The organism is Microbacterium sp. 22296, from assembly GCF_052045385.1.
GTDB lineage: Bacteria > Actinomycetota > Actinomycetes > Actinomycetales > Microbacteriaceae > Microbacterium.
Genome location: NZ_JBQEOS010000001.1, coordinates 301,291 through 526,333, shown reverse-complemented (window position 1 = coordinate 526,333; position 225,043 = coordinate 301,291). Strand labels below are relative to the sequence as shown.

General features: G+C 69.6%; 213 protein-coding genes, 8 tRNA genes, 1 other RNA gene and 3 pseudogenes. 100 read left to right on the top strand and 125 right to left on the bottom strand.

Translation table 11 applies throughout. From position 1 onward, the window contains the following. Together ACTJJP_RS02575 and ACTJJP_RS02570 are read right to left on the bottom strand one after the other, a co-directional pair. On the bottom strand, positions 1–540 hold a 540-nt coding region (locus ACTJJP_RS02575), incomplete at its 3' end, for an alanine racemase (RefSeq protein ID WP_440773473.1). Continuing rightward, positions 537–1,172 (bottom strand): alanine racemase C-terminal domain-containing protein, encoded by a 636-nt coding sequence (locus ACTJJP_RS02570; protein WP_440773472.1) that lies wholly within the window; start codon positions 1,170–1,172, stop codon positions 537–539. The genes ACTJJP_RS02570 and ACTJJP_RS02575, both read right to left, overlap by 4 nt. A gap of 45 nt (positions 1,173–1,217) precedes the next feature. On the opposite strand from ACTJJP_RS02570, the gene ACTJJP_RS02565 reads away from it, so the two are divergent. Further along, complete coding sequence (locus ACTJJP_RS02565) at positions 1,218–2,240, top strand: sugar-transfer associated ATP-grasp domain-containing protein (protein WP_440773471.1); 1,023 nt, start codon at positions 1,218–1,220, stop codon at positions 2,238–2,240. A gap of 249 nt (positions 2,241–2,489) precedes the next feature. On the opposite strand, the gene ACTJJP_RS02560 is transcribed toward ACTJJP_RS02565, so the two are convergent. The 3 genes from ACTJJP_RS02560 to ACTJJP_RS02550 form a co-directional block, all read right to left on the bottom strand. Next, positions 2,490–3,188, bottom strand: coding sequence for a coenzyme F420-0:L-glutamate ligase (locus tag ACTJJP_RS02560; protein ID WP_440773470.1), 699 nt, complete (start codon positions 3,186–3,188; stop codon positions 2,490–2,492). Continuing rightward, positions 3,185–4,513: an RNA polymerase sigma factor gene (locus tag ACTJJP_RS02555; RefSeq protein WP_440773469.1), complete on the bottom strand. Its 1,329-nt coding sequence runs from the start codon at positions 4,511–4,513 to the stop codon at positions 3,185–3,187. Before ACTJJP_RS02555 ends, ACTJJP_RS02560 begins: the two co-directional genes overlap by 4 nt. Before the next feature lie 273 nt (positions 4,514–4,786). Beyond that, positions 4,787–5,713 carry a proteasome assembly chaperone family protein gene (locus ACTJJP_RS02550; protein WP_440773468.1) on the bottom strand — a complete coding sequence of 309 codons (927 nt, stop codon included), beginning with the start codon at positions 5,711–5,713 and terminating at the stop codon, positions 4,787–4,789. Between the two features lie 84 nt (positions 5,714–5,797). Between ACTJJP_RS02550 and ACTJJP_RS02545 the strand changes: the two genes are divergently transcribed. The 3 genes from ACTJJP_RS02545 to sucB are packed head-to-tail and all read left to right on the top strand — an operon-like array spanning position 5,798 to position 10,446. After that, the gene (locus ACTJJP_RS02545) at positions 5,798–7,264 is read left to right on the top strand and encodes a leucyl aminopeptidase (protein ID WP_440773467.1); all 1,467 of its coding nucleotides are present in this window, start codon (positions 5,798–5,800) and stop codon (positions 7,262–7,264) included. Further along, positions 7,261–8,634: a dihydrolipoyl dehydrogenase gene (lpdA, locus tag ACTJJP_RS02540; protein WP_440773466.1), complete on the top strand. Its 1,374-nt coding sequence runs from the start codon at positions 7,261–7,263 to the stop codon at positions 8,632–8,634. The genes ACTJJP_RS02545 and lpdA overlap by 4 nt, the downstream gene beginning before the upstream one ends. Before the next feature lie 54 nt (positions 8,635–8,688). Beyond that, entirely contained in the window at positions 8,689–10,446 is a 1,758-nt protein-coding gene (sucB, locus tag ACTJJP_RS02535; protein WP_440773465.1) for a 2-oxoglutarate dehydrogenase, E2 component, dihydrolipoamide succinyltransferase, read from the top strand. Positions 10,447–10,463: 17 nt separating this feature from the next. On the opposite strand, the gene ACTJJP_RS02530 is transcribed toward sucB, so the two are convergent. Next, positions 10,464–11,570 carry a hypothetical protein gene (locus tag ACTJJP_RS02530; RefSeq protein WP_440773464.1) on the bottom strand — a complete coding sequence of 369 codons (1,107 nt, stop codon included), beginning with the start codon at positions 11,568–11,570 and terminating at the stop codon, positions 10,464–10,466. A gap of 116 nt (positions 11,571–11,686) precedes the next feature. On the opposite strand from ACTJJP_RS02530, the gene ACTJJP_RS02525 reads away from it, so the two are divergent. Then, positions 11,687–12,397: a DUF4191 domain-containing protein gene (locus ACTJJP_RS02525; protein ID WP_440773463.1), complete on the top strand. Its 711-nt coding sequence runs from the start codon at positions 11,687–11,689 to the stop codon at positions 12,395–12,397. A 55-nt stretch (positions 12,398–12,452) separates the two neighbouring features. On the opposite strand, the gene ACTJJP_RS02520 is transcribed toward ACTJJP_RS02525, so the two are convergent. Beyond that, positions 12,453–12,881, bottom strand: coding sequence for an RDD family protein (locus tag ACTJJP_RS02520; RefSeq protein WP_440773462.1), 429 nt, complete (start codon positions 12,879–12,881; stop codon positions 12,453–12,455). Between the two features lie 132 nt (positions 12,882–13,013). Here ACTJJP_RS02520 and glnA (ACTJJP_RS02515) point away from each other — a divergent pair, with 132 nt between their 5' ends. Next, positions 13,014–14,438: a type I glutamate--ammonia ligase gene (gene glnA, locus ACTJJP_RS02515; RefSeq protein WP_243499492.1), complete on the top strand. Its 1,425-nt coding sequence runs from the start codon at positions 13,014–13,016 to the stop codon at positions 14,436–14,438. 46 nt (positions 14,439–14,484) lie between these two features. Here glnA (ACTJJP_RS02515) and ACTJJP_RS02510 read toward each other — a convergent pair whose 3' ends face one another. Continuing rightward, the gene (locus ACTJJP_RS02510; RefSeq protein WP_440773461.1) at positions 14,485–15,567 is read right to left on the bottom strand and encodes a tyrosine-type recombinase/integrase; all 1,083 of its coding nucleotides are present in this window, start codon (positions 15,565–15,567) and stop codon (positions 14,485–14,487) included. After that, positions 15,554–15,997, bottom strand: coding sequence for a helix-turn-helix domain-containing protein (locus ACTJJP_RS02505; RefSeq protein ID WP_440773460.1), 444 nt, complete (start codon positions 15,995–15,997; stop codon positions 15,554–15,556). The genes ACTJJP_RS02510 and ACTJJP_RS02505 overlap by 14 nt, the downstream gene beginning before the upstream one ends. Before the next feature lie 96 nt (positions 15,998–16,093). Between ACTJJP_RS02505 and ACTJJP_RS02500 the strand changes: the two genes are divergently transcribed. The 12 genes from ACTJJP_RS02500 (at position 16,094) to ACTJJP_RS02445 (ending at position 24,516) form a co-directional block, all read left to right on the top strand. Then, positions 16,094–16,276 (top strand): hypothetical protein, encoded by a 183-nt coding sequence (locus ACTJJP_RS02500; protein WP_440773459.1) that lies wholly within the window; start codon positions 16,094–16,096, stop codon positions 16,274–16,276. Positions 16,277–16,347: 71 nt separating this feature from the next. Next, positions 16,348–16,788: a hypothetical protein gene (locus tag ACTJJP_RS02495; protein ID WP_440773458.1), complete on the top strand. Its 441-nt coding sequence runs from the start codon at positions 16,348–16,350 to the stop codon at positions 16,786–16,788. Continuing rightward, on the top strand, positions 16,785–17,045 hold the full coding sequence (locus tag ACTJJP_RS02490) for a hypothetical protein (RefSeq protein ID WP_440773457.1): 261 nt from the start codon (positions 16,785–16,787) through the stop codon (positions 17,043–17,045). Before ACTJJP_RS02495 ends, ACTJJP_RS02490 begins: the two co-directional genes overlap by 4 nt. Before the next feature lie 297 nt (positions 17,046–17,342). Next, positions 17,343–17,888, top strand: coding sequence for a hypothetical protein (locus ACTJJP_RS02485; protein WP_440773456.1), 546 nt, complete (start codon positions 17,343–17,345; stop codon positions 17,886–17,888). Continuing rightward, positions 17,885–18,085 carry a hypothetical protein gene (locus ACTJJP_RS02480; RefSeq protein ID WP_440773455.1) on the top strand — a complete coding sequence of 67 codons (201 nt, stop codon included), beginning with the start codon at positions 17,885–17,887 and terminating at the stop codon, positions 18,083–18,085. Before ACTJJP_RS02485 ends, ACTJJP_RS02480 begins: the two co-directional genes overlap by 4 nt. Before the next feature lie 62 nt (positions 18,086–18,147). Continuing rightward, on the top strand, positions 18,148–18,435 hold the full coding sequence (locus ACTJJP_RS02475) for a hypothetical protein (protein ID WP_440773454.1): 288 nt from the start codon (positions 18,148–18,150) through the stop codon (positions 18,433–18,435). Next, the gene (locus ACTJJP_RS02470; protein ID WP_440773453.1) at positions 18,432–18,620 is read left to right on the top strand and encodes a hypothetical protein; all 189 of its coding nucleotides are present in this window, start codon (positions 18,432–18,434) and stop codon (positions 18,618–18,620) included. Before ACTJJP_RS02475 ends, ACTJJP_RS02470 begins: the two co-directional genes overlap by 4 nt. Beyond that, positions 18,617–19,351 carry a hypothetical protein gene (locus ACTJJP_RS02465; RefSeq protein WP_440773452.1) on the top strand — a complete coding sequence of 245 codons (735 nt, stop codon included), beginning with the start codon at positions 18,617–18,619 and terminating at the stop codon, positions 19,349–19,351. The genes ACTJJP_RS02470 and ACTJJP_RS02465 overlap by 4 nt, the downstream gene beginning before the upstream one ends. A gap of 2 nt (positions 19,352–19,353) precedes the next feature. Further along, on the top strand, positions 19,354–19,722 hold the full coding sequence (locus ACTJJP_RS02460) for a DUF2190 family protein (RefSeq protein WP_440773451.1): 369 nt from the start codon (positions 19,354–19,356) through the stop codon (positions 19,720–19,722). Positions 19,723–19,911: 189 nt separating this feature from the next. Continuing rightward, positions 19,912–21,144, top strand: coding sequence for an SGNH/GDSL hydrolase family protein (locus ACTJJP_RS02455; protein ID WP_440773450.1), 1,233 nt, complete (start codon positions 19,912–19,914; stop codon positions 21,142–21,144). Beyond that, positions 21,144–23,960 carry a phage tail tape measure protein gene (locus ACTJJP_RS02450; protein ID WP_440773449.1) on the top strand — a complete coding sequence of 939 codons (2,817 nt, stop codon included), beginning with the start codon at positions 21,144–21,146 and terminating at the stop codon, positions 23,958–23,960. Before ACTJJP_RS02455 ends, ACTJJP_RS02450 begins: the two co-directional genes overlap by 1 nt. 22 nt (positions 23,961–23,982) lie before the next feature. Beyond that, complete coding sequence (locus tag ACTJJP_RS02445) at positions 23,983–24,516, top strand: hypothetical protein (RefSeq protein WP_440773448.1); 534 nt, start codon at positions 23,983–23,985, stop codon at positions 24,514–24,516. Positions 24,517–24,958: 442 nt separating this feature from the next. Here ACTJJP_RS02445 and ACTJJP_RS02440 read toward each other — a convergent pair whose 3' ends face one another. The 3 genes from ACTJJP_RS02440 to ACTJJP_RS02430 all read right to left on the bottom strand — a co-directional run bounded on the left by ACTJJP_RS02440 (position 24,959) and on the right by ACTJJP_RS02430 (position 26,960). Next, entirely contained in the window at positions 24,959–25,189 is a 231-nt protein-coding gene (locus tag ACTJJP_RS02440) for a hypothetical protein (RefSeq protein ID WP_440773447.1), read from the bottom strand. A gap of 246 nt (positions 25,190–25,435) precedes the next feature. Continuing rightward, positions 25,436–26,470 (bottom strand): hypothetical protein, encoded by a 1,035-nt coding sequence (locus tag ACTJJP_RS02435; RefSeq protein WP_440773446.1) that lies wholly within the window; start codon positions 26,468–26,470, stop codon positions 25,436–25,438. 82 nt (positions 26,471–26,552) lie between these two features. Beyond that, complete coding sequence (locus tag ACTJJP_RS02430) at positions 26,553–26,960, bottom strand: hypothetical protein (RefSeq protein ID WP_440773445.1); 408 nt, start codon at positions 26,958–26,960, stop codon at positions 26,553–26,555. A 162-nt stretch (positions 26,961–27,122) separates the two neighbouring features. Here ACTJJP_RS02430 and phoA point away from each other — a divergent pair, with 162 nt between their 5' ends. Continuing rightward, on the top strand, positions 27,123–29,021 hold the full coding sequence (phoA, locus tag ACTJJP_RS02425; RefSeq protein ID WP_440773444.1) for an alkaline phosphatase: 1,899 nt from the start codon (positions 27,123–27,125) through the stop codon (positions 29,019–29,021). Positions 29,022–29,072: 51 nt separating this feature from the next. On the opposite strand, the gene ACTJJP_RS02420 is transcribed toward phoA, so the two are convergent. Beyond that, a complete protein-coding gene (locus ACTJJP_RS02420; protein ID WP_440773443.1) occupies positions 29,073–29,384 on the bottom strand; it encodes a DUF2277 domain-containing protein in 312 nt (103 codons plus the stop codon). Between the two features lie 108 nt (positions 29,385–29,492). Between ACTJJP_RS02420 and ACTJJP_RS02415 the strand changes: the two genes are divergently transcribed. Continuing rightward, positions 29,493–31,190, top strand: a complete 1,698-nt coding sequence (locus ACTJJP_RS02415) for a long-chain-fatty-acid--CoA ligase (RefSeq protein ID WP_440773442.1) — start codon at positions 29,493–29,495, stop codon at positions 31,188–31,190. A 172-nt stretch (positions 31,191–31,362) separates the two neighbouring features. On the opposite strand, the pseudogene ACTJJP_RS02410 reads toward ACTJJP_RS02415, so the two are convergent. The 3 genes and pseudogenes from ACTJJP_RS02410 to ACTJJP_RS02400 form a co-directional block, all read right to left on the bottom strand. After that, positions 31,363–34,340, bottom strand: a pseudogene (locus ACTJJP_RS02410) (bifunctional [glutamine synthetase] adenylyltransferase/[glutamine synthetase]-adenylyl-L-tyrosine phosphorylase). Positions 34,341–34,350: 10 nt separating this feature from the next. After that, on the bottom strand, positions 34,351–35,691 hold the full coding sequence (gene glnA, locus ACTJJP_RS02405; protein ID WP_076675636.1) for a type I glutamate--ammonia ligase: 1,341 nt from the start codon (positions 35,689–35,691) through the stop codon (positions 34,351–34,353). 23 nt (positions 35,692–35,714) lie between these two features. Next, complete coding sequence (locus ACTJJP_RS02400; RefSeq protein ID WP_055954581.1) at positions 35,715–35,918, bottom strand: hypothetical protein; 204 nt, start codon at positions 35,916–35,918, stop codon at positions 35,715–35,717. Positions 35,919–36,013: 95 nt separating this feature from the next. Here ACTJJP_RS02400 and ppgK point away from each other — a divergent pair, with 95 nt between their 5' ends. Beyond that, positions 36,014–36,799, top strand: a complete 786-nt coding sequence (gene ppgK / locus ACTJJP_RS02395) for a polyphosphate--glucose phosphotransferase (protein WP_440773441.1) — start codon at positions 36,014–36,016, stop codon at positions 36,797–36,799. Positions 36,800–36,878: 79 nt separating this feature from the next. On the opposite strand, the gene ACTJJP_RS02390 is transcribed toward ppgK, so the two are convergent. The 4 genes and pseudogenes from ACTJJP_RS02390 to ACTJJP_RS02375 form a co-directional block, all read right to left on the bottom strand. Next, positions 36,879–37,172 carry a hypothetical protein gene (locus tag ACTJJP_RS02390; protein ID WP_440773440.1) on the bottom strand — a complete coding sequence of 98 codons (294 nt, stop codon included), beginning with the start codon at positions 37,170–37,172 and terminating at the stop codon, positions 36,879–36,881. Positions 37,173–37,366: 194 nt separating this feature from the next. Further along, positions 37,367–37,768: RNase P RNA component class A (gene rnpB / locus ACTJJP_RS02385), an RNA gene on the bottom strand. 31 nt (positions 37,769–37,799) lie between these two features. Beyond that, a pseudogene (locus ACTJJP_RS02380) lies at positions 37,800–39,501 on the bottom strand (bifunctional 3'-5' exonuclease/DNA polymerase). A gap of 15 nt (positions 39,502–39,516) precedes the next feature. Beyond that, complete coding sequence (locus tag ACTJJP_RS02375; protein WP_440773439.1) at positions 39,517–40,245, bottom strand: zinc ribbon domain-containing protein; 729 nt, start codon at positions 40,243–40,245, stop codon at positions 39,517–39,519. A gap of 258 nt (positions 40,246–40,503) precedes the next feature. Between ACTJJP_RS02375 and ACTJJP_RS02370 the strand changes: the two genes are divergently transcribed. Next, a tRNA-Val gene (locus ACTJJP_RS02370) sits at positions 40,504–40,576 on the top strand. Between the two features lie 3 nt (positions 40,577–40,579). On the opposite strand, the gene ACTJJP_RS02365 is transcribed toward ACTJJP_RS02370, so the two are convergent. Further along, positions 40,580–41,275, bottom strand: coding sequence for a hypothetical protein (locus ACTJJP_RS02365; protein WP_440773438.1), 696 nt, complete (start codon positions 41,273–41,275; stop codon positions 40,580–40,582). A gap of 263 nt (positions 41,276–41,538) precedes the next feature. Here ACTJJP_RS02365 and aceE point away from each other — a divergent pair, with 263 nt between their 5' ends. The 6 genes from aceE (at position 41,539) to ACTJJP_RS02335 (ending at position 49,198) form a co-directional block, all read left to right on the top strand. After that, complete coding sequence (aceE, locus tag ACTJJP_RS02360; RefSeq protein ID WP_440773437.1) at positions 41,539–44,265, top strand: pyruvate dehydrogenase (acetyl-transferring), homodimeric type; 2,727 nt, start codon at positions 41,539–41,541, stop codon at positions 44,263–44,265. An 80-nt stretch (positions 44,266–44,345) separates the two neighbouring features. Next, on the top strand, positions 44,346–45,569 hold the full coding sequence (locus tag ACTJJP_RS02355; RefSeq protein ID WP_440773671.1) for a PucR family transcriptional regulator: 1,224 nt from the start codon (positions 44,346–44,348) through the stop codon (positions 45,567–45,569). An 82-nt stretch (positions 45,570–45,651) separates the two neighbouring features. After that, the gene (locus tag ACTJJP_RS02350; protein WP_440773436.1) at positions 45,652–46,572 is read left to right on the top strand and encodes an ACP S-malonyltransferase; all 921 of its coding nucleotides are present in this window, start codon (positions 45,652–45,654) and stop codon (positions 46,570–46,572) included. Then, the gene (locus tag ACTJJP_RS02345; protein ID WP_440773435.1) at positions 46,569–47,573 is read left to right on the top strand and encodes a beta-ketoacyl-ACP synthase III; all 1,005 of its coding nucleotides are present in this window, start codon (positions 46,569–46,571) and stop codon (positions 47,571–47,573) included. Before ACTJJP_RS02350 ends, ACTJJP_RS02345 begins: the two co-directional genes overlap by 4 nt. Positions 47,574–47,642: 69 nt before the next feature. Continuing rightward, positions 47,643–47,891: an acyl carrier protein gene (locus ACTJJP_RS02340; RefSeq protein ID WP_022880558.1), complete on the top strand. Its 249-nt coding sequence runs from the start codon at positions 47,643–47,645 to the stop codon at positions 47,889–47,891. Between the two features lie 68 nt (positions 47,892–47,959). After that, positions 47,960–49,198, top strand: coding sequence for a beta-ketoacyl-[acyl-carrier-protein] synthase family protein (locus ACTJJP_RS02335; RefSeq protein ID WP_440773434.1), 1,239 nt, complete (start codon positions 47,960–47,962; stop codon positions 49,196–49,198). A 267-nt stretch (positions 49,199–49,465) separates the two neighbouring features. Here ACTJJP_RS02335 and ACTJJP_RS02330 read toward each other — a convergent pair whose 3' ends face one another. The 3 genes from ACTJJP_RS02330 to ACTJJP_RS02320 all read right to left on the bottom strand — a co-directional run bounded on the left by ACTJJP_RS02330 (position 49,466) and on the right by ACTJJP_RS02320 (position 51,537). Beyond that, entirely contained in the window at positions 49,466–49,969 is a 504-nt protein-coding gene (locus ACTJJP_RS02330) for a DUF3145 domain-containing protein (protein WP_183419759.1), read from the bottom strand. A gap of 118 nt (positions 49,970–50,087) precedes the next feature. After that, the gene (locus ACTJJP_RS02325; protein WP_440773433.1) at positions 50,088–50,969 is read right to left on the bottom strand and encodes a hypothetical protein; all 882 of its coding nucleotides are present in this window, start codon (positions 50,967–50,969) and stop codon (positions 50,088–50,090) included. Positions 50,970–51,048: 79 nt separating this feature from the next. Further along, a complete protein-coding gene (locus ACTJJP_RS02320) occupies positions 51,049–51,537 on the bottom strand; it encodes a hypothetical protein (RefSeq protein ID WP_440773432.1) in 489 nt (162 codons plus the stop codon). Positions 51,538–51,681: 144 nt separating this feature from the next. Between ACTJJP_RS02320 and ACTJJP_RS02315 the strand changes: the two genes are divergently transcribed. Together ACTJJP_RS02315 and ACTJJP_RS02310 are read left to right on the top strand one after the other, a co-directional pair. After that, complete coding sequence (locus tag ACTJJP_RS02315; RefSeq protein ID WP_440773431.1) at positions 51,682–52,356, top strand: response regulator transcription factor; 675 nt, start codon at positions 51,682–51,684, stop codon at positions 52,354–52,356. Beyond that, the gene (locus tag ACTJJP_RS02310; protein ID WP_440773430.1) at positions 52,353–53,771 is read left to right on the top strand and encodes a HAMP domain-containing sensor histidine kinase; all 1,419 of its coding nucleotides are present in this window, start codon (positions 52,353–52,355) and stop codon (positions 53,769–53,771) included. Before ACTJJP_RS02315 ends, ACTJJP_RS02310 begins: the two co-directional genes overlap by 4 nt. A 49-nt stretch (positions 53,772–53,820) precedes the next feature. Here the strand turns inward: ACTJJP_RS02310 and ACTJJP_RS02305 are convergent, their stop codons facing one another. Next, complete coding sequence (locus ACTJJP_RS02305) at positions 53,821–54,162, bottom strand: DUF7882 family protein (protein WP_440773429.1); 342 nt, start codon at positions 54,160–54,162, stop codon at positions 53,821–53,823. A 257-nt stretch (positions 54,163–54,419) separates the two neighbouring features. Here ACTJJP_RS02305 and ACTJJP_RS02300 point away from each other — a divergent pair, with 257 nt between their 5' ends. The 6 genes from ACTJJP_RS02300 to ACTJJP_RS02275 all read left to right on the top strand — a co-directional run bounded on the left by ACTJJP_RS02300 (position 54,420) and on the right by ACTJJP_RS02275 (position 60,265). Next, positions 54,420–54,818 (top strand): GntR family transcriptional regulator, encoded by a 399-nt coding sequence (locus ACTJJP_RS02300; RefSeq protein WP_440773428.1) that lies wholly within the window; start codon positions 54,420–54,422, stop codon positions 54,816–54,818. Beyond that, a complete protein-coding gene (locus tag ACTJJP_RS02295; RefSeq protein ID WP_440773427.1) occupies positions 54,815–55,726 on the top strand; it encodes an ABC transporter ATP-binding protein in 912 nt (303 codons plus the stop codon). The genes ACTJJP_RS02300 and ACTJJP_RS02295 overlap by 4 nt, the downstream gene beginning before the upstream one ends. Next, a complete protein-coding gene (locus ACTJJP_RS02290; protein ID WP_440773426.1) occupies positions 55,723–56,418 on the top strand; it encodes a hypothetical protein in 696 nt (231 codons plus the stop codon). The genes ACTJJP_RS02295 and ACTJJP_RS02290 overlap by 4 nt, the downstream gene beginning before the upstream one ends. Positions 56,419–56,717: 299 nt before the next feature. Beyond that, the gene (locus ACTJJP_RS02285; RefSeq protein WP_440773425.1) at positions 56,718–58,121 is read left to right on the top strand and encodes a hemolysin family protein; all 1,404 of its coding nucleotides are present in this window, start codon (positions 56,718–56,720) and stop codon (positions 58,119–58,121) included. Beyond that, entirely contained in the window at positions 58,118–59,143 is a 1,026-nt protein-coding gene (locus ACTJJP_RS02280) for a CNNM domain-containing protein (protein ID WP_440773424.1), read from the top strand. Before ACTJJP_RS02285 ends, ACTJJP_RS02280 begins: the two co-directional genes overlap by 4 nt. A 303-nt stretch (positions 59,144–59,446) precedes the next feature. Then, positions 59,447–60,265 (top strand): SDR family oxidoreductase, encoded by an 819-nt coding sequence (locus ACTJJP_RS02275; RefSeq protein ID WP_440773423.1) that lies wholly within the window; start codon positions 59,447–59,449, stop codon positions 60,263–60,265. A 29-nt stretch (positions 60,266–60,294) separates the two neighbouring features. Here ACTJJP_RS02275 and ACTJJP_RS02270 read toward each other — a convergent pair whose 3' ends face one another. From ACTJJP_RS02270 to ACTJJP_RS02255, 4 genes are all read right to left on the bottom strand, one after another. Continuing rightward, complete coding sequence (locus tag ACTJJP_RS02270; RefSeq protein WP_440773422.1) at positions 60,295–61,161, bottom strand: zinc-ribbon domain-containing protein; 867 nt, start codon at positions 61,159–61,161, stop codon at positions 60,295–60,297. A gap of 91 nt (positions 61,162–61,252) precedes the next feature. Continuing rightward, complete coding sequence (locus ACTJJP_RS02265; RefSeq protein WP_440773421.1) at positions 61,253–62,227, bottom strand: 3-oxoacyl-[acyl-carrier-protein] synthase III C-terminal domain-containing protein; 975 nt, start codon at positions 62,225–62,227, stop codon at positions 61,253–61,255. A gap of 17 nt (positions 62,228–62,244) precedes the next feature. Then, a complete protein-coding gene (locus ACTJJP_RS02260) occupies positions 62,245–63,006 on the bottom strand; it encodes an MBL fold metallo-hydrolase (protein WP_440773420.1) in 762 nt (253 codons plus the stop codon). After that, the gene (locus tag ACTJJP_RS02255) at positions 62,999–64,006 is read right to left on the bottom strand and encodes an NAD-dependent epimerase/dehydratase family protein (RefSeq protein WP_440773419.1); all 1,008 of its coding nucleotides are present in this window, start codon (positions 64,004–64,006) and stop codon (positions 62,999–63,001) included. The genes ACTJJP_RS02260 and ACTJJP_RS02255 overlap by 8 nt, the downstream gene beginning before the upstream one ends. Positions 64,007–64,046: 40 nt before the next feature. On the opposite strand from ACTJJP_RS02255, the gene ACTJJP_RS02250 reads away from it, so the two are divergent. Next, positions 64,047–65,255: a glycosyltransferase gene (locus ACTJJP_RS02250; protein ID WP_440773418.1), complete on the top strand. Its 1,209-nt coding sequence runs from the start codon at positions 64,047–64,049 to the stop codon at positions 65,253–65,255. A gap of 90 nt (positions 65,256–65,345) precedes the next feature. Here the strand turns inward: ACTJJP_RS02250 and ACTJJP_RS02245 are convergent. Further along, positions 65,346–65,419: transfer RNA gene (locus ACTJJP_RS02245), tRNA-Ile, on the bottom strand. A 208-nt stretch (positions 65,420–65,627) separates the two neighbouring features. After that, positions 65,628–66,593: a DMT family transporter gene (locus ACTJJP_RS02240; RefSeq protein WP_440773417.1), complete on the bottom strand. Its 966-nt coding sequence runs from the start codon at positions 66,591–66,593 to the stop codon at positions 65,628–65,630. Positions 66,594–66,634: 41 nt separating this feature from the next. Here ACTJJP_RS02240 and def point away from each other — a divergent pair, with 41 nt between their 5' ends. Further along, on the top strand, positions 66,635–67,201 hold the full coding sequence (gene def / locus ACTJJP_RS02235; RefSeq protein ID WP_440773416.1) for a peptide deformylase: 567 nt from the start codon (positions 66,635–66,637) through the stop codon (positions 67,199–67,201). Positions 67,202–67,300: 99 nt separating this feature from the next. On the opposite strand, the gene ACTJJP_RS02230 is transcribed toward def, so the two are convergent. The 5 genes from ACTJJP_RS02230 to glsA form a co-directional block, all read right to left on the bottom strand. Beyond that, positions 67,301–68,605, bottom strand: coding sequence for a glutathionylspermidine synthase family protein (locus ACTJJP_RS02230; protein WP_440773415.1), 1,305 nt, complete (start codon positions 68,603–68,605; stop codon positions 67,301–67,303). Further along, positions 68,605–68,979, bottom strand: coding sequence for a tRNA-dihydrouridine synthase (locus tag ACTJJP_RS02225; protein ID WP_440773414.1), 375 nt, complete (start codon positions 68,977–68,979; stop codon positions 68,605–68,607). The genes ACTJJP_RS02230 and ACTJJP_RS02225 overlap by 1 nt, the downstream gene beginning before the upstream one ends. A 78-nt stretch (positions 68,980–69,057) precedes the next feature. Beyond that, positions 69,058–69,726: a DUF4166 domain-containing protein gene (locus ACTJJP_RS02220; RefSeq protein ID WP_440773413.1), complete on the bottom strand. Its 669-nt coding sequence runs from the start codon at positions 69,724–69,726 to the stop codon at positions 69,058–69,060. Further along, a complete protein-coding gene (locus tag ACTJJP_RS02215) occupies positions 69,723–70,340 on the bottom strand; it encodes an SRPBCC family protein (protein WP_440773412.1) in 618 nt (205 codons plus the stop codon). Before ACTJJP_RS02215 ends, ACTJJP_RS02220 begins: the two co-directional genes overlap by 4 nt. A 75-nt stretch (positions 70,341–70,415) precedes the next feature. Next, on the bottom strand, positions 70,416–71,426 hold the full coding sequence (glsA, locus tag ACTJJP_RS02210; protein WP_440773411.1) for a glutaminase A: 1,011 nt from the start codon (positions 71,424–71,426) through the stop codon (positions 70,416–70,418). Positions 71,427–71,542: 116 nt separating this feature from the next. Between glsA and ACTJJP_RS02205 the strand changes: the two genes are divergently transcribed. Then, positions 71,543–73,144: a protein kinase domain-containing protein gene (locus ACTJJP_RS02205; RefSeq protein ID WP_440773410.1), complete on the top strand. Its 1,602-nt coding sequence runs from the start codon at positions 71,543–71,545 to the stop codon at positions 73,142–73,144. A gap of 54 nt (positions 73,145–73,198) precedes the next feature. Here the strand turns inward: ACTJJP_RS02205 and ACTJJP_RS02200 are convergent. The 8 genes from ACTJJP_RS02200 to recO all read right to left on the bottom strand — a co-directional run bounded on the left by ACTJJP_RS02200 (position 73,199) and on the right by recO (position 81,053). Then, a tRNA-Asn gene (locus ACTJJP_RS02200) sits at positions 73,199–73,274 on the bottom strand. Between the two features lie 62 nt (positions 73,275–73,336). Next, the gene (locus ACTJJP_RS02195) at positions 73,337–74,110 is read right to left on the bottom strand and encodes an ATP-binding cassette domain-containing protein (RefSeq protein ID WP_440773409.1); all 774 of its coding nucleotides are present in this window, start codon (positions 74,108–74,110) and stop codon (positions 73,337–73,339) included. Positions 74,111–74,352: 242 nt separating this feature from the next. Next, positions 74,353–76,194, bottom strand: a complete 1,842-nt coding sequence (gene dnaG, locus ACTJJP_RS02190; RefSeq protein WP_440773408.1) for a DNA primase — start codon at positions 76,192–76,194, stop codon at positions 74,353–74,355. Further along, positions 76,194–77,537, bottom strand: a complete 1,344-nt coding sequence (locus tag ACTJJP_RS02185; protein WP_440773407.1) for a deoxyguanosinetriphosphate triphosphohydrolase — start codon at positions 77,535–77,537, stop codon at positions 76,194–76,196. The genes dnaG and ACTJJP_RS02185 overlap by 1 nt, the downstream gene beginning before the upstream one ends. A 7-nt stretch (positions 77,538–77,544) precedes the next feature. After that, positions 77,545–78,711, bottom strand: coding sequence for a tRNA dihydrouridine synthase DusB (gene dusB, locus ACTJJP_RS02180; protein ID WP_440773406.1), 1,167 nt, complete (start codon positions 78,709–78,711; stop codon positions 77,545–77,547). A gap of 80 nt (positions 78,712–78,791) precedes the next feature. Further along, positions 78,792–79,475, bottom strand: a complete 684-nt coding sequence (locus ACTJJP_RS02175) for a DsbA family oxidoreductase (RefSeq protein ID WP_440773405.1) — start codon at positions 79,473–79,475, stop codon at positions 78,792–78,794. A 49-nt stretch (positions 79,476–79,524) separates the two neighbouring features. After that, a complete protein-coding gene (locus tag ACTJJP_RS02170; RefSeq protein ID WP_440773404.1) occupies positions 79,525–80,328 on the bottom strand; it encodes an isoprenyl transferase in 804 nt (267 codons plus the stop codon). Then, positions 80,325–81,053, bottom strand: coding sequence for a DNA repair protein RecO (gene recO / locus ACTJJP_RS02165; protein ID WP_440773403.1), 729 nt, complete (start codon positions 81,051–81,053; stop codon positions 80,325–80,327). Before recO ends, ACTJJP_RS02170 begins: the two co-directional genes overlap by 4 nt. Before the next feature lie 83 nt (positions 81,054–81,136). Between recO and ACTJJP_RS02160 the strand changes: the two genes are divergently transcribed. Then, a complete protein-coding gene (locus ACTJJP_RS02160; RefSeq protein ID WP_440773402.1) occupies positions 81,137–81,835 on the top strand; it encodes a trimeric intracellular cation channel family protein in 699 nt (232 codons plus the stop codon). A gap of 107 nt (positions 81,836–81,942) precedes the next feature. Here ACTJJP_RS02160 and ACTJJP_RS02155 read toward each other — a convergent pair whose 3' ends face one another. From ACTJJP_RS02155 to lepA, 15 genes are all read right to left on the bottom strand, one after another. Further along, on the bottom strand, positions 81,943–82,725 hold the full coding sequence (locus ACTJJP_RS02155; RefSeq protein ID WP_440773401.1) for an MOSC domain-containing protein: 783 nt from the start codon (positions 82,723–82,725) through the stop codon (positions 81,943–81,945). A 152-nt stretch (positions 82,726–82,877) separates the two neighbouring features. Beyond that, positions 82,878–84,638: a 2-isopropylmalate synthase gene (gene leuA, locus ACTJJP_RS02150; RefSeq protein ID WP_440773400.1), complete on the bottom strand. Its 1,761-nt coding sequence runs from the start codon at positions 84,636–84,638 to the stop codon at positions 82,878–82,880. Positions 84,639–84,788: 150 nt separating this feature from the next. Next, positions 84,789–85,376 carry a GNAT family N-acetyltransferase gene (locus tag ACTJJP_RS02145; protein ID WP_440773399.1) on the bottom strand — a complete coding sequence of 196 codons (588 nt, stop codon included), beginning with the start codon at positions 85,374–85,376 and terminating at the stop codon, positions 84,789–84,791. Next, positions 85,373–86,320, bottom strand: a complete 948-nt coding sequence (locus tag ACTJJP_RS02140; protein ID WP_440773398.1) for a quinone oxidoreductase family protein — start codon at positions 86,318–86,320, stop codon at positions 85,373–85,375. The genes ACTJJP_RS02145 and ACTJJP_RS02140 overlap by 4 nt, the downstream gene beginning before the upstream one ends. A gap of 46 nt (positions 86,321–86,366) precedes the next feature. Next, the gene (gene era / locus ACTJJP_RS02135) at positions 86,367–87,260 is read right to left on the bottom strand and encodes a GTPase Era (RefSeq protein WP_440773397.1); all 894 of its coding nucleotides are present in this window, start codon (positions 87,258–87,260) and stop codon (positions 86,367–86,369) included. Beyond that, complete coding sequence (locus tag ACTJJP_RS02130; protein WP_440773396.1) at positions 87,257–88,567, bottom strand: hemolysin family protein; 1,311 nt, start codon at positions 88,565–88,567, stop codon at positions 87,257–87,259. Before ACTJJP_RS02130 ends, era begins: the two co-directional genes overlap by 4 nt. After that, entirely contained in the window at positions 88,564–89,031 is a 468-nt protein-coding gene (gene ybeY / locus ACTJJP_RS02125) for an rRNA maturation RNase YbeY (RefSeq protein WP_440773395.1), read from the bottom strand. Before ybeY ends, ACTJJP_RS02130 begins: the two co-directional genes overlap by 4 nt. Continuing rightward, positions 89,028–90,110: a PhoH family protein gene (locus tag ACTJJP_RS02120; RefSeq protein WP_440773394.1), complete on the bottom strand. Its 1,083-nt coding sequence runs from the start codon at positions 90,108–90,110 to the stop codon at positions 89,028–89,030. Before ACTJJP_RS02120 ends, ybeY begins: the two co-directional genes overlap by 4 nt. Continuing rightward, entirely contained in the window at positions 90,103–90,450 is a 348-nt protein-coding gene (locus ACTJJP_RS02115; RefSeq protein WP_440773393.1) for an HIT domain-containing protein, read from the bottom strand. The genes ACTJJP_RS02120 and ACTJJP_RS02115 overlap by 8 nt, the downstream gene beginning before the upstream one ends. An 82-nt stretch (positions 90,451–90,532) precedes the next feature. Continuing rightward, positions 90,533–91,267, bottom strand: coding sequence for a 16S rRNA (uracil(1498)-N(3))-methyltransferase (locus ACTJJP_RS02110; protein WP_440773392.1), 735 nt, complete (start codon positions 91,265–91,267; stop codon positions 90,533–90,535). A gap of 2 nt (positions 91,268–91,269) precedes the next feature. Beyond that, on the bottom strand, positions 91,270–92,391 hold the full coding sequence (dnaJ, locus tag ACTJJP_RS02105; protein WP_440773391.1) for a molecular chaperone DnaJ: 1,122 nt from the start codon (positions 92,389–92,391) through the stop codon (positions 91,270–91,272). Between the two features lie 48 nt (positions 92,392–92,439). Next, positions 92,440–93,480: a heat-inducible transcriptional repressor HrcA gene (gene hrcA / locus ACTJJP_RS02100; protein WP_440773390.1), complete on the bottom strand. Its 1,041-nt coding sequence runs from the start codon at positions 93,478–93,480 to the stop codon at positions 92,440–92,442. Positions 93,481–94,096: 616 nt separating this feature from the next. Further along, positions 94,097–95,314, bottom strand: coding sequence for a radical SAM family heme chaperone HemW (hemW, locus tag ACTJJP_RS02095; RefSeq protein ID WP_440773389.1), 1,218 nt, complete (start codon positions 95,312–95,314; stop codon positions 94,097–94,099). Then, positions 95,314–95,958 carry a DUF1990 family protein gene (locus tag ACTJJP_RS02090; RefSeq protein ID WP_440773388.1) on the bottom strand — a complete coding sequence of 215 codons (645 nt, stop codon included), beginning with the start codon at positions 95,956–95,958 and terminating at the stop codon, positions 95,314–95,316. Before ACTJJP_RS02090 ends, hemW begins: the two co-directional genes overlap by 1 nt. Positions 95,959–95,983: 25 nt before the next feature. Next, positions 95,984–97,828 (bottom strand): translation elongation factor 4, encoded by a 1,845-nt coding sequence (gene lepA / locus ACTJJP_RS02085; protein WP_440773387.1) that lies wholly within the window; start codon positions 97,826–97,828, stop codon positions 95,984–95,986. Positions 97,829–98,033: 205 nt separating this feature from the next. Here lepA and ACTJJP_RS02080 point away from each other — a divergent pair, with 205 nt between their 5' ends. The 3 genes from ACTJJP_RS02080 (at position 98,034) to ACTJJP_RS02070 (ending at position 99,820) form a co-directional block, all read left to right on the top strand. Next, complete coding sequence (locus ACTJJP_RS02080) at positions 98,034–98,756, top strand: alpha/beta fold hydrolase (protein ID WP_440773386.1); 723 nt, start codon at positions 98,034–98,036, stop codon at positions 98,754–98,756. 118 nt (positions 98,757–98,874) lie between these two features. Continuing rightward, the gene (rpsT, locus tag ACTJJP_RS02075) at positions 98,875–99,135 is read left to right on the top strand and encodes a 30S ribosomal protein S20 (RefSeq protein ID WP_055954413.1); all 261 of its coding nucleotides are present in this window, start codon (positions 98,875–98,877) and stop codon (positions 99,133–99,135) included. A gap of 439 nt (positions 99,136–99,574) precedes the next feature. Beyond that, entirely contained in the window at positions 99,575–99,820 is a 246-nt protein-coding gene (locus tag ACTJJP_RS02070; RefSeq protein WP_440773385.1) for a hypothetical protein, read from the top strand. A gap of 28 nt (positions 99,821–99,848) precedes the next feature. Here the strand turns inward: ACTJJP_RS02070 and holA are convergent, their stop codons facing one another. The 3 genes from holA to ACTJJP_RS02055 are packed head-to-tail and all read right to left on the bottom strand — an operon-like array spanning position 99,849 to position 103,836. Then, complete coding sequence (gene holA, locus ACTJJP_RS02065; RefSeq protein WP_440773384.1) at positions 99,849–100,886, bottom strand: DNA polymerase III subunit delta; 1,038 nt, start codon at positions 100,884–100,886, stop codon at positions 99,849–99,851. After that, positions 100,883–103,183, bottom strand: a complete 2,301-nt coding sequence (locus ACTJJP_RS02060) for a ComEC/Rec2 family competence protein (RefSeq protein WP_440773383.1) — start codon at positions 103,181–103,183, stop codon at positions 100,883–100,885. Before ACTJJP_RS02060 ends, holA begins: the two co-directional genes overlap by 4 nt. Positions 103,184–103,221: 38 nt before the next feature. Next, positions 103,222–103,836: a helix-hairpin-helix domain-containing protein gene (locus ACTJJP_RS02055; RefSeq protein ID WP_440773382.1), complete on the bottom strand. Its 615-nt coding sequence runs from the start codon at positions 103,834–103,836 to the stop codon at positions 103,222–103,224. A 108-nt stretch (positions 103,837–103,944) separates the two neighbouring features. Here ACTJJP_RS02055 and ACTJJP_RS02050 point away from each other — a divergent pair, with 108 nt between their 5' ends. After that, entirely contained in the window at positions 103,945–104,466 is a 522-nt protein-coding gene (locus ACTJJP_RS02050) for a DUF2087 domain-containing protein (protein ID WP_440773381.1), read from the top strand. A gap of 98 nt (positions 104,467–104,564) precedes the next feature. Here the strand turns inward: ACTJJP_RS02050 and leuS are convergent, their stop codons facing one another. Beyond that, positions 104,565–107,138, bottom strand: a complete 2,574-nt coding sequence (leuS, locus tag ACTJJP_RS02045) for a leucine--tRNA ligase (protein WP_440773380.1) — start codon at positions 107,136–107,138, stop codon at positions 104,565–104,567. A 64-nt stretch (positions 107,139–107,202) separates the two neighbouring features. Next, positions 107,203–108,441 carry an anthranilate synthase component I family protein gene (locus ACTJJP_RS02040; RefSeq protein ID WP_440773379.1) on the bottom strand — a complete coding sequence of 413 codons (1,239 nt, stop codon included), beginning with the start codon at positions 108,439–108,441 and terminating at the stop codon, positions 107,203–107,205. Between the two features lie 42 nt (positions 108,442–108,483). Here ACTJJP_RS02040 and ACTJJP_RS02035 point away from each other — a divergent pair, with 42 nt between their 5' ends. The 5 genes from ACTJJP_RS02035 (at position 108,484) to ACTJJP_RS02015 (ending at position 112,216) form a co-directional block, all read left to right on the top strand. Next, a complete protein-coding gene (locus ACTJJP_RS02035) occupies positions 108,484–109,164 on the top strand; it encodes a DedA family protein (protein ID WP_440773378.1) in 681 nt (226 codons plus the stop codon). A gap of 5 nt (positions 109,165–109,169) precedes the next feature. Next, positions 109,170–110,210: an App1 family protein gene (locus ACTJJP_RS02030; protein ID WP_440773377.1), complete on the top strand. Its 1,041-nt coding sequence runs from the start codon at positions 109,170–109,172 to the stop codon at positions 110,208–110,210. 277 nt (positions 110,211–110,487) lie between these two features. Next, the gene (locus tag ACTJJP_RS02025) at positions 110,488–111,198 is read left to right on the top strand and encodes an SOS response-associated peptidase (RefSeq protein WP_440773376.1); all 711 of its coding nucleotides are present in this window, start codon (positions 110,488–110,490) and stop codon (positions 111,196–111,198) included. After that, positions 111,195–112,103: a 3-methyladenine DNA glycosylase gene (locus ACTJJP_RS02020; protein WP_440773375.1), complete on the top strand. Its 909-nt coding sequence runs from the start codon at positions 111,195–111,197 to the stop codon at positions 112,101–112,103. Before ACTJJP_RS02025 ends, ACTJJP_RS02020 begins: the two co-directional genes overlap by 4 nt. A 40-nt stretch (positions 112,104–112,143) precedes the next feature. Further along, positions 112,144–112,216: transfer RNA gene (locus ACTJJP_RS02015), tRNA-Ala, on the top strand. 312 nt (positions 112,217–112,528) lie between these two features. Here ACTJJP_RS02015 and ACTJJP_RS02010 read toward each other — a convergent pair. Then, positions 112,529–113,911 carry an MFS transporter gene (locus ACTJJP_RS02010; protein ID WP_440773374.1) on the bottom strand — a complete coding sequence of 461 codons (1,383 nt, stop codon included), beginning with the start codon at positions 113,909–113,911 and terminating at the stop codon, positions 112,529–112,531. 189 nt (positions 113,912–114,100) lie between these two features. Between ACTJJP_RS02010 and ACTJJP_RS02005 the strand changes: the two genes are divergently transcribed. Genes ACTJJP_RS02005 through ACTJJP_RS01995 form a run of 3 tightly spaced genes read left to right on the top strand, consistent with a single transcriptional unit; the run spans position 114,101 to position 117,074 of the window. After that, positions 114,101–114,757, top strand: a complete 657-nt coding sequence (locus ACTJJP_RS02005; protein WP_440773373.1) for a response regulator transcription factor — start codon at positions 114,101–114,103, stop codon at positions 114,755–114,757. After that, the gene (locus ACTJJP_RS02000) at positions 114,754–116,142 is read left to right on the top strand and encodes a sensor histidine kinase (RefSeq protein WP_440773372.1); all 1,389 of its coding nucleotides are present in this window, start codon (positions 114,754–114,756) and stop codon (positions 116,140–116,142) included. Before ACTJJP_RS02005 ends, ACTJJP_RS02000 begins: the two co-directional genes overlap by 4 nt. After that, on the top strand, positions 116,139–117,074 hold the full coding sequence (locus ACTJJP_RS01995; RefSeq protein ID WP_440773371.1) for a TAXI family TRAP transporter solute-binding subunit: 936 nt from the start codon (positions 116,139–116,141) through the stop codon (positions 117,072–117,074). Before ACTJJP_RS02000 ends, ACTJJP_RS01995 begins: the two co-directional genes overlap by 4 nt. A gap of 69 nt (positions 117,075–117,143) precedes the next feature. On the opposite strand, the gene rsfS is transcribed toward ACTJJP_RS01995, so the two are convergent. The 9 genes from rsfS to rplU all read right to left on the bottom strand — a co-directional run bounded on the left by rsfS (position 117,144) and on the right by rplU (position 123,837). Continuing rightward, the gene (gene rsfS / locus ACTJJP_RS01990; protein WP_440773370.1) at positions 117,144–117,524 is read right to left on the bottom strand and encodes a ribosome silencing factor; all 381 of its coding nucleotides are present in this window, start codon (positions 117,522–117,524) and stop codon (positions 117,144–117,146) included. Then, positions 117,521–118,621: a hypothetical protein gene (locus ACTJJP_RS01985; RefSeq protein WP_440773369.1), complete on the bottom strand. Its 1,101-nt coding sequence runs from the start codon at positions 118,619–118,621 to the stop codon at positions 117,521–117,523. The genes rsfS and ACTJJP_RS01985 overlap by 4 nt, the downstream gene beginning before the upstream one ends. Then, positions 118,618–119,214, bottom strand: coding sequence for a nicotinate-nucleotide adenylyltransferase (gene nadD, locus ACTJJP_RS01980; RefSeq protein ID WP_440773368.1), 597 nt, complete (start codon positions 119,212–119,214; stop codon positions 118,618–118,620). The genes ACTJJP_RS01985 and nadD overlap by 4 nt, the downstream gene beginning before the upstream one ends. A gap of 10 nt (positions 119,215–119,224) precedes the next feature. After that, positions 119,225–119,449, bottom strand: a complete 225-nt coding sequence (locus ACTJJP_RS01975; RefSeq protein ID WP_440773367.1) for a hypothetical protein — start codon at positions 119,447–119,449, stop codon at positions 119,225–119,227. 50 nt (positions 119,450–119,499) lie between these two features. Then, the gene (locus tag ACTJJP_RS01970; RefSeq protein ID WP_440773366.1) at positions 119,500–120,759 is read right to left on the bottom strand and encodes a glutamate-5-semialdehyde dehydrogenase; all 1,260 of its coding nucleotides are present in this window, start codon (positions 120,757–120,759) and stop codon (positions 119,500–119,502) included. 4 nt (positions 120,760–120,763) lie between these two features. Then, positions 120,764–121,600 carry a glutamate 5-kinase gene (gene proB, locus ACTJJP_RS01965; RefSeq protein WP_440773365.1) on the bottom strand — a complete coding sequence of 279 codons (837 nt, stop codon included), beginning with the start codon at positions 121,598–121,600 and terminating at the stop codon, positions 120,764–120,766. Next, positions 121,597–123,141 carry a GTPase ObgE gene (gene obgE / locus ACTJJP_RS01960; protein ID WP_440773364.1) on the bottom strand — a complete coding sequence of 515 codons (1,545 nt, stop codon included), beginning with the start codon at positions 123,139–123,141 and terminating at the stop codon, positions 121,597–121,599. The genes proB and obgE overlap by 4 nt, the downstream gene beginning before the upstream one ends. A gap of 108 nt (positions 123,142–123,249) precedes the next feature. Next, on the bottom strand, positions 123,250–123,510 hold the full coding sequence (gene rpmA / locus ACTJJP_RS01955; RefSeq protein WP_055836932.1) for a 50S ribosomal protein L27: 261 nt from the start codon (positions 123,508–123,510) through the stop codon (positions 123,250–123,252). Between the two features lie 18 nt (positions 123,511–123,528). After that, on the bottom strand, positions 123,529–123,837 hold the full coding sequence (gene rplU / locus ACTJJP_RS01950) for a 50S ribosomal protein L21 (protein WP_055836929.1): 309 nt from the start codon (positions 123,835–123,837) through the stop codon (positions 123,529–123,531). 211 nt (positions 123,838–124,048) lie between these two features. Between rplU and ACTJJP_RS01945 the strand changes: the two genes are divergently transcribed. After that, on the top strand, positions 124,049–124,318 hold the full coding sequence (locus tag ACTJJP_RS01945; protein ID WP_440773363.1) for a DUF4031 domain-containing protein: 270 nt from the start codon (positions 124,049–124,051) through the stop codon (positions 124,316–124,318). Between the two features lie 164 nt (positions 124,319–124,482). On the opposite strand, the pseudogene ACTJJP_RS01940 reads toward ACTJJP_RS01945, so the two are convergent. Next, a pseudogene (locus tag ACTJJP_RS01940) lies at positions 124,483–126,949 on the bottom strand (Rne/Rng family ribonuclease); the annotation flags it as partial. Between the two features lie 537 nt (positions 126,950–127,486). Between ACTJJP_RS01940 and ACTJJP_RS01935 the strand changes: the two are divergent. Next, on the top strand, positions 127,487–128,083 hold the full coding sequence (locus ACTJJP_RS01935; RefSeq protein WP_440773362.1) for a vitamin K epoxide reductase family protein: 597 nt from the start codon (positions 127,487–127,489) through the stop codon (positions 128,081–128,083). A 481-nt stretch (positions 128,084–128,564) separates the two neighbouring features. Here ACTJJP_RS01935 and ndk read toward each other — a convergent pair whose 3' ends face one another. The 8 genes from ndk to ACTJJP_RS01895 form a co-directional block, all read right to left on the bottom strand. Beyond that, positions 128,565–128,981 carry a nucleoside-diphosphate kinase gene (gene ndk, locus ACTJJP_RS01930; protein WP_058231506.1) on the bottom strand — a complete coding sequence of 139 codons (417 nt, stop codon included), beginning with the start codon at positions 128,979–128,981 and terminating at the stop codon, positions 128,565–128,567. Between the two features lie 3 nt (positions 128,982–128,984). Continuing rightward, a complete protein-coding gene (locus ACTJJP_RS01925) occupies positions 128,985–129,398 on the bottom strand; it encodes a DUF4233 domain-containing protein (protein ID WP_440773361.1) in 414 nt (137 codons plus the stop codon). Next, a complete protein-coding gene (locus tag ACTJJP_RS01920; protein WP_440773360.1) occupies positions 129,395–130,747 on the bottom strand; it encodes a bifunctional folylpolyglutamate synthase/dihydrofolate synthase in 1,353 nt (450 codons plus the stop codon). Before ACTJJP_RS01920 ends, ACTJJP_RS01925 begins: the two co-directional genes overlap by 4 nt. Beyond that, positions 130,744–134,211 (bottom strand): isoleucine--tRNA ligase, encoded by a 3,468-nt coding sequence (ileS, locus tag ACTJJP_RS01915; RefSeq protein WP_440773359.1) that lies wholly within the window; start codon positions 134,209–134,211, stop codon positions 130,744–130,746. The genes ACTJJP_RS01920 and ileS overlap by 4 nt, the downstream gene beginning before the upstream one ends. Before the next feature lie 331 nt (positions 134,212–134,542). Next, positions 134,543–136,144 (bottom strand): dipeptide ABC transporter ATP-binding protein, encoded by a 1,602-nt coding sequence (locus ACTJJP_RS01910; RefSeq protein WP_440773358.1) that lies wholly within the window; start codon positions 136,142–136,144, stop codon positions 134,543–134,545. Beyond that, the gene (locus ACTJJP_RS01905; RefSeq protein ID WP_440773357.1) at positions 136,141–136,980 is read right to left on the bottom strand and encodes an ABC transporter permease; all 840 of its coding nucleotides are present in this window, start codon (positions 136,978–136,980) and stop codon (positions 136,141–136,143) included. Before ACTJJP_RS01905 ends, ACTJJP_RS01910 begins: the two co-directional genes overlap by 4 nt. 67 nt (positions 136,981–137,047) lie before the next feature. Next, entirely contained in the window at positions 137,048–138,025 is a 978-nt protein-coding gene (locus ACTJJP_RS01900; protein WP_440773356.1) for an ABC transporter permease, read from the bottom strand. A gap of 14 nt (positions 138,026–138,039) precedes the next feature. Then, positions 138,040–139,653 carry an ABC transporter substrate-binding protein gene (locus tag ACTJJP_RS01895; protein WP_440773355.1) on the bottom strand — a complete coding sequence of 538 codons (1,614 nt, stop codon included), beginning with the start codon at positions 139,651–139,653 and terminating at the stop codon, positions 138,040–138,042. A 301-nt stretch (positions 139,654–139,954) separates the two neighbouring features. Here ACTJJP_RS01895 and valS point away from each other — a divergent pair, with 301 nt between their 5' ends. Both valS and ACTJJP_RS01885 read left to right on the top strand, forming a co-directional pair. Continuing rightward, entirely contained in the window at positions 139,955–142,522 is a 2,568-nt protein-coding gene (gene valS / locus ACTJJP_RS01890; RefSeq protein ID WP_440773354.1) for a valine--tRNA ligase, read from the top strand. Beyond that, positions 142,522–142,770 carry a hypothetical protein gene (locus ACTJJP_RS01885; protein ID WP_116537153.1) on the top strand — a complete coding sequence of 83 codons (249 nt, stop codon included), beginning with the start codon at positions 142,522–142,524 and terminating at the stop codon, positions 142,768–142,770. Before valS ends, ACTJJP_RS01885 begins: the two co-directional genes overlap by 1 nt. Positions 142,771–142,795: 25 nt before the next feature. Here the strand turns inward: ACTJJP_RS01885 and ACTJJP_RS01880 are convergent, their stop codons facing one another. Next, the gene (locus ACTJJP_RS01880; RefSeq protein ID WP_440773353.1) at positions 142,796–143,017 is read right to left on the bottom strand and encodes a hypothetical protein; all 222 of its coding nucleotides are present in this window, start codon (positions 143,015–143,017) and stop codon (positions 142,796–142,798) included. Between the two features lie 2 nt (positions 143,018–143,019). Further along, entirely contained in the window at positions 143,020–143,607 is a 588-nt protein-coding gene (locus ACTJJP_RS01875) for a winged helix-turn-helix domain-containing protein (RefSeq protein ID WP_440773352.1), read from the bottom strand. Between the two features lie 82 nt (positions 143,608–143,689). Between ACTJJP_RS01875 and ACTJJP_RS01870 the strand changes: the two genes are divergently transcribed. After that, entirely contained in the window at positions 143,690–145,741 is a 2,052-nt protein-coding gene (locus tag ACTJJP_RS01870) for a M3 family metallopeptidase (RefSeq protein ID WP_440773351.1), read from the top strand. 370 nt (positions 145,742–146,111) lie between these two features. Here ACTJJP_RS01870 and clpX read toward each other — a convergent pair whose 3' ends face one another. From clpX to ACTJJP_RS01840, 6 genes are all read right to left on the bottom strand, one after another. After that, positions 146,112–147,380 (bottom strand): ATP-dependent Clp protease ATP-binding subunit ClpX, encoded by a 1,269-nt coding sequence (gene clpX, locus ACTJJP_RS01865; RefSeq protein WP_440773350.1) that lies wholly within the window; start codon positions 147,378–147,380, stop codon positions 146,112–146,114. A gap of 227 nt (positions 147,381–147,607) precedes the next feature. After that, entirely contained in the window at positions 147,608–148,270 is a 663-nt protein-coding gene (locus ACTJJP_RS01860) for an ATP-dependent Clp protease proteolytic subunit (protein ID WP_440773349.1), read from the bottom strand. Positions 148,271–148,293: 23 nt separating this feature from the next. After that, positions 148,294–148,881: an ATP-dependent Clp protease proteolytic subunit gene (locus tag ACTJJP_RS01855; protein ID WP_440773348.1), complete on the bottom strand. Its 588-nt coding sequence runs from the start codon at positions 148,879–148,881 to the stop codon at positions 148,294–148,296. Between the two features lie 78 nt (positions 148,882–148,959). Continuing rightward, positions 148,960–149,448, bottom strand: a complete 489-nt coding sequence (locus ACTJJP_RS01850; RefSeq protein ID WP_440773347.1) for a tetratricopeptide repeat protein — start codon at positions 149,446–149,448, stop codon at positions 148,960–148,962. A 257-nt stretch (positions 149,449–149,705) separates the two neighbouring features. Continuing rightward, positions 149,706–151,175: a trigger factor gene (gene tig, locus ACTJJP_RS01845; protein ID WP_440773346.1), complete on the bottom strand. Its 1,470-nt coding sequence runs from the start codon at positions 151,173–151,175 to the stop codon at positions 149,706–149,708. 73 nt (positions 151,176–151,248) lie between these two features. Further along, positions 151,249–151,322, bottom strand: a tRNA-Pro gene (locus ACTJJP_RS01840). A gap of 182 nt (positions 151,323–151,504) precedes the next feature. Between ACTJJP_RS01840 and ACTJJP_RS01835 the strand changes: the two genes are divergently transcribed. From ACTJJP_RS01835 to ACTJJP_RS01820, 4 genes are all read left to right on the top strand, one after another. Then, positions 151,505–151,575 (top strand) — tRNA-Gly (locus ACTJJP_RS01835). A gap of 146 nt (positions 151,576–151,721) precedes the next feature. Further along, a complete protein-coding gene (locus tag ACTJJP_RS01830) occupies positions 151,722–152,798 on the top strand; it encodes a tyrosine-type recombinase/integrase (protein WP_440773345.1) in 1,077 nt (358 codons plus the stop codon). Between the two features lie 636 nt (positions 152,799–153,434). Further along, positions 153,435–154,103, top strand: a complete 669-nt coding sequence (locus ACTJJP_RS01825; RefSeq protein ID WP_440773344.1) for a hypothetical protein — start codon at positions 153,435–153,437, stop codon at positions 154,101–154,103. Then, entirely contained in the window at positions 154,103–154,246 is a 144-nt protein-coding gene (locus ACTJJP_RS01820) for a hypothetical protein (RefSeq protein ID WP_440773343.1), read from the top strand. The genes ACTJJP_RS01825 and ACTJJP_RS01820 overlap by 1 nt, the downstream gene beginning before the upstream one ends. Positions 154,247–154,346: 100 nt before the next feature. Here the strand turns inward: ACTJJP_RS01820 and ACTJJP_RS01815 are convergent, their stop codons facing one another. Then, complete coding sequence (locus ACTJJP_RS01815; RefSeq protein ID WP_440773342.1) at positions 154,347–154,727, bottom strand: hypothetical protein; 381 nt, start codon at positions 154,725–154,727, stop codon at positions 154,347–154,349. Between the two features lie 397 nt (positions 154,728–155,124). On the opposite strand from ACTJJP_RS01815, the gene ACTJJP_RS01810 reads away from it, so the two are divergent. Further along, positions 155,125–155,361: a hypothetical protein gene (locus ACTJJP_RS01810; RefSeq protein WP_440773341.1), complete on the top strand. Its 237-nt coding sequence runs from the start codon at positions 155,125–155,127 to the stop codon at positions 155,359–155,361. 3 nt (positions 155,362–155,364) lie between these two features. Here ACTJJP_RS01810 and ACTJJP_RS01805 read toward each other — a convergent pair whose 3' ends face one another. Continuing rightward, positions 155,365–155,553 carry a hypothetical protein gene (locus ACTJJP_RS01805; RefSeq protein WP_440773340.1) on the bottom strand — a complete coding sequence of 63 codons (189 nt, stop codon included), beginning with the start codon at positions 155,551–155,553 and terminating at the stop codon, positions 155,365–155,367. Positions 155,554–155,665: 112 nt separating this feature from the next. Between ACTJJP_RS01805 and ACTJJP_RS01800 the strand changes: the two genes are divergently transcribed. The 14 genes from ACTJJP_RS01800 to ACTJJP_RS01735 all read left to right on the top strand — a co-directional run bounded on the left by ACTJJP_RS01800 (position 155,666) and on the right by ACTJJP_RS01735 (position 169,150). Next, positions 155,666–157,225: a hypothetical protein gene (locus ACTJJP_RS01800; RefSeq protein ID WP_440773339.1), complete on the top strand. Its 1,560-nt coding sequence runs from the start codon at positions 155,666–155,668 to the stop codon at positions 157,223–157,225. A gap of 122 nt (positions 157,226–157,347) precedes the next feature. Continuing rightward, positions 157,348–158,424, top strand: coding sequence for a hypothetical protein (locus ACTJJP_RS01795; protein WP_440773338.1), 1,077 nt, complete (start codon positions 157,348–157,350; stop codon positions 158,422–158,424). Beyond that, positions 158,421–160,034 (top strand): hypothetical protein, encoded by a 1,614-nt coding sequence (locus tag ACTJJP_RS01790; protein WP_440773337.1) that lies wholly within the window; start codon positions 158,421–158,423, stop codon positions 160,032–160,034. The genes ACTJJP_RS01795 and ACTJJP_RS01790 overlap by 4 nt, the downstream gene beginning before the upstream one ends. Before the next feature lie 494 nt (positions 160,035–160,528). Then, the gene (locus ACTJJP_RS01785; protein WP_440773336.1) at positions 160,529–162,142 is read left to right on the top strand and encodes a GDSL-type esterase/lipase family protein; all 1,614 of its coding nucleotides are present in this window, start codon (positions 160,529–160,531) and stop codon (positions 162,140–162,142) included. Between the two features lie 2 nt (positions 162,143–162,144). Further along, positions 162,145–162,540: a hypothetical protein gene (locus tag ACTJJP_RS01780; protein ID WP_440773335.1), complete on the top strand. Its 396-nt coding sequence runs from the start codon at positions 162,145–162,147 to the stop codon at positions 162,538–162,540. Continuing rightward, entirely contained in the window at positions 162,530–162,943 is a 414-nt protein-coding gene (locus tag ACTJJP_RS01775) for a hypothetical protein (protein WP_440773334.1), read from the top strand. Before ACTJJP_RS01780 ends, ACTJJP_RS01775 begins: the two co-directional genes overlap by 11 nt. 11 nt (positions 162,944–162,954) lie before the next feature. Continuing rightward, a complete protein-coding gene (locus ACTJJP_RS01770) occupies positions 162,955–163,353 on the top strand; it encodes a hypothetical protein (protein ID WP_440773333.1) in 399 nt (132 codons plus the stop codon). Between the two features lie 23 nt (positions 163,354–163,376). After that, entirely contained in the window at positions 163,377–163,847 is a 471-nt protein-coding gene (locus tag ACTJJP_RS01765; RefSeq protein ID WP_440773332.1) for a hypothetical protein, read from the top strand. Next, positions 163,847–165,283: a hypothetical protein gene (locus tag ACTJJP_RS01760; protein WP_440773331.1), complete on the top strand. Its 1,437-nt coding sequence runs from the start codon at positions 163,847–163,849 to the stop codon at positions 165,281–165,283. The genes ACTJJP_RS01765 and ACTJJP_RS01760 overlap by 1 nt, the downstream gene beginning before the upstream one ends. After that, complete coding sequence (locus tag ACTJJP_RS01755; protein ID WP_440773330.1) at positions 165,283–165,642, top strand: hypothetical protein; 360 nt, start codon at positions 165,283–165,285, stop codon at positions 165,640–165,642. Before ACTJJP_RS01760 ends, ACTJJP_RS01755 begins: the two co-directional genes overlap by 1 nt. Beyond that, complete coding sequence (locus ACTJJP_RS01750; RefSeq protein WP_440773329.1) at positions 165,639–167,750, top strand: hypothetical protein; 2,112 nt, start codon at positions 165,639–165,641, stop codon at positions 167,748–167,750. The genes ACTJJP_RS01755 and ACTJJP_RS01750 overlap by 4 nt, the downstream gene beginning before the upstream one ends. 15 nt (positions 167,751–167,765) lie before the next feature. Next, a complete protein-coding gene (locus tag ACTJJP_RS01745; RefSeq protein WP_440773328.1) occupies positions 167,766–167,981 on the top strand; it encodes a hypothetical protein in 216 nt (71 codons plus the stop codon). Positions 167,982–167,988: 7 nt separating this feature from the next. Continuing rightward, a complete protein-coding gene (locus ACTJJP_RS01740; RefSeq protein WP_440773327.1) occupies positions 167,989–168,801 on the top strand; it encodes a hypothetical protein in 813 nt (270 codons plus the stop codon). A 31-nt stretch (positions 168,802–168,832) separates the two neighbouring features. Further along, positions 168,833–169,150 carry a hypothetical protein gene (locus ACTJJP_RS01735; RefSeq protein WP_440773326.1) on the top strand — a complete coding sequence of 106 codons (318 nt, stop codon included), beginning with the start codon at positions 168,833–168,835 and terminating at the stop codon, positions 169,148–169,150. A 38-nt stretch (positions 169,151–169,188) separates the two neighbouring features. Here ACTJJP_RS01735 and ACTJJP_RS01730 read toward each other — a convergent pair whose 3' ends face one another. Both ACTJJP_RS01730 and ACTJJP_RS01725 read right to left on the bottom strand, forming a co-directional pair. Next, complete coding sequence (locus ACTJJP_RS01730) at positions 169,189–169,851, bottom strand: hypothetical protein (RefSeq protein ID WP_440773325.1); 663 nt, start codon at positions 169,849–169,851, stop codon at positions 169,189–169,191. A gap of 328 nt (positions 169,852–170,179) precedes the next feature. Then, complete coding sequence (locus ACTJJP_RS01725) at positions 170,180–170,728, bottom strand: gamma carbonic anhydrase family protein (RefSeq protein WP_440773324.1); 549 nt, start codon at positions 170,726–170,728, stop codon at positions 170,180–170,182. A 161-nt stretch (positions 170,729–170,889) separates the two neighbouring features. Between ACTJJP_RS01725 and ACTJJP_RS01720 the strand changes: the two genes are divergently transcribed. The 5 genes from ACTJJP_RS01720 (at position 170,890) to ACTJJP_RS01700 (ending at position 174,288) form a co-directional block, all read left to right on the top strand. Then, the gene (locus ACTJJP_RS01720) at positions 170,890–171,486 is read left to right on the top strand and encodes an alternate-type signal peptide domain-containing protein (RefSeq protein WP_440773323.1); all 597 of its coding nucleotides are present in this window, start codon (positions 170,890–170,892) and stop codon (positions 171,484–171,486) included. A 12-nt stretch (positions 171,487–171,498) separates the two neighbouring features. Continuing rightward, positions 171,499–172,026: a hypothetical protein gene (locus ACTJJP_RS01715; RefSeq protein ID WP_440773322.1), complete on the top strand. Its 528-nt coding sequence runs from the start codon at positions 171,499–171,501 to the stop codon at positions 172,024–172,026. Then, positions 172,023–172,496 carry a hypothetical protein gene (locus ACTJJP_RS01710; protein ID WP_440773321.1) on the top strand — a complete coding sequence of 158 codons (474 nt, stop codon included), beginning with the start codon at positions 172,023–172,025 and terminating at the stop codon, positions 172,494–172,496. Before ACTJJP_RS01715 ends, ACTJJP_RS01710 begins: the two co-directional genes overlap by 4 nt. Beyond that, complete coding sequence (locus ACTJJP_RS01705) at positions 172,481–173,692, top strand: signal peptidase I (protein ID WP_440773320.1); 1,212 nt, start codon at positions 172,481–172,483, stop codon at positions 173,690–173,692. Before ACTJJP_RS01710 ends, ACTJJP_RS01705 begins: the two co-directional genes overlap by 16 nt. A 110-nt stretch (positions 173,693–173,802) precedes the next feature. Then, positions 173,803–174,288 (top strand): Dps family protein, encoded by a 486-nt coding sequence (locus ACTJJP_RS01700; RefSeq protein WP_440773319.1) that lies wholly within the window; start codon positions 173,803–173,805, stop codon positions 174,286–174,288. A gap of 131 nt (positions 174,289–174,419) precedes the next feature. Here the strand turns inward: ACTJJP_RS01700 and ACTJJP_RS01695 are convergent, their stop codons facing one another. The 5 genes from ACTJJP_RS01695 to ACTJJP_RS01675 form a co-directional block, all read right to left on the bottom strand. Then, positions 174,420–175,913, bottom strand: a complete 1,494-nt coding sequence (locus ACTJJP_RS01695) for an amidohydrolase (RefSeq protein ID WP_440773318.1) — start codon at positions 175,911–175,913, stop codon at positions 174,420–174,422. Beyond that, positions 175,910–176,533: an FMN-binding negative transcriptional regulator gene (locus tag ACTJJP_RS01690; protein WP_440773317.1), complete on the bottom strand. Its 624-nt coding sequence runs from the start codon at positions 176,531–176,533 to the stop codon at positions 175,910–175,912. The genes ACTJJP_RS01695 and ACTJJP_RS01690 overlap by 4 nt, the downstream gene beginning before the upstream one ends. A gap of 61 nt (positions 176,534–176,594) precedes the next feature. Next, positions 176,595–177,584, bottom strand: coding sequence for an Fpg/Nei family DNA glycosylase (locus ACTJJP_RS01685; RefSeq protein WP_440773316.1), 990 nt, complete (start codon positions 177,582–177,584; stop codon positions 176,595–176,597). Further along, positions 177,584–178,126, bottom strand: a complete 543-nt coding sequence (locus ACTJJP_RS01680; protein WP_440773315.1) for a ribose-5-phosphate isomerase — start codon at positions 178,124–178,126, stop codon at positions 177,584–177,586. Before ACTJJP_RS01680 ends, ACTJJP_RS01685 begins: the two co-directional genes overlap by 1 nt. A 90-nt stretch (positions 178,127–178,216) precedes the next feature. Then, on the bottom strand, positions 178,217–179,404 hold the full coding sequence (locus ACTJJP_RS01675; protein ID WP_440773314.1) for a ferrochelatase: 1,188 nt from the start codon (positions 179,402–179,404) through the stop codon (positions 178,217–178,219). 150 nt (positions 179,405–179,554) lie between these two features. On the opposite strand from ACTJJP_RS01675, the gene pepN reads away from it, so the two are divergent. The 5 genes from pepN (at position 179,555) to ACTJJP_RS01650 (ending at position 185,693) form a co-directional block, all read left to right on the top strand. Continuing rightward, positions 179,555–182,104 carry an aminopeptidase N gene (gene pepN / locus ACTJJP_RS01670; RefSeq protein WP_440773313.1) on the top strand — a complete coding sequence of 850 codons (2,550 nt, stop codon included), beginning with the start codon at positions 179,555–179,557 and terminating at the stop codon, positions 182,102–182,104. 126 nt (positions 182,105–182,230) lie between these two features. Next, complete coding sequence (locus ACTJJP_RS01665) at positions 182,231–183,142, top strand: ABC transporter ATP-binding protein (protein WP_440773312.1); 912 nt, start codon at positions 182,231–182,233, stop codon at positions 183,140–183,142. After that, positions 183,139–183,939 (top strand): ABC transporter permease, encoded by an 801-nt coding sequence (locus ACTJJP_RS01660; RefSeq protein WP_440773311.1) that lies wholly within the window; start codon positions 183,139–183,141, stop codon positions 183,937–183,939. Before ACTJJP_RS01665 ends, ACTJJP_RS01660 begins: the two co-directional genes overlap by 4 nt. An 81-nt stretch (positions 183,940–184,020) precedes the next feature. Then, complete coding sequence (locus tag ACTJJP_RS01655; RefSeq protein WP_440773310.1) at positions 184,021–185,247, top strand: mechanosensitive ion channel family protein; 1,227 nt, start codon at positions 184,021–184,023, stop codon at positions 185,245–185,247. Then, positions 185,244–185,693 (top strand): globin, encoded by a 450-nt coding sequence (locus ACTJJP_RS01650; protein WP_440773309.1) that lies wholly within the window; start codon positions 185,244–185,246, stop codon positions 185,691–185,693. Before ACTJJP_RS01655 ends, ACTJJP_RS01650 begins: the two co-directional genes overlap by 4 nt. Before the next feature lie 298 nt (positions 185,694–185,991). On the opposite strand, the gene ACTJJP_RS01645 is transcribed toward ACTJJP_RS01650, so the two are convergent. Both ACTJJP_RS01645 and ACTJJP_RS01640 read right to left on the bottom strand, forming a co-directional pair. Continuing rightward, positions 185,992–186,882: a cation-transporting ATPase gene (locus ACTJJP_RS01645; RefSeq protein WP_440773308.1), complete on the bottom strand. Its 891-nt coding sequence runs from the start codon at positions 186,880–186,882 to the stop codon at positions 185,992–185,994. Between the two features lie 171 nt (positions 186,883–187,053). Continuing rightward, entirely contained in the window at positions 187,054–187,722 is a 669-nt protein-coding gene (locus ACTJJP_RS01640; protein WP_440773307.1) for a hypothetical protein, read from the bottom strand. A gap of 52 nt (positions 187,723–187,774) precedes the next feature. Between ACTJJP_RS01640 and ACTJJP_RS01635 the strand changes: the two genes are divergently transcribed. Beyond that, a complete protein-coding gene (locus tag ACTJJP_RS01635; RefSeq protein ID WP_440773306.1) occupies positions 187,775–188,644 on the top strand; it encodes an acyl-CoA thioesterase in 870 nt (289 codons plus the stop codon). 259 nt (positions 188,645–188,903) lie between these two features. Here ACTJJP_RS01635 and ACTJJP_RS01630 read toward each other — a convergent pair whose 3' ends face one another. The 4 genes from ACTJJP_RS01630 to ACTJJP_RS01615 form a co-directional block, all read right to left on the bottom strand. Then, positions 188,904–189,443 carry an acyl-CoA thioesterase gene (locus ACTJJP_RS01630; protein ID WP_440773305.1) on the bottom strand — a complete coding sequence of 180 codons (540 nt, stop codon included), beginning with the start codon at positions 189,441–189,443 and terminating at the stop codon, positions 188,904–188,906. After that, positions 189,436–191,115, bottom strand: coding sequence for an energy-dependent translational throttle protein EttA (ettA, locus tag ACTJJP_RS01625; RefSeq protein WP_440773304.1), 1,680 nt, complete (start codon positions 191,113–191,115; stop codon positions 189,436–189,438). The genes ACTJJP_RS01630 and ettA overlap by 8 nt, the downstream gene beginning before the upstream one ends. 56 nt (positions 191,116–191,171) lie before the next feature. Beyond that, positions 191,172–191,678, bottom strand: coding sequence for a DUF6993 domain-containing protein (locus ACTJJP_RS01620; RefSeq protein WP_440773303.1), 507 nt, complete (start codon positions 191,676–191,678; stop codon positions 191,172–191,174). A 62-nt stretch (positions 191,679–191,740) separates the two neighbouring features. Next, on the bottom strand, positions 191,741–192,280 hold the full coding sequence (locus ACTJJP_RS01615; protein ID WP_440773302.1) for a single-stranded DNA-binding protein: 540 nt from the start codon (positions 192,278–192,280) through the stop codon (positions 191,741–191,743). 202 nt (positions 192,281–192,482) lie between these two features. On the opposite strand from ACTJJP_RS01615, the gene ACTJJP_RS01610 reads away from it, so the two are divergent. Further along, a complete protein-coding gene (locus ACTJJP_RS01610) occupies positions 192,483–192,740 on the top strand; it encodes a hypothetical protein (RefSeq protein ID WP_440773301.1) in 258 nt (85 codons plus the stop codon). Positions 192,741–192,777: 37 nt separating this feature from the next. Here ACTJJP_RS01610 and yczR read toward each other — a convergent pair whose 3' ends face one another. After that, positions 192,778–194,196: a MocR-like transcription factor YczR gene (gene yczR / locus ACTJJP_RS01605; RefSeq protein ID WP_440773300.1), complete on the bottom strand. Its 1,419-nt coding sequence runs from the start codon at positions 194,194–194,196 to the stop codon at positions 192,778–192,780. Between the two features lie 61 nt (positions 194,197–194,257). On the opposite strand from yczR, the gene yczE reads away from it, so the two are divergent. Beyond that, positions 194,258–194,866: a membrane protein YczE gene (yczE, locus tag ACTJJP_RS01600; protein ID WP_440773299.1), complete on the top strand. Its 609-nt coding sequence runs from the start codon at positions 194,258–194,260 to the stop codon at positions 194,864–194,866. Between the two features lie 124 nt (positions 194,867–194,990). Here the strand turns inward: yczE and ACTJJP_RS01595 are convergent, their stop codons facing one another. Next, the gene (locus ACTJJP_RS01595) at positions 194,991–195,200 is read right to left on the bottom strand and encodes a methyltransferase (RefSeq protein WP_285137194.1); all 210 of its coding nucleotides are present in this window, start codon (positions 195,198–195,200) and stop codon (positions 194,991–194,993) included. Positions 195,201–195,302: 102 nt separating this feature from the next. Here ACTJJP_RS01595 and ACTJJP_RS01590 point away from each other — a divergent pair. From ACTJJP_RS01590 to ACTJJP_RS01565, 6 genes are all read left to right on the top strand, one after another. Beyond that, a tRNA-Arg gene (locus ACTJJP_RS01590) sits at positions 195,303–195,378 on the top strand. Positions 195,379–195,413: 35 nt separating this feature from the next. After that, a complete protein-coding gene (gene orn / locus ACTJJP_RS01585; RefSeq protein WP_440773298.1) occupies positions 195,414–196,040 on the top strand; it encodes an oligoribonuclease in 627 nt (208 codons plus the stop codon). A 36-nt stretch (positions 196,041–196,076) separates the two neighbouring features. Continuing rightward, positions 196,077–196,152: transfer RNA gene (locus ACTJJP_RS01580), tRNA-His, on the top strand. A gap of 311 nt (positions 196,153–196,463) precedes the next feature. Next, positions 196,464–196,745, top strand: coding sequence for a metallopeptidase family protein (locus tag ACTJJP_RS01575; protein WP_440773670.1), 282 nt, complete (start codon positions 196,464–196,466; stop codon positions 196,743–196,745). Positions 196,746–196,759: 14 nt separating this feature from the next. After that, on the top strand, positions 196,760–197,044 hold the full coding sequence (clpS, locus tag ACTJJP_RS01570) for an ATP-dependent Clp protease adapter ClpS (RefSeq protein ID WP_440773297.1): 285 nt from the start codon (positions 196,760–196,762) through the stop codon (positions 197,042–197,044). Further along, positions 197,041–197,523 (top strand): DUF2017 family protein, encoded by a 483-nt coding sequence (locus ACTJJP_RS01565; protein WP_440773296.1) that lies wholly within the window; start codon positions 197,041–197,043, stop codon positions 197,521–197,523. The genes clpS and ACTJJP_RS01565 overlap by 4 nt, the downstream gene beginning before the upstream one ends. 43 nt (positions 197,524–197,566) lie before the next feature. Here ACTJJP_RS01565 and ACTJJP_RS01560 read toward each other — a convergent pair whose 3' ends face one another. From ACTJJP_RS01560 to gatC, 6 genes are all read right to left on the bottom strand, one after another. After that, positions 197,567–198,160 (bottom strand): hypothetical protein, encoded by a 594-nt coding sequence (locus ACTJJP_RS01560; protein WP_440773295.1) that lies wholly within the window; start codon positions 198,158–198,160, stop codon positions 197,567–197,569. After that, positions 198,135–198,455 (bottom strand): hypothetical protein, encoded by a 321-nt coding sequence (locus ACTJJP_RS01555; protein ID WP_440773294.1) that lies wholly within the window; start codon positions 198,453–198,455, stop codon positions 198,135–198,137. Before ACTJJP_RS01555 ends, ACTJJP_RS01560 begins: the two co-directional genes overlap by 26 nt. Positions 198,456–198,669: 214 nt before the next feature. After that, positions 198,670–199,926 (bottom strand): DNA polymerase IV, encoded by a 1,257-nt coding sequence (locus ACTJJP_RS01550; RefSeq protein WP_440773293.1) that lies wholly within the window; start codon positions 199,924–199,926, stop codon positions 198,670–198,672. Between the two features lie 247 nt (positions 199,927–200,173). Beyond that, entirely contained in the window at positions 200,174–201,691 is a 1,518-nt protein-coding gene (gatB, locus tag ACTJJP_RS01545; RefSeq protein WP_440773292.1) for an Asp-tRNA(Asn)/Glu-tRNA(Gln) amidotransferase subunit GatB, read from the bottom strand. After that, a complete protein-coding gene (gene gatA, locus ACTJJP_RS01540) occupies positions 201,691–203,232 on the bottom strand; it encodes an Asp-tRNA(Asn)/Glu-tRNA(Gln) amidotransferase subunit GatA (protein ID WP_440773291.1) in 1,542 nt (513 codons plus the stop codon). The genes gatB and gatA overlap by 1 nt, the downstream gene beginning before the upstream one ends. 64 nt (positions 203,233–203,296) lie before the next feature. Beyond that, positions 203,297–203,596 carry an Asp-tRNA(Asn)/Glu-tRNA(Gln) amidotransferase subunit GatC gene (gene gatC, locus ACTJJP_RS01535; RefSeq protein WP_440773290.1) on the bottom strand — a complete coding sequence of 100 codons (300 nt, stop codon included), beginning with the start codon at positions 203,594–203,596 and terminating at the stop codon, positions 203,297–203,299. A gap of 156 nt (positions 203,597–203,752) precedes the next feature. Between gatC and ACTJJP_RS01530 the strand changes: the two genes are divergently transcribed. Then, positions 203,753–205,432, top strand: a complete 1,680-nt coding sequence (locus tag ACTJJP_RS01530; RefSeq protein ID WP_440773289.1) for a long-chain-fatty-acid--CoA ligase — start codon at positions 203,753–203,755, stop codon at positions 205,430–205,432. 51 nt (positions 205,433–205,483) lie between these two features. Here the strand turns inward: ACTJJP_RS01530 and ligA are convergent, their stop codons facing one another. The 3 genes from ligA to ACTJJP_RS01515 form a co-directional block, all read right to left on the bottom strand. After that, entirely contained in the window at positions 205,484–208,087 is a 2,604-nt protein-coding gene (gene ligA, locus ACTJJP_RS01525) for an NAD-dependent DNA ligase LigA (protein ID WP_440773288.1), read from the bottom strand. Between the two features lie 185 nt (positions 208,088–208,272). Further along, entirely contained in the window at positions 208,273–209,370 is a 1,098-nt protein-coding gene (gene mnmA, locus ACTJJP_RS01520) for a tRNA 2-thiouridine(34) synthase MnmA (protein WP_440773287.1), read from the bottom strand. A 9-nt stretch (positions 209,371–209,379) separates the two neighbouring features. Beyond that, positions 209,380–210,564, bottom strand: a complete 1,185-nt coding sequence (locus tag ACTJJP_RS01515; protein ID WP_440773286.1) for a cysteine desulfurase family protein — start codon at positions 210,562–210,564, stop codon at positions 209,380–209,382. Positions 210,565–210,611: 47 nt separating this feature from the next. Here ACTJJP_RS01515 and glgX point away from each other — a divergent pair, with 47 nt between their 5' ends. The 3 genes from glgX to glgB all read left to right on the top strand — a co-directional run bounded on the left by glgX (position 210,612) and on the right by glgB (position 216,978). Continuing rightward, positions 210,612–212,690, top strand: coding sequence for a glycogen debranching protein GlgX (gene glgX / locus ACTJJP_RS01510; protein ID WP_440773285.1), 2,079 nt, complete (start codon positions 210,612–210,614; stop codon positions 212,688–212,690). Positions 212,691–212,875: 185 nt separating this feature from the next. Further along, the gene (locus ACTJJP_RS01505; RefSeq protein WP_440773669.1) at positions 212,876–214,843 is read left to right on the top strand and encodes a maltotransferase domain-containing protein; all 1,968 of its coding nucleotides are present in this window, start codon (positions 212,876–212,878) and stop codon (positions 214,841–214,843) included. Beyond that, positions 214,840–216,978, top strand: a complete 2,139-nt coding sequence (gene glgB / locus ACTJJP_RS01500) for a 1,4-alpha-glucan branching protein GlgB (RefSeq protein ID WP_440773284.1) — start codon at positions 214,840–214,842, stop codon at positions 216,976–216,978. Before ACTJJP_RS01505 ends, glgB begins: the two co-directional genes overlap by 4 nt. Before the next feature lie 79 nt (positions 216,979–217,057). Here glgB and ACTJJP_RS01495 read toward each other — a convergent pair whose 3' ends face one another. Both ACTJJP_RS01495 and ACTJJP_RS01490 read right to left on the bottom strand, forming a co-directional pair. Beyond that, complete coding sequence (locus tag ACTJJP_RS01495; RefSeq protein ID WP_440773283.1) at positions 217,058–217,993, bottom strand: tetratricopeptide repeat protein; 936 nt, start codon at positions 217,991–217,993, stop codon at positions 217,058–217,060. Further along, positions 217,990–219,792, bottom strand: a complete 1,803-nt coding sequence (locus ACTJJP_RS01490; protein WP_440773282.1) for a glycosyl transferase — start codon at positions 219,790–219,792, stop codon at positions 217,990–217,992. The genes ACTJJP_RS01495 and ACTJJP_RS01490 overlap by 4 nt, the downstream gene beginning before the upstream one ends. Before the next feature lie 172 nt (positions 219,793–219,964). Here ACTJJP_RS01490 and ACTJJP_RS01485 point away from each other — a divergent pair, with 172 nt between their 5' ends. Continuing rightward, on the top strand, positions 219,965–221,038 hold the full coding sequence (locus ACTJJP_RS01485) for an AI-2E family transporter (RefSeq protein ID WP_440773281.1): 1,074 nt from the start codon (positions 219,965–219,967) through the stop codon (positions 221,036–221,038). Between the two features lie 2 nt (positions 221,039–221,040). On the opposite strand, the gene ACTJJP_RS01480 is transcribed toward ACTJJP_RS01485, so the two are convergent. From ACTJJP_RS01480 to frr, 6 genes are all read right to left on the bottom strand, one after another. Next, on the bottom strand, positions 221,041–221,763 hold the full coding sequence (locus ACTJJP_RS01480; RefSeq protein ID WP_440773280.1) for an alpha/beta hydrolase: 723 nt from the start codon (positions 221,761–221,763) through the stop codon (positions 221,041–221,043). Continuing rightward, positions 221,763–222,050, bottom strand: coding sequence for a hypothetical protein (locus ACTJJP_RS01475; protein WP_440773279.1), 288 nt, complete (start codon positions 222,048–222,050; stop codon positions 221,763–221,765). Before ACTJJP_RS01475 ends, ACTJJP_RS01480 begins: the two co-directional genes overlap by 1 nt. 9 nt (positions 222,051–222,059) lie before the next feature. Then, positions 222,060–222,689, bottom strand: a complete 630-nt coding sequence (locus ACTJJP_RS01470; protein WP_440773278.1) for a transglycosylase SLT domain-containing protein — start codon at positions 222,687–222,689, stop codon at positions 222,060–222,062. A 133-nt stretch (positions 222,690–222,822) separates the two neighbouring features. Beyond that, entirely contained in the window at positions 222,823–223,395 is a 573-nt protein-coding gene (locus ACTJJP_RS01465) for a DivIVA domain-containing protein (RefSeq protein ID WP_440773277.1), read from the bottom strand. Continuing rightward, the gene (locus ACTJJP_RS01460) at positions 223,392–224,441 is read right to left on the bottom strand and encodes a phosphatidate cytidylyltransferase (protein ID WP_440773276.1); all 1,050 of its coding nucleotides are present in this window, start codon (positions 224,439–224,441) and stop codon (positions 223,392–223,394) included. The genes ACTJJP_RS01465 and ACTJJP_RS01460 overlap by 4 nt, the downstream gene beginning before the upstream one ends. Positions 224,442–224,446: 5 nt before the next feature. After that, positions 224,447–225,001, bottom strand: coding sequence for a ribosome recycling factor (gene frr, locus ACTJJP_RS01455; RefSeq protein ID WP_055954162.1), 555 nt, complete (start codon positions 224,999–225,001; stop codon positions 224,447–224,449). Positions 225,002–225,043 lie beyond the last annotated feature (42 nt).

Sequence of the window (225,043 nt, the reverse complement as noted above, 5' to 3'; positions counted from 1 at the left end):
CGCAGCGAGGAAGAGTTCGCGGGCATCGTCGTCGTCGGCATCCGAGGCTTCGGAGATGTGCGACCAGATCCCCTCGAAGACCGCGCGACCGTCGGCGACCAGGGCGGCCGTTCGTGCGACGGCCGCGTCCCACCGCTCGGGACGGATGCCGTTGCGGTGAAGTCCGGTGTCGATCTTGAGGTGCACACGCGCCGGGCCCCCGGCGAGGGTCGCGAGGTCATCGAGCAGCGCTTCGTCGCCGATCCCGAGGTCGAGGTCGGCGGCCACCCCCGCCGCGAGGTCGTCGACCCCGCCGATGAGCCAGACGAAGATTCGGGCGTCGGAGCCGACCACCGCTCGCACCGCGGCGCCGGTGGCGACGTCGAAGGCGCCGAACCAGCGAACGCCCTCGTCCCACGCCCGACGCACGAGCACCTCGAGCCCGTGGGCGTAGGCGTCGTCCTTGACGACGAGCATGTGTGCGGCGGGCGCCACGGCCGCGCGAACGCGGTGGAGGTTGCGCGCGAAGGCGTCGAGATCGACGCGGTAGACGGCGCTCACGCCGACACCCGGCGGTCAGCCCGTGCCCCCACGGCGGCGATGATCTCGGCCGCGCTCCAGCCCGTGGCATCCGTCCACTCCGCGAGGGAGGGATGCCCGGCGGTCGGATCGCCGAAGAAGACGACCTCCGCGCCACGCGGGATCGGGGTGTCGCCGACATCGACGACGCAGACGTCCATCGCCACGCGTCCGACGATCGGGTGGCGACGCCCGTCGATCGCGACAGTGGCCGCGTTGCCGAGGGAGCGCACGACGCCCTGCGCGTATCCGCCCGTGACGAGCGCCACGGTGGTGTCGTCGGACGCGCGATGGGTGTAGCCGTACGAGACGCCCTCGCCCCGCAGCAGCGGCTTCGTGCCCAGGGCGCGCCCGCGCAGCGACAGGACAGGAGTCGCGCCGGAACCCGGGAGCCCGTAGAGGACCGCGGCGTCGAGGGCGGCGGCATCCCTCCCCAGATCGGCGAGCACGGATGCCACCCACTCGGCGCCGTGGCCCCAGCCATCGGCGGCCAGCACGTCGTCGCGACCCCCCGTCGCCCGCTCGGCGTTCGCGCGCAGCGCGTGCTCGGAGACGAGGGCCACCGGCGCCACCGTCCCGGCCCCGGGCGTGCGGGCGGGGAGCGTGGAGGTCACGCATCTAGACTATCGGGGTCCGTCGTCCCCGACCCCGGAGCGTGCATGCCTACCCAGGGCTTCTCCCCCGTCACCCGTCTGCGCTATCTCGCCGGACGTGCCCGCCGCATCGACGTGGGCTCGGTGATCGAACGAGCCAAAGAGGCCTCGGCGCAGCACGGCAAATCGCTGCCGCTCGTCGTCGCCGACATGCTCTTCCAGGCGGGCGTGAAGAACGTCGGGTTCCAGGACTACATCGACTACGACTTCGCGATCCTCACCCCGGCCGAACGCGCGACGTACATGACGCACCCGGTGTCGAACCAGATCTCGCAGAAGTACGACCACCCCGACTACCGCGGCATCTTCCAGGACAAGGTGGCCTTCGACCGCCGCTTCAGCGAGTTCCTCCGCCGCGAGTGGATGGTGGTGGAAGCCGACAACGCCGGCGAACTGCGCGCGTTCGCCGAGCGTCTGGGCACCGTGGTGACCAAGGAGCCGGTCGGCCAGGCAGGCACCGGTGTGCACCGGTACCATGCGGCCGAGGTCGCGGACTGGGACGCCTTCCATCGTGGTCTGCTCGAGCGCGGCGAGATCCTCGTCGAGGAGGTCATCCGCCAGCACGAAGACCTCGCAGCCGTCTGCCCCGGCACGGTGAACACCACGAGGGTGACGGCCTTCTTCGACGGCGAGAACACGCACATCCTCGCGATGGCGCAGAAGTTCGGCCGCGGTGCGGTCAGCGACCAGATGACCTTCGGCGGCTTCTACACGATGCTCGACGACAACGGCCGCGCGCTGGGCGCCGGCTACGACTCCCACGGGCACGTGCACGAGCTGCACCCCGACTCGGGCGTGCGCATCGCCGACTTCCAGCTGCCGATGATCGACGAGGTCAAGGCGTTCGTCGACCAGGTCGCCCGCGTCGTCCCGCAGGTGCAGTACGTCGGCTGGGACATCGTCGTCGGCCCCGACGGCCCCGTGCTCGTCGAGGGCAACTGGGGTGCGGGCGTCTACGAGAACAAGCCGAGCGTCACGGGCATCCGTACCGGGCACAAGCCGCGATATCAGGCGGCCATCGGGTTCTGATCCCGGATGCCGCGATGGCCCGCTCCCGTGAGGGGGGCGGGCCTCTGCTGTGCAGCGCGGGGGTCTCTGAGCTTGTCGAAGGGGCTGGGGGCTTCGACGGGCTCAGCCACCTGGGTTCGAGGGGTCCCTGAGCTTGTCGAAGGGGCTGGGGGCTTCGACGGGCTCAGCCGCCTCGATCGCTGAGCCACCGGCATCCGGGAACGAGAAAAGCCCGCCCCGAGAACGGGACGGGCCTTTCGACGAGCTGTCTCAACCGTGGCGGACGATGCCCAGGGGCGTCGACTCGTGTCCCTGACCGAGCGGATTGTCCTTCAAGATCGCGACGAGACGCTTCTCTCCGGCCTTGTCCATCGTCGAGCCGAGGATGTTGCCACCCAGGTCGTTGATGTCGACGACGGCCACCTGGAGGTCGCCGCCGAGCAGCGACTTCAGGCGTGCGGCGACTTCGCGCGGGCGTTCCGGTCCGAGCACCACGGCCTGGTTGTACGGCGGGATCGTGCCCGAGGTGGGACCGTCGATCGCACGGGCCTTGTCGCCGGCGATGCGGTAGAAATCGCCCTTGCGTCCCAGCGCCTTCGTCACGGCCGAGACGGCCGCAGCGATCAGGATGCGCGGCGTTCCGCACTCGCGCAGGGCCATCTCCATCGTCTCGGGCATGCCGAGACCGATGCCGTAGGGCGTGCGGGTGACGTACTTGGAGAGGAACAGCGCGAGCTTGCGGGGCGTGATCGAGTCGAGCTTGTACGAGCGACCCTGCGTGATGGCGACGATCTTCTCGGTGACGAACAGCAGGTCTCCCGGCTGCACGGCATCCTTCGCGTACTCGAGGATGAAGGCGTCGAGGTCGTCGCCCGGCATGACGACCCGCGTGCGGATCGGGATGCGGGCGTACGAGGTGCCCTCGACGGTGCGGGTGAGCGCCTTGCCGGCGTTGGCCTCGCCGCTCATTCGAGGTAGTCCCGGAGCGACTGCGAACGGCTGGGGTGACGCAGCTTCGCCATGGTCTTCGACTCGATCTGGCGAATGCGCTCACGCGTGACGCCAAACGTGTCGCCGATCTGGTCGAGGGTCTTGGGCTGACCGTCGCCGAGGCCGAAGCGCATGCGGATGACGCCCGCCTCGCGCTCGCTGAGCGAGTCGAGGAGCGACTCGAGCTGACGCTGCAGCATGGTGAAGCCCACCGCGTCGGCGGGGACGACCGCCTCGGTGTCTTCGATCAGGTCGCCGAACTCGCTGTCGCCGTCTTCACCGAGGGGCGTGTGCAGCGAGATGGGCTCGCGACCGTACTTCTGCACCTCGATGACCTTCTCAGGGGTCATGTCGAGCTCACGGCTCAGCTCTTCGGGCGTGGGTTCGCGACCGAGGTCCTGCAGCATCTGACGCTGCACGCGAGCGAGCTTGTTGATGACCTCGACCATGTGCACCGGGATGCGGATGGTGCGGGCCTGGTCGGCCATGGCGCGCGTGATCGCCTGACGGATCCACCAGGTGGCGTACGTCGAGAACTTGAAGCCCTTGGTGTAGTCGAACTTCTCGACCGCACGGATCAAGCCCAGGTTGCCCTCCTGGATGAGGTCGAGGAACTGCATTCCGCGACCGGTGTAGCGCTTGGCGAGCGAGACGACCAGGCGCAGGTTCGCGCCCAGCAGGTGGCTCTTCGCGCGCTGACCGTCGCGCGCGACCCACTGCAGGTCGAGACCGAGCTGGTTCGTCTTCTCGGCCGCCGACATGTTCGACAGCTTCTCTTCGGCGAACAGGCCCGCCTCGATGCGCATGGCGAGTTCGACCTCTTCGGCCGCGTTCAGCAGCGGGACTTTACCGATCTGCTTCAGGTAGTCCTTGACCGGGTCGGCCGTCGCACCGGTGATCTGCGCCGAGTAGACGGGAACGTCGTCTTCGTCGCTGGAGGAGATGACGATCGCGCCCTGGGGCAGAACCTCGGCGGGTTTCGCCGGTGCATCGTCGTCGTCATCGTCATCGGACTTCTTCGCGTCGCCCTTGACGGCGTCGTCGGAGTCCTCCGAATCATCACTGTCGTCGACCTCGAGCGTGACCTCGGCTTCTTCGTCGACCTCTTCGTCTTCGTCGAGGTCGTCGTCCTTCTTCGCCTTTGTCTTCGCCTTGGCCGGAGCTGCCTTGGCCTTGGCGGGGGCCTTCTTGACGGGAGCCTTCTTCGCGGTCGTCGTCGTCGACGCCGTCACGGTCTCCTCGGAGTTCTCGAGCTCGGCGTCCTTCGCACTCCGGGAGCGGGTCTTGGTTGTCGTGCCTGCCACGTTTCGCCTTTCACCGGGAACGTACGTTGCACGGCCGCCGGTCGTTCTCGGACACTAGTAAGACCCTTGTCAAGTCCCGATCCGAGGAGCGGGGGCTCCTGGACCGGTTGACAACGGGTCAGGTTCTTTATTGTCTCACATCCTCGGACCGGGACTTGACGCGGACCGGGGATCTATGCGTAGACAACACGCGGCCGTCCACGAGCATTCCCGGATGCAGGGAGTCGGCATCCGGGATGAGCCGCGTCCGCGGCGAACAGGGTCGTCGTCGAGTCAGCCGAGTTTGCCGCGGCGATCGTCGTCGCCGGGGCGCGTCGCGAGGAATCGCTCCAACTCCGCGGCCAATTCGTCGGCGCTCGGCAGATCGCCCGTGTGGATGATCGGAGTCGCCTGCGTCGAACCCGCCATGTAAGCGTCGTAACGCTCTTCGAGGTTCTCGAGCATTCGCGTGAGCTCGTCGCTGGCCTCGACCTGCTCGGTGACCTTCGTGAGGAACTCGCGATTCTCCTCGCGCAGCACCTCGCCGGAGAACTCCAGGCCGGTCGCCGCGGTGAGACTGTCGAGGGCGGCCAAGGCGGCCGCCGGGTATTCGGTGTCGCCCAGATAGTGGGGAACGAGCAGGGCGAAGCCGACGACCTTGGCTCCGGCCTCGGCGAACCGGTACTCGAGCAGGTGTCCTGCCGTCGACGGCACCTGCGTGTGGGGACGCCACACCGAGTGGGCCTCGGCGAGGTCGGGACGCGTTCCGCTGACCGTCGTGCCGATCGGGCGGGTGTGCGGGACGGGCATGGGGATCGCGTGCACCCACGTGACGGACGACACCTGGAGCCCGGCCGCGAGTTCGAGCACGGACTCGGCGAAAGCCTCCCACAGGAAGTCGGGCTCGTAGCCGGCCAGCAGAAGGAACGGCTGCCCCGTCGAGTCGTGTGCGAGCGACAGCTCGAGACGCGCGGGACGGTAGTCGGTGAGGTGGTCCTCGACGAACGTGATGACCGGCCGACGCGCGCGGTAATCGAGCAGCGCGTCGTTGTCGAAGACGACCACGGGGTTCGGTTCGAGGTCGTTGCGGAAGTATTCGACCAACCGCGTCACGGCGCCGCCGGCGTCGGTGAACCCGGTCAGCGAGATCACCAGCGGCAGACCCGACGGCACGGGCGGAGCCGCGGGAGCACGGTCGTACAGCTGTGCGGATGCGGGCATGGGTCCACTTTACGAGCGCTCCCGGTGAGCCGGCGGCGGTGCGTCCCGCTGCTAGCGAACACGCGCGAACCTAGGATGGAGAGCATGCCCTTCCCCTCTGTGGCGTACACCGACGCCCCCGTTCTCGAGTCCGACGCCGATGCGATCCTCCTGATCGTCCCGACTGTTTCGGAGGGGGCTCCGGATCCCGACGGCTGGGACGGCCTCGGCGCCTCGCTGTCGGCCATCGGCTTCACGGGCGCGATCGGCTCCTTCCAACGCGTCCACGTGCCCGGTGTGAAAACCCCGGTGGCGGTCGTGGGAGCGGGCGCCGATCCGGGTGACGCGGCCCTGCGCGACGCCGCGGGCACGGGCATTCGTCAACTCACCGGGTTCTCGCACGTGGCCGTCCAGTCCCTCGTCGACGCAACGTGGCGACCGCTGGCCGAGGGCGCCGCCCTCGGCGGCTACCGCTTCGCCGACTACAAGAAGAAGTCCGCGAAGTCGCGCGCATCGCGCGTCAGCGTCTTCGCCTCCTCGGCGCCGTCCGACGCCGACACCCTCGCCGTCGCCGCCGTCTCGGGCGCCGTGGCGCTGGTGAAAGACCTCGTGACGACCCCCGCCGAGTGGCTCGGACCCGCCGACTTCGCGGACGCGGCCGTCCGGGCCGTCGAGGGGCTGCCCGTCGAGGTCGAGGTTCTCGACGAAGCGGCCCTGCGCGAGGGCGGGTACGGTGGCATCCTGGGAGTCGGACAGGGATCCGACCGTCCGCCCCGCCTGGTGCGGTTGGACTACTCCCCCGCGGGTGCACAGCGTCACGTCGCCCTGGTCGGCAAGGGCATCACCTTCGACACCGGTGGACTGTCGCTCAAGCCCGCGGCATCCATGGTCGGAATGAAGTACGACATGTGCGGCGCGGCCACCGTGCTCGCGGTGCTGAAGGCCGCAGCCGAGATGGGCCTGCCGGTCAAGGTCAGCGCGTGGCTGTGCATCACCGACAACATGCCGTCCGGACGGGCCATCCGCCCGGGAGACGTGCTGCGCACCCTCGACGGCACCACCGTGGAGGTCTTGAACACGGATGCGGAGGGGCGCCTCGTGCTCGCCGACGGTTTGGCCGCGGCCAGCCGTGAGAAGCCCGATCTCATCGTCGATGTGGCGACGCTGACCGGTGCCATCACGGTCGCCCTCGGCAATCGGCACACCGGTGTGATGGGCGACGACGACGCCGTGGCGGACTATCTCGCGGCCGCCGGCCGCGCCTCCGAGTTGGCGTGGCAGCTGCCGCTGCCCGAGCACATGGTCGACGACCTCGACTCCCCCATCGCCGATCTGCAGAACGCCAAGATCGGCGATCCGGCGGGTGGCTCGCTCTTCGCCGGCCTCTTCCTGCGGCACTTCGTCGGTCGGGTCTCCGAGGATGCAGATGCCGCGCGCATCCCCTGGGTGCACCTCGACATCGCCGGGGTCGGCATGAACAAATCGGCGCCCTTCGGATACACCGACAAAGGCGTGACCGGCGCAACGGTCCGCTCGCTGGTCGAGATGCTCTCCGCGGAGGCGGCACGATGACCGAATACTCGGCGGACGTCGTCGTTCTGGGCGGCGGAAGCGGCGGGTACGCCGCGGCGATCCGTCTCGCCGAACTCGGAAAAGACGTCGTGCTCGTCGAGAAGGACAAACTCGGCGGAACGTGCCTGCATCGCGGATGCATCCCCACCAAGGCCCTGCTGCACGCGGGCGAAGTCGCCGACGCCGCGCGGGGCGCCGCCGACATCGGCGTCGACGTCACCCTCGCAGGGATCGACCCCGTTCGCGTGCGTGCGTATCGGGAGGGGATCGTCGCCAAGAAGTTCAAGGGCCTCGAGGGTCTCATCTCGGCGCGCGGGATCCGCGTCGTCTCCGGAGAGGGCACGCTCGAGGCCGGTCCCGCCGTCCGCGTCGGCGACGACGTGTACCGCGGGACCGACGTCATCCTGGCGACCGGCTCGTACAGTCGGAGCCTGCCGGGCCTCGAGATCGGCGGCCGCGTCCTCACGAGCGAGCAGGCTCTGGATCTCGACGTCATCCCCGAGCGCGTGGTCGTGCTGGGCGGCGGAGTCATCGGCGTCGAGTTCGCGAGCGTGTGGCGCTCGTTCGGCGTCGAGGTCACGATCGTCGAGGCGCTGCCGCACCTGCTGCCCGCCGAGGACGTGTCCTCGAGCAAGGCTCTCGAGCGCGCCTTCCGCAAGCGTGGGATCTCGTTCCGGCTGGGTCGTCGTTTCGCCTCTCTCTCGCAGACCACGGATGCCGCGACCGTCACCCTCGACGACGGAACCGAGCTCGTAGCCGACTACGTCCTGGTCGCCGTCGGACGCGGGCCCGTCACGGCGGGCCTCGGCTACGAGGAGGCGGGAGTCGTGCTCGACCGGGGCTTCGTTCAGACCGACGACCGTCTGCGCACGGCAGCGGCGCACGTGTGGGCCGTGGGCGACATCGTACCCGGCCTGCAGCTGGCGCATCGCGGCTTCCAACAGGGCATCTTCGCCGCGGAGGAGATCGCGGGCTTGTCGCCCGTGCTCGTGCCCGAATCGGATGTTCCCCGCGTCGCCTATTCGCATCCCGAGGTGGCCTCCGTCGGGCTCACCGAGGCGCAGGCCCAGGATCGTTATGGATCCGAGGCCGTGAAGGCGTACGAGTACAACCTGGCCGGTAACGGCCGCAGCGAGATCATCGGCACGTCGGGCATCGTCAAGATCGTCCGTCGTGTCGACGGCCCCGTCATCGGGGCGCACCTCGTGGGTGATCGGGTGGGCGAGCTCATCTCCGAGGCCCAGCTCGCCGTCGGGTGGGAAGCGCACCCGGAGGACATCGCGCCGTTCGTCCACGCTCACCCCACCCAGAGCGAAGCGCTGGGCGAGGCCTTCCTGGCCCTCGCCGGCAAGCCCCTGCACGCACTCTGACCGCAAACCGGTCACTAAGCTAGATACCGCATCCGGTACGAAGGAGAACTATTCATGAGCACTTCCGTCGTCCTCCCCGCTCTCGGAGAGAGCGTCACCGAGGGAACGGTCACCCGCTGGCTCAAGCAGGTCGGTGACACCGTCCAGGAGGACGAGGGTCTGCTGGAGATCTCGACCGACAAGGTCGACACCGAGATCCCCTCGCCCGTTTCGGGCGTGATCGAAGAGATCCTCGTCCAGGAAGACGAGACCGTCGAGGTCGGAGCCGTCCTCGCCAAGATCGGCGACGGTTCGGGCGCGTCGTCGTCCGACGACGCCCCGGAGGCCGCTCCCGCCGAGGAGCAGTCTGCGCCCGCCGAGGAACCCGCGGCCGCCGAGTCGGCTCCCGCGGAGCAGCCCGCTCCCGCTGAGCAGCCCGCTCCCGCCGAGCAGTCGGCTCCCGCCGCAGGTGGCGACTCGACCGAGGTGAAGCTCCCCGAGCTCGGTGAGAGTGTCACCGAGGGAACGGTCACCCGTTGGCTGAAGGCCGTCGGTGACGACGTCGCCGTCGACGAGCCCCTCCTCGAGATCTCGACCGACAAGGTCGACACCGAGATCCCGTCCCCCGTCGCGGGCACGCTGCAGGAGATCCTCGTGCAGGAAGACGAGACCGTCGACGTCGGTGCCGCCCTTGCGCGCATCGGCAGCGGTGCGGCTCCCGCGGCTCAGCCCGAGGCCCCCGCCGCCCCGGCCGCCGAAGAGAAGCCCGCCCCCGCCGCGGAGCAGCCCGCCCCCGCGGAGGAGAAGCCCGCCGCCCCGGCCCCCGCCGCGGAGGAGAAGCCCGCCGCCCCGGCCCCCGCCGCGGAGGAGAAGCCCGCCGCTCCCGCCCCGGCCGCGCCGTCGAACGACGACATCACCTACGTCACGCCCCTCGTGCGCCGCCTGGCGCAGCAGCAGGGCGTCGACCTGGCCTCTGTCACCGGCAGTGGCGTGGGCGGTCGCATCCGCAAGGAAGACGTGCTGAAGGCCGCCGAGGCTGCCAAGGCCGCACCCGCTGCCGCCGCCGCACCTGCGGCGACGGCACCCGCCGCCGCTCCCGCACCGGTGGAGGTCTCGCCGTTGCGCGGCACCACGCAGAAGATGTCGCGTCTGCGCAAGGTCATCGCCGAGCGCGCCGTCGCATCGATGCAGGCGACGGCACAGCTCACGACTGTCGTCGAGGTCGACGTGACGAAGGTCGCCGCCCTCCGCGACCGCATGAAGGGCGAGTTCCAGCAGAAGACGGGCGACAAGCTGTCGTTCCTGCCGTTCTTCGCGATCGCGGCCATCGAGGCGCTCAAGTCGTTCCCCATCATCAACTCCACGGTCGAGGGCGACGAGATCGTCTACCCCGCGCAGGAGAACGTCGCGATCGCGGTCGACACCGAGCGCGGACTGCTCACGCCGGTCATCAAGGAGGCCGGCGACAAGAACATCGCGCAGCTCGCCCGCGAGATCGCCGATCTCGCCGCGCGCACTCGGGACAACAAGTTGAAGCCCGACGAGCTCGCGGGCGGCACGTTCACGCTGACCAACACCGGTTCGCGGGGCGCGCTGTTCGACACGCCCATCGTCTTCCTGCCGCAGTCGGCCATCCTCGGCCTCGGTGCCGTCGTGAAGAAGCCGGGTGTCGTGTCGGTCGACGGCAAGGACGCGATCTCGGTCCGCTCGTACGTATACCTCGCCCTCTCGTACGATCACCGCACGATCGATGGAGCCGACGCCGCCCGCTTCCTCGGCGCCGTCAAGGCACGCCTCGAGGCGGCGCAGTTCGAGGGCGACCTCGGCATCTGACAGCGCTGAACACCGGCTCATGATGGCTGGTCCGCTACCGTTCTGACGGTGCGGACCAGCCATCGGTCTTCCTGCCTCACGAGCGTGACGTATTGCAGGCGAGAGCCGACGCCGAGCCGGACGACGATGACACCGCCGAAATCGTCGATGAGCCGGATGTCGGCGGTCTCCGCCCCGGGGAGCAGGGGCTCGCGCGGCGATCCGGAGCCCTCCTCGTGTGCATCCACGCACGCGGCGTCACCCGCGCACGAAGCGATCTGCGCGAACACGTCTCGGGTGATCCCGACGAGATCACCGGATGTCGCGGTGCTCTGCTCCGCCGGCCGCGCGGGCACGCTCGCGGCATCGTCGGGCGCTGCCGAAGACGCCGTCGGTGTCGGGGAGACGGACGCCGTCTGCGCGACGGCGGCCGTGGCGGACGGCGACGGGGCACCCGCGGGTGAAGCCTCGCCGACGACCTGTTCGACCACCGACCCGGGCGCCGACGTCGCCGACGCGTCGCGCACCGTCCACACCAATAGACCCGACGCCACGATGACCGCAGCGGCGGCGCACAAGGTGCCGAAGCGCACGGCGGGTGAGCCACGCCACCACCGTCGCACGTCGTGCCACACCTCTCGCACGGCGTCGGCGAGATCGGCATCGACGAGCGCGAGCATCCGGGACGGTTCCCCCGTCGCCGCCTGCCGCGTCGGCGCGGGCGCCGTCTCCACCACCGGGGTCAGCGGTCCCAGAACGAGCGGCACCGGGACGGCGTGATGGAAGAGCCGGCGCTCGACGGCGTCCCATTCCCGCGGTGGCAGCGTGAGCACGCTCTCCCGGGCGCGTGTCAAAAGGTCGCGGGTGGCGTCGTCGTCGGTGATCGTCGCGATCCTCTCGAGCGTCTCGGCCGTGGCCGCGATGGCATCCGGTGCCCCTTCCTCCTCTTCGGCGACGGGGCATCCGTCGGCCCGCAGCCACCATCTCGTTCCCCGGGAGGGACCCATCGATTCGCGGCAGCCGCGGAGCAGCGCGACGGCCGCAGTGACCGCCTCGCCGGGCGCGAACGCGGTGTCGCTGCGCGCACGACGTCGGAGGTAGGCGTCGAACGGTTCGACCAGGATGGATGCCGTGGGGCTGCTCATCCCCCGATCGTGGTCGACGGGTGGGCCCGCGCGAGGCGCCGCGTCGTCCAACGGGGACGGACGACGCGTTCGAGGCGCTGGGGAGGAGCGGGCGATGGCGAAGATAGAATCGAGCCATGGCCGCTCGTACTTCCACGCCCGAGAAGCGTCCGGGCTTCTTCTCGCAGCTCAAGACCCTCTACACCTTCACCCAGAAGGAGTACCGGTGGCTGCCGTTCCTGCTGGCAGGCATCGTGCTGGTGGGCATCGCCCTCGGTGTTGTCGTCGGCTTCCTGATCCCGCCGCTGGCGGTGTGGAGCATCATCCTGTGGGGCGTGACGGGCCTGCTGGCCGGCATCCTGGCCGCGATGATCACGATGACGCGTCTTTCGACCACGGCCATGTACAAGAAGATCGACGGGATGCCCGGTGCCACCGGCCACGTGCTGTCGTCGTCGCTCGGCCGTCACTGGCAGGCCTCCGAGACCCCGGTGGGCGTCAACCCCCGCACGCAAGAGGCGCTCTATCGTGCGATCGGGCGCGGAGGCGTCGTGCTCATCGGCGAGGGCAACCGCAGCCGCCTCACCCGCCTCGTCGGCGAGGAGCGTAGTCGCGTACAGCGCATCGCCTCGGGCGTGCCCGTCACGGTCCTCTACATCGGACACGGTGACGAAGAGGTGCCGATCGCGAAGCTCGCTTCCACCATCAAGGCCCTGCCGAAGAAGGTCGACCGCGCGACGATGGCCGCCGTGATCAAGCGCGTGGCGTCGGTTTCGCCGGGCTTGTCGTCGCTGCCGATCCCCAAGGGTGTCGATCCGACCAAGATGCGGTCACCGCGTCCGCGCTGATCCCGATACGACGAAGGCCCCCGCACCTGCGGGGGCCTTCGTTGGTTACTCCGCGTCAGGCGCGGACGAGGACGGTACCGACGATCTTGTCGTGGAGACCCCGCTGGTCGGCGTCCCACACCACGGCGGGGATGATGAGCGCCAGCAGCACGGTGCGCACGACGGGGCGCCACAGCCCCACCCATCCCCCGGATGCCAGCTCCAGGCGCATCCCCATGAGGCGATGCCCGGGGCTACCGCCGATCAACGGGATGAAGAGGATCTGCACCGCGAAGAAGATGACATTCGCAGCGATCGGGTTGGCGAACGGCACACCGGTCACCGGATCGGGCGTGGAGAAGAACGCGAAGCCCACGAGCCCCGCGCTGGCGACGTCGATCAGCAGGGCGGCGATCCTGCGGCCCGGGCGGGCGATGGAGCCACGCCCTTCGCGGGGAAGACCCAGCCGCTGGCCCGGATAGTCGTGCTCGGAGGGTGCGCTCACAGCATCCAGAGTAATCGGGCCCGCGTAACACGCCCGAAACATGCGAGATATCGCCGAGACACCGCTTCTGTATAGGGTCGAGGAGGCTGGGCGAGGCCCGCCGATCCCGAATGTTCTACCTCTGGAGTCTTCATGTTCAAAGATTCGTCCGAGGTGCTCAAGTTCATCCAGGACGAGGACGTCAAGTTCCTCGACATCCGTTTCACGGATCTTCCTGGTGTGCAGCAGCACTTCAACATCCCCGCCTCGACCGTCGACGAGGAGTTCTTCACCGTCGGACAGCTGTTCGATGGCTCGTCGATCCGCGGGTTCGCGAACATCCACGAGTCGGACATGCAGCTGATCCCCGACGTGACCACGGCGTACGTCGACCAGTTCCGCGAGGCCAAGACCCTCGTGATGATCTTCGACATCTACAACCCGCGCAACGGTGAGATCTACTCCAAGGACCCGCGTCAGGTCGCCAAGAAGGCCGAGAAGTACCTCGCCTCCACCGGCATCGCCGACACGGCGTTCTTCGCGCCCGAGGCCGAGTTCTACATCTTCGACGACGTGCGCTACGAAGTGAAGCAGAACTCGAGCTTCTTCTCGGTCGACTCCGAAGAGGGTGCCTGGAACACCGGCCGCGTCGAAGAGGGGGGAAACCTCGCCAACAAGACCCCGTACAAGGGTGGCTACTTCCCGGTCTCGCCGGTCGACAAGACGGCCGACCTGCGCGACGACATCACCCTCAAGCTGATCGAGGCGGGCTTCGCGCTCGAGCGTTCGCACCACGAGGTCGGCACCGGTGGTCAGCAGGAGATCAACTACCGCTTCGACACGATGCTGCACGCCGCCGACGACATCTTGAAGTTCAAGTACATCGTCAAGAACACCGCCGAGCTGTGGGGCAAGGTCGCGACCTTCATGCCCAAGCCGCTCTTCGGTGACAACGGCTCGGGCATGCACACCCACCAGTCGCTGTGGAACGACGGCAAGCCGCTGTTCTACGACGAGACCGGCTACGGCGGACTCTCCGACGTCGCCCGCTGGTACATCGGTGGTCTGCTCGCACACGCTCCCGCGGTGCTCGCCTTCACCAACCCGACCCTGAACAGCTACCACCGTCTGGTGAAGGGCTTCGAGGCGCCGGTCAACCTGGTGTACTCGGCCGGTAACCGCTCCGCGGCCATCCGCATCCCGATCACGGGCACGAACCCCAAGGCCAAGCGCATCGAGTTCCGCGCGCCCGACGCCTCGGGTAACCCGTACCTCGCGTTCGCCGCGCAGCTCATGGCCGGTATCGACGGCATCAAGAACCGCATCGAGCCCCACGAGCCCGTCGACAAGGACCTCTACGAGCTCCCCGCCGAAGAGGCCGCGAACATCCCGCAGGTTCCGAACTCGCTGCTCGACTCGCTCGAGGCCCTGCGCGCCGACCACGAGTTCCTGCTCGCCGGTGGCGTCTTCACGCAGGAGCTCATCGACACCTGGATCGAGTACAAGATCGAGAACGAGATCCAGCCGATGGCCCAGCGTCCGCACCCCTTCGAGTACGAGCTGTACTTCGGAGTGTGACCACCAGAACCGGGATTCCGGGGCAGAACGGGACGCTAGTCCGCGTCTAGTCCGCAGAATCTGACGAAGAGCCCTCCGGGTCCACACCTGGGGGGCTCTTTCGTGCGCTCAGGACGTCCGCGACAGCCGCTCGGGAAGTGTCGTCCGTGTCGGGCCACAGGTGCGCGTAGGTCCTCAGCGTGATGACGGGCGAGGCGTGGCGCATGCGGGTCTGCACGACCTTGATGTCGAGGCCGGCGGCGATCAGGAGGCTGGCGAAGTAGTGCCGGAGGTCCTGTATGCGGAAGCCCTCGGGGAGCCCATCGACGGCCTTTCGTGCGTCCGCCCAGACATCGTTGAGATGCCAGGCGGTGACCCCTCGGCCGAAGACGCCAGGGACGATCTTCGCGGCGCCGGCGTCCGCGTCGAGCATGGCGGCGAGCTCGGCCGGGATCGGCACCGTCCCGCTCGAGGTCTCCGACTTCAGCTCCGCGCCGTCGTGCTGGACGCTGACCGTGATCGACGGGGCATCCCAGTCGACGTCGTCGCGGGTGAGTGCGGCTATCTCGCCCGCACGCAAGCCGACGAAAGCGCCGAGCAGCACGAGGTTGCGGTAGGCGCGCGGGAGAGCTTCGTAGAGCGCCCACACTTGGGCCGTGGTGGCGACGTACGGTCGCTGGGTCGGCGCTGGGGGGCTCGTGCGTCTGGATACTGGGGAGCGGGTGATCACGCCGTCGTGCACGGCGTCCGTGAGCACCTGGGCGAGTCGGCGGTGGATCGCGTACACGTAGCTGCGGGCGTACTTCTCGGACAGCTCCGCCATCCACGTCTTCACATCGGACGAGCGGATCGCGCGCAGCTGTCGGTCACCGAACTTCGCCCGGATGAGCTTGACGTGCGTCGCCGCTGACTTCACGGTCCCGGACTTGTTACCGGCGTACCCGGCCTCCCACGTGGTGAGCCACTCCCCCATCGTCATCTTCGACGTGCGCGGGTCGACCCACGTCCCTGCTCGCATCGTCGCGGTGGCCTCGTCCAGCCACGCCTGCGCGTCTCGCTTCAGCTTCGCGTGCTTCGCGTACTCACGCCCGTCAGGGCCACGGTAGCGCGCCCGCCAAGTGCCGTCTGGGCGCTGCTTAATGCTCGCCATCGAGGCTCTGCAGAGTGAATTTCGCGGCTGCCTCTATCCACCACGGCAGGGAATCGGATTCCGGGATAACGCCGATCGCCGCCGCGTCACCCGTGATGGCCCAGCGCCACGCGTCCACCGCCCGCTCCGATCCCCAGCCAGTGAGGCTGAACGTCGTTCTGGGGTCGGCCGGGTTGGAGAGAAGCAGCGTGAGCGGCGACACGCCCAGCGTCGTCGACAGCGCCATCAGGTCGTCGACATCGACCTTTCTCGTGCCGTTCTCGATCTTGCTCAAGGCGGACTGCGCTATCGGATGGCCGTTGTCGATCAGCTTCTCCGCGAGGTCTCGGAGTGTCCAGTGTCGGGACAGCCGGACCCGCCTGATGTTCTCTCGCACGGTGTCCCCAGTGGGGCCGAGGGAGACACTCGTCGTGGGGGTCGGTCTTTCCATATCGGCGAATCTACGCCGGAACTTGACTTCCCACCAAATGCCATGCATTCTCTTTCGATATCGGCGCAGATGCGCCGGAAACGAAACGGAGTCAAAATGCGAGAGAGCACCACCATCCCGGAGTTCTTCTTCTGCTCGGAGGTCGCCGGCAAGTTGCGACGCACCGAAGCTGCCGTCCGATGGCTGTGGCAAACGGGTGCGCTGAAATCGCGGGTCGTCGGAGGTCGCCGCGTCAGCACCGCTCAGGACCTGGCCGACTTCTTCGAGGTCCAGCGATGAGAAACGAGAAAGCCCCCGGCGCTGCGGGAACAGCGGCCGAGGGCGAGGACCAGAACCGGACAGGAACGATCATGACCATCATCCACCAAGACGCCCCCGCGCGCCACGTGATCCGAGTCGACGACGAAATCACGCACCGGCCGATCTTCTACTGCGAGAACATCGACGGCTCCTCCCTGCTCCGGGTGCACTACAGGCTGGGCTGGGTCACGGGTCGACCCGGAGAGTTCGAGCTGCGCCACTTCGCCGGGGCCACTGAAACAGAGCGCGCAAGAGCCCTCGATCGGACGTCGAGCTACAGCAACGTCGACGACCTGTTCCGCGACTGGCGCGCGGCCGGAGTGACACACCGTGTCCGCTGGCGCAAGGATCGGCGGCGTTGGGTGGAGTACGTCTACCTGGGGTCGGTCGTTGACGACCCGATGGTGCAGCTCGAGCTCGAGATGATGATCGACCGCCAAGGTGGCAGCGATCGAAGTGTCCGCTCTGTCCTGGAACGGATCGCAGCGTGAACCGCGACGTCGAAGAGAACGCCCGCGACCTCGCCGCGGGAGTCTGGCGGTGCTCGTCGTGCGGGCGGACGACGCCGTACAGCGAACCGGGGACGTGGGCGGCAACCCGCGTGATGGGCATCATCGTCGCGATCGCCTGCGACGAGTGCCAGACACCTGAGCAGCACCTGGAGGCGGAGGTGCGGGCGGCGACGGTCGACTACTCGATCGACGCGGCTGGCCTGATCCACGAGACGCCGAAGGGAGAGACGGCATGACCGAGAAGCGACCGAAGCCGGAGACACAGGGCCAGGCGGAGCGGTGGCAGAAGGTGTGCCGCCTCGCTGAGGCCGCGGGGTTGTGCTCGCGGTGCGGCCCGCAGTTCGCGTGGGCGACGCAGGGCGGGGCTGGCGGGTTCTCGTCGGTGCACGCGCCGTGCTCGGCGTGCGTCGTCGTGATGCTGGGCTGGCCTGTAGTGCGGCCGAATGGGTGGCGTTCTCCGCAGGGGGACACCTCTCGACCCACGACGTGGGCGACTGTGGGGTCCACGGGGCGCACAGTGACGCTGGCGAACGATGGCTGACGCCCGCATCCCCGAGCGGTATCTCGTCGACCGGCGCATCATGCGGCTGACCGACGCCGAACGGTCGAGCCTGTTCCTCGCGACGCTGTGGTCGGTGTCGAACCGCACCGACGGCCGCATCGAACGCGGGGACCTCGCGATCATCCCCATGTTCCGACAGGAGGCCGTGCACACGCTCGTCGTGCACGGCCTCTGGGTCGAGGACGGGCCCGACGCGTGGTCGATCGCTGACTACGAACGGGACCAGACGACGCGGGACGAGTTCGAGCGGCTGGAGAACGCACGTCGGAAGGACCGGGAGAAGAAGGCTCGGCAGCGCGCTCAGCAGAGAGTCCCGGGGGACGCTCCCGGGGGACAGTCCCCCGGGACTGCACAGGATAGGCAAGGCAAGGCAAGGCAAGGACAGGAAGGCAAGGACATAGCCGGAGGCGTCGACGAAGAGACCGGCGAGGTAATCGGTTGGGTGACCAGAAAGCCGGGTGAGCCGGAGGAGTGGGTCGAGACGGCGCCGGGTGAGTGGGCGGAGGTCGCGTCGTGAGCCGTCGGAACTTCGACCCGGAGCGGCGGCTGCAGCGTGACCTCGGGCGGGCGAAGGACGCGTTACGCGAGGCCCATGAGGTCATCGCCTGGCAGGCGCGCCTCATCGCGGCTGCTGGGATCGACGTTCCGGAGCTCGATGAACGGCGCCGGTCGCTGGGCGGCGTGTCGGGGGTTGTCGTCGAAGAGTCGGGTTAAGGTGCGGATATCGGTTGGAGCGGGGCTCACCGATCATCACCACTCGATGATCAGGAGACCCCATGGCGACCGCCACGACCAACACCAACCGCGGCGACTTCGTTCGTCGGGTGACCGAAAAGCTGGGCCTTCCCGCTGACGCCCCCGGCGAGACCATCCTCGCGAAAGTCAGCGAGGTGAAGGCGAACGCTCGCGGCACCGTTGCTCCCGGCGGTGAGTACCCCGTCTCGAGCGACTCGGACGTGATGTCCGAACCTGAGTACGACGCCCTCACCGCGCCGGCGAAGCTGCAGGCGCTCTCGGCTGAGGACGAGGCGATCTACCGGGCCTTGTTCGGGAGCGACGCATGAGCTCCCCGTTCTTCCTCGGCTCGGCATCGCACACCGTGACCGCGTCATGCGTCGTGGTCCGGTTGAACTCCGGATCCCAGGTGAACCTCTACAAGGGGCAGGACGTCCCGACTGACATCGTCCACCACCAGCTGCGCGAGCTCATCGCCGGCGGACTCGTCGCCGAGAAGGAGGTCGCATCGTGATCGCCACCTGGGGAGATGTCACCGCGTTTGCCACGCTGTGCGAAATCGCCAACTTGACCGTGCCGTCCACCATCGTCAAGGCTCAGCGGCTTCGCGAGGTCGCGATCGCCCACACAGTCGAACCGCCCGCCGCGTTCATGGGTATGTCAGACGACGAGCTCCGCATGTGGATCGACCAGGTCACCATCCGCCGGCTCAGCAGCGGGTTCGAGCAGGCCATCGCCCCGTTCGAGGCGTTCCTTCTCATCGAGGTGCAGCGGTCGATCGGCCCCGAACTCGAGGCACTCGTCCAGGAGATGCAGCCACGCTTCGACCAGGTCGCCGCTCCGTTCGTCGACGCGGTGACCACCTACGGTTTCACCGCGCGCACCACCTCCGATGACGTCATCCGCATGGCCGACGACAAGGCCAGCGCAGCCTGGCGGGGCACGGAGACGTTCTTCCGCGACGCGCAGGCGATCGCGGCCGTGCGCCAGCAGATCAGCCGCGTGTTCGACGTCAGCCCCACCGCAGACGAACAGGGCGTCTACAACGGCGAGGGCATCGACTACTCCGTCTGCTTCGCCGCAGGCGACTCCTGGACGGACGACGGCCGTTTCTACCTCGCCGGACGCACGGGCGGCACCCTCGACTGGTTCGCCCTCGCCAGCGGCGGGCTCCGCCTGAACTCTCCCAGCGAAGTGGCGCGGAAGGTCCGCGCCCGCATCCTCTCGAGCAGCGAAGGAGCCTGACCATGCCCGAGTACACACCCCTGTTCCAGCCCGGGCTGAGCATCACCCGCCAGGCATCCGCACCCATCAACGGCGGCCAGCTCGTCGTCGTCAGCGGATCCGGCGCCGTCGCCCCTTCCACCACCGCGACTCACGCCTGGGTCGGCGTCGCCGGCGCCGATGCGGCCTCCGGCGAGGAGATCACCGTGCACCGAATGGGCGTGCAGCTGCTCGTCGCCGCCGCCCCCATCACGGCGGGGCAGACCGTGGAGCCCGCGGCGAACGGACGTGTCGCCGCCCACACCAACGGCACCAACGACATCAACGTCGTCGGCATCGCCCTGAACGATGGCGGCACAGGCTCGACCGTTCAGGTCAAGCTCCGCCGCTGACGCCATGATCTCGATCCCGGTGCCCGCCCGCCGCCTTCCGGTTGGGGCCTCCGAGATCGACGGGTGGTGAGCATCGGACGTCCGCACCGCGGGAGTCTCACCAACCCACTGAGGGGCCACACGCTGGGCGGGGTGTGGCCCCCTTCACATACCTGTCGCGAGACGCGACCAACAGAACGGGAGAACACCATGACGAACTTCGGGCTCCTCGGAGCAGACACCAAGACGGGCGAGATCACAGGCGTGACGGCCGAGTGGATCGCGAAGCAGACAGCCGCTGCCATCGCCGCCCCCGGCGGTCTCGGGATCCTCTCGGACTCGATCTCGACCTACGACCAGGCGACGAGCACCACGAAGGTCACCCGCAACTGGCACGGCCTCCTCTCCGTCGCGAAGGGCCGCCGCGTCCTCCGCTCCGGCGTCTACGGCACCGGAGGCTTCACCCTCGAGCAGATCAGGGACACGCACCTGCCGCAGCTCCTCGCCGCGACCGACCGTCCCTCCGCCGTCGCCATCTGCGGTGGGACGAACAACATGTCCAACGACGCGAGCATGGCATCCGGGTACGCCGCCCTGACGGAGATGATCGACACGCTTCGCGCCAACCTGATCCGCCCGATCTTGTGGCTGGCGCCGCCGCGGGGTGACGCGGCGCTCGGGAACGTCCTGAAGTGGAACGCCCGGGTAGCATTCCTCGCCCGCAAGCTCGGCCTCCAGGTCGTCGACGCGTACACCCCGCTCGCATCCCTCACCACCGGCGGCATCGCCAACGCCTCCACCGACTACCAGGCCGGTGACACGGTGCACCCCTCCGCCGTCGGGCACGCGAAGATCGCCGCGTACAACGCCTCACTCCCGGGCTGGCTGGAACGCTTCAACGACGCCCCCGTGCAGCTGGCGTACCCGGCCGACGCGTCCACCATGATGGCGAACAACGAGGGCCTGTTCCTCTCCGACTCGGGCCATTCCGGGTACGGCAACGGGTGGGTGCAGTGGGGCACGGGCGTCTCGTCGAAGAGCATCGTCACGGACGCGTCCGGCGTCCGGTGGCAGCGGATGACGAAGCTCGCTGGCCTCGCCGGACAGGGCGGCCTGCAATACAACATCAGCACCGGGTTCACACCCGGCGACCTGATCGAGATCGTCGGACGCCTCAACGTCGCCACGGTCGAAGCGATCTACTCGTTCGGTGTGACCGCCTACAGCGGCAGCACCCTGATCGCATCGGGCACCGGCGGCCCGGCCGGTATGCAGGGGCTCGTGTACGCCGACGGTGTGGTCCGTGCCCGGCTCGTCGTCCCCGCCGGGGCGACGATCGTGCGCGGGGAGCTGCAGTTCAACAGCTTCACCCCGACCGCCGACACGTACGTCGAGATGGCGCAGATCGCCGTCCGCAACCTCACGGCGCTGGGCCTCAGCTGATGGCTGCTTACCGAGCCGGGGAGGTAGAGGTCCTCCTCACCGTCAACGACAAGGACCTCGCCCGCGCGGACAAGAACGTCAAGGCGACGGGCGAGAAGATCGAGAAGAATTCGATCAAGCCGCAGGTCGAGACCAAGCAGGCCATCGAGCGGATGAAGGACATCGAGACGCAGGCGAAGAAGCTTGTCTCGGAACGTGCGGTGCTGAAGCTGGACGCCGACATCTCCGCCGCGGAGAAGGGCGTCGAGCGAACGAAGAACCGGCTCGAGGACCTCCGGCTCCGAGCGGATGCCGGGTTCGAGGTCGGCGCCGACGTCGCCCGGGCGGAGCGTCAGCTTGCGAAGCTCGAGGGGAACGTCCAGAAGCTCACCGCGTACCGAGCCACGGTTGAGGTGGACGCGGACGTGTCGCGCGCTGAATCGGCGTTCGTGAAGGCGGGTGACGCCGCGGACGGGGCAGGAGAGGACGCCGGGTCCCGGTTCGGCGGGTCGGTCATCGCCGCCCTCGCCACCATCCCGATCGCAGGCGCGGTGGCGGGTATCGGTTACGCCGCCGCCAGCGCGCTGCGGGAGTCGTTCGAGAACGGCCTGGCGATCGAGGCCCGCGGTGACAGGCTCCAGGCGCTCACCGGAATCAGCGAACCCACCGCAGCCCGCCTCGGACGCGCCGCGTCGGAGGCCTACGCGCGGGGCTTCGGCGAGTCGATCGAGAGCAACATGGACGTCACCCGTCTCGGGCTGCAGTTCAAGATCATCGACAGCGACACCACGAACCGTGAGTCGCAGAGGGTCGTCGAGGGACTGGCCGGTATCGCGGACGTGCTCGGCGAGGACGTTCAGCCCGTGGCCCGCGCCACGGCGCAGCTGCTCCGCTCCGGTCTGGCGAAGAACGCGCAGGAGGCGTTCGACATCATCGCCGCCGGCCAGCGGGAGGGCGTGAACCTGTCCGACGACCTGCTCGACACCCTGTCGGAGTACGCGTCGACGTTCGAGGCGATGGGTCTCTCCGGAGGTGACGCCCTGGGCCTCATCAACCAGGGCCTCGAGGCGGGCGCCCCGAACACGGACTTCTTCGCCGACTCCCTCCGTGAGCTCGGCATCCGGATCCGTGAAGGCGACGACGCGACCGCCGGTTTCGCGGAGCGTCTGGGCCTGGTTCCGGCGGAGTTGCAGAAGGCGTTCATCGAGGGCGGCCCCGCCGCCCGGGACGCGCTCGACCTGATCTTCGATCGTCTCCGGGACACCGATCCGATCGACAGGAACGCGATCGCCGTGGGCCTGCTCGGTACCCAGTTCGAGGACCTGCAGCTCGACCTGTCGAAGCTGGACCTCTCGAACGCGGAGGCGTCGCTCAACGGTGTCCAGGGCTCCGCTCAACGGATGTTCGACACCCTGGCCGACAACGACCAGGCCCGCATCCAGGGCGCGTTCCGCAACATTGAGGTCGCTGCGGAGGGCATCCAGGGGGCGCTGGCCGCCGGGCTCTCCGAACCGCTCGCCGACGTCGCCACCTTCGTCAGCGAGAACCGTGGCCCCGTGCTGCAGTTCTTCCTCGACATGGCCAATGGGGCACTCGACTTCGGCGAGACCATGGTCGAGGGCGCGGCGTCCGGAACGGAGGCGCTCGGCGATCTCGTCGGCTCTCTCTCGGAGGTGGTCTACGGGCTGTCCGCGATCCCCGCAGCCCTGGGCGATCAGGAGACGTCGAATGCCCTGGTCGACATCGCCAACGGGATGCTTGACTTCTCGGAGAAGAGCGACGTCGCGGCCGACACCATCCGTACCAACCTGAACGGCGCGATCGACGTCGCCCGCGACAAGGTCAACGAGTTCGGTGAGGGCGCTGTCGCGATGGGGTTCCTGAACGACGCCTCCCTCCGGCTGGCCGAGTCGATCGGCGTCGTCGCGACGAACGGAGAGGGCGCGGCACTCTCAATGGAGGGCCTGGACCTCGCCAACCGGGGAGCCTCCGAAACAGGCCGGGTGCTCGAGCAGCAGATCCTGAACGCGGCCGCCGCCCTGGAGACGGAGCTCGCCGCCGCCCAAGCCACCGGGGAGGGCCAGTCGGAGCTCACCGCTCGCTACAACACGACCCGCGACGCCCTCATCGCGCAGATCGAACAGATGGGCATCGGGAAGGAAGCCGCCGGCGCCCTGGTCGACGAGATCCTCCGCACCCCCGAGTCGAAGAGCACCGCGTACTCCTCGAACGCCCCCGACCAGCAGAGCAAGGTGCAGAGCCTCGCGACCCGCATCGAGACGTTGCCGGACGGGTCGGTCGTCATCCGGGCTGACACGTCACCTGCGCAGGCCAGCATCGAAGCGATCCAGTCCTACTGGAACAACCGAGGTATCACCATCCCGGCGTACACGATTCGGCAGGACAACGCCGCCGCAGCCCGCGGCGAGGGCAAGGCGTCGGGCGGCGCGATCCACGGCCCTGGCGGCCCCCGCGAGGACATGGTGCCGATCATGGCCTCGAACGGAGAGCACATGCTCACCGCCGAGGAGGTCCGCCGGATGGGCGGCCACGACGCCGTCTACCGCCTCCGCCGCGCGGTGATGAACGGGAGCACACCGCACCTCGCAGACGGTGGGCCCGTCCGCGTCCCTGCCTCGTCCTGGGAGACCGCCCCAGCCGCCCCGGTACTCCGAACAGGCGGGTATGCCACGCCGACGCCTGACGGGGCGCAGGGCGCGGCAAGGACCGTCATCGAGGTACACCAGCACGGCGACAACTACAGCTACGACCCAACTGACATCGCCAGAGCCCAACGGGAGCAGCTGCAGCGCGCACTCGACGCCCACGACATCTAGACCGCCCGGGTAGCCTGGCGACATGGAGTGGGCCACGGTCATCGCCGCGATGGTTGGTGCGATCGCATCCGTGTCGGTGCAGGTACTTCTATCGACCGCGGAACCAAGAGCCGTCAGACGCATCACGAAGCTGACGGAGGCGATCGACGGGCTACCGAAGTCAGATCCAGCCCGTCCACAGTTGATCGAGGTGCGAACCATCTGGGCTCGCAGGCTGAACCATGCCGTTCGTCGAGACAACGCCGCCTCCACCGCTATTTTCGCCATCACAACCACGCTGCTGGGCCTGGCCACATTGGCGGTCTTGGGTGCTTACGCCCTGGGACCACTTCTCGAATGGGATCAGGGCCTACGGCAACGCCTGATCTCATTCTCAATGGTGCTGGTGACCGTCACCTACCTTGGCTTCGGGTTACTTCTCATCGCCCGACCCGCCGGCCTGCGCCCCTTCGTGAGATGGCTTCGCGCGGGCGGAAAGAGACACCCACGCCGGAAAGTTGCGGCCACAAAAGAACGCGATGCCACCCCCACTGAAAATCCGGCACATCAAGGGTGAGGGGGACCACCACCGGGGAGGGCGTCCTCTCTCCCCGGGTTCGGGTGCGCTTTTTTTTACCAGGGGGGTCGCGCGCGCGAGGTGGTCGTTCTGCCGCGTGTTTCCGCGGGTGCGCGGTCTCGTCGAACTCCCCCTGAGGTGTGACGGAATCGGGGTCGACGTCACACCGAGCGTCACTCCGGGCGGGTCCCAACTTCCGAGGCGAGCACCCACGCCAGAATGTCCGACTCCCGGTAGATGACCGTCCGCCGGGTGGGCTTGAAGAACCGTGGCAGAATCTTCCGTTTGCGGCGATCCTCGAGCACCACGAGTGTCAGACCCGGGACCATCTCGCAGACCATCTCGGGCGATAGGAACCTGTCTCCGGTGATCCACGCTTGCGCCACGCTCCGAAGGTACCCTCGCGGCGCGTGGTCAATACTGACGGGGTCGACGGCGCTTCTCAGGATGCCGCTTGCAGGGCGCGCATCCGGTACTGATGAGCGGGGCTCTGCGCGAGGTGCAGCCGGAAGTGCTTCAGCAGCACGTCCTCTCGGACGACGCGGGTCCGCTGACCGTCGATCACGTGCCATTCCATCGGCATACCCCACCGACGCCAGTTCGCGATCGTCTTCTCCGTCCGGCCCACCCGTTTCGCCGCCGTCTTGTACGTGTGCCACTTCTCCGCCGTCATGACGACCATGATGCACCCGGGTCGTCAGTCCGCGGAGAGTCCGCAGAACCGCCCACAGACGCCCTTCGCGGACAACACCTGACAGCATGAAATCCGCGTGATTCCGGGGCGGGCCACACATCCCAACACCTGCCCACAGGGCGAATTTCCTTCGAGCTGTACTTCGGGGTCTGATCGCCGCAACACCACCGACGCCCGTCCCCGCCGTTTCGCGGGGGCGGGCGTCGTCGCGTTGCAGAGCGGCGGTCATGCGGACGCCCTCGCGCCGGCGCCGCCACCGATCCCGGGCGAGGACGCGTGCCGGCGCAGTGTGTCGCGACTGACCCCTGTGAGCTCGCGCACGGCGCGTTGGCTGAGCCCCGTGGTCTGCATCAGCGCGACGGCCGCATCCCGACGACGCCGCCGCGGCCAGGAACCGATCAGCTGCACGGTCGCGGCGTGGAGGGCTTCCGCAACGCCGATCTCGGTCATCGCCGCGAAACGTCGGGCCCCCTCGACCGCGTGCTCGATCGCACGCGGTGTCTCACCCTGGCGCAGAGCCGCGACCACCCGGATGACGCGCTCGTCGACGTCGCCGAGATGATCGCGCAGGAGCGCGGCGATCATCGCGACGTCGGGGGCGCCCACCTCGACGACCGCGTCGACGGCGAGATCCACGGGCGCCTCCGTCGTCTCGAGCAGGAGCAGACCCGGCGCCGCGCGGGCCCGAACGAGGGCCGCGAGCGCTTCGACGTCTCGCGAGTGCGCGCGTTCCAGGTGCACTGTCATCCCGGACGCCGTGGCGGAGGCGACGGCGTCGACGAGGTGGGAGAGCGGAACGTCGCGCGTCTTCGTGAGATCGATCGTCGTAACCGCGCGTGCGCGCTGGTGCGCCATCCACCGCGCGCGGAGGGTCTTGCCGGTGCCCTCGGCACCGACGAAGAGCACCGACCCGCCCTGCGGAAGGCGCCCGGCGACGGCGGCGAGGCGGCGCGCCTGCTCCTCCCCCAGGGATGTCGCGGGAGCGGGTGCGACGCGCTCGACCGTCGCGATCGATGCCCGGGGACGGCTGCTCGGTCGGAGCGGTCGGGGCGATGTGCGCTGGAGGATCCCGGTGATCACCTCCGACGCTCCCTCTCCGTCGCGATCGGCGATCTGCGCGAGAACCGCGCGCGCGGTCGGGTCGGTGGCCCGCAGCGCCAACTCGACGATCTGCGCGAGATCGTCGGCGGCGAGCCGCACCTGGCGGCGACCGCGCGGTGCAGAACGACTCGTGCGGGAAACGGCGGGGATGATGGGCAAGAGGGAACTCCCGAGCTGAGGTCGACACGGTCGGCCGTCTTTCGACGACCGCGATCCGCCGCGAGCGCGGCGGCGTGCGAGCTCAGGTTCGGGAGATACCGAAGACGACCAGGGGATGCCGCTGCGGCGGCGGCGCTCCCGACGGTGTCGCCCCTCCGAGGATCGCGGCGGCACGGCGGAAGCTCGGGATCATGCAGACGACGGCGGCGAGGACGAGCAGCACCGACTCGGTCGACCCGTCGGCGGCGACCACGTTCGTGGCGTCGGTGTCGACGGGCGGGACGGTGGTGGCATCCGGAATCCGGCCGTCATCGGCCTGCGAGAGGGAACCGACCGTGACCGCACGGTGTGCGGTGCCCTCATGGTGCCCGCCCGCTTCGTCGAAATGCGTGGTGGCCCAGGCGCAGAGCAGGAAGAAGACCGCGAGCGCCAGCCGCACCGCGCGCTCGGGGGCGCGCCGGTCGGACGGGCGGGATACGGCGACGGTCATCGAGCCGAGCCTAGGCGCGGGCATCCGAGGGGTGAACGCCGGTGGACGATTGACTACCGTCTGGACACCTGATCTTCACCTGGGCATAGCGACGGGGTGACCCCCGAGCGGTGGGCTTGCCCTGCGGTCGTCGACCGCCCCGATCCGACGAAGGACTCCCCCATGGACTCTCGCTCTTCCCGACGCCTCCGCGTGGCCGCCGCTTCGGTCGCCGTCGCGCTGGCGGCTTCGACCTCCATCGGCCTCGTGGCCGCTCCCGCGCTGGCCGCGGCCCCCGACATCACCGAGCACGGTGGCGCGGCTCGCAACGATGGCGACATGACCGACGCGCTGCGCGAGTCGATCGTCGACGGTCCGGCCAAGAACGTGATCCTGCTGATCGGCGACGGCATGGGCGACTCCGAGATCACCGTCGCACGCGACTACGCCGAGGGTGCCGCCGGGCGTTTCGCGGGTATCGACGCTCTCCCCCTCACGGGGCAGTACACGACGTACTCGATCGACGAGGCGGGCAAGCCCAACTACGCCTCCGAATCCGCCTCGACCGCCAGTGCCTGGTCGACGGGCACCAAGACGGTCAACGGTCGCCTCAGCGTCGACGTCGCGAACAAGCCCCAGGCGACGCTGCTCGAGATCGCCAAGGCCAACGGTCTGAAGACCGGCAACGTCTCGACGGCGGAGATCCAGGATGCCACCCCCAGTGCGCAGGTCTCGCACATCTCGGCCCGTGGATGCTACGGCCCCGAACAGACGTCGAAGAACTGCTCCGCGGAGGCGCTGGAGAACGGCGGTCTGGGCTCGATCAGCGAGCAGCTCCTGAACGTGCGTCCCGATGTCACCCTCGGCGGCGGAGCGGCGAGCTTCACGCAGACCGCGAAGGCGGGCCCCTGGCGGGGCAAGACCCTCTCGGCGCAGGCGCAGGAGCGTGGCTACACCCTCGTGAAGGATGCCGCCGGCCTCGACGCCGTCACGGCCGCCGACGCTCAGACGCCCCTCCTCGGGCTCTTCGCCGACGGCAACTTCCCGGTGCGCTGGAACGGCCCCGCGGCCACCGACCTGACCACGGGCGGACAGCTGCCCGCCCCGGTCGCGTGCACCGAGAACCCCGCCCGTCTCGCAACGGGTTTGTCGCTGGCATCCCTCACCTCGAAGGCGATCGACCTGCTCGACAACGACAAGGGCTTCTTCCTTCAGGTCGAGGGCGCGAGCATCGACAAGCAGGACCATGCCGCCAACGCGTGCGGGCAGATCGGTGAGACCGTCGACCTCGATGAGGCCGTGCAGGTCGCCCTCGACTTCGCGCGCACCCAGGGCGATACGCTCGTCGTCGTCACCGCCGACCACGCCCACACGAGCCAGATCGTGGGCTCGGCCATCCCCGGCCTCAACACCCACCTGCTCACCGCCGACGGTCAGCCCCTGATCGTCGCGTACGGAACGTCGCCGGCCGGCGGCTCGCAGCAGCACACCGGCTCGCAGGTGCGCATCGCCGGGTACGGACCGGGAGCGGCCAACGTCGTCGGTCTCACCGACCAGACCGATCTGTTCTTCACCGCCGCGAACGGTCTCGCGCTCTCGCAGAACCTCGCCGCTCTGAGCGCGCAGGCCACGGTGAGCGTGCCCGCCGAGGTCCGTCCCGGGGACCCGCTCACGGTGGCGGCGGAGGGCTTCGCCGCCGACTGGCAGCTCACCGGCACGGTGTCGACGTCGGGCGATCTCGGCCAGCGCGACGCGTTGCGCGGTTCCGCACGCTTCACGGGCACGGCCCCGACGGCGGAGGGCACCTACGAGGTGGCGGTCCGTGGTGCGCAGACCGGTGTCGTGAAGACCGCGTCGTTCCGCGTGACCGCCTCGGCGGCGCCGGCGCCGACGACCACCCCCACCCCCCTGCCCTCACCCACGGCCGGGGCGGGCGCCGCGGGCACGGGGCAGACCGGGAACGGCTCGCCCCTGGCCATGACCGGTGCGGCTCTGCCGCTCGGCGCGATCGTGTTGGCGATGGGACTGCTCGCCGTCGGCATCACCTTGCGTCTGCGTCGTCGTCGCGCCGAGTTCGTCTGATCCCCGTCTCGCTGCCCGTCCCCGCGTCCGCGGGGGCGGGCAGCGTGGGGTTCAGGCGGTGCGTTCGGCCCGCTTCTGCTCCTGGAACACGCGGATCGCCTCGTACCGTTCGGCAGAGCGCGCCTGCCGCTTGGCGGCCTCGACCTCGCGCACCTTCGGCGGCGCGGTGGTGACGAGGTCGTCGAGCAGCTGCCGGACGGATGCCGCGATCTCGGTCACCGCGCGATCGAAGGCCGCCTGATTCGCTCGCGACGGCGTGGTCGTGCCGACGATCTTGCGCACGAACTGCAGTGCGGCGTCGTGGCATTCGTCATCCGTGGCCGGGGGTGTGAAGTTGTGCAGGGGGATGATGTTGCGGCACATGCCCCACAGGGTAGGCCGATCGTGGTCTCGATGCGAGAGCGACGGCGGGATGCGTCAAGCCCCGTCGCGTGCAGCCGCGATGTCGGAGGGACTTGAAAGGATGGGGGAATGCCGGAGTCTCCTTACGCCTCACGCCCGTGGTCGACCTCGTACGCCGAGGGTGTCCCGCTGGAGATCGACACGCCCTCGCAGACCCTCCCCGAGATGTTGGCGGCCTCCGTCTCGACGTACGGCAAGAAGGTGGCACTGGAGTTCTTCGGTGCGCAGACGACGTACGCGCAACTCGGGGACGACATCTCACGCGCGGCAGAGGGGCTCCGTCGGCTGGGGGTGCGCGCGGGTGATCGCGTCGCACTCGTGCTCCCCAACTGCCCGCAGCACGTCGTCGCGTTCTACGCGGCACTGCGCCTGGGGGCCATCGTCATCGAGCACAATCCGCTGTACACGGCGCGCGAGCTGCGCCACCAGTTCGAAGATCACGGGGCTCGCTTCGCGATCGTGTGGGACAAGCTCGCCGACACCGTCGCCGATTTCCCGTCGGACCTCGCACTCGAGCACATCGTGAGCGTCGACATCACCGCCGCGTTCCCCCTCTCCAAGCGGCTCGCGCTGCGCCTGCCGATCGCCAAGGCCCGTACTGCCCGCGCGCAACTGACCGCGGCCCCGCGGTCGAAGCGCCCGAGTCGCTGGGAGAAACTCCTGACCCGCGGCACGTTGTCGAAGAAGCACCCGGGCCCGCGAGTCGACGACATCGCGCTGCTGCAGTACACCAGCGGCACGACCGGAACTCCCAAGGGGGCGATCCTGACCCACGCCAACCTGCGGGCGAACGCCATGCAGGGGCGCGCGTGGGTGCCGGGACTCCAAGACGGCGAAGAGACGTTCTACGCTGTGCTGCCGCTTTTCCATGCGTACGGCCTGACGCTGTGTCTGACGTTCGCTGTGAGTATCGGCGCGAAGCTCGTGCTCTTCCCCAAGTACGACCTCGATCTCGTCACCGCGGCCGCGAGGAAGAGCCCGCCGACGTTCCTGCCCGCGGTCCCGCCGATCTACGACCAGCTGGCTCGCGCCGCCGCGCGGGGGTCTATCGACCTGAAGAGCGTGCGGTTCGCGATCTCCGGGGCGATGAGTCTGCCGGTCGTGACCGTCGACCGCTGGGAACAGGCCACAGGTGGCCTGCTCGTCGAGGGGTACGGCATGACCGAGTCGTCCCCGGTCGCCCTGGGCAACCCGATCGGCCCCTCGCGTCGGCCGGGCACCGTCGGCGTGCCGTTTCCGAGCACCGAGATCCGCATCGTCGACCCCGAGAACCCGACCGCGGACCGTCCGCTGGGAGAAGCGGGCGAGCTGCTCCTGCGCGGCCCCCAGGTCTTCCAGGGGTACTGGCAGCGCCCGGCCGACACCGCCGACACCCTGTTACCCGGTGGGTGGTTGCGCACCGGTGACATCGCGACGGTGTCCTCCGACGGGTTCGTCACCATCGTCGACCGGTTGAAGGAGATCATCATCACGGGCGGCTTCAACGTGGCGCCGACCGAGGTCGAGGACGTGCTCACCTCGCATCCCGACATCGACAGCGCGGCGGTCGTCGCCCTGCCCAAACCGCGCGGCGGAGAAGACGTCGCCGCCGCCATCGTCCTCCGAGAGGGAGTCGATATCTCGTCGGAGGCGGTGCGCGACTACTGCAAGACGCGTCTGGCGGCGTACAAGGTGCCGCGCCGCATCGTCGTGGTCGACGACCTCCCTCGCTCGCTCATCGGCAAAGTCCTGCGCAGAGAGGTGCGAGAGCGGCTCATGTCCTCGTAGACCGCTTACATGGCAGCGGGTGCCGGCCGGAGGAGCCCGCCGGGCACGCAGCGCTGAAAGCCGGTACCGCAACGGATAACAGCGTGGATTCCGGCGGGATGCTCCCGCGTTGGGCGTCGGCGGAGATCGCCGAGGCACCGGCTCCCGCCGGAGCCCGCGGCATCCCCGCGCTTCAGCCGTAGAAGAGTTTGTCGAAGACCCGTCGGGNCCGAGGTAGTCCTCCTCGACGCGCGTCGCCGAGCGGGGTGGGTACTCGAGGATCCGCCCGATCCCGTCGAGTCGCACGCGGTCGGCCGGCAGGACGTCGCTCGTCTGCCCCGACAGCAGCGTGTTCGCTGAACGGAGGCGACTGGCGAGATGCCAGGCGGCGGCGAGCTTCTGGGCCGCTTCGGCCTCGACGATCCCCGCCTCCACCGCGGCAGCCAGCGCCGTCAGCGTCGAGGTGGTGCGCATCGCCGGAACAGCTCGGGCGTGTTGCAGCTGCAGCAGCTGCACCAGCCATTCGACATCGCTGAGCGATCCGGGACCGAGCTTCAGGTGACGTGCGGGGTCGGCGCCCTGCGGGAGTCGCTCGTTCTCGACGCGGGCCTTGATGCGGCGGATCTCGCGCAGACCGTTCTGGTCTGCCGACGCCGGATAGCGCACCTCGTCGGCGAGAGCCATGAACTGCGCGATCAGCTTGACGCTGCCGGCGACACCCCGGGCGCGCAGCAGGGCCTGCGCCTCCCACGAGAGCGACCATCGTCGGTAGTACTCCGCGTACGCCTCGATCGATCGGGCGAGTGGACCGCTGCGGCCCTCGGGCCGGAGTTCGGCGTCGAGGTCGAGCGGCAGGCGGTGGTCTTCGGAGTGCTCACGAAGCCCGGCGACGAGCTTGAGCGCCAGTTGGCCCGCGCGCTGCGGGTCGACCCCGTTCGCGCGATAGACGTACATGACGTCGGCATCCGACCCGAACCCCATCTCGCGCCCGCCGAAGCGCCCCATCGCGATGACCGCGAAGTCGAGGTCGTCATCTTCGGGCGGCACGACCACACGGCGCACGGCGCGAAGCGTCGCCTGGATCGTCACTTCGGTGATCGTCGAGAGGGCATCGGCGAGTTCTTCGAGCGACACCGTGCCGAGGACGGCGGCCATGGCCACCCGCAGCATTTCGCGGCGGCGCAGCGCCCGCACCGACCGCATGGCGTCGTCGATGTTCTGCCAGCGGGTCTGAATCGCTCGCGCCTCTTCTTCGAGCGCTTTGCCCGAGCGAGGTCGGAGCAGCGCGTCGTCGTCGAGCCAGGCGACGGACTCGGGGATCCACTCCATCAGCTCGCCGATGTAGCGCGAGCCGGAGAGCACGCGTGTGAGACTCTCTGCGGCGCCCGCGGAGTCGCGCAGCATGCGCAGGAACCACGGGGTATTGCCGAGCCGCTCGCTGATGCGACGGAAGACGAGGAGCCCGTAGTCGGGGTCGACGCCGTCGGCGAACCACCGGATCATGACGGGCATGAGGTGGCGCTGGATCGTCGCCTTGCGACTCAGGCCGGTCGTCAGCGCCGCGATGTGGCGAAGCGCCCCGGCCGGGTCGCGGAAGCCGATGGCCGCGAGACGGTCGTGCGCCTGCGCGGTCGACAACGTCCGCTCCCCCTCGGGCAGCGACGCCACGGCCGAGAGCAGCGGGCGGTAGAACAGGCGCACGTGGATGTCGCGGACCTCGCGCTTGATGGCCTCCCAGGCTGCCCGGACCCCGGATGCCGAGTCGGCCAGCCGGGTCGCACGCGCGAGCACCCGAAGGTCGTCGTCCTTCTCGGGCAACAGCGCCGTCCGACGCAGCCCCCGCAGTTGCAGCCGGTGTTCGAGCAGGCGCAGCGTGCGGTAGTCGCGGGCAAAGGCCTCGGCTTCGGTGCGCCCGATGTATCCCTCGGCCACCAGAGCGTCGAGGGCCTCGAGGCTGCCCCGCTGGCGGATGCGCTCGTCGGTCAGGCCGTGAACGAGCTGCAGAAGCTGCACGGTGAACTCGACGTCGCGGATGCCGCCGGGCCCGAGCTTGAGCTGACGGTTCACCTCGGCCGCGGGGATGTGCTCGGTCACGCGTTCCCGCATGCGTTGGACGCCCTCGACGAAGTTCTCGCGCGCCGCGCTGTGCCACACCAGCGGCTGTACCGCGGCGATGTAGTCGGCCCCGAGTGCCGGATCGCCGGCGATTGCCCGCGCTTTGAGCAACGCCTGGAACTCCCAGCTCTTCGCCCACCGGTCGTAGTACTGCTGGTGCGACGCGAGACTGCGCACGAGCGCGCCCTGCTTTCCCTCGGGGCGCAGGTTCGGGTCGACCTCCCAGAGGGGCGGCTCGATCTCGGGGCCGGAGATGCCGCGCATCGTCTGCACGGCGAGACGGGTGCCGATGTCGATCGCGCGTGCCTCCGACACGACCTCTTCGTCGGCCGTTCCGCCGACGAAGATCACGTCGACATCGCTGACGTAGTTGAGCTCGCGCGCACCCGTCTTGCCCATGGCGATGATGGCGAAGCGGGTGGCCTCGACCTGTTCGCGGGGGAAGGTGCCGGGTCCGGGGGCCGACACCCGTGCGCGGGCGACGCTCAGCGACGCCTCGAGCGCCGCGCCGGCGATGTCGGCCAACGCCGCCGAAACGACGTCGATCGCCCCCGCCGGGTCGTCCTGCCCGAGGTCGTACGCCGCGATACGCGCCAGCAGGCGACGGTAGCGCACCCGCAGCGCGACCCAGGCGGCATCCGAGGCATCCGAGGCGAATCCGTCGACGTCGCCGACGGATTCGAGAAGCTCGGCGCGCATGGACTGCTCATCGGGGACGGTGAGGCCCGCGCCCGACAGATGAGCGAGCTCGTCGGGATGCCGCAGGTAGAACTCGGCGAAGCCGTCGGATGCGCCCACCAGGTCCCACAGCGCACGCCATGCGCCCGGGTCGGCGGCCGCCGCGCGCACCGCCGCGACGTCGCGCCGGGCCACCTGGAGGATCGCCCGTAGCGCGCCGTCGGGGTCGGCCACGCGGTGCGCCAACCGCATGGCGTCCGCCCGATCGACACCGACCGTCTCCTCGAGCTCACCGAGCAGGGCGTCTGCCTCGGTGAGCTGCGAGAAGCCGGTGCGAGCGAGTGCGGTGAGCGCCGTGGAGCGATCGCCCGAGGTCATCGGCGGTCCGTCAGAGCGCTTCGAGGTTGCTCGCCAGCTCGAACGGCGTCACCTGCGCGCGGTACTGGTTCCACTCGCGACGCTTGTTGAGCAGGACGTACTTGAAGACGGTCTCCCCCAGCGTCTCGGCGACGAGCTCCGACTCCTCGAGGTATTCGAGGGCGTGATCGAGGCTCGACGGAAGCGGGGCGTATCCCAGCGCACGGCGCTCGGTGTCGCTGAGTGACCACACGTTGTCTTCGGCTTCGGCGGGGAGTTCGTACTCCTCCTCGATGCCCTTGAGGCCGGCCGCGAGCATGAGCGCGTACGACAGATAGGGGTTGGCCGCGGAGTCGAGCGCGCGGTACTCGACCCGCGTCGACTGGCCCTTGTTCGGCTTGTACAGCGGCACGCGCACGAGAGCCGAGCGGTTGTTGTGGCCCCAGCAGATGAAGCTGGGGGCCTCGTCGCCGCCCCACAGGCGCTTGTACGAGTTGACGAACTGGTTCGTGACCGCCGAGATCTCGTTCGCGTGGCGCAGGAGGCCCGCGATGAAGTGACGCCCGACCTTCGACAGCTGGTACTGCGCGCCCTCTTCGTAGAAGGCGTTCATGTCGCCCTCGAACAGCGACAGGTGCGTGTGCATGCCGCTGCCGGGCTGGCCGCTGATGGGCTTGGGCATGAAGGTGGCGTAGACGCCCTGCTCGATCGCCACCTCTTTCACGACCGTGCGGAAGGTCATGATGTTGTCGGCCGTGGTGAGGGCGTCGGCGTAGCGCAGGTCGATCTCGTTCTGACCGGGCCCGCCCTCGTGGTGGCTGAACTCGACCGAGATGCCGAGGTCTTCGAGCATGCGCACCGAGCGACGGCGGAAGTCGTGAGCCGTGCCACCCGGGACGTTGTCGAAGTAGCCGGCCGAGTCGACGGGCTGGGGGCGTCCGTCGGCGCCGAGCTGCGACGACTTCAGCAGGTAGAACTCGATCTCGGGGTGCGTGTAGAAGGTGAAGCCCGCGTCGGCGGCCTTCGCCAGCGTGCGCTTGAGCACGTGCCGGGGATCGGCGACCGCGGGCTGCCCGTCGGGCGTGGTGATGTCGCAGAACATGCGCGCCGTCGGGTCGATCTCACCGCGCCACGGCAGGATCTGGAACGTCGTGGGGTCGGGGTGGGCGAGCAGGTCGGACTCGTACGAGCGGGTCAGCCCCTCGATCGCCGATCCATCGAAGCCCAGACCCTCGGTGAACGCCCCCTCGACCTCGGCCGGGGCGATGGCCACCGACTTCAGCGTCCCCACCACGTCGGTGAACCACAGGCGCACGAACTTGACGCCGCGCTCCTCGATCGTGCGCAGGACGAAATCACGCTGCTTGTCCATCGTCATCCCTCGTATCGGTGCGGTCAGCGGGCGGAGCCGGAGCCCCAGTCGTCACGAGCCTCTTCTTCGGCCCATTTCTTCGAACGCTCCTTGAAGAGCTGCGGCGCGTTCGCCGCCTCTTCCGCAGTGTCGAAGGGGCCGGCGCGATCGACGGCCGGCGACTCGTACCCCTGTTCGACCTGACCGGTCTCGAGGTTGTACCAGTACTTCGTGTTGTCGTCGCTCACGATGCTCCTCACGTGGGTCTCGCGTCTCGGCGTGAACCGCCGGTGCTCCCCCGATCCTACTGATGCGGACCGTGCGGCTGGATAGGCTGAGGGGTATGGCAACGAATGCGTCTCGTGCGGTCGGAGTGGACATCGGCGGAACCGGCATCAAGGCCGGCATCGTCGACCTGGACGCCGGGGAGCTCGTGAGCGACCGCGTCAAGGTCGCGACCCCCGCAGGCGCCGAGCCCTCCGACGTCCTGACCGCGGTGCGCCAGGTGCTCGAGACGCTCGATGCCCCCGCCGACCTGCCGTTGGGCGTCGCCTTCCCCGCCATCGTGAAGAGCGGGAAGACCCTGTCGGCGGCGAACGTCTCGAAGACATGGATCGGCTTCGAGGCCGAGAAGTTCTTCGAAGACGGCCTGTCGCGCGGCATCCATTTCGCCAACGACGCCGACGTGGCCGGGATCGCCGAGGTGCGTTACGGGGCGGCGAAGGGCGTCGAGGGCCTCGTGATCCTCACCACCCTCGGCACCGGCATCGGCTCGGCCATGATCTACGACGGTGTTCTCGTGCCCAACAGCGAGCTCGGCCACCTTCAGCGCGCCGGACACAAGAGAGATGCCGAGCACTTCGCGGCGTACTCGGCGATGGAGCGCGAAGAGCTGTCGTGGGACAAGTGGGCCAAGCGTCTGCAGTGGTACTACGACTACGTCGAGTTCCTCTTCAGTCCCGATCTACTCGTCGTCGGTGGCGGCGTGTCGAAGCACTCCGAGCACTTCCTCCCGCTCCTGAAGCTGCAGGCGCCCATCGTCCCCGCGAAGCACCGCAACAACGCGGGCATCATCGGTGCGGCCTCACTCGGCGTTCCCGTTCCCGAGGCGCTGCCCGCGGTGAAGTAGGCCTGACTGGCGCGTCGGATTTCGGATGCCGCCGGGTCGGCGCGGCCCGAAGACGAGCCCGCGCGCCGGGCCGGACGGGTCAGGCCGCTTCGTTGATCCGGCGCACGCTGACCGCGTTCCGCCACACGACGGGCGCCCAGTGTCCGCCCTCGCACGGCACCTCGATCATGACGACGCGGTCATTGCCACCGGTCGCCCAAGCTGGTTCGCGCGTGGCCGCACGGTTCGGCCAGGTCACCCACGCCCACACGGGCCGCTTCTGCGCGTACCACTCGATGGGCCGGGCGCCCCATGTCTCGGGCTGCAGCGTGCACGGGGCGATGGATGCCAGCACCCGCGCGACCATCTCGTCGCTGACCCTCGTCGAACCCATGCACCGGACCCATTCCCCGGCCGTGCTCGATGTTAGAACATAACTCCGACATTCACCCGGGCGTGGGACGGGAAGCGCACGCGTTCAGTCGCCGACACGCCGCGACCCTCCTGAGGCAGGGGGCCAGCAGGAGGGTCGATGGTGATTCGGCGCGGTGCGCCTGTCGGTTTGGAAGCGGTACGCATCCGGTGGGGCGAATGGGCCGGCCTGTACGCCGGGTTCTGTCCGGGGGCGTAAGCCCCGTGGACGGTCATCTCTCTCGGCGACACGTTGCCGTGCCGCTCCAGCGGCCTACCCGGGGACTCGGCGAGCCGCGTCGTCATCCCCTGTCTGGCCTTGCTCCGGACGAGGTTTACCTCGCGGGTCGTGTCACCACGACCCCGGTGGTCTCTTACACCACCCTTTCACCCTTACCCCACGGCCCTTCGACGAGCTCAGGGACCGAGGTCCTCGAACTCAGGGACGCGAGGCGGTCTGCTCTCTGTGGCACTGTCTCGCGGATTGCTCCGGGTGGGCGTTACCCACCGTCCTGCCCTGTGGAGCCCGGACGTTCCTCGGCACGGGCGAACCCGTGACGCGACCGTCCAGCCGACCCATTCGCGTCGCTCAGTCTACGCGGGAGCATCCTCAGGCTTTCTCCGCCGTCTCGCCGATGCGAAGGTCGAGGGGGAAGTCGATGGGGAACGTGCCGAAGAGCAGCCGACCCGCGGATGCCGCAGACTCCCGTACCGCTTCGGCCACGGCATCCGCGTGCTCGAGGGGCGTGTGCACGACGATCTCGTCGTGGAGGAAGAAGGCCAGATGCGGCGCCCGGCGGAACACGGGGCCGGACGCCGACGCGGCGCGGGTGGCATCCCCCTCGGGGAAGGCCGCGAGGCGTGCGCGCAGGTCGGCCAGCCACGCGAGGGCCCACTCGGCGGCCGTGCCCTGCACGATGAAGTTGCGGGTGAAGCGTCCGCGGTCACGGGCCGAACGCCGCGCGCGCGTCTCGTCGACACCGGATGCCGTGGCGTCGCTCGCCTGAGACTGCACGGCGCGCCAGGATTCTCCCGCCACAGGCGAGGTGCGGCCGAGCCAGGTGTGCACGACCCCGCCCTCCTCCCCCGTCCGGGCGGCGTCGTCGACGAGCTGCATCGCGCGGGGGAAGGTGCGCCGCAGGCGTGGCAGCAGCCGCCCGCTCTCCCCCGTCGTGGCGCCGTACATCGCGCCCAGCATCGCGAGCTTCGCCTCGGCGCGACTCGCGACGGCTCCGCGCTCGACGATTCCGGCGTAGAGGTCGCGACCGGATGCCGCCTCCGCCAGCGCGGTGTCGCGGGCCATGGCCGCGAGCACGCGGGGTTCGAGCTGGGCGACGTCCGCGGTGACGAGCGTCCAGCCCGGGTCGGCGCGNCGTGCGCAGTGCACGCGGAATCTGCAGGGCCCCGCCGCCCGACGACGCCCACCGGCCGGTGACGACACCCGCCGGAACGTAGACCGGGCGGAACCGGTCGTCACGCACCCACTCGTCGAGCCACGCCCAGCCGTTCGCCGTGTAGAGGCGCATGAGCTTCTTGTAGGCGATCAGCGGTGCGACGGCGGGGTGGTCGTGCTCCGCGAGCTCCCACCGGCTTGTGGACTGCACCAACAGTCCCGCGCGGTGGAGCGAGCGCAGCAGGCGCGGCTGCGAGTCGAGCGAGGCCGAGGGGTCGCCGAGCGCTGCCCGCACGGTGGCGGCTGCCTGTTCGATGCGGGCGGGGAGTCCTCCCCCGCGGCGGGCGCCGAGCTCGCGCTCGAGAAGTTCCTCGTGCGCGGTCCGACTCCACGGGACCCCCGCGGCGTGGAGCTCCACCGAGATGAGCGCCCCCGCGGACTCGGCCGCGCACAGCAGCCTCAGTGATCCGGGTGCCTCCGATGACGTGATCGCGGCGACCTGGCGGCCGTATTCGGCCACGGCCTCGTCGGCGCTGTCGGGGACCCCGGATGCCGCGTCACCCAGGTCGAAGAGCGTGTCGCCGCCCGCGGGCGTCGCGGTGTCGGCATCCCACTGCGTAGCACCGCGCAGTCCGTGGTCATCGGTCACGCCCTGCGCCTGGCGGAGCACGGCGTGCACGAGCCGAAGGTCCCAGGCGCGGGCGACGCGCACACCGGCCGCGAGTACGCGTGGATAGGTGGCGGCGGTGTCGGCCCAGACCCATCGAACCTCGCCCGCACCCTCCCTCGCGGAGACGGCGTCGGCGAGCGTGTCGGCGTCGATCTCGGTCGTGCCGAGAGGCACGGCATCCGGTCCCAGGGAGACGAGCGCGATACGCCCTGCCGCGCGGCGCCCGACGACGACCGTGTCAGAGGCCACGGACGCCGGTCGGGGTCATCGGGATTCTTCGGTGCGAACGAGGATCGCGCCGCACTCGGGGCAGAACACCACCTCGTCGGTCTGCGAGCGGCGCACCACGTTGAGATCGCTGGGCGGGAGCACCATGCGGCACGCCTCGCACGCGCCGGCCTGGAGGAGTCCGGCCCCGTTGCCGCGCGACGCGAGGCGCTCGTAGAGAGCGAGAAGGTCAGCGGGGATGGAGGCGACGACGGCGTCGCGATCGCGACGCGCGCCCTCGAGCCGGGTCGTCGCGTCGGCGACGGTGGTCTTGGCCTCGGCGCTCAGCTGTGCGCCCTGCGCGTTGGTGTCGGCGATCAGGGCTTCTTGCTCGGCGACGGCCGCGTCGGCGGCCTCGAGGCGCTCCATGAGGACGATCTCGGTGTCTTCGAGGTCGTCTTTGCGGCGCCGCAGCGAGACCAGCTCGTTCTCGAAGCCCTGCGCCTGCTTCGCGTTCGACGAGGCGGCGAGCCGCTCGGTGTCGCGGGCGATGCGTGCGTCGACCACGGCGACGTCGGACTCGAGACGCTTCAGCTCGGCGGTGATGTCGTCACGCGCGTTCGCGCGCGACCCGAGCTCTTGCACGAGCACCCCCCGCTGCGCGATCAGGGCGCGGACGCGCTCGGCCTGCGGTGGGTTGCCGATGACCTTCTCGTCGCGGTGGATTCGCGCGTCGAGGTCGGCGAGGTCGAGCAGTTTGCGCTGGTCGGCGGGATCGGCATTCACGGGCTCCACGCTACCCCGGGGGTGGGACATCGGCGGTGCGTCGGCGGCGCCCGCGTCGGGTCCCGTGCACACCGGCGGGCGAACCCGCCGACACGCCGGCCCCCCCGTCATCCGGGAACGGCGTGTCGGTGAAACGCCCCTCCGACCTGCCGCGCGGGGTCAGATCCCTTCGAGCGACGCTTCTGCGGGCGAGATCGCGCGGGGCGGCGGCGGACCGGCGGGGACGGGGACGGCGCGGCGGTAGACTCGTGGCATCCCGGGCCTTTAGCTCAGCTGGTAGAGCGCCACGTTTACACCGTGGATGTCGTCGGTTCGATCCCGGCAGGGCCCACCCTCAGTTCAAGATGTTGACGCTCCGCGCGATCACCAACGCCAGCAGGATGAAGCCCGACACCGCCTGCACCATCATGAACAGCTTCGCGCGCGACGACAGCGGCATGACGTCCGTCGGGCTGAACGCCATCGCGTTGGATGCCGAGAAGTAGAGGTAGTCGACGTATCCCGGGGCCCAGTCCTCGACGTCGGAGGAACGGCGCCGCACCTCGCTCACCGCGTCACGGTCCGAGTCCTGCGGGAACTGGAAGTCGGCGGCGGGCAGGGCGTCGCGCGGGTCGCGGCGACGGGCGATGGGTCCTCCGCGGTCCATCTCCCAGTACACGACCGCGTACCCGATCACGTTGATCGCCCACACCTGCGCCGCACCCAGCAGCGTCGATGCGCCATCCCCCTCGCCCCGGAGCAGTTGGAGCACGAGCAATCCGAAGGCGAACTGATTCGCCAGCAGCAGAAGCGCCGTGAACGCCAGCGCGAAGCCCCGGCCCACACGGGAGTCGCGCGTCAGCCTCGCGGGATTGGTCACGACCATCGGGATCGCGCAGAGCGCGCCGGCGCCCACCACGATGTAGCGGAGGGCTCCCGACGCATCGCTCGGCAGCACCGCGTACAACCCTGCGCCGACGGCGAGGGCGATGAGCACCGGCCACCGGTGCTCGGGGCGGGTGCGGAACGCGGTCGGATCCTGCGGGCTCACGCGCTCAGGGTAGACCCGCGGCGCCCCGCTCCCGCGCTCGTGCGGCGGGGACCGGCATCCTTCATCGGGAGCACTCGGATGCCGCGGACGTCTCGACATCGAAGAGTCGCTGCGACCGTGGGGCGGGACGGGTCGGCACCGCGCGTCCGAGACGGTCCCGACTCGCTAGGGTGGACTCTGGTTGATTGTGCGGAGCAGACAAGGGTTGCCGCACTCGTATGGCGATTCTCTGGCATGACCTGCCAGACGACGAAAGGTCTTCCGTGACTGTTCACGACCAGGATCCGTATTCGCAGGGGCCGCAGGACAGCGACCCGGAAGAGACCGGGGAGTGGCAGGAGTCCCTGCGCCAGCTGGTCCAGGCCAAGGGCCCGGCCCGCGCGCGCGAGATCATGCTGAGCCTTCTCAAGGGCTCGAAGGAACTGCACCTCAACGTGCCGATGGTTCCCACCACCGACTACATCAACACCATCTCGCAGAAGAACGAGCCCGAGTTCCCCGGTGATGAGGAACTCGAGCGCCGTTACCGCAAGTGGATCCGCTGGAACGCCGCGGTCACCGTGCACCGCGCGCAACGCCCCGGCATCGGCGTCGGCGGCCACATCTCGACGTACGCCTCCTCGGCCGCGCTCTACGAAGTCGGTTTCAACCACTTCTTCCGCGGCCTCGACGACCCCTCGGGCGGCGACCAGATCTTCATCCAGGGCCACGCCTCCCCCGGCGCCTACGCCCGCGCCTACCTCGAGGGTCGTCTCACCGAGGCGCAGCTCGACGGTTTCCGCCAGGAGAAGTCCGCCGCCCCCAACGGCATCCCCTCGTACCCGCACCCGCGCCTCATGCCGGAGTTCTGGCAGTTCCCGACGGTGTCGATGGGCCTGGGCCCGATCAACGCGATCTACCAGGCGATGTCGAACAAGTACATCGCCAACCGCGGCATCAAAGACGTCGGCGACTCGCAGGTCTGGGCCTACCTCGGCGACGGCGAGATGGACGAGGTCGAGAGCCGCGGCCAGCTGCAGGTCGCGGCCAACGAGGGCCTCGACAACCTGAACTTCATCATCAACTGCAACCTCCAGCGCCTCGACGGCCCCGTCCGCGGCAACGGCAAGATCATCCAGGAGCTCGAGAGCTTCTTCCGCGGTGCCGGCTGGAACGTCATCAAGGTCGTCTGGGGTCGCGAGTGGGACGACCTGCTCGCCCGCGACACCGAGGGTGCGCTGCTCAACCTCATGAACACCACCCCCGACGGCGACTACCAGACCTACAAGGCCGAGAACGGCGCCTACGTGCGCGAGAACTTCTTCGGTCGCGACCCGCGTGCCCTCGAACTCGTCAAGGACTTCACCGACGATCAGGTCTGGGGCCTCAAGCGCGGAGGACATGACTACCGCAAGGTCTACGCGGCGTTCAAGGCGGCGGCCGAACACAAGGGCCAGCCCACCGTCATCCTCGCCAAGACCATCAAGGGTTACGGCCTCGGCCCCCACTTCGAGGGCCGCAACGCCACGCACCAGATGAAGAAGCTGACGCTCGACGACCTCAAGTCGTTCCGCGACGCGATGGACATCCCCGTCACCGACGCGCAGCTCGAAGAGAACCCGTACCAGCCGCCGTACTACACCCCCGGCGAGAAGGACGAGACGATCCAGTACATGCTGGAGCGCCGCCGCTCGCTCGGCGGGTTCCTGCCGGAGCGTCGCACCACTCACGTCGGTCTCGAGCTCCCCGGGGATGCCGCGTACGCCCTGCCCAAGAAGGGCTCGGGCACGCAGGAGATCGCCACGACCATGGCGTTCGTGCGTCTGCTGAAAGACCTGTTGCGGGTCAAGGACTTCGGTCACCGCATCGTGCCGATCATCCCCGACGAGGCGCGCACGTTCGGTATGGACGCGTACTTCCCCACGGCGAAGATCTACAACCCGAAAGGCCAGCACTACACCTCGGTCGACCGCGAGCTCCTGCTGGCCTACAAGGAGAGCCCGCAGGGTCAGATCGTGCACGTCGGCATCAACGAGGCGGGCGCCCTCGCGGCGTTCACCGCGGCGGGCACGGCCTACTCGACCCACGGCGAACCGCTCATCCCGGTCTACGTCTTCTACTCGATGTTCGGCTTCCAGCGCACCGGCGATGCCCAGTGGGCCGCCGGCGACCAGATGGCGCGCGGATTCATCATCGGCGCGACCGCGGGGCGCACCACCCTGACGGGTGAGGGTCTGCAGCACGCGGACGGCCACTCGCAGCTGCTCGCCTCCACGAACCCGGCGACCGTGTCGTACGACCCGGCCTACGGCTACGAGATCTCGCACATCGTGCGCTCGGGTATCGAGCGGATGTACGGCGGCAACCACCCCGACCCCAACGTCATGTACTACATGACGGTCTACAACGAGCCCTACGTGCAGCCGGCAGAGCCCGACGGTGTCGACGTCGACGGGATCGTCCGCGGCATCCACCACATCTCGTCCGGAGAGGGCGACGGTCCCCGCACGCAGCTGCTGGCGTCGGGTGTGGGTGTGCCGTGGGCGCACGAGGCCCAGCGTCTGCTCAAGGACGACTGGGGCGTCGTCGCCGACGTGTGGTCGGTCACCTCGTGGACGGAGCTGCGCCGCGACGGTCTCGCCGCCGACGAGCACAACTTCCTCCACCCCGACGAGGAGCCCCGCGTGGCCTACCTCACCGACAAGCTCAAGGAGGCGGAGGGCCCGGTCATCGCGGTCAGCGACTGGATGCACGCCGTCCAGGACCAGATCCGTCAGTGGGTTCCGCAGAACTACTGGACCCTCGGCGCCGACGGCTTCGGCTTCTCCGACACCCGTGCCGCGGCCCGTCGCTTCTTCAAGATCGACGGCCCCTCGCTCGCCGTCCGCGCCCTGCAGGCGCTGGCCGCGGAGGGCAAGATCGACCGCGGCGTCGTCGGACAGGCGATCGAGAAGTACCGCCTGCACGACGTCAACGCCGGCACCAGCGGCAACGCGGGTGGCGAGGCCTGATCCACGTGACGGACTCCACCGTCGGACCCGGTTCCCCCGCTTCGGGCGGAGCCGGGTCCGACCGGTCTCCGGGCCAGGACGTGCGTGATGCGGCGGCCGTCGAGAAAGCCGAGACGCTCGCGTGGCTCCGGCGGATCTCGGGCGATCTCGCCACCGCGACCATCCAGCGTCTCGAAGAGACCCTGCCCTGGTACGCCGAGATGCCGCCGGCGCGGCGTTCCGCCGTCGGGCTCGTGGCACAGGCCGGCATCACCTCGTTCCTGCAGTGGTTCGAGGAGCCGGCGTCCACTCCCGCCATCGCGGCCGACATCTTCGCCGCCGCCCCTCGCGAGCTGCTGCGCAGCGTCAGCCTGACCCAGACGCTGCAGCTCGTTCGCGTCACCGTCGAGGTGATGGAGGAGCGGGTCGCCGGCCGCAGCGAGAAGGTGCGCGAGGCGATGCTGTCGTATTCGCGCGAGGTGGCGTTCGCCGCCGCCGACGTCTACGCCCGCGCCGCCGAGGCGCGCGGCCTGTGGGACGCCCGCCTCGAGGCCCTCGTCGTCGACTCGATCCTCACCGGTGAGGCCGACGACGAACTCCCCAGCCGTATCGCCGCCCTCGGATGGCACGGCCACGGCGAGGTCTCGGTGCTGGTGGGCACGACTCCTCCGCAGCTCGACGTCGATCAGGTCCGTCGAACCGCGCGAAAGCTCGGCGTCGACGTGCTCATCGGGGTGCAGGGGCTCCGTCTCGTGCTCGTGCTCGGTCGCGCCGACCTGCCCGCCCGCGGCGGCGCCGAGATCGCCGAGCTGCCCTTCACCGACATCGCCAAACGGCTCGAGCCCAGCTTCGGTACGGGTCACCTCGTGCTCGGACCCGCCGTCCCGGCCCTCGTCGACGCCGGTCAGAGCGCCCGGGCCGCACTCGCGGGTTTCGCGGTCGCCCGCGCGTGGAGGCACGCCCCGCGGCCCGTCGAAGCCGACGATCTGCTGCCCGAGCGCGCCCTGGCGGGTGACGCGGTGGCCAAGCAGACGCTCGTCGACCGCGTGTACCGTCCTCTGCACGCGCACAGCGCCGATCTCGTCGCGACGCTGTGGAGCTACCTCGACAACGGTCGGTCGTTGGAGGCGACGGCCCGCGAGCTGTATGTGCACCCCAACACCGTGCGCTATCGCCTGAAGCGCGTCTCCGAGGTCATCGGATGGGATGCCACGGGCCCGCGCGAGGCGCTCATCCTGCAGACGGCGCTCATCCTCGGATCGATCGGCACCGACGCCACGCGGCGTCGCGGCACGGGGAAACGGCGGCCGTCACCGCCGCAGTGATGCACGGCACGCACAAAGACACGCCGCATATCTGTGTCGATATCTCCAGAAGCGGTCGCTCGATCCCTGTCAGGATGGACTCGTGATCATCGCCGTCTTCCCGGGACAGGGTTCGCAGACCCCCGGATTCCTCACCCCGTGGCTCGAACTCGACGGAGTACGTGAGCGCCTCGAGGCCTTCTCCGAGCAGTCGGGCGTCGACCTAATCGCCGCCGGCACCGAGTGGGACGCCGATCGGATCCGTGACACGGCCGTCGCCCAGCCGCTCATCGTGGCGGCGAGCCTGGTGTCGTGGGCGGTGCTGAACGAACGGGCCGGCGCTCCGGTGGCGGGTGTCGCGGGTCACTCGGTCGGCGAGATCGCCGCACTGGCGGCATCCGGAGTGCTGAGCGACGCCGATGCGCTGCGCCTGGTGGGCCTGCGGGGTCGCGCCATGGCGGATGCCGCAGCGTCCGTCGAGACCGGCATGAGCGCCGTCGTGGGGGGAGACGAGACCGCCGTGCTCGAGCGACTCGGAACTCTCGGCCTCACCCCCGCCAACTACAACGGCGGCGGCCAGATCGTCGCGGCGGGCGAGAAGCCCGCCCTCGCCGAGCTCGCGGCCGAGGGTTCGCGCGGCGCGCGCGTGATCGCGCTGCAGGTCGCCGGTGCGTTCCACACCCGCTTCATGGAGCCCGCCGTGGACGCTCTCCGCACCGCGGCCGCCGACGTCGCCGTGTCCGACCCGGCAACGACGCTGTGGACCAACTCCGACGGCTCCGTCGTCGCCGACGGCCGTCGCGCGCTCGACCTGCTGGTCGCGCAGGTCGCCTCCCCCGTGCGCTGGGACCGCTGCATGGCATCCTTCGCCGAGCACGGTGTGACCGGCATCATCGAACTCGCCCCCGCGGGCGCGCTGACCGGGCTCGCCAAACGAGCCCTGCGCGGCACGCCCACCGTGGCGGTCAAGACCCCCGACGACCTCGACGCGGCCGTCTCACTCCTGAAGGAAGACCAGGCATGAGCACCCCCACCCTCCGTCAGCTGCAGGGCCCCGCCCACACGCGGATCTACGCGTACGGCGCCGCTCGAGGCGAGAACTTCGTGCCCAACGACGACCTCGTCGGCCCCATCGACTCCAGCGACGAGTGGATCCGCCAGCGCACCGGCATCGTCACCCGCGTGCGGGCGAACAAAGAGACGGATGCCATCGACCTGGCCACCGCGGCTGCTCGTGAGGCGGTCGAGAAATCGGGTGTCGCACCCGCCGACATCGACGCGGTGATCGTGGCGACCATCAGCAACCCCAAGCAGACGCCGTCGGCCTCGGCCATCGTGGCCGACCGCATCGGCGCGAACCCCGCAGCCGCCTACGACGTCAACGCCGCGTGCGCCGGATTCGCCTACGGCGTCGGTCAGGCCGATGCGCTCGTGCGCGCGGGCTTGGCGAAGCACGTCGTCGTGGTGGGTGCTGAGAAGCTCAGCGACATCGTCGATCCCACCGATCGCAGCATCTCGTTCCTGCTCGGCGACGGTGCGGGCGCCGTCGTGGTCGGTCCGAGCGACACGCCGGGCATCGGCCCGACCGTCTGGGGATCCGACGGATCGAAGGCGGATGCCGTGGGTATGAACGCCACGCTCACCGACTTCCGCGACGGCAACGCCGCGTGGCCCACCCTGCGCCAGGAGGGGCCCACCGTGTTCCGCTGGGCCGTCTGGGAGATGGTCAAGGTCGCCCGTCAGGCGATCGAAGCCGCGGGCATCGAGCCCGCGGACCTCGCGGCGTTCGTGCCGCACCAGGCGAACATGCGCATCATCGACGAGTTCGCCAAGCAGCTGGGCCTGCCCGAGACGGTCGTCATCGGCCGTGACATCGAGACCACGGGCAACACCTCGGCGGCATCCATCCCGTTGGCCACCCACCGTCTGCTCGAGGAACATCCCGAGCTCAGCGGCGGACTCGCGCTCCAGATCGGCTTCGGCGCCGGCCTCGTGTTCGGCGCGCAAGTCGTCGTCCTCCCCTGACGCACGGTCGTCGAACCCTAAACTGATCCGGGCTCGTTCGGGCCCACCCCAAGAAAAACAGGAGACATCATGGCATTCACCAACGACGAGGTTCTCGCCGGCCTTGCCGAGCTCATCACCGACGAGACCGGTATCTCGGCCGACGAGGTCGCCCTCGAGAAGTCGTTCACCGACGACCTCGACATCGACTCGATCTCGATGATGACGATCGTCGTCAACGCCGAGGAGAAGTTCGGCGTCACCATCCCCGACGACGAGGTCAAGAACCTCAAGACCGTCGGCGACGCCGTGACCTTCATCACGTCGAACCAGTCCTGACATCTCCCGGTGGGGGCTCCGGCCCCCACCGGTCACGACCCGTCGGCCGCACCAAGGATTCTTCGCTCATGAGCACACCCCGCATCGTCGTCACCGGTATCGGTGCCACCTCGCCCATCGGCGGCACCGCCCCCGAGAGCTGGTCGGCGCTGCTCGCCGGCACCTCCGGCGCGCGCACCCTCGAGCACGAGTGGGTCGAGAAGTACAACCTGCCCGTCACCTTCGCCGCCGAGGCCCTCGTGCGTCCGGAGACGGTCCTCGATCGTCCGGTCGCCAAGCGTCTCGACCCCTCGTCGCAGCTCGCGATCGTCGCGGCGAAAGAGGCGTGGGAAGATGCCGGCGCCCCCGACATCGACCCCGACCGCCTGGGCGTCGACTTCGCCACCGGCATCGGAGGCGTCTGGACGCTGCTCGATGCCTGGGACACCCTGCGCGAGAAGGGCCCGCGCCGCGTCATGCCGATGACGGTGCCGATGCTCATGCCCAACGCCGCGGCGGGCAACCTGTCGCTGCACTTCAACGCCCGTGCGTTCGCCCGCACGGTGGCCTCGGCCTGCGCGTCGAGCACCGAGTCGATCGTCAACGCCGTGCAGCACATCCGCGACGGCCTCGCCGACGTCGTGATCGCCGGTGGCACCGAGTCGGCGATCCACCCGATCACCATCGCCTCGTTCGCCTCGATGCAGGCGCTGTCCAAGCGCAACGACTCTCCCGAGACGGCGTCGCGTCCGGCCAGCATCGACCGCGACGGTTTCGTCATGGGCGAGGGTGCGGGTGTGCTGATCCTCGAGACCGAGGAGCACGCCAAGGCCCGAGGCGCGAAGATCTACGCGTCGATCGTGGGCGGCGGCGTCACCGCCGACTCGTACCACATCACCGCGAACGACCCCGAGGGTCACGGTGCCGCGCGCGCCGTGCGCATGGCCCTCGAGATGGCCGGGGCATCGGCCGACGACGTCACGCACATCAACGCGCACGCCACCTCGACCCCCGTCGGCGACCCGAACGAGTACCGGGCGCTGCACACGGTGTTCGGCGACCGGATCGACGAGATCCCCGTGTCGGCCACCAAGGCGTCGACCGGGCACCTGCTCGGCGGCACCGGTGCCCTGGAGGCCATCTTCACGGTGCTGGCGCTGCAGGACCGCGTCGCCCCGCCCACGATCAACCTCACCGAGCAGGACCCCGACGTCCCGTTCGCGCTGTCGGGTTCGCCCGTCGGGCTCGGCGCCGGCGATCAGCTCGCCATCAGCAACTCGTTCGGCTTCGGCGGACACAACGCCGTCGTCGCGATCGCCTCGGTCTGACGCCGCCTGGCGCGCACCGACCGCTCACGACACCCGGGCCCTGGTCAGCGGCATCCGGGTCTCCTACACGGCCGACGGGCTGACAGTTCCGTTCGACGGCAGCCTGCATCACGCTGTGAGACCGAGAACGCCCCCGGGCGTCCCCACGAAGATCGGGGATGCCCGGGGGCGTTCGTCGTGCCGGGTCGGGGATACGCGGTCTCGGTGCCGGGGGTGTTCACCGGCCTCCGGTAGTGGCGCCTCTCCGCCGACGTTCCGTGGCGGCGCTCAACCCACCTTGTGGAGCCAGACGATCTGCTGATCGTCTCCCGCGTGACGGAAGGGCTCCAGCTCTTCGTCCCACGCGGAACCGAGGGCGATGTCGAGTTCGCGTTGCAGCTCGAACAGGTCACCGGCGGCGACCTCCATCGCGTAGCGCACGCGATCCTCGCCGATGACGACATTGCCCGCAGCATCCGTTTGGGCATAGTGGATGCCGAGGCCCGGCGTGTGCATCCACCGTCCGCCGTCGCTGCGGGGAGTGGGATCCTCGCTCACTTCGAAGCGCAGGTGCTCCCAGCCGCGAATGGCGCTCGCGAGAGCGGCACCGGAGCCCACCGGGCCCTCCCAGTAGAATTCCGCGCGGCGGCTGCCCACGAGCACGGGTTGATCGGCCCAGTCGAAGTTGACGGCGCGGCCGAGAGCGCGTCCTACCGCCCACTCGAGGTGGGGGCACAACGCGCGGGGCGCGGAGTGGATCAGGATCACTCCGCGCGAAGACGTGATCGCCATGGTCTCTCCTTCGTCAGGTACGTCTTCCCCTACGACCTGGGCTGGAGTGTGGCGAGTGTTCGGTTGTCCGGCCATTATCGCCCGCGCATAACGAAATCACAACACTGTGATTCCGGCGTCAGGCGAACCAGAGGGCCCAGTAAAGAGCGAAATTGCGATTGCCGTACGCGGAGCAGTCGTCTCCGGTCCCCCACCGCGCGGCGAGAGCAGCCGGGTTCGGTTGGTACGGCGTGTAGTTGTACAGCGCAGCCGTCGCCTCATTGGTGATCGTCACGTCGGTTCCGCCGCACGCCGGGTCGGGCGAGTAGGCGATGTAGTGCGTCCCCGGTTGGCGCATGAAATCGGAGGCACTGTACGACTTCAGGTCGGTCGCGCCCTGGGCCACCTGGTCGGCGAAACCTGCGGCGCCGGGGTCGCAGGCCGCGTCGTCGGGACAGCGCGCGCCCATGGCCGCGCCGAGCTGTCGCGGTGTGGGTGCACGCGCGGTGCGCCCCGAGATGAGACTCTGCTCTTTCTGAAGGGTCACCAGCAGCACCTTCGCCGAGATCCCGCACGCGCGCTGCACGCGGTCGATGACCTCGGCCGCGCTGAGATCGCCGCCCTCGAAACCCTTGCAGACGGTCTCGCCCGTCGTGTTCGACACCACCGGATCGCGCCCCTCGACCGTCATCCGCAGACGCGCAAGACAGGAATCGGTCGCGCACCGGCCGACGTGTTCGTCGAGGAAGCGCTGGATCTCGTCGGCGGTCAGGGCGTCGCCGTCGTAGAAGTCCTCGTCGCTGATCAGCGTTCCCGGGTCGAAGCCGGAGAGGTCGACGGCGTCGCGCCGCGCCTCGGCGTTCCACTCGGTGTTCCACGCGGACGTCAGCGACACCAGCGGCACGATGGCGAGGACGACGAGGGTGATCAGCCCGGCCGCGACGAGGCCGAAGACGACGCGACGACGACGGAGCACACGCGCGCGGGTCGTGCGGCGGCGCCGCGTGCCTGATCTCGCCACCCTCCGATCGTGCCGTACCGCGCTGACCGCGCGCTGNGCGCGGTCGCGGACTTCACGGGACGGCTCGTGCGACCGGCGATCAGCTGCCGGGCTGGGCCGGCGGGGTCGGAGCCGTGCCCTCGGCGGGCGGGGTCGGAGCGGTGCCCTCGGCGGGCGGGGTGGGCTTGTCGCCCTCGGCCTTCGGTCCGTGCCCGGGGCCGGCGGGACCGCCGCCGGGTCCGCACTCGCCCGGACCGGAACCCTCGCCCGGTGCGGGCGGAGTCGGCGCGGTGCCGTCCGCGGGCGGTGTGGGCGTGCTGCCGTCGGCGGGGGCGCCGGTGGGCGTCGCGCTGGGGGTGGTGCCCGACCCGGGGCCGACCGAGCCGCCGTCGGCGCTGGGCGCGGAGGTGGCCGCGGCCACCGACGAACCGCCGTTGGTCTGTGCGGCCAGGGCGGCGCTTCCACCGGTCAGGCCCACGGCCACGATGACCGCTCCCGCGATGAGTGCGGGCCGACGCCACGAGCGGCGGTGCGGTTCGGTGGTGTCGTCCAGTCGCGGCAGCGGGGTGGTGGGATTGTCGTCGTTCATCATCTTCCTCTCGCCGGTGGCGTTCACCGGCTCTGAGACCAGACTTGGAGCCGGGACTGAAGCGAACCTGAAGCTCAGGCACGACCGGTCACCGCATACGCAAGCCATAACCGGCGTACAGCGGACGCCTCTATCGTCGGGCGAATGTCCCCCGCCGCCCGTGTGCTCGTCGTCGACGATGACGAGACGATCCGCCTGAGTGTGGCGACGGCTTTGCGCGCTGAGGGTTTCGTCACCGATGTGGCCCCCGACGGCGTGGACCTGGCCGAACGCCTGAACTCCTTCCGCCCCGACCTCGTCGTGCTGGACTGGATGATGCCCGGGCCGAGTGGCATCCGGTTGCTCCCGGTCGTGCGCGCAGCGGGCGACGCCGCCGTGATCATGCTGACCGCCCGCGACGAGGTCGACGACCGGTTGCGCGGTTTCGCCGAGGGAGCCGACGACTACGTGCTGAAGCCCTTCACGATGGCGGAGCTCGTCGCGCGCGCGGGGGCGGTGCTGCGGCGGCGGGGGCGGCTGCCCCAGACGATCTCGGTCGGCGACCTCGTCGTGGATCCGGATGCCACGACCGCCCATCGCGCGGGGGCGGTGCTGGATCTGACGGCCACCGAGTTCCGTCTGCTGCACCTTTTGACCGAGGCACGCGGGCGGACGTTGTCGAAGGCGCAGATCCTCACGCAGGTGTGGGGGTACGACGATTACGACCCCAACCTCGTTGAGGTGCACCTCAGCGCACTGCGGCGCAAGATGGAACAGCACGGTCCGCGTCTCATCCACACCGTGCGCGGTCTCGGCTACCGCTTGAGCGTCGCACCGTGAGCGCCCTGCCGCCGCTGCGATCGGGCTCGTTGCGACGCCGGACGATCGTCGCCGTGCTCGCCCTCGTCGCGCTGCTTCTGGTGGTGCTGGCCGTCGTCGTCGACATCGCGCTGGGTGCGCGTCTGCGCGGACAGATCGAGGACCGACTCCGCGACCGGGCCGCCGCGGCCGCGTCGCTCGTGGGTACGGTCGATGACGCCGACCTCGCCGAGCGTCTGTCGTATCAGGGCTTGGCGGTGCGGATCGACGGGGCCGGTGGTGATTCGGTCGTCGCGGGTCCCAGCCCCGACCAATTGCGCGACGGTCCCCCGGGGCCGGGCGAGGGGCCGGGGGCGGGCGATCGGTCGGTGCCGCAGCCCACGGCCTCCGGGAGCGTGGCGGTCGTGGCATCCGACGTGTCCGGCGACGACCAGCTCGTGACGCTGCGCTCGACCCTGAGCGACGGCTCCACCCTGACGCTGACGGCATCGGCGGTCGGAGTGGGTGAGACGCTCGTTCAGGTGCGGTGGATCATGGCCCTGGCATCCGCCGGCGTCCTCCTGCTGGCCGCCGGGGCGGTGACCCTCGTGGTGCGCCGCAGCCTCGGGCCCCTCGAGCAGGTGTCGCAGGTCGCGCGGGCCATCGGTGCCGGTGAGCGGGAGCGGCGGCTGCGGCCGACGCGGTCCGACACCGAGATCGGCCGGGTCGCTACGGCGCTCGACGACATGCTCGACGACGTCGTGGGGGCCGAACAGGCGGCGCGCGACGCCGAGGCGCGTCTGAGGGCCTTCCTCTCCGACGCCGCGCACGAGTTGCGCACGCCGGTCGCCGGCATCCGCGCCGCCGCCGACACCCTCGTGCGCGCGGACCTCGACGGGCCCGAGCGCGATCAGCTCGCGGCACACGTCGCCCGGGAGGCCACCCGAGCATCGCGGCTGATCGACGATCTGCTGACCATGGCCCGTGTCGACCGCGGCCTCGAGCTCGACGTCGTCGATGCCGACCTGCGCGCGGTGGTCGAGGCCGAGGTGCGCCGGGTGCCGCTCGTACATCCCTCGCTGCGGATCCGCACGGAGATCGCCGATGCCGCCGTGCCCGTCCGCATCGACGTCGACCGTATCGCTCAGGTGTTGTCGAATCTCGTCGAGAACGCCGCCCGGGCGACGGGAGGGCGCGGATCGGTGGTCCTCACGGTCGATCGTGCGGGCGAGGACGCACGGGTCACGGTCGACGATGACGGACCCGGGGTCGCCGATGAAGATCGCGAGCGCATCTTCGACAGGCTGGTGCGACTCGACGAGGGACGAGTCTCCTCGGGCGGAGTGGGTCTCGGTCTCCCGATCGCCCGAGGCATCGCACGCGCGCACGGCGGCGACGTGCGATGCGAACCCGGGACGACCGGGGCACGGTTCGTGTTGACGGTGCCGCGGGGCTGAGGCCACCGGCCCCGCGACACCGGACGCGCCGTTCGGCGCTCCGACGGGGTCAGGGACGCGCGGGGCCGCCCACGGTCTGGCGGGGCATGGCGGAGGGCGGAGCGATTCCGGCCGCTGTCAGTGTCAGGCCGTCGGCGCCGCTGGCGTCGTGCATCATCTGGTCGACCAGGTTGCGATCGATGGCGGGCTCTCGTCCGCCGTAGAACTGCATGACGAGCGCGTTGGACGCGTGGATCCAGAGGCTGGCCTGGCGCACGCCCTCGTTGACGGGGAGCTGGAGCATGAAGCCCTCGTTGCGTCGGAGTTTGTTCATCACGACGATGCGGAGGTGAGCGAGGATGCGGTCGTCGATGTCGAACGATGCACGGTCTCGGTAGATGAGGCGTCCCACGGCTGATCCTTTTCTGGCGCGCCGAAGCGTTCCGGTTGAGCAAGGGCGGGACCACGCCGGGAAGCGAGGCAATGCGGGAACTCAAGTATTTCACCGCCGAAGACCTATCGGCCACGTCCGACCGATATATCGCCCGGAGATAGTTCACCTGTGGACAGAGCGGACGTCCTCGCCGACACGTGACGCCGTCTTGACGAGATGGCGCGGCATGTTGCATGGTTACCTAGTCAACTAATTAACCAGCAAACGGAGGTCGCATGATCGACGACGGCAGAGCGCTGTTCCTCCAGGTAGCCGAGGGCGTGGAGGACCAGATCGTCGACGGTTCACTCCCGGAGGAGAGCCGCGCGCCCTCCACCAACGAACTGGCCGCCTTCCACCGCATCAATCCCGCCACCGCCGCGAAAGGAATCGCCGTGCTCGTCGACAAGGGAGTTCTCTACAAGCGCCGAGGAATCGGCATGTTCGTCGCAGACGGCGCCCGCGAACGGCTCCTGGGCGAGCGGCGATCCGCGTTCGCGGATCGCTTCCTGGATCCGCTCCTGAGCGAGGCGCGCACGCTCGGCCTCGGCCCCGACGACCTCGCAGAGCTCATCCGCGAGCGAGCCGCTCTGGCCTCCTCCCCCGCTCACCTCACCGAAGGGACCGCACGATGACCGCCGTGATCGAGGTCGCCGGCCTCCACAAGCGCTACCGCGACACCGACGCGCTGACCGATGTGTCGTTCGCCGTCGAGGCGGATGCGATCTACGGTCTGCTCGGACGCAACGGCGCAGGCAAGACCACCCTCATGTCCATCCTCACCGCGCAGAACTTCGCGACCGCCGGGCACGTCCGGGTCTTCGGAGAAGACCCGTACGAGAACGCGCGTGTGCTGTCGCGCATGTGCTTCGTGCGCGAGAGCCAGAAGTATCCGGATGACGCCAAGCCCCGTCACGCGTTCGAGGCGGCGCGACTGTTCTTCCCGAACTGGGACGACGACCTCGCCCGGGACCTGATCGCGGCGTTCCAGCTCCCCGTCGGACGCACGATCAAGAAGCTGTCGCGCGGCCAGCTCTCGGCGGTGGGAGTGGTGATCGGTCTCGCCTCGCGGGCCGAGATCACCTTCTTCGACGAGCCCTACCTGGGTCTCGACGCCGTCGCTCGGCAGGTCTTCTACGACCGGCTGCTGCAGGACTACTCGCAGCACCCGCGCACGATCATCCTGTCGAGTCACCTGATCGACGAGGTCGCCAACCTGCTCGAACGCGTCATCGTGCTCGACGGGGGTCGCGTCGTGATGGACGAGGAGACGGATGCCGTGCGCCAACGTGCGGCCACGATCGTCGGCGACGCCGCAGCGGTCGACGCCTTCTGCGCGGGTCGCGAGATCCTGCACCGCGAGACGCTGGGCCGCTCCGCCTCGGTCACGATCCTGGGCGAGCTGGCATCCGCCGACCGCCGCACTCTGGCGGAGGCGCGACTGGAGGTCGCCCCGGTGTCGCTGCAGGAGTTCATCGTGCGATCGACCCAGCGCGCAGCGGGAACGTCGATCGCCCCCACCCAGGAAGGAGCGTTGCGATGAACCGCGCGCTGAACGTCGTCCGTCTGCAGCTCATCAACCGTCAGACCTTCGTCTGGATCCCGCTCATCATCCTGTTCGGCTCGCTGGCGATCAGCCTGCTGCTCTACGGCATCATCCAGTCGTCGGGCGCCCGAGGGGTGATGATCAGCGGCGGGGCGCAGGCGCCACTGTGGTACTTCGGCGTCATCGGTGCGCAGGCGCTGACGCGCACGTTCCCCTTCTCGCAGGCGATGAGCGTCACCCGTCGGAACTTCTTCGTCGGGACGCTCCTCACGGCGGCGCTCACCGCCGGACTTCTCTCGGTCGTGTTCGTCGTCGGTGGGCTGGTCGAGCAGGCCACGAACGGGTACGGCATCAACGGCTGGTTCTTCTACTTCCCGTGGGTGTGGGAGGCGGGCCCGGTGGCCGCCGGGGTGGCCTACTTCGCCCTGGCCATGTTCGCCTTCGTCGTGGGATTCTGGGCGGCGACGATCTTCAAGCGCTTCGGCGGGCTGGTGACCGCTGCCACGCTGGTCGGCGTCGGGCTCGCTCTGGTCGCGGCCGCGTGGCTCATCACGGCGACCCGCTCGTGGGCGAGCGTCGGCGAGACCGTGGTGACGCTGGGGGCCTTCGGGCTGGCCGTCTGCGGCATCGTGGTCACGATCGTGCTTGCCGTGTCGTCGTTCGCGACGTTGCGCCGCGCGATTCCCTGATCAGGGGGATGACGGGCCGGATCGCAAGGGGCGGTTCGGCCCGTTCGCGGCGTCGGGGGCCGCGGTTGTGTCTCGTCGGCGTGCTGAGGTGGTCTGTTCTCGTCGCCCGGGGGCCGAGGGACTGCGCGCCCCGGTATCGAGGCGAATCCCCAGCCTGGCTCACCCCCCTGTCGGTAGGGTCGAAGAGATCTCCGATCATCCGACCCACGAGAGAGAAAACCCGTGAGCCAACACCGCTCCTCCCCCGACCAGGAGGGCCGATCTTCGAGCCCCCTCTTCTCGAGAGGGGGTGAGATCTGATGCTGGCTGCGGCCCTGACACTCCTGGTGGGTGTCATCGTGACTCTGGTGATCATCGTCGCGTGCGGCTTCTTCGTCGCGCAGGAGTTCGCCTACATGTCGGTCGACCGCTCGCGCATGGCCGCGCAGGCCGAGAAGGGCGACGTGCAGGCGAAGCGCGTGCTCGCCATCACGAAGCGCACGTCGTTCATGCTCTCGGGCGCCCAGCTGGGCATCACCGTGACCGGACTGCTGATCGGCTATGTCGCCGAGCCGTTGATCGGTGAGTCACTGGGCACCCTGCTCGGCGGGGTGGGCATCGATCCTGCCGTCTCGGTGCTCATCGGTACCGTGGGCGCTCTGCTGCTGGCGACGATCGTGACGATGATCTTCGGCGAGCTGTACCCCAAGAACCTCGCCATCGCGAGCCCCGAACCGCTCGCGCGCGCCCTCGCCATGCCCACGCGCATCTATCTCATGCTGTTCGGCTGGCTCATCACCGTCTTCGACGTCGCCGCCAACGCGCTGCTGCGTCTGTTGCGCATCGAGCCGCTGGAAGACGTCGACGAGAGCGCCACCGCGCGCGATCTCGAGGCCATCATCGAGGAGTCGCGGCAGAGCGGCGATCTGCCCGACGACCTGTCGATCATCATCGACCGCATCCTCGACTTCCCGCAGCGCGACGTCGAACACGCGATGATCCCCCGCTCGCAGATCGACTCCGTGACCCCCGACACGACCGTCGGCGAGGTGCGCGCGCTCATGGCGACGGGCCACACGCGCTACCCGGTGATCGGTGACGAGGACTCCCCCGTCGGTGTCGTCGAGCTCATCGACCTGCTGCGCGAACAGCCCGCCGACGACGCGCCCGTGGCATCCGTGATGCGTGCCGCGGTCGTCATCCCCACCTCGATGCTCCTGCCCGTCGCCCTCGACCGCATGCGCCAGTCGCGCAACGAACTCGCGTGCGTGGTCGACGAGTACGGCAACTTCGACGGCATCCTGACCATCGAAGACCTCACCGAAGAGGTGATCGGCGAGCTGTCCGACGAGCACGACGTCGAGACCGCCGAGGCCGCATCGGTCGGCGAGGACGCGTGGAGCGTACCGGGCGACCTGCACCTCGACGAGCTCGAGCGACTCATCGGCCACGACCTCGCCGAGAGCGACGTGGAGACCGTCTCGGGTCTCGTGATCGAGACGCACGGCGATCTGCCGGCGGTGGGCGCCGTCGTACGCATCGACCTGCCCGAGCGGCCCGGCGAGAGTGTCCAGGGCCTCCACATGGAGCGCTGGCTGGCCGTCGAGGTCACCGCGGTCGACCGCCACGTGCCCGCGCAGGTGCGCGTTCAGCTGCACGAGGTGGACCGGGATGCCGATTCTGCCGACGAAGCCCCCGCGATCGATGAGGAGGTCGCCCGATGAACGGCTGGACCGTCGCGCTCATCACCACGGCGCTGATCATCGCGAGCGCGTTCTTCGTCATCGTGGAGTTCGCCCTGCTCGCCGCCCGCCGCCACCGGCTCGAAGAAGAGGCCGCCACCAGTGCGTCCGCCCGCGCGGCGCTTCGCGGCATCAACGAGCTGACCGTGATGCTCGCGTTCGCGCAACTCGGCATCACCGCCTGCACCTTCCTGCTCGGTGCCATCACCAAGCCCGCCATCGATTACGCCCTGGCGCCCGTGTTCGAGATGTGGGGTCTGCCTTACGTGCTGGCCGACATCATCGCGTTCATGCTCGCGCTGATCGTGGTGACGTTCCTGCACCTCGTCATCGGTGAGATGGCGCCGAAGTCGTGGGCGATCGCCCACCCCGAGACGGCGGCGAAGGCGACCGGCATCCTGGCCCGAGCGCTCACGTGGCCGCTGCGTCCGTTCCTGCTGTGGATCAACCACATCGCCAACCGCCTGGTGAAGGCGTCGGGCGTGGAACCGGTCGACAAGGCCGCTGCCGGTGGGCAGGATGCCGACACGATCCGCGAGCTCGTCGCGCACTCGCGTCAGACGGGCACGCTCGAGCAGCAGTACTCCGAGCCGATCGCACAGGCCATCGCCCTCGGCACGCTGACCGTCGGCGACATCGTGCGCACGGACCGCTCCCCCACCGCCGTGCCGATGGATGCCACGGTCGCCGATGTCCAGACGGTCGCCGCCTCGTCGACGCACCTGCGCATCCTCGTCGGGTCGGGCGCGGCATCCCGGGTGGCGCACGTGCGAGACACCCTGGCCGTCGACCCGTCCACCCCGGCGCTCGACATCGCTCGGGAACCTCTGCGCCTCGAGCAGGATGCCTCGGCGTACGACGCGCTCGCGCGCATGCGCCGCGGGCGTGTGCAGCTCGCCACGGTGGTCGAGGGCGAGCGACTCGTCGGCGTCGTGACGCTCGACGACCTGCTGCGCGAGATCCTGCCCGGACCGGGCGAGTTGGTGGACGCCGCGGCGCCGTAAGAGCAGCTTCGGGGGTCGGGGCGACTTCTGCGCGTAGGGGCGGGCTTGCACCGCCTCGAACGGCGGGGTCCGCCCCGAACCGCGTCGGGCGGGCTTGCACCGCCTCGAACGGCGGGGTCCGCCCCGAACCGCCTCGGGCGCGGGCCGTCCGGACTCGGGCGCGCGGCGGTGCGTCGTCCGGCCGGAACGGCGCAGAGCGGTGCGATGTATCGGTGGCGCGCGGAGTGTCAAGCCGTCACCGACGCCGGGCGGAGCGGCGTACCGTCTCTCGCGTCACCCACGCCCCCTCCCGCAAGGACTCCCATGAGCAAGATCTGGTTCATCACCGGCGCATCCAAGGGCTTCGGCCGCGAGTGGGCCGAAGCGGCCCTGGAGCGCGGCGACAGCGTCGCCGGTACCGCGCGCAACCTCGACGACGTGCAGGCGCTGGTCGATGCCTACCCCGAGACCTTCCTGCCGCTGCAGCTGGACGTCACCGACCACGCCGCCGACACCGCTGCGGTCGAGAAGGCGCACGAGAAGTTCGGCCGTCTCGACATCGTCATCAACAACGCCGGCTTCGGACACTTCGGCATGGTCGAGGAGCTCACCGAGGATGAGGTCCGCGCGCAGCTGGAGACGAACTTCTTCGGCGCCCTGTGGGTGACCCAGGCGGCGCTGCCGATCATGCGCGAGCAGGGGTCGGGCCACATCATCCAGGTGTCGAGCATCGGCGGGATCAGTGCCTTCCCCTCCGTCGGCGTGTACCACGCATCGAAGTGGGCGCTCGAGGGGTTGTCGCAGTCGCTCGCCCAAGAGGTCGCCGGCTTCGGCATTCACGTGACCCTCGTCGAGCCGGGGGGATACTCCACCGATTGGTCGGGTCCCTCGGCGAAGCGGAGCGAGGAGATCGCGGCCTACGCCGACGTGCGCGAGGCGGCGTCGAAGAGGCCCTCGGCCGCCGACCCGGGCAAGCCGGAGGCCACGCGCTCCGCAATCCTCAAGGTGGTGGATGCCGACAACCCGCCGCTGCGCATCTTCTTCGGCAAGGCGCCCCTCGCCATCGCCGAGCGCGACTACGCGTCGCGCCTACAGACGTGGCGCGAGTGGCAGCCGGTGTCGGAGGAGGCGCACGGGTCCTGAGAACGGGTGGGCTCGGGGCGCGAACCGGATCACCGGAGATGGGAGTCGACGAGCAGCGGACCCCGGATGCCACGGAAGGCGTCGATGAGTCGGTCGAGAGCGGCCGCGTTCCAGACCGTCAGCAACAGATCGTGCGGCCCGAGCGGTTCGAGGCGGCTGAGCCGCAGGCGCACCACCTCCCACCCGGCGCCGCGCAGCGCGCGGTCCTTGCGGCGGTCGGCGTCTGCGCGGCGCCCGACGTGCTCGAGGCCGTGACGGCCGATCGTGTCGTATTCGACCGCGATCCGCAGCTCGGGGAAGACGAAGTCGGGCCACACCTCGAGGTGGTCGAAGAAGGGACGGGCGACGCGGACGGCGTTGAATCCCTCCGTGAGCGTCAGACGATCGCGCAGGTCGGCACGGACGCGGTCCTCGGCGGCTGATGCGGGCCTCGGCGCGCAGGCCGAGACGAATGCCTCGCCGACGGCGACCGGGGGCGTCTTGTCGCACAGCCTCGACGGGCGACGAGGTGGCCGGGGCCGGAGCACCGTCTTCTCGGTGACGGCGGGCACGATCACCGACTCGCGCATCGGCAGAGCGACCAGGCGCGTCGGGTTCGCGAGCTCGCTGCACTCGGGGCACCAGGCGCTGCGCCGGCGCTCCCGTCCCGGTCGCTGACGTTGCTCCTGCGGAGTGGCGGCGAAGCGATGGCCCGCGTCGCACTGCCAGAGCAGCAGCACATCGGCCGCGGGAGGCACTTGGCTGAGGACGATCCCTGCATTGAGGTCGGGGTGGTACTGACGCATCAGGGCGGGGTACGCAGCCCACTCCTCGCGATAGCTACCCACCGGGTACGGCACGTCGCGCCCCTTCGACCACTGCCGTCGCGCCCACCAGGCCTGCACTCTCTCCGCCACGGGAGGCACATTAGCGGCGACCACGGACATCGACTCCGCCACGGCGCGACCGGCGCCCGCTCGGCCGTGGCGTATCGTCGCCCCCGGCTCGTCAGAGCCTGAGCGCGAGGGCGTTCGCTGTCAAGCCCGCCGCAGTGCCGCACAGCACGACGGTGTCACCGGGGCCGATCCGCCGCTCGTCCAGACTGGTCGCCAGCATGAACGGCACCGACGAGGACACCATGTTGCCGAACTCCGCGACGCGGTCGATGTAGGCATCTCGGGGGATGCCGATACGGCGCATCGCGATGCCGAGTGCCCCGCTCGCCTGGTGCGGCACGACGAGGTCGATCTCGTCGAGACCGAGACCGACACGGTCGAAGAACCGTGCGAAGAAATCGGGCAGCACGGCCAGCATGCCGAGGAGCGCGCGCCGCCCGTTCATCGCGAAGAGGTAGTCGGACGGGTCGCCGTCGGCGTACGACTGGGCCGGATGCAGCGATAGTCCGCCGCGCAGCTCGGTGTCGTGCGCGTGTGCGGGCCACGTCTGCTGCAGGCTGCCGAGAACTCCGGGCGCGCTCTCCCCGCCTGTCTCGCGCGTCAGCACCACAGCGGCCGCGGCGTCGGAGAAGAGCTCGAAGCTCTCGCGCTGACCGGTGTCGAGGAAGCGGGACCCGACGTCGCCTGACACGATCAGCACGCGCTCGTAGTCGCCGGCGGCGAGGTACCGGGAGGCGATGTCCACCGCCGTGATGAAGCTCGTGCACGTCGAGTTGACGTCGAAGGCGGCTGCGCGCGCACGGGGGGCGACGCGCTCCATCACGAGTGCCGCCGTGCAGGGGATCGGCTGCACGCCCGCCGCGCAGGCCGCGATGACGCAGTCGATGTCGTCGGGGCGCAGACCGGCTCGTTGCAGAGCGCGCTCGGCCGCTGCGGCCAGCATGTCGAGCTGAGACATGCCGTCGGGGATGCGGTGGCGCGTCTGCCTTCCGAACGTGATAGTCCGGTCCGGGAGGTAGGTCCCCCACCCCGCCAGCCGGCACGGCCGGACCGGGCGCCCCTGACTGGTCCCTCGGTGCTGCGGCATCCTCGTCCCCCTCCTGGTCACAGCAGATTCCTGTCGGTCGGTTGACGATCGTGGCTGAACAGGAGTCGCAGTCCCTCTCGCTCCGCGGCCAGGAGCCCCCGCGCGGTTCTCCGCTGCTCGTCCATGTCGTGACCGACCAGGCGCGGGAGGGCGCGGATGCGGCGCTCCTCGCCGAGCAGGTCACGCCCCCAGGCGGCGTCCCCGGCGAGCAGCACGCTGTCTTCGATGAGGGCACCGAGATGGCCATGGGCGTGACCCGGCAGATCGACGAGCAGATACGACCCGTCCCCGAAGAGGTCGGCGGTGCGCAGTCCGTGCGGGCCGGCCCCGAACACGGGCGATGGCAGCACCGTCGCCGTCTCGAACCACGTCGGCAACAGGCGACGCAGCACCCCGTCGCGAAGCCGCGGTCGTTCCAGGGTGCGGCGCACCCCGTCGCTGAGGACGAATGCGGCGTTCGGGAAGAAGCGGACGCCCCCGATGTGGTCGGGATGCAGGTGCGAGAGGACGACGTGCGTGACCGAAGCGGGGTCGAGCTGCTCGGCGATCGTGTCGCCCGGCCCGACGCGAGGCGGCAGCATCCTCCGGTACGCCCAGCCACCGGGTCCTGCTCGCCACGGTTCGGGCGCGTAACCGGTGTCGAAGAGCACGCTCCGTGTACCGGAGCGGTACAGGAACGCACCGGCCGGGAAGACACGCCGCTCCCGACGAACGCCGCGCAGCAACCGGCTCATCTCGTGCGAGGTCTCCCCGCAGGCGAAGAAGAGGAGCTCAGACATGCGCGTATCCGGCGAGACTCTGATCGAGCGAGACCGCCGGCCGATAGCCGAGCAGGTCGCGTGCGCGCGAGATGTCGAGGGTCTGGGAGTGGGCGATCGTCGTGACGGTGTACCGCGTCACGGGAGGCTCGGGGTACCCGGGGAGAACCCCGCACACCGCCTCGAGGAGCGCCGCGACCCCGTAGGCGACCGGGGTCGGTATCGTCCGGTATCGCGGCTCGAGACCCAGGCCCGCGAGCAACTGCTCGAGCACGGCTCGGAACGGGCGGGGATCCCCATTGGTGATGTTGAACGCCTGGCCGTGCACCCCCGGCGCCTCGGCCGCGAGCCGTACCGCCAGTGCGACGTTCTCCACCGCGGTCAGGTCGACGAGCCCCCGTCCTCCGCGCATCAGCGGGATGCCGAACCGCTCGCGCACGCGAAGGATGCGTGGGACGAGGCTGGGGTCGCCGCGACCGATGATCCCGCGCGGACGGAGGATGACGATCTCCGGCCCCGTGCCCTGCGCCGCCGCATCCTGTAGCAGGGACTCCGCCTCGAGCTTCGATCGGATGTAGTTGTTCATCGGATGCCGCGGATCGACCTCGCTCTCCCGGATGCCGACCCGGTCGCGGGGGGCGGCGTAGATGCCCGGGGAGGAGATGTGCACGAGCCGCCGCGCGCCGGCGCGGCGGGCGAACTCGAGCGCCCGCGCGCTACCGACGACGTTGGCGTGCGCGAACGCGGCCCAGCGGCCCCACGGCGAGGAGAGGGCCGCGCAGTGCACGACCACATCCACCGTGCGGCCGAGGTCGGCCCGAGCGAGATCGTCCAGGTCGCCGACGAGGGTCTCCCCCGCGGGCAGGGCGGCGGCGTTCCGACCCGAGGCGATCACCTCGTAGCCGTGGGCGCGGAGTTCCCGCACGACGTACCCTCCGAGGAAACCGCTCGCGCCGGTGACCAGCGCCGTCTCCCTTTGACGCGCCGGGCCCGGTGCACCCACCCCTGCTGCTGCCCCCATTCGGCCGATCCTACGGCCGTCGGCCCCTAGGATTCGGGATATGCGGATCGCCCTGGTGACCGACTACTACCTGCCCACGCTCGGCGGCGTGCAGACCGCGGTCAAGTCGCTCCGGGAGGCGCTCACCCGAGTCGGACACGAGGTGACGGTGTTCTGCCCGCTGGCCCAGGCCGGCGACGACCGCTCGATCGTCGCGTTGCCCACCTCCCGGGTGTTCCAGCCCGACGGCTACCCGTTCACGTGGCCGCCGCGGGACGCAGTGGCGTTGCTCCGGCGGGAGTTCGCCGAGCGGCGCATCGACGTGGTGCACACGCATTCCGAGATGTTCGCCGCTCTTGCGGGAGTGCGAGCGGCTCGGGATCTGGGCATCCCGGTCGTCCACACCATGCACGGCCGCGTGGACGTGTACACGACGAGCGTGCTTCCCCTTCCCGCCGTCACCGTCCCCTTTCTGGCATCCCTGCACGCCCGTCACATCAGCCATCGCGGCCTGCGCGTCCGCAGAGACTCGCCCTACACGGCGACCCTGCCGGCGAGACGCATGTGGCGACTCATGCTCGCCCAGTCCCGCGCGAGCGATCGAGTGATCGTCCCGTCGACGCACTTCGCACGCAAACTCGCAGATCAGGGAGTGCAGACGCCGGTCTCCGTCGTGCCGAACGGGCTCGAGCAGAGTGTGCTCGACCGTATCGGCGCGCCCATCGTGCGTCGGCTCGCCCCCGGTGAGACCCTGCGGCTGATCTGGGTCGGACGCCTGTCGCCGGAGAAGCGTCCCGCGGTGATCGCCGACGCGGCGCGGTCCTTCACCGGTGACGTGTCGGTGGACGTCTACGGCGACGGCCTCTCGCGACGCTCGATCGAGCGGATGGGCACCCCCCTGGTCCTGCAAGGGTCGGTGTCGCAGCAGGAGGTGCTCGACGCCATGCGGGCGAGCCACCTTCTGGTGTCGAGCTCGTACGACTTCGACAACCAACCGATGGTGATGCTGGAAGCTGCGGCATCCGGTCTTCCCGTGCTCTACTGCGACCCCGATCTCAGCGAGGTCGTCCCGCCGGGCGGTGGCTTCCTCACCGACACGCCGGATGCCGCGGGCATCACCGCGCTCGTGGCGCGCCTTCTGAGGGAACCCGAGTCGATCACCGCCGCGAGCGCGGCCATGATCCGGGCACGCCCTGAGGTCGCGCAGCGGATCGACCCGGTGATCGAGGTCTACGAGGCCGCGATCACCGGCGTCGCTTCGGCACGCTGAGCCCCTGTTCGACGCATTCCCGCCGTGCGGTGAGGAGCATCGTCGGCACCGCGTCGGTGCGCACTCCTGCCGCGTCGTCGCGGGCTCTCGTAGGGCGGGTGGGACTTGAACCCACGATCGTCGGGTTATGAGCCCGCTGCCTTGACCAGCTTGGCCACCGCCCCCAGCGACGACGAGCCTACCGGCATCCGTCCCGCGACGCCGCCCGTGCCGCGGCGCCCGTCGCCGCTGGCGTCACGGCATCCGCGAAATGACCCGCCCTTGGCGAGATGACCCACTGATGCGCGCAAGAAGAGGTGATCTCGCGCATCGCAGGTCATCTCGGCGACAACTGCCCGACGGCCCGCGACGCGAAACCCCACGGACCCGGCGTCAGTGCACCCGCGGCTTCTTCGGTCTGCCGTCGGCGGTGATCTGCGGGTGGTGCTTCGTCAGCTGGATGACGCCCCACGTGGCGACCGCGCCGGCGACGGCGAAGCCGATCAACGCCCACGCGGGGGCGGTCGAGGCCTCGCCGAGCACGAGCAGACCGATCAGGACGGCCACGATCGGGTCGATGACGGTCAGGCCGGCGATCACCAGGTCGGGGGGGCCGACCGAATACGCGGTCTGCACGAAGTACGCGCCCATGGCCACGGCGGCGAGCAGCGCCACGAGGCACAGCAGCGTCAGCCACTCGAAGTTCCCCGCCTGCGCGCGGCTGATGACGACCTTGGCGAGGGTGGCGACGAAGCCGTAGATGACGCCCGCGGCCATGATGTAGAACAGCGCCTGCGCGCGGCGGCGCACCAGCATCCAGAAGACGCCGAACACGATCACGACCACGGCCAGGATGCCGAGGATGATCAGCAGTTCGCGTTCGGTGATGACCTGCTCGGTGGCGAAGAACGCCGCGATCGTGACGAAGACGAGGATGCCGCCGACGCACAGGGCGATCGCGATCAGCGACTGACGGGTCGGCTTGTGACGCGACACGCGGGCATTGAGCACGGTGGTGATGACGAGCGCGATCGCCCCGAGCGGCTGCACGAGGATCAGCGGCGCCACCGACAGCGCCGCCAACTGGCAGACGATCGCGAGGCCCAGCATGACCGTGCCCGCGACCCACGACGGCCGCGTCAGCAGCGAGGTCAGCTGCGACCGCGAGAGGCCGCCGGTGGTCTTGCCTCCCGAGAGGCGCTCGACCTTCTGCACACCACGGTGCTGGTACTGCGCACCGAACGACATGAACACCGCGCCGAGCAGGGCCAGCGGGATGCCGAGGAGGATGCGCGGGTCGCGGAAGACGCCGACGAGTTGGTCGATTCCGTCGCTGAGGGTGGCATCGAGCGGGATCACCCCTCGACAGTAGCCGCCCCTCCGCTGGTTAGGCTGGAGGCGTGGCCGTACTCCCGATTCGCATCATGGGCGACCCCGTGCTGCACGCACCCGCCGCCCGCGTCGACGAGATCACCGATGAGGTGCGTCAGCTCGTCGCCGACATGTTCGAGACCATGGATGCCGCACCCGGCGTCGGTCTCGCCGCCCCCCAGGTGGGCGTGGGCCTGCGGATCTTCACGTACACCTACGAGGACGACGAGGGTCAGCCCTGGCGGGGCGTCGTGATCAACCCGGAGTTGTGGATCCGTCCGCTCGAGCCCGGCTACCCCGATCCCGACGACGAGAGCGAGGGCTGCCTGTCGTTCCCCGGTGAGCGCTTCCCGCTGCGTCGTTCGGAGGCGGCGCTGCTGACCGGCACCGACCTCGACGGGCACTCTGTGCGGGTCGAGGTCACGGGCTGGCGGGCGCGCATCCTCCAGCACGAGTTCGATCACCTCGACGGCATCCTCTACGTCGACCGTCTCGACGAGGAAGACAGTCGCGTGGTGGCCAAGATCGCCAAGAAGCGCAAGTGGGGCAGGCCCGGGGTGTCGTGGATGCCGGGCGTCGACGACATCGACGCCTGAACTCGCGCTGCGGCCTCCGGGCTCGGGCGCACCGCCTGAGGGCTCGGCCGGCCGGCGCTGAATGCGCGGTGGGGGCGGCGCCGCTCCGGCATCCGGTGGTCAGGCCTCGATGATGTTCGGGACGAACCGGCAGTAGTAGTCGGTGATCGGGCCGTCGGATTCACGGATGCCGACGCCGTAGGCCTCTTCGTTCACGACCCACGAGCCGAGCACCGGATGGTTGCTCCCCCGCGAGCCGCGGAAGTCGGGCAGCTCGTGGTACTGCTGCCAGACCCGTTCCCTTCCCGCCCCCTCGCGGCGATACTCCTTGCCGTTGGAGGTGACCGTGCCGTCGGCGCGGTGGACGTGGATGCCGTCGCCCTCGCGGCCGAAGACGGGTTTGACGACGTAGTCGATGAGGCCGTTGGGTCCGTCGGCGTAGGCGGGCAGCAGGTTGGGGTGGCCGGGGAACAGGCGCCAGAGGGCCACGAGCAGCAGCTTGTTGGAGAGGAACATCTTCCACGCCGGCTCGTACCAGCGTCCGAACAGGCCGCGGCCGGCGATGAGGAGCGCACCGAACTCCTGATCCCCCACCACGCGGTCCTCACCCGAGACGAGGTCCTCCCAGGGGTAGAGCTTGAAGATGTTGCGGATGACGGGGTACTGCGTGCCCGGTTCATCGCCGGGGAGGGCGGCGATGCTGCGGGACGACCCCCAGGGTTCCGGAACTCCGACGAACTGGCGGGCGCCGTGGTGCCAGCCGATGTCCTTCATCTCGATGCCGGTGTGCTCCCACCCGGCTTCGCCCGCGAGATCGCGCATGTAGGCGACGGTGTCCCAGTCCTCGCCGTAGATGTCGGCATCCGAGTGCGCGACGAAGAGGCGCCCGCCCTCACCCTCGCTGAGCGATCGGTGCAGGAGGACCCTCCAGCGTTCGACGAGGGCTTCGTGCAGGCCGTTCCACTGGTCGGTGTCGGCGGCGACGGCGCCGGTCTTCAGCCGATCCTGCAGCCAGAACCACTGGGTGACCGAGGCCTCGATGAGGCCCGTCGGGGTGTCGGCGTTGTACTCGAGCATCTTCGCGGGGCTGCCGTCGCCGGCGTAGGCGAGGTCGAAGCGCGCGTAGACGTCGGGTTCGTCCTGCTCGAGCGACCATTGCGCCAACTCGAACGCCTTCGGGTCGAGCCCCAGATGACCGAGCTCTCCGGATGCCAGATAGCGCGCGGCCTCGCGGCTCATGCGGTGCAGCTCTTCGGTCTGCTTCTCGAGCTGCTCCACCTCGGGGAGCGTGAAGACGTAGGCGGCGCCGTCGTTCCAATACTCGACCTCGGTTCCGTCGTCGCGGACGGAGTGCGAGTAGATGAGGCCGGACTGCTTGATCGTGCGCTCCCAGTCGGGGCGCGGGTCGAGTTCGATCCGACGCATCAGCTGCCGTAGCCCCCCTCGGAACCGGAGCCGCCGAAGCCTCCGCGCGAGACGCTCGCGCCGTCGCTGGAGATCCCTCGCGCGGCGGTCTTGCCCGAGGGCAGCGTGTCGGTGCCGCCGGTGGCGGTCTGACCGACCGCGGGGACCGTCCGATTGCTCGATCCGAGGGCGTAGTAGTACCACCCGGCGCTGCCGCCGTGGTTGTTGCAGTCGTCGTCGGGGAGGCGCTTCTCGGTCGCGTTGTCGCGGCAGATCTGGGCGTAGTCCTCGGAGACGTTCGCGCCCTGCCCGCACCCCGTGAGGGTGGCGGCGAGAGCGGCGACGACGCCCACGGTGACGGTTCGCGAGGCGCGGCGGCGCGCGACGGGATGCATGCGCCGATGCTCTCACACCCAGGGCGGTGGAGCGTCGACGTTCTCCTCACCGCCGGACGGCCGCGCGATCAGGGCGGGCTAGACACGCGCTTCGTGGCGGCGCGGGATGATGTGGACGGGTGCGCCGGAGGCCGGCATCCATTCGCAGGTGAAACTGCCGCGATAGCCGAAGAGGAAGCCGAACCGCTCGTTGTCGACGCGCATGTCGACGTGGAAGCGCCCGTCGGTGTCGTCGAAGCGTTCGCGCAACGTCGCGCGTCCGCTGAAGAGCAGGGGGAAGCGGAAGCCGACAGGCCCCTCGTAGAAGCGTTGCGCCCCCGACCGGAGCAGGAGCGCGCCCTCGTCGTCGACCCGGAGGTCGAGGTCGACGGCGAGGTGCTGGTGGGTGCCGAGGTAGTCGACGATGCGCCCGTCGTGCCGGATCATGGTCGCGTCGAACCGGGCGGGACGACCGCCGACGGCGTACTCCCGCACGAACGTGACCGTCTCGCGACCGTAGGGATCGCGATAGGGGCTGTTCCAGATAGTGAACGGGACGTTCTCACCGGTGGCGGGCACGAGGATGTTGCGCAACCGACCGATCTGCAGGAACGGGACCGTCCACCACGGCCCCCGCCGGATCTCGGTCATCACGCCCCTGCCCACGCATGCCTCTGCCGTGTCGAGACCGACGCCGAAGCGACGCTGCATCATCGGGTGCAGGCGGTGGAAATCGGCGCCGAGGACGTCGGAGAAGATCGAGGTCATTCGACGCCTCCCGGTGCGGCGAGGGCGGCGAGGGTCGTCGGGGCGTCGTCGAGAGCTCGGCGCCGGTGCGGCGGCGTGCGTCGGCACCGGCGCGCTCGCGGCCGTTCCCCCCGCCAGAACATCACGACGCCCGGCAGCGACCATGTCTCGGGCGGCCGTCCGGTCTCCAACGAGAGGCGCAGGCGGTCGAAGCTCCAGGCGGTGGCCCAGCCGACGAGCGGCCGCACGATCACGTCGAGCGGCCCCCACCCGGGCGAGTAGTCGTAGCCGGTGCAGAAGCGGATGCCGTCGGCGGTGGGCTCGTATCGCCAATAGCCGCGGCCGTCGCGCAGGGGGGAGAGGCGGTCGTCGGTGGTGAAGCGCAGGGCCGAGGTGCGCGTGCCATCGGGGCGGGAGGTCTCGCCGATGCTGATGCCGTCGCCGCGAATGGTGCGGAACGGCGTGCGCCGCTCGTAGACGAAGCGCGCGGAGCCGTCGGCGGTGCGCGTCGTGGGGGTGATGCGTGAGAACCGCACGTCCCACCGCACGTGCTGCCGGGGATCCTGGGTGGCGTTCCAGACGTCGTCCAGCGTCGCGCGAATGGTCGTCTCGACGTAGATCCCCCGTGCCCCCACGTGCCCACCCTAGGGTGTGCGTCGCCGGGCGCAGAGCGCCATGCGGGCGAAGGTCGGCGGTGTCTCCGACGCTCGTCAGCGCGCGACGAAGCTGTGCAGGTGCAGGTCGTCGCTGAGCGCTTCGCTCGCTCGTCGACCGCGGACGCTGGTGCCCTGGGCGTCGAGGGGAGGGCTCACCACCGCCGCGCCGAGGCGCCCGGGCGCGGCGAGCACGATCGCGCCCGACACGCTCGATTTCGCCGGGATGCCGACCGCCCGCATCCACCGCCCCGAGCCGTCGTACACCCCGCACGTCGCCATGACCGACACCACATCGCGGGCCACGTGCTCCGGCACCACGCGTCGGCCCGTGCGCGGATTCACGCCGCCGCACGCGAGCGTGGCGCCCATGACGGCGAGGGTCTCGGCATCCACCAGGGTCGCGCAGGCCCGCGCATAGACGGCGACGGCGTCATCCGCGCTGACCTTCATGGTGCCCTCGGCGCGCATGAGGTGCGCGAGGGCGTGATTGCGGTCGCCGAGCAGGTGCTCGTTGTGCGCGACGTCCTCGTCGACCGCGAGGTCGTGCCCGGCGAACGCGGCGAGGCCCTCGGCGATGCGGGCGTCGCGAGCGGCGGCATCAGAACCGCGCACGAGGGATGCCGTGAGGAGGGCTCCCGCGTTGACCATGGGATTGGGTGGCCGGCCCGTGCCGCTCTCGAGCTTGATCGCATCGAATGATTCGCCCGTCGGTTCGATACCGACACGGTCGAGCGCCTCGCCCTCGGTGTCGACCAGCGCCAAGGCGAACAGGAACGGCTTGACCGCTGACTGGATGCTGAAGACGACGTCGGTGTCCGCCGTCACACGGGCGGCGCCGTCGGGGAGGACGAGCGCGACCGCGAAGAGTTCGGGATCGGCGTCGGCGAGCTGAGGGATGCTGTTGTCCACCTCTCCGCCGCGTTCATCGATCAGGCGAGCGCGGAGGGCATCGAGGTCGTACCGGTGCGGGTCGGGGATCACATGACCACCCTCGCAGTGATCGACCGTCTTACCGACCGGGTTGCCGAGGAACCATTCGTGCGGAGGAGCTCTCGAGCGCGTCATTATGCGCGCTGGCCCCGACGACCGCCAGCCCTCGGCGGAACCGCTCCCGCGCGCCTAACGTGCGTTCAGACGGCGACCCCGCGCCGCTCCCGCAGCAGCCCTCCGCGAAGGATCCGATGAGTCACGCCCCCGATCTCTCGATGCCTCATACGGGCGACATCCTCGGTGGGCGCTACATCCTCCGCGAGCGCATCGGCGCCGGCGGGATGGGAAGGGTCTTCCGCGCGCGAGACGAGGTGCTCGCCCGTGATGTCGCGATCAAGATCTTCCACGCGGACGGTACGGCCGAACCCGAACCGCTGCGTCGGATGTCGGAGGCGCGGGCGCTCGCCGCCCTCGACCACCCCTCTCTCGTCACCCTCTACGACGCCCGGCTCATCGGCGAGGATCACGTCTACCTCGTCATGGAGTTGGTGACCGGGCCCTCGCTGCAGCGCCGGATCGAACAGGGGGCGATCCCCGCGGTCGAACTCGCCGGCATCCTGGGCGATCTCGCCGCAGCTCTCGCCGTCGTCCACGACGCGGGTATCGTGCACCGCGATGTCAAGCCGTCGAACGTCCTTCTGCGACCACTGCACGGGGCGGCACGAGAGTCGGAGGCCGTTCTCGCCGATTTCGGCGTCGCCCACCTCCTGGACGCGACCCGGTTGACCACCCCCGGCACCGTGATCGGCACCGCCGCCTACCTCGCGCCGGAGCAGGTGCGGGGCGAGACGCCACAGTCCGCGTCCGACATCTACGCGCTGGGCCTGCTGGCCATCGAGGCGCTCACACGGCTGCATCCGTTCGGGACCGGTTCGCTGCAAGAGACCCTGCTCGCGCGCCTGGCCCGCCAACCCGAGGTGCCGGGCTCTCTGAGCCCGCGGTGGCGTGCGCTCCTGGAAGCGATGACGGCGGCCGACGCGAACATGCGTCCCACCGCCGCGGGGGTGGCCGCCCGCGCGTCGGAGCTCGCCGCAGAGGAGCACGGCGTCGTTCCGGATGCCGCGGCCCCACCGGCGGCATGGATGCTTCCGACCACCCTGATCACCGCGCCGACGGCGATGCCCCACGACGCGCTTTCGCCGTCGACCTCCGGCGGGGACATGAGCGGCGTCGCCGCGTCCGAGCCGGGCGGCGCCGCAATCGTCCCCGCACGTCCGGGAGGCGGGGGCCCCAGGGATGCCGCGACCTCGCGCCGCGATACCCGCCGTCGGTCGTGGCGCCGGGGATGGGCATGGGCGACCGCCAGCGTCTGCGCCGCGGTCATCGTGGGCGGACACCTGGCGGCCTTCTCACTCGGCGCCGCCGGGGGCGCGACCTCGGACCGTACCCCGGTACCGGAGGCGACTCCCGGGCCCGCGGCCACGTCGGCGACGGGGAACACCAGGGACACGCCGCTCGACACCGCGGCACCGGTCTCGCAGACCACCCCCGACGATGCGGCCGTGACGGAGCCGACCGAGGAGCCGGTCACGCCCGTGGAGTCGCCGGTGACCGTCGAGCAGACCACCCTCGTGTCGGATGACGCGCGGGCGGGCGGGGAGACTGCGCCGGCGATCCCCGCGGGGACGGTGCCCGGTGCGGTCGCGGGCGGTGGCCCGGTCCCCGGCGGGGCGGCGGATGGATCGGCGACCGGAGCGGGTCGCGGCGGCCCGGAGGGGACCGGGCGACCGGACTCCCCCGGGAAGTCGGGGGACAGCAAGGGGCGCGGCGAGAAGGGCCCGGGCAAGAAGTAGCCGGCGCCGGCGCAGAATGACGAAGGCCCGCCTCGGATGAGGCGGGCCTTTCGTTGGCTCCCCGGCTTGGACTCGAACCAAGAACCTATCGGTTAACAGCCGATTGCTCTGCCAATTGAGCTACCGAGGATCATGCCCGCCTTGCGGTGGGCAACCCCACGATACTAACAGCACGCGGGGGCGGCGAGAAAATCAGGGCGACGAAAGACGTCGCTCGGGCGTGCCGTCGGGAGTCCACTGCACAGCGTCCCCGCCGCGGCCCAGGCCGACGGCGTGACCGGCGTGGAGCACGAGCACGTCGGCATCCAGTTCGCGAGGCGCGTCGGCGTCGTTCGTCACGATGAGGGATGCCATGTCGCGCTCGTCGCGGCGGCGCGTGATCGCCGTGCGGGCGGCGGAGCGCACCTCGAGGTCGAGGTTGGCGTACAGGTCGTCGGCGACGAACAGGCGCGGCTCGAGCACGAGCGCGCGAGCGAGGGCGACCCGCTGTCGCATGCCCGCGCTGAGCTCGTAGGGATACTTCGGGGCGGTCCCCAGTGGCAATTCCATCTCGTCGAGCAGGGTCGCCACGCGCACCGCAAGAGCCCGTCTGTTGACGCGGCGGTCTCGGCTGGTGATCGGCTCCGAGATGACGTCGTGCACGGTCAGGCGCGACGGGAGGGACGCTCCCGCCCCCTGCGGCAGGTAGCCGGTGTGGAACACCCATTCGCGACGAGCCCGCCCCGGGTGCCGCGCCGAGATCCCGTGCACGCGCGCATCGCCGCCGACGACGCCGAGCCCGTCGTCGGGATGGCCGGCGAGGAGCGAGACGAGCGAGGTCTTGCCCGCTCCCGTGGCTCCGCGCACGACGAGGGTCCGTCCCGGCAGCAGCGTGAACGTGATCCCGTCGATGACGCGCACACCGCTGCGGGCCAGGGAGAGGTCATCCGTGCGGAGGACGACGTCGGTGTCGAGGGTCCGGGGCATTCCTTCATCCTCGCCCACCGGCGGGAGGGATGCCAACGGCGCGCCCGGGCGCGTCGACCCGGCGGCCTCGCGGGCGCGCCCCCTCCTTCGCCGCCGCCAGACCCCGGTCAGCCTCCAGATCGCGCGCATTCGCCGAGACCGCACGAGATGAATGCCCGAGGTGTGCGGTCTCGGCAAGCCGTGCGGACTCGAGGCCGCCCTTCCGCGGGCGGGGCGTGCGCAGTACACGCCCGGGCTCGGCGCTACGACGCGATCAGGCGTTGCCGGTCGGCATCCAATTCGCGCAGCCTCAGTCGGAGACGTCGCCCCTCTTCGGAGTCGGCCGGGACGCGCTGGATGCCGCGGAGCAGGTCGTCCTTCTCCCGCTCCAGCTGACGCACGAGCAGACCTCGCGCGAGATCGTTCGCCGAGGCCACCGCCCCCTCCTCGGTGCGCGCGGGGAACTCCGCGGTCAACAGCTCGGCGGCGAGCGACCGGAACGGCTCCCGCACCGCCTCGACGGCCGCGACCGCCCACCCGGGCTGCGAGAGGTCGGTGGATGCCAGCGAACTGCGCACGGCCTCCAGGGCGGGGTGGCCGAACGGCAGCTGCAGCGCGCGGAGGAACACGTCGGGCTCGATGCGGTGCCCGTACTGCAGGAACGCCATCATCGCCCCCCGCTCGAGAGCGACGTCGCGCGTGTTCGGCAACGACGCCATCGTGACGGACACCGCGATGGGCGCGGGCTCGGCGACCCGGGCGTTCTCGCGTTGCTCGGCACGGTCGGCACCCCGCGCGGCCCGCTCGACGGCGGCCTGGACCTCGGGCATGTCGAGGCCGAGGCGGCGGGCGAGCACCCGGACGTAACCGGGACGAAGGGAGGGGTCGCGGATGTCGGCGACGATGGGGGCGGCCGCCCGCAGAGCTCCCGCACGCCCCTCCACGCTGGCGAGGTCGAAGTCTGCGAGGCGTTGATCGATGACGAACTCGAACATCGGGTTCTTGTTCTCCATGAGTGCGCGCACGGCGCCGTCCCCCCGCTGCAGGCGGAGATCGCAGGGGTCGAGTCCCCCCGGCGCTACGGCGACGTACGTCTGCGCGGCGAAACGCTTCTCGTCGGCGAAGGCGCGCAGCGCCGCCTTCTGTCCCGCGGCGTCGGGGTCGAAGGTGAAGACGACCTCGCCCGACGAACTGTCGTCGCCCATGACGCGCCGGAGAACCGTGATGTGGTCGCTGCCGAAAGCGGTTCCGCACGAGGCGATCGCCGTGGTGACCCCCGCGAGATGGCAGGCCATGACGTCGGTGTACCCCTCGACCACGACCACCCGGTGCGATCGCGAGATGTCGCGCTTGGCCAGATCGAGGCCGTAGAGCACCTGCGACTTCTTGTAGATCATCGTCTCGGGGGTGTTCAGGTACTTCGGGCCCTGGTCGTCGTCGTACAGCTTGCGGGCGCCGAAGCCGATCACCTGGCCCGTCACGTCGCGGATGGGCCAGACCAGCCGCCCGCGGAAGCGGTCGTAGACTCCCCCGCGCTGATTGGTCGACACCAGCCCGGCCTTCTCGAGCTCGTCGCGGGAGAACTTCTGGGCCGTCAGGTGGTCGAAGAGGTTCGACCATCCCTTCGGGGCGTACCCGACGCCGAAGTGGGCGGCCGCTCCCGCATCGAACCCGCGGTCGCCGAGGAAACGTCGACCGATCTCGGCCTCGGGGGTCATGAGCTGGGCGCGGAAGTACTCCGCCGCGGCCGCGTTCGCCGCGTACAGCCGTGAGCGTCCGGTGGTCTCGGGGGCCGCTCCCCCGTCTTCGTAATTCAGGGTGTACCCCACCCGCGCGGCCATGCGTTCCACCGCCTCCGTGAACGACACGTGGTCCAACGCGCGCAGAAACGAGTAGACATCCCCCGACTCGCCGCACCCGAAGCAGTGGTAGTACCCGACCTGGGGCCGCACGTTGAAGCTCGGCGACCGCTCGTCGTGGAAGGGACAGAGGCCCTTCATCGATCCGACGCCCGCGGGCTTGAGGGCGACGCGTTCGCCGATCACGTCGGCGATGTTGACCCGCGCCTTCACCTCATCGACGTCGGCCTGGCGGATGCGGGCCATCAGGCATCCGCCCCCCGTGCGGAGCGGGCACCGCCGACGATCGTCGGCTCGCGTCGCCCGGGTGCCCACACGCCGAGCTCTGCGGCATCCACCTCGCCGACGAGTCGGCCGTGCCACGCGATCGCGAGCTGGTCCGTCAGGCTCGCCACCTGGTCGACCACCACGCGGCGGCGGGCGGTGTCGTCGGCGGCGGCGGCGAAGTCGGGTGCGTGCAGCGCATCGAGCGCACCGGGGTTCTCCCACATCGCGGATGCCAGGCGCTTGAGCACGTTGCGCTGCTCGCGGTACAGCACCTTGCGACCGTCGATCGAGACGACCGTGGCGCCGATGATGCCCTTGAGCACCGCCATCTCGACCTCGACTTCGGCGGGGACGATGACGTGCGCGCGGTAGCGCGTGAGCTCGTCGGCGGGATACGCCTCGCGCGTGGCGGCCGTGGCGGCTCGGGCGAAACGGCCGATGAGATCGGACGTCAGGTTCTTCAGCCGCGCCAACGCCGGTCTCGTGCCGTCGAACGACGGGATCCACTCCGGCATGGCCATGAGGCGTTCGAGCCCCGCGTCGAGGTCGTCGCGGACGAAGTCGTAGCCCACCCACCGCTGGATCGCGTCGAGCAGACCCTCGCGCCCGACGCGGGATGCCAGGCGGGCCGGGTCGACGTAGCGGTTGACGACCGCGTCCTCGAAGTCGTGCACCGAGTAGGCGATGTCGTCGGAGAGGTCCATGACCTCGGCCTCGATGCAGCGCTGGCGAGCGGGGGCTCCGCCTCGCATCCAGTGAAAGACGGGCTCGTCGTCGGGGTAGACGCCGAACTTCAAGCGCCCGCCGGGGTCGGGCACGGGCTCGTCGGCGGTCCACGGGTATTTGCACGTGGCGTCGAGGCTCGACCGGGTGAGGTTGAGACCGAACGGCTCACCGTCGGCGCCGAAGACCTTGGGCTCGAGCCGGGTGAGGATGCGCAGCGTCTGCGCGTTGCCCTCGAACCCCCCGATGTCCTTCGCCCACTCGTTGAGCGCGCGTTCCCCGTTGTGCCCGAAGGGCGGGTGGCCGAGATCGTGGCTCAGGCACGCCGTATCGACGACGTCGGGTGACAGTTGCAGCGCGGTTGCGAGCTCTCGACCTACCTGAGCCACCTCGAGCGAGTGCGTGAGGCGATTGCGGGCGAAGTCGGCGGGGCTCGCGGGGCTGAGCACCTGGGTCTTGGCGGCGAGTCGGCGAAGGGCCGCGGAGTGCAGCACGCGGGCACGGTCGCGAGCGAAGTCGTCACGTTGGGAGCGGTGCTTCTCGACGTGGAAGCGGGCAGCGTCCGCATCGTCGTACCCGAGGGGGCGGGTGGCTGTCACCGCGACCTCAGCCACCGCTGTGGTCCAGCTCGGCGTCGGCCAGGGCGCGCCCGGCGTCGTCGCCGATCTCGCGCGAGGCGAGCCAGCCGTCGGGGAGCGCCGGACGCTTGGGCGTGCCGGCACGACCGCGCTGACCCTCGGCGGCCGCGCCCGGATAGGGAGCATCCAGCTCCATGGTGGCGAGCAGGTCGTCGAACTCGTCGAGGGTCGATGCGGTCGCGAGACTCGCCCGCAGCTCGCCGCCGACGGGATACCCCTTGAAGTACCAGGCGACGTGCTTGCGGATGTCACGGCATCCGCGGCCCTCGTCGTCGAAGAACTCGACCAGCAGCTCTGCGTGGCGCCGGAAGGCCCGGGCGACGAACCCGAGGGTGGCGTCGACGGGCTCGCCGTGGGCGGCGCCGGGACCCCCGAGAGCGCGGGCCAGATCGCCGAACAACCACGGGCGGCCGAGGCAGCCGCGACCGACGACGACGCCGTCGCAGCCGGTCTCGTCCATCATGCGGACGGCGTCGTCGGCCGACCAGATGTCGCCGTTGCCAAGCACCGGCACGCTCGTCACGGTCTCTTTGAGCTTGGTGATGGCCGACCAGTCGGCGTGACCGGAGTAGAACTCGCTCGCCGTCCGCGCGTGCAGCGCGATGGATGCCACCCCGGCACCCTCGGCGATGCGGCCGGCCTCGAGGTAGGTGAGGTGATCGGCGTCGATGCCCTTGCGCATCTTGATCGTCAACGGTGTGCTGCCCGCGGCACGCACGGCCCGCTCGACGATCTCACGGAACAGCGAGGTCTTCCACGGCAGTGCGGCACCGCCGCCCCGGCGGGTGACCTTCGGCACGGGACAACCGAAGTTGAGGTCGATGTGGTCGGCGTGGTCTTCGTCGACGATGAGGCGCACGGCCGCTTCGACGGTGGCCGGGTCGACGCCGTACAGCTGGATGGAGCGCGGCGTCTCGGACTCGTGGTGACGGATGAGCCGCATCGTGGTGTCGTTGCGCTCCACGAGGGCACGCGTCGTGATCATCTCGCTCACGTACAGGCCGGCGCCGTACTCGCGGCACAACCGGCGGAACGCGGTGTTCGTGATGCCGGCCATGGGCGCCAGCACGACGGGAGCGTCGAGCTCGATGTTGCCGATGCGGAGTGTCCGCGTCGGAGCCGTTGCCGTGGTCATCGTTTCATTCTCCCAGACGTCGTGAGACAGCGGTGCCCGCGCCGGTCGAACCGGCCTCGGGCACCGCTGTGGAGGAGCGATCAGGCGTCGGCGGGCACCGATGCCTCGCGGCGCTCGCCCCACACCTGCCGGGCGATCTGCGTGAACGCCTCGACGGGCTGCGCACCGCTCACACCGTATTTTCCGTCGATGACGAAGAACGGAACTCCCGTGATGCCGAACTGCTGCGCCTGAGCCTGGTCGGCCCGTACCGCCGCACGGTAGCGCTGCGACGCGAGCGCTTCGCGCGCGGCATCCTCGTCGAGCCCCGCCTCGACGGCGAGCTGCACGAGGTCGTCATCGCGACCGACATGCCTGCCCTCGAGGAAGTACGCCGACATGAGGATCTCGGCGAGTTCGAGCTGGCGCCCGTTCTCCTTCGCGAAGTGCAGCAGCTCGTGAGCCTTGACGGTGTTGGTGTGCTTCAGCAGATCGAAGCGGTAGGTGAGCCCCGCATCGGCGGCGACGCCGGTGACCCTGTCGAGCATCTCGCGCGCAGACTCGGGCGAGATTCCCTTGTGCTGCGAGAGGTAGTCGACCTCTCCCCCGTCGAAGTCCTCGGGGGTGTCGGGTGAGAGTTCGAACGAGTGGTACTCGATCTCGACGACCGGGGCGTCGTCGTCGGCGGCCGTGGCGGCCAAGCCGTTCTCGAGATTCCGCTTGCCGATGTAGCACCAGGGGCAGGCGATGTCACTCCACACGTCGATCTTGATGGCATCCGTCATGTCGCGTGCAACCCCGTTCTCGATCGATCTATTCCGCGAGCGGCATCCGTCACGCCGTCGGCGCGTCGACCGCCCCGCCGAAGCGGCGGTCGCGCGACTGGTAGTGCCCGATCGCGTCCCACAGGTGGGTCCGGCGGAAGTCGGGCCACAGCGTGTCGAGGAACACCATCTCGGCGTACGCCGACTCCCACAGCAGGAAGTTGGAGGTGCGCTGCTCGCCGCTCGAGCGGACGAACAGGTCCACGTCGGGCATGTCGGGCTGGTAGAGGTTCTTGCGGATGAGCTTCTCGGTCACGGCCGAAGGCTTGAGCTTTCCGGCGGCGATGTCGTCGCCGATGCGGCGCACCGCATCCACGATCTCGACGCGCCCGCCGTAATTGACGCACATCGTCAGGGTCAGGGTGGAGTTGCCCTCGGTCAGCCGCTCGGCGTGCTGAAGCTCTTTGATGACCGAGCCCCAGAGACGGGGTTTACGGCCCGACCAGCGGATGCGGACGCCCCATTCGTTCAACTGGTCGCGACGGCGGTGCAGCACCTCGCGATTGAAACCCATGAGGAAGCGCACCTCGTCGGGCGAGCGCGACCAGTTCTCGGTCGAGAAGGCGTAGACCGACAGGTGCTTCACCCCGGCCTGGATCGCCCCGGCGACGACGTCGAGGAGAGCCGCCTCCCCCGCCCGGTGACCCTCGACGCGCGTGAGCCCCTGCCGGTTGGCCCACCTCCCGTTGCCGTCCATCACGATCGCGACGTGCTCGGGCACGGCCCCCTTGGGGTAGGCAGGGGGGTACTCCCCCGTCCAGTCGAGCGGGCGGTACGGCACGGCGTCGCGGTGCGTGAACGGCTTCGGTGTCATCGATACGACTCCAGGTGCGGGAGGGAGCGGATGCCGCGCTCCAGGTGGAACTGCGCGTAGGCGGCGACGAGACCCGAGGCCGCCGCCGTCGTGCGACCGGGGGCGGCGTCGATGGTCTCCCACTCCCCCGCCATCAGCGCACGGAGCATGTCGACCGTGTCGCGCGCGACGCGCGGCGAGCCCGCCGGGGCGCAGGTCGAGCAGGTCACGCCGCCGAGCTGCGGCAGGAAGTAATCGTGGTCTCCGACCGTCCCGCAACGGGCGCACTCGGTCAGCCCCGGCGCCCAGCCCGACAGGGCCATCGCGCGCAGCAGATACGAGTCGAGGACGCTCCGCTCGGGGTGCTCGCCCCGGGCGAGGGAGCGGAGCCCGCCGACCAGCAGCAGGTACTGCTGGGGGGTCGCCTCCGCCTCGTTGAGGCGGTCGGCGGTCTCGACCATGGCGCTGGCGGTGGTGTAGACGTCGTAGTTCGCCACAATGTCGGCGCCGTACGAACCGAGCGACTCCGCCTGCTGCACGATGTCGAGGTTGCGTCCCTTGGACAGCTGCACGTCGGCGACCATGAACGGCTCGAGCCGCGAGCCGAACTTCGAGGAGGTGCGGCGCACGCCCTTGGCGACCGCCCGGATCTTGCCGTTGCGGCGGCTGAGCAGGGTGAGGATGCGGTCCGCCTCCCCGAGCTTGTGGGTACGCAGGACCACGACCTCGTCGCGGTAGGTGGGCACAGTCCATTATCGTGCCGCGCGCCCGTGAGGAGCCTGCGCGGCGCGCCCCGCGAACCGGCTCCCCGGGCGGAAGAATGGATGCCGTGGACACGCCGACCTTCGTCATCCCCCTGTGGGCGGATCTCACCGCCGTCGCCCTCGGCGGCGTGCAGGGCGCGCTGTTCGCCTCCGGGTTCCAGGGGCAGCGGCGCCTCGACCTGCTGGGCGTGGCGATCATCGGCATCCTGCTGGGGATGGGCGGCGGTCTCATCCGCGACCTGCTCCTCGGGTTGACGCCCGCCACCCTGCAGAGCAACTGGTATCTCATCACCGCCACCCTCGCCTCGATCGTGGGGATGCTGCTGTCGGGCATCTTCCAGCGTCTCAACCGCGCGATCGTCCTTCTCGATGCGGTCGTGATCGGCCTCTTCGGCGCGTTCGGCACCTCCAAGGCCCTCGCCCTCGGGATGCCGGAGGTCCCCGCGATCTTCGTCGGGGTGCTCGCGGCAGCCGGTGGCAGCGTGCTGCGCGACGTGCTGATGGGTCTTCCCGTCGCGATCATGCACGTCGGCTCGCTCTACGCCGTCGCGGCCGGCGGTGGGTGCGCGGTGCTCGCGACGACGGCCGCCTTCGGCGTGCCCCTGCCGATCGCGGCCGTCATCGGCGTCGCTGTCACCACCGTCATCCGCGTGCTGGCCGTGCTGTTCGACCTGTCGCTGCCGGAGCAGCGCAAGCTTTACCGCCGCAAGGTCGCTGTCGAGACCACCGGCATCCCGATCATCCGCACCGACTTTGAGGGCTGAGGCCGCGTTCTCGCCCGTTCGATTGCCCGACGTTGCCGTTTCAGCCCTCCGAGACGACGATCTGCGGCAAACCGAGCGCCGGGATCCCCTAAGCGACGCGCAGGGGCTCAGTCGAGGAGGGTGATCTCGTCGCCGACGCGGATCGTTCCGCCGCCGTCGGTGGGCAGCAGGAGGATGCCGAGGGTGGGCTCGTCCTGACCGAACTCGGTCGTCAGCACGCGGAGGAGCCGCGCGTCGCGCACGCCGGTGTCGGGGTTGGCGGTGATCGCGGCGCACCGCTCGATGGGCTTCTGCACGTCGAACACCACCTCACCGATGCGCACGCGGCCCTGCCACGTGAGTTCCGCCCACGGCGCAGTGCCCGAGACGACGATGTTGGAGCGGAAGCGGCGGTCGTCCACGGGCGCGGGCACCGTGGCATCCAGGTCGTCGACCGAGGCGGAGCCGTGCAGCGAGACGAAGCCGCGCGGCCGGTCCTGGAAGCGGGCGGTGACCCCGTCGCCGATCAGTCCCAGGGGCAGGATGCCCTCGGCGTCGAGCAGCTTCGCGTCGCTCGTGGTGCGAAGAAAGGCCGTGACCGTCTCGCTGAGCCGCGCACGACCCTCGTCGCTGAGGTCGGCGGTGACGTCGAGATCGTCGACCCGGAGCCGCAGGGTGTGCGCCGTGTCGTCGAAACTCAGGCGCACGCGCGCCAGGGTCGGGAAGGTCATGAGCGCGAGCCCGCGACTCTTCGGGAAGGTGGCGTCCTCCGGCTCGAGGGCGTCGGCGAAGCGGAACACCAGAGCGCGATCCCCCCGCACGCGGCCGTCGTCCTGAATGACGAGGGTGTCCCGCTTCTCGGGTGTGAAGCCCTTGACGGGGTAGCGGTAGAGGGCGTCGACGCGGATCACGCTCTCATCCTGGCATCCCCTCGTTCGGGCGAGGATGCGGCGCCGACGACCCGGAGGCACGGAGATCGCCCGATGGATGTCGTTGCGGCGTCGTCACCCGCACGCCGAAGCGCCGCCATCCGGGCGGGGATGACGGCGCTTCGAGAGTCGGATCAGACGCCGGCCAGGGCGCCCGAGGCCTGACGCGTGCGGATCGCGCGGTTGACGCCCGAGACGATCGCCTTGAGCGAGGCCGTCGAGATGTCGCCGTCGACGCCGACGCCCCACAGCCGCTGGTCGTCGACCTGCAGCTCGACGTACGCCGCCGCCTGCGCGTCGCCCCCGGAGCTGAGGGCGTGCTCGACGTAGTCGTAGAGGGTCACATCGAACCCCTGCGCGCGGACGATCTCGAGGAACGCCGCCACGGGACCGTTGCCGACCGCCGACGCGGGGTGCACGGTGTCGCCGTCGCGCAGGGACACGTCGAGGTGCACGTCGCCCGACATGTCGCTCGACGAGCGCGTCGACAGCAGCTCGAACCGCCCCCACCGCTGATCGTCGTTCTTCGACGGCAGGTACTCGTCGGTGAAGATGTCCCAGATCTGCGCGCTCGACACTTCGCCACCCTCGGCATCGGTGCGGGCCTGCACGACACCCGAGAATTCGATCTGCAGCTTTCGGGGCAGATCGATCGCGTGATCGGCCTTCAGCAGGTAGGCGACGCCGCCCTTACCCGACTGCGAGTTGACGCGGATGACGGCCTCGTACGAGCGGCCCAGATCCTTGGGGTCGATGGGCAGGTAGGGAACCGCCCACTCGATGTCGTCGATGCTCCTGCCTTCGGAGGCCGCGCGGGCCTCCATGGCCTCGAAGCCCTTCTTGATGGCATCCTGATGCGATCCGCTGAACGCGGTGAAGACCAGATCGCCGGCCCACGGGCTGCGCTCGGGCACGGGCAGCTGGTTGCAGTACTCGACCGTGCGCTTGACCTGGTCGATGTCGCTGAAATCGATCTGCGGGTCGATGCCCTGCGTCAGCAGGTTGACGCCCAGGGCGACCAGGTCGACGTTGCCGGTGCGCTCGCCGTTGCCGAAGAGGCATCCCTCGATGCGATCCGCCCCGGCCATGTAGCCCAGCTCGGCCGCGGCGATGGCCGTGCCGCGGTCGTTGTGCGGGTGGAGCGACAGGATGACGTTCTCGCGGTGGTTCAGATGGCGCGACATCCACTCGATCGAGTCGGCGTAGACGTTGGGCGTCGCCATCTCGACGGTGGCGGGCAGGTTCAGGATCACCTTGCGCTCGGGCGTCGGCTGGAAGACCTCGAGCACCTCGTTGCAGATGCGCAGCGCGAACTCCAGCTCGGTGCCCGTGTAGCTCTCGGGCGAGTACTCGTAGAAGACCTCGGTCTCGGGGATCGTCGCCTCGTACGTCTTGCACAGGCGCGCGCCCTCGAGGGCGATGTCGACGATTCCCTGCTGGTCGGTGCGGAACACCACTTCGCGCTGCAGCACGCTCGTGGAGTTGTACAGGTGCACGATGGCCTGCTTCGCGCCGGCGATCGCCTCGTACGTGCGGGCGATGAGGTGCTCGCGCGCCTGCGTCAGCACCTGGATCGTCACGTCGTCGGGGATGAGACCGTCGTCGATGAGCTGACGGACGAAATCGAAGTCGGTCTGGCTGGCGCTCGGGAAGCCGACCTCGATCTCCTTGTAGCCCATCTTCACGAGCAGCTCGAACATCACGCGCTTGCGCTCGGGGCTCATCGGATCGATGAGGGCCTGGTTCCCGTCGCGCAGGTCGACGGCACACCAGCGGGGAGCGGACTCGATGCGCTTCGACGGCCACGTACGATCGGGCAGTTCGACCCGGATCTGCTCGTGGAACGGACGGTACTTGTGCACCGGAGCGGACGTGGGCTTCTGGGTGTTCTTCATGATGTGTCGCTTCTTTAGATTCGTTCGGTGGGGCCGACGACGATCTCCGCGACGAGGATGGCCCTTAGATCGAGGACTCGTCGCGGCAGCTAAGAAGAAGGAGGCCACCGAAGCGCATCCTGCGATCGTAGCAGTGCCGTCGTGCGGGTTTCACGACGCCGGCGTCCATTCCCGTGAGAGCAGGGCGAACCGCAGCTCGTCGCTCCACCGCCCCTTGAACCACTCGTTCTCGACGAAGTGCGCCTCCCGGCGCATGCCCAGGCGTTCGGCCAAAGCCACCGAACGGACGTTCTCAGGGTCGATCCGAGCCGTCAGGCGGCGCAACCCGTACACCCGGAAGGCGGTGTCGACGAGGGCACGGACAGCCTCGGTCGCGAGTCCTCGGCCGGATGCCGCGGGACTCACGACCCACCCGATCTCGGCAGACCCCGCCTGCGGGTCGAGGTGGAAGAGGACGAGGTCGCCGACCACCGGCCCGTCGCTCACCCGCTCGATCACGAGGATGACGCCGCCGCGCTCGCCCTCAGGGTTCGTGTTTCCGATCAAGTGACCGATGCGGCCGCGGATGTCCTCGGGCGACTGCGGATCGAACGGCAGGAAGCGGCACACCTCGGCATCGCCGCGGTAGGCGGCCATGGCGTCGAGGTCGGTCTCGACGAACGGGCGCAGACGCAGGCGTTCCGTCCGCACGTCGAGCGTCTCGGGCGCCGGAGGGAGCACGAACGGCGACGCGCTCACGGCAGCAGCGCCACCTTGCCGCCCGGGTGACCGGTCATGACGAAGCGCACGGCCTCGATCGCCTCGGCGAGGGGGTAGGTGCGGGCGACGGGCACCTCGAGAACACCGGATGCCGCCAGCTCGAGCACGCGGGACCGAGCGATGTCGCGGAAGCGGGCGCTCTCCGGCCGCGCTCCGGCGATCCACAGGAAGCCGTCGTTCTTCGCGCGGTCGGGGCTGACGATGGTGACGATGCGGTCGCGCTCGGCGACGAGATCGAGAGAGACGTCGATCGCCTCGTCGGTGCCCGCGGCGTCCCACGCCGCGACGATCCGTGCGCCGCCTGCCGCTTCTTCGACGCGCTCGCGAAGCCCCTCCCCATACGCCACCGCGATACCGCCGTATCGTCGCACACGCTCCGCGGAGTCCACGGCATCCCGACCCACCGTTCCGATGACGCGCACGCCGAGCTCACGGGCCTGCTGGAGGAGGCTGATCCCGACGGCGCCGGAGGCCGCGTGCAGCAGCACGGTCTCACCCTCGACGACCCGGGTGACCTGGATCATCTCGGCGGCGGTGGTCCCCGCCAGCAGCAGATTCGCGGCCTCGGGGTGAGAGAGCGGCGCGGGCTTGGCGAACACGTCGCGCGCAGGCACGATGAGCTCGGTGGCGTACGCGCCCTGCACGCGGAACGCGACGACCTCGTCGCCCACAGCCAGGGGGCCCGATCCGCCGACGGCGTCGGGGCCGACCGCGGTCACCTCGCCCGACAACTCGTAGCCGATCGCCACCGGGAACGCGGCCCCGGGACGCGCGGTGGCGACGTGCTTGGCATCCGCGGGGTTGATGCCCGCCGCACGGATGCGCACCGTGACCTCGCCGGGACCCGGGGCGGGGATGCCGACCTCGTCGAAGCTCCACGTCTCGATCGGGCCCGGAGCGGGGGCCGTCCACCTCATCGCCATGGTCACGCCTTTCGTCGTGCTCGCCCGTCGGGGTTCGCGTTCGGGGTCAGAAGCCGAGGCGTCCGAGCTGCTTCGGGTCGCGCTGCCATTCCTTGGCCACGCGGACGTGCAGCGAGAGATAGACCCGTCCGCCGACGAGGGGTTCGATGCCGGCGCGCGCACGGGCACCGACGTCGGCGAGGCGAGAACCCTTGCGGCCGATGATGATCGCCTTCTGGCTGTCGCGCTCGACGACGATGTTCGCCCAGACGTCGGTCAGGTCGCTGTCTTCGCGCGGGGCGACGTCGTCGATGGTAACGGCGATCGAGTGCGGCAGCTCGTCGCGCACGCCGTGCAGAGCCGCCTCGCGGATGATCTCCGCGATGCGATCCTCGATGGTCTCGTCGGTGACGACCCCGTCGGCGTACAGCGCAGGACCCACCGGCATGAGCGCCAACAGCTCGTCGCACAGCACGTCGAGCTGGTCGTTCGTGACGGCGGACAGCGGGATGACGGCATCCCAGTCCTCGCGCAACGCATCGACCTCGAGGAGCCGCTCGGTGATCTGATCGCGCGACGCAGCGTCGGTCTTGGTCACCAGCGCGACCTTCTTCGCCCGGGGGTAGCCCGAGAGCGATTCCGCGATGCGGCGATCGCCGGGCCCGACCTTCTCGGTCGCGGGCGCGCAGAACGCGATCACATCGACGTCGCCCAGGACCTGCTCCACCAGGTCGTTGAGGCGCTGCCCCAGCAGGGTGCGAGGGCGATGGATGCCGGGGGTGTCGACCACGACCAGCTGGCCGCCGGGGCGGTTCACGATGCCGCGGATGGCGCGTCGCGTGGTCTGCGGCTTCTCGCTCGTGATGGCGACCTTCTCGCCGACGAGGGCGTTGGTCAGCGTGGACTTGCCGACGTTCGGCCGGCCCACGAAGGTCACGAAACCGGATCGGGTGTCGCTCATCTGTCGTTCCTCTCGCGCGCGGAGGCGTCGGCCTCGGCGTCTTCGTCTGTGGGGATCTCGGCACGCTCCACGATGACCGTGGCGATTCCCCGATTGCGGCCGCGCGACGCGCCACCGGTGAGGACGAGACCGGAGTGTTCGGCGGTGGCGCCCGGCTGCGGGATGCGGCCGAGGGCCTTGCCCAGCAGCCCGCCGACCGAGTCGACGTCGTCGTCGTCGAGTTCGAGACCGAACAGGTCGCCGACCTCGTCGAGCCCGAGACGGGCGTTGACGCGATAGCGCCCGTCGCCCAGCTCGACCACCTCGGTGGAGGGGGCGTCGTACTCGTCGGCGATCTCGCCGACGAGCTCCTCGATGAGGTCTTCCATCGTGACCAGGCCCGCGACACCGCCGTACTCGTCGACGACGAGGCACACGTGGACGGCATCCCGCTTCATCTGCTGCAGCAGCGTCTCGGCCTTCATCGATTCGGGGACGAAGACCGCCGGTCGGGCGATCCGACGGATGGGCGCGTCGCGCCAGCCGGCCTCGTCGCGGAAGCCGTACTGCACGAGGTCTTTCAGGTAGAGCATGCCGACGACGTCGTCGGCCTCGTCATCGGCCAGAGGTACGCGCGAGACACCCTTCTCGAGGAACAGCGACAGCGCTTCGCGGGAGGTGGCCGCGGCATCCACGCTGACCATGTCGGTACGCGGGACCATCACCTCGCGCACGTAGCGATCGGTGAAATCGAAGACGGAGTGGATGAGCTCGCGGTCGTCCTCCTCGATGAGTTCGTTCTCCGCCGCCTCGTCGATGATGCTGAGCAGCTGCTCCTCCGACGCGAACGACGTCGAATGCGAGATGCCGGGTGTGACGCGATTCCCGACGGCCACCAGGCCGTGCGCGAGCGGTCCCAGCAGGATGCGCATCCCGCGGACGACGGGAGCACCACCGGTCAGGAGCCCCCGGGCGTGCTGACGGCCTACTGACCGGGGGCTCGCGCCGACGGCCACGAACGAGATGCCGGTCATCAGCACAGCGGCGGCGATCACGGCGAGCCAGATGTCGTCGAAGATCAGCATGAACGCGGCGGCCACGAGAACCGCGGCGGTCGTCTCGGCGAGGACGCGGATGAACGACACGGCCGTGACGTGGGCGCTGGTGTCGTCGGCGATGCGCCGGAGCGCCCGCGCGTGGCGTCCGGAGACGCCGAGCTCGAGCAGATCGGTGCGGGACGTCACCCCCATGGCCGCCTCGAACGCCGCCATCAAGCCGCCGAAGGCGACGAGCAGGAAGGCGGCGACGAGGAGCAGCGCCTCGGTCATGCGCGACGGTGGCGCTCGACGGCCTGGAAACCCGTGATGAGCTCGCGCTGCAGTCCGAACATCTCGCGCTCCTCGTCGGGTTCGGCGTGGTCGAAACCGAGGAGGTGCAGCAGCCCGTGCGTGGTGAGGAGGATCAGCTCGTCTTGCGTCGAGTGGCGGGCAGCGACCGCCTGGGTCTCGGCGACCGCCGGGCACAGGACGATGTCGCCGAGGAGCCCCGCGGGGGTCGGCGCGTCTTCGGATCCCGGACGCAGTTCGTCCATGGGGAAGCTCAGCACGTCGGTGGGGCCGGGCTCGTCCATCCACTGCACGTGGAGGGACTCCATGGCGCCCTCGTCGACGAGCACGATCGCCACGTCGGCATCGGCGCTGACGTGCAGCTCGGCCAGGTTGTACTCCATCAGGCGCAGCAGCACCTGCTCGTCGACCTGGTGGTCGGACTCGTTGTTGATCTCGATCGTCATGAGCGGTTTCGTCTCGGGAGGTGATCGCGGGGGCCGGCGGCACCGGGGCCGCGTCGCTCCGCACGGGTGGCGAACTCGCTGGCCTCGTCGCGCTCGCGACGCTGAGCCAGGCGCTTCTCGTCGTACTCGCTGTAGGCGTCGACGATGCGGCCGACCAGGTTGTGGCGCACGACGTCGGCGCTGGTGAGGCGCGAGAAGTGGATGTCGTCGATGTCGTCGAGGACGCGCGTGACCAGGCGGAGTCCCGAAGCACCCTGGGGCAGGTCGACCTGGGTGATGTCGCCGGTCACGACCATGCGGGTTCCGAAACCGAGACGCGTGAGGAACATCTTCATCTGCTCGGGCGTCGTGTTCTGCGCCTCGTCGAGCACGACGAACGAGTCGTTCAACGTGCGCCCGCGCATGTAGGCCAGCGGGGCGACCTCGATGGTGCCCGTGGCCATGAGCTTCGGGACGATGTCGGGGTCCATCATCTCGTTGAGCGCGTCGTAGAGCGGTCGCAGATACGGATCGATCTTGTCGGTGAGGGTTCCCGGGAGGAATCCGAGCCGCTCCCCCGCCTCGACGGCGGGACGCGTGAGGATGATGCGGTTGACCTCTTTGCGCTGCAGCGCCTGCACGGCCTTCGCCATGGCGAGGTACGTCTTGCCGGTACCGGCGGGACCGATGCCGAAGACGATCGTGTTCTCGTCGATCGCGTCGACGTACTCTTTCTGGCCCGCGGTCTTCGGGCGGATGACCTTGCCGCGCGAGGACAGGATCGCCTCGCCCATGACCTCGGAGGGGCGCGGACCTCCGTCGGAGCGCAGCATGCGGTTCGAGCTCGATACGTCGGACGGGTCGAGGCCCTGGCCGGAGCGGGTCATCGAGAGCAGCTCGTCGACGAGCCCGCGTGCGGCGCGCACCGCGGCCGGCGCACCCGACAGCGTGATCTCGTTGCTCCGCACGTGCACGTCGACGTCGGGGTGTTCTTTCTCGACGACGCGCAGAAGGCGATCCTGCGGGCCGAGCAGTTGCACCATCGCCACGCCGTCGACCTCGATGCGGTCGGAGACGTTGTCTTCGGGGGAATCAGCCACCCAGGCTCTTTTCGTTCAGGCCGCCCGCGAGGACGTGGGCGTGCACGTGGAAGACCGTCTGACCGGCGCCCTCGCCGGTGTTGAAGATGAGACGGAAATCGCCGTCGGAGTGCTCCGCGGCGACGGAGTCGGCGAGACCGACGACCTCTGCGAGCAGATCCGGGTCGCCCGCGGCGAGTTCGACGACATCGCGGTACTGCGCCGTCTTGGGGATGACGAGCAGGTGTACCGGTGCCTGCGGCGCGATGTCGCGGATCGCGAAGGCGTTCTCGGTCTCCGCCACGATCTCGGCGGGGATCTCGCCCCGCAGGATGCGCGTGAAGATCGACGGTTCGCTCATGGCATCCAGTCTAGTGACGGCCTCCGACACCCAGGCCTGGTGGGGTGCGGCGCGTGGTGGGTTCCGGGTTCGGGGCCGGGTGTCACCAGCGGCCGTGCGCAGCCGAGAGCACCGAGATCGCCGCCGCCCCGGCGGTCGAAGTGCGCAGCACCGTGTCGCCGAGGCGCACGAGCCGCGCGCCGGCGGACTCGAGGGCGGAGAGCTCCTCCGGAGCGATCCCACCCTCCGGGCCCACCAAGAGCACCACGTCGCGCCCATCGACCGCCTCGTCGGCGACGACGGTGAGGCGATCGGATGCCGACGGCTCGAGCACCAGGACGAGCGCGGTGCCCGAGAGGGCGACGAGGTCGGCCGTGCGGGCCACCCCCTCGACCTCGGGGATCCACGCGCGGTGCGCCTGTTTCGCCGCCTCGCGGACGATGGTGCGCCAGCGGGCGACGCCCTTGTCGGCCTTGGCATCCCATCGCGAGACGCTGCGCGCCGCCTGCCATGGCACGATCGCATCGACACCGAGTTCGGTCGCCGCCTGCACGGCGAGCTCGTCGCGGTCGCCCTTCGCGAGCGCCTGCACGAGCACGAAGCGGGGCGCAGCCGCGGGGCGGTCCTCCCGCGCGGTCACCCGCACGTCGACCTGCTTCGGCGACGCCGCCGTCACGAGGCCCTCGAGCCATGCTCCGCGTCCGTCGCCCAGCGTCACCGCCTCGTCGACCCGCACGCGACGAACGGCCGCGGCGTGGTGCGCCTCGGCTCCGGTGAGCGTGACGGCATCCCCCGGCCGAGCGGATGCCGCCGCGTCGGTGACGAAGTGCAGAGCCACGGTCAGTGACGGAAGCGGTCGCGGAACTTGCTGAACATTCCTTGCTGATGCTCGGCGAGTCGGGGCTTGGGGGCCTTGGTGCGCTTGGCGAATTCCTCGATGAGGGCGCGCTCCCGGTGATCGAGACGCGTGGGGGTCACCACGTGCACGCCGACCTTGAGGTCACCGCGCTGGCTTCCCCGCAACGGCGTGATGCCGCGGCCCTTGATCGTGAGCACGTCGCCCGACTGCACGCCCGCGCGCACCTCGAGGTCGACGTCACCGTCGAGCGCCCGGATCGTCGTGGTGGCGCCGAGGATGGCATCCGGCATCGAGACCTCGAGGGTGGCGACGAGGTCGTCTCCGTCGCGGCTGAAGGCGTCGTGCGCCTCGACCGTGATCTCGAGATAGAGGTCGCCGTTCGGGCCGCCCGCGGGACCCACCTCGCCCGAGCCGGGCAGCTGCAGACGCAGACCCGACTCGACGCCGGCGGGGATGTCGACCGACACGGTCCGCCGGGCGCGCACGCGGCCCTGACCCTGGCACGTACCGCACGGGTAGGGGATGGTCGTGCCGTGCCCCTGGCACACGGTGCACGGAGCGCTGGTGACGACGTTGCCGAGGAGGCTGCGGACGGTGCGCTGCACGTGGCCCGAGCCGTGGCAGATGTCGCAGGTGACCTCGCTCGTGCCCGGCTGGGTGCACGAGCCCTGGCAGGTCTCGCACAGCACGGCCGTGTCGACCTCGAGATCGCGGTGAGCGCCGAACACGACATCGCCGAGCTCGAGGGTCACGCGCACCAGCGCGTCCTGGCCGCGCTCACGACGCGAGCGCGGACGCGGACCACGGCCTCCGCCGCTCTGGCCGCCACCGAAGAAGGTCTCGAAGATGTCGCTGAACCCGCCGAAGCCGGCCGCTCCGCCACCGCCGAACGGGCTCTGATCGCCGCCCATGTCGTACCGACGGCGCTGCTCGGGGTCGCTGAGCACGTCGTAGGCGTGGGTCACGAGCTTGAAGCGCTCCGACGCGTCGTCGCCGGGGTTCACATCGGGGTGAAGCTGGCGCGCGAGACGTCGGTACGCCTTCTTGATGTCTTCCGGGCTGGCGTCGCGTTCGACGCCCAGGACCTCGTAGTGGTCAGCCACAGTCGCCTTCCTGCCCGCTCTCGCGGGGTCGTTCGGGTGTGATGCTCGTCAGCGTGCGCTGTCGTCGTCTTCGAGCATGCGGGTCAGATAGTGGGCGACGGCGCGGACCGCCGCCAGGTTCGAGGAGTAGTCCATGCGCATCGGGCCGAGGAGGCCGACGCGTGCACCGCCGTTGGAGCCGTCGTAGCGGCTCGCCAGTACGGATGCCTCGACGAGTCCGAACGGCTCGTTCTCACGACCGATGCTCGCCGACAACCCCTTCTCGTCGGCCACCATCTCGGTCATGAGCCGCAGCAGGGTGACCTGTTCTTCGATCGCCTCGAGCAGGGGGTAGATGCTGCCGCGGAAATCCTGCTCGCGCTTGGCGAGGGTCGCGGCACCGGCCATGACGAGGCGGTCCTGACGGAACTCCTCGAGCTCTTCACCGACGACCCGCAGAACGGCGTCGGCGATGGCCTCGATCACGACCCCCGGTCGCGGGGCGTCGGCCGTCGCGTCACCGACGCGCTGCACGCACTCGGCGACGCTGCGGCCCACGAGCACGGCCCCCACCCGGGCGCGGAGCTGGGTGATGTCGGCCTCGGTCGGCTCGGCGGGTACGAGCGCGATCCGCTGGGAGACCCGGCCGGTATCGGTGACGAGGATGACGAGCACCCGCGGACCACCCAGTGCCACGAGCTCGACGTGCGAGACATTGGCTCGCGCGAACGAGGGATACTGCACGATCGCGACCTGGCCCGTCAGCTGCGTGAGGGCCCGCACGGTACGCGCGAGGAGGTCGTCGAGGTCGCCCGCCTGATCGAGGAAGGACGTGATGGCGCTGCGCTGCGCGGTGGAGAGCGGACGGAGCTCGGCGAGGTGGTCGACGAACACGCGATAACCCTTGTCGGTGGGGACGCGCCCCGACGACGTGTGCGGGGCGACGATGAGTTCTTCGTCTTCGAGCAGGGCCATGTCGTTGCGGATCGTCGCCGCGGACACACCGAAGGCGTGGCGGTCGACGATCGCCTTGCTCCCGACGGGCTCGCGGGTGTCGACGTAGTCCTGCACGATCGCGCGGAGCACCTGAAGGCCGCGTTCCGACACCATGCGCTGCTCCTCCCGTTTGGCACTCGGCTCGATTGAGTGCCAATTCTACGGGATCGGCGCGACACCGCGTCGGGGGCACGCGGATGCCGTCTCCCGGTCCGGCGGACCCCGCTGCGCTGCCCCGGCGCCGGGAACCCGCGGTACCGAAAGAAACGCAGCGGCGCCGCGGTAAGCGCGTTGTCGCCGCGATAGATCGGCGAGTGTCCGCGAGAAACGCTCCGGCGTGGATGAAATGCCTCAACGGGGCGTTTCTCCCCCGCGCTCGCGTTTCTCGCTGCGCAAGGGGACGCGCGGCCTTGGCGCCGTGGCAGACGCTGCGGCGCGGCGAGCGACGTCGAGCGGTCGCGAGAAACGCCCTGGCGTGGCAGAAACGCCTCGACGGGGCGTTTTTGCCCGGCGTCCGCGTTTCTCGCGCCGTCGCGGGCGCGCGGCGTCGGCGCCNCGAGCGGCCGCGAGAAACGCTCCGGCGTGGGGGAAACGCCTTGACGGGGCGTTTCTCCCCCACGCTCACGTTTCTCGCTGCAGTACCGGCGCACGGCGCGTGCTCGCCGGCGCAAGGCGCAGCGTCCGGAGCGCACGGCGCGTCCTCGATTCGCGCGGAACGCGCGGCGCGCGGTCAGGCGGTGAGCGCCCGCACCACGGCATCCGCCAGCAGACGCCCGCGGCGGGTGAGCACGATGCGGCCGCGCACGGCATCCGGCCCCTCGACGAGACCGTCGGCGATGAGGGATGCCACGGCCCTCCGCCCCTCGCCGAGCAACTCCGACACCGCGAGACCCTCGCGGATTCGGCTGCGCAACAGCACCGACTCGAGCCGACGGGCGGTCTCGTCGGGCCGTTCGCGCGCCGCAGCCGGGGATTCGTCCGCGGCCAGACGCTGCGCGTAGGCGGCCGGGTGCTTCACGTTCCACCAGCGGAGTCCGGCGACATGGCTGTGGGCCCCCGGACCGAAACCCCACCAGTCGGTGCCCTGCCAGTAGGCGAGGTTGTGGCGCGACCGATGCTCCACGCCTCGCGACCAGTTCGACACCTCGTACCAGTCGTACCCGGCGGCCGCGAGCATCTCGTCGGCCGCCTCGTACATGTCGGCCTGGAGGTCGTCCGAGGGTTCCTCGACAACACCCGAGCGGATCTGCCGGGCGAGCTTGGTGCCGTCCTCGACGATCAGCGCGTACGCCGAGATGTGGTCGGGCTCGAGGGCGGTGGCGGCCTCGACCGAGGCACGCCAGTCGTCGAGCGACTCCCCCGGCGCGCCGTAGATGAGGTCGACCGAGACGTCGAGTCCGGCTCGTCGCGCGGCGGCAACCGCCGTGGCGACATTGGCGGGGTCGTGCGTGCGGTCCAGTGCGGCGAGCACGTGCGGCCGGGCGGACTGCATGCCGATCGAGACGCGCGTGATCCCCGCCGACGCGAGCGTGCGCATCACGGCGTCGCCGACGGTGTCGGGGTTGGCCTCGACGGTCACCTCGGCACCCTCGACGATTCCGAACTCGGTGCGCACGGCATCCAACATCGTCGCCAGATCGCCGGGTGGGAGGAGGGTGGGCGTGCCGCCTCCGAAGAACACGGTGGATGCCGCGCGGCGACCGCCCGCGGCATCCATCACCCGACCCGCCAGACGCACCTCCGCGGCGAGGGTGTCGGCGAAGTCGTCTTGCCGCGCACCGCGCAGCTCGCTCGCGGTGTACGTGTTGAAGTCGCAGTAGCCGCAGCGCACCCGGCAGAACGGTACGTGCAGGTACACGCCGAAGTCGGTGGCGGGGTCGATCTCGAGGTCGCCGGGGAGGCGGCCGTCGGTGGGAGCGGGATCTCCGAGGGGAAGAGGCCCGCCCATCAGGACGTGTACAACGGCGAGATCGCGCGCAGGTACCGCGCGAACAGCGCCTTGCGGCGCCGGCGCACGCGGCTGGTGAACAGCCGGTAGGTCGGCGCGGTCGGACGATCGAACGCGCGCACGACGAACCAGACCTCGTCGTTGTCGCGCCATTCGAGCGAGAACAGCTCTTCGCCGCTGACGATCGAGTGACCGACGGTGCCGAGGATGAACCCGACGCGACGGGGCTCCTCGAACACCGAGATCACCCGCAGCTCGGCGTCGGCGCGGTGGCCGTCGACCTTCCCGTGCAGGTGCACACCCGTGCCGGGGCTGACAAAAGGCGTCCCGTCGGCGGCGAAGCGCTGCTCGGCTTCGAGGCGGCTGGGGGCGACCGGGGAGCCGTCGGCGTCGAACCCGACTCCGGCGTAGCCTTCTCCGGATGCCGGACGCACGTCGGTGATGCTGAGCTCCTCGCCGCGCAGCGGCGCCCACGAGAGCAGAAGCTCACCCGCGGCGACGAAACGGTCCTCGCCGCTGCCGATGCGCCACGCGTCTTCGGCGGGCACGGAGTGCTCCGGCGGGTACTGCATCAGGTCGGGCGCCTGGGTGGCGCCGACCGCCGCGTAGTCGACCGTGTCGTCGGTGAAATTCTGCCGTCGCATGATTCACCCCTCTCGGTTGGGTGCGTTACTTCTTGGCCTCGACGTCGCCCGAGAGGGCGGCGATGAACGCCTCCTGCGGAACCTCGACACGACCCACCATCTTCATGCGCTTCTTGCCCTCTTTCTGCTTCTCGAGGAGCTTGCGCTTGCGGGTGATGTCACCGCCGTAGCACTTGGCGAGAACGTCTTTCCGGATGGCGCGGATGGTCTCGCGCGCGATGATGCGGGCGCCGATGGCGGCCTGGATCGGCACCTCGAACTGCTGGCGCGGGATGAGCTTGCGCAGGCGCTCGGCCATGAGGGTGCCGTACGCGTAGGCCTTCTCGCGATGCACGATCGAGCTGAACGCGTCGACCTTCTCGCCCTGCAGCAGGATGTCGACCTTGACCAGATCGGCGGTCTGCTGGCCGGCCGGTTCGTAGTCGAGGCTCGCGTACCCCTGCGTGCGCGACTTGAGGTGATCGAAGAAGTCGAACACGATCTCGCCGAGGGGCATGTGGTAGCGCAGCTCGACCCGGTCTTCGCTGAGGTACTCCATGCCGAGCAGGGTGCCGCGACGTGTCTGGCAGAGCTCCATGACGGTGCCGACGTAGTCCTTCGGCAGCAGGATGCCGACCTTCACGATCGGCTCCGACACCGAGGCGACGCGCCCGTCAGGGTACTCGCTGGGGTTGGTGACCGACACGGTCTCTCCGGTGTCGGTGGTGACCTCGTACGTCACCGACGGCGCGGTGGTGATGAGGTCGAGCCCGAACTCGCGCGAGAGGCGCTCAGTGATGATCTCGAGGTGCAGCAGTCCGAGGAAGCCGGCGCGGAAGCCGAAACCCAGCGCGACCGAGGTCTCGGGCTCGTACTGCAGCGATGCATCGGACAGCTTGAGCTTGTCGAGGGCTTCGCGCAGTTCGGCGTAGTCGCTGCCGTCGATCGGGTAGATGCCCGAGAAGACCATGGGCTTCGGGTCGGTGTACCCGGGCAGCGCCTCGGTGGCGGGCTTGCGGTGGGTGGTGATCGTGTCGCCGACCTTGGACTGGCGCACGTCTTTCACGCCGGTGATCAGGTAACCGACCTCGCCGATGCCGAGACCCCGCGTGGGCTGCGGCTCGGGGCTGGAGACGCCGATCTCGAGCAGCTCGTGGGTCGCGGTGGTCGACATCATCTGGATGCGCTCTCGCGGCTGGAGCGATCCGTCGATCATGCGGACGTAGGTGACGACGCCGCGGTAGGCGTCGTAGACCGAGTCGAAGATCATGGCCCGCGCCGGGGCGTCGGCCTTGCCGACGGGGGCGGGGATCTTCTCGACGATGAGGTCGAGCAGTTCTTCGACACCCATGCCGGTCTTGCCGCTGACGCGCAGCACGTCTTCCGGCTTGCCGCCGATGAGCCCGGCGAGCTCGGCCGCGTACTTCTCGGGGTCGGCGGCCGGCAGGTCGATCTTGTTCAGCACGGGGATGATCGTCAGATCGTTCTCGAGCGCGAGGTAGAGGTTGGCCAGCGTCTGGGCCTCGATACCTTGAGCCGCGTCGACCAACAGGATCGCGCCCTCGCACGCGGCGAGCGAACGGCTGACCTCGTAGGTGAAGTCGACGTGACCGGGCGTGTCGATCATGTTGAGGGCGAAGGTGCCGTCGGCGGTGGCCCACGGCATCCGCACCGCCTGGGACTTGATCGTGATGCCGCGCTCGCGCTCGATGTCCATGCGGTCGAGGTACTGCGCGCGCATGTCGCGGTCGCTCACGACGCCGGTGATCTGCAGCATGCGGTCGGCCAACGTCGACTTGCCGTGGTCGATGTGAGCGATGATGCAGAAGTTGCGGATCTGCTCCGGCGGGGTGGCAGACGGCTCGAGGGGCTTCAGGGCGCGCGGTGACATGTTCCGTCGATTCTACGGTGGTGCGCCGACATCGCCGTCCGCCGATGCTCAGGGTCCCGGCATCCAGGCTCCTCCGCGGCCGCGACGGCGGTCGCGAGACCACGCCGTCGGCTGGAGAGCACACGCTCGTGTCGAGCGCGATCGTGCGACCGCGGCGCTCGCGCTCACAGGCCTCGCAGCGCCACGCCCTCCTACAGTGGATGCCATGACGGTCCAGGTCGTGTTCGTGCACGGCATCCGTACCTCGTCCACGATGTGGCGGGCGCAGGTCGAGCATCTGCAGGAACGCGGTAACCCCGTGACAGCCGTCGACCTTCCCGGTCATGGCACACGCCGCGGGGAGCCGTTCACTCTCGAGGAGGCGTCCGCCACCATCGATCGAGCGGTTCGGGATGCCGCCGAGCACGGTCCCGTCGTGCTGGTCGGGCATTCGATGGGCGGTCTGCTGTCGATCGACTACGTCGGACGGGAAGACCCGCCGCCGGTGGCCGCCCTGGTCGCCGCGTCGTGCACGTCTCTCCCCCGCGGTCCGGCACTCGCGACGTACCGCTATCTGATCCGTCGCGCCGACAACCTCCCCGACCGCGGGATGGGTTTCACCGACCGGGTGCTCGATCTCACCCTGCCGCCGGAAACGCGCCCCGACTTCGGCGCCGGGGGCTACGCCCTCGACGCTCAGCACATCGCCCTGGCCTCCCTCTCCGACCTCGACCTGCTGGCATCCCTCCGCCGGATCGGGGTGCCGCTCTGGTTCGTCAACGGCCAATGGGATCAGCTCCGCATCAACGAGAGGCTGTTCACGACGGTCGCCCCGCACGCCGAGCTCGTCATCGTGCCGCGCACGACGCACATCGTCACGGCGATGCGCCCCCGCGTGTTCAACGCCGTGCTGGATGTGGCGCTCACCACGGTCGAGGCGTCTAGCTGATAGACTCGGTCCTTGGCTTGCGTGTGGGGTTTTTCCCGACCTCCACGACCGCCGGTGCAGCGCCCCTCTACCGCTCGCCCGGCACTTCCAACACTCACTCAAACGAAAGACCGTCGACGTGGCGAATATCAAGTCGCAGATCAAGCGCAACAAGACCAACGAGAAGGCGCGCGAGCGCAACAAGGCCGTCAAGAGCGAGCTGAAGACGCACGTGCGTCGCACGAAGGAAGCCGTGCTGGCCGGTGACAAGGAAGCCGCTGAGAAGGCCCTCGTCGTCGCGACCAAGAAGCTCGACAAGGCCGTGAGCAAGGGTGTCATCCACTCGAACCAGGCTGCGAACCGCAAGTCGGCCATCGCGAAGTCGGTCGCCGCTCTCTGAGCGCACTTCTTCGACAGCCCGTCCCGCATCTGCGGGGCGGGCTTCGTCGTTTCCGGTATGCGTCGCTGCGTCAGGGCGGAGGCGTGCGCGGGTAGGGGAAGCATCGGCGGCGCAGGCAGGGTGAGGCTGGACGGCTCGCGACGGCTGAGCGGTGCACCAGGGCTGAGCGGAGCGCGAGGGCTGAGGTGGCGTGCGGAGCGGAGGAGCTCGGACGAGCGGAGGACGCACGAGGGGCAATCGGTCCTCCCTTCGCCGCGTCTCCTCCCTTCGTCACCCGCAGGGGACATGACGGCGGTCAGTGGTCCCGGCCGGAGCGGAGCGCGACCGTGCTGGTCGACGCGCGGAACCGGAGGGTGCATCGCGCAACGAGCGAACTCATCCCCTCGGAGGATGCGGGCCGCGGGGGCTGCTTCATAGCGTGGAGGCCAGGAGGTACGACATGCAGAGTGAACGCGCAGCGAAGTTCTTCGGTGACCGGGAGGACCCCCGGCAGCGACTCGTCGAACTGTTCGGTGGGGATGTTCCCGAGGGCGGGCAGCCCCCGGAGTCGGCCCTGCGGTGGGCGGCCGTGGTCGCTTCACCCGACCACGGAGAGGTCGTCGTCGTCCGCGACCTCCGCCGGGCTGAGCCTCGACTCACGTTGATGGCGGCGACGTTCCTCGCGCGGCACCTCATCAGACGCTGACAGGATGGCCCCGCACGTGGCCGTGTACTCAGTCGCCGTAGGGTGCGCGCGTGGCGATGATCGTGATCATGCGCTCGAGGGCGAAGACCGAGTCGCGCGACGCACCCTTGACCTCGGCATCGGCCCGGGCCGTGGCGTGGATGGCCATGCCGAGCGTGTTGCCGGTCCAGCCGACGAGGTCTCGGCGGGCGCGATCGACCTGCCAGTCCTTCATGCCGAGTCGGTGCGCGAGCGTCGACGACGATTCGCGAGTGCCGGCGACACGCGCCATCGTGCGCAACTTCATAGCGACGGCGGCGACGAGCGGAACAGGATCGGCCCCGGATGCCAGGGCGTGCCGCAGCGCGAGAAGAGCAGGACCGTACTGGCCGGCGATGGCGGTGTCGGCGACCGTGAACGCCGACGTCTCGACGCGTCCGCCGTAGTAGCGCTCGACGGTGCGCTCGTCGATGTCACCGGGAACGTCGACGATCAGCTGCTGACAGGCCGCGGCGAGTTCCGTCAGATCGTCGGCGAACGCCGAGACGAGTGAGCGCAGGGCGACCGGCGCGATGCGCTTCTGCGCCGCCTTGAACTCCCCGACCGCGAAATCGAAGCGATCGGAATCGCGTTTGACGGCAGGGCAGGCGATCTCGATGCCGTCCCCCTCACCCGACCGGATGCCGTCGAGCAGCTTCTTTCCGCGGACGCTCGCGCCGGTGTGCCGGAGGACGACCGTGGCGCCGTCCTGCGGGAAGGCGAGATACGACACTGCTTCGGTGAGAAAGGTGTCGCTGCACTTCTCGACGCCGCTCACACGCACCAGTCGCGGCTCACCGAACAATGAGGGCGAGGTGACGCCGAGCAGGGTGCCGGCGGCGTAGTCGTCGGCACGGATATCGGTGACCTCGAGGCTCGGGTCTTCGCTCTTGAGCATGGCGCGAATGCCGGCTGTCGCGCGCTCGGCGCAGACTTCTTCGGGCCCGGAGATGAGGACGATCGGTGCCGGCTGCGGAGTTCGCCACGACACCTGGGGGATGGCCGACTTCGCCTTGGCGGGGGCGGAGCGTCGAGGTGCCGGAGTCACTCCCCCAGCCTACCGATCGGCTCCGACACCGTGTCGTCTGCCCGCTCCCGCCAGAGCGTCAGCTGCCCGCCGTCGTCGAGCCAGGCGGCCAGCGCTCCATCGTGATCGGTGCGACCGATCGCGGTTCCGAGGGTCCGTAGCATCGAGAGCAGCGAGGCGGTCGGGTGGCCGTAGTCGTTGTCGGCGCCCACGCCGATCAGACCGACGGCCGGATGCAGATCCTGGTAGAGAGCGGCATCCTGATCGGCGCTTCCGTGGTGCGAGACCTTCACGATCTGCACGCGAGGCACGTCCACGCGCCGACGCAGGGCCGCCTGCGATTCCTCGCCGAGGTCGCCGAGGAGAACCGTTCGAGGGAAGCCGCTGCCCGCGACGTCGAGGGCGACGCTCGCGTCGTTCCCGGGCTCGGCGCGCGGAGGTGGACCGAGCGCCTGCCATCGCGTGGCTCCGAGCTCCCCCGTGGTCCCTGTCGTGACCTGCTGCAGCTGCGCACCCGCGGCGGCGAAACGGTCCAGCAGTCGCTGGTCGGCGGAGCCGTCCACCGGGCCGTGCACGACGAGGGCGGCCCGACCGATCACGGTCGGGGATCCTCCGACGTGGTCGAGGTCGAAGTGCGTGAGGACGAGGAGGTCGATGCGGTCGATGCCGAACTGCGTCAGGCAGCGGGCGAGAGCCGTCGGTTCCGGACCGGTGTCGACCAGCGCGATCGCTCCACCCGACCGCCACAGCGTCGCGTCGCCCTGCCCGACGTCGCACATCGCGACCTGCCACGCCGCGGGCACGGTGAGGGGGCCCGCGACCGTTCGGACCGCGGTGGTCCCCAGCACGAGACCGATGACGACGGCCGTCGCTGCCGAGGCGAGACCGGTGAGGCGGGGCAGGTGTCGAGGACGCGCGATCGCCAGATGAAGGGCGGCACCGACGAGAGCCAGGAGCAGCGCCCCAGCCGGCCCGTCGGGCCACGGGAGATTCTGCGCCGCGACCGAAGAACTCGTGTGCGCGACGGCGGCGATCCACGCCGCGGGGACCCAGGCCAGGGCCGTCAGTCCATCGCGCAACCACGGGAACGGCACGATGCAGGCGAGTGCTCCGGCGATGGTGGCGGGGGCGGCGGCCGGGTCGGCGACGAGATTGGCCGCGACGCCGAGCAGGGGAACGTGCGGGTCGATGAGCACGATGAGGGGTCCGCAGACGATCTGGGCCGATGCCGGCACGGCGAGCGCGAGGGCGAGGGCCCTCGGCATCCACCGCCCGAGTCCCACGGCGAGCGGACGTGCAAGCACGAGCAGGGCGCCGGTCGCCGCGGCGGAGAGCGCGAAGCCCAGGGAGCGCGCCAACCAGGGGTCGATGACGAGCAGCACGGTGACGGCGAGGGACAGTACCGCAACGCCCACCGCCGGGCGGCCCAGGGCAACGGCGATCATCGCCACCGAAGCCATGGCCGCCGCCCGTACGACACTCGGTTCCGGAGTGACGAGGGCGACGAAAGCGGCCAGAACGACGAAAGCCCCACCGACGCGGACGCCGCGGGGTGCGCCGCACAGGGCGAGGAGCCCGAAGGCCGCTCCCACCACGAGTGCGCAGTTCGCACCCGAGACGGCGGTCAGGTGCGAGAGCGAGGACGCGTTCATGGCCGCCTCCGTCGCAGGGTCGAGGCTGAAGGTGTCGCCGACGGCGAGGCCCGGGACGAGACCGGCCCCCGGCTGGGGCAGACCTCGCGTAGAGGCGACGAGTCCGTCGCGCAGACCTTCGAACCACGCCCACACGCCCGTCGGCTCGGTCGCCGAGGTGATCTCGCCGGCCCGGACGACGAGCGCCGCACGCTCCCCCGCCGCGGCCGGGATCGCGCGCCCCGACAACGACACCGTGCTGCCCATGCTCGCCCGCGCCAACGCCGACCGTCCGTCCGGATCGACGAGCACACGGGCCGGAATCGCACCGACCACCGTCGCCTCTCCCGCTCGCACGCTCGACGCGACCGCGTCGAACCAGGCACCTCCGTCTGCCGACCCGTCGATGCGCCCGGTTACCGTCACGTCGAGCTCCAGGTGTCGACCGCCCTCCGCTTCCAGGGCAGCGATCTGCGACCGGACGGGAGCGAGCGAGGCCACGGTCCCCGCGGTCGCGGCAGCGCACGCGAGCGCCACGGCGGCGACGGCCAGCACGGGGTGCCGACGCCACACGAAGGCGATGGTGATGAGGCAGGACAGGATGCCGACACCGACGGCGAGGAGGACGGCATCCGGGATCGCGGTCGAGAGTCCCGCGGAGATCCAGGTCGTCGCCGCCACCGACACCGGGCGCGACGCTCTGCGCCGGAGCGCGCCACGCGCACTCACACCCGCACCAGGTCTCGGAGGGCGGCCAACATCTTCTCTCCGATGCCCGGTACCGACTGCAGGTCGTCGACGCTGGTGAACCGGCCGTTCGCCTCGCGCCATTCGATGATGCGTTCGGCCATCGCGGGACCCACGCGCGGGAGGGTGTCGAGCTGCTCGGGGGTGGCGGTGTTGAGATCGATCAGTCCGTCCGACGCCGAGCCTCCGGTGGGGGAAGCCGCGGCCTCCGCCCCCACCGCCGGCACGACGATCTGCTCGCCGTCGGCGACCGGACGCGCGAGATTCACCCCGTCACGCGCCGCGTCGTCGGCGAAGCCGCCCGCCCGCGCGATGGCGTCGGCCACCCGGTCCCCGGCGTCGAGTCGGTACAGACCGGCCTCGCGCACGGCCCCGGCGACGTGGACGTAGAGTCCGGCCTCCGCCGGCATCCCCGGAGACGAGGATGCGGTCGACACCGGCGCCACGACCTCGGTCCCCGTCGCGCCGCGCAGCATGCCGATCCCGATCGTGACCGCGAACGCCAGCAGCACCAGCACCACGACGGCACCGACGCCGAGGCGCGTGCGCGGCGCCAGTTTCTCGCTCGGTGCGGGGTCGGAGGGGGAGGTCACACGAGGACGCTACGAAGCGTCACCCTGTCTCCGCGGCGACCCGGAACGGATCCGTGCACACGCACGACGACTGGTCCGCCGGGGAGGAGCCGCCTCTAGCCTGGGGAGATGTCCGTGCATTCCTGGCGCCCTCTCATCGCGGCCCTCGCCGACGACCGTGCGCGTGAGGTGTACGCGCTCGTCGTGCTCGGGCGACCCCTCGACGCGCACCTGTCGTCGCTCTCGCCCGGGAAACGCCGCCGGGTTCTCGAGACCCTGCAGGGGGCGGGACTGATCTCCCCCGTCGACGGCGGTTGGCGCGCGGATTCCGAGATCTTCCGCACCGCCCTCGCCGCTGCATCCGCGCCCGCCCGCCCCGAGGGGGTCGCGCGGTTCTTCACCGACGGACGCCTGTCGACGTACCCCTCGCGCGCGGCCGATCGCCAGGAGGTGCTGGCCCATATCGCGACCCGGGTCGTGCAGCCGAGCGAAACCGTCGGCGAAGCGGCGATCACCGATCGACTCGCCGCGATCACCGACGATCCGGTCTCGATGCGGCGCTATCTGGTCGACGCGGGCCTGCTCGCCCGCACCCCCGACGGGGGCACATACACCTCGGCATCCTCCTCGCCGAGCGGCGGGCCGTCGTGAGCCGCGGAGCCGACTGAAGCGGTGCATCCTGCCCGAAACACCGGATGCCACGTCCCCCGCCGCAGAGCGTGGGGGACGTGGCATCCGGGATCGGGAACCTACTTCGTCGAGAAGCTGACCACCTTCGGCGGACGCACCACGGCGCGCACGATCTCGCGGTCACCCAGCGCGCGGCGGACGCGTTCGTCGCCGCGGGCGAAAGCCTCGAGCTGATCGCCGCCGATCTTGGCCGAGACCGTCAGGGTGGCGCGCACCTTGCCGTCGATCTGCACGACGGCGACCACGTCGTCTTCGACCAGCAGGGTGGGATCGGCCTGGCGCCAGGTCGCGAGTCCCACGAAGCCGGTGTAGCCGAGCGTCTGCCACATCTCTTCGGCGGTGTGCGGGGCGAACAGGTCGAGGGTCATCGCGATGACCTCAGCGGCCTCGCGAACAGCGGGATCGCCGGCGCCGGCCGAGCCGTCGATCGCCTTGCGGGTGGCGTTGACCAACTCCATCAGGCGGGCGACGACGACGTTGAACTTCGTCTGCTCGACGAGGTTCGGCGCCTCCGCCAGCAGGCGATGCGTGACGCGGCGGAGGGACTTGTCGCCCTCGGCCCAGACCACGTCGGTCTCGCTGTCGACGTCGTGGGCGATACGCAGGGCGCGGGCGAGGAACTTCGCCGCGCCCGTGGTCGAGACGTCGTTCCAGTCCTTGTCGTCTTCCACCGGGCCGGCGAAGGCGAGCGCCACGCGGAGGGCGTCGGCGCCGTGCGCGTCGAGCTCCTCCTGGAACAGCACCAGGTTGCCCTTGCTCTTGGACATCTTGGCGCCGTCGAGGATGACCATGCCCTGGTTGATCAGGCTCGAGAACGGCTCGGTGAACTCCACCAGACCCATGTCGAACAGCGCCTTCGTGATGAACCGCGCGTACAGCAGGTGCAGGATCGCGTGCTCGACGCCGCCGATGTAGAAGTCGACCGGGCCCCACTTCGACGCCTCGCGGCCCGAGAACGCCTCGGTCGAGCTGTCAGGCGACAGGAAGCGCAGGTAGTACCAGGAGCTGTCGACGAAGGTGTCCATCGTGTCGGGGTCGCGCAGCAGCGTCTGCCCCGTCTCGGGGTCGGTGACCTGCACCCACTCGGTGGCCGCACCCAGCGGAGAGGTGCCCTTGGGCTTGAGGTCGAGACCCTCGACCGAGGGCAGGACGACCGGCAGCTGGTCGGCCGGGACGGGGGTGATCGAGCCGTCTTCGCCGTGCAGCATCGGGATCGGCGTCCCCCAGTAGCGCTGACGCGAGATGAGCCAGTCGCGCAGGCGGTAGGTCTTCGCGGCTCGTCCCACGCCCTTCGCCTCGAGCTCCTCGATCATGCGTGTGATCGCGTTGCGCTTGGACAGTCCGTTCAGCGAACCGGAATTCATCATGCGACCGTCGCCGGTCAACGCGACGCCGGTCTTGGCGGGATCGAGGTCGTCGATGTCGCCCAGCGGGTCGATCGGCACCCCGTCGTCATCCAGCTCGATCACCGGGATCGCGCCGGTGATGGGGGCGTTGGTGTCGACGACCACCTTGACGGGCAGGTCGAACGCGCGCGCGAAGTCGAGGTCGCGCTGGTCGTGGGCGGGCACGGCCATGACGGCGCCGTGACCGTAGTCGGCGAGCACGTAGTCGGCGGCCCAGATCGGCAGCTTCTCACCGTTGATCGGGTTGATCGCGTGGTGCCCCAGGAACACGCCGGTCTTCGGCCGGTCGGTCGACTGCCGCTCGATGTCGGTCGCGCGCTGCACCTGCGCCAGGTACGCCTCGAACGCCGCGCGCACGCCCTGGTCCGCGGATGCCGCGAGCTCGGCCGCGAGTTCGGACTCGGGTGCCACGACGAAGAACGTCGCACCGTGCAGCGTGTCGGGGCGCGTGGAGAAGACCGTGATCTTCTCGTCACGGCCCTCGATCTCGAACTCGATGTCGGCGCCGACGGAGCGACCGATCCAGTTGCGCTGCATCTGGATGACCTTGCTCGGCCAGAAGCCCTCGAGCTGGTTCAGGTCGTCGAGCAGACGGTCGGCGTAGTCGGTGATGCGAAGGAACCACTGCGTCAGCTTCTTCTTGACCACCACGGCGCCGCTGCGCTCGCTCGTGCCGTCGGGCAGCACCTGCTCGTTGGCGAGCACAGTCTGATCCACCGGGTCCCAGTTGACCAACGCGTCCTTGCGGTAGGCCAGGCCCTTGTCGTACAGCTTCTGGAACAGCCACTGGTTCCACCGGTAGTACTCGGGGTCGCTCGTGTGCAGCACCCGGCTCCAGTCGAACGAGACGCCGTAGTCCTTGAGGCTCGCCTTCTGCTGGGCGATGTTGGCGTAGGTCCACTCGACCGGGTCGGCGCCGCGTTTGATGGCGGCGTTCTCGGCGGGCAGGCCGAACGAGTCCCACCCGATGGGGTTGAGCACGTTGTACCCGCGGTGGCGCCAGAAGCGCGCGACGATGTCGGAGTAGAGGTAGTTCTCGGCGTGACCCATGTGCAGGTCGCCCGAGGGGTAGGGGAACATCGCGAGCACGTACTTGCGCGGGCGCGTGTCGTCGTCGCCGCCGGCGCGGAACGGGTCTTTCTCGGCCCACGCCTGCTGCCACTTCGCCTGGATGGCGTGGGTGTCGAAGCCACCGTCGCGGGCGTCGGGTGCGGAGTTCTGAGACACGGGGAAGCCAATCGTGTGAGTCGGGGAGGCCCGGAGGCCAGCGTCCAGGTTATCGGAACCGGGGTCACCACCCCGGCGGCACCTCGGCCCCGAGAGCGGCGAGCGGGGCACGCGCCTTGATCCCCACCTCGGCGACCTCGGATGCCGCGACCGACCGCCAAGTGATCCCCCCGCCCGCACCGACGTGGGCGGCATCCGGATGCACGATGACGCTGCGGATCACCATTGCGAGATCTGCGGCGCCGTCGTCGCCGATCCATCCGAACGCTCCCGAATAGATACCGCGAGGGGCCTGCTCGAGACCGGCGAGGATCTGCATCGCCGACTCCTTCGGAGCCCCGGTCATGCTGCCCGCCGGGAACGTGGCGTCGAGCAGGTCGCCGACGGTGGTTCCGCGGAGGAGCGTGCCCGACACCTCGCTCACGAGCTGGTGCACGTGCGGATACGTCTCGACCTCGAGCAGTCGATCGACCCCGACCGTCGACGGCTCGCAGACCCGCGAGAGGTCGTTGCGCATGAGATCGACGATCATGACGTTCTCGGCACGTTCCTTGGGGTCCGTCCGCAGGTCTTCCGCGAACGCCGCATCACGGTCCGGGTCGGTGGACCGTGGCCGGGTGCCCTTGATCGGGTGCGTGTGCACGGCGCCGTCGCGCACCTCGAGGAAGCGCTCGGGCGACGCGCTGACCAGCGTGACCTCGCCGATGCGGACGAAGCCGGCGTGATGCGCGGGCGAGGCGCGGCGAAGCCGTCGGAACACCGCGAGGGCGTCGACGGCTCCCGGCACCGTGAAGCGCGTCGTGAGGCAGAGCTGGTAGGCGTCGCCCTCGCGGATGCGGTCGCGGCACGCTTCGATGAGCTCGGCGTAGCCGTCGGGCGCGACGCGGGCGGATGCCGTGCCCCGGCCCTCGGCGGGATCGACCTCGCCGGGGGTCGGCGCCTCCGTCACGCGAGCCGCGAGGGCGGGGTCGCCCACGGCGTAGACCCGGCGGGACGCGTGGTCGAACGCGAGCAGAGCGTCGACGCGCAGCCACGCGGACTCCCCTTCGTACGTCCTCCATCCGACCCATCCCCCGCGGAACGGCCCGGGCCCGTCGTGCACGGATCGCGAGGCCGCGGCATCCTGTTCCTCAGGCCGGGATGACGGGTCGAGCCGGCCCGCTCCCATCCAGCTCCATCCGGTCGACGCTCCCGTCCCGGCGTCGAGCCAGAAGGCCTCGGGTGCGTCGGCGAACAGGTGCAGGAACGCCGCCTCGGGATCGACCCACGCGACGGGGGTGAACGAGGGGGCGGAGTGCGGCACGCTCCCAGGCTAGGCGGGAGCGGCGGTCGTAGGCTGACGGAGGTGAACGAGATCCTCACGTGGCTGCTCGACGTCGTCCAGAACGTCGACCCCGTGCTGCGCACCGTCATCGCCGGTCTCGCGGTCATGCTCGAGACGAGTGTGCTGGTCGGCCTCATCGTCCCCGGTGACACGATGGTCATCGTCGCGGGCACGGCCGTCGGCTCGCCGCTCGAGGGCGTCCTGTTGGCCGCGGCCGTCGTGGTGGGTGCACTGCTCGGCGAGAGCTTCGGATTCTGGCTCGGTCGGTTCTTCGGCCCGCGCATCCGTGCGTCGCGCCTCGGCCAGAGACTGGGCGAGCGCAACTGGGTGCGCGCCGACCGCTACCTCAGCCGCCGCGGCGGGCCGGCGATCTTCCTGTCGCGGTTCCTCCCCGTGCTGCACTCGCTCGTTCCGCTGACCGTCGGGATGAGCGGCTACAGCTATCGACGCTTTCTCGCGTGGACGACCCCCGCGTGCATCATCTGGGCGGGGCTGTACATCACCGTCGCGGCCACCGCGGCCGGTACCTACCGCGAGCTCGCGGACCAGCTCCACTACGCCGGCTACATCTTCGTCGGCATCCTCGTCGTCTTCCTCGTGCTCGTCTTCGTCGGCAAGAAGCTGATCGAGCGCGCCGAGCGACGTCATCTGGCCGATGACGTGCCCGTCCTCGGCCGCGAGGACGGTGACGTGAAAGACTGAGGCCGATGCCTCGTTCTCCTCGCTCCACCCGCGCAAAGGTGCTCTGGTTCGCCCGACTCGAGCGCCGCTTCCACCGGTGGCGCGAACGACGGGCCCGCTCTCGCGGCCTCCGGCCCGCCGTCACCGGTTTTCCGGGATACGGAACCGAGGAGTGGGTGCGCGTCCTCGGGCGCGTGCTGATCGCGCCGCCGATCAAGCGCACCTCCACCGGGGAGTTCGCGAGCCTGCGCGGCTGGCGCAGCTTCGCGGCCGTTCCGGTGGGCATGGCGAAGGTCGACGTCGTGATCGACGGGGTCACGCACCGCGTGGCGGCCGATCGCGGCGGCGTGATCGACGCGAAGCTCCCCGCCAGGCTGGCACCCGGCTGGCAGTCGATCACCATGTCGGTCGAGGGGAGCGAGCCGGCCGAGACCCGTGTGTTCATCGTGGGCTCCGACGTGCGCTTCGGCGTGGTGAGCGACATCGACGACACCGTGATGGTGACGCTCCTCCCCCGGCCGCTCCTCGCCGCGTGGAACTCCTTCGTCGTCGACGAGCACGCGCGTCAGCCCGTGCCGGGTATGGCGGTGATGCTCGAGCGGCTGACGCGCGAGCACCCCGGCACTCCCGTCATCTACCTCTCCACCGGCGCTTGGAACGTCGCCCCCACCCTGACCCGGTTCATGCGCCGCCACCTGTTCCCCGCGGGTTCCTTCCTGCTGACCGACTGGGGCCCGACGCACGACCGCTGGTTCCGCAGCGGGCGCGATCACAAGGAGCTCAACCTCCGCCGCGTCGCGAGCGAGTTCCCGCACGTGAAGTGGTTGCTGGTCGGCGACGACGGCCAGCACGACGATGCGATCTACACCGGTTTCGCGATCGAGCACCCCGAGAGCGTCGCGGCCGTCGCGATCCGCCGACTGCTGCCGGCCGAAGCCGTGCTCGCCGGTGGCCGCACGGTCGTCGACGATCACTCCGCGGCCGAGGTGCCCTGGGTGACCGGGTCGGACGGCGCCGCCCTGCTCGCCCGACTCGAGGACGTCGGGGTCATTTCGCGCGACGGCTGAGCGGCGGCGGATGCCGCGATGTGCGCGACGTCAGCGATACGCACGAGGTGAGGGGCATCCGGGGCGTGCGGGCTGAGGTTGTACGGATCGCTGAGGTCGTGCGCGGGCGCAGGACCGGTGTGCGCGGCCTCAGCGATCTGCGCAGCGTGAGTGGCATCCGGGGCGTGCGGGCTGAGGTCGTGCGGATCTCTGAGGTTGTGCGCGCGTTGATGCGGCGGGGGCGACGCCGGGGCCGCGCCGTCGAGCCGATGTCGGAGGGGGCGCGTACGGTGGAGGCATGTGCGGTCGATTCGTCGTGGCCAATGTGGCATCCGAGCTCGTCGGCGTGCTCCGCGTCGACGTCGAAGCCGACGAGCTCCCCCCACCGTCGTACAACATCGCGCCGACCTCGCAGGTCGGCATCGTGCTCGACTCGATCAAGAGCGAACCGCCCGTGCGGCGTCTCGAGGTCGCGCGGTGGGGTCTGGTCCCGGGGTGGGCGAAAGACGTGAAGATCGGCGCGCGGGCGTTCAACGCGCGCAGCGAAGAAGTCGAAGACAAGCCCATGTTCCGCAGCGCCCTCATCAAGCGTCGCGCCGTGATCCCGGCATCCGGGTATTACGAGTGGAAGACCACCGAGGCGGGCAAGACGCCCCATTACATCCACCCCGCCGACGGCTCGCCGCTGTTCTTCGCCGGTCTCTATGAGTGGTGGAAAGATCCCTCCCGGGCCGACGACGACCCTTCACGGTGGGTGCTGAGTTGCACGATCCTCACGCGGGACGCGATCGGGCGCCTGGGCTCGATCCACGACCGCATGCCGCTGTTCCTGGACCCCGATTTCGCCGACGCCTGGCTGGATCCGACGACCGAGAACGTCGGCGACGTGCTGGATGCCGCGATCGACGCCGCGCCCGACGTGGCCGACACCCTCGACGACCACGTCGTCTCGGCCGCCGTGGGCAACGTCCGCAACGACTCCCCCGACCTCATCGACGCCGTCGAGTGACCTCGCTCCTTCACGCGCCGGCGCTGACGCGCGCCGAGTGGACCGCACTGGCCGACGCTCACGCCGAACGCGCCGACGCCCTGACGGCCGCTCACCGCGCCCGCGCGAGCCGCGCCGAGAAGCATCCGGTCGAAGACTTCCTCTTCACGTACTACTCGTACAAGCCCGCGATCCTGCGTCGCTGGCACCCCGGTCCCGACGTCGTGCTCGCCGACGCCGACGAACGCGTCGGCTGGCGCTGGTACCGCCCCGAGCCGGGGGGCGTACGCGTGGATGCCGAGCGGTTCCGCGACGAGCGCGGATCGCTTTTCCGCGGCGTGGTGAACCTGCTGCGCGCAACCGCGGACCGACCGGCGCAGTTCGGCTGCTTCGGGTTGCACGAGTGGGCGATGGCGTACCGCGCCGACGACGTGCGGCACGCGGTCCCGCTCCGCCTCGGTCGCGCCGGCACCGACGCCGTGGTCGACGCGCACGACCTGAAGTGCACGCACTTCGACGCGTTCCGCTTCTTCACGCCCGACGCCGTACCGCGCAACCGCTCGCCGCTGACGCGCGACGACCAGGTCGAGCGCGAGCAGCCCGGATGCCTGCACGCCGGTATGGACGTCTACAAGTGGGCCGTGAAGCTCGGCCCGCTGGTACCGGGGCCACTTCTGCTCGCGGCGTTCGAGCTCGCGCGCGACATCCGCACCCTCGACATGGAGGCCTCGCCCTACGACCTGAGCGATTGGGGATACGCGGCGGTGCCGATCGAGACGGCGGAGGGCAAGGCCGAGTACGTCACCCGCCAGCGGGCGCTGAGCGAGCGCGGGCAGGGGCTCCGTCGTGCCGTGATCGCGGCCGTGACGAGCGGCGACGACACGCCCGGTCGCGCCGATTTCCTGCCGTCGCGGACTGTGTTGTAAGCTCATGGAGTTGCCTCGAACGGGGCGGAAAACAAAACAAGGGCCTGTGGCGCAGCTGGTAGCGCACCTGCATGGCATGCAGGGGGTCAGGGGTTCGAGTCCCCTCAGGTCCACCTCCAGACAAAGCCTCCGCTTCGGCGGGGGCTTTCGTCGTTTCCCGCTCGCGGCGAGTGCGGAGCTCCGGGAGACGGGGCTCACGGCATCCGGATCCCTCGACCGCGAGCTCCGGGGTATCGCCGCTCGCAGGATGTCGCACGGTTCGCAGTGCGCCTCGCGAACTCCGTGAGCAGACCGTGATGACGAGATTCGTGCACGGGCACTCGTGCGCGTTCGGTGAGACCCACACCCGAACGCCCACGAAGCCCCGAGACACGCCGCTGGTGGGTGCCGTCCCGAGCGGGGCGACGCCCACCGGCGTGTCGGGGTCAGCGCGTCGAGACCGGCACGCGCGTCCGTGCCGTCTGCGCCTCCCGCATGACGAGCTCGTCCTCGAGCCAGTTCGGCGCCTTGTTGCGCAGGGCGAAGATGTACACCGCGAGCGAGGCCGAGATGATGACGGTCACGTAGACGATGAACAGCGGCACCTGCTCCGTGCTCTGCGCCCCGGCGTACAGCAGGGGGGCCGTGCCGCCGAACAGCGAGTTGGCGAGGGCGTATCCGAGGCCGACGCCCAGCGCTCGCACGTGGGTGGGGAAGAGCTGGGCCTTCACCAGGGCGTTGATCGAGGTGTAACCGGTGAGGATGACGAAGCCGCCCAACAGGATCGCGAAGGCCGCGAACTCATTCGTCTGCTGCGGGAGCATCGTGATGAGGAACCACGTGTACAGCACGCCGCCGACGCCGAAGAAGACCAGCAGCGACTTGCGGCCGACTTTGTCGCTCAGCCACCCGCCGAGGGGCTGCATGAGCATCAGAGCGGTGAGCGCGATGAGGTTGATCACGGTGCCGGTGACCACGTCGCCGCCCGAGAAGGCCGTCTTGACGATGTTCGGGCCCGTGACCGAGTAGGTGTAGAACGCGACCGTGCCACCCGCGGTGACGGCGAAGCAGAGCAGCAGCGGACGCCAGTTGTTCACGAGCAGGTCGCGCATCGAGCCCGAGTCCTTCGACCGGCCCGACTTGGTGTCGTCGATGACGCTCTTCTCGAGCGACTCGTCCATGGTGCGCCGCATCCAGAAGACCGCGACCGCGGCGACACCGCCGATGGCGAAGGCGACGCGCCAACCCCAGGATGTGATCGCTTCCTCGTCGAGGGTCAGCACCATGACGAGCAGGGTCGTCTGAGCCAGCACGTGACCGCCGACAAGGGTGACGTAATGGAACGACGAGAGGAAGCCCCGCCGGCCGGGCATGGCCGCCTCCGACATGTACGTCGCGCTCGTGCCGTACTCGCCACCGGTCGCGAAGCCCTGCACGAGACGGGCGAACACCAGGATGACGACGGCGCCGACGCCGATCATCTCGGCGGTGGGGGCGAAGGCGATGACCAGGGAGCAGAACGCCATCAGGGAGACCGACACGGTCAGCGACAGCCGTCGGCCGTGCCGGTCGGCGAAGCGGCCGAAGAACCAGGAGCCGATGGGACGCATGAGGAAGGTGACCGCGAAGATCGCCCAGACGTAGATCGTCGAGTTCTTGTCGTCGGAACTGAAGAACTGCGACTCGAAGTACACCGCGAACACCGAGTAGACGTAGACGTCGTACCACTCGACGAGGTTGCCCGCCGATCCTTTCAGGGTGTTCGAGATGGAACGCCGGAGGCTCGTGGGGATCGTGGTCGTGGTGGCCGGTGGTGTCGTCGTTGACATGGGAGATCCGATCGGTCGATGGACGGTTCTCGTCTCGCGTGCCGTCGGGACATCCCGGCGACGACGACGAGGCGTATGCCGACATCCTGTCGAGAAGTCATCGCCCACGGCGCGGATCCTTACATGCGCCTTACATTCGCGCCCGCTCTGCCGCGGTTCCCGGCGCGGGTGCGTGCCTACGATGAACACATGCACGTACTCGTGGCCGAGGACGACGGCTCCGTCGCCGCAGCGCTCGTCTCGGCGTTGCAGCGCGCCGGCCACGCGAGCACGCGCGTCAGCCGAGGCAGCGACGTGCTGCTGCGCCACCGCGACGCGCAGGTCGTTCTGCTCGACCTGGGCCTGGAGGACATGGACGGCCTCGACGCCCTCCGTCAGCTGCGCGCGGTCAGTCAGATCCCTGTCATCGTCGTCACCGCCCGGGGCGATGAGCGATCGACGGTTCGAGCCCTGTCGCTCGGCGCCGACGATTACCTGGTGAAGCCCGTGCGCCTGCACGAGCTGCTCGCGCGGCTGCTCGCCGTCACCCGCCGGTACAGTCCGCCCGAGGATCCCATGCGCGTGCAGGTCGGCCCGGTCGACATCGAGGTCGACGCCCGTCGCGTCATCGCCGACGGCCGCGACGTGGCGCTCACGCCCAACGAGTTCGGCATCCTGTTCTCCCTGGCCCGGCGCGCAGGCCAGATCGTCAGCCGCCCGCAGATCCTCGACGAGGTGTGGGGCGACGCGTACGCGACGTCGTCGCGCTCGTTCGACGTGCACCTGGGTCAGGTGCGCCAGAAGCTCCCCGAGCTGACCATCACGACCGTCCGCGGCGTCGGCTACCGCCTCGAGGATTCCGGATGAGGCTGCGCGTCCTGCTGCCGCTGCTCGTGTTCGGGTTGATTGCCGTCATCGCCGTGCTGATCCCCGTCGCCCAGTCCCTCGCGGATTCCCGCACGCAGCAGCTCGCCCTGCAGCGCACCGCGGCTCTCGACCAGGTGGTCCAGCGCGCGCGTACCGCACTCGTGCAGGGCGACGCCGACGGCCTCCAGACCTACCTGCAACGCTTCCACGCGGTCTACGGCGAGTCGGTGCTCGTCCTCGATGAGGGCGGAGATGCCGTCGCCTCCGCGGGTGAGGTGTCGCGCGACGAACGCGTCGACGCGCTCGTGACCGCGGCATCCCGGGCCCTCCCCCAGCTCTCGCTCCCCCGCGTCACGCCGTGGGGACCGGACACAGCCGTCGTCGCCGTGCCGGTGATCGCCGCCGGGGACCTGTCGACCGGTGTCGTGGTGCTGGCCGTCGACCTCCGCGACGCGCAGGCGGACGTCTCGCGCGCCTGGGCCGTGATCGTCGTGGTCGGGGTGGTGCTGCTCGGCGCCCTGATGGGTGCGTCACTGCTGTGGACCTGGTGGATCCTTCGTCCGGTGCGCGCCCTCGACGCCGCCGTCGCCGACGTCACCGCCCACCGCGACCCCTCGCCCCTGCGTCCCTCCGGACCGCCCGAGCTCCGACGCCTGAGCCGTGCCTTCGGGGAGATGACGGCCGAGGTCGAGAGCAGCCTGGAGCAGCAGCGCGGATTCGTCGCGGACGCCTCGCACCAGTTGCGCACGCCGCTCGCCGCGATCCGGCTGCGCGTGGACGGTCTCCCGCGAGAGGGAGAGGCGGCCACCGACCTCGCGGCCGTCGACGACGACCTCGACCGGCTCGAATACACGGTGGAGCGCATGCTCACCCTCGCCAACGCGGAGCACCGCGCCTCGGCGCGATCGCAGGGGCGCGATCCGGCCCGCGACGACGGCGCCGCGCGCGAGTGCACGGTCACGGCGACCGAGATCGCCGACCGCCACCGTGACCGTCTGGAGGCGGCCGGACTCCGGCTGGTCACGGTGCCGGGCCCGGCGGTCACGGTCCCGTGCGGGCGCGCCGACCTCGACGAGATGGTCGATGTGCTGCTCGACAACGCGGTCAAATACGCCGGCCCCGCGGCCGACGTGCGCGTGAGTTTCGCACAGGATGCCGACGGCATCCGGCTCGCGGTCGAGGACTCCGGGACGCGACTCGCCGACGACGACCTCGCACGCATGGGCACCCGGTTCTGGCGCGCCGGCCGCGACGCGACGCAGACGGGAACGGGCCTCGGGCTCGCCATCGTCGCCCAGCTGATGCGTGCCGCCGGCGGGCGGCTCGAGCTCGCCCGCTCGGCGTGCGGGGGGCTCGCGGCTCGCCTGGTGTGGGAGCGATCGTGACGACGCTCACCCGGCGCGGGTTCCTGGTGGCGGGCGTGGCCGCCGGGGCGATGGGTCTCGCCGGCTGCTCCCCCGCCCCGCCCCGCGTCCTCACCCTCGCGTGCGGCGAGCCGGGCGGGAGCTACCTGCAGTTCGGCGAGCTGTTGAGCGCGGTCGCGCGAGAGAGCGGTGACGTCCAGATCACGGCGCTCGCCACGGAGGGCAGCGTCGACAACCTCGCGCTGCTCGACGCGGGCAGCGTCGACCTCGCGCTCTCGCTCGCGGACTCCGCGGCGGCGGCCCCCGAGGGCGACCGTCTCGTCGCCATCGGAAGGGTGTACCAGAACTACCTGCAGTGCATCGTCCGCGCCGCTGACGGCATCACCTCGCTCGCCGACCTGTCAGGCCGCGTCGTGTCTCTGGGAGCTGCGGGATCGGGGGCGGCCGCGACCGCGCGACGGCTCCTGGATGCCGGGGACCTGACGTCGACGTCGACGCCCCCGGTCCTGATCGAAAGGCCGTTCCGCGACGCGGTCGACGATCTCGCGGAGGGTCGCATCGACGCCCTCTTCTGGTCGGGCGGCGTGCCGACACCTCAGATCGCCGACCTGGCCGATCTGACGCCGATCCGCGTGCTCGACACGACACCCGTCCTGCCCGAACTGCTGCAGAAGTACCCCGACGCGTACGTGGCCACGACGATCCCCGCGGGCGTGTACGGAGCCGACGCGCCGATCCCGACGATCGGCGTCGCGAACCTTCTCCTCGCCCGGCCCGATCTCGACGACGATCTGGCGCGCCGCCTGGTCGACGTGCTGATCGACGACGCCGCGCGCCTCGTGCCGCCCGGTTCCCTCGGGATCCAGTACCTGACGCCGGCGAGTCTGATCGACACCGTGCCCGTGCCGCTGCACCCCGCCGCCGAGCGGCGGTACCGCGAACGGTACGCCTGACCGATACGACATCACCGGTGCCACGAAGAACGCCCCCTGCCGCGGGCAGAGGGCGTCGTCGAATGAGGGTTACTCCGCGGCGTGCGCCGGCGTGGGGATCTCGAGCGGGACGATGGGGCAGTCCTTCCACAGTCGCTCCAGGCCGTAGTACACGCGCTCCTCCTCGTGGAAGACGTGCACGACGAGGTCGCCGAAGTCGAGCAGCACCCAGCGGGACTCCTGACGCCCCTCGCGGCGGAGGCGCTTGTGGCCCGCTTCGAGCAGCTTCTCCTCGATCTCGTCGGCGATCGCGGCGACATTGCGCTCGTTGCGACCGGTGACGAGGAGGAAGACGTCGACGAGGGGAAGGGGCTCCGACACATCGAGGGCGACGAGATCGTCTCCGCCCTTGGCGTCGGCGGCGAGGGCGGCGATCTGCGCCATCTCTTTGCCGTTGGTGGTGGCGGTCATCGGAAGACTCCTGTCGTGAAGGCGAGGCCGAGGGTTCCGACCACCGCCAGGAAGAGAGCACCCGTCGTGATGATGAGACCCACGAGGAGCTTGCTCCCCTTCTCGGGTGCCGGGGGACGGATGATCTCCCCGGGTTGTTTGACGGTGCTGATCGCGGCACTGGCCGCGATCGGGGTGGGTGACGAGGCGGCCGGAAGCTCGCCGTCGAGGAGGACGGCGTCGGCGTCGCGACCGTCGGTGGTGCCGGGGGCGTGCCCAACCGAGCCGAGCCCGTCGGGCAGGTCGAAGGTGCCCGTGATCATGATCTCGCCGGTCGCGCTGACCGGGCCGACGAGCGGTGCACCCGTCGGCGTCTGCGAGAGGATCAGCGAGTTCGGCGTCGAGACGGTTCCGGTCGCGCCGGTGGTACGCGAGATGAGCTGGTCGAACGAGGACGGGAGCGACGCGTCGGGCGTCGCGCCGTCGAGCAGTTCGGAACCGAGGGCGGGGTTGACGACCGACGGTGCGGGAGCCGCCGCGGGGGCGGGGGCCTCTGCCGCCGCCGGGCGGAAGATGGCCGGCCGCGGGGAGTCGTCGGACGCGGGCGGAGCCGCGACGAGCGGCGCCGAGGTCTCGAGGTCGGGACTGATCACCGGCACGGATGCCGTGCGGATCTTCTCCTGTGCGCGCGCCTGCCGACGGGTGAGGCCGGACACGCCGTGGTCGACGCCGGCCTCGGCGTAGGGGTCGAAGGCGGCGGCGGGCGCCGGCTCGACCGGCCGCGCGGCGTCGACCGTGGACGTGCTCCCGTCGGCGGCCGGGACGGCCTCGATGACCGAGGGCGCCTCCGGTGCGGCGGTCGCTGCCCTGGCGTCCGGGGACGCGGGCTCGGCGCTGGGAGCCGGCGCGTCCGAGGACGGGGACTCGGCGCTCGGAGCCGGCGCGTCCGAGGACGGGGACTCGGCGACCGGGGGCTCGGGGTCAGCGGCCGGTGCCGTGGCGTCCGGGACCGCGGGGTAGTCGTTCGGCGTGATGATCGGCGTGGCGCCGGTCTGACGCAACTCTCGCAACTGACGGCGGGTCAGGGCGGGCGTCTCGGGGGTATCGGGAGTGCTCATGCCTTGCTCCGGTAGAGATGGTGCTTCGCGATGTACTGCACGACGCCGTCGGGCACGAGGTACCACACGGGGTGTCCTCGGCGCACGCGGGCGCGACAGTCTGTGGACGAGATCGACAGGGCGGGGATCTCCAACTGGCTCACGTTCTCGGAGGGAAGCCCCTCGGTGCTCAGCACGTGGCCGGGACGCGAGACGGCGACGAAGTGCGCCAAGTCCCACAGCTGCTGGTGACTGCGCCAGCTGAGGATCTGCTCGACCGCGTCGGCGCCGGTGATGAAGAACAGCTCAGCGCCCGGACGCTGCTCGCGCAGATCGCGCAGGGTGTCGATCGTGTAGGTGGGGCCGGCCCGATCGACGTCGACCCGGCTGACGGTGAACTGCGGATTGGATGCCGTCGCGATCACCGTCATGAGGTAGCGGTGCTCGCTCTCGGTGACGTCGTCCTTCTGCCACGGACGGCCCGTGGGGACGAAGACGACCTCATCGAGATCGAACGACTGCGCGACCTCGGATGCCGCGACCAGGTGACCGTGATGGATGGGATCGAACGTCCCACCCATGACCCCGATGCGAGGGGCGCGCGTCACCGACATACGGTGGGCCTCAGTGGCCGTGCGCCTCGGGGACAGGCGCACCGTGCTTCTGCGCGTAGGCCTCTGCCTTGTGCGCGTGACGGTTCGACACGTTGCGGTACGACAGCGTGACCAGGCTCAGCAGCACGAAGACCACGAATGCCACGGCACCGGCCCAGAAGGTCTCGGCCTGCACGTTGCCGCCGTGGTGTCCGCCTTCTTCGGCGGCGTGGGCGAGAAGCGTGGCGAAAGTCATCAGTACTCCGTTCGAGTGGTCTGCGCGGCGCGCAAAGCCATTTTAGGCGGTCAGGCGCGGACCTGGCCGCCGCCGCGCCCGAGCCACTTGGTGCTCGTCAGCTCGGCGAGACCCATGGGTCCGCGGGCGTGCAGTTTCTGGGTCGAGATGCCGACCTCGGCGCCGAAGCCGAACTCGCCCCCGTCTGTGAAGCGGGTCGAGGCGTTGACGAGCACGACGGCCGAGTCGACCTCGGCGAGGAAGCGGTCGGCGGCGGCCTGGTCGTCGGTGATGATCGACTCGGTGTGGTGCGTCGAGTAACGACGGATGTGGGCGAGGGCGTCGTCGAGGTCGTCCACGACGCGCACGGCCAGGTCGAGCGTGCCGTACTCGCGCGCCCAGTCGTCGTCGGTGGCCGCCACGACGCGCGCGTCATGCGCGCGGGTCTCGTCGTCTCCGTGCACCGTGACCCCGGCGTCGGACAGGGATGCCAGCAGCTCCGGCAGCAGACGATCGGCCGCGCCGCGGTGCACGAGCACGGTCTCGACGGCGTTGCAGACGCTCGGGCGTTGCGTCTTGGCGTTGAGCACGATGTCGCGGGCCCAGTCATCGCGGGCGGTGGCGTCGAGGTACACGTGGACGACGCCCGCCCCCGTCTCGATCACCGGCACAGTGGATTCGGTGACGACGGTCTCGATCAGACCGGCACTCCCCCGCGGAACGAGCACGTCGACGAGACCGCGGGCGTTCATGAGCGCCCGCGCCCCCTCGCGACCGAAGTCGTCGACGCTCTGCACGGCCTCGGGCGTCACGCCCTGCGACTGCAGGGCATCGCGCATGACCGACACCAGGACGGCGTTCGTGCTCTGCGCGGCAGACCCCCCGCGCAGCACCACGGCGTTGCCGGAGCGCAGCGCGAGCGAGGCGATGTCGACCGTCACATTGGGGCGGGCCTCGTAGATGGAGCCGACGACGCCGAACGGCACCGCGACCTTCTGCAGGCGGATCCCGTTGGGCAGGGTGCGCTCGTCGAGTACCCGTCCGACCGGATCCGGCAGCTCGGCGACGTCGCGGACGGCGGCGGCCAGGGCGGCCACCCGCCCGGTGTCGAGGCGCAGACGGTCGAGCAGTGCCTCGCCGATGGCATCCGTACGCCCCCGCTCGAGGTCGTCGGCGTTCGCGGCGACGATCTCGTCGGACGCGGTCACGAGAGCGTCTGCCACGGCGTTCAGCAACACGCTCTTGCGAGCGGAATCGAGGAGGGCGATCTCACGCGCCGCGTCTTTCGCGAGACGCAGGCGCTCCTCGACGGAGGCGGCGATGACGGTCATGCGCTCAGTGTACCGGCGCGTTCACGGCGCCCACGGGCCCCGTCGCCAGGGTGACGGGATCGGGGTTCGGCGCGAACCACGTGCCGACGGACGCACCGGCGAGGGCGGATGCCACCAGATCGGCGCTCGTGACGAGCACGCCCACCCCGGCGGTCGAGGCGAGCTTCGCGGCCGAGGCCTTCGTGGCCGCTCCCCCGGTGCCCACGCCGTTGACGACGCCGGCGCCGAACTCGAACTCCGACAGGTCGTGTCCCCACTCCACGTCGGTGATGGGGCGCGCGCCCGGCTCGCTGGGCGGCCGGGTGAACAACGTCTCGATGTCGCTCAGCAGCACGAGGGCGTCGGCGCCGATGAGCTGGGCGACGAGGGCGGCGAGGCGGTCGTTGTCGCCGAAGCGGATCTCGTGGGTCGCCACGGTGTCGTTCTCGTTGACGATCGGGAGGATGCCGAGTCCGAGCAGTCGCTCCATCGCCCGACGGGCGTTGGAGCGGTGCGTGGCGTTCTCGAGGTCACCGGCGGTCAGCAGCACCTGACCGGCGAGCAGCCCGAAACGATCGAGCGAGGTCTGGTAACGCCACATGAGCACGTTCTGCCCGACGGCCGCTGCGGCCTGCTGGGTGGCCAGATCGTTGGGACGCCCGCCGAGATCGAGCAGCGGCAGCGCCGTCGCGATCGCACCGGACGATACCAGCACCACCTCGGTGCCGGCGCGACGGGCGTCGGCCAGGGCCTCCACGATCGTGTCGATGCGGTGCGCGCCGTCGCCGCTGATGGACGACGACCCCACCTTCACCACGACCCGGGAGGCGCCGGGGATGTCGGCGCGGGTCTCGGCCGTCACCGGGCGTCGTCCTCTCCGCCGATCACCGTCGAATCGCCGTCGGGGGTGATGCCGGCGGCACGCGCCGCGCGGCGCTCGGTCTCGAGTTCGGCGCGCGCCTCGGCCTTGGCATCCATGCGCTCGTGGTACCGCTCGCGGCGCTCCGACGACGTGCGGCGGGGGTTCTGCACGAGGCGCGGATCGGTGCCTCGCGGAGCCGTCATGAGCTCGGCCGCCGAGGTGAGCGTGGGCTCCCAGTCGAACACGATGCCGTCGCCGGGACCGATGACGACGGTCGCGCCCGCGACCGCACCGGCTCGGAATAGACCCTCTTCCACGCCGAGGCGCGCGAGGCGGTCGGCGAGGTAGCCGACGGCTTCCTCGTTCTGGAAGTCGGTCTGCTGCACCCACTTGACCGGCTTGTCTCCGAGGATGCGGTACACGGGACCGTAGGTGCCGCCCTCGACCTTTACCTCGAAGTCCTTACGCGAACCCTGCGGGCGGATGACGATGCGCTCGGTGGGCGCGTCGTCGATCGTGGCGAGACGGTGCTGCTCGACCACGTCGGCCAGCGCGAAGGTGAGTTCGCGCAGCCCCGCGCGGCTGACCGTCGAGATCTCGAACACGCGGAAGCCGCGGGCCTCCAGGTCGGGGCGCACGAAGTCGGCGAGCTCGCGGGCCTCGGGCACGTCGATCTTGTTGAGGGCGACGATCTGGGGACGCTCGAGCAGCGGCGTCTGCCCCTCGGGTACGGGGTAGGCGCCGAGCTCGGCGAGGATGATGTCGAGGTCGCTCAGCGGATCGCGGCCCGGGTCGAGGGTCGCGCAGTCGAGCACGTGCACCAGCGCGGTGCAACGTTCGACGTGGCGCAGGAACTCGAGTCCCAGGCCCTTGCCCTCGCTCGCGCCCTCGATGAGCCCGGGGACGTCGGCGATGGTGAAGCGAACGTCACCGGACTGCACGACGCCGAGGTTGGGGTGAAGGGTGGTGAAGGGGTAGTCGGCGATCTTCGGACGCGCGGCGGACACCGCGGCGATGAGGCTCGACTTGCCGGCCGAGGGGAAGCCGACCAACGCGATGTCGGCGACGGTCTTGAGCTCGAGGACGACGTCGCCCTCCCAGCCGGGAGTGCCCAGCAGGGCGAAACCGGGTGCCTTGCGCTTGGGCGAGGACAACGAGGCGTTGCCGAGACCGCCCAGGCCGCCCGGCGCGACCACGAAGCGCATTCCGGGGGTGAGCATGTCGACCAATACCGTGCCGTCGGGGTCCTTCACGACGGTGCCGAGCGGGACGGGGAGTTCTTGATCCTCACCCTCCGCGCCGGAACGGTGGTCGCCCATACCGAAACCGCCGTTGCCGGCCGACCGGTGCGGCGAGTGGTGATACGACAGCAGGGTCGTGACCTGCGGGTCGGCGACGAGCACGACGTCGCCGCCACCCCCGCCGTTGCCACCGTCGGGACCGGCCAGCGGCTTGAACTTCTCGCGGCGCACGGAGACGCAGCCATTGCCGCCCTTGCCCGCACGCAGGTGCAGGGTGACGCGGTCGACGAAGGTGACCATGGCGGGTCCTTCCGGGTGATCGAGCAAACCAGACGCGCGGCAGCCGGTTCGGGAAATGAAACGAGGGGGTGGGCTTCGCCCACCCCCTCGAGCGCCGAAGCGCGGGAATTACTCCGCTGCGGCGGTGACGATGTTGACGACCTTGCGGCCGCCCTTGGCGCCGAACTGGACCGCACCGGGAGCCAGAGCGAACAGCGTGTCGTCGCCCCCACGGCCGACGTTGGCGCCGGGGTGGAAGTGCGTGCCGCGCTGGCGGACGATGATCTCGCCGGCGAGCACGACCTGACCACCGAAGCGCTTCACGCCGAGGCGCTGTGCGTTGGAGTCACGACCGTTACGGGTGGAGCTTGCGCCCTTTTTGTGTGCCATCTCTGCGTCTCCTGGCTCTTACTTGATGCCGGTGATCTTGACGCGCGTGAGGTCCTGACGGTGGCCCTGGCGCTTCTTGTAGCCGGTCTTGTTCTTGAACTTCTGGATCACGATCTTCGGACCGCGCTCCTCGCCGAGCACCTCGGCCGTGACCGAGACCTTCGCGAGCTTGTCGGCGTCGGTCGTGACCGCGTCGCCGTCGACGAACAGGACGGCGGGCAGCTGGATGCTCTCGCCGATCTTCGCCTTCTGGCGGTCGAGCACGACGACCGTGCCGACCTGGACCTTCTCCTGGCGGCCGCCGGCGCGCACAACTGCGTAAACCACTTCACACCTGTTTCGTTCGGGAGCGCGGGGCTCCGGTTGTCTGATGACGTTGGGAGGGTCTGATGACCCAAGTCTCGGTGCGATCCGGCCGACGGAAGTCAGCGGGGTCACGCTCCCGAAGAGCGGACGCGACGCACCAAGGGTCGAGTTTAGCTCACCGGGCGGCATCCGGCAAAAGCTTCGACCCGCGTGTCGACCGTAGGATCGCGGAATGGCGATCCTCATCGACGACCCGCAGTGGCCTGCGCACGGACGCCTGTGGGCGCACCTCGTGAGCGACAGCGACCTCGACGAGCTGCACGCCTTCGCCGCAGCCGCCGGCATCCCCCGCCGCGCCTTCGACCTCGACCACTACGACGTGCCCGACGAGCGCCACGCCGACCTGGTCGCGGCCGGCGCCGAGCACATCGGCGGCAAGGAACTCGTGCGGCGCCTGCGGGCCTCGGGGCTGCGCATCACCGCGCGCGAACGACGCTCCTGACACGCGCGCCGCGGGCTTTCTGAGCGGCCCCGGCATTCCGCGTGGTCCGGGCGTGCACGCGCCCGACGGAGACGTGGGCAGGGGTCGCCCCGCGTCGCGCGCGAGCGCGGCTCGGCGGCGAGGAGCGACCCCTGCGGACGGCGTCGTGTTCAGGACTCCGTCGTGGGCTGCGCGTTGACCGGCGTGCCGGTGAGGGCGGCCGTGGTCACCCGTCGGCGCGAGCGACCCTGACCCGGGGCCTTCGGCTCGGGCAGAGCCTCGAGCACCGACTCCAGCAGGGCGTCCTTCTCGGTCCGCGGCGCCTTGGGCTCGCGCTTCTTGCGCGGGCGCTTCTCGCGCGCCGGNGTCGAGCTTGGTGTCGAGGACGGCCTCGACGGATGCCACGACCGCGGCCTCGACGACGGCGGGGTCGTCGACCGTCGGCTTGACGGTGGATGCCGCGATCTGCGCGAGCGCGGACTTCACGCCCTCGGTGATGACGTGCGTGCCGCCGTTCGCAGCCGACGCCGCACCGTTGCCGGTACCGTGACCGGTGCTCGCCGCGGCGGACGAAGCGTTGTTCGACGGACCGGCGTTGCCGCCGCGCCCACGACGGTTCGAGGAACCGCCGTTGGCGTTGCCGTTGCCGTTCGCGGTGCCCGACGGACGGTGCTTGACGACCGGGTCGTGGTGCACGACCACGCCGCGACCGGCGCAGACCTCGCACGCCTCGCTGAAGGTCTCGAGCAGGCCGAGGCCGAGCTTCTTGCGCGTCATCTGAACGAGGCCGAGCGAGGTGACCTCGGCGACCTGATGCTTCGTGCGGTCGCGGCTCAAGCACTCGATGAGTCGGCGCAGCACGAGGTCGCGGTTGGACTCGAGCACCATGTCGATGAAGTCGACCACGATGATGCCGCCGATGTCGCGCAGACGCAGCTGGCGGACGATCTCTTCGGCCGCCTCGAGGTTGTTCTTCGTGACGGTCTCTTCGAGGTTGCCGCCCGAGCCGACGAACTTGCCGGTGTTGACGTCGACGACGGTCATCGCCTCGGTGCGGTCGATGACCAGCGAACCGCCGGAGGGCAGCCAGACCTTGCGGTCCAGGGCCTTCTCGATCTGCTCGGTGACGCGGAACGCGTCGAACGGGTCCTGATCGCCCTCGTACTTCTCGACGCGCTCGAGCAGGTCGGGCGCGACACCCTGGAGGTAGCTCGAGATCGTCTGCAGCGCCTCTTCACCCTGGATGAGCATGCGCGTGAAGTCCTCGTTGAAGACGTCGCGCACGATCTTGACCAGCAGGTCGGGCTCGGAGTGCAGCAGGGAGGGAGCCTGGATGGTCTTGAGCTGAGTCGAGACGTGCTCCCACTGCGAGGTGAGGCGCTGCACATCGAGGGTGAGCTGCTCTTCGGTGGCGCCCTCGGCGGCCGTGCGCACGATCACGCCCGACGACTCGGGGAGCACCTCCTTCAGGATCTTCTTCAGGCGCGCCCGCTCGGTGTCGGGGAGTTTGCGCGAGATGCCGTTCATCGTGCCGTTGGGCACGTACACGAGGTAACGACCCGGCAGCGAGATCTGACTGGTCAGACGCGCACCCTTGTGGCCCACCGGGTCTTTCGTCACCTGCACGAGCACGCGGTCGCCCGACTTGAGGGCGAGCTCGATACGGCGGGGCTGGTTGTTGGTCTCGACACCCTCCCAGTCGACCTCGCCGGAGTACAGCACGGCGTTGCGTCCGCGACCGATGTCGACGAACGCGGCCTCCATGCTGGGCAGCACGTTCTGCACGCGACCGAGGTAGACGTTGCCGATGAGGGAGGCGTCCTGGTTGCGGGCGACGTAGTGCTCCACGAGCACATTGTCTTCGAGGACTGCGATCTGGATGCGACCGGCCTTGGAGCGGACGACCATGACGCGGTCGACGGCCTCGCGGCGGGCGAGGAACTCGGCCTCGGTCACGACGGGGCGACGACGCCCCGCCTCGCGACCGTCGCGACGGCGCTGCTTCTTGGCCTCGAGCCGCGTGGAGCCCTTGATGCGCTGCGGTTCGGTGATGACCTCGACGGCGCGCTGGCGGACGGGGGCCGCCGGCGGGTCGTTCTGCTCGACGGGGGCGGATTCGGTGCCGCCGCGGCGCCGGTTGCGGCGACGGGCATTGGCGGACACGCGCTCGGTGGGGCCCTCGTCGTCGCGGTCGTCACGATCGTCGAAGTCGTCGCGCAGCGCGACCGGCGGCAGCGCGGGTGCGTAGAAGTGCAGCGCGGTCGACACGGCCGACACGAAGTTCTCGGGCAGCAGGCCGAGGGAGACCGCGGTGGGGCGCGCGGGCTTCTCGGGTGCGGTCGCGACCTCGGGCTCGGGCGTCGTCGTGGGCTCGGGCGCCGTCCGGGCGGGAGCTTCTTCGGGGGCGGCGTCGTCCTCGCCGGCAGCGGGGGGCGCGGCCTCGGCCGAGGGCTCGGTGTCGCGCGGGGAGTCGACGGCCGTCGACGGCGCCGGAGCGGGCTCGTCGGCAGCGGTCGCGGTCTCGTCGGAAGCGGTCTCGGCGGTATCGGTCGCCGCGGTCCCCGTCTCCGCGGGGTCGGTCACGGCAGCGTCGCTCTCCGCGACGTCGTTCTCCGCCGACGCGGTGGACTGCTCATCCTCCACGTCGAGCACCGCGGGGGCACCGGCGTCGCCGACGACGGCGTCCTCGGCATCCTGGATCGCCGCCTCGTCCTCGTGGACGGCCGAGCCGTCGACCGAGGCGGATCCGGTCTCGGCCGAATCACCGTCCTCGATGGTCTGAGCGTCGGAGGCGTCCGTCGCGGACGTGTCGCCCGCGCTCTCGTCGGTGGGGGTCTGATCGTCTGTCACATCGGCCATGTCGGGGTTCTCCCTGGCGGGCGACACCGCGCGTCGCCCGACGAAATCTCATGCAGCGCCGCACCCGGCGGGCCGCGAACTCATTCGGTCTGCAGCAGGCCTGCGGCTCGTGCTGCGAAGGGCGGTCATCGCCCGAAGTCTTCTGGGTGATGTTCCTGCGGCGCGGCCGCGGTCACATCGACCTTCATTATCGCACGGACGGGCGCCAGGGCCAGCGGACACGTCGGTTCGCCCTCGGCGGAACGCCGACCGTCCACCGGCCGGCCGCGCGTGGGCCGATGGATGCCAGGCCCTCAGCCCCCGGAAAAGTCACGGTGGCAGGATGGCCGTATGAGCGAAACCGTCACCTCCCGACGCCCGGTCATCGTCGCGATCTGGCTGATCTTCGCCGGCGTCGTCGGTTGGTGGGCGGCTTTCTCGCTGACGATGGAGCGGTTCCACCAGCTGCAGAACCCGGGGGCTGCGGCATCGTGCGACATCAGTGTGCTCGTGCAGTGCTCGGCCAACCTGCAGTCGACGCAGGGCGCGGTCTTCGGATTTCCGAATCCGCTCATCGGCATCGCCGCCTGGATCGCCCCGATCGTCGTGGGCGTCGCGCTGCTGGCCGGCGCGCGATTCGCGCGATGGTTCTGGGCGCTGTTCTGGCTCGGCTTCGCGCTCGCACTGACCTTCGTCATCTGGCTCATCGCGCAGAGCCTGTTCGTCCTCGCAACGCTGTGCCCGTGGTGCATGGTGACGTGGTCGGTCGTGATCCCGTCGTTCTTCGTCGTCACGCTGCACGTGCTGCGCGAGGGCGTCATCCCGGGAGCCAGAGTGCGCGAGGTCGCTGACCGGCTCATGGTGTGGGTGCCGCTGATGACGATCGTCGCCTTCGTCGTCGTCGCGGTGCTCGCGCAGGTGCGCCTGAACGTGCTCGCGCAATTCTGAACCGTCGCGGGCGCATTCCGTCGCCGTCAGCAGTGCGGGGATAGCCGGCGCGCGTCACTGGCCTTGAGCCGCGACCCCCGCACCCACCCCCGCGCCGCGCACGACCTCAGTGATTCGCACGACCTCAGCCCGAAATCCCCCGATGCCGCTCACCTGATGCGAATCACCCACCTCGCGCCACACCCGCGGCGCGCATCCTCCGCGGTCCGCGCAACTTCGCCGATCCGCACAATCTCAGCGATCCGCAGGATCTCAGCCCGAAAGCGCCGGATGCCGCTGACCTCGCGCAAACCACGCACCTCGCGCCGTCGTCCGCACGACGTCAGCGATCCGCGCGATCTCAGCGACTCGCACGACCTCAGCCCGAAAGCCCCGGATGCCGCTCACCTGAGCGAATCACCGACTCTGCGCCGCCGCGCGGGACGCGGGAACGACGATGGCCGCCATCCTGTCGGAGTGGCGGCCATCGTGGCATCCGGGATCAGGCGAACCAGATCGCGAGCTCGCGCTCGGCGGATTCGACGCTGTCGCTGCCGTGCACGAGGTTCTGCTGCACCTTCAGGCCCCAGTCGCGGCCGAAGTCGCCGCGGATCGTGCCGGGGGCGGCGGTGGTGGGATCGGTGGTGCCGGCGAGGGAACGGAAGCCCTCGATCACGCGGTTGCCCGCGAGACGGATGGCCACGGAGGGGCCGGAGAGCATGAACTCCAGGAGGGGTTCGTAGAACGGCTTGCCCTCGTGCTCGGCGTAGTGCCGGGCGAGGGTCTCACGGTCGGGCTCGACGAGGCGGATGTCGACGAGCGCGTAGCCCTTCGCCTCGATGCGGGCGAGGATCGCGCCGGTGAGGCCGCGAGCGACGCCATCGGGTTTGACCAGGACGAGGGTCTCTTCGGTGGCCATGGGTCATTCTCCGTTCGAGAGGTCGGGGTCGGCGGCCCGCCGCGCATTCGCGCGATCGAGTGCCGCTCCCTTGATCGTCGCATACGCCCACATGCCGCCGAAAATGAGGGCGACAACCGCGAGGGCCGGAACGAGCAATCCGCCCAGCAGCAGGAGCACCTGCAGTCCCCATCCGGCGAACAGGGCCCAGCGGTGACGGAGCATCCCCGACACGGCGACCATCGCGATCGCCATCACGACGCCGCCGACGATGCCCCACCACGGCGCGATGCCGAACGGCAGCACCTTGAGGCCGTAGACGACGAGCCCGCCGAGGAAGACGATGATCGACTCGAAGCCGAGCACGACCGCGCCGAGCGACTCCTGCGCGCCGCGCTGGCGACGCGGGCGCGGCGCGCGCGGTTCGCGGGGGCTCACGCCTGCCACCCCGACTTCCAGTCCTCGAGTTCCGACAGACGCAGGGCTTCGCCGGCCAACACGACGGAGCCGGCGATGACGACGGCGCGGCGGTCGGACTCCGCAGCCCACGCGCGCGCGGCGTCGGCGGCGTCTTCGAGCGTGGGGTGGACGGTCACGGAGAGGTCGGCCGCTTCGGCGACGTCGGCGATCACGTCGGGGTCGGTGGCGCGGTCGCTGTCGGGGGCGGTGGCGAACACCCGCGCCACGGCGGGCACGAGCGCCGACATGATGCCGACGGCATCCTTCCCGTCGAGGATGCCGACCACGGCGCCCCACTCGTCGATGTCGAACGCCTCGTCGAGGGCGGCGACCAGCGCGCGGGCGCCGTGCGGGTTGTGGGCGGCGTCGACGAGCACGGTCGGCGCGGTGCCGACGAGCTGCAGGCGGCCGGGCGAGGTGGCGTTGCCGAGACCGTCGGCGACCACCTCGGCGGCCAGCGGCTGGGTGCCTCCGCCGATGAGCGACTCGACCGCGGCCACCGCCAGCGCGGCGTTGCGGCCCTGGTGCGCGCCGTACTGCGGCAGGTACACCTCGGAGTACGTGCCGGCAACCCCGCGGATGGAGAGCTGCTGGCCGCCCACCGCGAGGGTCTGCGCTTCGAGGGCGAAACCGTCACCCGCCACGGCGACCGTCGCGCCCTCTTTCTCGGCGCGGGCGCGGATGACCCGCAGGGCTTCGTCGGGCTGTTCCGCCGAGACGACGGCGGCGCCGGGCTTGATGATGCCGGCCTTGACGGTGGCGATCTCGGTGATCGTCGAGCCCAGGCGGTCGACGTGATCGATGTCGATGGGTGTGAAGACCGCGACGTCGCCGTCGGCGGTGTTCGTGGAGTCCCACTCCCCTCCCATGCCGACCTCGAGCACGAGCACGTCGATCGGCGCGTCGGCCGCGACGACGAACGCGAGCACCGTGAGCAGCTCGAAGAACGTCAGCGGCGCGTCACCGGCCGCGGCCAGCTCGGCGTCCACCATGGCGACGAACGGCTGGATCTCGTCCCACGCGTCGGCGATCGCGGCATCCGCCACGGGTTCTCCGTCGATGAGGATGCGCTCGGTGAAGCGTTCGAGGTGGGGGCTGGTGAACAGGCCGGTGCGGAGCCCCATGGCGCGCAGCAGGCTCTCGATCATGCGGCTGGTCGAGGTCTTGCCGTTCGTCCCCGTGACGTGGATCACGCGGTAGGTGCGCTGCGGGTCGGCGAGCAGCTCGAGCACGCGGCGCGTGCGCTCGACGCGCGGCTGCACCCACTGCTCGCCCTGTCGCTCGAGCAGGGCGCTGTAGACGGCGTCGGCGCGGGTGCGGTCGCTCATGCGGGGGCTCCGATCCGTGCGACGGCGACCGTGACGGCCCCGGCGTTCGCGTAGGTCTTGGCGGCGAGGACGTTCTCGAACTCCGCGGGGGCCAGGGACCCCCGCTCGACGAGTCGGCCCTCGGGACCGGCCAGCACGACGGCTTCGGCGAGAGTCTCGGATGCCACCCCCGCGATGTCGAACGCCTGGGCCACGGCCTGCGCGTCGGCGTCTTCGACGAAGGTGAGCGACAGGAAGATCCGGTCGCTCACGTCGAAGCCGGCGGCCTTACGGGTGTCCTGGATGCCGCGGATCATGTCGCGCGCCAGGCCCTCGGCCTCGAGCTCCGGCGTGGTGACGGTGTCGAGCAGCACGAAGCCGCCGCCCGCGAGCACGGCCAGCGCCTCTCCCTCGGGGCGGCCCGCGGTCTCGACGACGAGGTCGTACTCGGCGGGCTCGAGCGGGATGCCGCCCGCGACGACCTGTCCGTCGACCTCGCTCCAGTCGCCTTCGCGCGCCGCCTTGATGGCCTGCTGCACCTGCTTGCCGAGGCGGGGACCGGCGGCGCGGGCGTTCACCGACAGGCGGTGGGTGATGCCGTACTCGGCGGCGGTGTCGCCCTGCAGGGCGACCTGCTCGACGGCCTTGACGTTGAGCTCCTCGCGGAGGATGTCGTCGAACTGCGCGAGCCCCGCGGCATCCGGGGTCACCACCGTCAGACGCGGCAGCGGCAGGCGCACGCGCTTGGCCTCGCGCTTGCGCAGGGCGTTGGCGACACTCGAGACCTCGCGGACGGTGTCCATCGCGGTGCGGATGTCTTCGGCCGCCGGGAACACGGAGGCGTCGGGCCAGTCCTTGAGGTGCACGCTGCGGCCTCCGGTGAGCCCCTGCCAGACGCGCTCGGTGACGAGCGGCAGCAGGGGTGCTGCGACGCGGGTGAGCGTCTCGAGCACCGTGTAGAGGGTGTCGAACGCCTCGCGGCTCGAGGGGTCGTCGGTCACCCCGACCCAGAACCGGTCGCGGGAGCGGCGGATGTACCAGTTGGTCAGCACCTCGGCGAAGTCGCGCAGGCGCTCGGCCGCGGTCGTCGAGTCGAGGCCCTCGAGATCGGCGGCGACATCGCGCACGAGGTCGCCCGTGAGCGCCAGGATGTAGCGGTCGAGCACATCGGTGGAGTCCGTGCGCCACTCGGCGGTGTAGCCCTCTGCGCCGGACGCGTTCGCGTAGGTCGCGAAGAAGTACCACGCGTTCCACAGCGGCAGCAGGAACTCGCGCACGCCGGCGCGGATGCCCTCCTCCGTCACGACGAGGTTGCCGCCGCGCAGGACGCTGGACGACATGAGGAACCACCGCATGGCATCCGAGCCGTCGCGATCGAACACCTCGCGCACGTCGGGGTAGTTGCGCAGCGACTTCGACATCTTCTGCCCGTCGTTACCCAGCACGATGCCGTGGCACGAGACCCCGGTGTACGCCGGGCGGTCGAAGAGCGCGGTCGAGAGCACGTGCATCACGTAGAACCAGCCGCGGGTCTGCCCGATGTACTCGACGATGAAGTCGGCCGGAGCGTGCTCGTCGAACCACTCGTGGTTCTCGAACGGGTAGTGCACCTGCGCGAACGGCATCGAGCCGGAGTCGAACCACACGTCGAGCACGTCCTCGATGCGGCGCATCGTGGAGCGGCCGGTCGGGTCGTCGGGGTTGGGGCGCGTGAGGTCGTCGATGTAGGGGCGGTGGAGGTCGACCTCGCCGTCGGCGTTCACCGGAAGGCGGCCGAAGTCAGCCTCCATCTCGGCGAGCGAGCCGTACACGTCGACACGCGGGTAGTTCGCATCGTCGCTCTTCCACACCGGGATCGGCGAGCCCCAATAGCGGTTGCGGCTGATCGACCAGTCGCGTGCACCCTCGAGCCACTTGCCGAACTGGCCCTCCTTGACGTTCTCGGGCACCCAGGTGATCTGCTGGTTGTTCGCCAGCAGGTCGTCCTTGATCTCGGTCACGCGCACGAACCAGCTCGACACGGCCTTGTAGATCAGGGGGTTCCGGCAGCGCCAGCAGTGCGGGTACGAGTGCTCGTACGACGCCTCGCGCACGAGACGCCCGGCCTGCGTGAGCAGGCGGATGAGCGGGCGGTTCGCCTCGAACCAGAGCTCCCCCGCCACGTCGGTCACGGCCGAGAGGAACCGGCCGCCGTCGTCGAGCGAGATGATCGTCGGCAGGCCCGCGGCATCCGCGAGACGCTTGTCGTCCTCGCCGTAGGCCGGAGCCTGGTGCACGATGCCCGTTCCGTCGGACACGGTGACGTAGTCGTCGACGAGGATCTTCCACGCGTTCTGCGTGCCCCAGGCTTCGGCGTCGGCGTAGTAGTCGAAGAGGCGGTCGTAGGACACGCCCTCGAGCTCTGCGCCCGAGACGGTCTTCTCGACGGCCGCGCGGGCGGCATCCGCGCTCTCGTACCCGAGATCCTTGGCGTAATTCGGAAGCAGCTCCTCGGCCAGCAGGTACCGGTGCGCGACGGCTTCGAACGCCTCGTCGGCCGTGCCGTCGGGCGCGCGGTGCACGTCGGCGGCGCCGTTCGGGCCGCCCTCGATCACGGCGTACCGGATGCCGGGACCCACCGCGAGCGCGAGGTTCGTCGGCAGGGTCCACGGCGTCGTCGTCCAGGCCAGAGCCCGCACACCGGTCAGGCCCAGGGCCTCGGCCTTTGCGCCCACGAGCGGGAAGGTGACGGTGACCGAGGGGTCCTGCCGCATCTTGTAGACGTCGTCGTCCATGCGCAGCTCGTGCGTCGACAGGGGCGTCTCATCGCGCCAGCAGTACGGCAGCACGCGGTAGCCCTCGTAGGCGAGACCCTTGTCGTGCAGGGTCTTGAACGCCCACAGGACGCTCTCCATGTAGGTCGTGTCGAGCGTCTTGTAGCCGCGGTCGAAGTCGACCCAGCGCGCCTGGCGGGTGACGTAGTCCTGCCACTCCCGCGTGTACTCGAGCACCGACTCGCGGGCCTTGGCGTTGAAGGTCGCGACCCCCATGGTCTCGATCTCGTCCTTCTCGGTGATCCCGAGCTGCTTCATCGCCTCGAGCTCGGCCGGGAGGCCGTGGGTGTCCCACCCGAACACGCGGTCGACCTTCTTGCCGCGCATGGTCTGGAAACGCGGGAAGACGTCTTTCGCGTAGCCGGTGAGCAGGTGCCCGTAGTGCGGCAGGCCGTTCGCGAACGGCGGGCCGTCGTAGAAGACCCACTCCTGGGCGCCCTCGCGGTTCGCGATCGAGGCGCGGAAGGTGTCGTCGGCCGCCCAGAACGCGAGCGTGTCGTTCTCGATCTCCGGGAAGCGGGGGCTGGGGACGACGGATGCCGCGGACGCGGCGCCCTGCGCGGACGCGGCGCCCTGCGCGGACGCAGCGCCCTGCGCGGCCGTCGAGGTCGTGGCGTCCGGGGCCGACGCATCGGCGGCGGGGCCGAAGGATGAGGGGCGTGGGTAGGTCATGTCACTCCGCGGGTCGAGGTCTGCTCGCCGGGACGATCCTCACGGACCGCGGTACCACCCTGCATTGCCCACCCTCACGGGTGCGCCGCTCTCACTGCGGCTGTGACGGGCCTGCCCCGCGCGGTTCTAATCGGGGCCTGGACCCTTTTCTTCCGCGAGCTCCCCGGTGATGGCCGGATCGGTGCTGATGGATCGAGTCTACGCGCTCGCCGGTCTCAGCGCGGCGGGGCTGCACATCTGGTGGCCGGTGGCCACGCGAGTGTCCACGACACCCGGACGGCAACGCGATGAGCCCGGGATTCGTGGACACTCGCCGAGCCCGCCGAGCGGGTCAGTCCGTCGCGGGCTCCCACCCGGCGGAACCCAGCCCCGCTGCCTCCAGCAACTCGCGTGTGAACGCGTGTCCCGGAGAGGCGAACACGCGCGACACCGCTCCCGAGTCCACGACCCGGCCGTCCTTCATCACGATCACGTCGTCGGCGACCGCCGCCACCACATCGAGGTCGTGGGTGACGAAGACCATCGCCAGCTCACGCTCCCTCTGCAGGTCGAGCAGCCGCTCGAGGATCCGCGCCCGGACGGTCGCATCGAGGGCCGACACCGGCTCGTCGAGCACGAGCAGATCAGGCGAGGCGGCCAAGGCCCGGGCGATGGCGACGCGTTGGCGCTGACCGCCCGACAACTGCGCCGGCCGGCGACCCGCGAACGCCGCTGACAGCCCGACCTCCTCCAGCAGCGCGGCCACGGCCGGCCGCCGCTCGGCGCGCGCGGTGCCTGCCGCGGCGACCGCCTCGCTCAACGTTCGACCGACGGTCCACCGCGGGTCGAGTGCGCCCCAGGGGTTCTGCTGCACGAGTTGCACACGCCGCCGGTCGGCGCCGTGGGCCGCCGCAGACCCCCACGGCTTTCCGTCGAAGGTGAGGGTCCCCGCATCGGGAGTCGTCACCCCGACCACCATCCGCGCGAGGGTCGTCTTCCCCGAGCCCGACTCCCCCACGACCGCCAGGGTCCGGCCTCGTCGCACCTCGAAGGAGACCTCGTCGACGGCCATCCGGTCGCCGAACCACTTCGTCACTCGCTCCGCCGTGAGGATCGGTGCGTCCGACCGCGGGTCCCGCTCGAGCGGTTCGTGCGACACCGCCGCCACGAGCTCTCTCGTGGCCGGATGACGAGGGGATGCCAGAACCTCGGCCGTGACGCCCGCCTCGACGACGCGACCCTCGTGCATGACCACGACGCGATCGGCTACGCGCGCGACGGCGCCGAGGTCGTGACTGATGAAGACCACGGCCACGCCGTCGTCGCTGATCCGCCGGATCAGTTCGAGTACGCGCGCCTGCACAGTGGCATCCAGTGCCGTCGTGGGCTCGTCGGCGACGAGAATCGCGGGCGCCGCCGACAGGGCCGCGGCGATGAGCGCGCGCTGGCGCAGGCCACCGGAGAGCTCGTGCGGGTACTGGCGGGCGCGCAGGTCGGGTTCGGGCAGGGCGACACGTTGGAGCATCCCGCGCACACGATCAGCGAGGACGCCCCTGCGAACGGCCGGCTCGTGGATACGGATGGACTCGGCCACCTCGGCACCGATGCGGCGGAGAGGGTCGAGCGAGACGAGGGCGTCCTGCGAGACCAACGCGATACGGCGGCCGCGGAGCGCGCGCCACTGCCTCTCGGTCAGCGCCCCCGCATCGATCCCGTCGACGGTGAGCGTCTCCACCGACGACGTCAGTCCGCGCGGAACGAGACCGAGCAGGGCACGGGCGCTGAGCGACTTGCCGGCGCCGGACTCCCCCACGATCGCGACGCACTCGCCGGGCGCCACATCGAGGTCGAGGCCGTGCACGAGAGCGCCGTCGGGGCCGTCGATGCGCAACCCGCGCAGATGCAGGCCGTTCGTGCCCGACGCCCCCGGCATCCCGGCATCCGCTCCGCTCATGCCCCGCGCTCCTCGGCCCGCGCGCGCAGGGTCCGGCCCACCACGCTCACGCCCACGACGGTCGCGGTGATCGCGAGGCCCGGGAAGACCGCGACCCAGGGCGCCTGCAGGAGCAGGTTGCGGCCGGCTGAGAGCATCAGCCCCCACTCCGGCACCGGTTCGGTGGGCCCGAGACCCAGGAAGCTCAGCCCCGCGGCGGCGAGGATACTCGTGCCCACGCCGATCGTCGCGAGCACGCTCACCGCGCCGAGGACTCCCGGCAGCACATGGCGCACGTGCACGAGAGGGGCCGGCACCCCGCTGATGCGTGCGGCCTCGACGAATTCGGCGGTGGCCAAGGTGCGCGTCTGCGCCCGTGCGAGACGGATGTACACGGGGACGGCCGCGATGGTCACGGCGAGAGCGACGTTCGCCGGCCCCGGCCCCAGGACCGCCACGACGAGGAGCGCCACGAGGAATTCCGGAAACGCCAGCAGCACGTCGACGATTCGCATGGCGACCGTGTCGACGACACGCGGCGCGATCGCGGTGAGGGAGCCGGCCACGACCCCGACGACGAGGGCGAGACCCGTGGCCAGCAGGCCGATCCCGACCGATCGCCCCGCGCCGTACACGACGCGGGAGTAGACGTCGCGACCGCTCTGATCGGTACCGAACCAGTGCGCGCCGCTCGGGGGCTGCAGCGCCGCGCGCACGTCGGTGAGCAGGGGGTCGTGCGTGGCGAGGAGCCCCGGCGCGACCGCGGCGAGGGCGATGACGGCCAGCACGGCACCGGCGAGAGAGAGGGCGGTGGTGCGGCCGGGGCGCGCCCCGGTGCGGGCGGTGGCGACGCTCATGAGGGCACCCTCGCGCTCATAGCGGCGCCGCCGTCCCGACCGCGCGCGAGGGCAGTGACGGTGACGCTCACGACGGCACCGCCGCGCGGACGTTCAGGGCGGCGGTCGCCGAGCGGAGTCGGGGGTCGATGAGCGGGACGACGATGTCGACCACGGTGTTCACGACGACGAACACCAGCGCACTCAACAGGATCACCCCGGTGATCACCGGCAGATCGCGGTCGGTGATGGCCGTCAGCGTCACCCGTCCGATGCCCGGGCGCGCGAAGACCGTCTCCACCAGCACCGCCCCGCCCAGCAGCGACCCGACGAGGTAGGCGGCCAGCGTCAGACCCCCCACGCTCGCGTGGCGCAGCGTGTGGTGCACGCTCTCGCGAAACGGGCTCGCCCCCCGGGCGCGCACGGTCAGCACGAACGGCTCGCGTTCAGCCGACTCGACGCCGTCGCGCAGCACCTGAGACAGCAGGGAGGCGACCGGGAGCGCGAGCGTCACGGCGGGGAGCACGATCGCCGCGGCATCCCGCGCACCCGATACCGGGAACCACCCGAGCTGGAACGAGAACACGCTCAGCAGCACCAGGCCGGTCCAGAACACCGGCGACGACAGTACGACGAGCTCGACCCCGGATGCCACGGCCCGACCCGCCCGCCCACGCACGAGAAGCGCGGACGCCAACGCCAGCACGACCGCGATGACGAGGGCGAGCAGCGAGAGCTGCACGGTCGGCCCGAGCTGCCGACCGATGACCTCGGCGACCGGCAGGCGCAGTTGGTAGGACTCTCCGAGGTCGCCACGCAGAAGCCGTCCCAGGAAAGCGCCGTACTGCTCGAGCACCGGTCGATCCAGCCCGAGGTCGGCGCGAATGCCGTCCTTCACCGCGTCGCTCACCTGCGCCTGCGGACCCAGCATGACGTCCACCGGGTCGCCCGGGATGATGCGGAACGCCACGAATGCGAGTGTCGCCGCCCCCCACAGGACGAGGACGACGGATGCCACGATCCCGCCGAGGCGCGTCAACAGCGCGCGCGGGCGAGAGCGTGGCATCCGGGGGTCGAGGGTCAGCCGACGGAGGCGGTGGCGAACAGCGGACGGCCGTACAGGTCGAACGTCAGGCCGCTCACGTCGGGACGCACAGCACTGATCAGCGCGGGGCTGTAGAGCGGCACGATCGCGGCGTGCTCGGCGTTCCACTGCTGCACCTGCGCGTAGACGTCGTTGCGAGCGGCGGTGTCGGTCGTCGAGGCACCCTGCTCCAGCAGCGCGTCGAGGGCGGGGTCGCTCACCTGCGAGGCGTTCTGGAACCCGTCGGTGGCGAGGTGGCTCCGCAGCAGATCGGCGTCGACGCCCGAGAAGCCCCAGTCCGTGACGTCGAAGGTCTTCGGGCCGTACTGCTCGTTGTAGGCGCCCGGCTCGAGCACCTCGCGCTGCAGGTCGAAACCGACCGCCTTGAGGTCGCTCTGCACGGCGTTCGCGAGCGCGGCGCGGTCGTCCGGCACGGGGGTCCAGGCGATCCAGCGGGCCGTGAGGCGCTGACCGTCTTTTGTGCGGATGCCGTCGGCATCCCGTCCCGTCCAGCCGGCCTCGTCGAGCAGTGCGTTCGCGGCCGACGCGTCGAAGGGCCAGGAGTTCTCGAGGCTCGCGTCGTAACCGGGGGTGGTGGAGCCGAGGATGCTCCACGCGCGCGGGTACTGACCGAAGAAGATCTCCTGCACGGCGGTGTCGACGTCGATCGCACGGGTGAAGGCCTGGCGCACCTTCTCGTCGGCGAACACGCCGTTCTTCTCGTTGAGGAACAGCGAGTAGGGCAGGCCGGGGTACTCGAGCGACTCCACGGTGTCGTCGGCGGGAACCTGGCTGACGAGGTTCGGCGGCAGGTTGGTCACGACATCGGCCTGGCCGCTGGATAGCGCGCCCACGCGCACCGACGCCTCGGGCAGGATGTCGACGCGCAACGTCTGGAAGCTCGGCGCCCCGGAGCCGTCGGGGCCCCACGTGTAGTCGTCGTTGCGGGTGTAGACGATGTCCTGGTCGGGCGTGTACTCGGTCAGCTCGAACGGGCCGGTGCCCACCGTGACGCCCGGGCCGCCCGCCTTGAGCTGGTCGGCCTTGCTCTCGAGCACGGCCGGCGAGTAGAAGCCGAGCAGCGACGTGCTGGCGGCCTGGAGGAACGGCGCGTACGGCTGCGAGAAGCGCACCCGGACGGTGTGATCGTCGACCACGTCCGTGCCGGCGTACAGCTCGCCGCCGAGCATGGATGCCGCCTGCGCCGACGCCGTCTCGGGATCGACGATGCGGTCGAAGTTGGCCTTCACGGCCGCCGCGTCGAAGGGCGTTCCGTCGTGGAAGGTCACGTCGTCGCGGAGCTGGAAGACGTAGGTCGCCCCGTCGTCCTCGACCTCCCACGAGGTCGCGAGCCAGGGCGAGAACGACCCGTCGGCCTCCTGGAAGACGAGAGAGTCGAGCACGGCGCGCTGGACCATGGCCGAGACGTCGAGCTGGCTGGTCTGGGGGTCCATGTGACCGGCCGAGAGGTTGGCTCCCTCGATGGCCCAGACGATCTCGCCGTCGCCGGAGGCCTCGGGGTCGGCGCCGGCGCACGACGACAGGGACAGGGCGGCGACCGCGGCGACGGCGACCGCCGTCAGAACGCGGCGGGCAGGCACAGAAGGCATGGAAAGACCTCGGAAACGTCGATGGGGAACCTCCAGCCTACCCGCGTTCCTGGACCCGGTGCGGAAACCCCGGGCGCCGCGCGCTCGCCAGCGGCGAACGCTCGCCCGCGGCTCGGACGGTCGTCCGGGCGCGCGAGTGTCCACGACACCCGGACGGTTTTCGTGCACTCCCGGGTGTTCTGGACATTCGCCCGGCCAAGGGCGCCCCGCCCACATCGCGGCCCGGGCCCCGGTATCGTGGATGCCACACCCATCAGGCACGCTCACACAGTGCCGCCCATATCGCTCGAGGAGTACCGCTATGGCCACGATCCCGGAAAAACCCGCGCTGGAAGGCCTCGAGCAGAAGTGGGACGCCGCGTGGCGCGAGCGCGGCACCTACGTCTTCGACCGCCTGCGCGCCGCCGAGGTCGGTCGTCAGGGCGTCTACTCCGTCGACACGCCGCCGCCGACGGCATCCGGAAGCCTGCACATCGGGCACGTGTTCTCGTTCACGCACACCGACGTGAAGGTGCGCTTCGAGCGCATGCGCGGCAAGACGGTGTTCTACCCGATGGGCTGGGACGACAACGGCCTGCCCACCGAGCGCCGCGTGCAGAACTACTACGGCGTGCGCTGCGACCCCTCGCTCCCCTACGACGGCGACTTCACCCCGCCGTTCGCGGGCGGCGACAACAAGAGCAGCAAGGCCGCCGACCAGGTGCCCATCAGCCGCCGCAACTTCATCGAGCTCTGCGAGCAGCTGACCGTCGAAGACGAGAAGCAGTTCGAAGACCTCTTCCGCGAGCTGGGCCTCAGCGTCGACTGGACGCAGACCTACCGCACGATCTCCGACGACTCGATCCGCACGAGCCAGCTGGCCTTCCTGCGCAACATCGAGCGCGGCGAGGCGTACCAGGCCCTGGCACCGACCCTCTGGGACGTGGACTTCCGCTCCGCGATCGCCCAGGCCGAGCTCGAGGACCGCGACCAGCCCGCCGCCTACCACCGCGTCGGCTTCGCCAAGACCGACGGCTCGGGCGACGTGTTCATCGAGACCACCCGCCCCGAGCTCCTCGCAGCGTGCGTAGCGCTCGTGGCGAACCCCGACGACGAGCGCTACCAGCCGCTGTTCGGCACCACCGTGCGCACCCCGCTGTTCGACGTCGAGGTGCCCGTGCTCGCCCACCCGCTCGCGCAGAAGGACAAGGGGTCGGGCATCGCCATGATCTGCACCTTCGGCGACGTGACCGACATCATCTGGTGGCGCGAGCTCGACCTCCCCAACCGCACGATCATCGGCAAAGACGGGCGGATCGTCGCCGACGCCCCCGACGTGATCGTGACGGATGCCGCGAAGGCGGCGTACGACGAGCTCGCTGGCAAGACCGTGTTCAGCGCCAAGAAGCGCATCGTCGAGCTCCTGCAGGAGTCCGGCGCCATGGAGGGCGCCCCGAAGCCCTTCACGCACCCCGTGAAGTTCTTCGAGAAGGGCGACCGGCCGCTCGAGATCGTGTCGACGCGCCAGTGGTACATCCGCAACGGCGCGCGCGACGCCGAGCTGCGCGAACGTCTGGTGGCCCTCGGTCGCGAGATGTCGTGGCATCCGGACTTCATGCGCGTGCGCTTCGAGAACTGGACCAACGGCCTCACCGGCGACTGGCTCGTGTCGCGCCAGCGCTTCTTCGGCGTGCCGATCCCGGTCTGGTACGGCCTCGACGACAGCGGGGAGCGGGACTACTCCCGTGTGATCACCCCCGACCTCGCGTCGCTCCCCGTGGACCCCACGGTCGATGTGCCCCCGGGCTACACCGAGGATCAGCGCGGCGTCCCCGGCGGCTTCGACCCCGAGCGCGACATCCTCGACACGTGGGCGACGTCCTCGCTCACCCCGCAGCTCGCCGGTGGCTGGCAGCGCGACGAGGAGCTGTGGAACCTCGTGTCGCCGTTCGACCTCCGCCCGCAGGGCCAGGACATCATCCGCACGTGGCTCTTCTCGACCATGCTGCGCAGCGCCCTCGAAGACGACCGCAGCCCCTGGACGGATGCCGCGATCTCCGGCTTCATCGTCGACCCCGACCGTAAGAAGATGTCGAAGTCGAAGGGCAACGTCGTCACGCCCGCCGACATCCTCACGCAGCACGGCTCCGACGCGGTGCGCTACTGGTCGGCGTCCAGCCGCCTGGGCACCGACGCGGCCTTCGACCCGCAGAACCCCACGCAGGTCAAGATCGGCCGCCGCCTGGCCATCAAGCTGCTGAACGCGGCGAAGTTCGTGCTGTCGTTCCCCGTGCCCGAGGGCGCCGAGGTGACGCACGCGCTCGACGCGTCGATGCTCTCGACCCTGGATGCCGTGGTGCGCGACGCCACGGCCGCCTTCGAGGCCTACGACCACGCCCGGGCGCTGGAGATCACGGAGTCGTTCTTCTGGACGTTCTGCGACGACTACCTCGAGCTCGTCAAGGAGCGCGCCTACGACCAGTCCGACGTGGGTCAGGCCTCGGCCGCCCTCGCGCTGCGCACGGCCCTGTCGACGCTCGTGCGCCTGTTCGCTCCCGTGCTGTCGTTCGCGTCGGAGGAGGTGTGGTCGTGGTTCGAGGAGGGCTCGGTGCACACCGCCGCGTGGCCCGAACCGCTGGGCATCGAGGGCGACCCGGCCGTGCTCACGGCCGTGAGCGCCGCGCTCATCGGCATCCGTCGCGCCAAGACCGAGGCCAAGGCCTCGCAGAAGACGCCCGTGACCTCCCTCACCGTGGCCGGTCCGAACGTCGAGGCGCTGCGTCTCGCCGAGGGCGACCTGCGCGCCGTGGGTCGCATCGAGACGATCGCCTTCGCCGAGGGCGACTCCACCACCGTCACCGACATCGTGTTCGCACCCCAGGAGGACTGATGCAGCTCGGAACCCGTTGGACCGCCCGTGAGCAGCCGCCGAAGGCCGTTCCCGAGGCGCTGCACGCGCAGATCGCCGCGGTCGAGGCCGCGCTCAACCCCGACGGCCTGAGCGCCCCCGCCCCGCGGTGGACGCTGACCTTCCTCGAGGGGCGGCCCGTCGCCGAGCTCGACACGGGCGTCATCGTGTCGCAGGACGCATCGGGCGAGGTCGTCGTGCGTTACGACGACGACGCCGAGTTCGCCTGAGTCGGCCGTTCTCGTTCGGGGCGGCTCACCGCACCCGCAGCGTGAACTCAGCCTCGGCGATCGGGGAGTGCCCGCGGTCGCGTGCGGCGCGGCGGGCGTGATCGCGCAAGACGCGTACTGCACGTGCCTGCATGCGGGTTTCTACGGCGCGCGCGAGAGCGCGCGAGAGGGCCAGGAGCGCTCGGTCCCCCGCGGTCGGCGAGAGGACGCGGGCCGAGGTGGGCAGCGACGTGGTGAGGGTGGTCATGATCAGGCTCCTTCTGCGGGGAGGGGGAAGACGTCGGCGCGCATCGTGACCACGCGGACGTCATCGCCGGTCTGATCGCGATAACGCTCGACGGTCTCTGAGATGACCGCTTGGAGGCGGTCTGCGAGGTCGGCCATCTGCGCGACGGTCAGCCGCGCACTGGCGGTCGAGATGAGGCTCTTGTCGAGCCACTGCTCGTCTTCGTCCCACCCGTGAGTTACGAACGTCATGAGCTGCTGCTGACGGAGGGTCAGCGTCTCGGAGTGCACGGCCTCCATCACGGCCCGGCCGGCCGGAGTCGTGGCCATCTGCGGATTCACCAGTGTCACCGACCCGGCGGGGCGTTCCCACCACCGCTCACGAGCCGTGCCTCGTCCCGGTACTTCCCGGATGAGGTCCTGCCGCGCGAGCGCACGCAGGTGGTAACTGGTCGATCCCGTCGATTCGCCGGTCAGCGCGGCCAGACCGCTAGCGGTCTGGGCACCGTACTGGCTGAGGAGATCATAAAGACGCACGCGCAGGGGGTGGGCCAAGGCGCGCAACGCCCCGGCGTCGAGGACGCGTCCTTCGGGGCGCTGATCTGTCGTCATGGTTACAAAGATATCTTTGCAAATAGGATTATGCAAATAGTCCTTTGCACTCCGGCGGGGACGGCGTGACTACGCTGGGACGATGACGGATGCCGTGACCAATCCCCTCCTCGCACCGCCCGCTCTCCCCTACGATCTCCCCCCGTACGGCAGCATCCGGCCCGAGCACTACCTGCCCGCCTTTCATGAGGCGTTCGCCGCCCACCGCGCCGAGATCGACGCCATCACGGCACAGGACGAGCCGCCGACGTTCGAGAACACCCTCGTGGCGCTCGAGCGCAGCGGCGAGCTGCTCGGCCGCGTCGCCCGCACGTTCTACACGGTGACGGGGGCGGACGGCACCACCGAGATTCAGGCGATCGAAGAGGAACTGGCCCCGCTCATGGCCGCGCACAGCGACGCGATCCAGCTCGACGCCGCCCTGTTCGCGCGCATCGCGGACGTGCACGCCCATCTCGATCGGCTCGATCTGGATGCCGAGAGCCGCTACCTCGTGGAACGGCACCACCGCGAGATGTCGCTGGCCGGCGCGGGACTCGACGACGCGCAGAAGGCGCGACTGACCGACCTCAACCAGCGCCTCTCCGTCCTCACCACGACGTTCGAGAAGAACCTGCTCGCCGACACCAACGACCTGGCCGTCGTGTTCGACGACGCGGCCGAACTCGACGGCCTGGGCGCGGGCGAGTTGTCGGCCGCGGCGCAGGCGGCGACCAGCCGAGGTCTCGACGGGCGGTACGTCGTCACCCTGACCCTGTACACCGGTCACCCCTACCTCGCGTCGCTGACCAATCGCGAGAGCCGTCGACGTCTGCTCGAGGCGTCGCGCTCCCGCGCCGCCCGTGGCAATGCCCACGACAACCGCGACGTTCTTCGCGAGATCGTGCGCGTGCGCGCGGAGCGCGCCGCCCTGCTCGGATACCCCTCGCACGCGTCCGCCGTGCTCGCAGATCAGACGGCGGGGTCTCCGGATGCCGCCCGAGACCTGCTGCGCCGACTCGCTGTGCCCGCCGCCGCCAACGCGCGTTCCGAGCAGGACGCCCTCCAGAACATCGCCGATGCCGACGGCATCCGCATCGAGGCGCACGACTGGGCCTTCTACACCGAGAAGGTCCGCGCCGAAAGATACGACCTCGATCGCGCAGCGCTGCGCCCCTGGTTCGAGGCCGAGCGCGTCTTGCGCGACGGCGTCTTCTTCGCCGCCGCGCAGCTGTACGGCGTGAGCATCGCCGAGCGTCACGACCTGCAGGGCTACCACCCCGAGGTCCGCGTCTTCGAGGTGCGCAACGCCGACGGCGGCGAGCTCGGGCTGTTCCTGCTCGACCTCTACACCCGAGACAGCAAGCGCGGGGGCGCGTGGATGAACTCGATCGTGACGCAGTCGGCCCTCCGCGGCACGGCCCCGGTCGTCGTCAACAACCTCAACGTGAACAAGCCCGCCCCCGGCACCCCCACCCTGCTGACGCTGGATGAGGTCACCACCCTTTTCCACGAGTTCGGCCACGCCCTGCACGGCCTCTTCGCAACGGTCACCTACCCGCACTTCGGCGGAACGGCCGTCTACCGCGACTTCGTCGAGTTCCCCAGCCAGGTGAACGAGATGTGGATCCGCTGGCCCGAGATCCTGACGAACTACGCCCGGCACATCGACACCGACGAGCCGCTCCCGGCCGATGTCGTCGAACGCCTCCACGCCTCGGAGGCGTTCAACCAGGGCTTCGCCACGAGCGAGTACCTCGCGGCATCCTGGATCGACCAGGCGTGGCACGGGCTCTCGGTCACTGAGGCCTCGGCCGACATCGATGTCGCCACGTTCGAGGCCGCCGCGCTGGCCGATATCGGCCTCGACAACCCCGCCGTGCCGACGCGTTACGCCTCGACGTACTTCGCGCACGTGTTCTCGGGTGGGTACAGCGCCGGGTACTACTCGTACATCTGGAGCGAGGTGCTCGACGCCGACACCGTCGAGTGGTTCCGCGAGAACGGCGGTCTGACCCGCGCGAACGGGGAACGCTTCCGCGACCGTCTTCTGGGCGTCGGCGGTTCGGCCGATCCGCTCGCGGCCTACCGCGACTTCCGGGGACGGGATGCCGAGATCGAGCCGCTCCTGGAGCGACGCGGTCTCACCGGCTGACACCGACCGGGTGCGCGGGGCGTGCGTATCGCCCCCGCACCCAGGACGGGGTGGCTCGTCGTCGCGCGCTTCCGCGTCGGACACGTGTTGCGGGTCGCACGCTCCGATGCGCGGCCCGCACACAGTGGTCTCGCGCGTGAACGCGACCGACGCGCCCTCGACTCGCGCGGGCACGTCCGTCAGCCTCGATGGCGTCGCGCGGGCGCGTCGATAAGGATCGACGCTCGCGCGTACGCATGGGTCAGGATCGACGCTCTCGCGCGGGCGCGCGGCTCAGGATGGATGGCGTCGGGCTCGCGCGCGGGTCAGGATCGACGCTCCCTCGCGGGCGCGCGGCTCAGGCTCGACCGCTCTCGCGCGAGGGCGCAGGTCAGGCGCTGCGGCGTTTCTGCGCCAGCACGATCGTCGGCTGGGCCCCGTCGTCGACGGCGGCACGGGTGATGACGACCTTGGCGATGTCGTCGGCCGAGGGAACATCGAACATGATCGGCCCGAGCACGTCTTCGAGGATCGCGCGGAGCCCTCGGGCGCCCGTCTTCCGCAGCACGGCGAGGTCGGCGATGGCCCGCAGGGCGTCGTCGTCGAATTCGAGCTGCACTCCGTCGAGCTCGAACATGCGCTGGTACTGCTTGACCAGGGCGTTCCGCGGCGCCGTGAGGATCTCCATCAGCGCGTCCTGGTCGAGCGGCGACACGGATGCCACGACGGGCAGTCGACCGATGAACTCGGGGATCAGCCCGAACTTGTGGAGGTCTTCCGGCAGAGCCTCGCTGAACAGGTCGGGGGCGTCTTCCTTGCGGTGCAGCGGAGCACCGAAGCCCACGCCGTGCTTGCCCACACGCGCGGAGATGATCTCTTCGAGGCCCGCGAAGGCACCGGCCACGATGAACAGCACGTTCGTCGTGTCGATCTGGATGAACTCCTGGTGCGGGTGCTTGCGGCCGCCCTGCGGCGGCACCGAGGCGACGGTGCCCTCGAGGATCTTCAGCAGGGCCTGCTGCACGCCCTCACCGGAGACGTCGCGCGTGATCGAGGGGTTCTCCGCCTTGCGGGCGATCTTGTCGACCTCGTCGATGTAGATGATGCCCGTCTCGGCGCGCTTCACGTCGAAGTCGGCGGCCTGCAGGAGCTTGAGCAGAATGTTCTCGACGTCTTCGCCGACGTAACCGGCCTCGGTCAGAGCCGTGGCATCCGCCACCGCGAAGGGCACGTTGAGGCGCTTCGCGAGCGTCTGCGCGAGGTAGGTCTTGCCACACCCCGTGGGACCGAGCAGCAGGATGTTGCTCTTGGCGATGTCGATCTCTTCGGCGCGGGCTTCGGCGGGCTGCAGCGTGCCGTGCGAGCGGATGCGCTTGTAGTGGTTGTAGACGGCGACGGCCAGGGCGCGTTTCGCGGCATCCTGACCGACGACGTACTCCTCGAGGAAGGAGAAGATCTCGCGGGGCTTGGGCAGATCGAACTCGGCGACCTCGCCGGCCGTCGACTCGGCCATGCGCTCTTCGATGATCTCGTTGCACAGCTCGACGCACTCGTCGCAGATGTACACACCGGGACCGGCGATCAGCTGCTGGACCTGCTTCTGGCTCTTGCCGCAGAAGGAACACTTGAACAGGTCGGCGCTCTCACCGATGCGTGCCATGCCGGTTCCTCCCGTCACCCGGCCCCCGCCGGTGTGTAGTCGAGCCTAACCCGAGCCCGCGACATTGGAGGGCATTGGGGCCGCGTACCGCAATACCCGTCTTGACGACCAGCACTAGGGACCCGCGTGCGCGCGCCGTGCGGCACCCTCGTCGATTTCTCCGCATCGCCCCGCACACGCACGAGTGCCCCGCCGGCTGAGCCGACGGGGCACTCGGAAAGGCCGACTCAGGCCGTCAGCGCGGCCGGCACGCGCTTGCGGGTGGTGAGCACCTGGTCGACGATGCCGTACTCCATCGCCTCGGCGGCCGAGAGGATCTTGTCGCGGTCGATGTCCTTGTTGACCTTCGCGACGTCCTGACCGGTGTGGCGGGCCATCGTCTCTTCGAGCCACGTGCGCATGCGGAGGATCTCCTGCGCCTGGATCTCGATGTCGGACGCCTGCCCGTGACCGGCCTCGCCCATGGCGGGCTGGTGGATCAGGATGCGGGCGTTCGGCAGGGCGAGACGCTTGCCGGGGGCGCCGGCGGCGAGCAGCACGGATGCCGCGGAGGCGGCCTGCCCGAGCACGACGGTCTGGATCTGCGGCGACACGTACTGCATGGTGTCGTAGATCGCCGTCATGGCGGTGAAGGAGCCGCCGGGCGAGTTGATGTACATGATGATGTCGCGGTCGGGGTCCTGCGACTCGAGCACGAGCAGCTGGGCCATGACGTCGTCGGCCGAAGCGTCGTCGACCTGGACGCCCAGGAAGATGACGCGGTCCTCGAACAGCTTGTTGTACGGGTCCTGACGCTTGTAGCCGTAGGCCGTGCGCTCCTCGAACTGAGGGAGGACGTAGCGGCTGGAGGGCATGTGGGATGCGGCGCCGCCGAAGGTGGGGATGTTCATGTCGATGTCCTTTTCCTCTCGCCTCAGACCGCTGCGGTTCCGCCGCCGCCGGTGACGTCGGTGGCGTGCTCGCGCATGTGGTCGACGAAGCCGTACTCGAGGGCCTGCTGCGCCGTGAACCAACGGTCGCGGTCGCCGTCCTCGTTGATTTGCTCGACGCTCTTGCCCGTCTGCGCCGCGGTGATCTCGGCGAGGCGTCGCTTCATGTCGAGGATGAGCTGCGCCTGCGTCTGGATGTCGCTCGACGTTCCGCCGAAGCCACCGTGCGGCTGGTGCAGCAGCACGCGGGCGTTGGGCGTGATGTAGCGCTTGCCCTTGGTGCCGCTGGTCAACAGCAGCTGGCCCATCGAGGCGGCCATTCCGATGCCGACGGTGACGATGTCGTTCGGCACGAACTGCATGGTGTCGTAGATGGCCATGCCGGCCGTGATCGAACCGCCAGGCGAGTTGATGTAGAGGTAGATGTCCTTCTGCGGGTCCTCTGCCGCGAGCAGCAGGATCTTGGCGCAGATCTCGTTGGCGTTCTCGTCGCGCACCTCGGAACCGAGCCAGATGATGCGGTCCTTCAGCAGCCTGTCGAAGACGCTCGTTGCCATAAGGGGTTCGGGCATGTGTGCTCCTCTTCCGGTGATCTTCCACGAATCTACCGGCGCGTTCCGGGGCGGGATGCCGTGTTCGCCGCGGGCGGATCAGCGCGGTTCTTCGGCGATTTCTCGCGCGTATCCGTTGACGGACCGGGTATAGCGCGACAGGTGCGGCGCGAGGGCCTGCAGGGCGATGGATGCCGCTCGCTCGGGCTCCCCGTTCGACACCAGTGCCAGTGCGTAGAAGGCGGCCGCCGCGTCGTGCAGGTCTCCGTGCGGATCGCGCTCGTACTCCCCGCGCAGCAGGTCCAGCGCCTCCGCGGTCTTCCCGAGGTTTCGGATCGTGCTCGCGAGCTGGATGGTCGCCCGCGTGCGACGCTCGTCGTCGAGACCGGTTGCCAGCGCCTGCCGGTACAGCCATTCGGCATCCGCTTCGAGGCCGGCCGAATCGCGGGCCCCCGCCCTCTCGAACAGCGCGATCGCGTCGTCTTCGGGTCGCTCGCGCGCCAACGCATCGATGCGCCGGATCACCTCGCCGGGATCGAGGGTCTCATCTGCCCAAACGGCATCCACCCTGTTCTGCCAGTCGTCCATCGCTCGTGCCTTCTTCTCCTCGTCGACGTCGCGAGAGTGTCATCGGCACCTTCGCGCGACGGTCGACTACCTCTCGTGAGCATCGGCCACACTTCGCGCGCGCGGTCGACTCCCCCGCTCGAGTGTCCACGACACCCGGACGCCCGTGGGGTCCGGCCCGGGTGTAGTGGACATTGACCGGCGTCTCGGGTCGCGCGGTGGCACCCGGGAACGCGGAAGGGGGCGGATGCCTCAGCATCCGCCCCCTTCGTCACGAATCACTCGCTGTCGGCGACCTTCTCGGCGGCCTTCTTCTTGGCGGGGGCGCGCTTCTTGGCGGGGGCCTTCTTGGGGGCCTCCTCGGCGGGCGCCTCTTCGGCCTCGACGACGGCGTCGGCGTCGGCCGCGGCATCCGCGATCTCCTGCGCCTCTTCGACGACCTCGTCCTCACCGTCGGTGGGCTCTTCGCCCTCGACGGCGACGAAACCGGTGAGGTCGACGGGCTTGCCGTCGGTGTCGACGACCGTGACCTTGCCCAGCGCGATGGCCAGGGCCTTGTTGCGGGCGACCTCGCCGACGAGCGCGGGCAGCTGGTTGCCCTGCTGCAGCGCGTTGACGAAGTCCTGCGGCGCCATGTTGTACTGCGCGGCCGACTGGATGAGGTACTGGGTCAGTTCATCCTGCGAGACCTGCACGTTGGCGTCTTCGGCGATCTTGTCGAGGACCATCTGCGTGCGGAACTGCTTCTCGCTGGCCTCGGTCACCTCGGCGCGGTGCTCGTCGTCTTCGAGACGGTTCTCGCCCTCGAGGTGGTTGTGCACCTCGTCTTCGATGAGCGCCGGCGGCACGGGGATCTCGACGGCCTCGAGGAGCGCTTCGATGAACTTGTCGCGTGCGGCGGCGCCCTGCGTGAACACCGACTGCTGCGAGACGCGCTCGCTGAGCGACTCGCGGAGCTCGGCGATCGTGTCGAACTCGGATGCCATCTGCGCGAAGTCGTCGTCAGCCTCGGGAAGCTCGCGCTCCTTGACGGCCTTGATGGTCACGGCCACCTCGGCCTCTTCGCCGGCGTGGTCGCCGCCGACGAGCTTCGAGCGGAACGTGGTCTCTTCGTCGGCGGTGAGCGACTCGATGGCCTCGTCGATGCCCTCGAGCAGCTCGCCGGAACCGATCTCGTACGACACGCCCTCGGCGCGGTCGATCTCGGCGCCGTCGATGGTGGCGACCAGATCGAGCTCGACGAAGTCACCGGTCGTCGCGGGGCGATCGACGGTGACGAGCGTGCCGAAACGGGCACGCAGGCGGTCGAGCTCGGCGTCGATGCCGGCCTCGTCGACCTCGGCGGCGTCGACGGTCACGGTGATGGTGTCGTACGCGGGCAGGTCGAACTCGGGACGCACGTCGACCTCGACGTCGACGATGAGGTCGCCCGAGAAGTCCTTGAGCTCGGGCAGTTCGATGATCTCGGCGTTGGGACGACCGATCACACGGAGGTCGTTCGCCTCGACGGCCGCGCGGTAGAACCCGTCGAGCCCTTCGTTGACGGCGTGCTCGATGACGGCGCCGCGGCCCATGCGCTGGTCGATGATGGGCGCGGGGACCTTGCCCTTGCGGAAGCCGGGGATCTGCACGTCTTTGGCGATGTGCTCGTAGGCGTGGGCGATGCTCGGCTTGAGCTCGTCGGGCGAGACCGTGATGTGGAGCTTGACCCGGGTGGGGCTGAGCTTCTCGACGGTGCTGTTGACCATGCGGTTCGTTCTCCTCGTGTGGCCCGCGCGCACGCGGGGGCCGGCTAGGCCTGTGGTCTGTGGGGCCGTGACGTCGGGGCGACAGGATTTGAACCTGCGGCCTCCCGCTCCCAAAGCGGGCGCTCTACCAAGCTGAGCTACGCCCCGGGGCGGCGCGCGGCACGCGCCGACGAAACGACCGCTGAAAGTCTAGTCGATCGGCCTGAGCGCACAGGTCTCGCCATCCAGGAACCGACGGGCGCGACCCGCCGCCGCGTTCGCAGGACCCGCGCGGGTGTCGTAGAGTGGTCGAGTTCGAGTTCGTCGCCCCGTCCAGGGCGCTGAATTTCGGGGCTGTAGCTTAGTGGTAAAGCCTCTGTCTTCCAAACAGATGATGCGAGTTCGATTCTCGTCAGCCCCTCTCCATTAAGTGCCTGGTCAAGCACCGTTTCCGTAGCTAGTTCAGCTCCTTCCGCTGGAGCTGATCGGCGTCCGTGGCCAATTCGTGGCCAATAGCCGTTCTCATGCAACCGCCTCCGGCGTAGTACGAACATGAACGGACGCAGCGTGGACAAGCGCAGCCATGGCCAAGGCCAGATCACCGCACACAAGGACGGCTTCAGACTTCGCTGGTCTACCCCGGAGGGTGGACGCAGCTCGAAGGTGCTGAGGCCCGCGACCCGGCGACAGGCAGAGCAGGAGCTTCGGCGCATCTTGGCCGAGGTCGACAAGGGCGAACACCAGGACGACCGCCGCGGGTCGGTCACCTTCGATGACTTCTGGAGGGACTGGCTTGCTCTGCGCGAGCTGGAGGTGAAGCCCTCCACATACAAGAACCTGGTGAGCATCCATCGCACGATGCTCAGCCCTACCTTCGGGAATCGAAAGCTCAACACCATCACGCGCCGATCCGTCGACGTCTGGTGGGCGCAGCACTCGAACCACCCCGTCCAGCGCCGCAACAGCTACTACGCCCTCAGAGGGGCGCTGGAGCAGGCGCTGGACTGGGGCCTGCTCACCGTGTCTCCGTGCAAGGTGAAGGACCCCGGCAAGGACGTCTCTGTGAAGCGTCCAACGTGGGGAGTCGAAGACTTCGATGCGGTCCTCGCGCACGTGGACCCGTTCTATCGTCCGGCGCTAGAAGTCATGTTCGCGGGCCACCTTCGACTGGGAGAGGTCATCGCGCTCGATTGGGCGGACGTGTCCCGAGACGGCATGATCACCGTCACGAAGCAACGCCTGGGAATGGGCTTCACCGCGGACACCAAGACGGGCCAGCACAAACGCATCCGACTTCTCCAGCGGGGCACTGACGCCCTCCAGGCACTCCCCCGGGGCTTCGGGTCCACTCCCCTGTTCGCAGGAGAGCGCGCCGAGCGGATGCCGCGACGCAGCCTCCAGGATGCCTGGAACGATGCCGTGACCGCGGCCGGTCTAGAGAACTTCCACGTGCACGACGTGCGGCATATCGGGCTGAGCCTGGTGGCGGAAGCTGGGGCCTCTGAGCGCGTCGTCCAAGAGCGGGCGGGCCACGCGAGCGCGACGAGCACAAGACGCTACCTGCACTCGAACGAGCGGATGCACGCTGACGCCGTGGAGCGCGTGGACGCTCTCGTGGCAAAGCTTCGTGAGAAGGCATCGTGACGCCGCGGTGCCCCGCCATGGGAAAAGCGTGCAGCACGGCGTACAAGACCTATGGGTGCCGCTGCCCGAGCTGCCGAGCATGGAAGGCGGCCCGGAGCCTGGACGCCTATTGGGGCAACGCTTCGGCCTTGCCTGTGGATATGCCCCTGGACATCGACTTGAAGGAGTTGGTGAAACTCGCAGACATCGCGTTTAGGGAGGACCCGTCTTACGCGCTCGACATCGTGGAGGCGTATAGCGCGAATAGGCGTTAATGCGTATAGGCAATAAAGAAGGCCCGGAATGTGTGGGACAACACTCCGGGCCTTCTGCATGTGCGGGAACCGCTCAAAGCTCCGTACAGCTTCGAGTGTAGTTCCAACACGACATCAATTCGAGCCACTGAGCATGGCTCAAATAGCTAAGGCCTGCCTGGTCCAACTAACTAGAGATCAGCTAGGGCCAATTAACTTATCCCTCCAGGGATAGAGAAGAAATCAAGGAATCTCCGCTCTTGCACGGGTGAAGAATTCGGCTAGGCTGTACTCAACAACTTCAGAAGCCGTGACTCCGTGGGACGGGTCAGGCGAGCGACTAGGGCTCAGGATTCCCAGCACCTCTTCCGAGGAAGCTGACGTACCTACCTAGGAACCGCTCATGAAACTGTTTCCCTACCCGCAGCCCCGACTGCATCTCCGTCGCACGGCCTCTTCCAATGGCTCTCCGGAGGCGTACTTCGATCACTCAACTCGCGTCATTCGATGGATGGGCCGCAACGCTCTTCGTCGTATCACCGAGTTCCGCAAGGCGTTCCGCCGCTACCCCACCGTGGACGAACTACAGAGCTGGCTTGAAGACCACTGCACCGCCGCACTGGATCACTTCGAGGACAAGTACGAGCGAATGACCCAAGACGCGGCTATCTACGCGCTCAGCGCGTACGACGAAGCCGCATACGACGTCATCGTGAAGCGCGCCAGCAAAGGCGGCAAGACCTCACGCCGGGGCAAGACGTACACGGTCGACCAGCTCCGCTCCGTGCAGGATCTGAGCATCGCAAAACAGGCCGAGGCCCTCGGATGCTCGCTGACCACGATCAAGCGGCTACGCGCCTCTGAGAAGGTCCAGAGCGAGGCTGAACAGCTCGCAGCCGCCCAGGCCGACTATGAGTCTTGCTTTGGCCCTGAGCACGCGCGTATTACGAGAATGCCTGACACTGTGCCCACGTCGTGGGTGGACGAAGTGCACGCGCTTGTGAAGATCGAGAAACGAGAACGCCAGGACGCCCTGAGCGCGGCCGACTTCGACGATCTGGAGGTGTCCTGATGGGCGCGGCAGACGACCTCAATTTGGCGGCTCTCCTGTTCGCCATTGCCGGAGATGCACTCGACGCCGACTCGCTCCGCATCCGGGCACGGGCGCAGGCAATCGAGATCAAGACGCTCGACACCATGGAGGACGCATCATGAGCCGTCTGCATCCCATCAACTGGGGCGTCCGTTCGTGGGTGTCCTTCATCGTCATCATGGGTGGCTGGGGCCTGCTGGGAGGTGTGCTGTGAGCAAAGGTCTAGCGACGACGACCCCGCCGAGTGGTCGGGTCGGGCAGGGCCGAGAGCTTGAATCGAAGGCGCTTAGTACGGAGCTTCTTCAGGTTGGGCTCTTGACGCCACGTCAAAAGGAAACGGCCCGTTCCGTGGGCCTCTGGCCCGTAGGCCATCGTGACGGTCAGCTTGTTACCGAACCCGGCTTGATCAGAGCGGGAAGCGGAGATTGCAGCCATGAGGTTATTGATGTCCGGCGCGAGCTTCGCTTCCCGGGCGACTCCGCTGCCACGGTTGATGGCGGTTGCCTGGACTTCGCGTTCCCCTTCTTCTGCCAGCCGAACGACGACGCTTGTCTCCCAGTGTGGAACGCGGGTCCGGTTACGCCAGAAGGTCGCGGCGCTCACAGCGAAGCTGCCTATCGAGACGATCAGTGCCCACCATCCAACTTCCACGAGCCACAACGTAGCGGGGTGAGGTACGCATGACGACGAAGCACGCCGACCCGCAGTGGGTGGCAGTCGTACGCATCCTTCGTGCACAGGTGCGTGCGTCATGGGCCAGGGGCGAGGAGGTCTATTGCCGTCGATGCGGTGGAGAGATCCGACCGAACCAGTTGTTCGACGCTGGCCACATCGATGCACACGCTGAGCCGAGCATCGAGAATGCCGCGCCCGAGCACAGACGCTGTAATCGCAGCGCGGGCGGCAAGGTCGGAGCCGCCATCACCGCAGCCAAGCGCGGCAAGTCAACCTTCATTCCACTTCCGTGGGCATAACCCGATTCCAGAAATAGGAGCACACCATGACGAACGCAGCAGTCACCGCACTGATCCAGACCACCCTTGCCGACATGCGCCCGCGTATCCGGATCACTGCCACCAACGTGGACACACTGACCACCCAGCTCGCAGCAGCAGAGGAAGAGCTGTCCAGCCTGGTCGATCAGTACAACTCATTGGCCGCATCACTGCCGCAGCCTGAGCAAGACGCAGCGTACGCGGCCATCAGCGCTGAGCTGAACCCCGACGACGCGGACTGAAGCTCAGTCTGTGTCGAGGGAACGCAGGAAGCGCGCCTCGTCCGCACGCTGTGCCCGGTCGGCAGCCAGAGCGGAGACCACAGCTGCACGGATCACGAAGAACGAGATCAGCAGGTTGAGACCGACGACCACTACGACGAAGACGCTGCCTCCGATGATCCAGCCAACAACCTCAGGAGGTAATGCACCCATGACCGTCACCCTATCGACCACCTCGACGCCGACCCGAGTTTTTTGGCGGACGGCATAGCAACCCCCGCCTCCGGCTCTATCTCGCTTCCCTTCCCCTGACAGAGGACCCCCCATGACCGTGCACCCGACGCTGGCCGATCTCCAGAACGAAGCCACGTGGCTGGAGCGCCGTTCGCTCATCCCAGCTCCCCTGGTGCCCGTCAACTTCGTCACGACCGAGGAGTCTCGGCGCGAGTTCCTGGAAGGCGCACGCCTTCTCCGACTCGACCAGCTACGCAACTTCGAGGGCGAGACCATCGGCCCATCCCCGGCACAGCTCGCAGTGGCCGACACCATCGCCGCAGGTGCGTCGCTGACAGCGATCCTGGAGCCCCGGCGTACCGGCAAGACCTCCGGTATCCAGGCCGTGCTGGTGGGCCGCTGTGCCCTCCGGGATGACTATCTGGTCGGCTGGACGCTGGCCACGACGGGCGCGAAGGCCGGTGAGCGATTCAAGAAGGACATCGCCGCCCCCCTGGTCCGCCTGTATCCCGAGAAGCGAGCGCGCGAGGAGTTCGTCAAGGTGGAGCTGTCGAAGGGATCGGAAGGTCTGGTCTTCCGCAACGGCTCCTACTTCAACGTCTACGCCCCCGGTGGCGACGGCTTCCGCTCCAACGCCTTCGACGCCGCGTGGGTCGATGAGGCCGGAGAGGCAGAACCGGCGCTGGGTGAAGATCTCGTTGCCGCCATCCGGCCGACGTTGCACACCCGCCACGGTGCGCAGTTCATCGTGTCCGGCACCGCGGCGAAGTACCGCGCCGGGAACCTGCTGTGGGATCACCTGAACGACCCCCGCGCCGTTGTGCTCCGTCACGGTGTGCCCGACGACCTAGACCCCCGAGCGCTCGAAGCCTGGACCGCCGACGAAGAGCACCCCCTGGCGCGAGTCCGCGAGCTGGTTATCGCCGCACACCCTGGCATCGGGTACACCACGCCGCTGGACGTCATCGAAGAGGACTGGAACACCCCGGCCATGCGGAGAAACTTCCCGGCCGAGATCCTGGGCCTGTTCTCGCTGGAAGGCTCTAACACCGCGCTGATCTCCGCACCGAAGTGGAACGCCGCCGCCAAGCCGATGAGCAACGCGGGCAAGGCCGCTCCCCGCAAGTTCGCCCTGGCCGCGTTCATTGACCGTGACTCCCTGTACGCCTCCGTCGCTGCCGCATGGACGGGCGCGGACAAGAAGATCCACGTGGGCCTGCTGCACCATCAGACGGGCGTACAGGGCTTCGCCACCGTGCTCTCCAAGCTGGCGAAGAAGCACAAGAAGGCAATCACCCACGACTCCTTCAGCAACGCCATGGCGGTGCAGCTCCGCAGCATCCGCGAGGCCCGTCCCGCACCACTGGAGCGCCCCCTGGGGTCCCGTGACGTGGCACGCGCTGCCGTCAACTTCGTGAACGAGATTAACGACGACAACCTCCGTCACCACGACCAGGCCGAGCTGAACGCTGCCGTGGACGTGGCGACGAAGCGCGCCTTCTCTACCGGCACGGGCTGGGCTTTCGGTCGACCCAAGGGCCGAGAGGATGCCGATATCACCGGCCTGGAGGCCGCAGCTCTCGCCGTTTATGCGCTCGATCAGGAGACGGACGGCACGGCGAACATCAAGGACGCCATTTTCTTTGCCTGACTTTCCACAGATATCTGTGGATAATTCCCATTCTCTCCCTATTCACGTTATGCTGAGACCGGCTGAAACAGACCTGTTTCCCGGCCCAATAGTCACTGCACGACTATTGGGAGACGGAACAGATGGGACTGTGGTCTTTCTTGACCGGCACTCCGTCGCCACCCTCTTCTTTCGGCGCTCCCGCCCTTGCCGCTCCCGGCTCCGGTGACTCTCTCGCTGCCGCAATCGTCGGCGATATCTTCGGCGCGCTGCCGAAGGAGCTGATCACTCGCGAGGTTGCGCAGCGAGTTCCGGAATTGAAGCGCGCCCTTTCCGCGCACCAGGCACTGGTTGCCCCTCTTCGTTTCGAGAAATACGAGAACGGCAAGAAGACCACAGCCCAGCCCTATTGGGTAGGCAATTGCGATTACCCCGGCATGTCCCGGTACATCGCGTTTAAGAAGCTCACCGAAGAGTTGTTCTGGGAGGGCCTGGCCGTTCTCGCCTGCCGCCTGGACACCGAAGGCCACGTATACGACTGGGTGCCAGTGCCCCGCTCGCTGTGGTCCATCGACAACAACACCCAGAAGGTCACCCTCCACGAGAGCATCCCGGCCGAGTTCCGCCAGCGCATCGTCCTGGTCCCGCTGGGTGCCAACGGTCTGATGGTCGACGGCATCGACAGCATCCGCCAGGCCCGCAAGTTGGAGCTGGCCCGACAGAACCGCCTGGACTCGCCTCCGGCGTCGACCGAGCTGCACATCACGGACACCAAGTACGACGAGATGACCCGCGAGGAGCAGGCCGAGCTGGTCGCCGCGTACGTCGAGAACCGCAATAAGTACAGCGTCAGCGTCACGAAGAGCTTCGTGGAGGTCAAGGAGCGCGGCACGACAGGCCAGCTTGACCTCTTCGAGGACGCCACCGCCAGCCTTTCCCGCGCTCTTGCCATGCACGCAGGCGTCCCCTCCAGCTTCGTCGAGTCCGCCGCCAAGGGTGGCGGTGGGGCCATGTCCTACTCCAACGAGAACGACCGCCACTCCGAGCTGTGGACCTACGGCTCCGCCGCGTACGCCTACGCCATCGTGGCGGCCCTCTCCGGGGATGACGTGGTTGGTCCCGGCGCTGAGGTCCGCGCCGATCTCTCGCACTTCTCCGTGCCCGCCCCCACCGCCATCGACCCGGAGGCCGGCGACGCCTCCACGGAGGTACAGCCATGACCGACGAGACCACTCCTGAGGTGGGCATGTTCTCCCGCGTGGAGAACACCCGCACCGTCCGCGGGCTCCTGCTGCCATTCGGTGAGCTGAGCCGCCCAAGCCTGAGCAAGACCGAGCCCGTCATGTTCAGCGCCGCAGCGGTGTCGCTCCCCCGCGACCCGTCCGCCATCACTCTGAATGACGAGCACTCGCAGTTCGCACCCATCGGCCGAGCGACCGAGCTGGAGGTCACGGAGGGCGGCATCGTCGCCTCCTTCTCCATCTTCGAAACCGACGAAGGGGACGCCTACCTGGCCAACCCCACGAAGCGGAAGTTGAGCGCCGAGTTTGGCTCCCTGGTGCGCAACGGTGCCAACGCCGTTCGCTCCCGCCTGACCGGTGCCGCCGTGTGCACCGAAGGCGCGTTCGAGTCCGCCGCCCTCTTCTCCCTCGCTCCCGGCGTGGATGCCGAGGAGACCACCGAAGAGCCCACCCCCAAGACCACCGACGCCGCGCCCGTGGCCGAGGAAACCCCAAACGACTCCCAGGAGGAAGTCATGACCGCAGCAGCCGCGGGCCAGATCCCCGCACCCCTCGCCACTCCCGGCGTTACCGCCCCCGTCGCGCAGGAGGTCGACCTTCACGCGGTCTTCTCCGCCATGGCCTCTTTGAAGGCTGGCGCTCAGTCCGAGGACAACGAGAAGGCCCTCTTCGCCCTCGCCGACATCAAGACCACCGGTACGGGCGCGCTTCCCGCCGCGGGTGTCGTCCAGCCCGCATGGGTCGGCAAGCTCTGGCAGGGCAAGGAGTACGTGCGCAAGTACCTGCCCCTGAACGCCCACACCTTCGGTCCCATCGAGATGGGTGGCCGCGCGGGCTTCCGCATCGACGGCACGGAGAACCTGGTCCAGAAGCGCACCACGGGCGAGAAGACGGAGCTGCCCACCGGCAGCGCCACGACCTCGCGCCGTGACTCGACCCGCGACAGCTTTGGCTACGCGGCCGACGTGGCTCAGGAGTGGGCGTACCTCTCCGGTGGCGCGGAGGTGCTGGAGGCGTTCTGGAAGGGCGTGGCCAACAGCTACGCGCGCATCACCGACCAGGAGGCGCTGGCCACCATGTTCCGCGTCGCTTCGCGTGACACGGGCGCGGCTCTCTCGCGCCGCGTCGCTCCGGGCTCGCTGCCCGCTGGCACCCCCGCCAACTCCGCGTACTACCCCGGCGTTGTCCAGCTCATCCAGGCCATCGAGGCCATCACCGACGCCGACGACGACCCGTCGTGGGCCGTCGTAAACCCCGTGCTGTGGTCGCAGCTCATCTACACGCCGAAGGAGCTTCTGCCCGAGTTCGTCTCGCTCCAGGTCGGCGTGGGCACGGGCCAGGCGAACGTGGACGGCAAGGTCACCGTCCGCAAGGCTCCCCAGTCCGCCTTCATCGGCACCAACGCCGCCAACCCGCAGGTCATCGCGGGCGCGAAGAGCGCCATCGAGTTCCGCGAGCTGGGCGAGACCCCCATCCAGATCGACGCCGTGAACGTCGCCAAGTTCGGCGTGGACCGCTCCATCGTCGGCTTCCTGGAGACGTTCGTCGTCCGCCCCGAGGCCACGGTCTTCATCGGTACCGCGGCGTAAGCGAAGAACGAGAAATAGAGGGGGTGAGCACGATGACCGTTCTGGGCATTGATCTGGAGAAGAGCAACGACCGCGACCGTCTCGTGCTCACCCCTGTCCTCTCGACGGGTGACGGCACAGGCGTACCCGGCCCCGCAGGCCCGAAGGGTGACACGGGCGCGCAGGGTCCTCAGGGCGTCGCTGGTCCTAAGGGTGACACGGGCGCTCAGGGCGTCGCTGGACCCAAGGGAGACACCGGAGCACAGGGTCCACAGGGCATCCAGGGCGCTAAGGGAGACACCGGCTCCCAGGGCCTCCAAGGCATCCAGGGAGTGAAGGGTGACACCGGAGCTACTGGGCCGAAGGGCGATACCGGAGCGCAGGGCATTCAGGGTCTGCAAGGCGTTCAGGGCGTGAAGGGTGACACCGGAGCACAAGGTCCCGCTGGTCCGGCCGGTAGCGGTGGCGGAGGAGCAGACACGACTGCCGACGCCGTAAGCATCTTCCGCGGTGCCATGTCCAAGCGCCTGACCACAACGCCGGTCACCATCGTCTGGCTGGGCTCTTCGTCGACCGCAGGCAACAACGCCAGCTCCGCCGACGCCCGCTACGTCAACAAGACCATGGGCTTCATCCGAGCCGCGTATCCGCTGCCCTCCGGATCGCACCCCACGGGCGTACAGACGCTCTCTCAGGCCGCTTCGTCGGCACCTTCGGGCGCGGGCATCTTCGGCGTGAACGCTGGCGTGTCCGGCTCCCGCTCCGGTAACCAGAACGGCGCGACGCCCTACATCACCGCGAGCACCCGCAGTCAGATCGCCGCGCTGAACCCACGCGTCCTGGTGCACATGATCGGCGCGAACGACTACGGCAATGGCGTTCCCGTCGCAACGTACAAGAGCAACCTTCAGAGCGAGATTGCCGCGCTGGACGCAGCCATCGGCGTGCAGCACGTGCACGTCCTCATCCACACGTACCCGCGCTTTGACTCCGCAGCGCTGTCTGCCCGTGTGGCTCCGTGGAGTGACTACCTCACTGCGCTGAAGGAGATTGCCGCCGCCGCGTCCAACGTGGCCGTCATCGACAACTCCGACGACTGGGCACGTCAGGGCGTAACTGGTGCGGCCGGACAGGACCCATGGGACTACATCGACACCGATGAGATCCACATGAACGACCAGGGCCATGACTTCATGGCCGACCTCCTGCGCACCAGCCTTCTGGGTGGCGCGCTCGTCGCGGTCAGCGCAGCCACGACCCCGCCCGCGGGCACGGCTCCGACGATCACCACGTCCAGCCTGAACGCCATGACGGTGGGTCAGGCGTTCTCGCAGACCCTCGCGTACACGGGTGACACCGCGACCTTCACCGCGTCCGGACTGCCGTCCGGGCTCGCCATCTCCAGCGCGGGCGTCATCTCCGGCACGCCGACGACCGCAGGCTCCGGCAACGCCACCTTCACCGCCACCAACTCCACCGGCAGCAACAGCAAGACGCTGGCCTACACCGTGGCCGCAGCGTCGGGCGGTGGCGGCACCCTGACCGTGCTGTACTCCGACAGCTTCGACCGCGCCAACACAACCACGGTCGGAACGTCGGCCACCGACGCCGCTTACGGTGGCTCCGCCGCGACCTGGCAGCAGAACGCCGCAGCCTGGCAGATCACGTCTAACCAGCTCGCTCCGACCTCCACGTCCGGTGGCCAGTTCCTGCCCGTCGCGCAGGCCAACTATGAGATCCGCGCCCTGATCGGCGCGCTTCCCGCAAGCACCGGCACGACGCTCTGGACCCTGGATGGACGGCGCTCCCAGGTCACGACCTCCGGCGCGACGCAGTACCGCCTCTATCTCCGCGCGGACGGCTCGGGACGTGTCACCAACGGCTCCGCCGACGTCCTCACCTTCGCCGCGGGCACGTTCGCCGCGGGCCAGTGGGTGGGTCTGCGCATGAACGGAACGACCCTCTCCGTGGTCAAGGCCACCGCAGCGAACGACCCGGGCGTCGTCGTCACGACGGGCACCAACTCCGACATCACGACCGCCTCCGGCTTCGCGGGCTTCAGCCGCGTCAACACAGAGACCACCGGCCGCTGGGAAGCCGTCGCCATCACCGCCATTGAGGGGGCCTGATCATGATCATTCAGCCCGACGACGACGGCTACGTCCTCGCTCCAGGCACCTCGCTGCCCGGCGCTACGGCGTGGTACGCCGCGGACACGGACGCCGACCTGGAGCGCCTGTCTCTGGTGTGGTCCGACGCGCCCACTGAGAACCCCGAGCTTCTGGAGTTCATTCTCGACACCGCCCGCGAGCAGGTCATCGCATATGCGCCAGCTCCCGGGCCTGAGGGCTACCCGCGCCGTCTGGTGTACGCGCAGCTCCAGCAGGCCACGAACCTCTGGAACGCCGGACAGGTGTCCCCAAACGGCGAGATGGGTCCCGAGTCCTTCAGCTTCACGCCCCGCCCGCTGGATAAGAACATTCGCGGCATCATCCGCCCGACGACAGGAGCGGCCGGTGTCTTCTGACAACTTCCTCCGGACGGTGCGCGCGCACCTGAAGGACGCCATCAAGCCGAACCTGCCGACGCGGTGGCGCATCTTCCCGACGCTGACCGCGCCCACCAAGCTCGCTGTCCCCGCGGTCTACTTCGAGTTCATCGAGATCTCCAACGAGATGGCGGGCAAGGCCCTGGCCGTGGGCAACGTCGCCGCCAACTTCGAGCTGGCCGTCATCATCCCCGAGACCGCCACGGCCAAGGCCGAGGACAACGCCGACGCCGCGGTCCTGGATCTCATCCGCGCCCTAGACAACAGCGACTCCCTGTTCTGGGGACCCAGCGCCACGAAGGTGCGCCTGGACTCTGGCCAGCTCGGATGGCGCATCCCTGTCTCTGTCCTCACGTCGACCCACCCCGAACCCACGAACTAAGGAGCGCCATCATGGCCGTCGTCATCAATAAGACCTTCCTCCACCAGGCAACGCTGGACATCGGCGCGGACACCTACACGTCCGCGTTCAAGGACCCCGCCATCGTCCCCACCACGGTGGAGGTCATGGTCGTGGATGCGTCCGGTGCGTCCGTGCCCTTCACCGGCACGACCACCTACGTCTTCACGGCGGGCATGTTCCAGGACTGGACTTCCACCGGCCTCAGCAAGGCGTGGATGGCCGCAGAGGGCACCCAGCAGACCATCAAGTACAAGCTGCCTGGCGTCCAGGGCATCTTCACCATCGTGGTCATCATCAAGCCCGTGCAGGTCGGTGGCCCCACCAACGCCGTGGCGGAGTCGCCCATCTCGCTGCCCGTCGTGGGTAAGCCGGTCTGGTCGGCAAGCTGATGGCCGGGTCCATCAGTCTCCTGATGGACTCTCCCCTTCGCGATCTTGCGTTCGCTCTCGGGGAGGTCCCCGCAGAGACGCGAAAGCACATCTCATCCGAGACGCGAAAGAACGCGCTCCCGATCTGGAACCAGGAGCTTCGCGAACGCGCGGCTACCCGTATCCAGCAGCGGGCGCTGGTCGAGAGCGGCCGGGTCGGAGTGACCGCACGCAACGTGTTCCTCCGCTCCGGCGCTGTCGGCAAGCTCTCCTCCGGCACGCCCGTGTCCGAGGTCGCACGCGCCGCGGAATGGGGCCTGGGCGCGGGCAAGAAGATCCAGTCCCGCTCGAAGAAGGGCAAGCCCTACACCCGCACCATGGGTCCCGTCTTCCCGGCTAACCGTCGTGGCGGTCACGTGGTGCACCCCGCCGCCAGCGACTCCATCCCGCGCTTCGCCAGCCTCTGGATTCAGACGGCCCGCCGCGCCCTGTTCGAAGCTGAGGAGAAGGCCTGATGGCACGGGTACACGAGATCGCCATCGCGTCTGAGACAGGCGCGTTCGAGAAGGGAATCAAGAGCGGTGTCATTCAGCCGCTCCAGGACGCAGAGAAGGCGCTGAAAGACCTGGGTGACACCAGCGTCGGACGCGACATCGACCAGGATCTGGCCGTCGCTCAGCGCGCCACCAAGGAGCTGAAGAGCGAGACGAAAGAAGCCGCCGACGCCATCGAACGCTCCTTCCGGGACAGCTACGGCAAGGTCAAGCGCGAGTCCACCGAGGCCACTTCGAAGGTCAAAGCGGGCTTCGGCGAAGCGAAGGAGGAGGCGGCATCCTCCGGACGTGAGGCCGCTGCATCGTTCGGCGGTGGCTTCGACGACGCTGCCGACTTCGTGCAGGAGACCCTGGCCAACGCCCTCTCCGGCTTCGGTCCCGCTGGAGCCGCTGCCGGTATCGCCCTCGCCGCCATCCTGGGTACCGCTCTGGCCCAGGCCGCAAGCGCCCAGGAGGCGCTGACAGAGGCTCGGGAAGCTGCCGCCGACCTGGCCTCCACAATGTACGAGAACGGCGGTGAGCTGCCCCTTCAGGAGCGCATCGACGAACTGTTCTCCGCCCTGAACCGCGAGTCTCGCGCCAACGGTGTGCTTCAGAAGCTGATCGACGACTGGTCCGACTACGGCACTGTGCTGGAGGACGTGGAAGCCGTCGCCAAGCGCACTGGACGCCCCCTCGCTGAGCTGGTCCGCGCCCTCTCCGGCTCCGACCTCAGCGCCACCCGTGCCGAGCTGAAGCGCGTGAACGACGAGCTGGACAGCCTCTCCGACTGGACCCCAGTGTGGGACGAGCAATATCAATCCCTGACGTCGTACAAGAACGAGCTGACCAGCGTCGTCAAGACGCAGGAGCTGGCCGCGAAGTCTCTGGACGCGGTGGGCCAGAACAGTAAGCGCATCGACGACCTCGCCAACGCCTGGACGAATGCCGGGGTAGCCGCGGAGGACTACTTCACGAAGGGCGAGGACGGCCTCACCAGCTTCGACGTGTCCGGCTACCTCACCGCCATGGAACAGCAGATCGCCGCCGCCGACGAGCTGAAGCGCGATCTGGTCACCCTGCCCAGCGAGATCGCCCAGGAGGCTGAGCGCCTCTGGAACGAACAGGGCGTGACCGCCGCGGATGCGTACGTGGACGGCTACCAGGGCGCGGACGCTGCCACCCAGGCCCGCCTGCGCGCCGTTGCTGGCCCTCAGGGGCAGGCCGCTGGACGTGCGTCCGCGGAGGGCTTTGTGAGCGCCGCAAACCAGGGCTTGGCCAACTGGCGTCCCTCCGCCAAAGACGTGGAGATGCGCGTACGCGTCGACACCCGCAACTGGGACAACTGGAACCCGAAGGCCAAGACCGCGTACGTCAACTACGTGGTCAATGAGGGCCGCAACCACGGAGGCCTCTGATGCCGCACACCATCTCCGCCTCCAACAACGCGGGCTCCGTCACGCCCACGCTCATCGACGGATACAAGCCCTCGCGCCAGTCCCGGAACAAGATTCACGATCTCCTGGACGGCTCCATCGGTGTGTCCTACATCGCCCCTCGCCCGCGCTCCGGCACGCTCCGCCTCCTGTTCCTCACCGCTGCCACGGCCAACGCCGCGTACGCCCTGCACGCCCAGGAGACGAGCTTCACCCTGACCTCCACCGACGTGCCCTCCATGGGCATGCGCTATGTCCTGGACGGCTCGCTGGACATTGAGCTGAACCCGCAGCTTGGGCACTGGTGGGTGCTGGTCGGATACCAGGAGCTGAGCGCATGAGCTTCGAACGTCACCCAGAGGCCACCGCCCTCTTCCAGTTCTCCTCTGCTGTCGTCGTGTCTCCCGGCGCGACTATCTGGACCAGCGACTTCAGCTCCTGGCCGGACGCGCTCACCCGCAACCTCTTCACGCCGCGCGCCACCGCAGGACGAAACGGCACGGCCGGAGCCGAGTGGAGCCGGACGACCGCGGGGACCACTGTCGTGGGCACGCTCACCGGTCTTGTCGTCGGTCGGCAGTACCGCCTGAGCCTGTGGGTGAAGGTCACCACGGGAGCGCCGACGTTCCGTCTCACGGTGGCAGGAGTCAACTCCTCCGCGACAGCCACGACCAGCTACGTGCAGCAGTCGGTGGCGTTTACCGCTGCCGCCACATCGCACAACATCAGCTTCTACACCAGCGCCGCCGCGACGTTCTATGTCGACGACATGGCCCTAGAACTGTTGCCGGTGTCCAGCACCACGGCCACGTTCCCCATCTCGGATGGAAGCCTGAGCCTGGACAAGGCCCGTTACCCGTTCGGCACGTCCGACGTGACAGTCCCCTTGATGTCGACAGGCATCCTGGAGGCGCTGAACCCCTTCACCTACCCACGAGTCAAGCTAACCTGCACGGCGGAAAACGACCCACGTACGTTCGATCTGGTCATGCGCCGCCGCGTCGTCGACCACGCTGCCCGCACCGTCCGGCTGGATCTCGCGACGGACGAGGCGATCCTTCAGGCGTACTCCAAGCTCACCGACGATCAGGGCGCATTCACCCGACAGGACAGCCTGCGCAGCATCATCAACTACGTCCTGGGCCAGGCCATCCCCGGCGCTGCCCTCCAGACCACGGGAGCCGCAGACCGTGCTTTCCGCGTTCTCAGCGACGCCACGAACATGCTGCCCGACCCCCGCTACGCCCGCACCCCGGACGGCGGCTACGGCATCGTCAACGCCTCCACAATTCCGGATACCACGTGGACCGGCCCGGAGAACGTCTGGGGTGTTCACCTCTACAACCCGACCAGTGACGACGCGTTCGTCCAGCTCACGAATAATGCTGGCCTGCCCTACGGGATGCAGGTCGGACGCACATACGTCTTCAGCGCTACCGGGTCGGCACGCTCCGCCATGGGTGGCAGTGAGCAGGTGCTTCGCTCCCGCCGCCTGGTGGCCATCGGGCGTGTGAACGGCACCTATCAAGATCTCTCCCGCTCCGCCGCCGTGCCCAACGTGGTCGACAACGGGACGCGCGTGTCTACTGAGTTCACCATCCCCGCTGGGTGCGATCAGATCCTTCTCCGCGCCTACCACGGGCACACGTCCGGGACGATCACCTGGCGCTCCTTCCGACTCTCGGAGTCGGACTTCTTCGGAGGCACCCACAACAGCGAGTACATCGACGGCGCGCGCACGAACACCGCTGAGTACGCATACTCCTGGGACGGCGCTGCCGACGCCTCCACGTCCAAGCGCATCGCCCTGATCAGCCGTGCCCCGCAGATCCTGAGCTGGCGCGCAGGCCGCTCCGCCTGGGACTTCCTGTCCGGCATCACCGACGCCGCAGGACTCCGCCTGTGGTGCGACGAACAGCGTCGCTGGTGGCTGGTCGACCCGAAGGAGTACAAGGTCCCCGGACGTCTCTCCGTGCGCGTGGACAACGCGACAGACGGCACCGACACCATGGACTTCTCCGGTGGCGACGCACCCACCGGAGTCATCGCCCGCTTTACCTGGCGCGACACGGACGGACAGTCCAAGACCAAGGACGACTTCGCGGGCTCCCCCGGCCGCGTGCTGGTCGAAGAGCTGGACCGCCCCTACCCGGGACCCGGCACCGCTGCCCTGATCCTCACCGGCATGACCAACCGTGGACGCACCCAGGCCGTCACCGTCGCCTCCGACATGACGGCCACACCCGGCGAGGAGATCTCGATCTCCCTTCCGGGAACGCTCGATCAGCTTGGCCAGCTCCAGGCCGTCCGCTGGAACCTCACGGAGGGCGTCATGGACCTGGAGTCCTCCGGCCTCACCGAGGTCACCCCCAACTCCTGGCTGGCCGGATACGCAGAGCGCACCTGGCCTCAGGCCCCCGACGCCGACACGTGGGCATCGCTCACCTAACCCGAGGAGAACATCATGGCAATCGGAGACGACGCCGCCGCAGAGGGCTTGCCCATCGTTCCCCAGACGGGCGAGGACGGGAAGGTCAAGTACGGCGGGCGCGAGATCAACAACACCCGCGACATCATCGCGCGACGCACCAAGCGCAGCGCACCCAACATCGCCATCCACGTAGGCGCATCGGCACCGGCTAACCCCGTCGTCGGTCACCTCTGGTTCGAGCCGATCTGAGGACGACATGCCATCTGCATTCGGAGACCTCAACGGGCCTGGAAACCAGCAGGTCTGGATCGACGTTGCCCGCACGGGCCAGGACTGGGGAGCGAACCGGACCGATTACCGCGGCGAGGTCCGCTATTACGGCAACGGTTACGGCTCCTGGGGCGGGAACTGGGGCTGGGAAGCCAACTTCGGTGGCTTCGGCGTCGGTGGCCGTTTCTCGATCCCATCCGGCGAACGCAACCAGCAGTACCACGTGCTCTGGTCCGGTACCTTCTCGCGCTACCACGACGGCGAGGGCTGGGCCGGGAGCTTCTACTGTTCCGCCTGGATCGACACCGACCACAGCTCCGTAGGCGACGGTGGAGCCAACACGACCGAAGAGGCCCCGCCGCGCATCCCGAAGCCACCCACCGCGCCCCAGAACCTCCGTGTGGTCGACGTGCTGCCCGTCTCGGCGGGCGTGGGTTATGACGGTCCAGCCGACCACAGGGGCGCAGCGGTAGAGCAGTTCCGCGCCCGCTGGTTCCTGATCAACAACACCAACAACCCCGTCATCTGGACCGACGATGCAAGCAACGGTTACACCAACCCCGGAGGTGGCGGTGGCCCACAACTAACGCCCGGCCAGGTGTACCACGTCTACGTGAGCGCGCGTAACGCTGCCGGATGGGGACCCGAGGCAGGCATCGCCCTGGAGACCCTGGCCGGTGGCCGCGCCTGGGACGGCTCCACCTTCCGCAACTGCAAGGTTCGCGCCTGGGACGGCTCCCAGTGGCGTCTGCACCGCGTGCGCTCCTGGGACGGCTCCCAGTGGCGCAACGTCCGATAGATCACCCAAACGCCCCTACCAGGAGCAAGCCATGAACAAGAACATCGCATTCATCGTCTTCGGACTTATCACCCTCGCGGGCATCGCCGGGGCGGTGTTCATCATGATCCACCGACCCGACGCCACGGCCACCTTTACAACGTTCCTCCTCACCCTGCTGGGTCTGGTCGTCGTGGCCGGTGGCCTGGGTGCTGGCCTGAACAGCGTGCAGCAGAAGATCGAAACCGTGCAGCGTCAGACGAACGGGACGCTGTCCAAGAAGGATGAGGAGATCGCGCGGTTGAATGCCGAGGTGGCGAATCTCAACCGTCAGCTCAACCCCGACACGGAGCACACGGACGGCCGCTGACCGGTCGACAGCCCCTCATCCATCTAGGGTGGGGGGCTTCACCCTCCCAGAGCCTTGGTGACGTTCGCGGCGACGAGAGCAATGCCTTCGAGCGCTCCGCTAGCCGAGAGCTGAGCGGCGAGACCGGGGATGAACTGCGACCGGAAGTCAGACCACTTCGACGCTTTGCTCGACGAGGTTTCGACGAACTGCAACGCGCCGATCAGACGTTCGACAGCGTCTTCAAGCAGGAAGTCTCCTGTGATCTCGAAGTTGTCGAGAGCTTCCTCGACATGGCGCAGAAGCCTCGTTACGTGCAGCCGGAGCTTTTCCGGAATGGTGTCGTCCTCAATCAGGAGCGACCGCGCAGCTTGCACCATCTCTCGGATGCTCTCACGAGATTCCTCTGTGGACTCGGGCGAAACCGTAGACAGCCGCTCGGCAACCCAACCCAGCAAGCCGATGTCGCTCTTCGAAAGCTTCCCGCTCCCGGCGTAGTTCGCAAACCCGCCCGTCTCAGGATGGAGATAGTGATAGATCTCGGCACGCCAGATTGGCAGGGCATCCGCGAAGGGTTCCACGTCCACTCCGGCGCTGTCCCAGACCTCCACATGCTCCTGCACCTCGATGACGGCGAGGAGTATGGACCGGGGATCGAACGAGGACTTCCGCTCGGCTCGGAAAAAATCGTTCAGGAGGGTTGCAGCGTTCTTTCCGGGCACGGACTCAATCTATCGGTCGACGTGGCCAAAACGTGGCCAATCCGTGGCCCAAACCGGGTACGGTTTGACGCGAAGGAACTGCGCTATTTCGCGAAATGACGCGGGTCCAGGCACTGCTGAAAGGGCACCTCATCTGTCTTCCAAACAGATGATGCGAGTTCGATTCTCGTCAGCCCCTCCACACATCGCATGGCGTCTCGTTCGCCGGGACGAACCATCGCGCCCCGTCCTCGAATACCGCGAGCCGCGACATCGTGTCGATACCGCTCGCCCGTCCCCGCTTGTGCTTTCTCCGCCCCGGGACGACGCCGAACCGATCGAGGGCTGATCACTGGCCGGTGCCCGCGACGATCGCGGCGCGGTGTCGCCCGCCGTGCGCCAGGTAGGTCTGCGCGTTCCGCAGGATCTTCTCGCGCTCCTCGTCCGTGAGGGCCCGCCTCACCTTCGCCGGAACACCCGCCACGAGCGATCCGGCCGCCACCACCGTGCCCTCGAGCACGACCGCTCCCCCGGCCACGAGGCATCCGGGTCCGATCTCGGCGCCGGAGAGCACGACGCTCCCCATACCGATCAGCGAGCCGTCGCCGATCGTGCATCCGTGGACGACGGCGTTGTGTCCCACCGACACGTCGGCCCCGATGTGCACGGGTCGCCCGGCATCGACGTGAACCGTGACGTTGTCCTGCAGATTCGAGCGTGGGCCGATCTCGATGGCGGCGCTGTCGCCGCGCAGCACCGCGTTGTACCAGACGCTGGAATGCGCCGACAGCGTGACGCTCCCGACCACGCGCGCGCCGGAGGCGACGAAAGCCGTGTCGTGTACCGAGGGGCGGGCGTCGGCGAGAGCGAGCACGGAGGCGTCGGCGGCGATCGTCATGCGCCGAGGCTAGCCGCAGCGCTCGGGCGGCGTCTGCGGAGGCGCGGCGCGCACTACCGAGCCGCGGCGAAAGTCGGTACCCCGCGAGGGAAATAAGTAGCGGTGGATTCACACCCGACTCATAGTTTCGCACCAAGAGCCGCACCGCCCCAGGAGGATCCATGTCGCACATCACCCAACCCGCCGCCCCGTCCGAGGTCGCCCCGCCCCCGGTCCGCCGTCACCGCCGGGGAACGGCCATCCTCGCCATCGCCGCCGGCACCGCCCTCATGCTCGGCGGCGGCGGAACGTTCGCTTACTGGTCGACGCAGACCGCGCTCACCGCCGGGCCGGTCCAGTCCGGTGACCTGAACCTGTCGCTGGGCGCCGGCACCTGGACGCTCAAGGGTGTGTTGGGCACCGCGCAGACCGTCAACAACCTCACGAACGTCCGGATCGTTCCCGGCGACGTCCTCACCCTCACCCAACCGCTGAACGTCACGCTCGTCGGTGACACGATCGCCGCCGATCTCAAGGCCGAGGTCGGTTCCGCCTTCGCGACGGGCGCTCTCGGCAGCAACCTCGACGTCGCTTTGACAGTGAGCAGTTACGGAACCGCCACGGGCACGAACACCTACCGGATCACGCAGGCGAACACCGGTGCCGCCACGGCGACGGTCACGATCTCCTTCAAGCCCGGCACGACGGGCCGGGTGGGGGCGAACGAGAGCGTCAACCTCAACGACATCGCGTTCACGCTCACGCAGGCGTCCAGCTGACCCGGGTCCGCCATGTCGAAGCGCGACGACGGCGTCTCGCGACGGCTGAGGTGGGCCGGACTGCTCGCGGCGGTCCTGATTCTCGGAACCGGGACCGCCGCCGCTCACGGATTCTGGCGGAACCAGTCGCCGCTGACGGCGGGACCCGTGGCATCCGGCTCCCTCGACCTGTCGACCCAGTGGGGCTCCGACTGGTCGCGATGGACGCCGCTGTTCCCGGGTCGTTCCGCTGACACCGCGATGCTGCGTGTGCGCGAGACCGCCGCGACGGGCACCACCCTGCGGTGGCGCCTGAGTGCGACACCCGCCGTGTCGGCCGCTTTCGCCCCGTTCGTCACCATGCAGGTGTTCGTGGGAGCCTGCGGGAGCGCCACGACGATCCCGGCCGGCGGGTCGTACGCGCCACCGGGCGGCCTGCTGCCCGGTCAGTCGGTCGATCTGTGCCTGCGCGTCACCCTCAACGCGAATGCCCCCACCGCGCTGCAGGGCGCACCGCTGACTCCCTCGCTCGCCGTCACCGCCGATCAGGTGATGTCGTGACGAACGTGCGCCGTGCGCTCGCCGGGTGGCTCGCCGCCGCTGCCGTCGTGGCGACGCTGGCCGCTCCTCCCGCGTCGGCGGCGTGGCAGGTCACCGCGACCGCACCGGCGTTCAGCCTGAGCGCCGAAGCGCTGGGCGCTCCCGTCACCTCCTGCACGACCGTGCCCGGAGCACTGGGACTCGTCGACTCCGCGCGCGTGTCGTGGACGGCCGTCCCCGGGGCGAAGAGCTATCGCCTGTCGTTCGGCGCGTCGGGCCAGGCCACCCAGACGACCACCGCGACATCGTTCGACGTGACAGGGACCCTGCTGCTCTCGCTGCTGGGCAACGTCCTGTTCGGCTCCTCCACCACCGTGACGGTCGCCGCAGTGGCCGACGGGTGGACCTCGCCCGCGAGCAACGCGCAGACGATCGTGCTCGCGAACGTGGTCAGCGGCCTCCTGGGAGGTGTCCGGTGCCAGGGGAGCTGAGCCTGCGTCGCGATCGTCGACGCGCCGCCGAGACGGCACGCGTCCGTTCCGGGTGGGCGCGGGTCCGCGGGATCATCGCCACGTCGCTGCTCGCGGCCGTCTCGCTCTTCGCTCTCATCGCGGTCGTCATCCCCCTCCTCCTCGGCGCGCAGACGTATACGGTCCTGACCGGCAGCATGCAGCCCGGGATGCCGCCGGGAACCCTGATCGCGGTGCGACCGACGCCCCTCGAAAGCGTCCAGGTGGGCGACGTGGTCACGTACCAGATCCGCTCCGGATCACCCGCGGTCGTCACTCACCGGGTCGTCGGCACCTCCCGCAGCACCGGAGGAGAACGTCTGCTCCTGACGCGCGGCGACGCGAACGACGCCGACGACCCCCCGGTCCAGAGAGAGCAGCTGCGCGGAACGGTGGTCTTGGCCGTCCCGTACCTCGGCTATCCCGGCGTCGTGTTCGGCGGTGAGCAGCGGGGCGCGATGCTGGCGGCGGTCGGGGTGATCGTCGTGGGATACGGCCTCGTCCTGCTGGTCCTCGACGCCGCGCGCTCGACGAAGCGGCGACGCTCCCCACCCGCCGCGACGCTCGCGCTGATCGCGGCGATCGCCGGAGCCCCCGTGGTCTCCCCCGATGCCGCGAGCGCATCGACGGGTCCCCCCGACCGTCTGCTCGTCAGCGACGACGGTGTGCGATTCGTCGCGGACGGGTCGATCCTGCTCTTCGACGCCCCCGGGCCCTTCGCGCCGGGGACGACGGTGAGCGCCACGCTCTGGATCCGCAACGCCAGTGCCGATCCCGCCCGCGCCGGCCTGCGTCTGGATGCGGTTCCCTCCACCGATGAGCCCGCGGATCGTGCCTTCGCGGAGGCTCTGCACCTGCTCGTCGATTCCGCGCGCGTGGCGTCAGGGGCCGGCTGGGTGAGCGGGGCCATCCCGCCGGACGAGACTCTCCGGGTCGCCGTGGGCCTTCGGATGGATGCCGCGGCCGACGACGACACGCGACGAGCGGATGCCGTCGTGACCCCCGTGATCAGCCTGACGGACGAGACCGACGACGTCGTCGACCGCGCCCCGAGCGCGACCGACGCCCTGTCGCGGACGGGGCTCGACCTCTCGCCTCTTCGCGCCCTGCTCGTCATCGCCACGGCGGCGGCCCTCCTCGGGCTCGGCCTTCGATCCAGGTCACGCGAACAAAGGTGAGGATTGCCTATTCACCAGGCATTTAGCCGAGCCTCATCTTGCTTGCGGAATGGAACAGAGTGAGTAGCGTTCTGTACATCGAGACTTCGAACGTCGCCAAAGGAGCAAAAATGAGCACCGTTCAGACCCCCGCCGCCACCACCGTCGACCCGACCATGGCCGCCGGCACCGCGCAGTTCCTCTCCCCCGTCGTGATCGGCCTCGAGGCGCTCGTCGTCAACGGCAAGCAGGCGCACTGGCACGTGCGCGGCGCCAACTTCATCGGCGTGCACGAGCTCCTCGACACGGTCGTCGCCCACGCGCAGGACTGGGCCGACCTGGCCGCGGAGCGGATCGTCGCCCTGGGCCTGCCCATCGACGCACGTCTGTCGACCGTCGCCGCCAAGGCCAAGGCCACCGAGATCCCCGCCGGCTTCGCGCAGTCCGACGTCGTCATCCGCGCCGTCATCTCCGACATCGACGCCGTGCTCGTGGACCTCGAGGCCGCGATCGAGGGCCTCGACGAGGTCGACATGTCGAGCCAGGACGTCGCGATCGAGATCAAGCGGGGCCTCGACAAGGACCGCTGGTTCCTCTTCGCGCACCTCGCTGCGTAAGACTCTCCACGAAGGGGGCGGTGCTTCGGCGCCGCCCCCTTCGTCGTTCCCGCCGACGATCGCGTGAGGGGTCGGTCTGTGTCGCCGATCGGGTGCTGAGGCGACACTTCTCGACCCCTCACGCGCGGGGCTCATCCGCCGTGCGTGATCCGGCCGGCGATCAGCGTGGCGAGCACCGGCATGGCGCGCAGACCCCGTTCGTCGGCGGTCAGCGGGTCTGCCCCGACGACGATGAGATCCGCCGTCGCGCCGGGTGAGATCTCCGCCGGCGCCGTCGTCCCCCCGACGGTGGATGCCGCGATGGCCGTGTCGATGTCCACCCGCTGGTGCGGCTGCCATGCGTCGCGCCCGTCGCGCGTGCGGTACACCGCCGACGCCATGGCCGCCCACGGGTCGAGCGGCGCCACGGGGGCGTCGGAGCCGAACCGCACGTTCGCCCCGCTGTCGACGAGGGCCCGCAGGGGGTACGGCTGCGCGGACTGCTCCACCCAGATGGCATCCGTCATGTCCCGGTCGTCCAGCGCGTGTTCGGGCTGAACGCTCGCGGCCACGCCCAGTCGCGCGAAGCGTGGGATGTCCGCGTGGGCGACGAGCTGCGCATGCTCGATGGTGCCGACGGCACCGCTGCGCGCATAGGCGTCGAGGGCGTGACTGTTGGCGACGTCGCCGATGGCGTGGATGGCGCACTCCAGGCCCGCCGCCGTCGCCCGCGTCATCATCTCGAGGAGTTCGCCGGGCGGCACGGTCAGCAGGCCGTGGTTGTCGGGGTCTCCCGGGTAGTGGTGAGCGCATGCGGCCGTGCGGGTGCCGAGCGATCCGTCGGTGATGGCCTTCAACGGTCCGACGCGGATCAGATCGTCGACCGCGCCGCGCACGGGGTCGCCCGTTCGCAACCCCTCGGCGATGGCCCGATCCAGGTGCTGCGGATAGGTGCCGTACGACACGCGCACCGTGTCGAAGCCACGGGCCGCTCGCCGCTGCCACGGGCCGTCGTTCCAGGTCATGTCGAGATCGACCATGCCCACGATCCCGCGGGCGGCGGCCGCACGGGCCATGCGCTCCACAGCCCGGTCGGCGACGTCGGGATCGACGGCGTTGAGGCGCCGTGAGATCTCGAAGGCGTCCTCCTCTCGCAGCATCCCGGATGCCACGGGCGCGAAGCCCTCGCGGCGGAAGGCGGCGGAGTTGAGCCAGACGCTGTGCACGTCGGCGTTGACGAGGTACGTCGGGATGACACCGGTGGCGGCATCCAGCAGCTCCAGGCTGGGCGCGTCGGACCAGAGACCGTCGCGGAATCCGACGCCGACCCGGCATCCGTCGCTCACCGCAGCGGCGCCCATGACGGCGGCCGCCTCGCGTGCGGACGAGACGTCGGCGAGGGGCACACGATCGGCGACCAGCGCCCACTGAAGCGCGTGGACGTGATGATCCCAGAGCCCGGGAAGCAACCAGCCGCCCTCGCCGTCGATGACGAGACCGGTGGGGCGCAGGTTGCCGGTCGGTGCGATGTCGGCGATGCGACCGCCCGCGATGACGATGTCGACCGGCTCATCGGTGGGGAGGAACTCCCTGCCGGGGCCGGCGACCCGCACGGCGCGGAGGAACCCCGCGTTCTCGCCGATCACGGGCGCACCCGCGCATCTGCGGCCCGACGCATCTCGGCGGCGAGCTCCACATTGTGCCCGGAGAGGCCCGCGATGACCGTCTCGACCACCTCAGCGCTCTTGTTCTGGCTCAGCTTCCTCTTCGCCGTGACCCGCGTCGGCGTCAGCCGGAACCCGACCGTGCCCCGCTCGAGTCGCTCGACGAACGCGGCATCGTTGGGCAGCGCGTAGAGGCCACGCGCGTCGGCGCCGTCGCCTTCGAAGCGCGCCACGAGCCGTTCGAGCACGCGCACGTTCTCCTCGGGCGCCAGCAGTTCCGGGATGCCGGAGAGGTGAGCCGAGACGAAGTTCCACGTCGGCACCGCGGGGACGTCGCCGTACCACCGTGGCGTGATGTAGCCGTGCGGCCCCTGGACGACGACGAGCAGTTCGTTCTCGCCGAGACCGAGGATCGCGTCGTCGGGTTTGCCGACGTGACCGACGATGGTGAGGTCGTCGCGGTCTTCGTCGAGCATCACCGCGTAGTGCGAGGCGACGAGACCGTCGTCGGTCTGACTGACGAGGGTGACCCACGGGTGACGGTCGATCAGGCGTCGGATCTCACCGACGTCGGTCATCGCGAAGCTGGGGTTCTGACGCACCGGATCAGCCTAGGACGCCGACGGTCTCGACAGGCTCAGCCGCCTCCGCGCGGAGAGGCGGTCACGCCTGACAGTTCGGGCACCAGTACAACTTCCGCCCTGCCGCTTCTTCCATGACGATCGACGTTCCGCAGACCCGGCACGGCAGACCCTCGCGGTGGTAGACCCAGTGCCGATCGGCGCGGCGCGCCATGGCCCGTCGATAGGCCGCGGGGTCGAGGTCGTCCATCGTCATCATCTGCCCGGTCTCGACCCCGATGGGCAGCAGCCGCGCCCAGTCGCGCCACATGCCGCGCACGACCTCTTCGGGCACGTCCCGACCGGGGGTGTGGGGGTTCTGCCGCGCACGGAAGAGGATCTCTGCGCGATAGACGTTGCCGATCCCGCTGACGACCGCCTGGTCCATCAGCAGCAGACCGATGGGCGTCGGCTTCTTCTTCACCGTGGCGGTGAAGCGCTCCTCGCCCTCTGCGAGGTCGTCGACCAGGGGATCGGGTCCGAGCTTGGCGATCGTGGCCTGCACCTCGTCGGGCGTCTGCAACACGCAGGCGGTCGGTCCGCGCAGGTCGGCGCAGGTCGTTTCGGTGAGCAGGCGGAGGCGTACCGCGCCCACCGGCGGCGGGGGCCACTCCGACTGCTCCTCGAGTCCCGTCGTCTGCTCGGACATGCGCACGCGCGTGCGCCGCGGGGCACCGATCGAGCTGAGGGAGTTCTCGCCGGCGGCGTCCATGATCGCGTCGTCGACGACCGTGCCGCGCTGGTTCGTCTGCCCCATGCGCCCGTTCGACGACGCGATCGTCGCGTCGACCGATACGTCGCCCGAGAAGTCCCAGGCGCCGTACATGCCCAGGTGCACGCGCAGCCAGACGTCGCCGTCGAAGCGCAGGAACATCTGCTTGGCCACGGCCCGCACCTCGAGCGCCTCGCGCCCGTCGATGACCTCGGCGCCCTCCACGAAACGGCCCTGGGGACTGGATGCCGCGACCGTACGGCCCACGATGTTCCGCTCGAACTGCCGGGCGATGCGGTGGACGGAATGCCCTTCGGGCATCAGCCTGCCTCGGGGTCGAACGAGTCGCTGGCGTCGGTCACGATGTTCTCGGACGCACCGGCGCGGGGATCGGGCAGGAGCACGCCGTCCTGCTCGAACGCCGCGAGCTGCCCGATCCGACGCGCGTGGCGCTCCTCGCCGGAGAAGGGGGTGGCGATGAAGCGATCGATGAAGGAGCTCGCCTCTTCGAAGGAGTGCTGGCGCGCGCCGATCGAGATGACGTTCGCGTCGTTGTGCTCGCGGGCGAGCTCGGCCGTGGAGATGTTCCACACGAGGGCCGCGCGCACGCCCAGCACCTTGTTGGCGGCGATCTGCTCGCCGTTGCCCGAACCGCCGAACACCACTCCGAGGGCTTCGACGCCCTGCGCCTGGTCGCGCACGACCGCCTGCGCCGCGCGGATGCAGAAGGAGGGGTAGTCGTCGACCGGGTCGTACTCGACGGGTCCGTGGTCGATCACCTCGTGCCCCTGCGAGGCGAGGTGGTGCTGGATCTGGGTGGAGAATTCGAGACCGGCGTGATCGGTGCCGATGTGGATGCGCATGAGGGAATCCTATTGAAAAGGCCCGACATCGCGGGGCGGAAACGGCGACGCCGCCCGCCCCCTCCACGGGAACGAGCGGCGTCGAGAACCTCAGGGACGAAGACCCGCGGCCACCGGCTTGAAGCCCGCACGGATGTTCTCGCAGCATCCGGGTCGGCACACGTCGTACCAGGGGCCGAGGTCGGTGAGAGACGGACGCTCGGCCTTCGGCGTGCCCTTCAGGCGCTCCTCCACGAGGTCGATGAGCCCCGAGACGTAGGCGGGGTCGATGCCGGGGGTCGGCGTGCGAACCGCCTTGATCCCCGCTTCCTCCGCGGCCTCCATCGCCTCGGTGTCGAGGTCCCAGAGAACTTCCATGTGGTCGCTGACGAACCCCAGGGGCACGATCACCACGGCCTCCGCGCCGCGGCCGGGCAGCTCGGCGATGACGTCGTTGACGTCCGGCTCGAGCCACGGCTGGGTGGGCGGGCCGGAGCGCGACTGGTAGACCAGTTCCCACTCGACGTCGGCGACGGCGGCGGCGACCTCGGCCATGACGAACGCGGCGACGGCCTTGTGCTGTGCGGCGTACGCACCGCCCTCGCCGAAGTCGACGTCGCGGGGGCCGGAGCGCTCGGCGTCGGCGGTCGGGATGGAGTGGGTGGAGAAGAGCACCCGGATCTTCTCGGGCGCGATACCCTCCGCGACGTACGCCGACACGGCATCCGTCACTCCCCGGACGAACGTCGTCACGAAGCCGGGGTGATCGAAGAACTGGCGCACCTTGTCGATGGTCACCGTCTCGCCGAGCCCGGTGGACTCGAGAACACGGGCGTAATCCTCGCGGTACTGCCGGCAGCTCGAGAACGAGCTGTAGGCGCTCGTCGCGATCGCGATGAGGGTCGTGTCACCCGCCTCGGCCGCTTCGGTCACGGCCTCTTCGAGGTAGGGCTCCCAGTTGCGGTTGCCCCAATACACAGGCAGGCCCAGGCCCCGCTTCGCGATCTCCGCCTCGAGAGCGGCCTTCAGCTCGCGGTTGTGCTGGTTGATCGGACTCACCCCACCGAAGTGGCGGTAGTGGTGGGCCACCTCTTCGAGGCGCTCGTCGGGGATCCCGCGTCCGCGCGTAACGTTGCGCAAGAAGGGGATGACGTCGTCCTGGCCCTCCGGTCCGCCGAATCCGGCGAGGAGGATGCCGTCGTAGGCGACGGGCGTCTCGACCCACTTGGGTCCGGATGCCGCGGCGCGCGAGGCGTAGAGGACGGTCTCAGCGTTGGTGTCCGTGTCGGTCGTGCTCACAGTGCAATCCTCCCACCTGCCCGGGACGGCCGGACGCGGGTTGTCTCGTGACTAGGCTTATCTGGTTGTCATCGTCGCCGACGGCGCTCGTCGTCACCCGCGTCCGCGCTCGATCGCGTCGATTCCGCCCTCATCCCCGGGAGAACGCCAGTGCCAGGAGAGAACCTCACCCGCATCGAAGCGCAGGAGCGTCGCGCGATCGTCGACACGCGCGCTTACGACGTGCAGCTCGACCTCACCCGCGGAGACGAGGTGTTCTCCTCGCGCACGGTCGTGACCTTCGCCGCGACCGAGGGCGCGTCGACGTTCATCGACCTCATCGCGCGCACGGTCCACTCCGTGACGCTGAACGGTCGCTCCCTCGACCCGTCCGTCGTCTTCGCCGACTCGCGTATCGCGCTCGACGATCTCGCGGCCGAGAACGAGCTCGTCGTCGAGGCCGACTGCGAATACACCAACACCGGTGAGGGCCTGCACCGCTTCGTCGACCCCGTCGACGGCGAGGTCTACCTCTACTCGCAGTTCGAGGTGCCCGATTCCCGTCGCATGTACACGGTGTTCGAGCAGCCCGATCTCAAGGCGGAGTTCACCTTCTCGGTGACGGCTCCCGCGCGGTGGAAGGTCGTCTCCAACTCCCCCACGCCCGAGCCCGTCACCGTCTCCGACGACTCCGCGCGCTGGGACTTCCCCGCGACCCCGCGCATCTCCTCCTACATCACCGCGCTCGTCGCCGGCCCCTACGAGGCCACGTACAGCGAGCTGACGAGCGCCGACGGCCGCGTCATCCCCCTCGGCGTGTTCGCCCGCAAGAGCCTGTGGCAGTACCTCGACGCCGACTACGTGTTCGACAAGACCCGCCAGGGCTTCACGTACTTCGAGGAGAAGTTCGGCTTCCCCTACCCCTTCGCCAAGTACGACCAGCTCTTCGTGCCCGAGTTCAACGCGGGCGCCATGGAGAATGCCGGTGCGGTGACGTTCACCGAGACCTACGTGTTCCGGAGCAAGGTGACAGATGCGGTGAAGGAACGCCGCGTCGTGACGATCCTGCACGAGCTGGCGCACATGTGGTTCGGCGACCTCGTCACCATGAAGTGGTGGAACGACCTGTGGCTGAACGAGTCGTTCGCCGAGTGGGCCTCCACGATCGCCACGGCCGAGGCCACCGAGTGGCACGCGGCATGGACGACCTTCAACGCGATGGAGAAGACCTGGGCGTACCGCCAGGACCAGCTGCCCTCGACCCACCCGGTCGTCGCCGAGATCAACGACCTCGAAGACGTGCAGGTCAACTTCGACGGCATCACCTATGCCAAGGGCGGATCGGTGCTCAAGCAGCTGGCCGCATGGGTCGGTATCGAGCAGTTCTTCGCCGGCGTCGCCGCGTACTTCCAGAAGCACCAGTGGTCGAACACCGAGGTCGGCGATCTGCTCACCGAGCTCGAGACCACCAGTGGCCGCGACCTGGGCGACTGGGCGAAGAAGTGGCTCGAGACCGCGGGCGTGAACACCCTGACGCCGCTGATCGAGGAGGGCTCCGACGGCACCATCTCGCGCTTCGCGATCGTGCAGACCGCGCCGAGCGACTACCCCACGATCCGCCCGCACCGCCTGGGCATCGGCTTCTACGCGCTGACCGACGCCGGCGCTCTCGAGCGCGTGCATCGGGTCGAGCTCGACGTCGACGGCGACCGCACCGAGGTCGCCGAACTGCGCGGCATCCGTCGCCCCGACCTGGTGCTGCTCAACGACGACGACCTCGCCTACGCGAAGATCCGTCTCGACAAGCGGTCGCTGGCGACGGCCATCGCCCACCTCAAGGACATCTCCGACCCCCTCGCCCGCTCGCTCGTGTGGGGCGCGGCATGGGATCAGACCCGGGATGCCGAGGCCTCGGCGACCGACTACCTCGACCTCGTGCTGCGCAACATCGGTTCCGAGACCGAGTCGACCACCGTGCGCACCACCCTGGCTCAGCTGCAGCTCGCGGCGAACTCCTACGTCGCCCCCGCCACCCGTGACGAGGCGCGTCAGCGCGTCGCCGACGGTCTGTGGGACCTCGCCCAGTCGGCGGAGGCCGGCAGCGACAGCCAGCTGCAGTTCGTCACGGCCTTCGCGTCCGCGGCCTCCACCCCGGCGCACGCCGAGACGGTGAAGGCTCTCCGCGACGGCTCGATCGCACTCGACGGCCTCGAGATCGACACCGACCTGTCGTGGCAGCTGCTCATCTCGCTCGCCGCCGCGGGGGCTGCGACAGAGGCCGACATCCAGGCCGCACGCGACGCCGACAACACCGCCAAGGGCGGCGAGTTCGCAGCGACCGCGCTGGCGGCCCTCCCCTCGCGCGACGCGAAGCAGAAGGCGTGGAGCTCGCTGATCGATTCGGCCGACGCGCCGAACACGATCGTGCGCGCCACCGCCGCCGGCTTCACGCACCCCGCCACCGTCGATGCACTCGTCGACTTCGTCGAGCCGTACTTCGCGATGCTGCTGCCCGTCTGGGAGTCGCGCAGCTATCAGATCGCGCAGTACCTGATCGTGGGGCTCTACCCCGCCGGGCTCGCGAACACCGCGCTGCGCGACGCGACGCGCGCGTGGTTGTCGCAGCACAAGGACGCCGCGCCCGCGCTGCGCCGTCTCGTCGGTGAGAACCTCGCCGGCGTCGAGCGTGCCCTCGCGGTGCAGGAGCGCGACGCGCAGTAGACACCCCTGACGGATGCCCCCTCCCCCTCCGGGAGGGGGCATCCGTCGTTTCGGATCATCCTCGCGATGCGGCAGATCATCCCCGCGGAGGACGATCGAGTGAGCTCCGCTTCCTAGCGTGGAAGCATGATCGTTGCAGACAACCTCACCAAGAGATTCGGCGCCAAGACCGCGGTCGACGGCGTCTCGTTCACCGTCGCCCCGGGCCGGGTGACCGGCTTCCTCGGCCCCAACGGCGCGGGCAAGTCGACGACGATGCGCATGATCGTCGGGCTCGATCGACCCACGGCCGGTTCGGTCACCGTCGGCGGACAGGACTACCGCCGACTGCGCTCCCCCCTCACCGAGGTCGGCGTGTTGCTGGATGCCAAGGCCGTGCACACCGGACGCTCGGCCCGCGACCACCTCCGCGCCCTCGCCGCGACGCACGGCATCGGCCGAGCGCGTGTCGACGAGGTGATCGAACTCACGGGAATCGGCTCCGTCGCGGGGAAACGCGCCGGCAAGTTCTCGCTCGGAATGGGCCAGCGTCTCGGGATCGCGTCGGCGCTTCTCGGCGACCCGCACACCCTCGTGCTCGACGAACCGGTGAACGGTCTCGACCCCGAGGGGGTGCGGTGGGTGCGCCAGTTCGTCCGTCACCTCGCCGCCGAAGGGCGCACCGTGCTGCTGTCGAGCCACCTGATGAGCGAGATGTCGCTGACCGCCGACCATGTCATCGTGCTCGGCCGCGGACGTGTGCTCGCCGACGCGCCCCTCTCGGAGCTCGTCCGTTCGTGGACCACGACGACGCTCCTCGTGCGCTCACCTCGACTGTCCGACCTCGTCGCGGCCCTTCAGATCCCGGATGCCACCATCGCCGGTCTCGAGCCCGGCGCAGCGCAGATCACCGGGGTCACACCCCAGACCATCGGCGACGTCGCCGCCCGTCATGGCATCCCGCTGTACGAGCTGACGCCGCGCACCGGCTCCCTCGAAGACGCCTACCTCGCCCTGACCGACGACTCGATCGAGTACAAGACCAAGGAGATCGCATGACCGCCCTCGCCTCGGCGCCCCGGCGCGCCACGCACGCCCACCCGCACCGCCTCACGTTCGCCCACCTGCTGCGCAGCGAGACCATCAAGATCCTCACGCTGCGCTCCACCTGGTGGTCGCTCGGACTCACCGCGGCGCTGTCGCTGAGCATCTCGTTCCTGCTCGCACTGGCCTCGAGCGACAACGGAGGCATGTTCTCCCCCGTGATGATCCTCGTGGCGCCCATCCAGTTCACGATGCTGGTGGCCGGCATCTTCGGCGCGATCATGATCACCGGCGAGTACTCCACCGGCATGATCCGCTCCACCCTCACCGCCGAACCCCGCCGCGGCGCCGTCGTGCTCGCAAAGGCCCTCGTCATCTCGCTGCTCATGGCGGCGACGACGGTCTTCACCTACATCGCGGCGGCCCTGGTCGCCGCACCCCTGGTGTCGGGGGGAATGGACTGGTCGGAGCCGTCGTCGTCGCTCCTGCCGCTGCTGTTCGGTGTGGCCTCGATGGTCGCCTTCACGCTCCTCGGACTGGGCTTCGGCTTCCTCATCCGAAACGGTGCCGGGGCGATCGCCGCGACGGTCGGCATCCTGTTCGTCCTGCCGATCGTGATGAGCCTGTTCGCCATGGCGGGAGACCGCTGGGCGTGGATCTACCAGTCCGTCGACTATCTGCCCTCGAACGCGGCCACCACCCTGATCACGGCGGGTGCCACCGATGTGACGGGAGCGGCGATCGCCCTGACCGCGTGGGCGGTGGCGCCCCTCGCGCTGGGCTGGGCCACCCTGCGCTCGCGCGACGCCTGACCCCTCCTCCCCACCCGTCCCACCCGACGGATGCCTCGACGCTCAGCCGGCGCCGAGGCATCCGTCGTTAGTCTGAGTCCGATGTTCGTTCTCGCCGAAAACCCCGAACCCACCCCCTCGCCCTCGATCACCTCGCCCGCCCAACTGGCCGACCTCGACACCTGGACCTGGATCGGCGGTCAGTTGCTCGGCTTCGGCGGCGTGCTGCTGCGCGTCCTCGGCATCGTCATCGGGATCGCCGTCGCCGCGTGGATCCTGCGTGTCATCATCCGCCGCGTCGTCGACCGCATCGTCAACGGCGCGAAGAGCAAGGCCCGTGTCGACGACACACAGGCGCTCGACCGCTCTCCGCTCAGCGCCGTCCGTCTCGTGCAACGCACGCGCACGCTCGGCACGATCCTGCAGAACATCGTCAACGTCATCCTCGTGATCGTCGCTCTGGTGTGGATCGCCGGCATCGTCGCGCCCGACGCCCTCGCGTCGCTGACGCTGCTGACCGCCGCGATCGGCGCGGGCCTCGGATTCGGTGCGCAGAACATCGTCAAAGACGTGCTCAACGGCATCTTCATCGTCGCCGAAGACCAGATCGGTATCGGCGACGTGGTGGATTTGGGTCTCGCGACCGGAATCGTCGAGTTCGTCAGCGTGCGCATCACGCACGTGCGCGACGTCAATGGCACGCTCTGGTACGTCCGCAATGGTGAGATCACCCGCATCGGCAACATGTCGCAGGGCTGGTCGCGCGTCATCATCGATCTCGCCGTCCCCGTGGATGCCGACCTCGACGTCGTCGAGAAGGCGATGATGAGGGCGGCGAAGACGATGGCGAAAGAGGACAAGTGGCGCTCGCGCATCATCGAGCAACCCGAGATCTGGGGCCTCGAATCCATCGGCGGTGACGCGATCGTCATCCGCCTGGTGATGAAGACGCGCTCGAGCGCGAAGGACGACGTCGCCCGCGAGCTGCGCGCCCGCCTCAAGCGCGCCATCGACGAGATCGGGATCGCGCTCCCTCACCTGAACTCGATCGTGCTCACGGGGGCCGAGGGAGCGCAGAGCGTGCGCGGCGCCCAGCCGCCCAAGACGAAGGAGACGCCCGTCTCGCCGGGCGACGCACGCCCGGTCTGGAAGCCGCGCCGACGCAGCAAGCCCCTCGCCCCCGCCGCCGACGACGATGCGTCCGCACCCGTGGCGAAGAAGAAGACGGTGCACGACGCGGCACCTACGACCACGCTGGATCTGCCGGGCGCCGACACTCCCAAGCCCACGCCCCCGGCCGTCCGCGCCGACGAAGAAGGCACGAGATGACCGAACCCGTCAGCTTCTACGACCAGGTCGGGGGGATGGACACCTTCCGCCGCCTCGTCGACGTGTTCTACCGCGGCGTCGCGTCCGACGAGGTGCTCAAGCCGATGTACCCCGAAGAAGACCTGGGTCCCGCCGCGGAGCGGCTGACGCTGTTCCTGGCGCAGTACTGGGGCGGTCCCCCCATCTACGGCGAGACGCGCGGCCACCCCCGTCTGCGCATGCGGCACATGCCGTTCCACGTCGACCCCGATGCGCGGGACCGTTGGCTCGGACACATGCGCGCGGCCGTCGACGAGATCGCCCTGCCGCCCGCGTTCGAGGCACCGCTGTGGGACTACCTCGAGCGCGCCGCGTACGCCATGGTCAATACCTTTGAGCCTCGCGGGATCGGTCCGCAGCAGAACGGCCGCCCCGACACCGGGCTGCCGGTGCGCGCCACGGAGTAACACGGTGTGCGCCGTCCGCTGAGACAGTCCAGAGACGCTGCCGGTGGCGCCACGGCGAACGCAGGTCGCGGCGACGCCCGACAGCGAACGCAGGTAGCGGCGACGCCCGGCACTCGACGACGCGGCTCCCGTCGCCGAACCGCGCCGGCTGTTGCGCCGGAGCGGCAGGTCCGACGCAGCCCGCGGTCGCGGCTGTGGCGGCGGGGAGGCTGGGTCGGCCGTGCACGGGCCCGGCCCTCGCACGGTCGACGCCGGTGCGGCGGTTCCGAGCCCGCCCGCACCGCGGCGACCGGTACGCCTAGCGACCGAGGAAGTCGCCGAAGCCGGGAAGGTCGAAATTTGACAGGCTGTCGCCGAAACCGCTGATGCGATCGCCCGCGCCCGACACGGCATCCTGCGCGCCGCCGGCCCATTCGGCGGCGCCGCCGGCCCACTCGCCCGCGGCGCCCACGTCGACACCCTCGGCGAGGCTCGCGAGATCGACACCGGATGCCAGCCCCTCGAGGTCGACCCCCTCGGCCAGTCCCGCGAAGTCGACACCCATCTGTCCGGCCTGCGCGAGCAGGGGCCCCGCCACGGCGCTCACGATGGCACCACCCGCGACGGCAGCGAGGAGTCCCCCGGCGCCGACGACGCCGGCCCCGATCAGACCGCCCCGACCAGCGCGAGCGAGCAGCGTCGACATGCGTCCGGGTCGCGCCGCCTCCGCGCGCGCAGCGGTTCGAGCGAGCTCTTCGGGTCTGTCAGAGCGCGGACGCTCGTGGGGCGCGAGGTCAGCGTTCATCCGCTCCTGCACGTGTGCGCGCTGCGTCGGCGTCAGGCGTTCGAAGGCTTCGCGGTGCATCTGCTCGATCCGGTCGGGATCGGCGGTTCGCAGGAGGTAGTCGTACCGCGCGATCGCGCCGCGGTCCTCGCCCGAGAGGGTTGACGACGCACGGGATGCCGCGGGAGGGGCGTAACGCCCGGCCGGGCCGGCGGGCGAGCCCGCGCGACCGGTCGGCGGGACGGCAGGCGGAGTGGCCGCCGCACCCGTGCGACGGTCGCCGGTGACGGCATCCGCTGCGGAGCGCACCATGTCGCGCCAGTCTTTGCCACTGCCCGCGGCCGGAGGACGCTGCGACGACGAGGACGACGATGCCTTGTCGACGGCCTTCGACGCGAGATCGAAAAGACGGGAGAAAGAGACCACGGGAACACCCTTCGACGGGCAGCGCGAGGCTGCGACGTCAAGGTCTCCTCCGCCCGAACCGGACCGGTGCACCCGGAGACCAGCGGTGGCCTCGTGATGACGGATGCATCGCGACGGGAGTACTCCCCTTGCTGCGTTCATCGTATGGCGGCCACCTATGCGCTTGCTGGGTCAGGCACCCGTCGCGCGCACAGCCGTCAGCCCCGAACGCACCGGCCCCCGAACGAGCACGTGACCCCGCGCGAGGGTCACCCGCGTCCAGGCGCCGCTCCGTCTCACGGTGGACATCTCGCTTCCGGCGATGAAACCGAGGGCGAAGGCCGCGAAAGCTGTCCCGAGCGGCAGGCCGCCCAGCGCCTCATCGGCCTGACCCCACACCTGAGCGCGGACGACGCGGACGACATCCTCCCCCGCGTTCGCGGGCAGGGCGTCGGCGACGGCGGCGACGCCGTACTGAGCCCGGGATGCCAGAACGGCGGCGTCGATGGCATCCGTCTGGTCCCATCCGCTGCGCGGCGGGGAAATTCCCGCCCACGCGGGAGAGGTCGCGGTCTCGGGAAGGATCACGGCCTGAGCGTCGTCGGGGGCCGGCAGGAGAGCTGCGGCGTCGACGACGAGATCGCACTCCAGCTCGGGGTCGATGGCCGACACGCGCACTCCCAGCACCGTGGGGGTGGTGTCGAACAGGCCACGGGGCGCCAGAGGGGCGGCCGTGGCGACGAGCACTCCGCTCTCGGCCCGCAGCCGCACCGTCCCATCGCCCAGTCGGATCGCGCGGGACGCGAAGGTGAGCAGGTCGGCTGCCGCCTGCGGATCGGGGAACAACAGACGCGCGGACACCCGCCCTAAACTACCAAGCGGTGCGGACTCGCCGTACCGGAAGGGAATCAGCGTGACCGACTCCGAGGATCCCGTGGCGTCGTTGCTCGAGGTCCTCGACCTCCGCGACGCCGGAGCCCGGACCACCGAAGACATCTTCACCGGCGTCTCGCAGGCCATGCCCTTCGGCCGTGTGTACGGCGGTCAGGTGCTCGCGCAGTCCATCGTCGCGGCCTCGCGCACCCTCTCCCCCGAGCGCACAGTGCATTCGATGCACGGGTACTTCCTGCGACCCGGTGACCCCGCCGACGGCATCACTTTCTCTGTCGACCGCATCCACGACGGGCGCTCGTTCTCGACGCGCCGCACCCAGGCGTATCAGGCGGGCGTGCCGATCTTCTCGATGATCGCCTCGTTCCAAGACGACGACCCGGGTCTCGAGCACGCCGAGCCGATGCCCGACGGCATCCCCCTCCCCGAAGACCTGCCGGAGTTCGATCCGCGGGGTCTGCATCCGCTCAGCCGACGGATGTTCTCCGAGCGTCCGGCCGATGTGCTGCACGTTCCATCCCCCCTGTACACCTCGGTCGAGGGTCCGCACGTCCCCCGTCAGGCCGTGTGGATGCGCACGCGTCGCCGACTGCCCGACGATCCCGCCGTGCACCGTGCCGCGCTCGCCTACCTCAGCGACCTCACCATTCAGGAGACGATCCTGCGTGCGCACGGTGTGGCGTGGAGCACGCCGGGGCTGAAGGTCGCCAGTCTCGACCACGCGATGTGGTGGCATCGCCCCGGACGTGTCGACGACTGGCTCTTGTACGTGCAGGAGTCGCCCAACGCGCGCGGCGGCCGTGGCTTGTCGACCGGGCGCATCTACACGCGCGACGGTCTGCTCGTGGCGAGCGTCGCGCAGGAGATCATGGTGCGGGTGCCCACCGACTGACGTCATCGACGGATGCCGCGGGCCGTGGCCGGCGGTAGCCCATGGCGCTGCAGGCGCGCCGGGTGCAGGCAGCTCGTGCGGCTACGGGCGTCGCGGTTGCGAACGGCTCGCGGCGACACGGGCACCCCGGGCGCGAACGGCTCGCGGCGACACGGGCACCCCGGGCGCGAACAGATCGCGGCGCCACGGGCACCCCGGGCGCGAACAACGCCCGTCCTCAGACGCGGCGAACCGCCGTCGAGTCCGTAGCGGACCGCGCTCAGCCCCGGGCGGAACGTCGGCGGTAGTCGATCGGATCGCCGGTGTAGGGCGCCCACGCCTGTCGCTCGGCCGAGCTCCAGCGGATCGGACGACCGCTGGCGGTGTCGACGAGCACCACGACGACGGTGGCCCGGGCGTAGAGCACCGGCTCGTCGGAGCCCGCCGGGCTGTACACCTCGAAGCAGATGTCGGCGCTCGATCCCCCCATCGCGCCGATCCACAGGCGCACGTCGAGGGGGCGCTGGCTGTAGGGCACCGGGCGGAGGTACTCGATCTCCTGGCGCGCGATGAGCGTCGCGCGCTCGCCTCCGCTCTCGAGCACGCTCATGTCGAACACCGCGGTCGGCGGCGCGCTGCCCTCGCCGTCGCCGCGCCAGAATGCACGCAGCCGCGCCTCCTCGAGCAGCTTCAGCATCGACGTGTTGTTGACGTGCCCGAGGGCATCGAGATCTCCCCATCGCAGGGGGATCGGCACGTGCACCCGCTCGGGTCCGGCGCCGGCCGGACCCGAGTCGAGAGGTGCGGGGGTCTCAGTCACGCGTGAGCTTGCGGTACGTCGAACGCGCCGGGTTCGCGGCATCCGCTCCGAAACGTTCGATCTTGTTGGCCTCGTACGCCTCGAAGTTGCCCTCGAACCAGTGCCACTGATCGGGGTGCTCGTCGGTGCCCTCGTAGGCGAGGATGTGCGTGGCGATCCGGTCGAGGAACCACCGGTCGTGGGTGATGACCACGGCGCAGCCGGGGAACTCGAGAAGCGCGTTCTCGAGCGAGCTGAGGGTCTCGACGTCGAGGTCGTTCGTGGGCTCGTCGAGGAGCAGCAGGTTGCCGCCCTCCTTCAGGGTCATCGCCAGGTTCAGACGGTTGCGCTCGCCACCGGAGAGCACACCGGCCTTCTTCTGCTGGTCGGGCCCCTTGAAGCCGAACTTCGACACGTACGCGCGCGAGGGGATCTCGGTCTTGCCGACCGTGATGATGTCGAGTCCGTCGGAAACGACTTCCCAGAGCGTCTTCTCGGGGTCGATGGCCGCGCGCGACTGGTCGACGTAGCTGATCTTGACCGTCTCGCCGATCTTCAGGGTTCCCCCGTCGAGCGGCTCGAGGCCGACGATGGTCTTGAAGAGCGTCGTCTTTCCGACGCCGTTGGGACCGATGACCCCGACGATGCCGTTCGGCGGCAGGTTGAAACTGAGGTTGCTGATCAGCGAACGGTCGCCGAAGCTCTTCTCGAGCTTCTTCGCGTCGATGACGATACCGCCGAGACGCGGGCCCGCGGGGATCTGGATCTCGTCGAAGTCCAACTTGCGCGTGCGCTCGGCCTCGGCTGCCATCTCTTCGTAGCGCGCGAGGCGTGCCTTCGACTTGACCTGGCGGCCCTTGGCGTTGGAGCGTACCCACTCGAGTTCTTCTTTAAGGCGCTTGGCGAGCTTGGCGTCCTTCTTGCCCTGCACCTCGAGACGCTGACCCTTCTTCTCGAGGTAGGTCGAGTAGTTGCCCTCGTAGGGGTAGAGGTGCCCGCGGTCGACCTCGGCGATCCACTCCGCGACGTTGTCGAGGAAGTACCGGTCGTGGGTGATGGCGATGACCGCGCCCTTGTAGGCCTTGAGGTGCTGTTCGAGCCACAGCACGCTCTCGGCGTCGAGGTGGTTGGTGGGCTCGTCGAGAAGCAGCAGGTCGGGCTTCTGCAGCAGGAGCTTCGCGAGGGCCACGCGACGACGCTCTCCACCGGAGAGCGGAACCACCGAGGCGTCGGCGGGCGGCGTGCGCAGCGCGTCCATCGCCTGCTCGAGCTGGGAGTCGAGGTCCCACCCGTCCGCGGCGTCGATTTCTTCCTGCAGCGTGCCCATTTCGGCCAACAGCGCGTCGAAGTCGGCGTCAGGATCGGCCATGAGGGAGGAGATCTCGTTGAATCGATCGAGCTTCGGCTTGATCGCCACCCCGTCCTGGATGTTCTCCAGCACCGTCTTGGTGTCGTCGAGCTCGGGCTCCTGCATCAGGATGCCGACCGAGAAGCCGGGGCTCAGACGGGCCTCGCCGTTCGAGGGGTTGTCGAGACCGGCCATGATCTTGAGGATCGTGGACTTTCCGGCGCCGTTCGGGCCGACCATCCCGATCTTCGCACCGGGGAGGAACGACATTGTGACGTCGTCGAGGATGAGCTTGTCGCCCACAGCCTTGCGGGCACGGACCATGGAATAGATGTATTCGGCCATATCCCGTCCAGTCTAGGGGCGGCGTGCGGCGGGCGCCGACGGTGGCGGGACGCCTCTCACCAGTCGATCGGCCGCGTCTGCCCGATCAGGCACCCGCCCGACGAAAGGCCGGGCAGCACCGTCGTGACGGGATCGCCGATGGAGGGTCCGACCTGACCGACGAGGCAGTCCGCGCCGAGTCGGACGGAGAACTCGATGCTCTCGGCGGCGTTCCCGATGGTCGACTCGTCGGGCGTCACCTGCATCGTCCCCTTGTCGAATCCCGCCCCCGCCAGCGCGTCGATGTAGGCGCGTCCGCTGACCTGGCCGGGTCCCGCCCACACGGTGGCGACGACCTGTGTGAAGAACGGGAGGTTCTGCTGCGCGCTCCCACCCGGAACGAGGGCCACGGCAGCCGGAGAGCTCGTCGCGGGGGTGGCGGCATCCGCCGGACCCGACGACGCCGCGGCGCTCGTCTCGGCCGTGTCGGTCGGCGACGTAGGAGGTTCGCCGGTGCAGCCCGCGAGGGCCAGGGTGGCCAAGAGGGTCAGGGCGGCGAGAGGGCGACCGAAGGAGCGAGACACGGCGTCGAGTCTACGGACCCGCACGCCGCGCTCCCTCGGCCGCCGCTGAGTGCGGGCGGACCTCAGAACGGTTGCTCGGAGTCCACCGGGGCCGCTCCTGCCGGACCCGCTCCGACGCCCACCGGTTCTCTCGGCGCGCCCGGCACCGTCCACACCGACTCCTTCGCGGCGTCCAGCCCCTCGGCTCCGGCGGGGCCGGTGCCGGCCGTGGTGGAGTCGGACGCCGCGCCGGCCGGTGCGCCGGGTCTGGGCGTGCGGTCGAAGCGTGTGGTGCCCCACCGCAGATCGTGACCGAGGGCATCGGCGACGACATCGGCGCTCACGCCGCGTCTCGTCTCGGTCTCCCACTCGCGCAGCCGCAGTCTCCCGCTCAGGACGACGCGCTCGCCCTTGCGCAGCGATCGGAGCGCGTTGGCGCCCAGGTCTCCGAAGACGGAGACCGAATAGTAGTTCGTGTGGGCGTCGACCCACTCGCCGCGCTCCTTGTCGAGCCTTCGCTCGCCGACGGCGAGGCGGAATGCGGCGATGGAGTCGCCGGCGCGCGTGGCTCGCTGTTCGATGTCACCGACGATGTTGCCCACGAGGGTGATGTGGTCGCTCATGATGTGTCCTCTCGACGTGATGTGCGCTCCGGCATCCGTGTGCCCGACGGATGCCGGAGCCCGCCCAGGATGACCGGAATGCGCGGGCGCGGGCGCCACGATTCCGCCGTTCCGTGGATGGATGACGGCGACTCACGGATGGGGAGGAGCGGCCCCTGCTCGGGTCGCAGCCGATGTCGGAGGTCGGTCGTACCGTCGGGGCATGACCACCGCACTGTGGAACGATCTCGCCCCGGCTCCGCGCTCGGCCGGGTGGGGAGCGGCGACGCACGTCGCCGCGGGCCTGTGGCGCATCGCCGATCCGCGCGGCATCGTCGTGGGTCACATCCGGGCTATCTCCTCCGACGGAGGTTGGCGCTACGCGGCCGAGCGCTTCCACGCCGCGTCGGGCAGCTTCCGCCGACTCGGGGAATTCTGGTCGTCGAGTGACGCGGTCGAGTGCCTGCGCTACGCCCGCTGAGGGGCGGACGGCGATCCGTCGGGTCAGGTCGCGCGCGTCAGACGACGTGAGCGAAGTCCTCGCGGGCCGAACTCGTCCGACCGCCGCGCACATCGTCCCAGGCAGCGCGCAAGACGTCCACGGCCCGTTCGAGCGTCGCCGGCGGAGCCGTGAACGGCACGCGCAGGCGCCGGTCGTGACCGCCCTCCACGGCGAAGCGCGATCCCGCCGACAGCGCCAACCCCCGAGCCCGGGCGTTCATGACCAGGGGCGTGCTGAGCGGCTCCCCGAGGCCCACCCACACCGAAACGCCGCCGAACACGTCGGGCACCTCCCACTCGGGCAGTGTCCGGCGAAGAGCCGCGACAAGGCTGTCGCGGCCCGTGCGCAGCAGCTCACCGCGCTGTAGCGAGATCTCGTCGAGACGGGGGACGAGCCGCCGAGCGATGGCCTGCTCGATCTCAGGGGTGCCGAGGTCATGCACCGGGCGGCCGCTCGCGAGGCGCCTCACGATGTCCGGAGCCGCGCGGACCCACCCGACGCGAAGGCCGCCCCACACGGTCTTGCCGAGCGACGCGACGCGGATGATGCGTTCGTCATCGGGGAACGGCGCAGGAGCGGCCGGGCGGTCGATGTCGAGCTGCGCCGTGGTCTCGTCGAGTACCAGCATCGTGCCCGCGGCCTGGGCCGCCGAGACGAAGGCCGACACCTCCGCGGCGCTCATGGTGCGGCCCGTCGGATTCTGAAAGTCGGGCATCAGGTAGGCCAACGTCGGCAGAGCACGCGCGAAACTCTGCGCCGCGCGCTCCAGGTCCCATCCGGCGTCGGAGTCGACCGGCACCCCGATGAGTCGCGCGCCGACGCGTCGGAAGGCGTCGGCCGCGTGCGGATACGTCGGCGTCTCCAGCATCACCCGGTCCGCACGGCCGAGCAGCACCGACGCGATGAGGTGGATGGCGCTCTGGGCGCCCGTCGTGACGAGGATCTGGTCTGGCGACGTGGGAAGGCCGCGCCCCGCGTAATGATCCGCGATCGCCGCACGCAATCCCGCGTCGCCCACCACGTCGTACCCGATGCGCGCGACCAGGGCCGGGGCGTCCTGCGTCGCCTCGGCGATGACCGCCGGCAGACCGGGCCATGCTGCAGGGCTCGCCTGCTGCAGATCGATCGCCGCATCCCCGGCGTCCAGTCGCCCCGGGTCGTTCCTGCGAAGTGGAAGCGTCACGCTGCCGCTCCCACGCAGACTCTCGATGTGCCCGCTGTCCCTCAGGCTGCGGTACGCGGCGGCGACGGTCGTCCGGCTCAGGTGCAGAGCCGTCGCGAGCTCACGCTCAGCGGGCAGAGCCGTCGAGGGGGCGAGCCTGTTGTCGAGACACAGCAGCCGGATGCCGTCGGCGAGCGCCTCGTACGCGGGCCCGCTCCCCCGCCAGCCGCCGAGAGCGGCGGAAAGAGCGCGGGCCGAGATGCGGGAATCCATGAGTCCACGATAGCCAAATTGGCATCCTTGCCTACATCCAATCTCGTGATTGGATCTCTCCATGCTTTCCCGGATCACCCGTTTATTGATCGGTCTCGCGCTGTACGGCGTCGGCTGCGCCCTCACCGTGGCCGCCGGCCTCGGCGTCGACCCGTGGACGGTGTTCGCTCAGGGACTGTCGCGCGTCACGGGCCTCGGGATCGGCTGGATCACCAACCTCGTCGGTCTCGCCGTGCTGCTGTTGTGGATCCCGCTGCGCCAGAAGCCCGGGGTCGGCACCATCGCCAACATCCTCCTCGTGGGGACGAGCATGCAGGTCGCACTCTGGGTCCTTCCCCACCCCGACCAGCTCTGGGCGCAGACACTGCTCCTCGTTGCGGGTGTCGTCCTGGTGGCGGTGGCCTCGGGGCTCTACATCGGCGCGCGCTTCGGCCCCGGCCCGCGCGACGGTCTCATGACCGGCCTGCACGGCCGGTTCGGATGGCCCATCTGGGCGTGCCGACTCACCGTCGAGGGATCAGTGCTCATCCTCGGCTGGCTCCTCGGGGGAACCGTCGGTGTAGGCACGGTCGTCTTCGCCCTGGGCATCGGCCCGCTCGTGCATGTCGCGATGCCGTTGCTGGCATTCACCCGCCCGACTCCTCGCACGCGGCGGCTCACCCGCGTATAAGGCACGCGCGATGTCCGCGCCGGCGTATGAGGCGGGGCGGTGTCCGCTCCCGCGTGCGAGACTCGACCGCCCGGATCACGCGCCCCCGGGCGGGGCCATCCGCACCCGGGAGTCGCGGCGACCGTCAGTGCTCCCGGAACTCCGGCCGGTCGCTCCCGGGCTTCAGGTGGGAGTGCAGGGCGTTCTTGGCGATCTCCATCGACGGGTACACGCCGAGTCGCTCGTCCTTGCCCGCCATGTGCACGCTGTATCCCTCGGCATCCTGCTGAATCTTCCCGACGACCCCGACGGGTCCGTAGGCCACCCAGAGACGCTTGGTCACGGTTTCCGACATGAGTGCTCCTTTGCTCTCGTTGCGCGGGAGATTACGCCCGCACGGGCGGGCACGCCAGGGGCTGGTGCGGCGCGTCGGCGACGACGGATATCCTGAAGTCGACCCCCAGTAGCTCAGTGGATAGAGCAGCGGCCTTCTAATCCGCCGGTCACACGTTCGAATCGTGTCTGGGGGACCAGATCCCCCGCGGAGCCCCCTCACTAGAATGGGGGGATGGTAAACGCCTCCGAGAACGACCGGCTCGTCTGGATCGATTGCGAGATGACGGGTCTCGACCTCGCGGTCGACGAACTCGTCGAGATCGCCGTCGTCATCACCGACTTCGAGCTGAACGTGCTCGACCCCGGCTTCCAGATCGTCATCAAGCCCGACGACTCCGCCCTGGCCAACATGGGCGACTTCGTCACCGAGATGCACCGGTCCTCGGGACTGCTCGACGAGATCCCGCACGGCGTGAGCCTCGCGGATGCCGAGTTCCAGGCGCTCGAATACATTCAGCGCTTCGCCCCGGTCGAGGGCAAGGCACCCCTCGCCGGCAACACGATCGGCACCGACCGCATGTTCCTGGCGAAGTACATGCCGCGCGTCGATCGGTGGCTGCACTACCGGAACGTCGACGTTTCGAGCATCAAGGAGCTTTCACGTCGGTGGTATCCGCGCGCTTATTACCAGGCGCCGGCCAAGCACGGAGGCCATCGGGCCCTTGCCGACATCCGCGAATCGATCCGCGAATTGGCCTACTATCGCGCCGCGGTCTTCGTCCCCCAGCCCGGTCCCACGAGCGACGAGGCGAAGACCGTTTCGACGGCGGCCGTGTCGTCGTTCGCCCTGGACGTATGACATAATCGTTCAGTTGTCTGCTGCGGCAGACACATGGTGGCTATAGCTCAGTTGGTAGAGCACCGCGTTGTGGTCGCGGGGGCCGCGGGTTCAAGTCCCGTTAGCCACCCCATTCCACCACGAGAGCCCGGCGGACACAGTCCCCCGGGCTCTCGCATTCCCCGCCCGCGACGACCTCGCGCCCGTAGAATCGACGACGGAGCAGCGACCCGACGCCGGAGCGGGTCACTGCTTCACAGACCCCGGGAGGCTCGCGTGCACGATGGCGACGAACCGTATGCGGGGAACGTGACGACCTCGTCCGAGCGCGCGCAGACCACGACGTCCGCCGATGACGGCATCCCTGGTCATCCCCCTCTCGTCTTCGACGCCGAGGCGTTCGAACGCCTCGTGGTCGACGAGCTCGATCAGCTTCCCGACGACATGGTCGAGGGTCTCGACAACGTCGTCTTCGTCGTCGAGGACCGCCCCGAAGACGGTTCCCTCGACCTGCTGGGCCTCTACGACGGATGGGCCTTGACCGAGCGCGACCGCTACGGGGTCGGAGAACTCCCCGACCGCATCATCCTCTACCGCGAGCCCCACCTCGCGGCGTGCGCAGACGAAGACGAGCTGCGAGACGAGATCCACACGACGCTCGTGCACGAGATCGCCCACTTCTACGGCATCGATGACGAGCGGCTCCACGAGCTCGGGTGGGCGTGATGGGTGGCCTGGCCATGCCCGATCTCGATGCCGAAACGGGTAGCGCGCTGTCATCACAGCCCCCCTCCGCGTGGCAGACCGTCGTGTGGAACGACCCCGTGAACCTGATGAGCTATGTCGCGCACGTCTTCCGAAGTTACTTCGGCTTCGATGCCGCGACCGCGCACCGTCTGATGCTCGCCGTGCACCACGACGGCCACGCGGTCGTCGCGCGCGGCCCCCGCGAGGTGATGGAGGCGCACACTCAGGCGATGCACGATTTCGGCCTGTGGGCCACCGTGAGAAAGGACCCGGCGTGAGTGAGCGCATCGTGGTGCTCGAGATCAGTGGACTCGAGGCCCTGCACCTCGCCGGCATCGTCGGCCAGTTCCGCGATCTCCTCGCCGACACCCGGTCGTCCACCGATCCTGCCGTGACTCGGTTGCTTCCCGATGCGTACCCGGACGATGAGGCCGCGAGTCAGGAGTTCCGCCGTCTCACGGGGGGAGACCTTCTCGAGCGTCGAGGCCAGGATGCGGCGACCGTCCTACGGACACTGGGGATCGACGGCGCCGACCTCGACCCCACCAGCGATCCAGATGCCACGATAGCCGTCGCACTGGGTGAAGGAGAGGCTCTGGCGTGGATGCGCACGCTGTCGGCCGTCCGTCTCGTGCTGGCGACACGGCTCGGCATCAAGACCGAAGACGACCACCAGCCCGAAGATCCACGCTTCGGGGTATACGACTGGATCGGCTACCGCCTCGACGGACTGATGACCGCGCTCGATCGCCCCTGACCGCGATGATGCGCCGGTGACGACGCGCCGCGGGCGAGCATGCCTACGGCACGCGGACGACCACCGACGCGAGCGAGGCGGGGTCGTCCGCAGCGATGTGGCGGTCTTCCTGAAGCGCCCACCGATCCCAGTGCGGACGATAGGTCTCACCGTCTCGGCTCAGCGCCCGCGCTTTTCGCGACGGGCCGGGCGCCTCGACCCAGACCGTCACGTCGGCGAGGGCGGCGACCTCGGGCGTGAGCAGTCCCGACCCTTCGACGACGAGGGGCAGCGACGGGTCGACCGCGTGAGCTTCGGCCCGCGCCTCCGTCTCCCAATCCCAGCGTTCCCACACGCCGATCAACCCCCGCGCGTGGGGGCGCAGGATGCTCTCGCGCGCGTAAACCACGCCGTCGGCGAGGCCGTCCCAACCCGGGTACACGTCATCGAGCGCGACGAGCTGCACGCGGCCCCGGCCGGGCCAGCCGGCGACGAGCCGGCGCGCAAGAGAACTCTTCCCAGCCCCACTGCGGCCATCGACGACCACCACCGGGTTGGGCGCGGCGATCGCGAGCACGCGATCGGCAAGCGCGACCACTGCCGCCCCCAGGGCGGCGTCGACCGGGTCGGTGTTACTTCTTGAGGGCGCGGATGACACGGCTGAGCGCGCGACCCGCGACCCACACGAACGGGATGCCGACAGCGAGCAGAGACACGAGGTTCGGGTCGAAGCGGAGGTCGTCGCCACGGCGGATGTAGGCGCCGAGCGGCAGGGTGTATCCGCCCCCGCCACCTCCACCGTTGCCCTGCTCGTCGGAGCCGCCGCCGTAACCGGCCCACACGAGGGCGACGGGGACGATGCGCACGCCGTCGACATCCTGTTGCTCGCCGTAGGCGGCGGAGACGCCGAAGTGGGTGGACTGCTTGCCGAGTTCGAGTGCGAGGTTGGGCATGTCCACCACCGTAGCGCGTGGGTCGGTCGCGTCGAAGGGGCGTTGCGTCGGGCCCGCGCGCGTGCGACGCCTGTCGCCGCGCGGTTCAGCGCCCTCGCCGAAGGGCGTCACGGCTGCGCACCCGTCCGAGGCTCACGAGTCCGTCGAGACGACCCGTCCCCGTATGCCGCGTGAGGAGTCTCAGGGCGGCGGGAGGCAGGCGCATCGCGACTGCTCAATGGTCGTACGACGGACGCGGGTTCGTCGGCAGCGCTCCCCCGCCCCGCGACGGGCCCAGCAGAGAGCCCCGCGTCACCGCACCCCGCCCGAATCGGGCCGTGGCCCCGTCGAGCGCGCCTTCGACCCGGCGCCATTCGGCGTCGTCGTCCCAGAGGGTGGCAGCCATGGCCGCGGGTTTGAGCTTTTCGCCGCGGACGCCGACGAGCCGCACCGCCTGGCGACGGTCGATGGAATCGAACAGCTCGATCGCCGCGTCGCCGACACGTTGGCCGACCGAGGTGGGCTCGGGCAGCGTCCGTGAGCGGCTCAGCGTCGTGAAGTCCGAGAAGCGCACCTTGATCGAGATGGTCGAGGCCTCGTACTGCTGAGCGCGCAGCCGCGCGCCGACGCGGTCGGCGAGACGCCGGAATTCGATGTGAAGCGTGGCGGTGTCGGAGATGTCGGTGTGGAAGGTCTCTTCGTGACCGACGCTCTTCTCCGAGCGGCCCGTGTGCACCTCACGCGCATCGATGCCGCGCGACAGCTGCCAGATCCGTTCGCCCATCGCGCTTCCCAGCACCTGGTCCAGGGAGTGCCGCGGCGTGTCGAGGATGTCGGACACGAGCCGGATGCCGCGGGACTCCAATGCCTCGGCCGCTTTCGGCCCGACGCCCCACAGCGCCCGGACCGAACGGGGCCGGAGAAACGCCTCGGTTTCGGCCGCGGCGACGACGAGCAACCCGTCGGGCTTCGAGATCGTCGAGGCCATTTTCGCCACGTGCTTGGTCGCCGCCACACCGATGCTGCACGTCAGACCCGTCTCGGCCTTCACCCGGGCGCGAAGCTCCCGCGCGATCGTGCCGGGGCTGCCCCAGAGTCGCCGTGCGCCGCGGACGTCGAGGAAGGCTTCGTCGATCGAGAGGGGTTCGACCAGCGGCGTGACGTCGTGGAAGAGGGCCATCACCTGACGCGACATCTCTGTATAGCGGTGGTAGGGCGGGTTGACCACGATCGCCGTCGGACACAGACGAAGGGCGAGAGCGACGGGCATAGCCGATTTCACACCGTACCGGCGGGCCTCGTACGACGCGCTCGAGACGACGCCGCGTCCCTCGGATCCGCCGATGATCAGCGGTTTGCCCCTCAGGGAGGGGTCGTCGAGGACGGCGACGGATGCGAAGAACGCATCCATGTCGACGTGAAGGATGCCGGTGCCGGTGTCATCCGCGTCGGGGCGCGAAACGATGCGCCCCGTGCCGTCCCCGCGTCCCATGGCATCCATTCTCCCCCGGACCTCCGACATCGGGCCGGACAGGTCTCCACCGCGGACCGGCGCGAGCCGCACTGAGCCGGCGCGAATCACGGACCTCCTGCGCACCACTGCGCTGCCCACCGCTCGCACCCGGGGTACGGCCCGCCACGCGCCCGCCGAACGCGCACATCGCGCGCCATTCGGCAGGAACGACGGATGCCACGACCCGGAACCGTCCGAGACGGCAGGAGTCGTGGCATCCGGTGTCTTACAGCGCGGCGGCGCGCTCCAGAACGAGCTCACGCACGCGCGCGGCGTCGGCCTGACCTCTCATGGCCTTCATGACCGCACCGATGACGGCGCCGGCAGCCTGCACCTTGCCGTCGCGGATCTTCGCGAGCACGTCGGGCTGGGCGGCGAGGGCGGTGTCGATCGCGGCGATGAGCGCTCCGTCGTCGGAGACGACCGCGAGACCGCGCGCGTCGACGACCTCTTGCGGGGTTCCTTCGCCGGCGATGACGCCCTCGAGCACCTGGCGCGCGAGTTTGTCGGTGAGGGTCCCCGCGTCCACGAGCTTCTGCAGCGCGGCGACGTTCTCGGGCGAGACCAGGTCGGCAGCGTCTCGCTCCTGGGTGTTGGCCACGCGGGTGATCTCACCGGTCCACCACTTGCGAGCAGAGGCGGGAGCGGCCCCGGCGGCGATCGTGTCGGCGACGGCGTCGAGCAGCCCGCCGTTCGCGACGTCCTGGAACTCGAGGTCGGTGAAGCCCCACTCGGCCTTCAACCGGCGACGGCGGGCGGCCGGCGGTTCGGGAAGGGCTGCGCGCAATTCCTCGATCAGCTCCGCGGCGGGGACCACGGGCAGCAGGTCGGGCTCCGGGAAGTAGCGGTAGTCGTCGGCATCCGACTTCGGACGACCCGGAGAGGTGCGCCCGGTGTCTTCGTGCCAGTGCCGCGTCTCCTGCGTGATGGTGCCGCCCTTCGCGAGGATCGCGGCCTGACGCTGGATCTCGTACCGCACCGCGCGCTCGACCGAACGCATCGAGTTGACGTTCTTCGTCTCGGTGCGGGTGCCGAGCTTCTCCTGGCCGCGGGGACGCAGCGAAACGTTCGCGTCGCAGCGGAGGTTTCCGCGCTCGAGCTTGGCCTCCGAGATGCCGAGGCCGCGCACGATGTCGCGGATCGTCGCGACGTACGCCTTCGCCAGCGCGGGGGCGGAGTGCTCCGCACCGAAGATCGGCTTGGTCACGATCTCGACGAGAGGAACGCCGGCGCGGTTGTAGTCGACGAGCGAGTACTCCGCGCCCTGGATGCGACCGGTCGCGCCCCCCATGTGGGTGAGCTTGCCGGCGTCCTCCTCCATGTGCGCGCGCTCGATCGGGACCGTGACGATCGTGCCGTCTTCGAGCTCGACCTCGACCGATCCCTCGAAGGCGATCGGCTCGTCGTACTGCGAGATCTGGTAGTTCTTGCCGAGGTCGGGGTAGAAGTAGTTCTTCCGCGCGAACCGGCTCGACGGGGCGATCGAGCAACCGAGGGCGAGGCCCAGGCTGATCGAGGAGCGGATGGCCTCGGCGTTGACCACCGGGAGGGCACCCGGCAGCCCCATGTCGACCGGCGCGACGAGGGTGTTCGGCTCTGCGCCGTGGTTCGCCTCGTGCGCGGGGTTGGGCGCCGCGGAGAACATCTTCGTCGCGGTGTTCAACTCGACGTGCACCTCGAAGCCGAGGACGGGCTCGAACAGTTCGAGCGCCTCATCGAAGTCCATCAGGGCGTCTTTCGCCATCAGATCATTCCTGCTTTCGGTCCCTGAGCCTGTCGAAGGGTGAGAGAGGGGGCCTTGTCGAGCAGCGGGGCGCCCCACTGGTCCACCAGCACCGCTTCGAGCGCCGCGCCGACACGGTACAGACGGGCGTCTTCGCGAGCGGGGGCGAGGAACTGGATGCCGACCGGCAGACCGTCCTCCGCGGCGAGGCCGCTGGGGATCGAGATGCCGGGGACGCCCGCGAGGTTCGCGGGGATCGTGGTGACGTCGTTGAGGTACATCTGCAGCGGGTCGTCGATCTTCTCGCCGAGGCGGAACGCGGTGGTCGGCGCCGACGGGGTGGCGATCACGTCGACCTGGCCGAAGGCGGCGTCGAAGTCCTGCTGGATCAGCGTGCGCACCTTCTGGGCGCTGCCGTAATAGGCGTCGTAATAGCCCGCCGACAGGGCGTAGGTACCGAGGATGATGCGGCGCTTGACCTCGGGGCCGAAGCCGGCGTCGCGCGTCGCGGCCATGACGTTCTCGACGGTCGGGGTGCCCTGCGGCGTCACCCTCATGCCGAAGCGCACCGAGTCGAACTTCGCCAGGTTGCTCGACGCCTCGGCGGGGAGGATCAGGTAATACGCGGCGACGCCGTACTCGAAGTGCGGCGCGCTGATCTCGACGATCTCGGCACCATGGTCCTCCATGGCCGCCAGCGACGCGCGGAAGGAGTCCGACACGCCCTTCTGGAAGCCGCGGTCGTCGAGCTCGCGGATGACGCCGACCTTCAGGCCCTTCAGGACCTCGCCGTTCGCCCCCTCGCGGGCGGCGGCGGCGAACGAGGGCCACGCGTCGGACAGCGAGGTCGAGTCGTGCGCGTCGTACCCGCCGATGACGTCGTGCAGCAGTCCCGCGTCGAGCACGGTGCGGGCGACCGGGCCCACCTGGTCGAGGCTGGATGCCAGCGCGATCGCGCCATAGCGGCTGACTCCGCCGTACGTGGGCTTGAGGCCCACCGTGCCGGTGACGTGCGCGGGCTGGCGGATCGAACCGCCCGTGTCGGAGCCGAGGGCGAGAGGCGCCTCGAAGGCCGCGACCGCCGCAGCCGACCCACCGCCGGAGCCTCCGGGGATGCGGTCGAGGTCCCACGGGTTGCGCGTCGGGCCGTAGGCCGAGAATTCGGTGGAGGATCCCATCGCGAACTCGTCCATGTTGGTCTTGCCCAGCGGCACCAGGCCCGCGGCGCGTGAGCGCGAGACGACCGTGGCGTCGTAGGGCGACATGTACCCCTCGAGGATCTTCGATCCGCTCGTGGAGGGCATGTCGGTCGTGACGAGCACGTCTTTGACGGCCAGGGGAACACCGGCCAGCTCGTGCAGCTGCTCACCGGCAGCGCGACGGCGGTCGATGTCTCGTGCGACGTCGAGGGCGTGGTCGCTGACGTGGAGGAAGGCGTGGACGTCACCGTCGACGGCGGCGATGCGGTCGAGGTGCGCCTGCGTGGCTTCGACGCTGGACACCTCGGATGCCGAGAGCCTCGCGGCCAGCTGGGCGGCGGTCAGGCGGGTGAGATCACTCATCGTCGGTGCTCCTTCGTCGCGGAGGCGGTGCGCACGCGGTCGGTGGTCGAGGCGGCGTCGCCGGTCACTGTTCCTCCCCCAGGATCGCGCTGACGCGGAAGCGCCCGTCGGCCTGGTCGGGCGCGTTCTGCAGCACCTGCTCGCGCGTGAGCTGCTGCTGCACGACGTCGGGACGGAAGACGTTCTCGAGCGGGATCGGGTGGCTCGTCGCGACGACATCCGGGGTCGCGACCTCGGACACCTTCGCGATGTTGTCGACGATGGCATCCAGTTGGCCGGTGAGGCTCTGCACCTCTTCGTCGCTCAACTGGATCCGAGCGAGCACACCGAGATGGCGCACGAGATCAGGAGTGATTTCAGACACCCGTCGAGTCTAGTTCGCGCGTCGACGGCACTCGGGACCGCTGTGGATCCCTCACGCACCGATTCCCTCGCCTCCCCACGGACGGGTGCGGGATCGTTCCGCCCCGGCTGTGGACGGGTCGGGCGACGGACGCGACCCACGTCTTAGGCTGACCGGGTGACGAGCTTCGATCCGCCGCGACCCTGGACCACGAGCTACGCCGCGGGGGTGCCGGAAGACCTGCCGCCGCAGAGCGGTTCGCTCATCGACATCGTCGAGGCGTCCGTCCGCGATTACCCGGATGCCCCTGCCCTGCAGTTCTTCGGACGCGAGACGAGCTACGCCGAACTCTCCGACCAGATCGCCCGCGCGGCCGGCGCCCTCGCGGCCCACGGCGTCCGCGCGGGGGATCCCGTCGCCATCGTGCTGCCGAACTGTCCGCAGCACATCGTCGCCTTCTACGCTGTGCTCCGCCTCGGCGCGGTGGTCGTCGAGCACAATCCGCTCTACACCCCGCGGGAACTGCGCAAGCAGTTCGAAGATCATGGCGCGAAGCACGCGATCGTGTGGAGCAAGATCGTCGCGACGGTGCAGGAGTTCCCGGCCGATCTCCGCGTCGACACGCTCGTCTCGGTCGATGTGACCCGCGCGATGCCGTTGAAGACGCGTCTGGCCCTGCGACTCCCCGTCGCCCGGGCGCGGGAGTCGCGTTCGGCACTCCACGCGAAGACGAAGGGCGCGACCGAGTGGGACGCTCTCGTCCGCAACCCGGCGCTTCCGGCCACGCATCCCCGCCCCGCGGCCGACGACCTCGCGATCATCCAGTACACGAGCGGCACGACGGGCACCCCGAAGGGTGCCATGCTCACCCACGCGAACCTCCTCGCGAACGCCGCTCAGGCGCGGGCCTGGGTTCCACAGATCGTCCGCGGCGAGGGCTGCGTGGTCTACGCGGTCCTGCCCATGTTCCACGCCTACGGCCTCACGCTGTGCCTCACGTTCGCCATGTCGATGGGCGCGCGTCTGGTGCTCTTCCCGAAGTTCGACCCCGATCTGGTGCTCGCCGCGACGAAGAAGCACCCGGCCACGTTCCTCCCCCTCGTGCCCCCCATCGCCGACCGCCTCCTGACGGCCGCGCAGGAGCGGGGCGTCTCGCTCGCGGGCACAGACGTGGCCATCTCGGGCGCCATGGCTCTGCCGCACGAGCTCGTCGTGCCGTTCGAGAAGGCCACGGGCGGATTCCTCGTCGAGGGCTACGGCCTCAGCGAGTGCTCCCCCGTGCTGATGGCGAACCCGGTCGCCGACAATCGCGTCGCCGGTACGGTCGGGCTACCCCTGCCGGGAACGGAGTGCCGGGTCGTCGACCCCGACGACCCTCACACCGACGTCGAGCGCGGCGAACTCCTCGTGCGCGGGCCGCAGGTGTTCCGCGGGTACTACGGCAAGCCCGAAGAGACCGCGGCGGTGTTCGTCGACGACTGGTTCCGCACGGGTGACATCGTCACGATCGACGAGGCGGGCTTCGTCCGCATCGTCGACCGCATCAAGGAATTGATCATTACGGGCGGGTTCAACGTCGCCCCGACCGAGGTCGAGAGCGTGCTGCGTCAGCACCCGTCCGTGACCGATGTCGCGGTCGTGGGGCTGCCCGACGAGCATTCCGGCGAGCAGGTCGTCGCGGCGGTCGTCGCCTCGGACCCCGACACGTTCGACGGGGAAGCCGTCCGCGCGTTCGCGCGCGGGATCCTGACGCCCTACAAAGTGCCCAAGCGCGTCGTCGTCGTGGAGGATCTCCCGCGCTCGCTCATCGGCAAAGTGCTGCGCAGGGAGGTGCGGGACAGGCTGCTGTCGGACTGAGCCGTCGAGCGGGAGCTGTCGCGCCCCGGCATCGACCCCGCCCGAAGGCGCTCACTCGGGGGAACCGCCATCGTTCTCATCGGCCGTGTTCTCATCGGCCGTGCTCTCATCGGCCGTGTTCTCGCCGGTGGCGTTCTCGCCGGTCGTCTCCCCTTCGGTCGTGTTCTCGTCGGTCGTGTCCCCCTCGGTTGTGTTCTCACCGGCCGAGACCTCGCCGTCCGAGACCTCGCCGTCCGAGACCTCGCCCGTCGCGTTCCCGCCGGCCGCATCTTCACCACCGTCGAGCGCCGCGGGACCCTGCTCGACGAGGATGCGGAACTGTGCGGCATCCAGAATCCGCAGCCCGAGCTCTTCGGCCTTTGCCAGTTTGGACCCGGCCCCCGGGCCCGCCGCGACGAAGTCGGTCTTCTTCGACACGCTCGACGCCGCCTTGCCGCCGGCGGAGATGATCGCCTCCTGCGCGCCCTCGCGCGTGTAGCCCTCGAGCGAACCCGTCGCCACCACCGTGATGCCCGCCAGCACTCCGCCCGCGGTTGCCGCGGCTCCCGGGCCGGGATGGCCCGGGATCGAGAAGCGCACGCCGGCGCCCTGCCACCGGTCGACGATCTCTCGGTGCCAGTCGACCTCGAACCAGTCGATCACCGCATCGGCGATGATGCCGCCCACCCCTTCAACGGCGGCGAGCTCGTCGCGCGAGGCAGTACGTATGGCGTCGAGCGAGCCGAACCACTGCGCGAGGGCGCGGGCGGCAACCGGTCCGACATGACGGATGTTGAGCGATACGAGCAGACGCCAGAGGTCTTTCGTCTTGGCCTTCTGGAGCTCGGCGACCAGCTTGATGGCCTGTTCCGACGGGAGCACCTCGCGGAAGTCTTTCCGGATGCCGCGGCGTCGCCGTTCAGCGGCGTCGAGGTCTTCGCTGCCCGGCGGGTACGACGCGGGGCCGAGCTTCTGGAAGGGAGCTCGTCGCACCAGTTCGCCGGTGTCGGGATCGATCTTGCGCTCGCCGGTTTCGGACTCGCGGACGACCACCTCGATGGGCACGAGTTCCTCGATCGTCAGGTCGAACAACCCGGCCTCCGTGTCGAGGGGCGGTCGCTCGGGCACCTCGGGCTGTGTGAGGGCTGCGGCCGTGACCTCGCCGAGGGCCTCGATGTCGAGGGCGCCGCGCGAGCCGATGTGCTCGACCCGCCCTCGCACCTGCGCGGGGCACGACCGCGCGTTGGGGCACCGCAGATCGATGTCACCCTCCTTCGCGGGCCGCAGCGGCGTGCCGCACTCGGGGCAGTCGGCGGGCATGACGAAGGCGCGCTCGCTCCCATCGCGCAGCTCGACCACTGGCCCGAGCACCTCGGGAATGACGTCGCCGGCCTTGCGCAGCACGACGGTGTCGCCGATGAGGACGCCCTTCACCTTCACGACGTCCTGGTTGTGCAGGGTGGCCTGCCGCACGACGCTGCCCGCCACCTTCGCCGGCTCCATCACGGCGAACGGCGTCGCCCTGCCCGTCCGCCCGACCGAGACGACGATGTCGAGCAGCTTCGTGTTGACCTGTTCCGGCGGGTACTTGTAGGCGATGGCCCAGCGCGGAGCGCGGCTGGTCGCCCCGAGCTCGTCGTGAAGCGCGAGTTCGTCGACCTTGACGACGACGCCGTCGATCTCGTGCTCGACGTCGTGCCGGTGCTCACCGTGCTGAGCGACGAACGAGAGGACGCCGTCGATGCTCGACTCGACCCGGCTGTACGGGGACGTGGGCAATCCCCACGACCCGAGGAGATCGTAGATCTCGCTCTGCGCGGCCACGGGCGGGTCGGGCCACGCGCCGATCCCGTGGACGTAGAGCGCGAGCGAATCGATGCGGGCCAGACCCGCTTCGAGCTCGAGCCCGGACTTCTTCTCGATCTGCTGACGGAGTCCGCCGCTCGCGGCATTCCGCGGATTGGCGAACGCGGGGAAGCGTCGGGCGGCGGCGATCTCGGCCTTCTCGTCGTCGAAGGCGCGCGCACCCCGACGGCCCGCCGCGCGTTCGCGGGCCTCGGCGACCGCGCGATCGCGGTACTCCCCCTGCAGACGGTTGAGGTTCTCGAACTTCGCGACCGGGATGAAGACCTCGCCGCGTACCTCGACGAGCGCCGGGTGGCCCTCGCCGCTCAGCCGGCGCGGGACCCCCGACACGCGCAGGGCATTGTCGGTCACGATCTCGCCGACACGCCCGTCGCCGCGGGTCGCCGCCGAGGTCAGTTCGCCGTTCTCGTAGCGCAGGCTGATCGCCAGGCCGTCGATCTTGAGTTCGCTGAGCCAGTGCACCTTCCGCCCGGCGGCGGCCTCGGTCTTGACCGCCCACTCGCGCAGCTCGTCGGGTGAGAAGACGTTGTCGAGGCTGAGCATGCGCTCGGCGTGCTCGATGGTGGCGAGGTCGGTCGCCTCGGCCGCGCCCACCGACAGGGTCGGGCTGTCCTGCCCCTGCAGCTCGGGGTGCAGCCGTTCGAGGGCTTCGAGCCGGTGCATCCAGCCGTCGTAGGTGGAGTCGTCGACGAGCTCGGCGTCGCGCCCGTAATACGCCTCGCGCGCACCGACGATGCGCTGGGTGAGGTCGGCTGCCTCGACACGAGCGTCGTCGAGGGAAAGGTCGGGAAGCTGGTCGGGGGAAGTCACCGTCTCAGCTTAGGGACGGGCTCCGACATCGTCCGGGGGCCTTGCTGTGTCGGAATGGCCCGGCGCCCGGGTGACGAGCGAAGGGCCCGGGACGAAAGGAGGACCCCCAACGGAGACGGCACCGGCCGCTCATCCACCGCCCTCCCACGATCACACCTGCCGGGTCGAAAACGGAAGGCCCCGGCTCAGGCGTCGACCGGAACCGCAGACACGGTCCGGTCGATCGTGAACTGCCCGACCACGCGCGTGCCGTCGTAGAGCACCGCCGTCTGCCCGGGCGCGACGCCGTCGAAGGGCGTGTCGGGGCGCACCGTGAGCAGGTCGTCCACGAGCGACGCGACCGCCGGGACGGGGTCGGCGTGGGCTCGGATCTGCACGTCGCAGGCGAACGACTCGGTCGACGGTGCGCGTCCGGCCCAGGTGAAACGCTCCCCCGCGATCTCGGAGCAGGCGAGCGCCTCTTTCGGGCCGACCACGACGGTGTTGTTCACCGGCCGCACCTCGAGCACGAAGCGGGGCTTTCCGTCGGCCGCCGGAACGCCCAGCTGCAGACCGCGGCGCTGTCCGACGGTGAAGGCGTGAGCGCCCTCGTGAGAACCGATCACGGCGCCGGTGCGGTCGAGGATCTCACCGCGCTCCGCCCCCACCCTGTCGGCGAGCCATCCGCGCGTGTCGCCATCGGGGATGAAGCAGATGTCATGACTGTCGGGCTTCTGCGCCACCGAGAGTCCGCGCGCTTCCGCCTCCGCGCGCACGAGCGCCTTGGACGGCGTGGACCCCAGGGGGAAGTAGGTGTGCGCGAGCTGCTCGGCGGTGAGCACGCCCAGCACGTACGACTGGTCCTTGGCGTTGTCGGACGCGCGGTGCAGTTCGCGACCCGCGGGCGTGTCGACGAGCGTGGCGTAGTGCCCCGTGCACACGGCGTCGAAGCCGAGCTCGAGCGCGCGCTCCAGCAGGGCGGCGAACTTGATCTTCTCGTTGCACCGCATGCAGGGGTTCGGGGTGCGACCGGCGCGGTACTCGGCCACGAAGTCGTCGATCACGTCGTCGCGGAAGCGCTCCGAGAAGTCCCACACGTAGAACGGCATCCCGAGCTTGTCGGCGGCGCGGCGCGCGTCCATCGCGTCCTCGATCGTGCAGCATCCGCGACTGCCCGCGCGAAGGGTGCCTCCGGCGCGCGAGAGCGCGAGGTGCACTCCGACGACGTCGTGTCCCGCCTCGACGGCCCGGGCCGCCGCCACCGCGGAGTCGACCCCACCACTCATCGCCGCCAGAACTCGCATCGACCCAGTCTACGAACGTGGCGCTGAACGAGCGCCGGATGCCACGGCGCGGGCGTACGCCTCGGGCAGGCGGGCGAGCACGGCGTCCACGTCGGACGGGGTGGAGGTGTATCCGAGGGTGAAGCGCAGCACCGAACGCGCCGCCCGATCGTCGAGGCCGAGGGCCAGGACGACGTGCGACGGCTCGGCCACGCCGGCTTGGCACGCCGATCCCGTCGACACCGCGATCCCCGCCATGTCGAGCAGGAACAGCAGCGTCTCGCCGGCGGCATCCGGGAACAGCACGTGCGCGTTCCCGGGAAGCCGACCGTCGGGGTCGCCCAGCAGACGCGCCCGCGGAATCGACGAGCGGATGCCGTCGACCAACCGCTCGCGGAGGGCGACGACCCGCTCCGACTCACGCACGCGTTCGGCCTCGGCGGCGTGGGCCGCCGCAGCGAACGCGGCCGCCCCCGCCACATCCTGGGTCCCGGCGCGCAGACCCCGCTGCTGGCCGCCGCCGTGCATCAGAGGCGTCAGCCGCGCGTGCCGGGACACCACCGCCGCGCCCACTCCGACGGGACCTCCGACCTTGTGTGCCGAGACCGACATCGCCGCGAGACCCCCGGGGGTCGTGCCTCCCCCGCGCCATGCGGCGAAGTCGACCGCGACCTGCCCCAGCGCGGAGACGGCATCGAGGTGCAGGGGTACGCCGGCCTCGGACGCCACGCGGGCCAGGGCAGCGGCATTCTGAAGGGTCCCCACCTCGTTGTTGGCCACGACTGCGGTGGCGAGGCCGGCCCCGGGCAGGGCGGCGCCGAAGGCTTCGGCGTCGATCCGGCCGAGCCCGTCCAGCGGCACGGCGCGGACGATCGCCCGCTCGGCCGCGGCGAGCCAGGCGACGACGTCGAGCGTGGCGTGGTGCTCTCCGTCGGGGAGCACCACGGCATCCGTCCCCTCGGTCCGCGACCACCACAGGCCCTTCAGGGCGAGGTTGGCGGCCTCCGTGCCGCCGGAGGTGAACACGATCTCGATGGGTTGGCAGCCGAGCACCTCCGCGAGCTGGTCCCGGGCGTCTTCGAGCAGACGACGCGACGCCTGGCCCGCTCCGTGGATGGATGACGGATTGCCTATCACCCGGTGCGCGTCGAGCCACGCGTCGCGGGCTTCCGGGCGCAGGGGCGTGGTCGCGGCGTGATCGAGGTAGACCTGCACCCTACGTCCCCCTCACGCTGTCCGCTGCCTTCACTACCCTAAGACGCATGGTCCGCACCGAGCCCGCCCTGGCGACCCCTCCCGCTCTGCTGAGCCCCGCGTTCGACGACCTCGGTGTGCGCCTCGGCCCCGACGGCGGAACGCTGCGCGTCTGGTCCGCGTCGGCTGATGCGATGCAATTGCTGATCTTCGACGACGTCGATCTCGACTGGGCCACCGAGACGATCGCCCTCTCCCCCGTCGGCGGCGGAGTCTTCGAGGCCACCACGCCGCTGCTGCGGCCCGGCGCGCGCTACGCCATCCGCGTCGGAGGTCCGCACGGTGCGGGCCACACCTTCAACCCGCAGTCGCTGCTCATCGATCCCTACTCGCGCGGACTCGTGTCGGGCAGCTTCGGCGACTGGCGTTCGGTGGTGGTCGACGGATCCTTCGACTGGGGCTCCTCGGCCAAGCCGCGGGTGCCGCTGGATCGCACGGTCATCTACGAGGGGCATGTGAAAGGCCTGACCAAGCGGCATCCGTTCATCCCCCCGGCCCTGCACGGCACGTACGCGGGCCTCGCACACCCCGCGATGATCGAGCACCTGCTCTCGCTCGGCGTCACCAGCGTCGAGCTGCTGCCCGTGCACGCCTTCGCGACCGAACCGCGCCTGCTCCAGCTCGGACTCACCAACTACTGGGGATACAACTCGCTGAACTTCTTCACCCCGCACGCGCCGTACGCCACCGCGGCCAACCGTGCGGAGGGGCCCGAGGCCGTGCTCCGCGAGTTCAAAGGGATGGTCAAGCTGCTGCACGAGGCGGGGCTCGAGGTCATCCTCGACGTCGTCTACAACCACACCGCCGAAGAGGGACTCGGCGGACCGCGCACGAGCCTGCGCGGCATCGACAACCGGTCGTACTACCGTCAGACGGCCGAGGGCGCGTACATCGACGAGACCGGGTGCGGCAACGCCGTCAACACCTCGACCGATGCCGCGGCCCGTCTCGTGCTCGACTCGGTGCGCTACTGGTCCGAGGAGGTGCAGATCGACGGATTCCGCTTCGATCTCGCGGTGACCCTCGGCCGCGACGAGCGGCATTCGTTCACCCCCGATCACCCGCTGCTGACCGCCATCCGCGAGGAAGCCGCCGTGTCGGGAACGAAGCTCATCGCCGAGCCGTGGGACGTCGGGATGGGTGGCTGGCAGACCGGCAACTTCGGCGACGGCTGGCTCGAATGGAACGACCGCTACCGCGACCGCGTCCGCAACTTCTGGCTGAGCGACATCGACTACGCCCGTCGCGCCGACACCGCCCCGGTCGGGATCGGCGGGTTCGCCACGCGTCTGGCCGGCTCCTCGAACACCTTCAGCGAGGAGCGGGGACCGCTCGCGAGCGTCAACTTCGTCACGGCGCACGACGGCTTCACCCTGCGCGATCTCGTGTCGTACGACGTCAAGCACAACCTCGGCAACGGAGAGCAGAACCGTGACGGGGCCGACACGAACCGCTCGTTCAATCACGGGGCCGAGGGGCCGACCGACGACGAACGCGTGCTCGCCACACGGCGGACGGCGATGCGGAACCTGATGGGCACGCTCCTGCTCTCGGCGGGCGTGCCGATGATCACCGCCGGCGACGAGATGGGTCGCACGCAGCGCGGCAACAACAACGCCTACTGTCACGACTCGGCCCTCACCTGGCTGTCGTGGGAGATGGCGCCGTGGCAGCGCGACCTCTTCGCCCACACGCAGAGACTGCTCCAGCTCCGTCGCGAGAATCCGGCGTTGCGTCCCCAGCGCTTCGCGCGGCTCGGGGAGGAGATCCCCTCGGCCTCGGTGATGGAATGGTTCGACGAGCACGGCCAGACCATGTCGAGCGACCGGTGGAACGACCCGGCCCACCGCACGCTGCAGTACCTCGCGACCTCGACTCCCGAGCTCGAGGCGCCCAACCGCGTGCTGCTGGTCATCCACGGCACGGAGCGCCCGACCGACATCGTGCTCCCCGACCTCGACGACGCCGTGTTCGTCGAGCTGTGGTCCAGTGCCGACGAGACGCCCTCCGACGCCCGCACGACGTTCGCGCCGGGCGATGTCATCCCCCTCGCAGGTGCGTCGATGCGTCTGTTCCGCGTCGACTGATCACGCGTCGCTGTCAAGGCCGTACGAAACGATGCGGCAACGTCGGCGCCCCGCGGTAGGTTCGGACCGTGGCCACCACGACGACTCCCTCGCCCGAGCTGCCCTGGCGCAGCGCCGCCTCGATCCCCGTGCGTGCGGTGAAGCCGACGCCCACGTCCCGCCGCGTGGTCACACCGCGCATCCCGATGGCGCTTCCGCATCCGAGCGTGCCCGGCGGAGCCTTCCGCCCGTCGGCCTACGTCGGTGAAGCCGTGCCGTTCACGGTCACCGCCTTTCGCGAGGGGCACGATCGCATCGGTGTCAACGTGCGCCTGTTCTCGCCCTCAGGCGACGAGTCGCTGCATCGCCTCAGTCCCCTCGACGACGGATTCGACCGCTGGTCCGTCGTGGTGGTCCCGCTCGAGCAGGGCGTGTGGCGGTTCCGGTTCGAGTCCTTCGCCGACGACTTCGCGACGTGGGAGCACGCCGCCGAGGTGAAGATCGCCGCCGGTGTCGACAGCGCGCTCATGCGTGAGATGGGTGCGGCCCTCTTCGACCGCGCGCGCGGAGAGAAGAAGCGCCCCGGCGCCGACAAGGACGCGCTCTACGAGGCCGCACGCGCGCTGCGCGACCCGGAGGTCCACGACGACGTCGCCCTGTCGATCGTGCGCGATCCCGCGATCGCCGCGCTGTTCGCCGCGCGCCCGATGATGGGCCTGGTCTCGGTCGGCCGCGAGGCCGAGCTGCTCGTCGAGCGCGAGCGCGCGGGTGTCGGCGCCTGGTACGAGTTCTTCCCGCGCTCCGAGGGCGCGACGCGCGCGGAAGACGGCTCGGTGGTCAGCGGCACGTTCCGCACCGCCGTCGACCGTCTCCCCGGCGTCGCCGGCATGGGATTCGACGTGCTCTACCTGCCGCCCATCCATCCGATCGGCGAGACCAACCGCAAGGGTCCCAACAACACCCTGGTCACCCAGCCGGGCGACCCGGGTTCGCCGTGGGCCATCGGCGGTGCCGCGGGCGGTCACGACACGGTCCACCCCGACCTCGGCACCCTCGACGACTTCCGGGCGTTCGTGGCGGCGGCGCGCGAGAACGGCCTCGAGATCGCCCTCGACCTCGCGCTCCAGGCCTCGCCCGACCACCCCTGGGTCGCGGAGCACCCCGAATGGTTCACGACACTGCCCGACGGGTCCATCGCGTTCGCCGAGAACCCGCCGAAGAAGTACCAGGACATCTACCCGGTCAACTTCGACAACGACCCCGACGGCATCCGGGCCGAGGTGCTGCGCATCGTGCGCCACTGGATCGCCCAGGGGGTGACCATCTTCCGTGTCGACAACCCGCACACCAAGCCCCTGCAGTTCTGGGAGTGGCTCATCGCCACGGTCAGCGCCGAGGAGCCCGACGCGGTCTTCCTCGCGGAGGCCTTCACGCGCCCCGCTCCCATGCAGGGCCTGGCCATGGCCGGTTTCCAGCAGAGCTACACGTACTTCACCTGGCGGAACACGAAGGAGGAGCTCGAGGAGTTCCTCAGCGCCCTGGCCCACGAGACCGACGATTTCCTGCGTCCGAACCTCTTCGTGAACACCCCCGACATCCTCACCGAGTACCTGCAGTACGGCGGTCGGCCGGCGTACAAGATCCGCGCCGCCATCGCCGCGACCGCTGCGCCGACGTACGGCGTGTACGCGGGGTACGAACTCATCGAGAACGTCGCGCGCCCGGGTTCCGAAGAGAACATCGACAACGAGAAGTACGAGTACAAGTTCCGCGACTGGGAGGGCGCCGAGGCCTCCGGCCACTCGATCGCCCCGTACCTGCGCATGCTCAACGCGGCGCGACGGGCCCACCCGGCGCTCCGCCAGCTGCGCAACCTCGACGTGCACTGGAGCGACGACGACGCGATCCTGGTGTACTCCAAGCACCTGCCCGCCGCGTTGTCGCCGACCGGCGCCTCCGACACGATCATCGTCGTGGCCAACGTCGACCCGCATTCCGCCCGAGAGACGACCGTCCACCTCGACACGACCGTCTTCGGCATCGAGCCGGGCGCGTCGTACGACGTCGAAGACCTCGTGACCGGCCAGGTGTGGACCTGGGCCGACCACAACTTCGTGCGTCTCGACGCCTTCAACGAGCCCGTGCACATCCTGCACGTCAAGGAGAACCGATGACCCCGCTTCCCGCTGAGATCCTGGATGCCGTCGCCCACGGTGCCCACCACGACCCGCACAGCGTGCTGGGCGTGCACGAGAGCGGCGACGGATGGGTGATCCGTTCGCGGCGTCCCCTCGCTCGCGAGGTCGTCGCCGAGTTCCCCGACGGTCGGAGCGTGGCGTTGGAGCACCTGCGCGGTGGCATCTGGGAGGCGCACACCGAGGACTTCCCCGGTGCGTACGTCGTGCGCGCGAGCTACGAGGGCGCGGAGCACGTCGCCGACGACGGCTACCGGCATGCGCCCTCCATCGGCGAACTCGATCTCCACCTCGTCTCGGAGGGGCGCCACGAAGAGCTGTGGCGCGTCCTCGGAGCGCACGTGCGCGAACTCGACGGTTCCCAGGGCGTGGCTTTCACGGTCTGGGCACCTGACGCGCGCGCTCTGCGCGTGATCGGCGACTTCAACGGCTGGGACGGCTCGGGCAGCGCGATGCGCTCGATGGGCGGCAGCGGCGTGTGGGAGGTGTTCATCCCGGCCATCGGGGCGGGCACCCGGTACAAGTTCGAGATCCTCACCCGCGGCGGTCAGTGGATCGAGAAGGCCGACCCGATGGCGCGCCTCGCCGAGGTGCCGCCCGCGACGGCGTCGGTCGTCACCGAGTCGGACTACAGCTGGTCGGACGACGCGTGGATCGCGCACCGCTCCTCCACCGCCCCGATCGATCGCCCGATGTCGATCTACGAGCTGCACCTCGGTTCGTGGAAGCAGGGTCTGTCGTACCGTGACGCGGCCGATCAGATCATCGACTACGTGGGCGCGCAGGGCTTCACGCACGTCGAGTTCCTCCCCCTGTCCGAGCATCCCTTCGGCGGATCGTGGGGTTATCAGGTGTCCGGGTACTACGCGCCGACCAGCCGCTTCGGAAACCCCGACGACCTGCGGTACTTGATCGACCGCCTGCACCAGGCCGACATCGGCGTCATCATGGACTGGGTGCCCGGGCACTTCCCCAAAGACGACTTCGCCCTCGCCCGCTTCGACGGCGAAGCGCTCTACGAGCACCCCGACCCGCGCCGCGGCGAGCACAAGGACTGGGGAACGCTGATCTTCGACTACGGCCGCAACGAGGTGCGCAACTTCCTCGTCGCGAACGCGCTGTACTGGTTCGAGGAGTTCCACGTCGATGGACTCCGCGTGGATGCCGTGGCATCCATGCTCTATCTCGACTACTCCCGCAACGACGGAGAATGGGCGCCCAACCAGTTCGGCGGCCGCGAGAACCTCGAGGCGATCCGCTTCCTCCAGGAGGTGAACGCGACTTCGTACAAGCGCTACCCGGGCATCGCTCTCATCGCCGAAGAATCGACCAGCTTCCCCGGAGTGACCGCGCCGACCTCTGCGGCGGGTCTGGGCTTCGGCTTCAAGTGGAACATGGGCTGGATGAACGACTCGCTGCAGTACATCGGGCGTGACCCCATGTACCGCTCGCATCACGAAGGAGAACTGTCGTTCTCGTTCGTCTACGCCTTCAGCGAGAACTTCATCCTGCCGATCAGCCACGACGAGGTCGTGCACGGCAAGGGCAGCCTCTTCGGACGGATGCCGGGAGATCACTGGCAGAAACTTGCGAACATGCGCGCGTTCCTCGCGTACATGTGGGGCCATCCGGGCAAGCAGCTGCTGTTCATGGGCCAGGAATTCGGCCAGATGTCGGAGTGGTCCGAGTCGCGCAGCCTCGACTGGTGGATGCTCGACCAGCCCGCGCACCGGCAGCTGCACGACTTCGTCGCCGAGCTCAACCGCGTCTACAAGGACCAGGCTGCCCTGTGGTCGCGCGATCACGACGGCGCCGCGTTCTCGCGCCTCGGCGCTCCGGCGTGGAACCCGAACGTGCTCGCCTTCGCTCGCCGCGACCACCACGGCAACACCGTCGCCGTCATCTGCAACTTCTCGGGTGTCCCCCTCGGCGACTTCCCGCTCGACCTCCCCGAGGCGGGCACGTGGACCGAGGTGTTGAACAGCGACGCCGGGGCGTTCGGCGGGTCCGGTCAGGGCAACCTCGGCGCCGTGACGACTGACGCGCGCGGCAACGCGACGTTGACGCTCCCGCCGCTCGGCGTGCTCTGGCTGCACCACCGCGCCGACGCCTGACACCTGAACGACGAAGGCCCCGTCCTCGGACGGGGCCTTCGTGCGTGGCGCGCGGGCGATGATCCGCCGCGTTCTGGGGTCAGAAGAGCAGGGATGCCAAGCGGGTGCGCGCGCGGATGACGCGGGCGTCGTCGTCGCCGACGAGGCCGAACAGCTCGAGCAGACGCTCCCGCACGGGGGCGCGCTCGTCCGTGGGAAGCACCGAGAACAGTTCGAGCAGTCGCCCGAACGCGTCGTCGACGTGCCCGCCGACGACATCGAGGTCGGCGACGAGCAACTGCGCCTCGATCCCGGTGGGCGACGCTGCGGCAGCCGCGCGTGCGGCCTGCAGATCAGCGTCCTGTACGCGAGCGAGCAGGCGCACCTGCCCGAGACCGGCGCGGGCGTCGGCATCGCGGGGATCCTCGACGAGGGCCTTCTCGTAGGCGGCCACGGCGCGGGCGTAGTCGCCCTCCTCGATGGCGGCGAACGCCTCGGCGTGCAGCGGCGGGAGGGGCTCTTCGCCGGGCGCCTCTGCGGGCGCAGCCCCCTCTGCCGGCACGGTACCCGTCACACCGTGCTGAGCGGCGAGCTGCAGGAGCTGGGCGAACACCTCGCGAACCTGCTCCTCGGGCACTGCCCCCGTGAACAGCGGAACGGGCTGGCCCGCGACGAGCGCGAGGACCATCGGGATGGACTGCGCGCGGAAACCCTGCGCCAGCTGCGGGTTGGCGTCGACGTCGACCTTGGCGAGGACGAGGCGTCCGCCGAGCTCGGTGACGACCTTCTCGAGCACGGGACTCAGCTGCTTGCACGGCGCGCACCACTCGGCCCACAGGTCGATGACGACCGGAACGGTGCGCGAGAGCTCGAGCACGTCGCCGAAAGTGGCATCCGTCACATCGAAGACGAGGGGGGTCACCCCGCCGCTCGCCGGGGCGTCGGCAGACGCGGGCGCGGGCGGCTGCGGGCGGTTGCGCAGCGACGAGAGGTCGACGGCACCGCGCAGGACGGAACCGGGGGCGGGAGTGCTCACGGGGACACCTTCGCTTCGAGGAGGCTGGATCGGTAACCGAGCAGGCGGATCTGATCCTCCGAGCCCTGGCTGGGCACGTAGAAGAACACCTGGTCGGAGTAGGTCGTGGTGAATCCGGTCGCGGACTGGTCGACCCCGGTGAGGGCCTTGACCGCGGGGTTGTTGTCGAGCTTGATGACCGCGTCGGCGTTGGTCGGCTTCGCGGTGTCGCTCTCGTAGACGTTGACCGCGACGATCGCACCGGTGTCGAGCGTCGCGAGGGCGATCGGGGTCGCGGGTCCGGCGGACGCCGCGAAGCTGATCTCCGCCGTTCCCGCACCCGTCTGATTCAACTCGTCGGTGCGCTTCGTCTTGTTGTCCTGGATCGCCGACAGCAGCAGGTCGTTGGCGGTGTCGAACATCGACCACGACGCGCTGTTCTGCCCGTTGTTGATGATGTCGGCGTATGCCGCGGCGACCTTCTCGGGTGCCAGCACGAGGAAGCTCGAGTCCGGCGGCACCTGCGTCGCTCCGACGTAGGGGGCGGCGAGCTCGGGCAGATTGGTGGAAGCCTCGAGGTTGCCGACGTAGGACGCCTTGTACTCGTCCCAGGGCGTCTCCTGCGTCATCATCATGATCGTCGTCGTCGGCGTCGCGGCATCCGCGGACTCCACGACGGTCATGAGCGTGCGCGGCCAGGCGCCCGTGGTCTGCGGGAGCACGATCTGCACCGGCTCGGCGGGGATCGCCGGCAGCGCGGCCCGGTCGGGGATCGCCGCACGCAGGGTGTAGTTGGTCTGCCGTTCGGCCAGCGCCGGACCGGCGAGGCGCTCCGCAGCAGCCGTCGCGTCGAGGGCGGCATCCGCCTGCGCGACGGTCGACGACACGCGCGACACGATGCGCTGCGCCTGCGCCTCGGTGACGGCGGGCGGGAACTGCCCCTCGGGGACGATCACGGTCGGTGTGGGACTCGGCGTCTCCGGAGCGGCGAACTGCGGCCACGCGTCGGCGGAGCAGCCCGCGAGGAGGGCGACCGAGACGCCGAGGGCGGGCACCGCGATGAACGCCCGGCGTCCGCCGAGGGCTCCGCGGCCACGCGTCCCGCGTCGGCCGGGACTTTCGCTGATGACGCCCTTCGCGTCAGCATCGCCGACCATCGAGATCGGCTCCGTGACGGGCAAGGGCAACCCCTTGCGGCGCGGACGACGAGAGCGGCGCACGTGCCGGATGCCGAGGAGATAGAGCACGAGGCCGACGAGCAGCACGATGCCCCCACCGACGATGAGGGGACCGGCCCACGGGGTGGAGTCGTCGACGGGCCAGCTGACGCTCACGTTGGCGGGAGCGGGGGCGGTTCCGTCGGAGGCGATGAGGACGCTCATCTCGCTCGGCAACTGCAGGGTGGCCGACAGCGTTCCGGTCTGCTCGTACTCGTCGAGCCACAGGTCGGAGTCGATGGGGCTGCGCCCCGCCGCGGCGGGGGTGGTCGCCGTCACGGTCGGCTCCACCTCACTGGTCTGCACGACGCCCTCGCCGTCGACGGTCACGGCGGTGTAAGGCACGTCCGCGAGCCACGCCCGCATGTCGGCGGTGCGGCCGTAGGCGGCGAACACCTCGCCGTCGCCCTCGACGCGCAGTGTCTGGGCGCCCGGCACGCTGGTCAACAGCGCGCCGTCGACGAGCGTGTACGCCGACGTCCCCTCGGTCTGAACGGTCGCCGAGGCCTCGGACGGGCCCTGGAACACCGTCCTCTGAGCGATTCCGGCACCGATCATGACGGCCGCGATGACGAACGCCACCACAGCCCAGACGAATCTCACGCTTCACACCATCCCCACCGGCAGCTCGGGCGCCACCGAAGAATCGACGTTCCAGAGTATCGGAGGGCGGCTGAAAGTTCTCGGCGAGGCCCGTCGCGCGCAAGGGAGGCCGTCGTCGTCAGTATCCTGACGTCACGGGCACGAACGCCCGCTGAGGCGGGAGTCTTGCGGCATGAAGATCCACAACCCATTCCGGGTCGCACTGCTGGCAACGCTGGGCGTCGGAGTCGGCCTCCTGCTCATCGGCAGTGTGGAGAACCTCTCGACGATCCTCCTCTACGTCGGCACGGCACTGTTCCTGTCCCTCGGGCTCGACCCCGTCGTGTCGTTCCTCGCGAGGCGCGGACTCCCCCGGTGGGCGGCCGTGCTCGTGACGATCCTCGGGGTCCTCGGCATCTTCGCCGGGATCATCGTGATGGTCGTGCCCATCATCGTCGGGCAGATCGCGCAGCTCGTCGTGCAGGTGGAGCAGCTCTTGCAGCCCGATCGCTGGAACGAACTCGTGCGGCAGGTGCAGGACTGGGTATCGGCGAACCTTCCCTGGCTGCGCCTGGACGATGTCTGGGCGGGCGTGCAGCAGTGGATCTCGACCCTCGACGTCGGCTCCATCTCGACCATGGTCGGCAACAGCCTCCTCACCGTCGGCGGAGCGGTGGCGGCGGGCCTGGGCGGCGCGTTCATCGTGCTCATCCTGACCATCTACTTCACGGCATCCACCCCGTCGCTGAAGTCCGCGGTGTACCAACTCGTGCCGGCGTCCAAGCGCGCGCGCTTCATCGAACTCGCCGAGAAGATCACCGACTCCGTGGGTTACTACGTCATGGGCCAGGTCAGCCTGGGCGTCATCAACGGCGTGCTGAGCGCGATCTTCCTATCGATCATCCAGGCGCCGTTCCCCGCCGTGCTCGCGGTGATCGCCTTCTTCTTCTCGCTCATCCCGCTGGTGGGCACGCTCACCGGATCGACGATCATCGTGTTGAGCTGTCTGATCCCGGGGGTCGGGTCGCCCACCATCGCGATCATCGCTCTGGTGTACTACCTCGTCTACATGCAGATCGAGGCGTACGTGATCTCCCCGCGCATCATGAACCGCGCCGTCTCGGTGCCCGGATCCGTCGTCGTCATCTCGGCGCTCGCGGGCGGCGCGCTGCTCAACCTGTTGGGCGCTCTCATCGCCATCCCGGTGGCCGCCAGCATCCTCATCATCTACCGCGAGGTCATCATCCCCCGACAGAACGAGCGCTGAACTCAGTCGGCGACGTCGCCGTCCCACTCGACGGGCAGCGGCAGGGCCTCGGGAGCGACCGCGGCGACGATCTCGGTCAGTACGCGGCGTGTCTGCGTCTCGCCCACCCACAGGTGCTTGCCGCCCTCTACGGCGATGAGTGTGGCATCCGGAACTGCGGCGAAACGCACGCGCGCCTCGTCGGGCCGCAGGTAATCGTCGAACTCGGGCACCAGCACGACCATTCGCCGTGTGTCGCCGGCCCACGCGGCCACCTCGTCGGCGGTCGCGCGATGCAGGGGCGGCGAGAGCAGGATGACGCCCTCGATGTCATGGTCGCGGCCGTACTTCAGCGCCAATTCGGTGCCGAAGGACCAGCCCACCAGCCACGGGCGCGGAAGGCCCCGCTCGCGGACGAAGTCGACCGCGGCGGCCACGTCGAACACCTCGTTCGCTCCCCCGTCGAACGCGCCCTCGCTCGTGCCCCGGGGGGAGGTCGTCCCGCGGGTGTTGAAGCGCAGCACGGCGATGTCGGCGAGGGCGGGAAGGCGACCGGCGGCTTTGCGCAGGATATGCGAATCCATGAACCCACCCGCTGTCGGCAGCGGATGCAGGGTCACGAGCGTGGCGACAGGCGCCCGCTCGACCGGCAGGGCCAGCTCGCCGACGAGGGTGAGGTCGTCGACCGTGTGCAACTCGATGTCTTCCCGACGGGCGGGAAGCACAACGGGTCCGCGAATCTCCATCAGGCGATCCTCCAACAGTGCGTGTGCCAGTGACGACGTGCCGCCAGGTCGGCGGCGTCCCCGAGCACGCCGTCGGCGCGCCAGACGACGAGATGAGCGGTCCCGGTCAGCACCGCACGCCCGCAGCCGGGACAGATGTAGTCCTTCTGCGCCTGCGGGGCGGAGATCGGCTGCACGGTCCACTCGATACCGCGTTTGACCTCGGTGCGCTTCCACCCCGCGATCAAGCGGTCGAGGGAATCGTCGCCGCGATCGGGATCCGGGCGCCGTTTACGGGAACGGGGCATGGATGCCGCTCACCACCAGTGGTTGTTGGTCCAGAACGCGTACGCGCCGGCCCAGCTGCCGTAACGGCCCGTGGCGTAACCGGTGGCCCAGCGCAGGTTGTCCACGGGGTCGTAACCGTTGCCGGGCACCTTGCTGCACGGAAGGGCCTGGACCAGCCCGCACGCCCCGGACGAGCGGTTCGTGGCGTTGGGGTTCCACCCGCTCTCGCGGCTGACGATGTAGTCGACGTAGCCCATGTCTGACTCTGCGATGCCGGCCGCGGCCATCCACTCCGCGGGCGCGCCGCCACCGGTGTAGAACAGGGGGCCCGAGCTGCCCGCCGTCGATTCCGAATCGGACTCGCTCGACGCGGTCGGGGTGGGCGTCGGTGTCGGGGTGGGCTTGGGCTTCACGTAGACGTTGTAGCTGGACCGGTCGAGCTGCGGCGCCTGCTTCTCGCCCAGGGTCGAGACCGCTTGCGTGTCGTCGAGGCCCTCGGCGTAGAGGGTGACCGTCCGCGGCTCGTCGGCCTGGGCGGGCTGCAGCGCGGCCCCCATCGGCCCCACATAGGCCGCGGCGAACAGGACCGCCGCGCACGCACCGAATGCGCCCACGACACCGCGGCGGCGTGACCAGCGAGGGTTGGCTCGACGGGGCATCACCGGAGGGATCACGTCGTGCACCGCCCCGCCGCGACGGGCGACACGGGACGATGAGGTGCGGAGGAGATGCGAACCGGAAGTCACAGTGCGGCCGAGTCTACCGAGGAGCGGCGGGGGGTGTCATCCGCGCTCATCCGACGGCGAGCATCACATCGACGACGGCGTCGAGGACGGCATCGACCTGCGTTTCGCGGTATCCGCCGCGTTGCATCCGGAAGGCGACCGCCCGCACCTGGTCGGGGGTGACGGGGTCGCCCGCCGCGAGATACCGCGCCACGCGATCGGCTACGACGTCGACCTCGTCGACACGGTAGCCGTAACGGAGGATCCCGACGCGCTCGAAGCGCGAGCCTCTCGGACGACGCAGACGGTCGAGGACGACCTGCGCGGTGTTGCGGGTCTCGGCGACCCACGCGCGAGCCCCGAGTCGCGACAGGGCGTGCTCGCGCTCGCGCGCCGCGAAGGCGTCTTCGACGCGTCCGAGGGCGGCATCGACGGCCGTGACCGAGTAGCCCCCTCGCACGAGGGGGAACGCAGCCGCACGGACGTCGGAGGATCGGAGCGTCCCGACGTCATCGCTCTCGAACACTTCGCGCGCACGGGAGAGGAACGTGTCGACGGCACGCTTCTCGTAGCCCTTCGCCCGACCGGAATCGGGGAAAGGGGTCGCCTCGACCTTGTCGTCGATCTGCGTCTCGCTCATGACACTCCCAACGGGGCGAGGAGGTAATAGGTCACCAGGGCGGCCGTGGCCGACGGCAGGATCGAGTCGAGGCGGTCCAGCACACCACCGTGACCGGGAAGCCACGAACTCATGTCCTTGATGCCCAGGTCGCGCTTGACCATCGACTCGCCGAGATCACCGACCGTCGCCGTGGCGAGTACCACGGCACCGAACACCAATCCCGCCCACCACGGAACCTGCAGCATGAACACGGCCAGGAGCGCGCCCGCGACGAGGGCGGCGACGCACGCGCCGGCGAAGCCCTCCCACGTCTTCTTCGGGCTGATGCGGGGGGCCATCGGATGCCGCCCGCCCCGACCGAAGGTGAGTCCCGACACGTAGGCCCCGGTGTCGGCGGCGACGGCCAGGATGATGAAGGCCAGGACCCACCACTCGCCTCGGGTCTGGGCGAGGAGCACGACGGCCATGCTCGTGAGAAAGGGCACGTACAGCTGGACGAAGCCTGCGACCAGGACATCGCCGATCACGTCGATCCGTGGGCGACCGTCCGACGCGATCATCTGGGCGATCACGCGCCACACCACGACGACGACCACCGCGGCGAGGGTCGCGATCCAGTGCACCCAGGGACCGAGGAAGAACCCGCTCAGCAGGAGCGAGGAGCCCATCACGAGCTGCGGAACGACGTCGACGCGACGCCCCGCGACCTGCAGGGCGCGGGAGAACTCGACCACCCCGAGAACCATGGCCGCCCCCGCGAAGAAGACGAAGAGCCACTTCACGAAGATGAGCGACGCGACGAGGACCGCGCCGATACCGACGCCGATCAGCGTCGCGACGATGAGGTCGCGGCCGGTGCGCTGCTTGAGCCGTTCGTTCGCCTGTCCGAACTCCGCGCGCGCGTGGGCGATGTGCTGCTCGGCATCCGTACGCATGGCACGCAACTGCGATTCGATCGCCGCCACGCCCTCACCCGTGATCGGCGAACGGCGCGCGGCCTCTTCCCGACGCGAGCCGGGCGGATCGACCGGCTGATCTCCGCCGGTCTCAGGGGCGTCGGGCATCCGGATCAGACCTCGAGAAGCTCGGCCTCTTTGCGCTTGAGTGCCTCGTCGATCATGTCGACGTGCGTGCGCGTGACGGTGTCGAGCTCCTTCTCGGCGCGCACGAGCTCGTCTTCGCCGACGTCGCTCTTGAGGGCGTCCAGGTCGTCCTTCGCCTTGCGGCGGAGGTTGCGGACCTGGACCTTGGCGTCTTCACCCTTGCCGCGCACGATCTTGACGTACTCTTTGCGGCGGTCCTGGGTGAGCTCGGGCATGGTGACGCGCACGATCGTGCCGTCGTTCGTCGGGTTCACGCCGAGATTCGGCATGTCGCGGATGGCCTGCTCGATCGCCTTCAGCGCCGTCTTGTCGTACGGGTTGATGACGAGCGTGCGGGCCTCGGGGTTGTTCAGCGACGCGAGCTGCGCGAGGGGTGTCGGCGACCCGTAATAGTCGACCAGCACCTTCTGGAACATCTGGGGGTTCGCGCGCCCGGTACGGACGGTCGCGAAGTCCTCCTTGGCGGCCTCAACAGCGCGATCCATGCGCGCTCCGGCATCGGCGAGGACATCGGCGATCACGGTGACTCCATTCGTTGGGACTGACATCTCAGTCTAGTCGCG

Coding starts and splice junctions, on each gene's coding strand:
- ACTJJP_RS02565 (WP_440773471.1), top strand. CDS start 1,218: ATGCCTACCCAGGGCTTCTCCCCCGTCACCCGTCTGCGCTATCTCGCC.
- ACTJJP_RS02560 (WP_440773470.1), bottom strand. CDS start 3,188: ATGAGCGGCGAGGCCAACGCCGGCAAGGCGCTCACCCGCACCGTCGAG.
- ACTJJP_RS02550 (WP_440773468.1), bottom strand. CDS start 5,713: ATGCCCGCATCCGCACAGCTGTACGACCGTGCTCCCGCGGCTCCGCCC.
- ACTJJP_RS02545 (WP_440773467.1), top strand. CDS start 5,798: ATGCCCTTCCCCTCTGTGGCGTACACCGACGCCCCCGTTCTCGAGTCC.
- lpdA (WP_440773466.1), top strand. CDS start 7,261: ATGACCGAATACTCGGCGGACGTCGTCGTTCTGGGCGGCGGAAGCGGC.
- sucB (WP_440773465.1), top strand. CDS start 8,689: ATGAGCACTTCCGTCGTCCTCCCCGCTCTCGGAGAGAGCGTCACCGAG.
- ACTJJP_RS02530 (WP_440773464.1), bottom strand. CDS start 11,570: ATGAGCAGCCCCACGGCATCCATCCTGGTCGAACCGTTCGACGCCTAC.
- ACTJJP_RS02525 (WP_440773463.1), top strand. CDS start 11,687: ATGGCCGCTCGTACTTCCACGCCCGAGAAGCGTCCGGGCTTCTTCTCG.
- glnA (WP_243499492.1), top strand. CDS start 13,014: ATGTTCAAAGATTCGTCCGAGGTGCTCAAGTTCATCCAGGACGAGGAC.
- ACTJJP_RS02510 (WP_440773461.1), bottom strand. CDS start 15,567: ATGGCGAGCATTAAGCAGCGCCCAGACGGCACTTGGCGGGCGCGCTAC.
- ACTJJP_RS02505 (WP_440773460.1), bottom strand. CDS start 15,997: ATGGAAAGACCGACCCCCACGACGAGTGTCTCCCTCGGCCCCACTGGG.
- ACTJJP_RS02500 (WP_440773459.1), top strand. CDS start 16,094: ATGCGAGAGAGCACCACCATCCCGGAGTTCTTCTTCTGCTCGGAGGTC.
- ACTJJP_RS02495 (WP_440773458.1), top strand. CDS start 16,348: ATGACCATCATCCACCAAGACGCCCCCGCGCGCCACGTGATCCGAGTC.
- ACTJJP_RS02485 (WP_440773456.1), top strand. CDS start 17,343: ATGGCTGACGCCCGCATCCCCGAGCGGTATCTCGTCGACCGGCGCATC.
- ACTJJP_RS02475 (WP_440773454.1), top strand. CDS start 18,148: ATGGCGACCGCCACGACCAACACCAACCGCGGCGACTTCGTTCGTCGG.
- ACTJJP_RS02470 (WP_440773453.1), top strand. CDS start 18,432: ATGAGCTCCCCGTTCTTCCTCGGCTCGGCATCGCACACCGTGACCGCG.
- ACTJJP_RS02460 (WP_440773451.1), top strand. CDS start 19,354: ATGCCCGAGTACACACCCCTGTTCCAGCCCGGGCTGAGCATCACCCGC.
- ACTJJP_RS02455 (WP_440773450.1), top strand. CDS start 19,912: ATGACGAACTTCGGGCTCCTCGGAGCAGACACCAAGACGGGCGAGATC.
- ACTJJP_RS02450 (WP_440773449.1), top strand. CDS start 21,144: ATGGCTGCTTACCGAGCCGGGGAGGTAGAGGTCCTCCTCACCGTCAAC.
- ACTJJP_RS02445 (WP_440773448.1), top strand. CDS start 23,983: ATGGAGTGGGCCACGGTCATCGCCGCGATGGTTGGTGCGATCGCATCC.
- ACTJJP_RS02440 (WP_440773447.1), bottom strand. CDS start 25,189: ATGACGGCGGAGAAGTGGCACACGTACAAGACGGCGGCGAAACGGGTG.
- ACTJJP_RS02430 (WP_440773445.1), bottom strand. CDS start 26,960: ATGACCGTCGCCGTATCCCGCCCGTCCGACCGGCGCGCCCCCGAGCGC.
- phoA (WP_440773444.1), top strand. CDS start 27,123: ATGGACTCTCGCTCTTCCCGACGCCTCCGCGTGGCCGCCGCTTCGGTC.
- ACTJJP_RS02420 (WP_440773443.1), bottom strand. CDS start 29,384: ATGTGCCGCAACATCATCCCCCTGCACAACTTCACACCCCCGGCCACG.
- ACTJJP_RS02415 (WP_440773442.1), top strand. CDS start 29,493: ATGCCGGAGTCTCCTTACGCCTCACGCCCGTGGTCGACCTCGTACGCC.
- glnA (WP_076675636.1), bottom strand. CDS start 35,691: ATGGACAAGCAGCGTGATTTCGTCCTGCGCACGATCGAGGAGCGCGGC.
- ppgK (WP_440773441.1), top strand. CDS start 36,014: ATGGCAACGAATGCGTCTCGTGCGGTCGGAGTGGACATCGGCGGAACC.
- ACTJJP_RS02390 (WP_440773440.1), bottom strand. CDS start 37,172: ATGGGTTCGACGAGGGTCAGCGACGAGATGGTCGCGCGGGTGCTGGCA.
- ACTJJP_RS02345 (WP_440773435.1), top strand. CDS start 46,569: ATGAGCACCCCCACCCTCCGTCAGCTGCAGGGCCCCGCCCACACGCGG.
- ACTJJP_RS02340 (WP_022880558.1), top strand. CDS start 47,643: ATGGCATTCACCAACGACGAGGTTCTCGCCGGCCTTGCCGAGCTCATC.
- ACTJJP_RS02335 (WP_440773434.1), top strand. CDS start 47,960: ATGAGCACACCCCGCATCGTCGTCACCGGTATCGGTGCCACCTCGCCC.
- ACTJJP_RS02330 (WP_183419759.1), bottom strand. CDS start 49,969: ATGGCGATCACGTCTTCGCGCGGAGTGATCCTGATCCACTCCGCGCCC.
- ACTJJP_RS02320 (WP_440773432.1), bottom strand. CDS start 51,537: ATGAACGACGACAATCCCACCACCCCGCTGCCGCGACTGGACGACACC.
- ACTJJP_RS02315 (WP_440773431.1), top strand. CDS start 51,682: ATGTCCCCCGCCGCCCGTGTGCTCGTCGTCGACGATGACGAGACGATC.
- ACTJJP_RS02300 (WP_440773428.1), top strand. CDS start 54,420: ATGATCGACGACGGCAGAGCGCTGTTCCTCCAGGTAGCCGAGGGCGTG.
- ACTJJP_RS02295 (WP_440773427.1), top strand. CDS start 54,815: ATGACCGCCGTGATCGAGGTCGCCGGCCTCCACAAGCGCTACCGCGAC.
- ACTJJP_RS02290 (WP_440773426.1), top strand. CDS start 55,723: ATGAACCGCGCGCTGAACGTCGTCCGTCTGCAGCTCATCAACCGTCAG.
- ACTJJP_RS02285 (WP_440773425.1), top strand. CDS start 56,718: ATGCTGGCTGCGGCCCTGACACTCCTGGTGGGTGTCATCGTGACTCTG.
- ACTJJP_RS02280 (WP_440773424.1), top strand. CDS start 58,118: ATGAACGGCTGGACCGTCGCGCTCATCACCACGGCGCTGATCATCGCG.
- ACTJJP_RS02275 (WP_440773423.1), top strand. CDS start 59,447: ATGAGCAAGATCTGGTTCATCACCGGCGCATCCAAGGGCTTCGGCCGC.
- ACTJJP_RS02265 (WP_440773421.1), bottom strand. CDS start 62,227: ATGCCGCAGCACCGAGGGACCAGTCAGGGGCGCCCGGTCCGGCCGTGC.
- ACTJJP_RS02260 (WP_440773420.1), bottom strand. CDS start 63,006: ATGTCTGAGCTCCTCTTCTTCGCCTGCGGGGAGACCTCGCACGAGATG.
- ACTJJP_RS02255 (WP_440773419.1), bottom strand. CDS start 64,006: ATGGGGGCAGCAGCAGGGGTGGGTGCACCGGGCCCGGCGCGTCAAAGG.
- ACTJJP_RS02250 (WP_440773418.1), top strand. CDS start 64,047: ATGCGGATCGCCCTGGTGACCGACTACTACCTGCCCACGCTCGGCGGC.
- ACTJJP_RS02230 (WP_440773415.1), bottom strand. CDS start 68,605: ATGCGTCGGATCGAACTCGACCCGCGCCCCGACTGGGAGCGCACGATC.
- ACTJJP_RS02225 (WP_440773414.1), bottom strand. CDS start 68,979: ATGCATCCCGTCGCGCGCCGCCGCGCCTCGCGAACCGTCACCGTGGGC.
- ACTJJP_RS02220 (WP_440773413.1), bottom strand. CDS start 69,726: ATGACCTCGATCTTCTCCGACGTCCTCGGCGCCGATTTCCACCGCCTG.
- glsA (WP_440773411.1), bottom strand. CDS start 71,426: ATGACGCGCTCGAGAGCTCCTCCGCACGAATGGTTCCTCGGCAACCCG.
- ACTJJP_RS02205 (WP_440773410.1), top strand. CDS start 71,543: ATGAGTCACGCCCCCGATCTCTCGATGCCTCATACGGGCGACATCCTC.
- ACTJJP_RS02195 (WP_440773409.1), bottom strand. CDS start 74,110: ATGCCCCGGACCCTCGACACCGACGTCGTCCTCCGCACGGATGACCTC.
- dnaG (WP_440773408.1), bottom strand. CDS start 76,194: ATGGCCCGCATCCGCCAGGCCGACGTCGATGAGGTGAAGGCGCGGGTC.
- dusB (WP_440773406.1), bottom strand. CDS start 78,711: ATGACCACGGCAACGGCTCCGACGCGGACACTCCGCATCGGCAACATC.
- ACTJJP_RS02175 (WP_440773405.1), bottom strand. CDS start 79,475: ATGACGGATGCCATCAAGATCGACGTGTGGAGTGACATCGCCTGCCCC.
- ACTJJP_RS02170 (WP_440773404.1), bottom strand. CDS start 80,328: ATGACACCGAAGCCGTTCACGCACCGCGACGCCGTGCCGTACCGCCCG.
- leuA (WP_440773400.1), bottom strand. CDS start 84,638: ATGAAGAACACCCAGAAGCCCACGTCCGCTCCGGTGCACAAGTACCGT.
- ACTJJP_RS02140 (WP_440773398.1), bottom strand. CDS start 86,320: ATGGCGATGAGGTGGACGGCCCCCGCTCCGGGCCCGATCGAGACGTGG.
- era (WP_440773397.1), bottom strand. CDS start 87,260: ATGAGCGACACCCGATCCGGTTTCGTGACCTTCGTGGGCCGGCCGAAC.
- ACTJJP_RS02130 (WP_440773396.1), bottom strand. CDS start 88,567: ATGACCGAGGCGCTGCTCCTCGTCGCCGCCTTCCTGCTCGTCGCCTTC.
- ybeY (WP_440773395.1), bottom strand. CDS start 89,031: ATGACGATCGAGATCAACAACGAGTCCGACCACCAGGTCGACGAGCAG.
- ACTJJP_RS02115 (WP_440773393.1), bottom strand. CDS start 90,450: ATGAGCGAACCGTCGATCTTCACGCGCATCCTGCGGGGCGAGATCCCC.
- hrcA (WP_440773390.1), bottom strand. CDS start 93,480: ATGGTGTCGGAACGCGGCCTTCAGGTGCTCCGCGCGATCGTGCAGGAC.
- hemW (WP_440773389.1), bottom strand. CDS start 95,314: ATGGGCGGGCCTCTTCCCCTCGGAGATCCCGCTCCCACCGACGGCCGC.
- ACTJJP_RS02090 (WP_440773388.1), bottom strand. CDS start 95,958: ATGCGACGGCAGAATTTCACCGACGACACGGTCGACTACGCGGCGGTC.
- lepA (WP_440773387.1), bottom strand. CDS start 97,828: ATGTCACCGCGCGCCCTGAAGCCCCTCGAGCCGTCTGCCACCCCGCCG.
- ACTJJP_RS02080 (WP_440773386.1), top strand. CDS start 98,034: ATGACGGTCCAGGTCGTGTTCGTGCACGGCATCCGTACCTCGTCCACG.
- ACTJJP_RS02070 (WP_440773385.1), top strand. CDS start 99,575: ATGCAGAGTGAACGCGCAGCGAAGTTCTTCGGTGACCGGGAGGACCCC.
- ACTJJP_RS02050 (WP_440773381.1), top strand. CDS start 103,945: ATGTCCGTGCATTCCTGGCGCCCTCTCATCGCGGCCCTCGCCGACGAC.
- ACTJJP_RS02030 (WP_440773377.1), top strand. CDS start 109,170: ATGCCTCGTTCTCCTCGCTCCACCCGCGCAAAGGTGCTCTGGTTCGCC.
- ACTJJP_RS02025 (WP_440773376.1), top strand. CDS start 110,488: ATGTGCGGTCGATTCGTCGTGGCCAATGTGGCATCCGAGCTCGTCGGC.
- ACTJJP_RS02010 (WP_440773374.1), bottom strand. CDS start 113,911: ATGTCAACGACGACACCACCGGCCACCACGACCACGATCCCCACGAGC.
- ACTJJP_RS02005 (WP_440773373.1), top strand. CDS start 114,101: ATGCACGTACTCGTGGCCGAGGACGACGGCTCCGTCGCCGCAGCGCTC.
- ACTJJP_RS02000 (WP_440773372.1), top strand. CDS start 114,754: ATGAGGCTGCGCGTCCTGCTGCCGCTGCTCGTGTTCGGGTTGATTGCC.
- rsfS (WP_440773370.1), bottom strand. CDS start 117,524: ATGACCGCCACCACCAACGGCAAAGAGATGGCGCAGATCGCCGCCCTC.
- ACTJJP_RS01985 (WP_440773369.1), bottom strand. CDS start 118,621: ATGAGCACTCCCGATACCCCCGAGACGCCCGCCCTGACCCGCCGTCAG.
- nadD (WP_440773368.1), bottom strand. CDS start 119,214: ATGTCGGTGACGCGCGCCCCTCGCATCGGGGTCATGGGTGGGACGTTC.
- ACTJJP_RS01975 (WP_440773367.1), bottom strand. CDS start 119,449: ATGACTTTCGCCACGCTTCTCGCCCACGCCGCCGAAGAAGGCGGACAC.
- ACTJJP_RS01970 (WP_440773366.1), bottom strand. CDS start 120,759: ATGACCGTCATCGCCGCCTCCGTCGAGGAGCGCCTGCGTCTCGCGAAA.
- obgE (WP_440773364.1), bottom strand. CDS start 123,141: ATGGTCACCTTCGTCGACCGCGTCACCCTGCACCTGCGTGCGGGCAAG.
- rpmA (WP_055836932.1), bottom strand. CDS start 123,510: ATGGCACACAAAAAGGGCGCAAGCTCCACCCGTAACGGTCGTGACTCC.
- ACTJJP_RS01945 (WP_440773363.1), top strand. CDS start 124,049: ATGGCGATCCTCATCGACGACCCGCAGTGGCCTGCGCACGGACGCCTG.
- ACTJJP_RS01935 (WP_440773362.1), top strand. CDS start 127,487: ATGAGCGAAACCGTCACCTCCCGACGCCCGGTCATCGTCGCGATCTGG.
- ndk (WP_058231506.1), bottom strand. CDS start 128,981: ATGGCCACCGAAGAGACCCTCGTCCTGGTCAAACCCGATGGCGTCGCT.
- ACTJJP_RS01920 (WP_440773360.1), bottom strand. CDS start 130,747: ATGAGCGACCGCACCCGCGCCGACGCCGTCTACAGCGCCCTGCTCGAG.
- ileS (WP_440773359.1), bottom strand. CDS start 134,211: ATGACCTACCCACGCCCCTCATCCTTCGGCCCCGCCGCCGATGCGTCG.
- ACTJJP_RS01910 (WP_440773358.1), bottom strand. CDS start 136,144: ATGAGCGGAGCGGATGCCGGGATGCCGGGGGCGTCGGGCACGAACGGC.
- ACTJJP_RS01905 (WP_440773357.1), bottom strand. CDS start 136,980: ATGAGCGTCGCCACCGCCCGCACCGGGGCGCGCCCCGGCCGCACCACC.
- ACTJJP_RS01900 (WP_440773356.1), bottom strand. CDS start 138,025: ATGCCACGCTCTCGCCCGCGCGCGCTGTTGACGCGCCTCGGCGGGATC.
- ACTJJP_RS01895 (WP_440773355.1), bottom strand. CDS start 139,653: ATGCCTTCTGTGCCTGCCCGCCGCGTTCTGACGGCGGTCGCCGTCGCC.
- valS (WP_440773354.1), top strand. CDS start 139,955: ATGGCCACGATCCCGGAAAAACCCGCGCTGGAAGGCCTCGAGCAGAAG.
- ACTJJP_RS01885 (WP_116537153.1), top strand. CDS start 142,522: ATGCAGCTCGGAACCCGTTGGACCGCCCGTGAGCAGCCGCCGAAGGCC.
- ACTJJP_RS01880 (WP_440773353.1), bottom strand. CDS start 143,017: ATGACCACCCTCACCACGTCGCTGCCCACCTCGGCCCGCGTCCTCTCG.
- ACTJJP_RS01875 (WP_440773352.1), bottom strand. CDS start 143,607: ATGACGACAGATCAGCGCCCCGAAGGACGCGTCCTCGACGCCGGGGCG.
- ACTJJP_RS01870 (WP_440773351.1), top strand. CDS start 143,690: ATGACGGATGCCGTGACCAATCCCCTCCTCGCACCGCCCGCTCTCCCC.
- clpX (WP_440773350.1), bottom strand. CDS start 147,380: ATGGCACGCATCGGTGAGAGCGCCGACCTGTTCAAGTGTTCCTTCTGC.
- ACTJJP_RS01860 (WP_440773349.1), bottom strand. CDS start 148,270: ATGAACATCCCCACCTTCGGCGGCGCCGCATCCCACATGCCCTCCAGC.
- ACTJJP_RS01855 (WP_440773348.1), bottom strand. CDS start 148,881: ATGCCCGAACCCCTTATGGCAACGAGCGTCTTCGACAGGCTGCTGAAG.
- ACTJJP_RS01850 (WP_440773347.1), bottom strand. CDS start 149,448: ATGGACGACTGGCAGAACAGGGTGGATGCCGTTTGGGCAGATGAGACC.
- tig (WP_440773346.1), bottom strand. CDS start 151,175: ATGGTCAACAGCACCGTCGAGAAGCTCAGCCCCACCCGGGTCAAGCTC.
- ACTJJP_RS01825 (WP_440773344.1), top strand. CDS start 153,435: ATGAAACTGTTTCCCTACCCGCAGCCCCGACTGCATCTCCGTCGCACG.
- ACTJJP_RS01820 (WP_440773343.1), top strand. CDS start 154,103: ATGGGCGCGGCAGACGACCTCAATTTGGCGGCTCTCCTGTTCGCCATT.
- ACTJJP_RS01810 (WP_440773341.1), top strand. CDS start 155,125: ATGACGAACGCAGCAGTCACCGCACTGATCCAGACCACCCTTGCCGAC.
- ACTJJP_RS01805 (WP_440773340.1), bottom strand. CDS start 155,553: ATGGGTGCATTACCTCCTGAGGTTGTTGGCTGGATCATCGGAGGCAGC.
- ACTJJP_RS01800 (WP_440773339.1), top strand. CDS start 155,666: ATGACCGTGCACCCGACGCTGGCCGATCTCCAGAACGAAGCCACGTGG.
- ACTJJP_RS01795 (WP_440773338.1), top strand. CDS start 157,348: ATGGGACTGTGGTCTTTCTTGACCGGCACTCCGTCGCCACCCTCTTCT.
- ACTJJP_RS01790 (WP_440773337.1), top strand. CDS start 158,421: ATGACCGACGAGACCACTCCTGAGGTGGGCATGTTCTCCCGCGTGGAG.
- ACTJJP_RS01785 (WP_440773336.1), top strand. CDS start 160,529: ATGTCCAAGCGCCTGACCACAACGCCGGTCACCATCGTCTGGCTGGGC.
- ACTJJP_RS01780 (WP_440773335.1), top strand. CDS start 162,145: ATGATCATTCAGCCCGACGACGACGGCTACGTCCTCGCTCCAGGCACC.
- ACTJJP_RS01770 (WP_440773333.1), top strand. CDS start 162,955: ATGGCCGTCGTCATCAATAAGACCTTCCTCCACCAGGCAACGCTGGAC.
- ACTJJP_RS01765 (WP_440773332.1), top strand. CDS start 163,377: ATGGACTCTCCCCTTCGCGATCTTGCGTTCGCTCTCGGGGAGGTCCCC.
- ACTJJP_RS01760 (WP_440773331.1), top strand. CDS start 163,847: ATGGCACGGGTACACGAGATCGCCATCGCGTCTGAGACAGGCGCGTTC.
- ACTJJP_RS01755 (WP_440773330.1), top strand. CDS start 165,283: ATGCCGCACACCATCTCCGCCTCCAACAACGCGGGCTCCGTCACGCCC.
- ACTJJP_RS01750 (WP_440773329.1), top strand. CDS start 165,639: ATGAGCTTCGAACGTCACCCAGAGGCCACCGCCCTCTTCCAGTTCTCC.
- ACTJJP_RS01745 (WP_440773328.1), top strand. CDS start 167,766: ATGGCAATCGGAGACGACGCCGCCGCAGAGGGCTTGCCCATCGTTCCC.
- ACTJJP_RS01740 (WP_440773327.1), top strand. CDS start 167,989: ATGCCATCTGCATTCGGAGACCTCAACGGGCCTGGAAACCAGCAGGTC.
- ACTJJP_RS01735 (WP_440773326.1), top strand. CDS start 168,833: ATGAACAAGAACATCGCATTCATCGTCTTCGGACTTATCACCCTCGCG.
- ACTJJP_RS01725 (WP_440773324.1), bottom strand. CDS start 170,728: ATGACGATCGCCGCCGACGCCTCCGTGCTCGCTCTCGCCGACGCCCGC.
- ACTJJP_RS01720 (WP_440773323.1), top strand. CDS start 170,890: ATGTCGCACATCACCCAACCCGCCGCCCCGTCCGAGGTCGCCCCGCCC.
- ACTJJP_RS01715 (WP_440773322.1), top strand. CDS start 171,499: ATGTCGAAGCGCGACGACGGCGTCTCGCGACGGCTGAGGTGGGCCGGA.
- ACTJJP_RS01700 (WP_440773319.1), top strand. CDS start 173,803: ATGAGCACCGTTCAGACCCCCGCCGCCACCACCGTCGACCCGACCATG.
- ACTJJP_RS01685 (WP_440773316.1), bottom strand. CDS start 177,584: ATGCCCGAAGGGCATTCCGTCCACCGCATCGCCCGGCAGTTCGAGCGG.
- ACTJJP_RS01680 (WP_440773315.1), bottom strand. CDS start 178,126: ATGCGCATCCACATCGGCACCGATCACGCCGGTCTCGAATTCTCCACC.
- ACTJJP_RS01665 (WP_440773312.1), top strand. CDS start 182,231: ATGATCGTTGCAGACAACCTCACCAAGAGATTCGGCGCCAAGACCGCG.
- ACTJJP_RS01660 (WP_440773311.1), top strand. CDS start 183,139: ATGACCGCCCTCGCCTCGGCGCCCCGGCGCGCCACGCACGCCCACCCG.
- ACTJJP_RS01655 (WP_440773310.1), top strand. CDS start 184,021: ATGTTCGTTCTCGCCGAAAACCCCGAACCCACCCCCTCGCCCTCGATC.
- ACTJJP_RS01650 (WP_440773309.1), top strand. CDS start 185,244: ATGACCGAACCCGTCAGCTTCTACGACCAGGTCGGGGGGATGGACACC.
- ettA (WP_440773304.1), bottom strand. CDS start 191,115: ATGGCCGAATACATCTATTCCATGGTCCGTGCCCGCAAGGCTGTGGGC.
- ACTJJP_RS01615 (WP_440773302.1), bottom strand. CDS start 192,280: ATGAGCGACCACATCACCCTCGTGGGCAACATCGTCGGTGACATCGAA.
- ACTJJP_RS01610 (WP_440773301.1), top strand. CDS start 192,483: ATGACCACCGCACTGTGGAACGATCTCGCCCCGGCTCCGCGCTCGGCC.
- yczR (WP_440773300.1), bottom strand. CDS start 194,196: ATGGATTCCCGCATCTCGGCCCGCGCTCTTTCCGCCGCTCTCGGCGGC.
- yczE (WP_440773299.1), top strand. CDS start 194,258: ATGCTTTCCCGGATCACCCGTTTATTGATCGGTCTCGCGCTGTACGGC.
- ACTJJP_RS01595 (WP_285137194.1), bottom strand. CDS start 195,200: ATGTCGGAAACCGTGACCAAGCGTCTCTGGGTGGCCTACGGACCCGTC.
- orn (WP_440773298.1), top strand. CDS start 195,414: ATGGTAAACGCCTCCGAGAACGACCGGCTCGTCTGGATCGATTGCGAG.
- ACTJJP_RS01575 (WP_440773670.1), top strand. CDS start 196,464: ATGGTCGAGGGTCTCGACAACGTCGTCTTCGTCGTCGAGGACCGCCCC.
- clpS (WP_440773297.1), top strand. CDS start 196,760: ATGCCCGATCTCGATGCCGAAACGGGTAGCGCGCTGTCATCACAGCCC.
- ACTJJP_RS01555 (WP_440773294.1), bottom strand. CDS start 198,455: ATGCCCAACCTCGCACTCGAACTCGGCAAGCAGTCCACCCACTTCGGC.
- ACTJJP_RS01550 (WP_440773293.1), bottom strand. CDS start 199,926: ATGGGACGCGGGGACGGCACGGGGCGCATCGTTTCGCGCCCCGACGCG.
- gatB (WP_440773292.1), bottom strand. CDS start 201,691: ATGGCGAAAGACGCCCTGATGGACTTCGATGAGGCGCTCGAACTGTTC.
- gatA (WP_440773291.1), bottom strand. CDS start 203,232: ATGAGTGATCTCACCCGCCTGACCGCCGCCCAGCTGGCCGCGAGGCTC.
- mnmA (WP_440773287.1), bottom strand. CDS start 209,370: ATGCGAGTTCTGGCGGCGATGAGTGGTGGGGTCGACTCCGCGGTGGCG.
- glgX (WP_440773285.1), top strand. CDS start 210,612: ATGGTCCGCACCGAGCCCGCCCTGGCGACCCCTCCCGCTCTGCTGAGC.
- ACTJJP_RS01505 (WP_440773669.1), top strand. CDS start 212,876: ATGGCGCTTCCGCATCCGAGCGTGCCCGGCGGAGCCTTCCGCCCGTCG.
- glgB (WP_440773284.1), top strand. CDS start 214,840: ATGACCCCGCTTCCCGCTGAGATCCTGGATGCCGTCGCCCACGGTGCC.
- ACTJJP_RS01485 (WP_440773281.1), top strand. CDS start 219,965: ATGAAGATCCACAACCCATTCCGGGTCGCACTGCTGGCAACGCTGGGC.
- ACTJJP_RS01480 (WP_440773280.1), bottom strand. CDS start 221,763: ATGGAGATTCGCGGACCCGTTGTGCTTCCCGCCCGTCGGGAAGACATC.
- ACTJJP_RS01475 (WP_440773279.1), bottom strand. CDS start 222,050: ATGCCCCGTTCCCGTAAACGGCGCCCGGATCCCGATCGCGGCGACGAT.
- ACTJJP_RS01470 (WP_440773278.1), bottom strand. CDS start 222,689: ATGCCCCGTCGAGCCAACCCTCGCTGGTCACGCCGCCGCGGTGTCGTG.
- ACTJJP_RS01465 (WP_440773277.1), bottom strand. CDS start 223,395: ATGAGCGAGACGCAGATCGACGACAAGGTCGAGGCGACCCCTTTCCCC.
- ACTJJP_RS01460 (WP_440773276.1), bottom strand. CDS start 224,441: ATGCCCGACGCCCCTGAGACCGGCGGAGATCAGCCGGTCGATCCGCCC.